210 protein-coding genes, 2 tRNA genes, 1 other RNA gene and 1 pseudogene (2 of these 214 only partly in view) are annotated in these 230,686 nt (G+C 37.5%); 80 read left to right on the plus strand and 134 right to left on the minus strand.

Annotation, left to right across the window (positions count from 1 at the left end; genetic code table 11):
* From ACYT6F_RS00605 to ACYT6F_RS00640, 8 genes are all read left to right on the plus strand, one after another.
* Window positions 1-74, plus strand: the final stretch of a protein-coding gene (locus tag ACYT6F_RS00605; RefSeq protein WP_472599408.1) for a DinB family protein. The gene continues 397 nt to the left of window position 1, outside the view; the window shows 74 of its 471 coding nt (coding positions 398-471); its start codon lies off the left edge, out of view; the stop codon is at window positions 72-74.
* A 25-nt stretch (window positions 75-99) separates the two neighbouring features.
* The gene (locus ACYT6F_RS00610; protein ID WP_322924413.1) at window positions 100-492 is read left to right on the plus strand and encodes a four helix bundle protein; all 393 of its coding nucleotides are present in this window, start codon (window positions 100-102) and stop codon (window positions 490-492) included.
* 104 nt (window positions 493-596) lie between these two features.
* Entirely contained in the window at window positions 597-1,346 is a 750-nt protein-coding gene (rlmB, locus tag ACYT6F_RS00615) for a 23S rRNA (guanosine(2251)-2'-O)-methyltransferase RlmB (RefSeq protein ID WP_472599409.1), read from the plus strand.
* A 38-nt stretch (window positions 1,347-1,384) separates the two neighbouring features.
* The gene (locus tag ACYT6F_RS00620; protein WP_472599410.1) at window positions 1,385-2,437 is read left to right on the plus strand and encodes a DUF6263 family protein; all 1,053 of its coding nucleotides are present in this window, start codon (window positions 1,385-1,387) and stop codon (window positions 2,435-2,437) included.
* 84 nt (window positions 2,438-2,521) lie between these two features.
* Window positions 2,522-2,767: a hypothetical protein gene (locus ACYT6F_RS00625; protein ID WP_472599411.1), complete on the plus strand. Its 246-nt coding sequence runs from the start codon at window positions 2,522-2,524 to the stop codon at window positions 2,765-2,767.
* An 11-nt stretch (window positions 2,768-2,778) separates the two neighbouring features.
* Complete coding sequence (locus tag ACYT6F_RS00630) at window positions 2,779-5,316, plus strand: YfhO family protein (RefSeq protein ID WP_472599412.1); 2,538 nt, start codon at window positions 2,779-2,781, stop codon at window positions 5,314-5,316.
* A 28-nt stretch (window positions 5,317-5,344) separates the two neighbouring features.
* A complete protein-coding gene (locus ACYT6F_RS00635) occupies window positions 5,345-5,752 on the plus strand; it encodes a GxxExxY protein (RefSeq protein ID WP_472599413.1) in 408 nt (135 codons plus the stop codon).
* Window positions 5,753-6,076: 324 nt separating this feature from the next.
* The gene (locus ACYT6F_RS00640) at window positions 6,077-7,393 is read left to right on the plus strand and encodes a glycosyltransferase family protein (protein WP_472599414.1); all 1,317 of its coding nucleotides are present in this window, start codon (window positions 6,077-6,079) and stop codon (window positions 7,391-7,393) included.
* A gap of 155 nt (window positions 7,394-7,548) precedes the next feature.
* On the opposite strand, the gene ACYT6F_RS00645 is transcribed toward ACYT6F_RS00640, so the two are convergent.
* Complete coding sequence (locus ACYT6F_RS00645) at window positions 7,549-7,839, minus strand: hypothetical protein (protein ID WP_472599415.1); 291 nt, start codon at window positions 7,837-7,839, stop codon at window positions 7,549-7,551.
* Entirely contained in the window at window positions 7,743-8,189 is a 447-nt protein-coding gene (locus tag ACYT6F_RS00650; RefSeq protein WP_472599416.1) for a hypothetical protein, read from the minus strand. The genes ACYT6F_RS00645 and ACYT6F_RS00650 overlap by 97 nt, the downstream gene beginning before the upstream one ends.
* Before the next feature lie 162 nt (window positions 8,190-8,351).
* Here ACYT6F_RS00650 and ACYT6F_RS00655 point away from each other — a divergent pair, with 162 nt between their 5' ends.
* The gene (locus ACYT6F_RS00655) at window positions 8,352-9,314 is read left to right on the plus strand and encodes a YpdA family putative bacillithiol disulfide reductase (RefSeq protein ID WP_472599417.1); all 963 of its coding nucleotides are present in this window, start codon (window positions 8,352-8,354) and stop codon (window positions 9,312-9,314) included.
* Window positions 9,315-9,380: 66 nt separating this feature from the next.
* On the opposite strand, the gene ACYT6F_RS00660 is transcribed toward ACYT6F_RS00655, so the two are convergent.
* The 5 genes from ACYT6F_RS00660 to fbp form a co-directional block, all read right to left on the minus strand.
* Window positions 9,381-11,411 (minus strand): TonB-dependent receptor, encoded by a 2,031-nt coding sequence (locus tag ACYT6F_RS00660; protein ID WP_472599418.1) that lies wholly within the window; start codon window positions 11,409-11,411, stop codon window positions 9,381-9,383.
* 533 nt (window positions 11,412-11,944) lie between these two features.
* Entirely contained in the window at window positions 11,945-13,171 is a 1,227-nt protein-coding gene (locus ACYT6F_RS00665; RefSeq protein ID WP_472599419.1) for an MFS transporter, read from the minus strand.
* Between the two features lie 144 nt (window positions 13,172-13,315).
* Window positions 13,316-14,989 carry a glutamine--tRNA ligase/YqeY domain fusion protein gene (locus tag ACYT6F_RS00670; protein WP_472599420.1) on the minus strand — a complete coding sequence of 558 codons (1,674 nt, stop codon included), beginning with the start codon at window positions 14,987-14,989 and terminating at the stop codon, window positions 13,316-13,318.
* Between the two features lie 560 nt (window positions 14,990-15,549).
* Window positions 15,550-16,554: an o-succinylbenzoate synthase gene (locus ACYT6F_RS00675; protein WP_472599421.1), complete on the minus strand. Its 1,005-nt coding sequence runs from the start codon at window positions 16,552-16,554 to the stop codon at window positions 15,550-15,552.
* Window positions 16,554-17,570: a class 1 fructose-bisphosphatase gene (gene fbp / locus ACYT6F_RS00680; protein ID WP_472599422.1), complete on the minus strand. Its 1,017-nt coding sequence runs from the start codon at window positions 17,568-17,570 to the stop codon at window positions 16,554-16,556. The genes ACYT6F_RS00675 and fbp overlap by 1 nt, the downstream gene beginning before the upstream one ends.
* Before the next feature lie 314 nt (window positions 17,571-17,884).
* Between fbp and ACYT6F_RS00685 the strand changes: the two genes are divergently transcribed.
* The 7 genes from ACYT6F_RS00685 (at window position 17,885) to ACYT6F_RS00715 (ending at window position 23,465) form a co-directional block, all read left to right on the plus strand.
* Window positions 17,885-19,123: an aspartate kinase gene (locus ACYT6F_RS00685; protein WP_472599423.1), complete on the plus strand. Its 1,239-nt coding sequence runs from the start codon at window positions 17,885-17,887 to the stop codon at window positions 19,121-19,123.
* Window positions 19,124-19,145: 22 nt separating this feature from the next.
* Window positions 19,146-20,987 carry a lysophospholipid acyltransferase family protein gene (locus ACYT6F_RS00690; protein WP_472599424.1) on the plus strand — a complete coding sequence of 614 codons (1,842 nt, stop codon included), beginning with the start codon at window positions 19,146-19,148 and terminating at the stop codon, window positions 20,985-20,987.
* Between the two features lie 97 nt (window positions 20,988-21,084).
* Window positions 21,085-21,157 (plus strand) — tRNA-Phe (locus ACYT6F_RS00695).
* Between the two features lie 116 nt (window positions 21,158-21,273).
* Window positions 21,274-21,346, plus strand: a tRNA-Phe gene (locus ACYT6F_RS00700).
* Window positions 21,347-21,441: 95 nt separating this feature from the next.
* Window positions 21,442-22,623, plus strand: a complete 1,182-nt coding sequence (locus ACYT6F_RS00705; RefSeq protein WP_472599425.1) for a thioredoxin fold domain-containing protein — start codon at window positions 21,442-21,444, stop codon at window positions 22,621-22,623.
* Entirely contained in the window at window positions 22,623-23,252 is a 630-nt protein-coding gene (locus ACYT6F_RS00710) for a DUF3575 domain-containing protein (RefSeq protein ID WP_472599426.1), read from the plus strand. Before ACYT6F_RS00705 ends, ACYT6F_RS00710 begins: the two co-directional genes overlap by 1 nt.
* 6 nt (window positions 23,253-23,258) lie before the next feature.
* Window positions 23,259-23,465 carry a hypothetical protein gene (locus ACYT6F_RS00715; protein ID WP_472599427.1) on the plus strand — a complete coding sequence of 69 codons (207 nt, stop codon included), beginning with the start codon at window positions 23,259-23,261 and terminating at the stop codon, window positions 23,463-23,465.
* Between the two features lie 65 nt (window positions 23,466-23,530).
* Here ACYT6F_RS00715 and ACYT6F_RS00720 read toward each other — a convergent pair whose 3' ends face one another.
* Complete coding sequence (locus ACYT6F_RS00720; protein WP_472599428.1) at window positions 23,531-24,742, minus strand: exo-beta-N-acetylmuramidase NamZ family protein; 1,212 nt, start codon at window positions 24,740-24,742, stop codon at window positions 23,531-23,533.
* A 4-nt stretch (window positions 24,743-24,746) separates the two neighbouring features.
* On the opposite strand from ACYT6F_RS00720, the gene ACYT6F_RS00725 reads away from it, so the two are divergent.
* Window positions 24,747-25,976, plus strand: a complete 1,230-nt coding sequence (locus ACYT6F_RS00725) for an ABC transporter permease (RefSeq protein WP_472599429.1) — start codon at window positions 24,747-24,749, stop codon at window positions 25,974-25,976.
* Between the two features lie 113 nt (window positions 25,977-26,089).
* Complete coding sequence (locus ACYT6F_RS00730; RefSeq protein WP_472599430.1) at window positions 26,090-27,073, plus strand: PLP-dependent cysteine synthase family protein; 984 nt, start codon at window positions 26,090-26,092, stop codon at window positions 27,071-27,073.
* An 85-nt stretch (window positions 27,074-27,158) separates the two neighbouring features.
* Here ACYT6F_RS00730 and ACYT6F_RS00735 read toward each other — a convergent pair whose 3' ends face one another.
* From ACYT6F_RS00735 to ACYT6F_RS00745, 3 genes are all read right to left on the minus strand, one after another.
* Window positions 27,159-27,686, minus strand: a complete 528-nt coding sequence (locus tag ACYT6F_RS00735) for a hypothetical protein (RefSeq protein ID WP_472599431.1) — start codon at window positions 27,684-27,686, stop codon at window positions 27,159-27,161.
* A gap of 80 nt (window positions 27,687-27,766) precedes the next feature.
* Window positions 27,767-28,078 (minus strand): chaperone modulator CbpM, encoded by a 312-nt coding sequence (locus ACYT6F_RS00740; protein ID WP_472599432.1) that lies wholly within the window; start codon window positions 28,076-28,078, stop codon window positions 27,767-27,769.
* A 3-nt stretch (window positions 28,079-28,081) separates the two neighbouring features.
* Window positions 28,082-28,999, minus strand: a complete 918-nt coding sequence (locus ACYT6F_RS00745) for a DnaJ C-terminal domain-containing protein (protein ID WP_472599433.1) — start codon at window positions 28,997-28,999, stop codon at window positions 28,082-28,084.
* A gap of 92 nt (window positions 29,000-29,091) precedes the next feature.
* Here ACYT6F_RS00745 and ACYT6F_RS00750 point away from each other — a divergent pair, with 92 nt between their 5' ends.
* Window positions 29,092-30,288, plus strand: coding sequence for a dicarboxylate/amino acid:cation symporter (locus ACYT6F_RS00750; RefSeq protein WP_472599434.1), 1,197 nt, complete (start codon window positions 29,092-29,094; stop codon window positions 30,286-30,288).
* A 134-nt stretch (window positions 30,289-30,422) separates the two neighbouring features.
* Here ACYT6F_RS00750 and ACYT6F_RS00755 read toward each other — a convergent pair whose 3' ends face one another.
* The 4 genes from ACYT6F_RS00755 to ACYT6F_RS00770 form a co-directional block, all read right to left on the minus strand.
* Window positions 30,423-30,809 carry an HU family DNA-binding protein gene (locus ACYT6F_RS00755; protein ID WP_472599435.1) on the minus strand — a complete coding sequence of 129 codons (387 nt, stop codon included), beginning with the start codon at window positions 30,807-30,809 and terminating at the stop codon, window positions 30,423-30,425.
* 362 nt (window positions 30,810-31,171) lie between these two features.
* Window positions 31,172-31,555 carry a DUF779 domain-containing protein gene (locus ACYT6F_RS00760; protein WP_472599436.1) on the minus strand — a complete coding sequence of 128 codons (384 nt, stop codon included), beginning with the start codon at window positions 31,553-31,555 and terminating at the stop codon, window positions 31,172-31,174.
* 326 nt (window positions 31,556-31,881) lie between these two features.
* A complete protein-coding gene (gene adhP, locus ACYT6F_RS00765) occupies window positions 31,882-32,919 on the minus strand; it encodes an alcohol dehydrogenase AdhP (protein ID WP_472599437.1) in 1,038 nt (345 codons plus the stop codon).
* A 637-nt stretch (window positions 32,920-33,556) separates the two neighbouring features.
* Window positions 33,557-35,086 (minus strand): aldehyde dehydrogenase family protein, encoded by a 1,530-nt coding sequence (locus tag ACYT6F_RS00770; protein WP_472599438.1) that lies wholly within the window; start codon window positions 35,084-35,086, stop codon window positions 33,557-33,559.
* A gap of 182 nt (window positions 35,087-35,268) precedes the next feature.
* On the opposite strand from ACYT6F_RS00770, the gene ACYT6F_RS00775 reads away from it, so the two are divergent.
* Window positions 35,269-36,198 (plus strand): AraC family transcriptional regulator, encoded by a 930-nt coding sequence (locus tag ACYT6F_RS00775; protein WP_472599439.1) that lies wholly within the window; start codon window positions 35,269-35,271, stop codon window positions 36,196-36,198.
* A gap of 240 nt (window positions 36,199-36,438) precedes the next feature.
* Here ACYT6F_RS00775 and ACYT6F_RS00780 read toward each other — a convergent pair whose 3' ends face one another.
* The 7 genes from ACYT6F_RS00780 to ACYT6F_RS00810 all read right to left on the minus strand — a co-directional run bounded on the left by ACYT6F_RS00780 (window position 36,439) and on the right by ACYT6F_RS00810 (window position 44,700).
* Complete coding sequence (locus ACYT6F_RS00780) at window positions 36,439-37,767, minus strand: hydroxymethylglutaryl-CoA synthase family protein (RefSeq protein WP_472599440.1); 1,329 nt, start codon at window positions 37,765-37,767, stop codon at window positions 36,439-36,441.
* Window positions 37,768-38,296: 529 nt separating this feature from the next.
* Window positions 38,297-40,807, minus strand: coding sequence for a M1 family metallopeptidase (locus tag ACYT6F_RS00785; protein WP_472599441.1), 2,511 nt, complete (start codon window positions 40,805-40,807; stop codon window positions 38,297-38,299).
* 12 nt (window positions 40,808-40,819) lie between these two features.
* Window positions 40,820-41,038, minus strand: a complete 219-nt coding sequence (locus ACYT6F_RS00790) for a hypothetical protein (RefSeq protein ID WP_169229539.1) — start codon at window positions 41,036-41,038, stop codon at window positions 40,820-40,822.
* 4 nt (window positions 41,039-41,042) lie between these two features.
* The gene (locus ACYT6F_RS00795) at window positions 41,043-42,362 is read right to left on the minus strand and encodes a serine hydrolase domain-containing protein (protein WP_472599442.1); all 1,320 of its coding nucleotides are present in this window, start codon (window positions 42,360-42,362) and stop codon (window positions 41,043-41,045) included.
* Window positions 42,363-42,471: 109 nt separating this feature from the next.
* Window positions 42,472-43,266 (minus strand): thymidylate synthase, encoded by a 795-nt coding sequence (locus tag ACYT6F_RS00800; protein WP_288243145.1) that lies wholly within the window; start codon window positions 43,264-43,266, stop codon window positions 42,472-42,474.
* Between the two features lie 105 nt (window positions 43,267-43,371).
* The gene (locus tag ACYT6F_RS00805) at window positions 43,372-44,121 is read right to left on the minus strand and encodes an SDR family NAD(P)-dependent oxidoreductase (RefSeq protein WP_472599443.1); all 750 of its coding nucleotides are present in this window, start codon (window positions 44,119-44,121) and stop codon (window positions 43,372-43,374) included.
* A gap of 138 nt (window positions 44,122-44,259) precedes the next feature.
* Complete coding sequence (locus ACYT6F_RS00810) at window positions 44,260-44,700, minus strand: hypothetical protein (protein WP_472599444.1); 441 nt, start codon at window positions 44,698-44,700, stop codon at window positions 44,260-44,262.
* 215 nt (window positions 44,701-44,915) lie between these two features.
* Between ACYT6F_RS00810 and ACYT6F_RS00815 the strand changes: the two genes are divergently transcribed.
* Window positions 44,916-46,442 carry a hypothetical protein gene (locus tag ACYT6F_RS00815; protein ID WP_472599445.1) on the plus strand — a complete coding sequence of 509 codons (1,527 nt, stop codon included), beginning with the start codon at window positions 44,916-44,918 and terminating at the stop codon, window positions 46,440-46,442.
* 55 nt (window positions 46,443-46,497) lie between these two features.
* On the opposite strand, the gene ACYT6F_RS00820 is transcribed toward ACYT6F_RS00815, so the two are convergent.
* From ACYT6F_RS00820 to ACYT6F_RS00835, 4 genes are all read right to left on the minus strand, one after another.
* Window positions 46,498-47,847, minus strand: a complete 1,350-nt coding sequence (locus ACYT6F_RS00820) for an alpha-amylase family glycosyl hydrolase (RefSeq protein WP_472599446.1) — start codon at window positions 47,845-47,847, stop codon at window positions 46,498-46,500.
* 377 nt (window positions 47,848-48,224) lie between these two features.
* A complete protein-coding gene (locus tag ACYT6F_RS00825) occupies window positions 48,225-48,821 on the minus strand; it encodes an IS1096 element passenger TnpR family protein (RefSeq protein WP_472599447.1) in 597 nt (198 codons plus the stop codon).
* A gap of 130 nt (window positions 48,822-48,951) precedes the next feature.
* A complete protein-coding gene (locus tag ACYT6F_RS00830) occupies window positions 48,952-49,983 on the minus strand; it encodes a sensor histidine kinase (protein WP_472599448.1) in 1,032 nt (343 codons plus the stop codon).
* A 49-nt stretch (window positions 49,984-50,032) separates the two neighbouring features.
* Window positions 50,033-50,710, minus strand: a complete 678-nt coding sequence (locus ACYT6F_RS00835; protein WP_472599449.1) for a response regulator — start codon at window positions 50,708-50,710, stop codon at window positions 50,033-50,035.
* Window positions 50,711-50,898: 188 nt separating this feature from the next.
* On the opposite strand from ACYT6F_RS00835, the gene ACYT6F_RS00840 reads away from it, so the two are divergent.
* The 3 genes from ACYT6F_RS00840 (at window position 50,899) to ACYT6F_RS00850 (ending at window position 56,008) form a co-directional block, all read left to right on the plus strand.
* Entirely contained in the window at window positions 50,899-53,454 is a 2,556-nt protein-coding gene (locus ACYT6F_RS00840) for a TonB-dependent receptor domain-containing protein (RefSeq protein WP_472599450.1), read from the plus strand.
* A 31-nt stretch (window positions 53,455-53,485) separates the two neighbouring features.
* Window positions 53,486-54,652: a hypothetical protein gene (locus ACYT6F_RS00845; RefSeq protein ID WP_472599451.1), complete on the plus strand. Its 1,167-nt coding sequence runs from the start codon at window positions 53,486-53,488 to the stop codon at window positions 54,650-54,652.
* Window positions 54,653-54,847: 195 nt separating this feature from the next.
* Window positions 54,848-56,008: a hypothetical protein gene (locus ACYT6F_RS00850; RefSeq protein ID WP_472599452.1), complete on the plus strand. Its 1,161-nt coding sequence runs from the start codon at window positions 54,848-54,850 to the stop codon at window positions 56,006-56,008.
* Window positions 56,009-56,287: 279 nt separating this feature from the next.
* On the opposite strand, the gene ACYT6F_RS00855 is transcribed toward ACYT6F_RS00850, so the two are convergent.
* The gene (locus ACYT6F_RS00855; RefSeq protein ID WP_472599453.1) at window positions 56,288-56,731 is read right to left on the minus strand and encodes a carboxymuconolactone decarboxylase family protein; all 444 of its coding nucleotides are present in this window, start codon (window positions 56,729-56,731) and stop codon (window positions 56,288-56,290) included.
* A 65-nt stretch (window positions 56,732-56,796) separates the two neighbouring features.
* On the minus strand, window positions 56,797-57,369 hold the full coding sequence (locus tag ACYT6F_RS00860) for a Crp/Fnr family transcriptional regulator (protein WP_472599454.1): 573 nt from the start codon (window positions 57,367-57,369) through the stop codon (window positions 56,797-56,799).
* Between the two features lie 65 nt (window positions 57,370-57,434).
* Here ACYT6F_RS00860 and ACYT6F_RS00865 point away from each other — a divergent pair, with 65 nt between their 5' ends.
* Window positions 57,435-57,800 (plus strand): DUF1304 domain-containing protein, encoded by a 366-nt coding sequence (locus ACYT6F_RS00865; RefSeq protein ID WP_472599455.1) that lies wholly within the window; start codon window positions 57,435-57,437, stop codon window positions 57,798-57,800.
* An 837-nt stretch (window positions 57,801-58,637) separates the two neighbouring features.
* On the opposite strand, the gene ACYT6F_RS00870 is transcribed toward ACYT6F_RS00865, so the two are convergent.
* Both ACYT6F_RS00870 and ACYT6F_RS00875 read right to left on the minus strand, forming a co-directional pair.
* Window positions 58,638-59,045: a thioredoxin fold domain-containing protein gene (locus tag ACYT6F_RS00870; protein WP_472599456.1), complete on the minus strand. Its 408-nt coding sequence runs from the start codon at window positions 59,043-59,045 to the stop codon at window positions 58,638-58,640.
* 323 nt (window positions 59,046-59,368) lie between these two features.
* On the minus strand, window positions 59,369-61,438 hold the full coding sequence (locus tag ACYT6F_RS00875) for a TonB-dependent receptor plug domain-containing protein (RefSeq protein WP_472599457.1): 2,070 nt from the start codon (window positions 61,436-61,438) through the stop codon (window positions 59,369-59,371).
* Between the two features lie 121 nt (window positions 61,439-61,559).
* Here ACYT6F_RS00875 and ACYT6F_RS00880 point away from each other — a divergent pair, with 121 nt between their 5' ends.
* From ACYT6F_RS00880 to ACYT6F_RS00910, 7 genes are all read left to right on the plus strand, one after another.
* Window positions 61,560-62,747 carry a homogentisate 1,2-dioxygenase gene (locus ACYT6F_RS00880; protein WP_472599458.1) on the plus strand — a complete coding sequence of 396 codons (1,188 nt, stop codon included), beginning with the start codon at window positions 61,560-61,562 and terminating at the stop codon, window positions 62,745-62,747.
* A gap of 173 nt (window positions 62,748-62,920) precedes the next feature.
* Window positions 62,921-64,195, plus strand: coding sequence for an acetyl-CoA hydrolase/transferase family protein (locus ACYT6F_RS00885; RefSeq protein WP_472599459.1), 1,275 nt, complete (start codon window positions 62,921-62,923; stop codon window positions 64,193-64,195).
* A gap of 162 nt (window positions 64,196-64,357) precedes the next feature.
* Window positions 64,358-65,488, plus strand: coding sequence for a 4-hydroxyphenylpyruvate dioxygenase (gene hppD / locus ACYT6F_RS00890; RefSeq protein WP_472599460.1), 1,131 nt, complete (start codon window positions 64,358-64,360; stop codon window positions 65,486-65,488).
* Between the two features lie 69 nt (window positions 65,489-65,557).
* Entirely contained in the window at window positions 65,558-66,040 is a 483-nt protein-coding gene (locus ACYT6F_RS00895) for a hypothetical protein (protein WP_472599461.1), read from the plus strand.
* A gap of 102 nt (window positions 66,041-66,142) precedes the next feature.
* On the plus strand, window positions 66,143-67,390 hold the full coding sequence (gene fahA / locus ACYT6F_RS00900; RefSeq protein WP_472599462.1) for a fumarylacetoacetase: 1,248 nt from the start codon (window positions 66,143-66,145) through the stop codon (window positions 67,388-67,390).
* A 114-nt stretch (window positions 67,391-67,504) separates the two neighbouring features.
* Entirely contained in the window at window positions 67,505-67,918 is a 414-nt protein-coding gene (locus ACYT6F_RS00905; RefSeq protein ID WP_472599463.1) for a GxxExxY protein, read from the plus strand.
* Window positions 67,919-68,013: 95 nt separating this feature from the next.
* Complete coding sequence (locus ACYT6F_RS00910) at window positions 68,014-68,835, plus strand: flavin reductase family protein (protein WP_472599464.1); 822 nt, start codon at window positions 68,014-68,016, stop codon at window positions 68,833-68,835.
* A 33-nt stretch (window positions 68,836-68,868) separates the two neighbouring features.
* On the opposite strand, the gene ACYT6F_RS00915 is transcribed toward ACYT6F_RS00910, so the two are convergent.
* Window positions 68,869-69,717, minus strand: coding sequence for an alpha/beta hydrolase family protein (locus ACYT6F_RS00915; protein WP_472599465.1), 849 nt, complete (start codon window positions 69,715-69,717; stop codon window positions 68,869-68,871).
* Window positions 69,718-69,874: 157 nt separating this feature from the next.
* Between ACYT6F_RS00915 and ACYT6F_RS00920 the strand changes: the two genes are divergently transcribed.
* The 4 genes from ACYT6F_RS00920 (at window position 69,875) to ACYT6F_RS00935 (ending at window position 73,308) form a co-directional block, all read left to right on the plus strand.
* Complete coding sequence (locus tag ACYT6F_RS00920; RefSeq protein WP_472599466.1) at window positions 69,875-70,648, plus strand: HipA family kinase; 774 nt, start codon at window positions 69,875-69,877, stop codon at window positions 70,646-70,648.
* Window positions 70,635-71,018 carry a DUF3037 domain-containing protein gene (locus tag ACYT6F_RS00925; protein ID WP_169232482.1) on the plus strand — a complete coding sequence of 128 codons (384 nt, stop codon included), beginning with the start codon at window positions 70,635-70,637 and terminating at the stop codon, window positions 71,016-71,018. The genes ACYT6F_RS00920 and ACYT6F_RS00925 overlap by 14 nt, the downstream gene beginning before the upstream one ends.
* A gap of 76 nt (window positions 71,019-71,094) precedes the next feature.
* Window positions 71,095-72,117, plus strand: a complete 1,023-nt coding sequence (locus ACYT6F_RS00930) for an alpha/beta hydrolase fold domain-containing protein (protein WP_472599467.1) — start codon at window positions 71,095-71,097, stop codon at window positions 72,115-72,117.
* Window positions 72,118-72,219: 102 nt separating this feature from the next.
* Window positions 72,220-73,308 (plus strand): serine hydrolase domain-containing protein, encoded by a 1,089-nt coding sequence (locus ACYT6F_RS00935; RefSeq protein WP_472599468.1) that lies wholly within the window; start codon window positions 72,220-72,222, stop codon window positions 73,306-73,308.
* Between the two features lie 107 nt (window positions 73,309-73,415).
* Here the strand turns inward: ACYT6F_RS00935 and ACYT6F_RS00940 are convergent, their stop codons facing one another.
* The 6 genes from ACYT6F_RS00940 to ACYT6F_RS00965 all read right to left on the minus strand — a co-directional run bounded on the left by ACYT6F_RS00940 (window position 73,416) and on the right by ACYT6F_RS00965 (window position 82,711).
* Entirely contained in the window at window positions 73,416-74,183 is a 768-nt protein-coding gene (locus ACYT6F_RS00940; RefSeq protein WP_472599469.1) for a phospholipase D-like domain-containing protein, read from the minus strand.
* 91 nt (window positions 74,184-74,274) lie between these two features.
* Window positions 74,275-75,093, minus strand: coding sequence for an alpha/beta hydrolase (locus ACYT6F_RS00945; protein WP_472599470.1), 819 nt, complete (start codon window positions 75,091-75,093; stop codon window positions 74,275-74,277).
* A 103-nt stretch (window positions 75,094-75,196) separates the two neighbouring features.
* On the minus strand, window positions 75,197-77,917 hold the full coding sequence (locus tag ACYT6F_RS00950) for a TonB-dependent receptor plug domain-containing protein (protein ID WP_472599471.1): 2,721 nt from the start codon (window positions 77,915-77,917) through the stop codon (window positions 75,197-75,199).
* A gap of 107 nt (window positions 77,918-78,024) precedes the next feature.
* Complete coding sequence (locus ACYT6F_RS00955; protein ID WP_472599472.1) at window positions 78,025-80,358, minus strand: ATP-dependent helicase; 2,334 nt, start codon at window positions 80,356-80,358, stop codon at window positions 78,025-78,027.
* A gap of 113 nt (window positions 80,359-80,471) precedes the next feature.
* On the minus strand, window positions 80,472-80,840 hold the full coding sequence (locus ACYT6F_RS00960; RefSeq protein WP_169232475.1) for a response regulator transcription factor: 369 nt from the start codon (window positions 80,838-80,840) through the stop codon (window positions 80,472-80,474).
* A gap of 14 nt (window positions 80,841-80,854) precedes the next feature.
* Entirely contained in the window at window positions 80,855-82,711 is a 1,857-nt protein-coding gene (locus ACYT6F_RS00965) for an ATP-binding protein (protein WP_472599473.1), read from the minus strand.
* A gap of 356 nt (window positions 82,712-83,067) precedes the next feature.
* Here ACYT6F_RS00965 and ACYT6F_RS00970 point away from each other — a divergent pair, with 356 nt between their 5' ends.
* From ACYT6F_RS00970 to secG, 3 genes are all read left to right on the plus strand, one after another.
* On the plus strand, window positions 83,068-84,381 hold the full coding sequence (locus ACYT6F_RS00970) for a M16 family metallopeptidase (RefSeq protein WP_472599474.1): 1,314 nt from the start codon (window positions 83,068-83,070) through the stop codon (window positions 84,379-84,381).
* 47 nt (window positions 84,382-84,428) lie between these two features.
* Window positions 84,429-86,474 (plus strand): M16 family metallopeptidase, encoded by a 2,046-nt coding sequence (locus ACYT6F_RS00975; RefSeq protein ID WP_472599475.1) that lies wholly within the window; start codon window positions 84,429-84,431, stop codon window positions 86,472-86,474.
* Between the two features lie 130 nt (window positions 86,475-86,604).
* Window positions 86,605-86,961 (plus strand): preprotein translocase subunit SecG, encoded by a 357-nt coding sequence (gene secG, locus ACYT6F_RS00980; RefSeq protein ID WP_472599476.1) that lies wholly within the window; start codon window positions 86,605-86,607, stop codon window positions 86,959-86,961.
* A gap of 77 nt (window positions 86,962-87,038) precedes the next feature.
* Here secG and ACYT6F_RS00985 read toward each other — a convergent pair whose 3' ends face one another.
* From ACYT6F_RS00985 to recR, 5 genes are read right to left on the minus strand one after another with little or no spacing between them, the layout of a single operon-like run.
* A complete protein-coding gene (locus tag ACYT6F_RS00985; protein WP_472599477.1) occupies window positions 87,039-88,073 on the minus strand; it encodes a WaaS/CpsH family glycosyltransferase in 1,035 nt (344 codons plus the stop codon).
* Window positions 88,070-89,203: an NAD-dependent epimerase/dehydratase family protein gene (locus ACYT6F_RS00990; RefSeq protein WP_472599478.1), complete on the minus strand. Its 1,134-nt coding sequence runs from the start codon at window positions 89,201-89,203 to the stop codon at window positions 88,070-88,072. The genes ACYT6F_RS00985 and ACYT6F_RS00990 overlap by 4 nt, the downstream gene beginning before the upstream one ends.
* A gap of 4 nt (window positions 89,204-89,207) precedes the next feature.
* Entirely contained in the window at window positions 89,208-89,759 is a 552-nt protein-coding gene (locus tag ACYT6F_RS00995) for an acyltransferase (protein WP_472599479.1), read from the minus strand.
* The gene (locus tag ACYT6F_RS01000; RefSeq protein WP_472599480.1) at window positions 89,756-90,547 is read right to left on the minus strand and encodes a glycosyltransferase family 2 protein; all 792 of its coding nucleotides are present in this window, start codon (window positions 90,545-90,547) and stop codon (window positions 89,756-89,758) included. The genes ACYT6F_RS00995 and ACYT6F_RS01000 overlap by 4 nt, the downstream gene beginning before the upstream one ends.
* A 23-nt stretch (window positions 90,548-90,570) precedes the next feature.
* Window positions 90,571-91,185: a recombination mediator RecR gene (gene recR / locus ACYT6F_RS01005; RefSeq protein WP_472599481.1), complete on the minus strand. Its 615-nt coding sequence runs from the start codon at window positions 91,183-91,185 to the stop codon at window positions 90,571-90,573.
* Between the two features lie 305 nt (window positions 91,186-91,490).
* On the opposite strand from recR, the gene ACYT6F_RS01010 reads away from it, so the two are divergent.
* From ACYT6F_RS01010 to ACYT6F_RS01035, 6 genes are all read left to right on the plus strand, one after another.
* Window positions 91,491-92,096 carry an LURP-one-related family protein gene (locus tag ACYT6F_RS01010; protein ID WP_472599482.1) on the plus strand — a complete coding sequence of 202 codons (606 nt, stop codon included), beginning with the start codon at window positions 91,491-91,493 and terminating at the stop codon, window positions 92,094-92,096.
* A 20-nt stretch (window positions 92,097-92,116) separates the two neighbouring features.
* Entirely contained in the window at window positions 92,117-92,611 is a 495-nt protein-coding gene (locus ACYT6F_RS01015) for a hypothetical protein (protein WP_472599483.1), read from the plus strand.
* An 83-nt stretch (window positions 92,612-92,694) separates the two neighbouring features.
* Window positions 92,695-94,140: an aminoacyl-histidine dipeptidase gene (locus ACYT6F_RS01020; RefSeq protein ID WP_472599484.1), complete on the plus strand. Its 1,446-nt coding sequence runs from the start codon at window positions 92,695-92,697 to the stop codon at window positions 94,138-94,140.
* A 115-nt stretch (window positions 94,141-94,255) separates the two neighbouring features.
* Window positions 94,256-94,489 carry a hypothetical protein gene (locus ACYT6F_RS01025; RefSeq protein ID WP_472599485.1) on the plus strand — a complete coding sequence of 78 codons (234 nt, stop codon included), beginning with the start codon at window positions 94,256-94,258 and terminating at the stop codon, window positions 94,487-94,489.
* The gene (locus ACYT6F_RS01030) at window positions 94,473-94,772 is read left to right on the plus strand and encodes a type II toxin-antitoxin system RelE/ParE family toxin (RefSeq protein ID WP_472599486.1); all 300 of its coding nucleotides are present in this window, start codon (window positions 94,473-94,475) and stop codon (window positions 94,770-94,772) included. The genes ACYT6F_RS01025 and ACYT6F_RS01030 overlap by 17 nt, the downstream gene beginning before the upstream one ends.
* A gap of 21 nt (window positions 94,773-94,793) precedes the next feature.
* On the plus strand, window positions 94,794-95,375 hold the full coding sequence (locus ACYT6F_RS01035; RefSeq protein ID WP_472599487.1) for an LOG family protein: 582 nt from the start codon (window positions 94,794-94,796) through the stop codon (window positions 95,373-95,375).
* A gap of 67 nt (window positions 95,376-95,442) precedes the next feature.
* On the opposite strand, the gene ACYT6F_RS01040 is transcribed toward ACYT6F_RS01035, so the two are convergent.
* Together ACYT6F_RS01040 and ACYT6F_RS01045 are read right to left on the minus strand one after the other, a co-directional pair.
* Window positions 95,443-95,772: a 2Fe-2S iron-sulfur cluster-binding family protein gene (locus ACYT6F_RS01040; protein WP_472599488.1), complete on the minus strand. Its 330-nt coding sequence runs from the start codon at window positions 95,770-95,772 to the stop codon at window positions 95,443-95,445.
* A 72-nt stretch (window positions 95,773-95,844) separates the two neighbouring features.
* A complete protein-coding gene (locus ACYT6F_RS01045) occupies window positions 95,845-96,900 on the minus strand; it encodes an NAD(P)/FAD-dependent oxidoreductase (RefSeq protein WP_472599489.1) in 1,056 nt (351 codons plus the stop codon).
* A 156-nt stretch (window positions 96,901-97,056) separates the two neighbouring features.
* Here ACYT6F_RS01045 and ACYT6F_RS01050 point away from each other — a divergent pair, with 156 nt between their 5' ends.
* A complete protein-coding gene (locus tag ACYT6F_RS01050; RefSeq protein ID WP_472599490.1) occupies window positions 97,057-97,827 on the plus strand; it encodes a DUF3108 domain-containing protein in 771 nt (256 codons plus the stop codon).
* 281 nt (window positions 97,828-98,108) lie between these two features.
* Here the strand turns inward: ACYT6F_RS01050 and ACYT6F_RS01055 are convergent, their stop codons facing one another.
* The 4 genes from ACYT6F_RS01055 to ACYT6F_RS01070 all read right to left on the minus strand — a co-directional run bounded on the left by ACYT6F_RS01055 (window position 98,109) and on the right by ACYT6F_RS01070 (window position 102,370).
* On the minus strand, window positions 98,109-98,753 hold the full coding sequence (locus ACYT6F_RS01055; protein WP_472599491.1) for a response regulator: 645 nt from the start codon (window positions 98,751-98,753) through the stop codon (window positions 98,109-98,111).
* Window positions 98,743-100,464: a sensor histidine kinase gene (locus tag ACYT6F_RS01060; protein ID WP_472599492.1), complete on the minus strand. Its 1,722-nt coding sequence runs from the start codon at window positions 100,462-100,464 to the stop codon at window positions 98,743-98,745. The genes ACYT6F_RS01055 and ACYT6F_RS01060 overlap by 11 nt, the downstream gene beginning before the upstream one ends.
* Before the next feature lie 80 nt (window positions 100,465-100,544).
* Window positions 100,545-101,555, minus strand: coding sequence for a phenylalanine--tRNA ligase subunit alpha (gene pheS / locus ACYT6F_RS01065; protein WP_472599493.1), 1,011 nt, complete (start codon window positions 101,553-101,555; stop codon window positions 100,545-100,547).
* A 155-nt stretch (window positions 101,556-101,710) separates the two neighbouring features.
* Window positions 101,711-102,370, minus strand: coding sequence for a YceI family protein (locus ACYT6F_RS01070; RefSeq protein ID WP_472599494.1), 660 nt, complete (start codon window positions 102,368-102,370; stop codon window positions 101,711-101,713).
* Between the two features lie 85 nt (window positions 102,371-102,455).
* On the opposite strand from ACYT6F_RS01070, the gene ACYT6F_RS01075 reads away from it, so the two are divergent.
* Complete coding sequence (locus ACYT6F_RS01075) at window positions 102,456-103,391, plus strand: sulfate/molybdate ABC transporter ATP-binding protein (protein WP_472599495.1); 936 nt, start codon at window positions 102,456-102,458, stop codon at window positions 103,389-103,391.
* Between the two features lie 75 nt (window positions 103,392-103,466).
* Here the strand turns inward: ACYT6F_RS01075 and ACYT6F_RS01080 are convergent, their stop codons facing one another.
* Window positions 103,467-104,105, minus strand: coding sequence for a transposase (locus ACYT6F_RS01080; RefSeq protein WP_472599496.1), 639 nt, complete (start codon window positions 104,103-104,105; stop codon window positions 103,467-103,469).
* A 218-nt stretch (window positions 104,106-104,323) separates the two neighbouring features.
* On the opposite strand from ACYT6F_RS01080, the gene ACYT6F_RS01085 reads away from it, so the two are divergent.
* The 3 genes from ACYT6F_RS01085 (at window position 104,324) to ACYT6F_RS01095 (ending at window position 108,355) form a co-directional block, all read left to right on the plus strand.
* Window positions 104,324-104,833 carry an NAD-dependent epimerase/dehydratase family protein gene (locus ACYT6F_RS01085; protein ID WP_472599497.1) on the plus strand — a complete coding sequence of 170 codons (510 nt, stop codon included), beginning with the start codon at window positions 104,324-104,326 and terminating at the stop codon, window positions 104,831-104,833.
* A 141-nt stretch (window positions 104,834-104,974) separates the two neighbouring features.
* Window positions 104,975-105,127, plus strand: a complete 153-nt coding sequence (locus ACYT6F_RS01090; RefSeq protein WP_472599498.1) for a hypothetical protein — start codon at window positions 104,975-104,977, stop codon at window positions 105,125-105,127.
* Between the two features lie 186 nt (window positions 105,128-105,313).
* Window positions 105,314-108,355: a choice-of-anchor I family protein gene (locus ACYT6F_RS01095; protein ID WP_472599499.1), complete on the plus strand. Its 3,042-nt coding sequence runs from the start codon at window positions 105,314-105,316 to the stop codon at window positions 108,353-108,355.
* 116 nt (window positions 108,356-108,471) lie between these two features.
* On the opposite strand, the gene ACYT6F_RS01100 is transcribed toward ACYT6F_RS01095, so the two are convergent.
* From ACYT6F_RS01100 to ACYT6F_RS01110, 3 genes are all read right to left on the minus strand, one after another.
* Entirely contained in the window at window positions 108,472-109,086 is a 615-nt protein-coding gene (locus tag ACYT6F_RS01100; RefSeq protein ID WP_472599500.1) for a LuxR C-terminal-related transcriptional regulator, read from the minus strand.
* A 584-nt stretch (window positions 109,087-109,670) separates the two neighbouring features.
* Window positions 109,671-109,919, minus strand: coding sequence for a NifU family protein (locus ACYT6F_RS01105; protein WP_169229467.1), 249 nt, complete (start codon window positions 109,917-109,919; stop codon window positions 109,671-109,673).
* Between the two features lie 40 nt (window positions 109,920-109,959).
* Window positions 109,960-111,066, minus strand: coding sequence for an Mrp/NBP35 family ATP-binding protein (locus tag ACYT6F_RS01110; protein ID WP_472599501.1), 1,107 nt, complete (start codon window positions 111,064-111,066; stop codon window positions 109,960-109,962).
* A 128-nt stretch (window positions 111,067-111,194) separates the two neighbouring features.
* On the opposite strand from ACYT6F_RS01110, the gene ACYT6F_RS01115 reads away from it, so the two are divergent.
* Window positions 111,195-113,996: a GH92 family glycosyl hydrolase gene (locus tag ACYT6F_RS01115; RefSeq protein ID WP_472599502.1), complete on the plus strand. Its 2,802-nt coding sequence runs from the start codon at window positions 111,195-111,197 to the stop codon at window positions 113,994-113,996.
* 37 nt (window positions 113,997-114,033) lie between these two features.
* Here the strand turns inward: ACYT6F_RS01115 and ACYT6F_RS01120 are convergent, their stop codons facing one another.
* Window positions 114,034-114,747 carry a phytanoyl-CoA dioxygenase family protein gene (locus ACYT6F_RS01120; protein WP_472599503.1) on the minus strand — a complete coding sequence of 238 codons (714 nt, stop codon included), beginning with the start codon at window positions 114,745-114,747 and terminating at the stop codon, window positions 114,034-114,036.
* Between the two features lie 346 nt (window positions 114,748-115,093).
* Window positions 115,094-116,344 (minus strand): dicarboxylate/amino acid:cation symporter, encoded by a 1,251-nt coding sequence (locus tag ACYT6F_RS01125; protein WP_472599504.1) that lies wholly within the window; start codon window positions 116,342-116,344, stop codon window positions 115,094-115,096.
* Window positions 116,345-116,762: 418 nt separating this feature from the next.
* On the opposite strand from ACYT6F_RS01125, the gene ACYT6F_RS01130 reads away from it, so the two are divergent.
* The 3 genes from ACYT6F_RS01130 (at window position 116,763) to ACYT6F_RS01140 (ending at window position 120,624) form a co-directional block, all read left to right on the plus strand.
* The gene (locus ACYT6F_RS01130; RefSeq protein WP_472599505.1) at window positions 116,763-117,260 is read left to right on the plus strand and encodes a BON domain-containing protein; all 498 of its coding nucleotides are present in this window, start codon (window positions 116,763-116,765) and stop codon (window positions 117,258-117,260) included.
* Between the two features lies 1 nt (window position 117,261).
* Window positions 117,262-117,681 (plus strand): SH3 domain-containing protein, encoded by a 420-nt coding sequence (locus tag ACYT6F_RS01135; RefSeq protein ID WP_472599506.1) that lies wholly within the window; start codon window positions 117,262-117,264, stop codon window positions 117,679-117,681.
* A gap of 174 nt (window positions 117,682-117,855) precedes the next feature.
* Entirely contained in the window at window positions 117,856-120,624 is a 2,769-nt protein-coding gene (locus ACYT6F_RS01140) for an outer membrane beta-barrel protein (RefSeq protein ID WP_472599507.1), read from the plus strand.
* A gap of 89 nt (window positions 120,625-120,713) precedes the next feature.
* Here the strand turns inward: ACYT6F_RS01140 and ACYT6F_RS01145 are convergent, their stop codons facing one another.
* A complete protein-coding gene (locus tag ACYT6F_RS01145; protein ID WP_472599508.1) occupies window positions 120,714-121,409 on the minus strand; it encodes a DUF6261 family protein in 696 nt (231 codons plus the stop codon).
* Window positions 121,410-121,822: 413 nt separating this feature from the next.
* On the opposite strand from ACYT6F_RS01145, the gene ACYT6F_RS01150 reads away from it, so the two are divergent.
* Entirely contained in the window at window positions 121,823-123,682 is a 1,860-nt protein-coding gene (locus tag ACYT6F_RS01150) for a CocE/NonD family hydrolase (RefSeq protein ID WP_472599509.1), read from the plus strand.
* Window positions 123,683-123,786: 104 nt separating this feature from the next.
* On the opposite strand, the gene ACYT6F_RS01155 is transcribed toward ACYT6F_RS01150, so the two are convergent.
* From ACYT6F_RS01155 to speB, 3 genes are all read right to left on the minus strand, one after another.
* A complete protein-coding gene (locus ACYT6F_RS01155; protein WP_472599510.1) occupies window positions 123,787-124,398 on the minus strand; it encodes an alpha-ketoglutarate-dependent dioxygenase AlkB family protein in 612 nt (203 codons plus the stop codon).
* A 239-nt stretch (window positions 124,399-124,637) separates the two neighbouring features.
* Window positions 124,638-125,486 carry a bifunctional helix-turn-helix domain-containing protein/methylated-DNA--[protein]-cysteine S-methyltransferase gene (locus tag ACYT6F_RS01160; protein ID WP_472599511.1) on the minus strand — a complete coding sequence of 283 codons (849 nt, stop codon included), beginning with the start codon at window positions 125,484-125,486 and terminating at the stop codon, window positions 124,638-124,640.
* A 66-nt stretch (window positions 125,487-125,552) separates the two neighbouring features.
* The gene (speB, locus tag ACYT6F_RS01165; RefSeq protein WP_472599512.1) at window positions 125,553-126,410 is read right to left on the minus strand and encodes an agmatinase; all 858 of its coding nucleotides are present in this window, start codon (window positions 126,408-126,410) and stop codon (window positions 125,553-125,555) included.
* A gap of 134 nt (window positions 126,411-126,544) precedes the next feature.
* Here speB and ACYT6F_RS01170 point away from each other — a divergent pair, with 134 nt between their 5' ends.
* Both ACYT6F_RS01170 and ACYT6F_RS01175 read left to right on the plus strand, forming a co-directional pair.
* Window positions 126,545-127,351 (plus strand): DUF1796 family putative cysteine peptidase, encoded by an 807-nt coding sequence (locus ACYT6F_RS01170; protein ID WP_472599513.1) that lies wholly within the window; start codon window positions 126,545-126,547, stop codon window positions 127,349-127,351.
* A 95-nt stretch (window positions 127,352-127,446) separates the two neighbouring features.
* Window positions 127,447-128,106, plus strand: a complete 660-nt coding sequence (locus ACYT6F_RS01175; protein WP_472599514.1) for an HAD family hydrolase — start codon at window positions 127,447-127,449, stop codon at window positions 128,104-128,106.
* A gap of 116 nt (window positions 128,107-128,222) precedes the next feature.
* Here the strand turns inward: ACYT6F_RS01175 and ACYT6F_RS01180 are convergent, their stop codons facing one another.
* The 5 genes from ACYT6F_RS01180 to ACYT6F_RS01200 all read right to left on the minus strand — a co-directional run bounded on the left by ACYT6F_RS01180 (window position 128,223) and on the right by ACYT6F_RS01200 (window position 132,602).
* A complete protein-coding gene (locus tag ACYT6F_RS01180) occupies window positions 128,223-129,617 on the minus strand; it encodes a type III PLP-dependent enzyme domain-containing protein (RefSeq protein ID WP_472599515.1) in 1,395 nt (464 codons plus the stop codon).
* A 110-nt stretch (window positions 129,618-129,727) separates the two neighbouring features.
* Window positions 129,728-130,603, minus strand: coding sequence for a tyrosine-protein phosphatase (locus ACYT6F_RS01185; RefSeq protein ID WP_472599516.1), 876 nt, complete (start codon window positions 130,601-130,603; stop codon window positions 129,728-129,730).
* 173 nt (window positions 130,604-130,776) lie between these two features.
* Complete coding sequence (locus ACYT6F_RS01190; RefSeq protein ID WP_472599517.1) at window positions 130,777-131,406, minus strand: thiamine diphosphokinase; 630 nt, start codon at window positions 131,404-131,406, stop codon at window positions 130,777-130,779.
* The gene (locus ACYT6F_RS01195) at window positions 131,396-132,031 is read right to left on the minus strand and encodes a tetratricopeptide repeat protein (RefSeq protein WP_472599518.1); all 636 of its coding nucleotides are present in this window, start codon (window positions 132,029-132,031) and stop codon (window positions 131,396-131,398) included. Before ACYT6F_RS01195 ends, ACYT6F_RS01190 begins: the two co-directional genes overlap by 11 nt.
* Window position 132,032: 1 nt before the next feature.
* Window positions 132,033-132,602, minus strand: coding sequence for a cob(I)yrinic acid a,c-diamide adenosyltransferase (locus ACYT6F_RS01200; protein WP_472599519.1), 570 nt, complete (start codon window positions 132,600-132,602; stop codon window positions 132,033-132,035).
* A 593-nt stretch (window positions 132,603-133,195) separates the two neighbouring features.
* Between ACYT6F_RS01200 and ACYT6F_RS01205 the strand changes: the two genes are divergently transcribed.
* Window positions 133,196-133,687: a DinB family protein gene (locus ACYT6F_RS01205; RefSeq protein WP_472599520.1), complete on the plus strand. Its 492-nt coding sequence runs from the start codon at window positions 133,196-133,198 to the stop codon at window positions 133,685-133,687.
* Window positions 133,688-133,797: 110 nt separating this feature from the next.
* On the opposite strand, the gene ACYT6F_RS01210 is transcribed toward ACYT6F_RS01205, so the two are convergent.
* The 4 genes and pseudogenes from ACYT6F_RS01210 to hemB form a co-directional block, all read right to left on the minus strand.
* Complete coding sequence (locus ACYT6F_RS01210) at window positions 133,798-134,766, minus strand: helix-turn-helix transcriptional regulator (RefSeq protein WP_472599521.1); 969 nt, start codon at window positions 134,764-134,766, stop codon at window positions 133,798-133,800.
* 74 nt (window positions 134,767-134,840) lie between these two features.
* Complete coding sequence (locus ACYT6F_RS01215; RefSeq protein ID WP_472601091.1) at window positions 134,841-136,565, minus strand: ABC transporter ATP-binding protein; 1,725 nt, start codon at window positions 136,563-136,565, stop codon at window positions 134,841-134,843.
* 499 nt (window positions 136,566-137,064) lie between these two features.
* Window positions 137,065-137,790 (minus strand): annotated as a pseudogene (gene lptB / locus ACYT6F_RS01220) (LPS export ABC transporter ATP-binding protein); the annotation flags it as partial.
* A gap of 86 nt (window positions 137,791-137,876) precedes the next feature.
* Window positions 137,877-138,866 (minus strand): porphobilinogen synthase, encoded by a 990-nt coding sequence (gene hemB / locus ACYT6F_RS01225; protein WP_472599522.1) that lies wholly within the window; start codon window positions 138,864-138,866, stop codon window positions 137,877-137,879.
* 120 nt (window positions 138,867-138,986) lie between these two features.
* Between hemB and ACYT6F_RS01230 the strand changes: the two genes are divergently transcribed.
* The 3 genes from ACYT6F_RS01230 (at window position 138,987) to ACYT6F_RS01240 (ending at window position 141,664) form a co-directional block, all read left to right on the plus strand.
* Window positions 138,987-139,337 (plus strand): T9SS type A sorting domain-containing protein, encoded by a 351-nt coding sequence (locus ACYT6F_RS01230; protein ID WP_472599523.1) that lies wholly within the window; start codon window positions 138,987-138,989, stop codon window positions 139,335-139,337.
* Window positions 139,338-139,439: 102 nt separating this feature from the next.
* A complete protein-coding gene (locus ACYT6F_RS01235; protein WP_472599524.1) occupies window positions 139,440-140,351 on the plus strand; it encodes an ABC transporter ATP-binding protein in 912 nt (303 codons plus the stop codon).
* Window positions 140,352-140,353: 2 nt separating this feature from the next.
* Entirely contained in the window at window positions 140,354-141,664 is a 1,311-nt protein-coding gene (locus ACYT6F_RS01240) for an ABC transporter permease (protein WP_472599525.1), read from the plus strand.
* 70 nt (window positions 141,665-141,734) lie between these two features.
* Here ACYT6F_RS01240 and ACYT6F_RS01245 read toward each other — a convergent pair whose 3' ends face one another.
* From ACYT6F_RS01245 to ACYT6F_RS01285, 9 genes are all read right to left on the minus strand, one after another.
* Window positions 141,735-142,403, minus strand: a complete 669-nt coding sequence (locus tag ACYT6F_RS01245; protein WP_472599526.1) for an outer membrane beta-barrel protein — start codon at window positions 142,401-142,403, stop codon at window positions 141,735-141,737.
* A gap of 15 nt (window positions 142,404-142,418) precedes the next feature.
* A complete protein-coding gene (gene sucD / locus ACYT6F_RS01250; protein WP_029294782.1) occupies window positions 142,419-143,291 on the minus strand; it encodes a succinate--CoA ligase subunit alpha in 873 nt (290 codons plus the stop codon).
* Between the two features lie 90 nt (window positions 143,292-143,381).
* Window positions 143,382-144,284 carry a UDP-3-O-(3-hydroxymyristoyl)glucosamine N-acyltransferase gene (locus ACYT6F_RS01255; protein WP_472599527.1) on the minus strand — a complete coding sequence of 301 codons (903 nt, stop codon included), beginning with the start codon at window positions 144,282-144,284 and terminating at the stop codon, window positions 143,382-143,384.
* A 144-nt stretch (window positions 144,285-144,428) separates the two neighbouring features.
* Window positions 144,429-144,995: an elongation factor P gene (gene efp / locus ACYT6F_RS01260; RefSeq protein WP_027379799.1), complete on the minus strand. Its 567-nt coding sequence runs from the start codon at window positions 144,993-144,995 to the stop codon at window positions 144,429-144,431.
* A gap of 15 nt (window positions 144,996-145,010) precedes the next feature.
* Window positions 145,011-145,343, minus strand: a complete 333-nt coding sequence (locus ACYT6F_RS01265; RefSeq protein ID WP_472599528.1) for a hypothetical protein — start codon at window positions 145,341-145,343, stop codon at window positions 145,011-145,013.
* Window positions 145,344-145,358: 15 nt separating this feature from the next.
* Window positions 145,359-146,147: an acyl-ACP--UDP-N-acetylglucosamine O-acyltransferase gene (gene lpxA / locus ACYT6F_RS01270; RefSeq protein WP_066439196.1), complete on the minus strand. Its 789-nt coding sequence runs from the start codon at window positions 146,145-146,147 to the stop codon at window positions 145,359-145,361.
* The gene (locus tag ACYT6F_RS01275) at window positions 146,148-147,545 is read right to left on the minus strand and encodes a bifunctional UDP-3-O-[3-hydroxymyristoyl] N-acetylglucosamine deacetylase/3-hydroxyacyl-ACP dehydratase (RefSeq protein ID WP_472599529.1); all 1,398 of its coding nucleotides are present in this window, start codon (window positions 147,543-147,545) and stop codon (window positions 146,148-146,150) included.
* Window positions 147,538-148,569, minus strand: a complete 1,032-nt coding sequence (gene lpxD / locus ACYT6F_RS01280; RefSeq protein WP_169229443.1) for a UDP-3-O-(3-hydroxymyristoyl)glucosamine N-acyltransferase — start codon at window positions 148,567-148,569, stop codon at window positions 147,538-147,540. The genes ACYT6F_RS01275 and lpxD overlap by 8 nt, the downstream gene beginning before the upstream one ends.
* Before the next feature lie 72 nt (window positions 148,570-148,641).
* Window positions 148,642-149,868 (minus strand): HD domain-containing protein, encoded by a 1,227-nt coding sequence (locus ACYT6F_RS01285; RefSeq protein WP_472599530.1) that lies wholly within the window; start codon window positions 149,866-149,868, stop codon window positions 148,642-148,644.
* A gap of 217 nt (window positions 149,869-150,085) precedes the next feature.
* On the opposite strand from ACYT6F_RS01285, the gene porX reads away from it, so the two are divergent.
* Together porX and ACYT6F_RS01295 are read left to right on the plus strand one after the other, a co-directional pair.
* Window positions 150,086-151,630: a T9SS response regulator signal transducer PorX gene (gene porX / locus ACYT6F_RS01290; protein WP_472599531.1), complete on the plus strand. Its 1,545-nt coding sequence runs from the start codon at window positions 150,086-150,088 to the stop codon at window positions 151,628-151,630.
* A gap of 161 nt (window positions 151,631-151,791) precedes the next feature.
* Window positions 151,792-152,556, plus strand: coding sequence for an exodeoxyribonuclease III (locus tag ACYT6F_RS01295; RefSeq protein WP_472599532.1), 765 nt, complete (start codon window positions 151,792-151,794; stop codon window positions 152,554-152,556).
* 60 nt (window positions 152,557-152,616) lie between these two features.
* Here ACYT6F_RS01295 and ACYT6F_RS01300 read toward each other — a convergent pair whose 3' ends face one another.
* The 26 genes from ACYT6F_RS01300 to ACYT6F_RS01425 form a co-directional block, all read right to left on the minus strand.
* The gene (locus tag ACYT6F_RS01300; protein ID WP_472599533.1) at window positions 152,617-152,988 is read right to left on the minus strand and encodes a septal ring lytic transglycosylase RlpA family protein; all 372 of its coding nucleotides are present in this window, start codon (window positions 152,986-152,988) and stop codon (window positions 152,617-152,619) included.
* A 386-nt stretch (window positions 152,989-153,374) separates the two neighbouring features.
* The gene (rimO, locus tag ACYT6F_RS01305) at window positions 153,375-154,676 is read right to left on the minus strand and encodes a 30S ribosomal protein S12 methylthiotransferase RimO (RefSeq protein WP_472599534.1); all 1,302 of its coding nucleotides are present in this window, start codon (window positions 154,674-154,676) and stop codon (window positions 153,375-153,377) included.
* Window positions 154,677-154,774: 98 nt separating this feature from the next.
* Window positions 154,775-155,314 carry a dTDP-4-dehydrorhamnose 3,5-epimerase gene (gene rfbC, locus ACYT6F_RS01310; protein WP_472599535.1) on the minus strand — a complete coding sequence of 180 codons (540 nt, stop codon included), beginning with the start codon at window positions 155,312-155,314 and terminating at the stop codon, window positions 154,775-154,777.
* Between the two features lies 1 nt (window position 155,315).
* A complete protein-coding gene (locus tag ACYT6F_RS01315; RefSeq protein WP_472599536.1) occupies window positions 155,316-156,290 on the minus strand; it encodes an MraY family glycosyltransferase in 975 nt (324 codons plus the stop codon).
* On the minus strand, window positions 156,291-157,178 hold the full coding sequence (locus ACYT6F_RS01320) for an NAD-dependent epimerase/dehydratase family protein (protein WP_472599537.1): 888 nt from the start codon (window positions 157,176-157,178) through the stop codon (window positions 156,291-156,293).
* The gene (locus ACYT6F_RS01325) at window positions 157,175-158,383 is read right to left on the minus strand and encodes a glycosyltransferase family 4 protein (RefSeq protein WP_472599538.1); all 1,209 of its coding nucleotides are present in this window, start codon (window positions 158,381-158,383) and stop codon (window positions 157,175-157,177) included. Before ACYT6F_RS01325 ends, ACYT6F_RS01320 begins: the two co-directional genes overlap by 4 nt.
* The gene (wecB, locus tag ACYT6F_RS01330; protein ID WP_472599539.1) at window positions 158,384-159,517 is read right to left on the minus strand and encodes a non-hydrolyzing UDP-N-acetylglucosamine 2-epimerase; all 1,134 of its coding nucleotides are present in this window, start codon (window positions 159,515-159,517) and stop codon (window positions 158,384-158,386) included.
* Between the two features lie 207 nt (window positions 159,518-159,724).
* The gene (locus tag ACYT6F_RS01335) at window positions 159,725-160,843 is read right to left on the minus strand and encodes a polysaccharide biosynthesis C-terminal domain-containing protein (RefSeq protein ID WP_472599540.1); all 1,119 of its coding nucleotides are present in this window, start codon (window positions 160,841-160,843) and stop codon (window positions 159,725-159,727) included.
* Complete coding sequence (locus tag ACYT6F_RS01340) at window positions 160,843-161,268, minus strand: WxcM-like domain-containing protein (RefSeq protein ID WP_472599541.1); 426 nt, start codon at window positions 161,266-161,268, stop codon at window positions 160,843-160,845. Before ACYT6F_RS01340 ends, ACYT6F_RS01335 begins: the two co-directional genes overlap by 1 nt.
* A 10-nt stretch (window positions 161,269-161,278) precedes the next feature.
* Window positions 161,279-162,316 carry a polysaccharide biosynthesis protein gene (locus ACYT6F_RS01345; protein ID WP_472599542.1) on the minus strand — a complete coding sequence of 346 codons (1,038 nt, stop codon included), beginning with the start codon at window positions 162,314-162,316 and terminating at the stop codon, window positions 161,279-161,281.
* Window positions 162,300-163,445, minus strand: coding sequence for a glycosyltransferase family 4 protein (locus ACYT6F_RS01350; RefSeq protein WP_472599543.1), 1,146 nt, complete (start codon window positions 163,443-163,445; stop codon window positions 162,300-162,302). Before ACYT6F_RS01350 ends, ACYT6F_RS01345 begins: the two co-directional genes overlap by 17 nt.
* A 265-nt stretch (window positions 163,446-163,710) precedes the next feature.
* Window positions 163,711-164,829, minus strand: coding sequence for a glycosyltransferase family protein (locus ACYT6F_RS01355; RefSeq protein WP_472599544.1), 1,119 nt, complete (start codon window positions 164,827-164,829; stop codon window positions 163,711-163,713).
* A 54-nt stretch (window positions 164,830-164,883) separates the two neighbouring features.
* Window positions 164,884-165,951 carry a hypothetical protein gene (locus ACYT6F_RS01360; RefSeq protein WP_472599545.1) on the minus strand — a complete coding sequence of 356 codons (1,068 nt, stop codon included), beginning with the start codon at window positions 165,949-165,951 and terminating at the stop codon, window positions 164,884-164,886.
* 295 nt (window positions 165,952-166,246) lie between these two features.
* Window positions 166,247-167,398 carry a non-hydrolyzing UDP-N-acetylglucosamine 2-epimerase gene (gene wecB, locus ACYT6F_RS01365; protein WP_472599546.1) on the minus strand — a complete coding sequence of 384 codons (1,152 nt, stop codon included), beginning with the start codon at window positions 167,396-167,398 and terminating at the stop codon, window positions 166,247-166,249.
* 1 nt (window position 167,399) lies between these two features.
* A complete protein-coding gene (locus tag ACYT6F_RS01370) occupies window positions 167,400-168,692 on the minus strand; it encodes an oligosaccharide flippase family protein (RefSeq protein ID WP_472599547.1) in 1,293 nt (430 codons plus the stop codon).
* An 84-nt stretch (window positions 168,693-168,776) separates the two neighbouring features.
* Complete coding sequence (locus ACYT6F_RS01375) at window positions 168,777-171,146, minus strand: GumC family protein (protein WP_472599548.1); 2,370 nt, start codon at window positions 171,144-171,146, stop codon at window positions 168,777-168,779.
* Between the two features lie 168 nt (window positions 171,147-171,314).
* The gene (locus ACYT6F_RS01380; RefSeq protein WP_472599549.1) at window positions 171,315-172,133 is read right to left on the minus strand and encodes a polysaccharide biosynthesis/export family protein; all 819 of its coding nucleotides are present in this window, start codon (window positions 172,131-172,133) and stop codon (window positions 171,315-171,317) included.
* Window positions 172,134-172,174: 41 nt separating this feature from the next.
* Window positions 172,175-174,103, minus strand: a complete 1,929-nt coding sequence (locus ACYT6F_RS01385) for a polysaccharide biosynthesis protein (protein ID WP_472599550.1) — start codon at window positions 174,101-174,103, stop codon at window positions 172,175-172,177.
* Between the two features lie 324 nt (window positions 174,104-174,427).
* On the minus strand, window positions 174,428-174,886 hold the full coding sequence (locus ACYT6F_RS01390; protein ID WP_472599551.1) for a regulatory protein RecX: 459 nt from the start codon (window positions 174,884-174,886) through the stop codon (window positions 174,428-174,430).
* Window positions 174,887-174,942: 56 nt separating this feature from the next.
* On the minus strand, window positions 174,943-176,208 hold the full coding sequence (gene glyA / locus ACYT6F_RS01395) for a serine hydroxymethyltransferase (protein ID WP_472599552.1): 1,266 nt from the start codon (window positions 176,206-176,208) through the stop codon (window positions 174,943-174,945).
* 223 nt (window positions 176,209-176,431) lie between these two features.
* Window positions 176,432-177,331 (minus strand): NAD(P)/FAD-dependent oxidoreductase, encoded by a 900-nt coding sequence (locus ACYT6F_RS01400; protein WP_472599553.1) that lies wholly within the window; start codon window positions 177,329-177,331, stop codon window positions 176,432-176,434.
* Between the two features lie 137 nt (window positions 177,332-177,468).
* Window positions 177,469-178,989: a glycosyltransferase family 39 protein gene (locus tag ACYT6F_RS01405; protein ID WP_472599554.1), complete on the minus strand. Its 1,521-nt coding sequence runs from the start codon at window positions 178,987-178,989 to the stop codon at window positions 177,469-177,471.
* 144 nt (window positions 178,990-179,133) lie between these two features.
* Complete coding sequence (locus ACYT6F_RS01410; RefSeq protein WP_472599555.1) at window positions 179,134-180,330, minus strand: efflux RND transporter periplasmic adaptor subunit; 1,197 nt, start codon at window positions 180,328-180,330, stop codon at window positions 179,134-179,136.
* 42 nt (window positions 180,331-180,372) lie between these two features.
* The gene (locus ACYT6F_RS01415) at window positions 180,373-181,644 is read right to left on the minus strand and encodes an ABC transporter permease (protein ID WP_472599556.1); all 1,272 of its coding nucleotides are present in this window, start codon (window positions 181,642-181,644) and stop codon (window positions 180,373-180,375) included.
* Between the two features lie 82 nt (window positions 181,645-181,726).
* Window positions 181,727-182,956, minus strand: a complete 1,230-nt coding sequence (locus ACYT6F_RS01420; protein WP_472599557.1) for an ABC transporter permease — start codon at window positions 182,954-182,956, stop codon at window positions 181,727-181,729.
* A gap of 118 nt (window positions 182,957-183,074) precedes the next feature.
* Window positions 183,075-183,764: an ABC transporter ATP-binding protein gene (locus ACYT6F_RS01425; RefSeq protein WP_472599558.1), complete on the minus strand. Its 690-nt coding sequence runs from the start codon at window positions 183,762-183,764 to the stop codon at window positions 183,075-183,077.
* A gap of 424 nt (window positions 183,765-184,188) precedes the next feature.
* On the opposite strand from ACYT6F_RS01425, the gene ACYT6F_RS01430 reads away from it, so the two are divergent.
* The 4 genes from ACYT6F_RS01430 to ACYT6F_RS01445 all read left to right on the plus strand — a co-directional run bounded on the left by ACYT6F_RS01430 (window position 184,189) and on the right by ACYT6F_RS01445 (window position 188,391).
* On the plus strand, window positions 184,189-185,163 hold the full coding sequence (locus ACYT6F_RS01430; protein WP_169229407.1) for a ribonucleotide-diphosphate reductase subunit beta: 975 nt from the start codon (window positions 184,189-184,191) through the stop codon (window positions 185,161-185,163).
* Between the two features lie 170 nt (window positions 185,164-185,333).
* Entirely contained in the window at window positions 185,334-186,992 is a 1,659-nt protein-coding gene (locus ACYT6F_RS01435) for a ribonucleoside-diphosphate reductase subunit alpha (protein ID WP_472599559.1), read from the plus strand.
* A 103-nt stretch (window positions 186,993-187,095) separates the two neighbouring features.
* Window positions 187,096-187,986 (plus strand): DUF72 domain-containing protein, encoded by an 891-nt coding sequence (locus tag ACYT6F_RS01440; RefSeq protein ID WP_472599560.1) that lies wholly within the window; start codon window positions 187,096-187,098, stop codon window positions 187,984-187,986.
* 174 nt (window positions 187,987-188,160) lie between these two features.
* On the plus strand, window positions 188,161-188,391 hold the full coding sequence (locus ACYT6F_RS01445) for a hypothetical protein (protein ID WP_472599561.1): 231 nt from the start codon (window positions 188,161-188,163) through the stop codon (window positions 188,389-188,391).
* 60 nt (window positions 188,392-188,451) lie between these two features.
* On the opposite strand, the gene ACYT6F_RS01450 is transcribed toward ACYT6F_RS01445, so the two are convergent.
* From ACYT6F_RS01450 to ACYT6F_RS01475, 6 genes are all read right to left on the minus strand, one after another.
* Window positions 188,452-189,045, minus strand: coding sequence for a hypothetical protein (locus ACYT6F_RS01450; protein WP_472599562.1), 594 nt, complete (start codon window positions 189,043-189,045; stop codon window positions 188,452-188,454).
* A gap of 39 nt (window positions 189,046-189,084) precedes the next feature.
* Window positions 189,085-189,729, minus strand: a complete 645-nt coding sequence (locus ACYT6F_RS01455) for an HD domain-containing protein (protein WP_472599563.1) — start codon at window positions 189,727-189,729, stop codon at window positions 189,085-189,087.
* Entirely contained in the window at window positions 189,730-190,569 is an 840-nt protein-coding gene (locus ACYT6F_RS01460) for an alpha/beta hydrolase family protein (protein WP_472599564.1), read from the minus strand.
* Window positions 190,570-190,654: 85 nt separating this feature from the next.
* On the minus strand, window positions 190,655-191,545 hold the full coding sequence (locus ACYT6F_RS01465; RefSeq protein WP_472599565.1) for a ribokinase: 891 nt from the start codon (window positions 191,543-191,545) through the stop codon (window positions 190,655-190,657).
* A gap of 50 nt (window positions 191,546-191,595) precedes the next feature.
* Window positions 191,596-192,231 carry a DUF4241 domain-containing protein gene (locus ACYT6F_RS01470; RefSeq protein WP_472599566.1) on the minus strand — a complete coding sequence of 212 codons (636 nt, stop codon included), beginning with the start codon at window positions 192,229-192,231 and terminating at the stop codon, window positions 191,596-191,598.
* 66 nt (window positions 192,232-192,297) lie between these two features.
* The gene (locus ACYT6F_RS01475; protein WP_472599567.1) at window positions 192,298-194,913 is read right to left on the minus strand and encodes a valine--tRNA ligase; all 2,616 of its coding nucleotides are present in this window, start codon (window positions 194,911-194,913) and stop codon (window positions 192,298-192,300) included.
* Window positions 194,914-195,041: 128 nt separating this feature from the next.
* On the opposite strand from ACYT6F_RS01475, the gene ACYT6F_RS01480 reads away from it, so the two are divergent.
* Window positions 195,042-195,509 (plus strand): DUF1573 domain-containing protein, encoded by a 468-nt coding sequence (locus ACYT6F_RS01480; RefSeq protein ID WP_248391278.1) that lies wholly within the window; start codon window positions 195,042-195,044, stop codon window positions 195,507-195,509.
* A 228-nt stretch (window positions 195,510-195,737) separates the two neighbouring features.
* Window positions 195,738-196,610, plus strand: a complete 873-nt coding sequence (locus ACYT6F_RS01485; protein ID WP_472599568.1) for a PPK2 family polyphosphate kinase — start codon at window positions 195,738-195,740, stop codon at window positions 196,608-196,610.
* A 63-nt stretch (window positions 196,611-196,673) separates the two neighbouring features.
* Here ACYT6F_RS01485 and rnpB read toward each other — a convergent pair.
* An RNA gene (gene rnpB / locus ACYT6F_RS01490) (RNase P RNA component class A) lies at window positions 196,674-196,997 on the minus strand.
* 156 nt (window positions 196,998-197,153) lie between these two features.
* Here rnpB and ACYT6F_RS01495 point away from each other — a divergent pair.
* Both ACYT6F_RS01495 and ACYT6F_RS01500 read left to right on the plus strand, forming a co-directional pair.
* The gene (locus ACYT6F_RS01495) at window positions 197,154-197,645 is read left to right on the plus strand and encodes an RNA polymerase sigma factor (RefSeq protein WP_472599569.1); all 492 of its coding nucleotides are present in this window, start codon (window positions 197,154-197,156) and stop codon (window positions 197,643-197,645) included.
* The gene (locus ACYT6F_RS01500; RefSeq protein WP_472599570.1) at window positions 197,638-198,312 is read left to right on the plus strand and encodes a beta-carotene 15,15'-monooxygenase; all 675 of its coding nucleotides are present in this window, start codon (window positions 197,638-197,640) and stop codon (window positions 198,310-198,312) included. The genes ACYT6F_RS01495 and ACYT6F_RS01500 overlap by 8 nt, the downstream gene beginning before the upstream one ends.
* 63 nt (window positions 198,313-198,375) lie before the next feature.
* Here the strand turns inward: ACYT6F_RS01500 and rpoN are convergent, their stop codons facing one another.
* The 3 genes from rpoN to ACYT6F_RS01515 form a co-directional block, all read right to left on the minus strand.
* The gene (gene rpoN, locus ACYT6F_RS01505) at window positions 198,376-199,839 is read right to left on the minus strand and encodes an RNA polymerase factor sigma-54 (RefSeq protein WP_169229395.1); all 1,464 of its coding nucleotides are present in this window, start codon (window positions 199,837-199,839) and stop codon (window positions 198,376-198,378) included.
* A 356-nt stretch (window positions 199,840-200,195) separates the two neighbouring features.
* Window positions 200,196-201,644: an asparagine--tRNA ligase gene (gene asnS, locus ACYT6F_RS01510; protein ID WP_472599571.1), complete on the minus strand. Its 1,449-nt coding sequence runs from the start codon at window positions 201,642-201,644 to the stop codon at window positions 200,196-200,198.
* 131 nt (window positions 201,645-201,775) lie between these two features.
* Window positions 201,776-202,375, minus strand: a complete 600-nt coding sequence (locus ACYT6F_RS01515; protein WP_472599572.1) for a CDP-alcohol phosphatidyltransferase family protein — start codon at window positions 202,373-202,375, stop codon at window positions 201,776-201,778.
* A 111-nt stretch (window positions 202,376-202,486) separates the two neighbouring features.
* Between ACYT6F_RS01515 and ACYT6F_RS01520 the strand changes: the two genes are divergently transcribed.
* Window positions 202,487-203,419: an XRE family transcriptional regulator gene (locus ACYT6F_RS01520; RefSeq protein ID WP_472599573.1), complete on the plus strand. Its 933-nt coding sequence runs from the start codon at window positions 202,487-202,489 to the stop codon at window positions 203,417-203,419.
* Between the two features lie 33 nt (window positions 203,420-203,452).
* On the opposite strand, the gene rimM is transcribed toward ACYT6F_RS01520, so the two are convergent.
* From rimM to ACYT6F_RS01540, 4 genes are all read right to left on the minus strand, one after another.
* Window positions 203,453-203,995 (minus strand): ribosome maturation factor RimM, encoded by a 543-nt coding sequence (rimM, locus tag ACYT6F_RS01525; RefSeq protein WP_472599574.1) that lies wholly within the window; start codon window positions 203,993-203,995, stop codon window positions 203,453-203,455.
* Window positions 203,996-204,007: 12 nt separating this feature from the next.
* Window positions 204,008-204,562 carry a 30S ribosomal protein S16 gene (locus tag ACYT6F_RS01530; protein WP_472599575.1) on the minus strand — a complete coding sequence of 185 codons (555 nt, stop codon included), beginning with the start codon at window positions 204,560-204,562 and terminating at the stop codon, window positions 204,008-204,010.
* 223 nt (window positions 204,563-204,785) lie between these two features.
* Window positions 204,786-205,298: a nitroreductase family protein gene (locus ACYT6F_RS01535; RefSeq protein ID WP_472599576.1), complete on the minus strand. Its 513-nt coding sequence runs from the start codon at window positions 205,296-205,298 to the stop codon at window positions 204,786-204,788.
* Between the two features lie 172 nt (window positions 205,299-205,470).
* Window positions 205,471-205,920, minus strand: coding sequence for a GreA/GreB family elongation factor (locus tag ACYT6F_RS01540; RefSeq protein WP_472599577.1), 450 nt, complete (start codon window positions 205,918-205,920; stop codon window positions 205,471-205,473).
* Between the two features lie 74 nt (window positions 205,921-205,994).
* On the opposite strand from ACYT6F_RS01540, the gene ACYT6F_RS01545 reads away from it, so the two are divergent.
* Complete coding sequence (locus tag ACYT6F_RS01545) at window positions 205,995-206,351, plus strand: DUF805 domain-containing protein (RefSeq protein ID WP_472599578.1); 357 nt, start codon at window positions 205,995-205,997, stop codon at window positions 206,349-206,351.
* Window positions 206,352-206,391: 40 nt separating this feature from the next.
* On the opposite strand, the gene ACYT6F_RS01550 is transcribed toward ACYT6F_RS01545, so the two are convergent.
* Window positions 206,392-206,925: an SRPBCC family protein gene (locus ACYT6F_RS01550; protein WP_472599579.1), complete on the minus strand. Its 534-nt coding sequence runs from the start codon at window positions 206,923-206,925 to the stop codon at window positions 206,392-206,394.
* Between the two features lie 211 nt (window positions 206,926-207,136).
* On the opposite strand from ACYT6F_RS01550, the gene ACYT6F_RS01555 reads away from it, so the two are divergent.
* The gene (locus ACYT6F_RS01555; protein WP_472599580.1) at window positions 207,137-209,206 is read left to right on the plus strand and encodes a M3 family metallopeptidase; all 2,070 of its coding nucleotides are present in this window, start codon (window positions 207,137-207,139) and stop codon (window positions 209,204-209,206) included.
* A 166-nt stretch (window positions 209,207-209,372) separates the two neighbouring features.
* Entirely contained in the window at window positions 209,373-209,978 is a 606-nt protein-coding gene (locus ACYT6F_RS01560; protein ID WP_472599581.1) for a hypothetical protein, read from the plus strand.
* 34 nt (window positions 209,979-210,012) lie between these two features.
* Here the strand turns inward: ACYT6F_RS01560 and ACYT6F_RS01565 are convergent, their stop codons facing one another.
* The 3 genes from ACYT6F_RS01565 to panD form a co-directional block, all read right to left on the minus strand.
* Window positions 210,013-210,588 carry a TerD family protein gene (locus tag ACYT6F_RS01565; protein WP_472599582.1) on the minus strand — a complete coding sequence of 192 codons (576 nt, stop codon included), beginning with the start codon at window positions 210,586-210,588 and terminating at the stop codon, window positions 210,013-210,015.
* Between the two features lie 171 nt (window positions 210,589-210,759).
* Window positions 210,760-211,842 carry a lysylphosphatidylglycerol synthase transmembrane domain-containing protein gene (locus tag ACYT6F_RS01570; protein WP_472599583.1) on the minus strand — a complete coding sequence of 361 codons (1,083 nt, stop codon included), beginning with the start codon at window positions 211,840-211,842 and terminating at the stop codon, window positions 210,760-210,762.
* A 3-nt stretch (window positions 211,843-211,845) separates the two neighbouring features.
* A complete protein-coding gene (gene panD / locus ACYT6F_RS01575) occupies window positions 211,846-212,196 on the minus strand; it encodes an aspartate 1-decarboxylase (protein ID WP_029294648.1) in 351 nt (116 codons plus the stop codon).
* A 400-nt stretch (window positions 212,197-212,596) separates the two neighbouring features.
* On the opposite strand from panD, the gene ACYT6F_RS01580 reads away from it, so the two are divergent.
* Window positions 212,597-212,887: an HU family DNA-binding protein gene (locus tag ACYT6F_RS01580; RefSeq protein WP_029294646.1), complete on the plus strand. Its 291-nt coding sequence runs from the start codon at window positions 212,597-212,599 to the stop codon at window positions 212,885-212,887.
* A gap of 426 nt (window positions 212,888-213,313) precedes the next feature.
* Here the strand turns inward: ACYT6F_RS01580 and pdxH are convergent, their stop codons facing one another.
* On the minus strand, window positions 213,314-213,955 hold the full coding sequence (gene pdxH / locus ACYT6F_RS01585) for a pyridoxamine 5'-phosphate oxidase (RefSeq protein WP_472599584.1): 642 nt from the start codon (window positions 213,953-213,955) through the stop codon (window positions 213,314-213,316).
* 24 nt (window positions 213,956-213,979) lie between these two features.
* Here pdxH and ACYT6F_RS01590 point away from each other — a divergent pair, with 24 nt between their 5' ends.
* The gene (locus ACYT6F_RS01590) at window positions 213,980-214,528 is read left to right on the plus strand and encodes a YqgE/AlgH family protein (protein ID WP_472599585.1); all 549 of its coding nucleotides are present in this window, start codon (window positions 213,980-213,982) and stop codon (window positions 214,526-214,528) included.
* 268 nt (window positions 214,529-214,796) lie between these two features.
* Here ACYT6F_RS01590 and ACYT6F_RS01595 read toward each other — a convergent pair whose 3' ends face one another.
* From ACYT6F_RS01595 to ACYT6F_RS01635, 9 genes are all read right to left on the minus strand, one after another.
* Window positions 214,797-215,603, minus strand: a complete 807-nt coding sequence (locus tag ACYT6F_RS01595; RefSeq protein ID WP_472599586.1) for an aminotransferase class IV — start codon at window positions 215,601-215,603, stop codon at window positions 214,797-214,799.
* Window positions 215,604-215,677: 74 nt separating this feature from the next.
* Window positions 215,678-216,064 (minus strand): START-like domain-containing protein, encoded by a 387-nt coding sequence (locus ACYT6F_RS01600; RefSeq protein WP_169229378.1) that lies wholly within the window; start codon window positions 216,062-216,064, stop codon window positions 215,678-215,680.
* Between the two features lie 251 nt (window positions 216,065-216,315).
* A complete protein-coding gene (locus tag ACYT6F_RS01605; RefSeq protein WP_472599587.1) occupies window positions 216,316-217,491 on the minus strand; it encodes an aspartate aminotransferase family protein in 1,176 nt (391 codons plus the stop codon).
* A 441-nt stretch (window positions 217,492-217,932) separates the two neighbouring features.
* Entirely contained in the window at window positions 217,933-219,693 is a 1,761-nt protein-coding gene (locus tag ACYT6F_RS01610) for an OstA-like protein (RefSeq protein ID WP_472599588.1), read from the minus strand.
* Window positions 219,686-220,159 (minus strand): Fur family transcriptional regulator, encoded by a 474-nt coding sequence (locus ACYT6F_RS01615; RefSeq protein ID WP_029294631.1) that lies wholly within the window; start codon window positions 220,157-220,159, stop codon window positions 219,686-219,688. Before ACYT6F_RS01615 ends, ACYT6F_RS01610 begins: the two co-directional genes overlap by 8 nt.
* Before the next feature lie 67 nt (window positions 220,160-220,226).
* The gene (locus ACYT6F_RS01620; protein ID WP_472599589.1) at window positions 220,227-222,221 is read right to left on the minus strand and encodes a KUP/HAK/KT family potassium transporter; all 1,995 of its coding nucleotides are present in this window, start codon (window positions 222,219-222,221) and stop codon (window positions 220,227-220,229) included.
* 122 nt (window positions 222,222-222,343) lie between these two features.
* Window positions 222,344-223,324, minus strand: a complete 981-nt coding sequence (locus ACYT6F_RS01625) for a pyruvate dehydrogenase complex E1 component subunit beta (protein ID WP_029294627.1) — start codon at window positions 223,322-223,324, stop codon at window positions 222,344-222,346.
* Between the two features lie 108 nt (window positions 223,325-223,432).
* Window positions 223,433-223,849, minus strand: coding sequence for a DUF2147 domain-containing protein (locus tag ACYT6F_RS01630; RefSeq protein ID WP_472599590.1), 417 nt, complete (start codon window positions 223,847-223,849; stop codon window positions 223,433-223,435).
* Between the two features lie 166 nt (window positions 223,850-224,015).
* A complete protein-coding gene (locus ACYT6F_RS01635) occupies window positions 224,016-225,947 on the minus strand; it encodes an LTA synthase family protein (RefSeq protein ID WP_472599591.1) in 1,932 nt (643 codons plus the stop codon).
* A gap of 134 nt (window positions 225,948-226,081) precedes the next feature.
* Here ACYT6F_RS01635 and ACYT6F_RS01640 point away from each other — a divergent pair, with 134 nt between their 5' ends.
* The 3 genes from ACYT6F_RS01640 to ACYT6F_RS01650 all read left to right on the plus strand — a co-directional run bounded on the left by ACYT6F_RS01640 (window position 226,082) and on the right by ACYT6F_RS01650 (window position 228,107).
* Complete coding sequence (locus tag ACYT6F_RS01640) at window positions 226,082-226,795, plus strand: CDP-alcohol phosphatidyltransferase family protein (RefSeq protein ID WP_472599592.1); 714 nt, start codon at window positions 226,082-226,084, stop codon at window positions 226,793-226,795.
* Window positions 226,796-226,901: 106 nt separating this feature from the next.
* Window positions 226,902-227,666, plus strand: coding sequence for an exonuclease domain-containing protein (locus ACYT6F_RS01645; RefSeq protein WP_472599593.1), 765 nt, complete (start codon window positions 226,902-226,904; stop codon window positions 227,664-227,666).
* Between the two features lie 69 nt (window positions 227,667-227,735).
* The gene (locus ACYT6F_RS01650) at window positions 227,736-228,107 is read left to right on the plus strand and encodes a helix-turn-helix domain-containing protein (RefSeq protein WP_472599594.1); all 372 of its coding nucleotides are present in this window, start codon (window positions 227,736-227,738) and stop codon (window positions 228,105-228,107) included.
* Window positions 228,108-228,171: 64 nt separating this feature from the next.
* Here the strand turns inward: ACYT6F_RS01650 and ACYT6F_RS01655 are convergent, their stop codons facing one another.
* From ACYT6F_RS01655 to ACYT6F_RS01670, 4 genes are all read right to left on the minus strand, one after another.
* Window positions 228,172-228,663 (minus strand): hypothetical protein, encoded by a 492-nt coding sequence (locus ACYT6F_RS01655; RefSeq protein WP_472599595.1) that lies wholly within the window; start codon window positions 228,661-228,663, stop codon window positions 228,172-228,174.
* Between the two features lie 135 nt (window positions 228,664-228,798).
* A complete protein-coding gene (locus tag ACYT6F_RS01660; RefSeq protein ID WP_472599596.1) occupies window positions 228,799-229,344 on the minus strand; it encodes a hypothetical protein in 546 nt (181 codons plus the stop codon).
* 29 nt (window positions 229,345-229,373) lie between these two features.
* Window positions 229,374-229,847, minus strand: coding sequence for a hypothetical protein (locus tag ACYT6F_RS01665; protein ID WP_472599597.1), 474 nt, complete (start codon window positions 229,845-229,847; stop codon window positions 229,374-229,376).
* 74 nt (window positions 229,848-229,921) lie between these two features.
* Window positions 229,922-230,686: the 3' portion of an RHS repeat-associated core domain-containing protein gene (locus tag ACYT6F_RS01670; protein WP_472599598.1), read on the minus strand. Its footprint extends 5,691 nt past the window's final position; 765 of the gene's 6,456 nt are visible here — the last part of the coding sequence; its start codon lies beyond the right edge, outside the window — the gene reads right to left on this strand; it ends in the stop codon at window positions 229,922-229,924.

The following is a 230,686-nucleotide window of genomic DNA, read 5'->3' on the forward strand; positions in this document are numbered from 1 at the left end:
ATAATATGCATGAAAGCCTGCATATTGGCTATGCCATGGCACAGAAAAGAGCAATTTTAGGAGAAAAATATTAGGTTCAAGGTTTTGAGTTTAAAGTTTATGGCAACAGTAAATAGATTTGAAGATTTAGAAATTTGGAAACTTTCACGTGAATTGTGTAAAGACATCTACGAAATTATTGAATCTACTAATCTTAAAAATAATTTTAAACTTTGCAATCAGATTGATAGTTCTTCAGGTTCAGTTATGGATAACATCGCAGAAGGATTTGAAAGAAATGGAAATAAAGAATTTATTCAATTTTTATCAATTGCAAAAGCCTCTTGTGGAGAAACAAGATCACAATTGTACCGTGTATTTGACAGAAATTTCATTTCACAGGAAAAGTTTGAGGCCTTAAAAGATCAAACAGAAGTTTTGAGCCGAAAAATAGGCTCATTCATAAAATATTTAAATATTACAGATTTAAAAGGAACAAAGTATAAACCATAATGGTTTCTGGTTTAAAGTTAAGGTTCTGGATTTGAGCTGGAGTTTTAACAGAAACTCAAAACATTAAACTTTAAACATTGAACCTTAAACATAAAATTTACTCAATGAAAGACGATTTTATTTTCGGGTTGCGTCCCGTGATTGAAGCTATAGAAGCTGGAAAAACAATTGACAAGGTCTTTGTGCAGAATGCACTTCAGGGGCCTATTTATGCTGAACTTAAAGCCATTTTAGCAAAAAATAAAATCCGTCCCAATTATGTTCCGGTTGAAAAACTGAACCGTTTTACCAGAAAAAACCATCAGGGTGTGGTGGCTTTTATTTCAGATGTTCCTTTTCATAAAGTGGAAGATATTGTTCCTCAATTATTTGAAGAAGGGAAGACGCCTTTCTTACTGATTTTAGACCGGTTAACAGATGTCCGAAACTTCGGAGCGATCTGCAGAACGGCAGAATGTGTAGGGGTCGATGCTGTAATCATTCCTGAAAAAGGAGCAGCACCAATTAATTCCGATGCAATAAAAACATCTGCAGGAGCTCTTTACAACGTAAAAATATGTAAAGCACCCAATCTTGCTCATGTGGTAGATTTTCTTCAGCAGAGCGGCATATCAGTATTTGCAGCTAGTGAAAAAGCAGAAAAATTAATTTATGATGTTAATTTTACAGAGCCTTGTGCAGTAGTGATGGGTAATGAAGAAACAGGAATTTCAAAAGAAGTACTTCATCATTCGGATGAAAAAATAAAATTACCGATTGAGGGAAAAACCCAATCACTAAACGTTTCCGTGGCTTGTGGAGCGATTCTGTATGAAGCGGTAAGACAGAAAATGACTGCAAAAGCAGGACTATAGTAAATTATATGAAAGTAGTAAAATTTAAAAAAAATTCAATGAAAAATATAGCAGCATTAGCGCTGATCTCAACAATAGCTTTAGTTTCATGTAATAAAAAAGAAACGGCAAAAATAACGAAAGTAGATCCTAAAACCGGGAAAACAATTACGGTGGAAGTACCTGCCGATTCGGTTGCAAAAGTGGAAGAAAATCCGGCGATAAAAGATTCTGCAGGAATTTATAAGCAGACTTTCAAACTGGAAAAAGGGAAAACCTATCCTCTGACGACTTATCAGAGAGATACCAAAACCATGACTGATCCTACAGGGAAAACGCTGAACGGAACCAGTGAGGCAACAGATGAAATGTCTTTTACCGTAAATGATATCAAAGGAAATGTGTACGATATTACCCTGAACCTGATTTCAAAAAGAAACTCTCAGACTTCACAGGGAAAAACAATCGTTGTTGATACAAAATTGCCGATACCGAAAGAAGACGACCTGAAAATGATCTGGAATATCAACAGAGCGCTTACCGGAAATAAGCTGAGCATGAAGATGGATACCAAAGGAAACGTTATTTCAATCACAGGCTTTGATGCGGTTTACAACAAAGTAGGAAATTCTGTAGGAACACTTGTAAAAGATAAAAACCAGAAAGAAAGCATTATTGAAAGTCTTAAAGAATCATTCAACGAAAAGGTTCTGAAAGACCAGTTCAATAAAAATCTTACTATCATTCCGAAAAAAGGAGTAAAAGTAGGAGAAAAATGGACCAACAGTGAAAATGCCGATGCACAGGGCAAAATAAAAGTAACCTCCAATTATGTACTAAAAAGCGTAGGCAACGGTATTGCTGAAATTGCCGTAACCGGAGGAATTCCTAAAAAAGTGGAGAAGCAGAATCAGGGTGAGGTAACCCACAGCTTAAGCAGTGAACTCAGCCAGAACGGAACCATAAAGTTTGACCAGAATACAGGATGGATCAGCAATCAGAATATTTCTGTGAAAACCACACAGATCGAAACCATTTCAAACGGTAAAGAATCCCAATCCATGAAAAGTGTTTCCAATTCTTCTGTAATGGTAAATCCGTCTGCAAAATAAAAGTTCCAAATTCAAGGTTCGAGGTTTAAGTTTTCAACTCTGGAAATAAAACTTTAAACCCTGAACCAAAACATTTACATCATTATGAAATATATTTTTGAGCTGGTATTGGCCGCCATTATTATTTTCTTTGTATGGAATATTCTTAAAAGGATATTCTTTAAAACATTTTATAGTTATAGATTTAACAATAATAATCAGAATAATAAACAGCAGGATATACGAAACTCAAATAAAAACAATCAAAATATCAACTGGGACGCTGAAACCGTAGATTACGAAGAGGTAAAAGACAGTACAGATAAAGGAAAAACCGAAAACAAAAGATAATAACCATCAACATGGCGAAAAATAAAAACTTGATTTATATTGCAGTTTCAATAATTGCATTTATAGTTTTAGCATTTTTATACTCCACTCCTGTTTTTACGGGAAAACAGCTTTTCCAGCATGATATTGTACAGTATCGCGGAGGCGCAAAAGAGCTCATCGATTACAGAGCCGATACCGGAAAAGAAACTTACTGGAGCGACTCTATGTTCGGAGGGATGCCTACCTATCAGATGGGAAGCCGTTTTAAAGGAGATATTATTAAAAATATAGATTCTGCCCTCAACTTTTTTCCGAGGCCCGTCAATTATATTTTTATGCTTTTCGCCGGCTTTTTCCTATTGGGAATGGTTGCCGTCAGAAACTGGAAATATGCTCTTTTGGGAGCGTCTTTTTTCGGTCTTTCCACCTATTTTTATATCGCTATTGCGGCAGGACACAACGGTAAAATCAATACCATTGAATATTTTGCGCCGCTCCTTGCCGGAATTTTACTCGTCTACATCCGGAGACAATATATCTGGGGATTCATTGTAACCACCCTTTTTATGGGACTTCAGATTGCAGCGAACCACCCGCAGATGACGTATTATCTGTTCCTTGCGTTAGGATTTTTATTCCTGTCTGAATTAATTCGCGCCATTCAGAAAAAAATACCGATGAAACATTTTCTGATTTCTTCAGGAATTATCGCTGCAGCTTGCATTATCGGTGTCGGAATGAATTCTCAGAGAATCATGGCCAACTCCGAATATGTAAAAGAAACAGTTCGTGGAAAGCAGATCTTAACAAACGACAGCCACACCGGAGGAAATTCAGGAATTGATAAAGAAAGTATGCTGATGTGGAGCTACGGAAAACTGGAAACCCTGAATCTTTTCATCCCAAGACTGATGGGTGGCGGAAGCCAGGAGCCGGAAGGAAAGGAAATGATGACCAGAGTACAGGAGCTTGTCCAGGAAAATGTTGGCTCTCAGGCGGAAATGGACAGAATTTCCAAAGGTTTTGGAAGCCTGACGTATTGGGGAGACCAGCCGGGAACTTCAGGACCGGCTTATCAGGGAGCAATCGTTTGTTTCCTCGCATTACTAGGCTTTTTCTTCGCATGGAAAAAATACCGCTACTGGATTCTCGGAGCAACGGTTTTAACCATCTTTTTAGCCTGGGGAAGCAATTTCATGGCACTCTCCGACTTCTTTATTGATTTTGTGCCTTTTTACAATAAATTCAGGGCACCTTCATCTATTCTTGTCGTTGTAGAACTATTATTTCCTTTAATTGCGATTATCGGATTGTACAGATTTTTTAAAGACCATGAATTAACTCAGGAATACAAGCAAAAGATCCTCCTGTATGTTGGAGGTGGAACATTAGGCTTTGTATTAATCTTACTGATTTTCGGAAAATCTTTATTAGGTTTCTATACCGAGAATGAAAAAACATATTTGCCGCCTTTTCTTCTCGATTATCTGACCGAAGAGAGGTTTAAATTATTCAGGATTGATGCCATTAAAGCATTTATTTACGTTGCGATTGCTGTAGGTGCTTTATTTATGGTTTTAAAACAAAAACTCAATCAGAATATTGCTTTGGTAATCATTGGTGTCGTAAGTTTATTTGATCTTTGGACCGTCAACAAACGTTATCTCAATGATGATAATTATGTTGATAAAATCTTTGCAGAAAATCCTTTCCAGACGGAGAGTTCAGAACTTATGGCAGAAAAAGTTCAGGGAAACCCGAACCTGGAGCCTATTTTAGCCAATGTAAACGTCAACAAAACATTGGAAACCATTGCTGAAAAAGACAAAACGCATTACAGGATTTTCAATAATATTTTAGGGACATTCAGCGAAACCAATACCTCTTACTTTAAATCTTCCATCGGTGGATATCACGCAGTGAAGCTGAGAAGGTATGATGACGTGATCAATGAATATTTCCAGATCATGGATTCTGTAAAAGTTCCAAATATCCTCAATCTTTTAAATGCAAAATATTTGGTTTTAGGCGGTCCGGAACAGCCACAGGCCATTCCAAACCCGAAAGCCAACGGCAACGCATGGTTTGTAAGCGACCTTAAATTCGTTGAATCGCCCAATCAGGAAATTAAATCCATCGGTGTAATTGACAGTAAGAAAACAGCAGTTATTGCCGCTTCAGACAAAAAATATTTTGACGGAAAAACGGTTCAGCCGGATGCTGCAGCTTATATCAATTTAACAAAATACCAACCGAACGAACTGGAATTCAAATCTCAGTCGAAAACACCGCAGCTCGCTGTATTTTCTGAGATTTATTATCCTCATGGATGGAAATTCTTTATTGATGAGAAAGAAGTTCCGTATATCAAGGCAGATTATCTTCTGCGTGCGGTACATGTTCCGGCCGGAAACCACAATATAAGAATGGTTTTCGAGCCCGAAGTCATTGAAAAAGGAAAATGGATATCGCTTCTTTGCTTTGCTTTATTTATTATACTCAGCGGTTTTGGATTGTATTCTCTTTACCGCAAAAGAAGCAAAAAAAACCAAGCTGAAAATATTTAGAATTCCAAAAGTTTGAAAAACTTTGTTCATGATTACCCAAAATTATATAACAGATCTTACGTATAGAATTAATGGAGCCTGTATTGAGGTTCACAAAATTCTGGGTGCTGGTCTTGCCGAAATTGTGTATCATCAGGAACTGGAAAAAGAATTTAAATTGAGAAATATTAATTATAAATCTGAATTCCAAATTCCTGTAATTTATAAAAATGAATATTTGAATTGTGATTTTAAATGCGATTTCTTAATAGAAGATTTAATTGTGTTAGAAATAAAATCCGTGTCATCTATTTTGGAAATTCACAAAGCCCAAGTTATCAACTATATCAATTTATTAAAAGTTCCAAAGGGAATTCTTGTAAACTTTAATGTTAAAAATATTTATCATTTTGGTCAGGAAACATTTATAAATAAATACTTTGATCAATATGATTAAACAGTGTAATTAATTTTAAACCGCAAAAGAAACAAAAGAAGATAATACTGAAAAGTTATCCAAAAGTTGGCAAAATGTACTCCTTTGAATTTTTATTTTTTTTAAGAACTACAAACAACAATAATCTTTTGCTTCTTTTGCGGTTAAATAATTATAAATGAAAATCTTAAACTACAGAAAAATAAAAGATATAGATATATAATTCAGGCAAAAGTTACAAAATATTTTTTTTAGTAAACCAAATTAAAATTGGTGGAGTTTTGCTTTCTTTTGAGGAACTAAAAACAATAATCTTTTGCATCTTTTGCGGTTAAATAATTATAAATGAACTCTCCGAAAAAAATACTCATCATCACTTACTACTGGCCACCGGCGGGAGGTCCGGGTGTACAAAGATGGCTGAAATTTGCGAAATATCTCCCTGAGTTCGGTTGGAAACCAGTGGTCTACACTCCGGAAAATCCGAGCTATCCTTTACTGGATGGCAGCTTAATGAAAGATGTTCCTAAAGATCTTGAAATCGTAAAAACGAAAATCTGGGAACCTTACCAGCTTGCCGAAAAACTCAACAAAAGCAATAAAAAGTTCAAAGCCGGGCAGTTTGACGTCGGCAAAAACCAGAGTTGGAAGTCTAAGCTTTCGATCTGGGTGAGAGGTAATTTCTTCATTCCGGATGCGAGAGTTTTCTGGGTGAAGCCTTCCGTTAAATTTTTAGAACACTATTTAAAAGAAAACAAAATAGATGTGGTTGTAACATCGGGACCGCCGCATTCCCTTCATCTGATTGGTTTAAACCTCAAAAAAAAGCTTCCTCATCTAAAATGGATAGCCGATTTCAGAGATCCGTGGACAGAGATTTCCTATTACAAACATCTGAAATTAACCAAAAGTTCCGACAGAAAGCATCGCCAAATGGAAAGCGAAGTCTTCAGAAATGCTGATATTACATTGGCTACAAGTTATACCGACGCAGAAAATTTCAGAAAAAGCGGAGCAAACGCAATCTGTATCACCAATGGATTTGATGAAACCGATTCACAAACAGTAAATTCAGACTCTAAAACGCTCCGACCCTCAAACACTTCAGCTTTCACATTGAGTTATATCGGTGTACTCGAACAATTGAGAAATCCGGAAAATCTCTGGAAAGCGCTTAATGATCTTGTACATCAGAATGCAGATTTTGCCAAAAGTTTTGTCCTGAAATTTGCAGGAAGAATTGATGATAAAATTTTAGCTGATATAGAAAATTCAGCCTTAAAAAATCACATCCTGAATCTTGGCTATTTGTCTCACGATAAAGCGATTGAAGAAATGCAGACCTCCGACATTCTATTGATTACCAATTTCCCGAACGAATCTTCTAAGGGAATCATTCCCGGGAAAATTTTCGAATATCTTGCAACCGGAAAACAGATTATTTCTTTTGGTCCGGATGATGCGGATGTATCAAGAATATTAAATGAAACACAGGCAGGAAAGCATTTCAGTTATGATGATACCGATACAATCAAAGATTTTATACTGAAAAAATTCATGCTTTGGAAAAATGGAAATCTTTCTGAAAATACAACGAATATTGAACAGTTTTCCAGAAAGAATCTTACGAAGAAGCTTGCTGAAATTCTGGAACAAGGCTAATATTTAATTTAAGGCTAAGGCTAAGATTAAGGTTAAAGTTATACTTTATTTAGATATATATATATTAAGGCTTCGACAAGCTCAGCCTGACAATTCATAAGCTTTAATATTAGTTCTGTCACACTGAGTCTCCTGAAGTGTTTAAGAGTATTAATTTAAATCGTCCACTGGTCATTAATAACCGCCACGAGATAATATCTTCCCTGAAATTCTTCAAAAACAAGGCGGAGACATTTCCAGTCTATGCCTGCATTCGCTTCGGAACCCTTGATAAAATTTTCCGTGAAGTCAGCTTCAGGATATATTTTCTTTAAATTATTCAGTGAGTTTCCACTCCCCTGGAATTCATTTAATGAAACTTGTCCCGTCGCAAAATCTGTTGAATAGACCCATTTCCCGAGATAATCATTAATGGTGGCTTTGTACAGATCTCCGCTCCCATCCATAGCGCCCCAGGTGAAAATTGTTTTGAAGGAAGATATTTTTCAAAATCTGATTTTGAAAATTTCTTGTCCTGTTCAGGATTTACAAATGCATACATGGAAAACCGCACTCCTTTTTGAGGATGGATATATTCTGAAAAACTGCTGTAATTTTTCTCTTTCAGAGACTGAATAATTCCTTCATTCAATTTTTTGAGCGATTCTTCTTTGCTTACCCCAGCATTGTTCGGAATTGCGTTTTTGGTACTGTCGGTGACTTTCCCGGAATCGGTATGATCATTGACAAATTTTTCAGGGTTTTTCTTACAGGCTACCGAACTTAAGATAATGATCAAAAAGAATATCTTTTTCATGATTTTAAAAACATCTTTATGAATTCTCCAAAAACAATACCACATTTCAGATAGGGGAAGTTTCTCATTATACAGATTCGGATAGATATTAAATATCGGAAGTATTGCTTTTTGTGAGTTCTAAGAACGGTTTTCCTGCTTGGTTTTTTGTAATTTTGTGTTATGGAAACGTTGGATATTCTCATCATCGGCGGTGGCCCGATAGGACTGAACTGTGCGCTGGAGGCCCAGAAAAATAATCTCAGCTATATTATTATCGAAAAGGGAACAATTGTCAACTCGTTATACAACTACCCTTTGTATATGCGGTTTTTCTCCACTGCCGAGAAGCTTGAAATCGGCGGAATTCCTTTTATTTCTCCCGCTCCGAAACCCGGAAGACAGGAAGCGTTGGAATATTACCAGGGCATTGCAAGGCAAAGAGGTATCAACATCAATTTGTATGAAAAAGTTAAAAAAGTTTCCAGAGAAAATGAAATCTTCGTTATTGAAACAACCAAAGGAAGATATACTGCAAAAAACGTCATCATCTCAACAGGGTTTTACGATATTCCGAATCTGATGAATATACCGGGAGAAGATCTTCCTAAAGTAAAACATTATTATACTGAACCTTATCCATACGCAAAACAGAAAATCGTTGTCGTTGGATCCAGTAATTCTGCGGTAGATGCTGCCCTGGAAACATACAGAAAAGGCGCTGAAGTAACAATGATCATCCGACATTCTGAAATTTCCAAGAGTGTAAAATATTGGGTAAAGCCTGATATTGAAAACAGAATTTCCGAAGGAAGCATTAGCGCTCATTTCAATTCGGAATTAATGGAAATCAAGGAAAAAACAGTCATTTTTAAAAACGAAAAAGGTGAAATTCATGAAATTGAAAATGATTTTGTTTTGGCCATGACAGGATACCTTCCTGATTTTGATTTTTTAAAAAATTCCGGGATTGAATTACAGGGAGATTGTCTGAATCCTTTATACAACAGCGAAACCATGGAAACAAACGTGAAAAATCTTTATCTTGCCGGGGTTGTATGCGGAGGAAAAGATACGCATCTCTGGTTTATTGAAAATTCCAGAATTCATGCAGAAATGATTATTGGGGATATTCTCTCAAAGTAGTGCAAGCAAAAAGCCTGCGCAGATTATACAAATCACTCAGATTTTCTGACTTAAAATTGGTTGTAATTAAAAATCCACCTTTACTCCGAAAATAAAATTCCTTTTAGCAGCCGGATTGTAATACCTGTTTCCGAACGCATTGATGTCAAAACCGGAAACATACTCTTCATTGTATAAATTTTGGATCTGCAGAAAAAGATTCACAGTCGTTTTGTCAAGTTTTACGGGAAATCTGAACTGGATATTGCCAACAACGCTTGGGTCGGACCAGACTGAGTTTGCATCATTCAACGGTATTTTTGAGGTGTAAAAGTGTGAATAATCAACAGACAGTTTTTTGAACAAAACAAAATTCAGCAGGCTGTTTACAGTCGTCCGTGGAACACCGGTGAGATCATTTCCGGAAAAATCACTGTCATTCTGACGGTAATTTTTGAAAGTAAACTGATAAAAACTTCCCGAAAACCTGAACTTAAAATAACTGAAAATGGGATTTTTAAGGTTAAAACTTTTGGATTCCAGAAGTATTTCCAAGCCTTTCTGAGCTGTTTCACCCGAGTTTACAAAGAATTCCTGACCAGCATCATTCTGACGTCTGACGATAGCATCTTTCATTCTGAAATCAAAATAACTTCCTTCCAAGAAAATTGAATTCCCGAACTGTTTTCGGATTCCGACTTCTTTATTCCAACCGTATTCCGGTTTGAGATCTGCATTAAACTGCTGATCCGATGCACGTATTTCCTCATTGGTCGGTGCTGAATTGCCTTTTCCAACTTTTGCACGCACCGAAAAGCCTTTCCCTATAAGATAATTCAATCCAAAGTTAGGCAGCCACTGGTTCTTAAACTGAACCCTTCCGTTTTCAGTACGGGGAAAAGTTCTTTCCCATTCATAAGCATTTGAGTTCAGGCTTAAAGAAATATCGGTGAAAAGTTTGCCGGCAATATTAAGCTTTTGAGAAAGAAAATAAAATCCGGAGGTATTTTTAATCTTATCGAAATTCTGTGGATTACCCTCTATTCCGCGGTTGTTATCATAGTTCCTAACCTGAATATCATTGATTCCGCCTTCAAAACCGATGCGGTATGCCAATGATATCTTCTCCCAATTTTTCTCATAATTGAAGTGAGTACGCAGAGCGAAATTTTTCTCAAAACGGTTTTCAAAATTGGTGATAAACGGATTTTCAAAATCTACGTACGACCCCTGAAGCAGGATGAAATGTGAAAAACCAGAGTTGAAATTATAGTCATGTGAAATTCCTGCCAATATCATCTTATTACGAATTCCGGCATCCTGGTCTTTAGCACCGGGAAGAGTTTTTGTGGCGGGTCTCGCCTGCTTTCTGTTGAGTTCCATCTGTTCTAAAGTGAGTCCGCCCGGCGTCTGATAATCAAGATCAGCATACAGAATCATAGCCTTCAGCAAGCCGTTCTGTGAATATTGAAAATTATCTTTCAGGAATATCTGTTTTCGTACAACTTTAGACTGTTCGCGATAAGAATCGGTCTGATAATAATTCTGAAAAACCTCTACAAAATGTTTCCCCAACTGTCTGGACAGGTTAAAGCTTTGGTTAAAAGTTCCATAGCTCCCCACTGCGAGATTAGCGGATGTCTTTTCGGAATCTGTGGTTCTCAGGAGTACGGTTCCGCCTGTAACGGCTCCGTAATCGCCACCTTCAGGCCCTTTATAAATTTCCATTCTTTTGATGAGCTCTGGAGAAATCACATTGAAATAAGTATTTCCCGAAGCATCCGAAAGAATAAAATCATCCAGATATACTTTTACATTCCGCACACCAAATGGAGAACGGAGGGTGCTGCCACGAAGAGAAATGCGGTAACTTCCGGGAGAGCGTTCTTCCATCCTTGCGCCGGCAATCTGGTTAATAGATTCCAGCATTCTTTCCGGTGGATTCTGATTGAGAAGAGGCCCCGAAACTACAGATACGGATTTGGTGGAGGAGATAAAAGCCGCCGGTTTTTTGTAGGCATCAATCTGCACTTCTGAGATCAGCTCTGCAGAGTCTTTTTTCTGTGCTGACAATAAAGCTGTAAAAATTGTTGGCAGAAGAATGTAGATTTTTTTCATTGCAATTGTGTAAGCAAAAATTGTTCTTTTTATTCTAATATTTTTAAAATTTTATGGTGACCTTGTGATTTTTTTTACCACAGATTTGCACGGATTACGCAGATTATTTTATCCTTAAAACTTATGTTAAAAATTGTTGAGATGCTTAGGAATGAAAAATGTATTGGGTTGATGATGTAATATTTTGATTTTCCCGCAGATTTCACGGATGGCGCAAATTTTTTATACTGTATTTTACACGCAGGAAGAAATAATACATAATTATTTGTGTGGGCTGTTTAATCTGTGCAATCTGTGGGAAATTATAAAATAGTTCACTGTTATCAAATTTATATCTGAAAAGCTTTTTGTGAATTGCCATCTTTGCGTGAGGGATGCGGCGGGCGGCGACGAAGGAGCCGGTGCGAGCGAGGAACGAGCGAGTACGGAAGCGAAGCGTACCCCAAAGCAGCCCGACCCGAATTGTAAGGGGAAACCTCATAGGTTTTAAAAACCTATGAGGTTTGGTTTTGGAATGAGGGACACGCCCAAAACTATTCAACGTTTTTTTTGTCGCCAATCATCCACGGAACGATAAAATAAAATGCAACGGCAATCACTGTTGCCAAAATCCCAGTCCCGATCCATAATGTTGTAAATCCAAGTTTTTCCGCTATTAAAGTTCCCAAATAAGGGGTAACGATAAATGCGATGGAAAAGGAAATACCGTTCAGTCCCATGTAAGCACCTTTGTTGTTTTTCCCCGACCGTAGTGCCGTAATGGTTGACATAAACGGCAGTGCCCAGATTTCACCGACACATAGCAAGCTCATGGAAATAACCAGCGTAATAATACTGTGATCAAATCCCAGCATTGCATAAGAAAGTCCGCAGATAAAAGTTCCCAGAAACATTGTTACGGCCAGGCTGAAATATTTTTCGGCAACCTGAACGAGACCCATTTCCAGTAAAACCACCAGAAATCCGCTGTAGCCAAGAATGTAACCAATACTTTGCTGACTGAGATGAGCGGTATCTTTATAAAAAATAGTTAATGTACTGAATAACTGGAAAAAACAGATGGAAAAAAGCATGCAGAAGAAACAGTATATTAAAAATTTACCGTCGCGGTAAGGCGAACTGTCTTTTTTAATATTGATTACTTCTTTTACTTTTTTAGCTTTCAGTCTGGCGATTTTATTCCGTTTTTTAAAAAATACAATGTATAGAATACCCGCCGATAAAGCTGTTAAAGCATTGGCAAAGAACAGGAACTCATAAGAAATTGCCGACAGGATTCCACCTAAAGCAGGACCAATGGAAAATCCCAAATTGACGGCCATCCTGTTTAATGAAAATGCCCGCGTTATATTTTCAGGTTTTGCATACTTTGTTATGGCTACAGAGTTAGCCGGGCGGAAAGCGTCACTTACAATACTCTGAGCCAATATAATGGCAGCAACACCTACTTCTGTTTTAAAAACAGGAATCAGACAGAACAAAGGGACACTCAGCAATAAGCTGAAAGACTGTACTTTGTACTCGCCAATCTTATCGGTAATGAATCCGCCTAACCAGGAACCGATAACGGAGCCTATTCCGAAAAAGCTCAAAACAATCCCGGTATTTTCTATGCTGAAATGCAAATGATTGGTCATATATACTCCCAGAAACGGAAGTACCATGGAGCCGGCCCGGTTGATGAGCATCACCAGTGCCAGCATCCAGCTTTCTTTGGAAAGCCCTTTGAATGAGTTTGTATATAAATATATAAGTTTCATGATTTTATATTTTAATAGGACTTTATCCTATTTTGGTTTATATCGTCCCTTCGGGACTCTTTTGCTTAATATTATCATCTTTTTAAACAAAAAAACAGGGCCTAAAAATAAGCCCTGTTTCATTTATATTGATATAAATAAATTTTACTCCGGCTTATAAGAGTCTTTTAAAGTTACAGTTCTGTTGAAGACCAAATTGTCTTCGGTAGAATCCTGATCTTTCGTAAAATAGCCAATTCTCTGAAACTGAAGCGGTGCTCCCACTTCCACATCTTTAAGGTTTGGCTCTGCGAATCCTTTTACCACGGTTACGGATTCCGGGTTAATGAAATTAAGGAAGTCGACATCCTTTTCTGCATCAGGCTGCTCTACGGTAAACAGTTTGTCGTAATTTCTGATTTCTACAGGAATAGCATGCTTCGCAGAAACCCAGTGAATAGTTCCTTTTACTTTTCTTAAGCTTTCTTCCGTTCCGCTGCCTGACTTAGACTTTTCGTCGTACGTTGCATAGATGGTGATGATGTTTCCATTTTCATCTTTTTCTACTCTTTCACCCTTAATGATATAAGCAGATTTTAAACGGACTTCTCCTCCCAGTTTCAATCTGAAAAATTTATTGTTGGCTTCTTCCTTGAAATCTTCACGCTCGATATACAATTCTCTTGAGAAAGGTATTTCTCTTGTTCCTTCATCTTCCTGTTCCGGATTGTTTTCTGTTTCCAGCCATTCTTCTTTTCCTTCCGGATAGTTTTCAATGACCAGTTTTACAGGATCCACAACGGTCATGACACGTTTTGCTACTTTATTTAAGTCTTCACGAACGCAGAATTCCAATAACTGAATCTCAATAAGGTTTTCCCTTTTGGCAACCCCTACTTTTTCAATAAAATTCCTGATCGCTGTTGCCGTATATCCTTTTCTTCTCATTCCTGAAATGGTAGGCATTCTGGGATCATCCCATCCGTTCACCACTTTTTCAGCAATCAGTCTTTGCAGTTTTCTTTTAGAAGTAATCATATAAGAGACATTCATTCTTGCGAATTCTCTTTGCTTATTTCTTACTTTCGCTTCATCATATACCTGATCAAGATACCAATCATACAGCGGTCTGTGGTTTTCAAATTCCAAAGAACATAAAGAGTGTGAAATCTGTTCGATATAATCAGATTCTCCGTGTGCCCAATCATACATCGGGTAGATCTTCCAGGCTGTTCCCGTTCTGTGGTGAGGTCTTCTTAAGATCCTGTACATCACAGGGTCACGCATGTTCATATTGGGAGACGTCATGTCAATTTTTGCACGCAGCGACATTGAACCTTCCTCAAACTCTCCGTTTTTCATTCTTTCAAATAAGTCTAAAGATTCTTCAACCGGGCGGTTTCTGTATGGAGATTCAACACCTGGTTCAGTAGGATTTTTTCGCTGTTCGGTAATGACTTCAGAAGGCTGCTCATCTACATAAGCCTTACCTTCTCTGATCATCTGAACAGCCCAATCGTAAAGCTGCTGGAAGTAATCGGAAGCATACAAAACTTTATCCCATTTAAAACCTAACCATTCAACATCTTTCATGATAGAATCTACGAATTCCTGTTCTTCTTTTTCAGGATTCGTATCGTCGAAACGAAGGTTCACGGGAGCATTGTATTTTTCGCCAAGCCCAAAGTTAATGCAGATCGCTTTTGTATGACCTACATGCAGATAACCGTTGGGTTCAGGCGGAAAACGGAAACGGATCTGATCTCTTTTCAGACCGTTTGCCAAATCATCTTCGATAATTTGCTCAATAAAATTGAGTGATTTTTTTTCTTCTTCCATTGAAATTCGCTTTAAGAATGTCGTATCTACGACAATTTGCAAATTTAGGAAAATTTAAAGTTCTACGGAAATTATAATTTACGGGTTTTTTAAGGCTGCTTATTCGATATTTTAACGTATCTTCGCACTAACTAAAACCAGAGCTAAAATTATACATTATGTCCAAACCCATTCTATATTCAAAGAGACTTCTATCTTAAGAATCCATATCTAATTTTCAAGTCTAAATTAACCGTAATTTAATTTTCTGTTAAGAAAAAAAGAACAAAAAGAGTCAAACTCTTATTAAACAGGCATTTAAAAAACTACATGAAATATATCATATCTGAAGATGCCAGAGATACCATGTTATGGCACAAAGATTGCAGCCAAATAAGCGCACACAATACTAAATAATATTATTATGAAAAAGGTTAAAAGAACGTTTTCTTCATTTTTAGAATACATCAGAAAGGCAATTTTCGTAGAAGATGTTATCTAGAAATAAGAAATTTCAGGACAATGTTATTTATCCTAATTTTTTTAAGGATAGAGTATCTGACAGGCTCCAATCTTACAAACTATACTTTAAAATATAATAATTCTCCTCTCAAATCAAGATTGGATTCGAAATTATTGACAAATAATGATCCGGTACCCAGACCCTGCGGCATCGGATTTTTTTTGGTAAAAGTGTATTGTGCAATAGCGTTCAGACCTATGTTACTTTCCAGCGCAGAGGTAATCCACCAATCAATATTACGCTCTTCTGCTAAAGAAATCCATTCGTCAGAACCTGAAAAGCCTCCGATCAGAGATGGTTTTAAAATAATATACTGAGGCTTTACGCGATCCAGCAGATCCATTTTTTTATCCCAATCAACAATTCCTATCAACTCTTCATCTAAAGCAATAGGTGTAGGAGTTTCCGCACACAATTCTGCCATATCGTGCCAGTTTCCTGCTTTTATAGGCTGTTCTATCGAATGAATATGCAAATCTGCCAGCTGCTGCAAAACAGTTTTGGCTTCATGTTTTGTAAAACCTCCGTTTGCATCAACGCGCAGCTCCAGCTTCTCTTTTGAAAATTTCTGTCTTAATTTCTGAAGAATTTCATGTTCTGAGTTCCAGTCGACTCCAATTTTTAATTTGATACAATGAAATCCCTGATCCAGCTTATCCTGAATCTGTTCTTCCATATACCCTATACCTCCCATCCAGATCAAACCATTGATTACAATCGGAGTCTTACCTTCCGTAAATTCACCCGGAAAATAAAGGTTTCTACCATTTTTTACATTGAGAACCGCCTGCTCATAACCAAACCAGATTGATGGGAATTCTTTTAAATTTTCCTTTAAAAAAACATATCCCTGATCAATATTTTCGCAAAGCCATTGAAGCTTATCTTCATAATCCGGTCTGTCGTCAAAGCTCAATCCTCGGAATACCGCACACTCACCCACTCCTTTATTCCCATTTTCTGAAATTTCGAGAATAAAAGTTTCCTTTTCATACAAAACGCCGCGAGATGTTCCGCTCGGGCGTTTGAATTCTAATATATATCTGAAATATTCTGCTGTCATTATTTTACGCTGTCAATTCTCATAAATTCTTCCGCTTTCTCCACCATATCAACGCTTCCGCAGAAAAAAGGAATTCTCTGATGCAGCTCTGTCGGTTCAATTTCAAGAATTCTTCTGAATCCGTCTGTCGCTTTACCTCCGGCCTGCTCTGCAAGGAATGCCATCGGATTACATTCATATAACAATCTCAGTTTTCCGTTCGGCGCCTGTGAATAAGAAGGATAAATATAGATGCCGCCTTTCAGCATATTTCTGTGGAAATCAGCTACAAGAGAACCAATATATCTTGAGGTATAGGGTCTGTCGCCTTCTTCCATCTGGCAATATTTAAGGTAATTTTTTACGCCCTGCGGGAATTTAATATAATTTCCTTCGTTAATAGAATAGATTTTCCCTGTTCTGGGGAACATCATATTCGGATGAGAAAGATAGTAAGTACCTAAGGAAGGATCAAGTGTAAAACCGTTTACCCCGTTTCCGGTAGTATAAACAATCATTGTCGAAGACCCGTAAATCACGTATCCGGCAGCTATCTGGTTGACTCCTTTCTGTAAAAAATCCTGAAGCTGAACCGGAGTTCCCGGTTCGGTCACTCTTCTGTAAATCGAAAAAATAGTTCCCACGGAAACATTGACATCAATATTTGAAGAACCATCCAGAGGGTCAATCAATACAACATACTTGCTTAAATGGCCGTTTTCGCCGCATTTTATATCGATAAAATCGTCATTTTCCTCAGAGGCAATTCCGCAAACCACTTCTCTTTGAGACAGAGCGGTAATAAAAATTTCATTGGCAATAACATCAAGCTTCTGCTGCTCTTCGCCCTGAATATTCTGGTTTCCGGCAGCTCCTGCAATGTCTACAATCCCGGCTTTATTTACTTCTCTGTTTACTACTTTCGAAGCCAGTCTTATCGCGCTCAGAAGACGAGAAAATTCTCCGGTAGAATACTGAAAATCATCTTGTCTGTCAATAAGAAATTCTCCTAAAGTCTGTAATGGTCTTTCTGACATATTTTCCTTTTTACGTTTTCCTCAAATTTCGTAAAATTTATCACAATTTGAAAGAATTATTAAGAAAAGAGCTTATCATTTGTTTATCAGCATCATACAGCGTCGCCTCATATTATTATCCATATCTTATCATAAAAAACAGTTCCCGAATTAGCAAAGGATATCATTAAAATTTCTCCCGATTGGTAATTTTAATGAAATCTTAAGTTCTCTGTGATCCAACGCTATTTCATATCTCGTTGTAAATTTATAATTTTGTGACCCGTAAAATATTCCCACAAATTTTATCTAACAATTTTATTATTAACAATTTAATGAAAATTTTCAAGTTTGGTGGAGCATCGGTAAAAGATGCCGAAAGCGTAAAAAATGTATCCATGGTATTACAAAGCCAGGGATTTGCAAAGTGTCTGCTGGTAATTTCAGCGATGGGCAAGACGACAAATGAACTGGAAAAAGTGGTGGAACTTTATTTTAGAAAAGACAACTATCAAACTGAAATTGAAAAAATAAAGCGAAAACACATCGAAATTGCAGAAGGCCTTTTCCCTGAAAACCACGCTGTATTTTCGGAAATCAACTTATTTTTTGATGATATTGATTCTTTTTTAAGAAGGAACAAATCTCCCAATTACAATTTTGTCTACGATCAGGTAGTAAGCTGTGGAGAAATGATTTCTACAAAAATTGTGAGCGAATATTTGAACGAAATACAGTTTACCAATCAGTGGCTTGATGCAAGAGATTATGTAAAAACCGACAATTCTTATCGGGAAGGTGTTGTAGACTGGGCAAAAACTGAAGAATTCATTTCAAATTTAAATAAAGAAATCTGCTATGTTACCCAAGGCTTCATCGGTTCCGATGAAAATAATTTTACCGTAACACTGGGAAGGGAAGGTTCGGATTACTCTGCAGCTATTTTTGCCTATTGCTTAAATGCGGAAGCCATGACCATCTGGAAAGATGTTCCGGGGGTAATGACCGGAGATCCGAGAAAATTCAATGATGTGACGCTTCTTTCCAATATTTCTTATGAAGAAGCGATAGAAATGGCTTATTACGGAGCAAGCGTAATTCATCCTAAAACATTACAGCCGCTTCAGCAAAAAAATATTCCTTTTTATGTAAAATCTTTTGTAGATCCTACCAAAGAAGGTACTAAAGTGGGAGCTTCCGAGAAAAACCAGAGTGAGGAAACTTATATTTTAAAGGAAAATCAGACACTTTTAAAAATCTCGACAAGGGACTTTTCATTCATCGCGGAAGATCATATGAGCTTAATTTTCGGATATTTATCCAAAAACAAGATCAAGGTTTCTCTGATGCAGAATTCCGCTATTTCACTGGCTTTATGCCTGGAAGATAAGTTCAACAATATTGATGAGCTGAACGAAGAACTTCAGAAAGTATTCCGTACAGAAGTGATAAAAAATGTATCTTTATTTACGGTAAGGAATGCGAAGATGGATCATATTGATAAATTTTACCAGGAAAAAAGTGTATTATTGGAGCAGATTTCGAAGAATACACTTCAAATGGTAACACAATAAAACTAATTGCGACTAAACACACATGAGTTTAATATCGAAAAACGATTTGATAAAGGCTTCCGGCTTACATAAAATAGGATTTCTGAAAAATCCTGTGGCATCTGCTGTGATGAGCATTGCTAAAATAAATGAAGTAAACAAACTATACGATAAGCTGAAAGACAAGGAAGGCAAAGACTTTTTCGACTCATTTGTGAGGGAGCGGAACCTAAGCTATATAGCTTTTGAAGAAGATCTGGCTAAAATCCCGAAAACCGGTCCGTTTATTTTAGTTTCCAATCATCCGCTTGGTGCCATAGACGGCATTTTGATGTGCAAAATTCTTTCGGAAGTGCGTCCGGATTTTAAAGTTATGGGGAATTTCCTGCTGGAAAAAATAAAACCCATGGAGCCGTATGTTATCTCTGTAAATCCTTTCGAAAACAGGAAAGACGCATACAGCAGCTCATCCGGAATGCGGGAAACATTAAAGCATTTACAAAACGGAGGCTGTGTAGGTATTTTTCCTGCGGGGGAAGTATCCAATAAAAACAATCCGTACGGAGAAATTTTAGATAAAGAATGGGAAAAACCTGCCCTTAAACTCATCCGAATGGCTAAAGTGCCGGTCGTTCCTATGTATTTCCATGCCAAAAACAGCAGAATGTTTTATCAGATGGCCAAAATTCATCCGAGCTTACAAACCCTTATGCTTCCGGCAGAAATGATGAGCGACAGGGAAGAACCTATCAGAATACGTATCGGAAGGCCTATTGCTGTAAAAGCAATGGAAGACATGGAAAGCACTGAAGAGCTTGGCGATTTTCTGAAGCGCAAGGTGTATATGATGAAATCGTACTACGAAAAAAGAAAATCACTTGCCCAAAGCATCAATCTTAAAAATCTTTCGGTAAAATTCCCACTGCTTAAAGAGGAGAATATTGTTCAGAATATTATCGACGAAACGCCTAAAGAAGATATCCTTAAAGACATCCGAAAGCTGAAAGGGACCGACAAAATGTTTTTCAGCAACGGAAACTACGAGGTCTATTTTACCAAATATGAAGAAATTCCTTCAATTATGCGGGAAATCGGCAGACAGCGGGAGCTTACATTCCGGGCTGTAGGAGAAGGCAGCAATCTTCCCTTTGACCTGGATGAATATGACAAACATTATCATCACCTTTTTTTATGGGATAATGCTGAAGAAAGACTGGTAGGAGCATACAGGATGGCACTCGGGAGAGAAGTCATGAAAAAATCAGGAATCAAAGGATTTTACACCAGCTCACTATTTGAATTTGAACAGGACATTCATCCTTTCTTTAAAAAAGTCATTGAAATGGGACGTGCCTATATCTGCCAGGACTATCAGCAGAAACCGCTTCCTCTTTTTCTTCTTTGGAGAGGAATTGTGCATGTATGCCTGAGAAATCCGGATCATAAATTCTTAATGGGAGGTGTAAGTATTTCTAATAAGTTTTCAGAGTTTTCGAAATCCCTGATGATTGAGTTTATGCGTTCCAATTATTATGATTCTGCCGTAGCCCAGTACATTACACCGAGAAATGAATATAAAGTAAAACTTCGTGACAGGGATAAGCATCTTTTTTTCGAAGAAATGGAATCGGATTTGAATAAGCTGGATAAGATCATCGATGATCTGGAACCCGAACTGAGGCTACCCGTACTAATCAAGAAATATATTAAGCAAAATGCGAAAGTTATTGCTTTCAACGTAGATCCCAACTTTAATGATGCGATTGACGGACTGATGTATATCAGAATAAGCGATCTTCCTGAAAACACGATTAAACCGGTACTGGAAGAGATGAGCGAGCAGATTCGCCGGGAGCAGGAAAATAATTCGGTTGAAAATCAGTAGGTTTTTAAGTTTTGTTAAAAAAAGTAATATTAATACTTGCTTCATATACGAAAACTTACTACTTTTGCATCACTTTAAAACAACGAAGTAAAAGAATGGTTTCTTAGCTCAGTTGGTAGAGCAATGGATTGAAAATCCATGTGTCCCTGGTTCGATTCCTGGAGAAACCACAAAAACCACCTTCAAAAAAAGGTGGTTTTCTTTTCCAAATGTTTTAAATAATTTGCAAGATGTGATAATTATTATTACTTTTGCACCACTTCAAAAAAAGAAGCAAAAATTAAATGGTTTCTTAGCTCAGTTGGTAGAGCAATGGATTGAAAATCCATGTGTCCCTGGTTCGATTCCTGGAGAAACCACAACAAAAGTCATCTCAATCGAGATGACTTTTTTGTTTTCTCACCATTCTTACGCTGAAAATAAGTATATTCGCTTCTCAAATTTTTATTGAACAATGAAAAAGATTGTTTCCGTTTTATTTTTATTTTCGGTAATCACAGCATTCGCTCAGGAGGCCATTCAGTTTCAGGAACTGCCGTTTAAAGATCTTATTTTAAAGGCAAAAAAAGAAAACAAACTCATATTTATTGATGCATACACTTCATGGTGCGGCCCCTGCAAGATGATGGAGAAGAATACATTCACTAAAAAATCAGTCGGAGATTATTTTAATGCAAATTTTGTCAATGCCAGATTCGACATGGAAAAAGGTGAAGGACGAGAGATAGCGGCAAAATACGGTGTACGCTCCTATCCTACTTATCTTTTCCTGAACGGTGATGGCGAACTTGTTTCTCAGAATTACGGATATATGGAAGAAAGCATGTTTCTCACCATGGCACAGGGTGTAAGTTCACCCAACAATAAAAAGAGTTCTTTAAAAGAACGTTTTGAAAAAGGGGAAAAAGATCCTGAATTCCTGATCAATATTATGAAACTTAATTCTTCTTCAGATTTTGATTTTGCTAAAAAAGCTTCCGAAAGATATTTTGAAAATAAAAGCAAGACATCCGAATTTACAAAAGATGATGTTGGTCTTTTACTGTATTTTATGAAATCTCCCGAAGACAAAAATTATAAAGTTTTCACAGAAAGAAAATCGGAAATCATTAAATTTTTACCTGAAGAAACGTACCGTGAATTTGACAATCAGATCAAGCTGGGAAAAATTGTTGAACAGTCTATCAACAATCAGAATAAAAGAATTAATGATGATTATTTTATGAAGATTGCCGAACCTCTTGTAGGAAAGCATGATGCAGAAATAAAACTTAACCAGACCAAATTAAGCTATTACGAACAGAATGCCAATTTTCCGGAATACGAAAAAGCAGCACTCGCTTACTATAGAAATTCGGAAGCTTTTGAACCTAATGAATTACTGAAGGCAGCATGGATGTTTTCTGAGCACATTACCACTCCTTCATCGTTGAAAAAAGCAGCTGAATGGGCTGAAAAGTCTGTGATGAGAGGTGAGACTTCCGAAAATACTTACATTCTGGCAAAACTTTATTTCCTGACCGGCAATAAAGACCAGGCTAAAACTTATGCTGAAATGTCCAAAAATATAGCATCACAGGCACAAAAAGATTCCACACTTGCAGAAACATTATTACAACAAATTAATAAGAAATAATGAAGATCAGACTATTAGCAGGGTTTCTTACTCTTTTTATATTAGGAAATTTAAATGCCCAGGAACAGGAAAACAGCAATGGAAAAACCGTTTATATAAAAGGCAATGCACTTTTAATTCCTATCGGGATCGTCAATCTTGCAGTTGAGCATCAGCTCAGTAAGAAATTTACCGTACAGGGAGACGTTTTTATTTCTCCATGGAAATCTTTTGACGGACACGAACTACAGTATTATTCGATATCGGCAGAAGGAAGATATTATTTCAATGAAGCTTTCAGGCATTTTTATGTAGGAGCCAATATTACAACTTCAGCTTTTACCTTGCAAAAATGGAATTATTGGACAGAGGAACCCTATTATAATGATTATGGAGAAGTTTTTACAAGTTCCAATCTTTACCAGAAAGGTTACTCGCTCATATTAGGTGTTACTTTAGGGTATCAGTTCAGAGTTTCCGACAGGTGGAATATTGACCTTTATGGATCAGTAGGAACCTCACAGGACTTCTACAAAGGGTACGACAGAACTACCGGAGAACGCTACGACAGAAAAGATAACAAGTTCAACAGAAGTGGTGAAGTCCTTCCTTACAGAGGAGGTGTCATGATTTCTTATAAATTAAAATAAATTCTAATGAAATTATTCGGAAAAAATCACCTGATCCTTTGTGCTATTACTTTCATTATCCTTTTTCTTATGAATTACCTGGGCAATGACCAGGCTGATAAACTGGAAAGAGCCTTAATGATTGGTGGTGCAGGGGTAATAGGTTTGTCTATCGGTTTATTGATAATGAATAAAGGCAAGAATGATAAAACACCGCCGCAGGATTTTGACTAAAATGTGATCAGGCGTGAAGCCGCTTAACTTGTGAATTAAAACTGATACGATTGACGATCCACTTGTCAGTTTTCATAAATAATATACTTATTTCTGATTTTCTCAAACCTTTCCAGTCCGGGTTTCCACGAGACTTTAATCTCGGCAATAGACTTTCCGGCAATAATCTGCTTCCTCAGCGTATCATTTCCGGCTAAGGTATCGAACCAGAAATTTTTACCTGATGCAGGCTTGAGGAAAAAATCCAGATCAGGATTTTTATAGTTTTGATACGCTTTAATAATCCATTCGATATTGAGTTCTTTTAAGTCTTTCGGATAGCCTGACAGGTTTTCTCCGTAACAGAGTTTTCCGTTTAAGAAGGGGTCTTTTGCTCCAAAATTAGGTTTCGGGGTGAACTGATACGGCAAACTTTTCGTCCAGGGCGACCCGTAAATCTGAAAAGGCAGATCGGTCCCTCTTCCTACAGAAACCTGGGTGCCTTCAAAAAAGCATAAACTTGGATACAGGTTGATTGATTTTTCGTTAGGCAAATTAGGTGAAGGTTTTTCCAGCATCGGATACCTTAGTTTTTTATGATAATTTTTCATCGGGATTAAGGTGTATTTAGCCTGAATTCCTTTTTCCAGCCATTTTTCCCCATTGACCATTTTTCCATATTCTCCGATGGTGAGACCATACACTACGGGTACTTCATGCATACCGACGAAACTTGTCCATTTTTTATCCAGAACAGGACCGTCAGTATAGCCGTCGTGAGGATTCGGGCGGTCGAGCACCATTACCTCAACATTATTTTCCGCACCAGCCTCCATAAGGTAAGTCAGTGTTGAAATGTAGGTGTAAAAACGCACCCCGACATCCTGTATATCAAAAACCATAATATCAATTCCTTTCAGTTGTTCGGGTTTTGGTTTTTTATTGTTTCCGTATAACGACACAATAGGAATCCCGGTTTTTACATCGATTCCGTTTTTCACTTTTTCACCTGCATCGGCATCACCTCTGAAGCCGTGCTCAGGAGCAAAAATAGATTTAATTTTAATTCCGTTTTTAACTAAGAAGTCAACCACATGCGTTCTGTCGCTCATCAATCCTGTCTGATTGGTCACCACGCCAATTGTTTTACCTTTTAACAACGGTAAATAGAGTTCCGGCTGGTCGGCACCCGTTTTAAAACCTTTCGGAGCCTGAACCTGAGAATAATATTGATGGAATACTCCTAAAAAAATTAGGCAAATCAGAAGTAAATTTTTAATTTTGAAATCTAAATTCATAAGCTTGAAGTTTCCTTTATATTTCTCTAGAAAAATAGCGTTTTCCAAAGATAACAAAAATAACCTTTCACGGGTTATCATCTTCATTGGTAGACTTTCTGTAGCGCTTGGAATTATTGTTTCTTTAATTACCGTATCTACCGGATTCGGTTCTAAAAAAGCAATCAAAGAAAGACTGGCAGATTTCAGCGGACATATCACTGTAAAATCTACAAGATCAAACTCTTCATACAATACTTCTGTACTCGACAATCAGGGTCTTGATGTCAAAAAGATCCGCCAGATTCCCGATGTGGAATCGGTACAGAAATATGCCATGATTACCGGTATTATGCGGAACGAGCATAACTTTGCTGGAATTATCTTCAAAGGTATCGGAAAAGATTTTGACAGCCTCAGATTTAAGAAATTCCTGATTGCCGGAACCACGCCGCAGGTCACTGAAAAAGGCTATAACAACGGTGTCGTTATCTCTGAAAAAACAGCCCGTGATCTTCACCTCAAAGTAAAAGACAGCATCGTTACGGTATTTTCAAAGGCCGACCAGCAGCCGATCTACAGAAAATTTGAAGTATTGGGAATTTACAGAACGGATATTAAGATGATTGATGACCAGTTCGTGATAGGAGACATTAACCATGTCCGTAAAATCCAGGATATGAAGCCGGATGAAATTGGCGGAATTGATATTTTCTTTAAAAACGTAAATGACGCGGATGCCGATTTTCCTGAAATTGAAAAGCTGATCGGGTATAAAAACTATGCTGAAAAAGCGACTGAAAAATTTCCGCAGATTACGGACTGGATCAGTATTTTCGACACTAATATTGCGCTCATTATCATTATCATGCTGATCGTTGTGGTCATAAATATCATCATGGTTCTTTTAATTCTGATTATCGAAAGAACCAATTCCATCGGTCTTCTTAAAACCCTGGGCGCAAGCAATGGCCAGATCCGGGCAACCTTTATCAATTATACATTGATTATCATGATTCCCGGGCTTTTATACGGAAACTTAATCGGTCTGGGATTGATTTTGATCCAGAAATTCTTTGGCATTATTAAACTTAATCCTGAAAATTATTACGTAAGCACTGTTCCGGTAGATCTTAATCCGCTGGTGATCATTTCCATTTCATTGGGTATTCTGATCATTTCAGGACTTGCCCTTATTATTCCGAGCTATCTTATCAGCAAGATTTCTCCGGTAAAAGCCATTAAATATAATTAATTGAAAAGTGAACGGCAAATTGTCAAATACCTAAATTACAATAGATGTAATTGATCGCATCTTCACCCTGATAAAATTTAAAGCCGTATCTTTGCCGTGCTTAAAAAACATTTATGAAATACGCAAACAACATCCTCGAAACCATAGGAAATACTCCGCTGGTAAAACTGAATAAAGTTTTAGGTGAAGATTTCCCGGCAATGGTTTTGGCAAAGGTGGAAACCTTCAATCCAGGAAATTCCGTAAAAGACAGAATGGCCGTGAAAATGATTGAAGATGCAGAAAAAGACGGAAGACTGAAGCCTGGAGGAACCATCATCGAAGGAACTTCGGGAAATACGGGAATGGGGCTGGCTCTTGCAGCGATCATCAAAGGATACAAATGTATTTTTGTAACCAACTCAAAACAATCAAAAGAAAAATGCGATATTCTGCGTGCCGTAGGCGCCGAGGTAATTGTTTGTCCTACAGACGTAAAACCTACGGATCCGCGTTCTTATTACTCCGTATCCAAGCGACTGGCTGCGGAAACTGAAAACGGCTGGTATGTTAACCAGTACGACAATTTATCCAACAGAGCGGCACATTACGAATCTACGGCTCCGGAAATCTGGGAACAGACGGAAGGAAAGCTGACGCATTTTGTGGTGGGAGCAGGAACAGGAGGTACCATTACAGGCTGCGGAACATTCTTTAAAGAGAGAAATCCCAATATCAAAGTGATTGGTGTAGATACATACGGTTCTATTTTGAAGGAATACCACGAAACCGGCGAGCTTCATTACGACCACGCTTATAGCTATATTACTGAAGGCATCGGTGAAGATATCATTCCTGAAAATTATGATATGGCTGTAATCGATCATTTTGAAAAAGTAACGGATAAAGACGGTGCCATCTATGCAAGAAAATTAGCAAAAGAAGAAGGAATTTTCTGCGGATATTCTGCAGGAAGCGCGATTGCTTCTTTGGTTCAGATGAAAGACCAGTTCACAAAAGATGATGTGATCGTTGTACTTCTTCACGACCATGGTTCAAGATATGTCGGAAAGATCTACAATGACGAATGGATGCAAGAAATGGGCTGGCTGGATTAGTCGGTCACTCTTAAATAATAAAGAACTCAGAACATTTTTGCTCTGAGTTTTTTATTTTATATTAATTTAAAACTTACTGTTCATCTTATTCCTGAATGTTTTTCTTTAAAACCTGTTTTAAAAAACTGTAATCTTTTTCACTCATCGATTTTCTGGGGAACATGTAATTATACTTCCCTTCGATGTTAATGAACTCATTATTGCTGTCGAAAAACTCAAAATCTTTCCATTCGCTGGTTTCTTTATCACCGTCGATATTTACGGTAAAAAAATTTTCATCCATTCTGATTTCGTAAATTTTGCAGTTTTCAAGTTTCGTTAAATAATGTGCAACCTGTTTTTTCCATCTGGAGACTTTATTAATGCTAACGGAAAGAAAAACAGCACAAAGCAGGAAAAGAAAGCTCACAAAATACAGGATTCCCGATTTTTCTTTTGTGAAATCATCTTTGAAAAGAAATAAAATCACCAGAATAAGACCGATTATAATTGTAGTCACCGTTTTCCCTCGCGTGGTAGGCGAAAAAAACAAGCTTCCCTGATTTCCTGTAAAATATATTTCTTCAAAATCCTTTCTGTTCGGTTTCAGAATGATTATTTTCTCTTCAGTCATATTATTAATTCTACAGCAAAGATAAGTTTTTCATTCTATCAATCTCACTTTTACCGGTCACCTCAAACTCTAAAACTCTTTTACTCTCTAACGTTACCCTCATCATATCTGGCGATCATGGAAAGTTTATTCATCAGCTCGCGGTTTTTCTGTCTCAGTTCTTCCATTTTATTCAGCATATCATGGATTACTTCAAGCCCAGGGAGATTGATCTCCAGATCATAATGCCAATTGGTAAACCTCTCGAAAGACGGCAGGTCTTCATACATGAGATAACGGATCTCGTTTTCAGTATGGATATTCAGCAAACCGGAAGCTACGAGTTCATCAAAAAAAGTAACCTCAATATTGTAAATCTTTACGAGTTCTTCGCGTGATATTCTTTCATTCATGGCTTAGGAATTTTTTAGTTGTTCGAAAAGTTGCTTCTGCTTATCCGTAAGATTGGCAGGCAGTTTCACATCGTAGGTCACAAAGAGATCGCCAAACTGGCCCTCTTTTTTGTATACAGGAAAACCTTTTCCCTTTAGCCTTACAGTCATTCCGTTTTGTGTTTCAGGCTTTACCTTCAGGTTTACATTCCCGTTTAACGTATTTACTTTTACATCGCCGCCCAGAACAGCCGTATAAAGATCGATGGTAACGCTGGTTTTTAAATCATCGCCTATTCTTTCAAAGTCAGGATCTGCCGGAATATTGAAGGTTATATACAGATCACCGTTCGGTCCACCGTTATGGCCCGGACCGCCGTGTCCTTTCAGTTTAATCTGCTGCCCGTCATATACTCCTGCCGGAATGGTAATTCTCACCTTTTTCCCATTGATGTCAAAAGTCTGCTGATGAGTAGTTGCGGCGTCACGCAAGCTTAGGTTCAGTTCTGCATGAACGTCCTGTCCTTTGAATTTCCCTGAAGAACTTCCCCTGGAACTCCTTCCAAAACCTCCTGTTCCCCCGAACATACTTTGGAAAAAGTCTGAAAAATCTTCACCCTCACCGAAGTCTGCTCCGGAAAATCCGCCATTGTGATCATTTCCGTAATTTTGATACTGTCTTTGCTGCTGTTGCTGGGCTTTTTCGTACTCTTCACCATGTTTCCAGTGTTCGCCATATTTATCGTATTTAGCTCGGTTTTCAGGATTGCTGAGAACTTCATTCGCCTCGTTGATTTCTTTGAACTTGCGCTCAGCCTCCTTATCATCGGGATTCAGATCGGGGTGCAGTTTTCTCGCAAGTTTGCGATAGGCTTTCTTAATATCTTCCTGCGTTGCAGTTTTATCTACGCCTAAAATTTTATAGTAGTCTATATAAGCCATAGAAACGTTTTACTCAAATTTAAGAATTTTTGAAAGGAAATTCATATAACGGAGTGTTAAAAATAAAGCTATCTTTGAGTAAAAAGCGCCCTATGAAAGATGTATTGAAAAATTACTCGGGAATCCTGCTTTTACTTTTCGGAATCATTATCGGAAGTATTATCGGAATTGTCGCACCCCAGATTGTAAATTATATAAAACCGTTAGGAGATATTTTCCTGAATTTACTTTTTGTAAGTGTAGTTCCCCTTGTTTTTTTTGCGGTCTCCAATTCTATCGCTTCGCTGGAGCAACAGTCGAAGTTCGGAAAAATCATGGTTACGATGGCGTTTACTTTTCTTTTTTTCATCTTAACGGCAGCTGTTTTTACCATTTGTGCCGTCTATCTGTTTCCGGTTTCGGGAGTTACTGCAAGTAAGGAGCTGCTAAAAGTTACCCCGGAAGAGAGCTGGGGCAACAGCATTGTGAGTTTTTTTACGGTGGGTGAATTTACCCAGCTTTTTTCACGGCAAAATATGCTTGCGCTTCTCATTTTTGCTTTTATGACAGGATTTTCCGCAAGGAAGGCGGGAGAAAAAGGACATCCATTCAGAATGTTTATTGCTTCCGGGTATGAAGTGATGAAAGAGCTTTTATTATTGATCATGAAAGCTGCACCCATTGGTTTGGGGGCCTATTTTGCTTACCAGGTCGCCACATTGGGACCACAGCTTTTTGGGTTTTATGCCAAGCCGCTCGGGCTTTATTATATTGCGGGCGTCATTTATTTCCTGTTGTTTTTTTCCATTTATGCTGTTATGGCCGCGGGAGCGAATGGTGTTAAAAGTTTTTGGAAAAATGCTATTTATCCTACGGCCACGGCACTGAGTACCTGCAGCAGCTTCGCTACCATGCCTGCCAACTTACAGGCTGCATCCAGAATCGGAATTCCAACTCAGATTTCAAATATTGTGATCCCGATCGGGACTACTCTTCATAAAAACGGATCTTCGATGTCATCGATCATTAAAATTTATGTTGCGTTTCTCATTATCGGGAGAGATTTTTTTGATCCTGTGAATTTGCTCCTGGCTTTAGGGATCACTGTTTTTGTGAGTATTGTAGCGGGCGGAATTCCCAATGGCGGCTATATTGGCGAAATGCTGATGATTTCAGTTTACAAACTGCCGCAGGAAGCTATTCCGGCAGTGATGATTATCGGCACTTTGGTTGATCCTTTAGCAACCGTTCTGAATGCGGTAGGACAATTGGTGGCTTCGATGTTTGTGAGCCGATTTGTGAAAGTCTGATAAATTTGACTGATGTATTAATGAAACCAGCCCAGGTTATACAAAAAACCTGCGCAGCTTTTATGCAAAAGGTGCGCAGGTTTGGGTCAACTCCTGCTTAGGTTTAGGGTAAAACCTGCGCAGGTTTTGTACGCTTACCGGTCTTTGGTAAAAGTGGCCGTATTGAGGGCATCGGTAATACGCTTACCGGGACGGTAGTTTACCTTTGCGCCTTTGATAAGACTTACATTAAATTTGTCGGCACTTTCAGCACTTGCACTGCTGAGACTGGGATAGAAGCTCCCTAGTTTGTCGAGCCTGATGATTTTGCTGTTGGCAAGCTCTTTCTGGATTACGTTTTCGAGAGCAATGATGACTCCCCGGATATCTGCTTCACTGAGGGCAGAAAATTTTTCGATTTCCTTCACCAGGTCATCAATGGTCATTTCACCATCGGTTTTTACCTGTGCATACCATCTTTTTGTTCCTCCGCCAGTTACGCCTGGCTCACCGCGTTCAATCACTGTGTATTTAATAGACATTTGCGTTAATTATTTAGATTAAGGGGTAAACTTAAAAAAAAAATTAATACCAAAGTCCTTTGTAAACAAACATCTACAAGCCAATAGAAATATTTCTATTACCGTTTGTATTTTGATTCATTTCGTCATTTCAGGTAGATTCTGAAAAAATTATCTCGAGAAGTTTGTCAATTTTAAAGACAGCCTGTTCCCGGTACATCTTTCTTCAACTTGTCACGAAGAACAGCCGAATTGACGAATCCAATGCAGCAAAATGTACAAGCGGCATCTGTACTATTTCCCATATTCTGAAGACAAAGCCATATTGATATTCTGACCATGAGACCAAACGTAATTTCTGTGAGCCCAGTCCGGATCAATTTTCACTCACTGCGCTTTACAGGCTCTAAATTTTCCAGCTCTTCCGGTGTGAAGAGTGTATAAATAACTTTAAATGTTTTTCCCAGTGGAGTTTCCAAAGAAAATCCTCCCGGCCCGAAACCATCGGTAACATCGAGCGTAAAATGTGAATATTGCCAGTATTCGAACAGATCACGGTCGATCCAGAATTCGTGTCCGTTGATGGTTCCTATCATGGCATCGTTCATTCTCGGGTAAAACCCGCCTTTTTCAAAGCACTGCGGCTGTGTTCCTTCGCAGCAGCCTCCTGCCTGGTAGAACATCAGGTCTCCGTATTTTTTCTCCAACTCCCAGATGACTTCTAAGGCTTCTTCTGTAGCTGAGAGTCTTGCTATTTTGGATGTCATAATTTTCTTTTTTTAGTTGTTCTTTTGTCTTGAAATCGAAGATTATCTCCTTTTAGTCGATGAATGTTATTTCGACATAGTCAAACAAAAGAACCAAAAGTTCAGGACCTGGAAGCTGCGGCTAAAAATGAGTTCTATTCTCTAAAATTCTAAACTCGCGCGAATTCAGGATTTGTTCTTCGGCTCAATATTGTTCTCGCGCTTCAAACACTAGAATTTTCTTAACGTTCACAGAATTAATTTTCTTAACGCCTACCCTTCTAAGTCTTTTATAAACTTAAAAAGTTTCGGCGAAATTTCATTTCGCCGAAACCAATATTAATATGTCAGCTTGCGTTTCCGGCTATATCGAGAACAATTCTTCCATCGATCTGTCCTTTTTTCATTTTATCAAAAACATCGTTGATGTCTTCCAATTTTGCAGGGGTCACCGTTGCTTTTACCAAACCTTCGTTGGCAAAATCAAGGGCTTCCTGAAGGTCTTTTCTTGTTCCTACAATGGAACCTCTGACGGTGATTCTCTTGAGTACCGTTTCAAAAATGGGGAGTTCAAATGATCCGGGCGGAAGACCGTTCAGCGCAATAGTCCCTTTTCTTCTCAGAACGTCAATTCCCTGTTTGAAAGCAATAGGAGAAACGGCCGTAATGAGCGCGCCGTGCATTCCGCCAACTTCTTTATGCAGGTATTCTCCCGGATCCGTGTTTCTTGCATTGACAACCAGATCTGCCCCGAGTTTTTTCGCCAAATCCAATTTATCATCCGCCACATCAATCGCTGCCACATGCATTCCCATTGCTTTCGCATACTGAACGGCTACGTGACCCAATCCTCCTATGCCTGAAATGGCGACCCATTCTCCTGGTTTTGTTTCCGTTTCTTTTAACCCTTTATACACGGTAACTCCGGCACAAAGAATCGGTGCGATCTCCAAAAAGTTGACATTGTTTTTCAGATGTCCCACATATCTTGAATCTGCAATGACGTATTCTGCAAAACCACCGTCTACACTGTATCCGCCATTTTTTTGCGCTTCGCAAAGGGTTTCCCATCCCGTTATGCAGTAGTCGCAGCATCCACATGCTGAGTAGAGCCACGGAACGCCTACCGCATCTCCTTCTTTTACATAAGCTTCAGGACCGCAGGCTACCACAATTCCCACACCTTCATGTCCGGGAATCAGAGGCATTTTGGGCTTGGCCGGCCAATCGCCGTCAACGGCATGAAGATCTGTATGACAAACGCCACAGGCGATTACTTTTACCAGTACTTCATATCTTCCGGGTTCTCTTACCGGAACTTCTTGTATTTTTAATGGTTGTCCGTAGCCCTGAACAACTGCTGCTTTCATTGTTTTTGGTATCATATTCTCAGTTTTGAATTAGTTTTTATTTTTATTGGAAATCGTTGTAAATGTGCGAAAGGCTATTGTGATATTTTGTAATGAAATGTTGTTTTTATTTCCTGCGGATTGTGCAGATTTCGCAGATTATTATGCTTATTCTAAAATCTCGCACAAAGATTTATTTGTAAAAATTAAAAGACAAAAAATGATTAGTAAAGCTTGGTCTGCTTGAATTTCTATTCAAATGAATTTATCTGTGTAATTCGTGAAATCTGCGGGAACCAATTTTTCAAATCTTTTGTTTTCGTGTATATTTTTATTTCCCGCAGATTTCACGGATCATTATGTTTTTTTAAAAAGAGTTCCGCATCCATTTGCAATATGTATTTTGACAATTGAATCTCTGTCATAATATCAATGCTGCGTTGTCGCGTGAGGGATAGGAAGGGCGGCGAGGAACGAGCCGGTGCGAAGCGAAGCGGAGCACCGAAACGAAGTGCAGCCCTGGATAGCCCGACCGTTTTTCCCCGGCCGGGGCCGGGGAAAACGGGCACGCCCTGATATTTTTAACGAATTAAGTTTTAATTTTATTAACGCCTTCGCTTCCTATGTCGTTTTCCTTTGAATATGATTTCTTTTAGATCTAACTTTATTTAGCCTAAAAGAAACCTAATTTGTTTTTGTTGTAGGAGATCAGCATATTTTTGGTCTGACGGTAATGATCAAGCATCATTTTGTGGTTTTCTCTGCCGATTCCCGATTGTTTATAGCCTCCAAACGGTGCTCCTGCCGGATAAGAGTGGTATTGGTTTACCCAAACTCTTCCTGCCTGGATATGTCTCGGGATATTATAAAGCTGATGGGCATCTCTCGTCCAGACTCCTGCTCCCAGTCCGTAAATGGTGTCATTGGCAATTTTAAGGGCTTCTTCTTCGTCTTTGAAGGTTGTAAAAGCGAGTACCGGACCGAAAATTTCTTCCTGGAAAATGCGCATCCTGTTATTGCCTTTGAAGATTGTCGGCTGAATATAGTATCCGTTTTCGAGCCCTTCGCCTACATTATTAACGTCTCCTCCTACAAGTACTTCTGCACCTTCTTCTTTTCCGAGTTTGATGTAGGAAAGTATTTTATCTTTCTGGATCTGTGATGCCTGAGCACCCATCATTACGGTTTTATCGAGCGGATTTCCAACCTTGATGGCTTTTACTCTTTCGATTACTTTTGCGATGAATGCATCGGCAATATCTTCCTGAACAAGCAGTCTTGAAGGACATGTACAGATTTCTCCCTGGTTCAGTGCAAACAGAACGGCTCCTTCGATGGCTTTATCAAGGAATTCATCATCGGCATCCATCACGGAACTGAAAAAAACATTCGGGGATTTCCCTCCTAATTCCAAAGTTACCGGAATGATGTTTTCGGTAGCATACTGCATAACGAGACGACCGGTTGCGGTAGATCCTGTGAATGCTGCCTTAGAAACTTTTGGATTGGTAACCAGTGCCCGCCCGAGTTCTGCCCCGAAACCGTTAACGATATTTACCACTCCCGGAGGAAGAAGATCACCAATAAGCTCCATTAAAACCATAATAGAAATCGGAGTACTTTCTGCAGGTTTCAGTACGACGCAGTTTCCTGCAGCCAGGGCCGGAGCAAGTTTCCATACTGCCATAAGAATCGGGAAATTCCACGGGATAATCTGTGCAATTACGCCAAGCGGTTCGTGAACGATAAGGGAAACAGTGTCTTTATCCAGTTCGTTATGCGAACCTTCTTCAGCTCTGATAACCGAAGCAAAGTATCTGAAATGGTCAATCGCCAAAGGAATATCTGCTGCCAATGTTTCTCTTACTGCCTTACCGTTATCAATGGTTTCAATGGTTGCGATATATTCTAAGTTCTGTTCGATTCTGTCGGCAATTTTATTTAATATAATACTTCTTTCTGTTGAAGAGGTGTCTTTCCAGGTCTGGAAAGCTTTTTCCGCAGCATTTACAGCTGCCTCCAGATCTTCTTTTGAAGAGTGTGCAGCCTGCGTAAACTTCCTGCCGTCAATAGGTGAAACCACATCAAAATATTCTCCGTTCACAGGTGGTGTAAACTGTCCGTTGATATAGTTTTCATATCTGTTTTTGAATTCAGGCCACTGAAGTAATGTGGATGATTGCTGTTGTGTTGTTGTGCTCATATTTGTACAATTTTTAATTTTTCTAAAGCCAAGTTAGATTTATCCTGCATATTCGAATAGCATTATCGTACAAAAAAGCTTCAAAATCGTACAGAAAAATAATTTTTATAATTCATTAACATTCAGTAAATACCATATTTTTCTTATATTTGAGATATGTGTAAACATAAAAATGTTTAGAAATGAATGATCATAAATTTTTATTGAAAACTCCTGAACTGAAAAGGGAAAACCAGCTTTTGAGCATGGTTGAAAATCAGACCAAATTCAATCTAAACAATTGTGAATTCAGTATTTATGAAACGCATAAGGCCGCTTTTGATGTAAAACTGCATTTCGAAACAATTGCCTTTACGGCAATGCTCCGCGGGAAAAAGCATATGAAGCTTGACAATAAGACCAATTATTTTGATTATTACCCCGGAGAATCTGTTCTGGTAGCTCCCGGTGAAACCATGGTCATCGATTTTCCTGAAGCTGATGAAACACCCTCGCAATGCATCTCGCTGAGCCTGAATCCGGAGTTTATTGAAAATTCTCTAAACCATCTTAATTACCATCTTCCAAAAGCAGATGAAACATCTCAGTGGAATATTGAACTTGATGAATATTTTCTTTTCAACAATCAATCATTAGCTTCAGCCACAAACAATATTATGCGTATTGCCATGGATGATAATTCGCAGAAAGATATTATGGCAGATTTTGCTTTGAAGGAACTTCTGATACGTTTGATGCAGACCCAGGCAAGAAGCATGGTAGAAAAAAATATTGTAAAAAATAAATCAAGAATAGGTTTTGCGGTAGATTATATCCGAAAGAATCTTCATCAGAAATTGTCTATCGAAAGCATTGCAAAAATGGCGTATGTAAGCAAATCAAATTTCTTCAGGATGTTTAAGGACGAGCTGGGAACTTCGCCGAATGAATTTATTCTTCAGGAAAGGATCAGCAGGGCAAAGGAACTTTTAAGAAACCGGAGCAGCATTAAAGAAACTGCTTACCAGACGGGGTTTTCTGATACCAATTATTTTACAAGAGTTTTTAAGCAGCTGGTAGGGGTTACGCCGAAAAGTTATCAGGATAGAAATACTTTAAATATTTTTGAATGATTCCTCCTAAAGATATTATTGAATTTCTATTTGGCGTAAAAGTAAGCAGGAAAGCAAATTGGATTATTAATCTTTGTATTTTGCTTTTTTTAGTTGTTATTTTTCTGGTTATTAAAAAACCTATTTAAAAATATCATTCTGAAGGAAGTACAATGGCAGGGAATCTTAAATAATTGATTTAAAAAGATTCTTCGTCCCTCAGAATGACATATTCTAATTATTTTGACTTCTGGGAAGGTTCTATTTTTGATAATGATAATATCTTGCTCCTTTCAAGACCGGGTTTTCCAGTTCCACATATTTTAATCCGAAACCCTGATAATTTTCGTTAACAGAATTTTCGAGTTGTTTTCTGTGAAGTTTTTCATAGGTTGCAAAGTTGATCGGCGTTCTGTTTTTTAATCCTTCGAAAAGATTCCATTTTGCAGCAACCGCTTTCCAGTTTGCTGAAACTTTCCCGGCAAAAACTTTGGATTTTGATCCGCTTCCGTAGCCTAAAAAGCCAATTTCCTTTCCTGCCAGTTCTTCATTTTCATTGAAAGAAGTCTGTAATGCAGAAAGCAGGGCCATAAAAATGGAAGCCGTGTACATATTTCCAATTTCTGAGGATGCACGTTGGGATTTTTCAATTTTATCATTAATAAACTTAATATACTCCTCAGATTTTGCAACCGTCTTTTGCTCTTCCGGAGTTGTGTAGCTTAGTCCGTTTTCGAGGCTGTAAATTTCCGTAAAAACTCTTTTCCCATGAAAGGCGTACGGAAGATGGAAAATTAAGTATTTCCAGTCTTCATAAGGTTTATTTTTTTCGGTAATTTCTTTATAATGATTGTATGCCTCTTTGATTCTGTCCTGGTAACACTGATTGGAGTATTGCCCGTCGAACACCGGTTCATCGGTAAATATTTCAATTTTGTCAGGGAAATTTTCCGGAGCGTTCGTAAGGTCTTCTTTTTTGAAATGACGCCTTGGCTTGAAGAAATCAAAAACAGATTCTGTCGCCACTCCCCAATTGTTTTCAATTTCTATTAAATCCGGTTTTGAAGAAACCAGAACGGCGACCGCTCCTCCGCCTTGCGTATATTCCCCGGGAGACGCCAGTTCGTATTTTGCGTAGTCACTTGCGATAACAATTGCCTTTTTATCCGGATTTACTCTTACAAAATCCAAAGAATTATGAAGTGCGTCCACAGCTCCGATACATGCGAAAGTCATGTCTACTACATCACAGTTTCTGAAACATCTTTCTCCGAATTTTGCTGCCAGAACTTCTTCTGCCATCTGCATCGCGTAGGAAGCGGTGGGTTTTGCAGCATCCAGGGCACTTTCTGTTCCGAGATAAATTCTTGCTATTTCCTTCGGATTGATCTGGTAATCTTCAATTAATTTCAAAAGCGCTTCTGCTGCAAAAGTCGCGGCGTCTTCATGCACATCGGGAAATCCCATTTTGTGAAGACCCAGCCCTTTTTCAAGCTTTGCAGGATCTATTCCTCGGTTTTCCGCTAATTCTTTAATATCCAGATATAATGACGGCACATAGTAACTTGCTGCCTCAATTCCAAAAGTCATAATTCTTAATTTTATACGAATTTAAAAAATGTAAACGTTTAATCACATATGATTTTTATGAAATTTTTAGAATTATTCCCGAAATTAAGCTTGTGAAAATTGAAAATGAACAGATTTATTGATTGAGAAAATTAAAAAACACAACTCATGTTTTATAACATCCCTCAGATTACACAGATTTTGCAGATTGCCGGGAAATATTTATCGTTTCTAAAGCTGATCTTAATTATACAATAGATACAAATGTTATTCTTCATCGACTGCTTTTTGGTACAAATTAACAGTCAATTTAATGTAAACATGTCGGACCTGGATTATGATATTAAATCAATTTATTTAGTCGGATTCCTGCTATTTATCTTTCGACTTGCGCCTAGCCCGGATTGTAGCGATTGTTTGAGCTCATTTCTCAAATAAGAGAAATAGCGAGTGCGGAAAGCCGGAAAAAGCTTCAAATAAAAAACATCATTCCGATCACATTGTTCATTAAAAAAGCACCTCTTTTCAGAAGTGCTTTTGTTGGTTTTGATTATTTAAAATCTTCAATTGCTTTATTCAGCAGATCGATCTGTTTGTTAATGCTTGCGGCATTTTGAGGATTCTGTTTTAGAAGCTCCATTTTTTTATTCAGACCATCTTTAAGCATCTGGCCTATCATCATTTTTACCTGAGGATTTTCGCCAATCTGTCCTTTTGCCTGTGCGAGAATTTTTGTGATGCTTTCCGTAGCTTTTATATTATCGGCGGTCATAATCCAGTTGAATCCTTCTTCTGCAGATTTCCCGAGTTCAGGATTCTGGAACTTGATGAAGGGATAAAACGCAGCAAATTGTGCAATATTTGCCATTTGAGAAGCCACTTTATTCTTCACGATAATCGGCAGCATTTGTGCAGCCAATGTTTCTGAAGCGCCTTCCAGATCAATTTTATCTGCGTATGTTGCAGCTTTTGCCGGATCAATGGCAATAACAGCGCCTACCGAACTTCCTTTTACTGCATTGGAAACCGCATTCGTTCCCTTTTCAAATATCGGCATGTATTTTTTGTCCTTTGTTTTTGCCAATGCTGAAATGGCAGCTGCCTGAACAAGTGTTTTAGGGTCATTGGAAGCTAATTTTTCAACATCAGAACCTAAAACCTTCAGCTGATCCGCATTGGAAAGATCCATAAGCTGCAATGCTTTTATCCTTGTTCTGAAATAAGGATCTTTTAATGCGGCAGCAAGTAATTTCGTAGCGGCCGGGTTTTTTCCTACCTGATCTTTAATTCCGTTTAAAGCATTGTATCTGCTTTTGAATTCTTTGGAACCGGTAAACTGCATCAGGTACTGCTCAGGGGTTTTAGTATCATTAATATCTGCCAGTAAAACGCCGTCTGCATTGATATTTACAAGATCTGCATTTTTGGAAACATCAAAGTTGAATGTATTTTTCGCTTCCGCATTTACCCACACATTGTATCTTTTAGGTTTTCCGTTCTCGTAAACATCGACAGCAAGCGGAAACTGGAACGGCTGTTCCTGAGTCTGCTCTATGGTTACTGCAATCTGCTTTTTTACGGGTTCAAAAGTGTATGAGTAGTTGATTTTCGGGTTTCCGCTTCCGAAATACCACTGATTGAAGAACCAATTAAGGTCTTTCCCTGAAACTTTCTCGAATGAAAGTCTCAGCTGGTGTGCTTCGGCATTCTGATATTCGTTGGCTTTAAGGTAATCCTGCATTCCGGCAAAGAAAGCCTCATCGCCAAGATAGTTTCTGAGCATGTGGAGAATTCCGCCACCTTTCTGGTACGTTACCAGATCAAAAACATCTTCGCGGGAAGCATAATCAAACCGTACAAGATTTTTTTTGAAATCAGTAGGATTGTGGATGTACATATTCACATCAGTCATCTGGTGATAATCGGCCTGATCTTTTCCATATTTATATTCATTCCACAGATACTCAGAATAGTTGGCAAATGACTCGTTAACGGTAAGATTGCTCCAGCTTTCTGCCGTTACCAGGTCACCAAACCAGTGGTGGAATAATTCGTGGGCAATGGTATCTTCCCACGTATTTTCGTCAATCAGCTGACCAGGTTTTTGTAGAATATCGCTGCCATGAAGGGTCGCCGTTGTATTTTCCATCGCTCCGCTGACGTAGTTTCTTCCTGAAATCTGCGCATATTTTGCCCAAGGATAGTCGTAGCCCAGCTTTTTAGAAAAGAACTCAATCATCTCCGGCGTGTTTCCGTAGATCTGTTTTGCATACGGTTCATATTCTTTTTCAATATAATAATCTACAGGAATATTTTTCCATTTGTCTTTTACAATAGCATATTCTCCTACTCCCATGAAAAACAGGTAAGTAGAATGTCTTTTATCCATCACCCAGTGATCGGTTCTCAGTCCGTTTGATTCTTTCTGAGAACCTTTCAAAATTCCGTTGGAAAGGGTAACATATTTATCTGGAACCGTCATGTAGATTTCCTGCGTTGTTTTCTGATTGGGTTTATCAATGGTAGGAAACCATGTTGAAGAAGATTCTGTTTCTCCCTGTGTCCAGATCTGTGTAGGCATATCGGGATCTTTGCCCTGTGCATTGATGAAATAAAGACCTTTTGCATCATTGATGGCAGCGCTTCCTTCCTGCTTCACTTCGTTTGGACGGGAAGTATATTTAATGTAAACCGTATAATCCTGGTTTTTCTGGTAGGTTTTATCTAAAGTGATTTTAAGAACATCGTCTTTATAATCATATTTTAAGGGAGATTTTTTACCGTTGCTCTCTAAAGCCACTTCATGAATCAGCATCCCTTTGGCATCGAGCGTAAGTTCGTTGGAAGGGTAAAAAAACGGTGACGCGGTGAGCCATTCTTCTCCGTTCATCTGCTCTTTCTGGTAATCGAAATTTACTTTAAGCTTTGTATGTTTAAGTTCTGTAACTTTCGTATGAGTCGCTCTATAGACTTTTTCTCTACCGGAAGTTTCAGTTTGTGCCGCTACATGGGTGGAAAAGAAAATTCCCAGAAGAGCGATCGATAAAATGGCTTTTTTCATTATGATTAAAAATTATTTCTTGGTTAAAATATCAAAAATATCATTAACTAAAGTTTCGTAGTCTCCTTTTTTGAACTGTTCCTTTGTTTTGGCAAAGGCTTTTTTAAGTTCACTTTCCGGATTTTCGTCGTCAATGATTTCTGCTGAATCAACGCCTTTCAATTGAAGTATAGCCGTTTTGAGGACTTCAACGTCGGCATTTTTTTCGATGTTTATTTTTAAATATTTCATATTGTTATTCTTTTGTGAAGGTATTTTCTGTTCCTCCCTGTTTGATGATGAACTGCTTTTTTTCCGGATAAAAGTCGATGATGATTCCTGCCATATCAAATTTAAAGCTTGTCGCAGAAGTCGCTTCAAGCGGAAATGCTCCTTGTCCGGTTGCCTGTGCCATCAGTGTTTTATTCTGTATAAAGATATTAATTTTAAGAGGTACATCCGGAGAAGAATAGGTTCCTGTGTATTTCTGAAGTTCGTCTTCGTTAATTACCACCGTTTTGAAAGAAGGTATTTCAAAGTCCTTTCCTAAAGCTGTTTCTATCAGTTTAATAGAAATGTCATTGGTATCCATAGCCGACTGATTAGTCGTAAAAGCAATGGCAACTTTCAGCGTCGGGAAATAATATAATGCGGAACTGAAGTTATCAATTCCTCCGGTATGACCAAATCCCCACTCTTTTTCAAATGGAACTTTTACCAGGCCGTATCCGTAACCATCCACAAAATTTTTCATCTTTTCAAGACTTTCTTTTTTAATAAGTTTTCCCTGTTCCAGCGCAAGAATAAATGATAAAAGATCTCTTGGGGTAGAAATGATATTTCCGGCACCGATAGGAATGCTCATATCTGTTTCGGGAGAAGCGATGTATTTTCCGTTTACAAACTGATATGATTTTGCCTGATTTTTTGAAGGATCAATTTTTCCTCCGACTTCCGTTAACGTTAATTTTAAAGGTTTTGAAATTCTATCTTTAATCAGCTCTGCATACGACTTTTTATATACTTTTTCAAGAATAAAACCCAGCAAAACATAGTTGGAATTGCTATATTCATGTTTTGATCCCGGCTCAAAATCACTTTTATATTTTTTAATGATATTGATTAAACTGGTTTCTGCCTGCGGTTTTGTATTGTACTGTAAATATTCTGCTTCATCGGTAAAATTGTGAATTCCTGTTCTGTGCTGCAGCAAATTTTCGATGGTGATTTTATCTGCATTGGAAATTTCAGGATAAAAATCTGACAATTTTTTGTCTAAAGAGACTTTTTTATCTTCTACAGCTTTCATGATAAGAACTGCAGTAAAGGTCTTGCTTATAGAACCGACGCGATATTGAGTGTTTACATTGGCTTTCTGCTGTTTTTCGGCATCAGAAAACCCTACAACTTTAATGAATGTGGGACGATTTTCTTCTGCCAGGGCAAAACTTCCCATTACTTTATGGTGTATAAACAGAGAGTCCAGGTAATCTGACATTTTATCTTTCACTGTTTTTTGAGAGAATACCATGCCTGAAATACCGATTGCTGAAAGGAAAAGTAATTTTTTAAACATATCCTGAGATTTACGGGATAAGTTGAAAATTTTAAAGAGATGTTACAAAAAAAGTGAAGTTTTAGGCTTCACTTTTACTGCTTATTTTTAGTATGAATATTTTTTTGATTTAAATCGCCACCGGCGCCTTAATTCCCGGATGCGGATCATAATTCTCCAGCGTAAAGTCTTCAAAATCAAAATCAAACAGATCTTTTATTTCCGGATTAAGTTTCATCGTCGGAAGTGGTCTCGGTTCTCTGGAGAGCTGTTTTTTCACCTGCTCAAAATGGTTGTTGTAGATATGAACATCTCCGAAAGTATGCACATAATCTCCAACTTCAAGGTCACAAACCTGCGCCACCATCATCAACAGCAAAGCATAGCTGGCAATATTGAAGGGAACTCCCAGAAAAACATCAGCACTCCTCTGATAGAGCTGTAAAGATAATTTTCCATCGGCCACATAAAACTGGAATAAAGCATGACAAGGCGCCAGCGCCATATTCGGAATTTCTGCAACATTCCATGCAGAAACAATTAATCTTCTGGAATCCGGATTTTTTTTGATCTGGTCAATTACCTCTGTAATTTGGTCGATCACTTTACCGTCGGCACCGTTCCAGCTTCTCCACTGTGCTCCGTAAACAGGTCCGAGATCTCCGTTTTCATCTGCCCATTCGTCCCAGATGGATACTCCGTTATCTTTGAGATATTTGATATTGGTATCACCTTTTAGAAACCATAAAAGTTCGTAGATAATAGATTTCAGGTGCACTTTTTTGGTCGTTACCAAAGGAAATCCTTTTGAGAGGTCATATCTCAGCTGATATCCGAAAACACTTCTTGTGCCTGTTCCGGTTCTGTCGGTTTTGTCTGTTCCGTTATCTAAAATATGCTGTAAAAGGTCTAAATAATTCTGCATCTGAAAAAGATTTTAAGGTTCAAATTTAAAGAAACTATTCTGAAAATTATACGAAAAAAGCGTCCATTTTAATGAACGCTTTCTATAGTTAAAAATCAATTTTTATTAAACCGCTGTGTAGCCACCATCTACAAGATAATAGCCTCCCGTCATGAAGGATGATTTTTCTGAACTCAGAAATAATACCAGCTCGGCTACTTCCTCCGGCTTTCCTAATCTTCCCATCGGATGTTTTGCAACAAGCGCTTTTTTCATTTCGCTGTCAAGATTTTCGAGAAGCGGTGTTTCGATGTATGCGGGTCCTACTGCATTGCAGCGAATGTTCTTCTGCCCGTACTCAGCGCCGATATTTTTGGTAAGTCCTACCACTGCGTGTTTTGCAGAAGTATATGCTGATGAAAGCGGTGCTGCAACGGCCCCATGAATGGAAGCCATATTAACGATAATTCCTCCTCCGTTTTTCTCCATTTGTTCCAGCTCATATTTACAGCCGTAAAAAACCCCATCCAGATTGATGCTTAAAACTTTTCTCCAACTTTCAAGACTGTAATCTCCCGTAAATGCCTGTTCGCCACCGATTCCTGCATTATTACATGCAATATCAAGTCTTCCGTAGATTTCTACTGTTTTTTTTACTAAAGCTTCCACTTCTTCAGGGTTTGAAGTATCTGCTTTTACAAAAGACGCTTCCCCGCCTTGTGCTTTGATGTCTTCCACAGCTTTATTGCCGTGTTCTTCATTGATATCCGATACAATAACTTTAGCTCCTTCTTTGGCATACGAATGAGCTACCGCCAAACCGATTCCCGATCCTGCCCCTGTTACGAGCGCTACTTTGTTGTCTAAAATTCCCATACTGTATTTATTAATTGTGATACCACAATTTACGATAAAAATCCTGCATTGCTTCTAAAGTAAGCAATAAAGTTTTCTTAAATTAAGGTTAAATATTAGTCTTTATCAACACAACGGCTAAGAATCCGAAAAGGTATTTTACCAGATCTGTTTAACAATCTGAGATACATTATTGAGTGAAAAACTCTGTCCGCTCGTCAGTCCTGTTATTGCTTTTGCTAAAGGAGATTCTGTAGAAACAGTCATCACTTTCCGGTTTTCACATACCACTTCTCCTACGGAAGCAGCGATATAGAATAACCCTTTGTCTGTCTCTATTAAGGCTCCGTTCTGTACTTTGACAGAAATTTCAGTGCTTACTTTCTGCAGCAATGCCTGCTGATTCAATGCTTCATTCAACTGTCTTTGGAGATTATTGATTTCCTGCTGGAGCATTTCTCGTCCTGTTTCGTACTTGTCGCCCATCGAACTTTTGGTATCGTTATTTGAAGCGCGGGTATCTTCAATAAGTTTTTCAAATTTCTGAATTTTCTCTGAAAGTTTGCTTTTTACGGTGTCCAGTAATTTTGATTTATCCATACAGAATTCATTTCATATAATCATTTCAAATGTATTAATAATTTAATTGCTATTATTATTCCAGATACTATTATTGAAACAGATCACGATTTAACATAAAAACATTTTTATCACCATTATATGAAAATTTTCTAAATTTGATTGTTGATTTAACGAGCTATTCAATTTCAAAGTATAAATCATCTATTCTATCTTTTAATTTAAAAAAAAACACTATGAAAAAAAATTTATTTACTGCGTTATTAACTGCTTGTCCTATATTATTTTTTTCACAAGTAGGGATCAATACTCAGACACCTCATCCTTCGTCTGTTCTGGACATACAATCCGACACCAAAGGATTGGTTGTACCAAGATTGACCACCGCAGCAGCTAATACTCTTGCTGCTACGGCAAGTGAAGGTCTTGTTGTTTTTGATAAGGACAGGAAAGTCTTTATCGGTTGGGACGGCACAAAATGGCAAAATCTGGGTTATGAAGAAATTAATACGGTTCCTTCTGCAACCAATGTCACAATTGCCGGAAATTATACAAGCGGTTCTGTACTTACCGGAAATTATACATTTTCGGATGCGGAAAGCAATCCGGATAATGCAACCGCGCTTACCTGGAAAAGAGCAGATGACGTTTCAGGAACCAATATCGTAACAATCGCTTCTGCGACAGCTCAAAACTATACTGCAAACGCGGCAGACCTGAATAAGTTTATTCAGTTCTGTGTAACTCCGGGTTCTTTAACTGGCGCTTCACCGGGTTTACAAAAATGCTCTGCCTGGGGCGGACCCATCGGCGCAAACCAGGCTCCTACTGCTACCGGAGTGTCGGTTACAGGAAATGCACTGCAGGGACAAACTCTTACGGGAAACTATACTTATAATGATACTGAAGGAAATACGCAGGGAATTTCTACTTTCAGGTGGACCCGTTCTGATAATGCATCGGGAGCTAATGAAACAACTATAGCAGGAGCAAATGCAGTTACTTATGTTGTAGGACCTGGTGATGTTGGAAAGTATATTAAATTCTACGTAACTCCTATTGCAACTTCAGGTACAATAACGGGTACAGAAACTGGTTCCTCATACATAGGCCCGGTAACATCGCCAAGCTTGATTTCAGGAGACATCTTCAACGAAGGATTTGAATCGGGTATAGCAAATGGTTATTTTACAGTGACTACAACCCTAGCCAATGCAAATACAGGTATTGTAAGTGGTAATTCGGCGGCGGCATGGAGCCCATCCAACAGTCCTAAATTTGCTTCAGGTACAAGAGGTTATCAGTTTGGCGGAACGTCTGGCGCAAATGGTGCTAATGTAGTTTTTCTTTCTCCTGTTATTGACGCTACGCAATACACTAATAATATGACATTTTCTATGAGGGTTGCCGCTTTTGGAACAAGCCCAGGGCAAGGTTTAGATTCAGGGACAAATGATAATATTCTGGTAGAAGTTTCTTCCGATGGAGGCAGCACGTATACAACTACATTACAGCAGGGTGGTAATAGTAATGCCAACTGGGCATTTAGTGCAACAGGAAATACAAGTACAACTTACGGAACCAATTTCAGCCAAAACTCTGGTTCCGGCAACAATTTAGCAACTGGACCTTCCACATTGTCTATTACAGGGATTCCTAATACTATTTCTCAATTGAGATTCAGAATAACAGTGAAACATAATCAAACTGCAGCACAAGATGAATATTGGGTGATTGATGATATTAAATTAGTAGCTCCATAATAAATACCAAAAACTTACAAAAAATCTCCGCCAAAAATGGCGGAGATTTTTTATATTATTTTTCAAAAACAGCATAATCGCCGGGTTTGAAAGTAAAACTTTTTCCGTCCTGAAAGTTTCTGTTCATTTTAGTGAAAACATTTTTAAAGGATCCTGACAGATGCTCATCTTCAATACTGAAATCAACAGGATCTTTTGACATATTTAACACAACCAAAACTTCATGATTGCCGTTTTTTCTCAGGTAAGAAAAAATCTTATCATTGGCAGTCGTATTCAGGAGATAAGTTCCAACGTTAGAATCTCCTCCTCTTAAAGCAGGATTGGATGATTTCAGATTTAATAAAGTTTTATAAAACTCCGCCATCTGGTAATTGTTGGTCCATTGTATCGGGTCTTTCTCAAAGAATTCGAGTCTTTTCATATTAGGCAGCTCCTGTCCGGAATAGAGCAGAGGAATTCCGTTCCATGTTGCAGAGAAGACTGCCATTGGCTTGGCAATCACTCCATACTTTTCATATTCGGTGCCATTCCATGAGTTTTCATCGTGATTGGAGGTAAACCAGGCCCTCATTGAGCCATCCCCGATATTGGAATATTGTATGAGAAGATCTTTCAGTTCCTGTATCGGAAGGTTTTTCTTATAATAATCTTCTGATTTGTGCATCCATTTCCAAGAGTAGCTTGCATCAAAAACTTTTCCGTATTCCGGGTTTTCGAGTTCATCATATTCGCCGATCCAGAAGAGCGGTTTTATTTTTTCCACTTCAGGGCGGGCCTGCTGCCAGAAATCGACTTCAACCCACGAAGCGAGATCACACCGGAATCCGTCGATCCCTGTTTCCCTGATCCAGAACTTCATAGCGTCGATCATTGCAAGACGCATTTCCTGGCTTTTGTAATCCAGCTCTATGATATCATCCATTCCTGAAGCACGGTGAAAGCTTCCGTCAGGATCTTTCAGGTAAAATTCGGGGTGTGTCTTCGTCCAAACGTGATCCCATCCGGTATGATTGGCCACCCAGTCGATGATGACTTTAAATCCCAAGCGATGTGCTTCATTCACCATATGTTTGAAATCATCCATCGTTCCGAATTCCGGATTAATGGAAGTATAATCTGCAGCGGCATACTGACTTCCCAAACTTCCTTTTTTGTTTTGCTGTGCAATAGGAGTAACCGGCATAAACCACAGGGTTTTCACGCTCATCGATTTCAGCCTCGGCATTTCTTTTTCAAAGGCTCTGAAGGTTCCTTCTTTTGTATATTGTCTTACATTAACTTCGTAAATATTGGTGGTGTGTTTCCATTCTCTAGGCTGTTCCTTCATTTTTTTTGTTGTATTTTGGGTGGCACAGGAAACAATTCCCAGGCCCATTATCGCTAATAAAATTAATTTTTTCATTATTTCTCTTTTAACAAAAATAGCAATTGTGATTGGAAAAAGTGAACTGTGAATGCTTAATTTTAAAATGCTGAGCATCTAAGTTAATATAACCTGACCGTCTCTGTTGTGGTCCACTGATTTTAATGATCTGCATTTCTTCTAATGTCTCAGACCCTAGCCGCGATTGCAGCAATTGTCTGAGCTCATTTTTATTTTTTTGGTTGCGGCGGCTTCGCCGCCGCAACCAAAAAATAAAAATAGCGAGTGCGGAAAGCGCGAAAAAGCTCCTGAAAATTAATTTGAATATCGATCATACTGAGTAGTACAAAGGTTTCTGACAGCACCGCACAAAAAAACCCTGAATAGCATTCAGGGCTGTAATATTATTTGTTTGATTATCTTTCGTCTTCGTTATCATCTTCATCATCAAAAACATCGTCATTGTAATCTTCTTCTTCCTCATCGTCGAAATTGTCGTCGTCTTCATCCGCAAAATTTCCGCTGACATTGAAGTCGTCTTCAAAGCTGAAATCATCATCCAGCAATGGCATGGCCGATTTTCTTTTAGACCCTCCCGTTCCGCTTTTGCTTGGTGCTTTTAAAGGCACGTTTCCGAATCTGTATACGGTGATGGGATAATTTACGCCTTTTGTTTCGTCAATAATCTCGATCAATTCGCAGAAAAATTCCCACAGATCAAGAAGTCCATATTGAAACTGAGCTTTATCACCTTTATTTTCGAAAGCTTCATCGATGTACACATCCGACATAATCTCTCCATCGCCATCGTCACTCATGTCTTCCAACGGAACACTTTTTAAGATCGTTCCGTCTTCTTCCAGCAAATTAAAAGCTGAAAGCTCGTCTCCCTGCAAGCTGAACGCACTTTTAATTCCTAAATGTAAGTTCCATAGCGTCTGTTTTCCTTTAACTTCGATATCCCGGAAAATATCTTCTTTCGCATCTAATATTACGCGGATTTTGTAAACCATCAGTTTAAAATTACTTTTTTGCCTTTGTTATTATGATAAATCTCTGTTGCAAATATAAAATAAATGAGATGTGACAAAAAAATATTTCAGGATTTTTTAAAATATTTTTTTTTCATACATTTTGCAGAAATTATTTACTTTTTTCAAGCATAAAACTGAATTTCGTACCTTCAAGGTACACGCTTTCCACGGTGATGTTTTCGTTATGGGCCTCGAGAATATGTTTTACAATGGCCAGTCCTAATCCCGAACCTCCTTCCCTTCGGCTTCGGCTGGTTTCTACGCGGTAAAATCTTTCAAAGATTCTTGGCAGGCTTTCGGCTTTTATTCCCATACCGTTGTCTATTACTTCGATCAGCACTTTATTTTTCAGAACACTTGTCTTTACAACGACTTTAGCTTCCTGCCTGTTGGCGTAATGAATGGCATTGGAAATAAGATTAATAAAGACCTGCGAAATTTTCTGCTTATCTGCCTCTACAAAAATCTGCGGATGCAGCGTCTGGATCTGCATGGTGGCGTTGTGCTTTTCGGCTTCGAGGTCAAGAAGGTCAAAAATTTCCCTGATCAGAAGATTGACATCAAATCTTGAAACGGTAAGGTTTATTTCGCCCGCTTCCAGCCGGTTGATCATATCAAGATCGGTAACGATGGCAATGAGCCTTTCTACCGATTTATCAATTCTTTCCAGATATTTGTCACGAATGGTGAGATTATCAACACCTCCGTCTCTTAAGGTCTCTACGTATCCCTGAATGGAAAACAAGGGTGTCTTGAGTTCATGAGATACATTCCCGATATATTCTTTCCGGTAACTTTCCATTTCTTTCATCATATCGAGCTCGGTAACTTTCTTCTGGTTGAGATCTGAAAATCTTTCTCCTAATTCCTTAATAGTAATATTCTCGTCATTGTCATGAACAATTTCCTGAGGCAGGAGCTGCGAAAGGCCGCGAACCTGTTTTTTACCATAGTAATTGAACAACAGCTCTAACACGATATAATTAATGATAAAAATAAGAATAAGGCAGATGAAAAGCCCTATTTTAAAGAAAGGGGTTCTGTAATATATATCTTTTAGCGAATCGAAAATGATTACTAAAAGAAACATCACCAATGTCAGCAGACAAGAGGCGACGAGGGTAAGTCTGTAAAATTTCAATTTTACAATTTTTTAGGTTGATATAAAGGTAAGAAATAGAAATTGAGTATTAAACAATAAGTTTATACCCAATTCCTTTTAGTGTCTGAATTGTATTGATTCCTAATTTTTCTCTCAATCTTCTGATGTGTACATCAATTGTTCTTTCTCCTACAATTACGTCATTTCCCCACACTTTTTCCAGGATTTCTTCTCTTTTGAATACTTTTTCCGTATTGGAAGCAAGCAAGTAAAGAAGATCAAACTCTTTTTTCGGAAGCAAAAACTGTTGTCCGCTTTTCGATACCCGGAAATTGTCCTTGTCAATGATCAGATCACCGATCTCGATCAGCTTTGAATTATCGGAAACCTGCGAAGTAAGCAGTAATAAAGCATTTACTTTAGAAATAAGGATTTTCGGTTTGATAAGCTTTACGATATAATCGTTTGCTCCTGCCTGAAAACCTGCCAGCTGAGAGAATTCTTCGCTTCTTGCTGAAAGAAAAACGATCAGTGTTTTCTGAAGTTCTTTAATTTTACGGAGTTCCTGACATGTTTCGATGCCGTCTTTTTCCGGCATCATGACATCTAATAGTATTAGATCCGGAACAATTTCTTTAGCTTTATCGATACCTTCGTTACCATTTGTAGCTGTATAGATATCATAGCCTTCCTTTTCCAGGTTGTAAGACAGAATCTCTAAAATATCCAATTCATCGTCTATTAAGAGGATTTTCTTTTGGTTCATTTCTAATTTTTACGAGTCAAAGTTAATAATATTTTAATCACAGTTTAATAAAAGGGACATCGTTCACATAAAGTTAACAATAATATCCTTTTCTTAATGTTTAGTTAAGAAAAAATTAAATTTCCCTAAACCATTTACACCACAGATTCTTTCTTCCTTTGCACCGAAAGTTATATAGTAAAAAAGAAATGAATTTTAGAAAACTGAGTATCGCAGTTTTGTTTTTAACAACATCGGGAACTGTACTTTACGCTCAAGAGACCAAAAACGACACCGTAAAGAAAGAGAAAAAAATCGAAGGTGTCATTATTCAGGGAACTACTAAAAAAGGTGCTGAATCTAATATTATCAGTCTTCAGAAAAAATCTGTAGAGGTTATTGAAAGAGTAGGTTCTGTACAGCTTACCAAACAGGGAGTTGGTGATGCGGCAACAGCAGTTACCAAGGCAACCGGTACTCAGAAGCAGGAAAGCAGCGGACAAATTTTCGTAAGAGGTCTTGGAGACCGATATAATTCAACTACATTAAACGGACTTCCTATTCCGTCAAATGATCCTTTATATAAAAATATCGATCTGGGAATTGTAAAAACGGACATGATCGATTACCTGAGCCTGGAAAAAGTATATACTCCAAGAATATGGGGAGATATGGCAGGAGCCAATGTGGATATCGTTTCAAAAGTATATACCGGAAAACCTTATTTCAGAGTAAATCTCGGGTCTTCGGTAAATTTCAACGCTATTGATAAAAGCAATTTTTACCTGCAGGACGGCCCTAATTTTTTCGGAACCGATATTATTAAAAAACCTTCCAATGCTTCTGTAGCCAGTGCAGGATATGTTTTTAAAACTTCATGGCAGAATAAAGAACAAAATAATCCTTTTGCCTCATCATTAGGAATCGATTTCGGAACAAATTTTAAAGTAGGTTCTACAGGAAGATTGAGCATATTCGGTTATGCAGCTTTCGACAACGATTATGGATATGTAAAAGGTATTGCAGGAGGTGCTTACGACGGACAGAATACAGCCCTGAAAATCTATCAGGATGCCGAAGAATACAGATATCTTACTAACAGTACCGGCTTACTTAATTTGAATTATAAGATCAACAGTAATCATAACATCAATTTCACCACCAACTATATTCATACCACAGATCAGAAACTGGGGAATTATATGGGATATAACAGGGATTATTATGATAATGACCCTCTGCAGGAGAGATATGCTACTAATCTTAGAAGAGCCACTTATAAAGTAAACGATTTATTCGTTAATCAATTAAGAGGTGAGCATACACTTTCTGAGCCATTAAAGATCTCCTGGAACCTGGGTTTCAACAGACTTGAAAGCAAAAGACCGGACCGTCAGCAGAATGTTACTATATTTGACAAAGAGCTTAACACAAGTTTCTTCGCCAGCAGTAACCCGGGAGCAAACAACAGATACTATGATAACCTGATTGAAAATGATTATGTAGGTGATGTTCATGCAGATTATAAATTTTCCGAAAATGTAAAACTTACTTTAGGGTACAGCGGAAGATATAAAGACAGTGATTTCAGAGCGACTCAGTATAACTTCAGAATAAAACTCAGCCAGGGAAGCTACTTTGTAGATCCTAATAATTACGATACTTTCTTCAATCCCCTGAATTATCAGATCGGTGCATTTGACATCGTAACATTCAGAGGTGATGTGAAATTTGATCCCGCTACAGCACTGATTCCTCAGTTCTTTACTTCAGAGATCTTCAATAATGCAGGATATGCTAACCTTGATTATAAATTTAATGAAAAGCTTACCGCGCAAATCGGTGTACGTTATGATAACCTGAGTCAGAAAATGACTTACAATACGGCACTTATTTCCAACGGAGGAAATTTAGATAAGAATTATAACAAGATATTACCTTCATTAAATGTGAAGTATGCCTTAAATGATTTCAATAACTTCAGATTATCAGCTTCCAAAACCTATACGACTCCGCTTTTGCTTGAAATGGCTCCGTTTGAATATGAAGACATTGACGAATCAAGCTTAGGTAATAAGGATGTTTACCCTTCCGATAATTATAATTTAGATCTTAAATGGGAATGGTTCCCGAAAAAGAACGAAGTAATCTCCGTTACAGCTTTCGGTAAATATATCAAAAATCCTATTTCAAGAATTACAATTGCTTCATCTTCCAACGTAGTATCTTTTGCCAATGTAGGAGAAAGTGCAAGAGTATTCGGGGCTGAGATTGAATTCAGAAAAGATCTTTACACAAAAGGAAACTCAAGATTCTATACTTTCCTTAATGCAACTTATCTTAATACAGAACAGGATCTTGATTCCAAAAAGCTTACAGAAGAAAACACCTATGTTTCCGGAAACTTCCTGAAAGATAAAGAAAAAATGCAGGGCGCATCAGATTTCCTTGCCAATGTAAACCTTGGTTGGGAGAACAAGTTCAAAAACGGAAATCTCGATCTTGTGGTAGCTTACTCTTATATCGGAGATAATATCTACTCATTAGGATTCGAAAAAAGAGGAAATATGGTAGATAAAGCGATTAGCACGCTAGATGCTACGGTACGATTCAAGTTTAATAACGGACTAGGAATTTCACTTCAGGGCAAAAACTTGATAAATCCTACCATAAAAAGAGTTCAGGATAATGAAAACACAGAACTTATCTCTAAAGAATACAAAAGAGGTGTCGGACTGAGCTTAGGACTCTCATATGAATTTTAAATTAAAACAGAAATAAAATCTAAAAAGTATTATGAAAAAGAATCACTTAAAATTAATAGCTGCGGCTTTATTTATTGGTACTTCATTCGCTATTCAATCATGCAGCAGCAGCGATGATGATGATTCAATCCCAACAGTATCTCCTGTAGGAATCGCTCAGGACCCGAATAACTTTAAAGGTGATGTTCCTAACGGACAGGTTGTAACGTTAGATCCTACTAAAGTATACAAGCTTACAGGTGCTGTAATGGTAAAAAACGGTGGTAAACTTGTAATTCCTGCCGGTACTAGAATAGAAGCAACAGGTGGTACTTCTTCATTTATTACAGTAGAACAGGGAGGACAGATCTTTGCCAACGGTACAGCTTCTGCTCCTGTAGTATTTACATCTCCTGCTGCAACACCTGGAAGCTGGGGAGGATTAGTAATCTGCGGTAGAGCGCCTATCAACAAAGGAACTTCTGCTACTGCTGAAGTAGGAAATGCTACTTATGGAGGTACAAACCCTACAGATAACTCAGGATCTCTTACTTATGTGAGAGTAGAATATGCCGGAGCAATCTTCACAGCTGATAAAGAATTCAACGGACTTTCTCTTTTCGGAGTGGGCAACGGTACAAAAATAGAAAACGTTGCTTTGGTAAACGGATCTGACGATGGTATCGAATTCTTCGGCGGAACTGTAAATGTTTCAAATATTGTATCTATCGGTAACGAGGATGATGCTTTCGACTGGACTGAAGGATGGAACGGTACAGCTACCAATATCTATGGTAAAAGAAGAGCCAACGGTACAGGAAACAGAGGTATTGAGGCTGATAATAACTCTAATAACCACGATGCATCACCAAGATCAAATCCTACCATCAAGAATGCCACTTTCATAGGAGCAACTTCAGGAGAGGCAGATGGTTTCAAACTTAGAGTAGGTACATATGCTACAATAGACAACGTAGTACTTTCAGGATGGTCTACAGGAATCAATATCGAAAATGATGCATCTGTAAGCTATTTCAATGGTGGCGGTAAAATTACCAATATCAAATTTGACAATGTTACAACTAAAGCTTCTGCTAAATCCAACGCAGGAACTTCAGTAGCCGTTTTGGCCAATACGTATACAGAAAATACAAATGCTGCAGGAGCAGGAAGCGGTACAGCTACTCCTTCTTGGGCATCAGGATGGTCTAGCTTATAAGATTAGTAATTAGTTTCTTCATATCAAATTAAAAAACGGCATCGGAATTTTTTTCTGATGCCGTTTTGCATTTCATCAAATAATAATACACTCACCCCCATCTTTAATTATGGAAAATACACGAAAAAATGGTAATTTGGCCTTTTGAAACAAAACAGCATTTAAAATTCCATTAAGCATAGTAATCTGAATATTATGAGAAAAAATTATCTGAAGCTCTTCGTTGCAGCTGTCATTATAAGTACTCCTTTTGTCTTGCATTCATGTTCCGAAGATGAAGATACAGCCACTATTGCAGTTGTGGGAATTGCACAGGATCCTGCTAATTTCAAAGGAGAAGTTACCGAAGGCCAGATCGTCACGCTTGATGCAACAAAAGTATATGTACTCAACGGTGCGGTGCGGGTGAAATCCGGCGGTAAACTCGTAATTCCGGCAGGAACAAGAATTGTAGCAACCGCCGGTGCAGATTCTTACCTTTTGGTAGAACAGGGCGGACAGATCTATGCCAACGGAACACCGGCCTCCCCCGTGACATTTAATTCATCTGCTGCCACTGCGGGAAGCTGGGGTGGAGTTATGATATGCGGTAAAGCACCCATCAATACCGAGGCAACCGCTACTTCCGAAGTCGGAAATGCAACCTACGGAGGAACTTCAGCTTCTGATAATTCAGGATCATTAACTTATGTGAGAATCCAAAATGCGGGAATTAATTTCGCCACTGATAAGAATTTCAAAGGTCTGGCGCTCTATGGTGTGGGAAGTGATACGAAAGTAGAAAATATCGCTGTGGTAAATGGTGCAGAAGACGGCATCCAGATGTATGGCGGAACGGTAAACATTTCCAATATTATTTCCATAAGCAATGCAGATGATGCTTTTGTCTGGACAGACGGATGGATCGGAACAGCTACCAATGTATATACAAAACGAAGAACCAGCGGTACGGGAAATACCGGGATCAAAGGAATTAATAATACAAATGCCGATGCCTCACCAAGATCCAACCCAACCCTTAAAAATGTTACCCTTCTTGGCGGAACTTCCGGAGAATCACAGGCTATAAGACTGTATTCGGGAACGTATGCTAATTTTGAAAATGTAGTACTTTCTAACTGGACAGACGGTTTCAGTCTTGAAAGTAATTCTACAGTAACCTATATCAACGGTCAAAGCAAAATAAAAGATGTATTTTTTGACACCAATGTTACCAATAAGATGACAGCAAAGGCAACCGATGGTTCAACCGTAACCATTCTGCCATCTACCTACACCGAAAAAGCAGATGCTACAGGCGCGGGAAATAAGCTGGCTAGTCCGGCTTGGGCAATTGGCTGGTCTACTTTACAGTAAATTAATTAACCTCAGTTCGGGATAAAAATAGAATAAAATTTGTAAAAAATAGCAATAATTCGTATATTTAAGTTTCTGACAATTTTATAATGAATATTTTTCGGAGGCAAACAGCATATTGTTTCAATCCAAAGAACCGTCACTTAATTTGAAAAAAACGTAAATGACGGTCAATTATTTTTAAATTTTACTAAACCGAACTCAGGCTAATTTAATTTTTGTCTAAACTTTTAGGGCAGTCCAATCTGAAAGGCTCTTTTTATTAATTCAAATAAAAATTTATTTTCCGATCGGCATGTGCGTGGAAATAGCGATTCTGTTCCACATATTAATTACTACAGCTGCCATGATAATATCAGCAAGCTGATTTTCATTAAAAAGAGTTTTGGCCTTTTGATAGGTTTCCTCAGATAGTCCTTTCTGGCTGATCAGTGTAATCTCTTCCGTAATTTCCAGAATTATCTGCTCTTCTTCCGTGAATAATTCTTTAGTCTCTCGCCATGCATTCAGCAGAAAAATTCTTTGCGGTGTTTCACCATATTTTATGGCATCCTTTGTATGCATATTGATGCAGAAAGCACAGCCGTTAATTTGTGAAGCCCTGATTTTGATTAATTCTTTCTGAATAGGTGTTAAAAAACTGTTTTTAAGGGATTCCTCCATTCCTATTCCTGCTTTGTAAGCTGCCGGGTGAACTGTTGTCCAGTCAAATCTTGCGCTCATATTATTTGTTTTAAAATTTCTGAGACAAAGTTCCGGCTTTAGAATTCTAAAAATCTTAAACTGGTTTAAGAACGTAATTTCGCACGGATTTCACTTAAATATTCCGGCGTGAAACCCAGAAAAGAAGCAATGAGATATTGCGGAATCCGTTGGATAAACCATGGATATTGTGTACTGAAATGCACATAAAGCTCTTCTCGTGAAAACTCATAAAGATACCGGATTCTCCTTTCCGCCGCAGCATAAGCACGTTGGTAGATCATTCTGAAGTATCTTTCCATCACCGGATGTTTTCTCAGCAGCGCTTCCTGAGAGTGAAAATCGATTTTCAGAATGACCGATTTTTCAACCGCCTGGAGACAAAAATCCGATTTGAGCTGTCTTTCATACGCAAAAGTATCGGTGATCCACCAGTTTTCAATCGCAAATTCTGTTGTCTGTTCAATTCCTTTTTCGTTAATAAAAAACTTCCTAAGGCATCCTTTAACGACAAAAAACATAGACTTGCAGATTTCGCCATCAGACATCAGGTCCTGCTTTTTCTTCACCTCCAAAACCTGGAAATAAGAAATAACAGAAGTAAATTCTTCATCATTAATATCGATAAATTTATCCAAATGTTGCTTAAAAGTCTCCATTCCTGAAATTATATGATCAAACTTAACTTTATTTTTTTAGTTTTACAATCACAAAACACGGTATCATGGAAATTGTAGCCAAAATCTTAATTGCAGCGGTAGCTTTGGAGCATCTTTATATTCTCTGGATGGAAATGTTTGCCTGGGAAACCAAGGGGAAAGAAGTTTTCAAATCCGCTTTACCTCCTGAAATGTTTAAGCCAACAAAAGGTTTGGCTGCCAACCAGGGATTGTACAATGGTTTTCTGGCAGCTGGATTGCTTTGGACTTTCCTAATTGAAGATCCGAAATGGCAAACCAATATTGCTTTATTTTTCCTGGGATGTGTTGCTGTTGCCGGAATTTACGGAGCCATTTCAGCGACGAAAAAAATATTCTTTGTTCAGGCCTTGCCGGCAATTCTGGCGATTATTGCAGTACTTTTGAAATAAACTTTAATTGTAGATTAATATTTTAGGAGCTGTTTCCCGCTTTCCGCACTCGCTATTTTTTTGTTTCGGCGCGGCGGCTTCGCCGCCGCGCCGAAACAAAAAAATGAGCTCAAACAAAGCTTCAATCGGGGCTAACAAAGTTCGCGCTACAACAATTATTTGGAAAATATAACTACTCTAATAAAAAAAATAAAATCAGAGGAATAGATATTATTGTCTTTAAACATCTTTGACTCTTAAAAGTATTATTAGATCCATTTCAGGATGACAACTATGAAATAATAATTTAAGTAAAAAAATCTGCGTAATCCGGGAGATCTGCGGGAATTATATTAACATCATTCTCTTCAAACATCTTTTGTACTATTAAAAGTATTGTTTAGATCCTTTCAGGATGACAACTATGATATAATAATTTAAGTAAAAATATCTGCGTAATCCGGGAGATCTGCGGGAATTATATAACATCATAGTCTTTAAACATTTTTGTACTCTTAAAGTACTGTTTAGATCCTTTCATGATGACAACTATGAAATAATAATTTAAGTAAAAATATCTGCGTAATCCGGGAGATCTGCGGGAATTATATAACATCATAGTCTTTAAACATTTTTGTACTCTTAAAGTACTGTTTAGATCCTTTCAGGATGACAACTATGAAATAATAATTTAAGTAAAAATATCTGCGTAATCCGGGAGATCTGCGGGAATTATATTAACATCATAGTCTCCAAACATCTTTGTACTCTTAAAAGTATTATTAGATCCTTTCAGGATGACAACTATGAGATAAGAATTAAACTAAAATCCGAGTGATCCGCGAAATCTGCGGGAATTTAGAAATCCAAAATCTCGCCAAGCTTTTTCTTCATCTTTTCAGGGGTAAACAATCCCTCATGATATTCAGCCAAATTTCCATTGACATCCAAAATAACCCACAGCGGATAAACAGGCTGGCTTTTATTTTTCGACAAAGCCAGAGCCAGCTCATGAATTCCGGAATTTCCGTTCGGTAAATAATCAAATTCCCTTCCCTGAAAATTAATTTTATCTCTCATTTTTTCGGCATCAAAGCTTATGAAATAAAAATTTTCATTAATCAATTGAATCAAATCCTTATCTTTTTCCAACTGAAAAGCCTCAATTTTACAGACCGAACACCAGCTTGTGTAGAGATGAATAATAACAGGCTTTGGATTCTCTCTATGCTGAATTTCCAAATCCGGAAAAGTGCCTGTTTTCATCTGTGAAAGACAAAAACACGGCACTGACATTAAAAATAAAAATATCGTTAAGCTTTTCATTTCATATTATTTTTTTACCGCAAAAAGACAAAAGATTTGAACCTTTTTTTTAGATTTTTAAATAATTCGTTTGCTTCTTTTGCGGTTAATCTTATTTTAAACGTGAAACATCCATTTCCTTTCTCATTAAATGACCAAAAAAAATAATTTAACTAAGTGATTGGTCCAAGCTTCGCGTAACAAATTTATTTGCCTTTGCCTTCTAAAAAATGATCATTTTTAATATAATCTTTGCCAAAACTTTTAATATTCAATTATAATTGTTATTTCAAAATATATTTAATTCCCAAAAAACCTCTTATTCTCTGCATCGGAGCATATCCGTATGTCGTATCAAAAGTATAATGATTAGGATTGGTTACAGGATCATTGACGTTTTTATCAAAAGGATCAAAAGGCCTCATTAAAGGATCTTTCGGAGTGAAATTAAACAGATTTTTGATTCCACAATATACTTCAAATCCGGATTTAAAACTTTTAGAAACCTGAATATTGGCCAATGTATACAACGGTGAATATTCAGAACGGTAGTCATTCGGTAAAATCGGGAGCCGCATCGGTCCGTAGAATTGTCCGGTAAAATCTATGGACAGGTTATTCGTAAACCTGTAGGTGAAAGCATACGTTCCGCTCCATTTCGGAGCATGAAGCTGCTGCGATTTTTCATTTTCACCGTCAAATTTCTGATAAACGTCAAGATAGGTTACTCCGAGATTCACATTCAGCGGAAAATCAAAAACGTAATCTACATTGACGGAAGCTCCTCTTGAAATGCCATAACCTTTCAGGTTATCATAAATAATTTTTTCAGGATCTATATCAAAATCTCCTACAATCTTATTGCTGAAATAGGTATAAAATACTGAAGCGTCAAGATTGATCAGGTTTTTCCCTGCCGGAATTTTCCATATATAATTAAGATTCCCGTTAATCGATCTTTCAGGTTTTAAATCAGATTGAATAATCACTTCCCGCGAACCGGTAAGAGCCGCATGATCTTCAGTAAAAAGATTCACCACCCGAAATCCGGTCCCGAAATTAAACCGCAGTGCATGATAGGGATTGGGAGAAAATTTCCACGCAAAACGCGGCGAATGTACTGCATGATGAATTTTATCATAATCGAACCGGTATCCTAGCAATAATGTAATTTTATCATTGACATCCCATTGATCCTGCACAAACGCTCCCAATATCGGAGATTTCATAGGTTCATTCGTGGATCCGTCAGGAGACAAAGTCCCGGGAGTATTGTCGTCATAAAAGGTTCTTTTTAAAGTAAATCCCGCAGTAAGATCATGATTTCCAAGCTTTTTATCCAAGAAAGTCTGTGCAAAAAGCACCTTTTGTGTTGCTGTAAAAGGATTGTTTCCGTAAAACGAATTCTGATCATGAAAATTATAGGAAAACTGCGTAATGATATTTTCTTTCAACGGCCATTGATAAATGCCGAAAGCTTCTACCCGATTGGTATAAATACTTTCACCATAGATTTCATCACTTCCACGGTAGCTGCGGTTCCACTGCATTTCTCCCCCGAAGCGGTCTTCATATAAATATCGCAAAGCAAAGCTGGCCTGACGGTTTTCTTTTCTCTTAAAATTCCATTTATTAAAGATTGAAATTCTGTTCTGTAATGCTCCGTCCGTAAAATTATCTTTATTTTCATCAAATCTCTTCTCGAAATTAAAATAATTAAGGCTTAATAAAGAAGCGATATTATTGCCAACATTAAATTTAGTGGAAAGATCAACATTATTCTCACTCCATGTTGTGGTCATAAGATCAATGCTTAATTTCGGAGCGGTCAGCGCATTTTTGGTAATGATATTGATCACGCCTCCCATCGCTTCGGAACCATATATAGAAGAAGCCGGGCCTTTCACTACTTCAATTCTATCTACCAGACTGTTAGGAATTCCGCTCAGTCCGTACACAGTGGAAAGTGAACTTACAATCGGCATTCCATCAATTAAAATCATGGTATAAGGACCTTCGAGACCGTTAATATGAATATCTCCTGTATTGCAAACTGAACAGTTCAGTTGAGGTTTAACGCCATTCACCATAGAAATAGCTTCAAAAATATTCGGGGTAGGATTTTTCTGGAAAAATTTCTGGCTGTAGATCTCTACGGCAACCGGACTTTTTGATCTGCTTACCGGCTTTAAGGTACCGGTCATAACTACATCATCAATATTCTTTGTTTTCATTTCTTGTGGTAAAATTTTTGCCGGAATTTGTTCATCAACAGCTTTTATACCCAGACTGTCAGCTTGTTGAGAAAAGTACAGTGACGGCAATAATAAGAAATTAAAAAGAATTTGTTTCATGAAATTAAAATTGTTAGACAAAACTAACAATTATTTTTTAATTGCAAAACTCTACATGAATATTGTTTAAATTCAATTCATGAAAAATTATTACATTTGAGAAACAACATATAAAAGTAAAATGAGATATCATCAGTCGGGAAATATTCCCCAAAAAAGACATACGATTTTCAAATCTCCTGAAGATAAATTTTACTATGAACAGCTTTTCGGAACCGAAGGTTTTCATGGAATTTCTTCTTTATTGTACCACATTCACCGTCCTACACAGATCAAATCCATTGATGAAGCCAAAGATGTAACGCCCAAAATTGCTGTTGCCCAAAATGTAACACCAAGGATGTTCAAAGGAATGAATGTAACGCCTGAAGATGATTTTCTAGACAGCAGAAAGTTTCTTATGGTCAATAACGACCTTAAAATGGGATTGTCCAAACCAAGAAAGTCAACCGATTATTTCTATAAAAACGCAGAATGTGACGAGCTTCTGTTTGTACATCAGGGAACCGGAATACTGAAAACGTTTGTCGGCAACCTTGAATTTGCTGTAGGTGATTATTTGATTATCCCGCGAGGGACCATTTACCAGGTGGAACTGCATTCCGATGACACGGTTTTCTTCGTTTTAGAAAGCCACTCCCCGATTTACACCCCGAAAAGATACAGAAATGAATTCGGCCAGCTGCTGGAACATTCTCCATTCTGCGAAAGAGATATTGTTGCTCCGGTTTTTGTTGAACCGAAAGATGAAAAAGGAGAATTTTTAATCAAAGTAAAAAAGGAAAATCAGATTACCGATTTTATTTATGCCACTCATCCTTTTGACGTTGTAGGCTGGGACGGCTATTTTTATCCTTATAAATTCAATATCAAAAATTTTGAGCCGATTACGGGAAGAATTCACCAGCCGCCTCCGGTACACCAGAACTTTGAAGGCCATAATTTTGTGGTGTGTTCATTCTGTGCGAGAATGTATGATTATCATCCGATGGCTATTCCTGCGCCGTACAACCACTCGAATATCGATTCTGATGAAGTCTTATTCTATACAGAAGGAGATTTCATGAGCCGAAACCATATTGATCTGATGGACTTTACCTTACACCCCGGCGGAATCGTTCATGGACCGCATCCCGGAGCAATGGAAAGAAGCATCGGAAAAAAATTCACCGAAGAATATGCTGTGATGGTAGATCCTTTCAAACCGCTTAAAATTACGGAAGAAGCGTTGAAAGTAGAAGATCCTTCCTATAAGACTTCCTGGCTGGACGAGCAGGACAAAACCCTGGAAGACCGCTCTCAGGAGTAATTTTCAAAATAAAAAGTCTATAATTTAGATCTAATACAGGACCGATGCACCGCCATCGGTCTTTTTATTGACTTAATCTGAGCCAAACATGACAAAAATCTTTGCATATTTGGTCTTAATAAAAACAATTAAACCTATCTTTAAGTCAGAGAAAAATTTATAAAAAAATCAATATGTACAATTATATCAGTGCAGAGGAAGCCATTTATACCATTAAAAGCGGAAACCGCGTATTTTTCCACGGAAGCGCATGTACCCCGAACTACCTGATCGATGAACTTGCAAGACAGGCCCACCGTCTGGAAAATGTTGAAATGGTTTCTATTACCCAGCAGGGAAATGTAGAAATTGCCAAGCCTCAGTATAAAGATAAATTTTTTGTGAATTCATTATTTGTTTCTTCGCCGGTAAGAGACGCTGTCAATTCAGACAGAGGAGATTTTGTCCCGGTTTTTTTAAGTGAAATTCCTATTCTTTTCAGGAAAAACATCTTGCCATTAGATGTTGCTTTAATTACCGTCTCACCACCCGATAAGCATGGGTTCTGTACTTTGGGAACTTCGGTAGACGTTGCCAGAGCAGCTGTAGACACGGCGAAAATTATTGTAGCAATTGTTAATCCTTTAATGCCAAGAACCCACGGCGACGGAATGATTCACATCAGCAAAATCCATAAACTGGTATGGCATGAAGAAGAGCTTCCTACCATCGATTACGGATCAAAAGTAGGTCCCGAAGAAATGGAGGTCGGAAAAAATGTCGCCGAACTTATTGAAGACCGCTCCACCCTGCAAATGGGTATCGGAACGATTCCTGATGCGGTTTTAAAATGCCTGGGAAATCACAAAGACCTTGGTGTACACACCGAAATGCTGAGCGACGGAGTGGTTGATTTAATTCAAAATGATGTTATCAATAATAAATATAAAGGCTACAACGACAATAAAACCATTACCAGCTTCTGCTTCGGAACCAGAAAGCTTTATGATTACGTAGATGACAATACGGTTTTTTCATTCGATGATGTAAGTACGGTAAACTTCCCGATCAATATCATGAGAAATAAAAAAATGGTAGCGATCAACTCGGCTATTGAGATAGATTTAACCGGACAGGTTTGTGCAGATTCCATCGGAACCATGCAGTACAGCGGAATTGGCGGACAAATGGATTTTATGAGGGGAGCCGCATTAAGCGAAGACGGAAAACCGATTATCGCTATCACTTCAAGAACAAAAAAAGGCGTTTCCAGAATTGTACCTTATCTCAAGCCGGGAGCCGGAGTTGTTACTACAAGAGGCCACATCCACTGGGTCGTTACGGAGTATGGAACAGCCTATTTATATGGTAAAAATTTAAAGCAAAGAGCACAGGAGCTCATCAGCATCGCGCATCCTGATGACCGTGAAATGCTGGAAAGAGCAGCTTATGAAAGATTCAAACATTAATACGTATCCTTTAAAAACTGATCATTAAAAACCGGAACGTAAAGCATTATGAATTTTCATTAAGCTTTTCCGATGTTTACCTAACGTTTGTTTGTTAATATTTTTCGTATTAGTCAGAAATTCGTAATTTGCGTCCAATAAATATAAAAGTAAAAATAGAATATGTCAACACTTACATTTGCCGAAAAAATTGCTCAAGCAGAGAATTTTTTACCGATCAACGGTACAGATTACATTGAGTTCTATGTAGGAAATGCAAAACAGGCTGCCCATTATTATAAAACCGCTTTCGGTTTCCAGTCTGTAGCATATGCCGGTCCTGAAACCGGAGTGAGAGATCGTGCATCATACGTTCTTCAGCAGGGAAAAATCAGGCTGGTACTTACCACAGGATTAAAATCTGATTCCCCGATTAACGAACACGTAAAAAAGCATGGTGACGGGGTTAAAATTTTGGCACTTTGGGTGGATGACGCTTATAAAGCATTTGAAGAAACCACAACCAGAGGAGGCAAACCTTATCTGGAGCCGGTAACATTAACCGATGAAAACGGTGAAGTAAGAATGTCCGGAATCTATACCTATGGAGAGACTGTGCATATGTTCATCGAAAGAAAAAACTATACAGGTCCTTTCATGCCGGGTTACGAAAAATGGGAAAGCGACTATAAACCTGAAGAAGCAGGCTTATTATATGTAGACCACTGTGTAGGAAATGTAGACTGGAACAGAATGATCCCAACCGTAGAATGGTACGAAAAAGTAATGGGATTTGTAAATATTCTTTCTTTTGATGACAAACAGATCAACACAGAATATTCTGCACTGATGTCTAAAGTAATGTCAAACGGAAACGGATTTGCGAAATTCCCGATCAACGAACCGGCAGAAGGTAAAAAGAAATCTCAGGTAGAAGAATATCTTGATTTCTACGAAGGCGAAGGGGTACAGCATATTGCCGTAGCAACAAAAGATATTATTCATACAGTAACAGAACTGAAGAGACGTGGCGTTGAATTCCTATCTGCTCCACCGGAAGCATATTATGATATGGTTCCTGAAAGAGTGGGACATATTGATGAAGATATTAAGAAGCTTCAGGAGTTAGGCATCCTTATTGATCATGATGAAGAAGGGTATTTATTGCAGATCTTTACAAAACCTGTAGAAGACCGCCCTACCCTTTTCTTTGAAATCATTGAAAGACACGGTGCGCAAAGCTTCGGAGCAGGAAACTTCAAAGCATTGTTCGAAGCACTGGAAAGAGAACAGGAGAGAAGAGGAAATCTTTAATTTTAATAACAATATCAAGTTTTGTCAGGATCAAAAGTCTTGACAAAACTTTTTTATAAACACATCATTATGAGGAAAACATTATTGGCAATTCTATTTGCCGGCGCTATATTCACTGCAAAAGCACAGTACGGAACAATGGACCAGATCCTTACCCGGCTTGAGGAAAGATCGGGTGTCAATCAGAATCTGGAATCCGTGAATATTGACAATAAGAAATTTGTTTTCATCAAAGATGAGGCAGACCATACGGAAAGAGATTTTATTATTATCAAGGGTAATAAAGCGACTTACGTAGAAGTATTCGACGATAAAAAAACCGACGAAAGCACCTCTAATGTTTTCTCGGGAGATATCATCAGAAAGAAAAACATCATTTCTCTGAGAGCCGATATGCTGGAGAACAAGAAAGTTCCGATCCCGCTTACCAAAACATTACTCCTTACCAAACAGGACAACATTCTCTATCTCATTGATGTGAATACAAAAGCGAGATGGATCGATGAGGCGGCATTATCCGGTAACCAATCTAAAAATAAATCTAAAAAATAATTATTGAACTTTGTTTTGAATAGCATCAAGCACACAAAACAGATTCAAATAATGTAATTAAAAATTGTAACGGATTGTAATAATCCATCTAAACTGTAAATTATGAAATCATTTGTAGAATATTCATCAGATTCAGATTTTTCCATTCATAATATTCCGTTCGGAGTAGCCGTTTTCAACAAAGAATACATCGGTTGCTGTACAAGAATCGGAGACCAGATCATTGATCTTGCAACCCTTTATGATTACGGATATTTCGAAGAAATAGAAGGTTTGATAGACAATGTATTTGAAGCCTACACTTTAAACGAGTTTATTGAGCTTGGAAAACCGATAACCAATGCCGTTCGTCAGAAAATTCAGGAATTGCTGCAGGAAGATTCTATCTTGTCTAAAGATGAAAAGACCATTGAAGAAGCGTTCTACGATCTTGATAAGGTAAAAATGATGATGCCTGTACACATCCCGAATTACACGGATTTCTACAGCAGCATTGAACATGCAACAAACGTCGGTAAAATGTTCAGGGATCCTGCGAATGCTTTACTGCCCAACTGGAAACATATTCCTGTAGGATATCATGGAAGAGCTTCCTCAATTGTTGTATCCGGAACTGAGATCAACCGTCCCAAAGGGCAGACAAAACCTGCCGATGTTGAAAAACCTGTTTTCGGACCTTCTAAACAGCTGGATTTTGAGCTGGAAATGGCATTCATTATCAATAAAAATACGGAAATGGGAGAAAGCATTTCTACCAAAGAAGCAGAAGATGCCATTTTCGGAATGGTAATTTTCAACGACTGGTCGGCCAGAGATATTCAATCCTGGGAATATGTTCCATTAGGACCATTTTTGGCTAAAAACTTCGGATCTTCGGTTTCGCCGTGGGTAGTTACCCTTGAAGCACTGGAACCTTTCAGAACCGCTTCCCCAAAACAGGATCCTGAAGTATTGGAATATTTACAATTTGAAGGTGATAAAAACTACGACATCAATCTTGAAGTATACATTCAGCCTGAAAGCGGTGAACAAAATCTGATCTGCGAAAGCAACTACAAGCATATGTACTGGAATATGACCCAGCAGTTGGCGCATCATACCGTAAACGGATGTAATGTTGAGGTGGGTGATATGTATGCCAGCGGAACCATCTCAGGAAGCGACCCGAAATCTTTCGGTTCTATGCTCGAACTGACGTGGAGAGGACAGAATCCGATTACTTTAAGCAACGGCGAAGAAAGAAAATTCATCAATGATAATGATACTGTAACGATGAAGGCCTGGGCTGAAAAAGATGGAGTAAGAGTGGGCTTTGGCGAAGTTTCAGGTAAAATTATTCCTGCTAAATAAATTTAATCAATCTAAAATTTAACACATTAGGCACAAAGAATTATAATGATTATTCTTGGCTAAAGAACACATAAGAATGAAAATCTTCGATTTTCATTTCCACAGCACAAACAGATGAAAAAACTAACAAAAAAATATGTTAATGAACTTACATACAAAATAATCGGAGCATGTATTGAAGTTCATAAAGTTGTTGGCCCTGGTCTTTATGAGGATGTTTATCATAAATGCCTGGAAAGGGAGTTTGACTTGCTTGGTATTCAATACAAAAGCGAGCTCGAAATACCGCTTATTTATAAAGATTTAAATATTAATTGCAAAGTAAAATGTGATTTCTTGGTCGAACATGCGATTATAGTAGAAATTAAATCGGTTGAAGAACTTCATAAAATTCATAAAGCACAAACTATGAACTACATGAACTTACTCAAAGTTCCGAAATCAATATTAATTAATTTTAATGTTTATAATTTATACAGTGAGGGGACCGAAACGTTTGTTAGTAAAGATTTTGAAAAACTCAGTTAATGAAAATCTTGATTTTCTATCTAATGTGTTCTAAAATATTTTTCAATCTTTAATCTAAAATCTAATGTGACTAATGTGATACAATTAAGAGAAAAATGAAAACACTCATCCCATCCGAAATAACACCTGTACAGCTGCAGACGGTGATGCAGACGGCCATCTCACCGAGGCCGATTGCACTGGCTTCAACGGTTGATGCAAACGGGAACAGCAATTTATCGCCGTTCAGTTTTTTTAATATGTTCAGTACAGTTCCTCCGATTCTGATCTTTTCCCCTTCGAGAAGAGTACGGGACAATACAACCAAACATACGCTGGAAAATGTGCTGGAAGTTCCTGAAGTAGTAATCGGAACCGTAAATTTTCCGATTGTTCAGCAGATTTCATTAGCTTCCACAGAATATGAGGAAGGCATAAATGAATTTATTAAAGCGGGACTGACTATGAAAGATGCAGATCTTGTTCAGCCTAAATTAATTGAAGAATGTCCAGTGAATTTTGAATGTAAAGTTCTGGAAGTAAAACCATTGGGAGATCAGGGTGGTGCCGGGAATCTTGTCATCTGTGAAGTACAAAAAATCCACATCAGAGAAGAATACCTGAATGAAGAGGGAAATTTGGATCAGGCAAAGCTTGATATGGTTGCACGTTTGGGAAGCAACTGGTATTCCAGAAATAATGAAAACAATCTTTTTGAAGTTCCGAAACCATTGGTAACAAAAGGGATCGGGTTTGATCTTCTTCCCGATCAGATAAAATTCAGCAAAATATTTACGGGAAATGACCTTGGGATGCTTGCTAACGTAGAAGTTCTTCCGGAAGGAGATTACCATAGTGATGAAACGATACACAAAAATGCACAGCAACTGCTGCTGGAAAGTAAGATCGATGAAGCATGGAAGCTTTTAGCTAAATAAAAAAAGGAGTGAAAATTTTCACTCCTTTTTATGTTATTCTTTAACTATTTTCTCTCTGATAAATTCAATACATTTCTCAACAACAGCATTGAGATTATCTGGTAAAACAGGCTTTTCCCAGGGTTCTTTCGCCCCAAAAGTATGATCTGCATTTTCTATTAAAAACATCTCGGAATTCGGATGCAGAATATGAAGATGCTCCGCATTTTTCACACTGACACTTTCATCTTTTGTTCCGTGAATAATCAGAAAATGAGCTTTAGCCATTTCGGTTGCTCTTTCTACATCAAAACGGTGTATGTCTTTCTCATAATCTTCATAAAACTGATAATAATGGGGCATTTCCTGTTTTGTACGGCCATTAGTAACAAAATAAACACCCGACTTTTTCCACTCCTCAAAAGCTTCATTTTTAGGAAAACGGTCCAGAGAATCAACGCTTGCCAGCGTGATTAAACCGTTGATTCTTTCGTCTTCATAGGTTTTAATAATGGAAATTCCGCCTCCCCTGCTGTGTCCGATTAAGATGATTTTATGCGCATCAACTTTGTCATTTTTGCTGAAATAATCGATTACAACTCCAAGGTCCGAAAGCTCTTTTGAATAATTATTGTTCCCAAATGATTCAAGATCAGCAAAATTATGGGGATCTTCAATGGTAGTTCCGTTATGCGAAAAATTAAATTTAACAAAGAAAAATCCTGCTTCTGCAAATTTCTCCGCCATCAAATCCCATGCACCCCAGTCTTTATAGCCTTTATAGCCGTGTACAAAAATAACAAGCGGTAATTGTTCTTCTTCTTCGGGATAAAACGCATCCGCAAGAAAATCTTTGGTTTCAGGGTTCGAAATAATAATATTCTGCTTTTTTGTGACCTCCATTTTTTATTGTTTTTTAAACTTTAAATATCTCAAACTCGAAAAATTTCCCGACTTTTTAAAAAAATATATATAAGATAAATTTTAATAGTGAGATTATTTTTACCTAAAAATAGCATAATTAGAAATAAACACAAAGTAAAAATCTTATTTTTGCCATATGTTGAATTTAAGAACAGTCACGGTCATGCGTTACATTCTGCCTCTTCGGGAAGGAGGTTCTCTCCCCGCTCTGGCAGAAGCGGATGATGATTTTAAATATGTTTTAAAATTCCGCGGTGCGGGTCACGGTGTTAAAATGCTGATCTCCGAACTTTTAGGCGGAAAAATCACCGAAGCTTTAGGATTACAGATTCCCGAGCTGGTTTTTGTAAACCTTGACGTCGATTTCGGAAGGACTGAAGCAGATGAAGAAATTCAGGATTTATTAAAATTCTCAGAAGGTCTTAATCTTGGCCTTCATTACCTTTCCGAATCTATTGCTTACGATCCGAGTGTAAAAATCGATCCGCTGCTGGCATCAAAAATCGTTTGGCTGGATGCTTTCATTACTAATATCGACCGTACTTTCAAGAATACCAATCTTTTGATGTGGCATAAAGAATTATGGGTGATTGATAATGGTGCATCCTTTTATTTCCATCATTCCTGGCAGAATTTTGATACTGCTGCAAAAACACCTTTTAAATACGTTAAAGATCACGTTCTTCTGCCACAGGCCACAAAACTCGACGAAGCAGACCGATTGGCAAAAGAGGTTTTAAACGAAAATATTTTCCGTGAGATCGTAAACCTCATCCCGGAAGACTGGCTGCATTGGGAAGATGCGGACGAAAGCCCGGAAGAAATCCGGGAAATTTATTTTAATTTCCTGAAAACAAGACTGGAACATTCTGAAATCTTTTTAAACGAAGCCAAAAATGCAAGAGGATAAAATTTACGAATATGCCGTGATACGTTTGGTGCCTAAAGTTGAAAGAGAAGAATTTTTCAACATCGGGCTGATTATGTTCTCGAAAAAGGAAAAATATATTCGGGTAGCGTATTACCTGTGTCCTGATAAGTTCCGGTTAATGCGCAGCAAGTTAGATTATGACGATATTCTCCAGAATCTTAAAAGTTTCCAGAAAATTGCTGATGGAGACAAAGACGGCGGGCCTATTGCACAACTTGACATCCCAGATCGTTTCCGATGGCTTACAGCCGTAAGAAGTTCTGTGGTACAGACTTCAAGACCTCATCCGGGAAAATCAAAAGATCTTGAGAAGACGTTTGAAAAGCTCTTTGACGAGCTTATTCTTTAAGCGCAGTTAAAACTGGATTTTTTGGTAAAGTTTTTGAGGGGTTTTGAGAATGAATAACTCAGCAATAATCTATTCTATGAATTTTCCCACGAACCATACATTATTCAGCAGGTTTATGATAAACCTGTTTTTTGTTTTCTCTTTAAGCCTTTTTACCTTCAGCTATGCTCAGGATCTGCCGGAAACCAAAAATCCGCCCAGCACACTGCTTCCTGAAAAAGCACTTTTCTCTGAAAATATAGTTTATAAAACAAACAGTTTGGGAACGCCGGTTTCATTAGATATATACAGGCCTAAAAATTCTGCAGCTTCCAAACTTCCGGTAGTGATTTACGTACACGGCGGAGCATGGGCAAAAGGCGACAAGATCGTAAGGGCAAATAATTACATCGAAAATTTTATTGCAAAACTCATTGAGAAGAATTTTGCAGTAATCAGTATAGAATATACGCTGGTAAGTGACAAAGTGCATTTTCCACTCCCTGTTGAAGATACAAAAGATGCAGTACGCTGGGTAAGGAAAAATGCTGAAAAATATAATTTTGATGAAAATAATATAGGTTATTTCGGAGTTTCTTCCGGGGCACATTTATCGCTGCTTGCCGCTTATACCGGTGACCGCGAATATACCGGCAGCCCGGAGCTTTCAGCCTATTCTGCGAAAGTAAATTATGTGGTTGATAATTTCGGACCGACCGATCTCAATAAACTTCTTCATACACGATTGGGAAAAGCTCCTGTAGCAGTAGTTGGATTATTTTTTAAACCGATTGTGGAAATCAGGGAAAAGCTGGTTTATGGAATTTCGGGTTATGATATCAATACGGAAAAAAGAAAGGCGATCGATTATCTTGAAACCGTTTCTCCTGTCAACGATACTGAGCATGGCGTTCCCACTTTTATCCTCCATGGAAATAAAGACAAAGTTGCTCCTTTAAAACATTCTAAAAAGCTGGTGAAAAAGCTGAAAAAATATCATATCGAAAACCAATTAATCATTGTAGAAGACGGTATCCACGGTTTTGGAACTACCGATAAAGCTTATCTGGATCAGCTTACTGATGATATGGTAAAATTTATCATATCCCATCATAAATAACGTATACATTATTAAATATCCAAACATTTAATATTTTTATTAATTTAAATTTAACCTCTGTGGTATGCGTTCATCTAAAGTCCGAATGTAAATCAGCTTTAAATGAAATTAAAATCTTTACTCTTTGTTGTTGCCTGTTTTTCAGTGATTGCCTGCGGTCAGGATGATTCTGCCGCAGAAAACCCACAGACTGAAACTCCCTCATCTCCAGAATCTATGTACTTCCCACCGTCCAACATTGATACCTGGGAAACAAAATCTGCATCTTCATTGGGATGGCACCAGGATAAAATCCAGGATCTGCTGAATTATCTTCAGCAAAAAAATTCCAAAAGCTTTATGATTCTCCAGAACGGCAGAATTGTAATGGAAAATTATTTTTCAGGACACACGGCAACAACGCCATGGTATTGGGCCAGTGCCGGAAAGACCTTAACCTCAACCGTTACCGGAATTGCCGAACAGGAAGGCTTTTTAAATATCAACAATAAAGTTTCAGCTTATATCGGAACGGGCTGGACGAGCGCTCCTTTAGCCAAAGAGAATTTAATTACCTGCAAAAATCTGCTGACCATGACTTCAGGGCTGGATGACAGCCTTGGTGATGATGTAAGTCCTGTCAATTTAAAATATAAGGCTGATGCAGGAACACGATGGGCCTATCATAATGTTTACGTAAAACTTCAGGACGTGGTGGCAGCCGCCACAGGCCAAACCTGGACCCAATATTTCAACACCAAACTGAGGGATAAAATAGGAATGACCGGAAGTTGGATCCAAAACGGTGACAATAGTGTTTACTGGAGTACGACCAGAAGCATGGCCCGTTTCGGATTACTTGCTTTAAATAATGGTAACTGGAACGGCAACCAGATCATCAACTCCGCCTATTTTCAAAGCGCAACCAACACCTCGCAGAATATCAATTTAGCATACGGATATCTTTGGTGGCTCAACGGTAAATCAAGTTACCATCTCCCGCAGACGCAGTTTCAGTTTAATGGAAAACTGATTCCGAGCGCACCGGATGATATGTTTTGTGCCTTAGGTAAAAATGACCAGAAAATATACGTTGTCCCGGGCAAAAAACTGGTCATCATCAGAATGGGTGACGCTGCGGATAATGTAAACCTCGCCCTGTCCGATTTTGATAATGTTTTGTGGCAAAAAATTAATGCGGTGATTAATTAAAGGTAATGGTGAATGGCCAATCTGCTTTGCAGTGAATTTAAAATATTGAAAATATATTTATCTTTATTAATTTACAATTATCAGCGCAACATCTTCACAATTTGCTTTTAATAATCTGGTTCGTCATACAGCTGGCTTCCCCAAAACTGCATATCTCTTTCCGGCAGATCGGAGTGATAAAAAATCTCCTTCATCTCTTCTATGATTTTTGCCACGGCATTGGCGTCTGTAGTTCTTATTCTGGTTTCATGATTATCTTTTACTCCGCTTCCTGTAAAATTAAGAGACCCTAAATAGGCAATTTCGTCATCAATAATGTAAATTTTACTGTGAATAAAGGTTTTATGGGAAGAATTTCCGTGAGTGGGAGAAACATAAACCTTAAAGGGAAAAAGCTGTTTATAGGTGTAATGATAGATCTTCGTCCTTTTTATCTTTTTAACAACAGAATCTCTTATCAAAAACATCAGAACAATCCCAATAAAACCGTAGGCAAAGGTTAAGTTATTTAAAAAATACATTAATGCAAGCAAAATAAGTCCTAATCCGATCATCGCAAAAAGCAGCATTCCCGAAAGGCTTATAAGATCATTTCTTTTTTGTTGTGATTTTTCATCAACATGTCTGTGCTGGATAATAAGCTTGTGAATATTTTTGTCATAGCCATAAAAATCTTCGATTTCATCACTGGTAATCAACCTTATTTTAATTCCTTTGGAATGTAGGTAAATAAGTTCTTTAATTAAGAAAGGCGACAGGTAAGGTGAGACAATTTTCACATTTTTTTGAGCATTTCTGATATCCTGCATCATTTTAGCGCCTGCATTTTTTCCTATATAAATATCGCAAAGCGCATTGTTGTAGAAAATTCCCATATCAAGATCAATTTTTTAATTTCTATTTAAGATAAAAAAACTTTGCAGAACAAATTCTGCAAAGCTGATGTTTAAATATTTACTGAAAATTTTACTTTTTTAAATTCTCAACTCGCTTGATTTCGTTAAGCAATAAAGGAAAAGCCGGCAGGGCCATTCCTCCGTGATCAAAACCCTGAAGTTCATATAAAGTGGTTTCTTTGTGACCCTTCAGCTTCATCATACGGGCCATATAGGCATTTTCTTCATATCTTCCGAGCAGTTCTTTTTCCCGGTCACCGGTTATGAGAAGCAACGGCGGCGCATCTGCCCTGATGAAATGAAGCGGTGCATATTCGTCGATTCTGGCATCCAGTTCATCAATTCCCCTTTCTTTTCTTGTAGTAAAATGGGAAATCATCTGTCCGCTGAAAGGAACGATTCCCGCAAGCTTATTGGCATCAATTCCATATGTATTAAGATACATTTTATTTAATCCGACCATAATCGCCAGATAACCTCCGGCTGAATGTCCGGAAATAAAAATTTTATTTTCATCACCTCCGTATTTTTTGATATTGTTGAAAACCCAGGCCGTTGCCGCCGCTGCATCTTCAATATACTTGGGAGCATTTACTTTTGGGGAAAGCCTGTAATTGACACCGATTACTGCAACACCCTTGTTTTTCAGTGGTTCGGGAATTTCTTTTTGTCCGCCGGTTATTCCTCCGCCATGAAACCAGATTATGGTAGAAAAGTTCTTTACATTTTTTGGAATATATATATCCAGAACGCATCTTTCGTTAATGTAAGCATCGGATGCATTCTTTTTTTCATCATAATAATGAATGTTGTTTTCGGTACGGTATTCCTGTGAAAAAAACGGCGCTGAAAACAGGGTGAGCATTAAAAATATCAGAATCCTTTTCATTGTAACTTTGTTTATGGTTTAAAGATACAAATTGAAGTTCAGCTAAATAAAAAATGAACCCGGAAAAACCGGATTCATGGTAATTTGAGCAAAAAATATATACTTAAAAATTGAAATTAAGTCTTGTAAACACAAATCTTCCGTTCTGCCCGAACTGCGAGGTAGAACGTGAATAGATAAACTGATCGTTATTACTGGATGCAGGAAGGTTTTTTGTAGGATAAATATCAAACAGATTGTTCACCCCGGCCGTAAGTCCTATATTTTTTGTAAACTGATAGGCTAAAGATACATCGGTAATGATTTTGTCTGTAATTTCCTGGTGCTCATTAGGAGAAATCACTCCGTCCCCGTTGGCATCAATAATATCAGGACTTGTCACTTTACCGAAATAGGTATTTCTGAGATAGAAAATGGCTTTGCCCAAGGTAAGCTGATTAGATAAACTTGCCTTTACTCTTGGTACGGCTTCTTCCAGGTAAACTCTTGAAGCTTCTGAAAAATAAACATTTTCAAGATTCGGAGATTGTAGTGAGCCTGATGAATGAATGTCTCCCACTTTTCGGGTCTGGTTAAGATTGATCGCGAAACTGTTATCCAGTTTTATATCAGAGAATTTTGCATTATGCGCAATTACAAGATCCAGTCCTCTGGTTTCTGTGTCTATTGCATTAGTAAACAGCTGTACGGCATTTACCCTTTCCGCATCATAGATAACCTGAGTCGCTGGAGAAACCGCTGATCTTGCAAACTGGCCGGTAAGAAGAATCCTGTTATCAATTCTGACAAAATATCCGTCTGCAGTAAAGGTAAGTTTGGCAGAAGGAATTTTGTAGGTAAATCCTACGCTTGCAGATTTTGAAGTTTCCTGCTTCAGGCCGGGGATTCCCAGTAAATTGGCAATTCTGGAATCATTGCTGAAAGTTCCCACTTCCAGAAGCTGTCCGTTGGTGAAAAGCGTTGAAGTTACGTTATAATAAATCTGGTGAATAGAAGGCGCCCTGAATCCTGTAGACCCGGCAAACCTGAAATTAAGATCTTTATTCAATTTAATCCTTGAAGCTAATTTATAATTGAACGTAGAGCCGAAATCTGAATAGTTCTCATATCTCACGGCTGCATCTGCCAGGAACCAATCGGTAAAATTAAATTCAAAATCAGCATATCCGGCGACCGCCTGGCGGTTTTTATTTACTGCATTTTCCGGCTTAAATCCACTGAATACCTGAGATCCTCCCGGAAGCGCCGCTCCGAAAAAATCGGTAGGACGAGGAGAATTTCCGCTCCACACATTCCCGGAAACATCATAAGTGGCGTAAGAAGCTTCTTCTCCCGCTGTTATTTTAAAGTTTTCGTAACGATGTTCTGCCCCGAATGCTATGTTGATTCCGCTCCAGACATCATATTTTTTAGAAAAATCCAGGTTGATGGTGTTTTGGGAAAATCTAAGTCCACCTGCATCAAATTCATTCGGAGAGTTAAATCTTAAAGACGTATTTCCCGTATTTTTTATATCATAGCTAAAAGAATTCTGCCCAAATGTATTGCTGAAATCAACATTCCAGCCTTTCCAGTTTCCTTTAATTCCTGCAGAAAGCGATAAATCCTGAATATCTGTTCCGATCTGCGGCAAATATCCGTTCGGGTATAATCCTGTAAAAGTTCTGCTTTGGTTAGGTCTTCTGTAAAAGCCTCCGGATGTACCGTGCCTGAAGCTGTACCCACCAAACGTATAGATTTTCCAGTTGTCGTTCAGCGGAACTTCAATATTGGCGAAAAGCTGGTGATTATTCAGTTTCGACTGTCCAACCTGCATATTGAAATCTTTTCTGTTCAATCCACGGTAAGCCAGCTCCTGATCGGTTACATTGGCGCCCAAAAGTCCCTGTAATGCAGAAATTGTAGTTGCCGACTGGATCTGATTCTGATAAGCCTGGGAAAAATAATTTACATCCTGCGCATATTGGTGAATATAATTAATAATCTGCTGTGAGTTTGCCGTATTGTTGATGTTGCTGAACAGTGAAGAAAGATTGATACCGTTATTTAGAGCACGCTGTTCAATCGCATTGTAGGCATTGAAAATATTTCCGCTTTCCGTTCCCGCTCTGAAAGTAGGATTCCGGAACTGTGAAGTCCAGGTAATATTGTAGAAACCTCCTCTTTTCCCGATTTTGTTTCCGTAATTAAGATCAACCTGAATATTCTGACCGTCAAAATCTCCGGTATGATCATTTGCTGCAGGCGTAAGATTTCCGCCATAGCTCAGCTGCCCTGTCAGTTTTCCGGTATCTCTTTTCAGTCCCAAGTTGATAACTCCGGCAATGGCATCAGAACCGTACTGAGCAGAAGCGCCGTCTCTCAGAACTTCAATTTTATTAATTGCAAAGGATGGAATAGCATTCAGATCTGTTCCCACGGTTCCCCTTCCCGGTGATCCGTTCACATTTACGAGTGCAGAAGTGTGTCTTCTTTTTCCGTTTACCAGAACCAGCACCTGATCCGGACCAAGACCTCTCAGCTGTGCAGGGTCCAAATGGTCGGTACCGTCTGCATTAGTCTGTATGGTAGAAGTAAATGACGGTGCGATGAAATTAAGAATCTGTGCAATATTGGTCTGTGGTAAAATAACCGAAGATTCTTTAATATTGAAAACGTCCACCGGAACAGGACTGTCTGTTTTTGATCTTGCTCCGCTCCTGGATCCGAGGATAACAACTTCCTCTAAATTATTTGTTTTTACCGAATCTTTTTCCTGTGCATAGGTAAATGTTCCCAGGAAAAATAATACTGAAGCCGAAAAAATAGCTTTTTTATTTCTCATACATTGCTCTTTACTATTTGAAGCAGCAAATGTAAATTATATTTATTAGTCCACAAAATTTATAGACTAATTAGCTATAGAAAATATATTATGTTATAATTGCTTTTTTAAATCTTGGTCAGCTTAGCGTATTTCAGAATAAGATTTTTCTCCCCTTCATGCTGGAAAATAACCTTTGCCTTGATATTCTGAGGATCGGTACCATCGAGGAAGGTTACTTCACCGATTCCGAAACGGTCGTGTCTCACTTTATCTCCCACTTCTATATCCTGAGAAGATGCGCCGCTTGGATTAATGATTTTTGCAGTACTCACCGGCTTTAGCTTTCTCGGCTCAGCGATAGGTTTGGAATCTCCGCTTCTTTCAATGGTTTTCTTTTCCACTTTTTTGAAGCTTCTCATTTCAGACGGATGCTCATCAAAAATATTGGATCTTACTCCTGAATTATTGATAAAACGTTTTTCAATAGCCGGATTTACAAATTCCAGATAAATATCATCAATTTCACTGAGGAATCTTGACGGTTCCGCATCGGTAATTTTCCCCCACTGGAAACGTGAAATGGCATACGAGAAAAATGCCTGCTTTTCGGCTCTTGTGAGAGCAACATAGAACAAACGTCTTTCTTCTTCCAGATCTTCCCTGGTTGATGAACTCATAAAGCTCGGGAAAAGATTTTCTTCCAGACCCACCAGGTGAACCACCGGAAACTCCAGTCCTTTAGAAAGGTGAATGGTCATTAATGAAACCATATCTTCCTCATTATTTTTATCCTGTGTATCTGCGGAAAGGGCAATATTCTCAAGAAAATTCGGTAAGCTCGGATCTCCGTCTTCCAGCTGCATCTGCTCTTCGATAAACCCCTGCATGGAGTTCATTAATTCCTGAACGTTTTCTACACGGGAAATTCCTTCCGGTGTCTGATCGTCTTTTAAAAATTTAATCAGTCCGCTTCTTTTGGCAACTTCCATGGCCACACTGTAAGCCGTTTCTGTTTTAAGCAGTACCTGAAATGCTTTAATCATCGACCAGAAGTCACTGAGTTTATTCAGCACACCATTGTTAAAGCCTAAATGCGGTGAATACATCGTAAGATTGTCTAATACTTTCGATACCGAAACATTCTGAGCATCGGCAAATACAACCAATTTATTCTGAGTAGTTTCACCAATTCCTCTTGCCGGATAGTTGATGATACGCATCAATGCTTCCGAATCGTTTTCGTTCACAAGGAGACGAAGGTAGGCAATCAGGTCTTTTACCTCTTTCCTTTGGTAGAAAGATAAACCTCCATACACTTTATACGGAATATTTTTACGTCTTAAAGCATCTTCAAATGCACGAGTCTGAGAGTTTGTACGGTATAAAATTGCGAAATCGCTGTATTTCCTCTGTTCGCGGTTTCTGGTTTCCCAGATGTTTCCGGCTACGAAGTTGGCTTCATCAGCATCAGAAAGGGAACGGTATATTTTAATTTTATCTCCTTCTTCATTTTCACTGAAAACATTTTTCTTGAACTGCTGAAGGTTTTTAGCGATCACCACATTGGCCGCATTCACAATGTTCTGGGTAGAACGGTAATTCTGCTCCAGGGAAACCGTTATTGCGTCCGGATAATCTTTTTTAAAGTTTAAGATATTATAGATATTCGCGCCACGAAAAGAGTAAATAGACTGTGCATCATCTCCCACCACGCATATATTTTCAAATTTTGAAGCCAACGCTTTCACAATAAGGTACTGCGAATGGTTGGTATCCTGATACTCATCCACGAGAATATACCTGAACCTGTCCTGATATTTGGCAAGCACTTCCGGAAAGCGGGTAAGAAGTTCGTTAGTTTTGAGCAGTAGATCGTCAAAATCCATCGATCCGTTTTTAAAGCACTGTTCAACATACCGCTGATAAATCTGCCCGATGAATTTCATATTTGCTTTTTCATCTGCTTCAATAAGTTCCGGATTAGCGTAGTATGCTTTTACGGTAATGAGATTATTTTTATAGGTAGAAATTCTTGCCTGAACTTTCTTAGGTTTATAAAGATCAGCATCGATATTCATGTCTTTCAATACCTTCTTGATCACGTTCAGGGCATCCTGTTGATCATAAATGGTAAAATTGGAAGGATATCCCAGATAATGCGCTTCGCTTCTGAGAATTCGGGCAAAAACGGAGTGAAATGTTCCCATCCAAAGGCTTTTCGCATTGCTTTGCCCTACCACTTTCGCAATACGTTCTTTCATTTCTTTTGCCGCCTTATTGGTAAATGTTAAGGCTAAAATATTAAAAGGATCTACGCCATTTGTAATGAGGTGTGCAATACGCATTGTAAGAACCCGCGTTTTCCCGGAACCTGCTCCAGCAAGAACCATAAGTGGTCCCTGTAATGTGGTAACGGCTTCAAATTGTGATTCATTCAGTCCATTCAGATAATCCTCCATGCTGCAAAAAATTTTGGGAACACAAAATTAGTGTATTATATGGAGAATTCAAATTGGATGATCGTGTAAATAGTGTTAAATTAATTCCTTACTTAGACTAGTGGTTGACAAAACTACTTTAAGTAATGCCTGATCCTATCTACCATATTCCCAAGATCGAAAGGTTTGGCGATGAATTCATCAGCACCTGCGTCGAGAGCAGATTGTTCCAGCCCGCGACTTGCAGACATGATAAGTACGGGAATGTCCTGAAAGTTCTCGTGAGCTTTGATAAGTTTGCAGAAATCACGGCCGTCTTCGCCGGACAGCCACATATCCATTAAAATAACATCAGGTTTCATATCGGGATCCAGAGCGCTGAACATTTCTGAACCTTTATAAAATTTGGCAACTTCAAACCCCTCAAAATCAAGCATCATTTCAATAGAATCAACAATCGCGGGACTGTCATCCACCACCATAATTTTTGCAGCATTAGACATGGTAAAAACTTTTATTAATTTTTATTCTTTGGGATTCTGAAGCAAAAATCAGACCCTTTTCCTTCCGAAGAAGAAACAAAGATCTCTCCGCCGGTTCTTTTTATGATCTCCGCCGAGATATAAAGACCAAGACCAAGACCTGAAAATGTATGATCTTTTGACCCGCTGATTCGGTAATACTGTTCAAAAACTTTTGACTGCTTATCTTCCGGAATTCCGATTCCGAAATCCCTTACATTGAACTGAGCCTGACTGCCGTTCATGCTTGTAGAAATATGCACCTCATCCGCATCGGGAGAATATTTAATGGCATTGCTGATAAGATTGGCAATCACCTGAGATATTCTCTGGCGGTCTGCAAAAACCTCTCCTATTGTAGCGGATCTGCTTACAAAGAGCTTATGCCTTGAGGTCATTTGCTGCTCTTCCACCACTTCGTCCACAAGCTTATCAAAATCGAAATAGGATTCATTCAGCAGCAGTTGTCCTTTTTGTATCTTGGTTACATCGAGCAATTCATTAATGAGGCCTGTAAGAAGATCAATCTGGTAATCCATTCTTTTGGCTACTTCTGCATTTTTAGGATCACCTGCTTTTTCAAGGTTGGCCTTAATAAACTGTGTATATAATTTAAGGCTGGTAAGTGGTGTTTTCAGCTCATGGCTGGCAATCCCGAGAAAATTATCTTTCTGGGTTTCGAGCTGTTTGAATTCATCAATATCGGTAAAAGTGCCCGTCCACTGTTTTACTTCTCCGTTTTCAGAGAAATTAGGAACTGCCCTTCCCAGGAACCAACGGTAGCTTCCTTTCTGCACCGGATCTTCAAGCTCATATTCCATTACGAAAGGGGAATTTGTTTTTACGGATTCTTCCCAGATTTCATCTACTCTCCTGGAGGTTTCCGGCCGCATCATCTGTTTTACCAGAGCTGTCTGATTTTCATCGGCTGTAGAGCCTGTATATTTATACCAGCTGTCGTTCATGTATGTAATTTCTCCGTTATTATCGCAGGTCCATACAAACTGGGGCATAGAATCTGCAAGATCCCGGTATTTTTTCTCTCTTTCCTGAATTTCTTTTTTTGCCATTACAAGATCGGTAATGTCCACAGCCATATTGAGGATGGCATATACCTCGCCTGTAGGACTTTTCAGAGGTTTATAAGAAAAATTATAATAAAATGTCTGAAGCTTTCCGTCTACAATAAGGTCTGCACTGGCTTCTTTCGAAGCATACGATTCTCCGGTTTTGAAAATATCTTTAAGAAGACCTATGAAGGGCTGTCCTTCAAGTTCGGGAAGAGCGTCTTCAAGCTTCATTCCTATAACGGATGGACCTTTACCCCATGTTTTGAGCATTTGGTCATTTGCAAATTCTATAAACAATTCTTCGGTACGGTAAATCGCTATCGGGTAATCTGATTTTTTGATAAGGTTTTCAAAGCGGTATTCGCTGTCTCTCAGCATCTTTTCAGAAAGTACCTGATCGGTAACTTCGGTAGCCACAATGCTTATTCCGATAATCTTTTTATCATCATTGTAAACGGGAGCGAAGATAAAAGTAAAGAAATGCTCTTCATATTTACCGTATTTCTCTAAAAATACAGACCATTTGTTTCCGTTGAAAGTTTCTCCTGTGCGGTATACATTTTCCAAAATATCCTGAAAGCCCTGATCGATGATTTCCGGAAGTATTTCAAATAAAGATTTACCTATAACAGAAGCATCCCTTCCCCAAAGTTCCAGCATCTGCGGATTGGCATTGTTGATGCTGAAATTGTCACCGGTTAACAGACACATGGCTACCGGTGCCTGGCTAAAGAGGGTAATGAGAGAATCCTGGGAAACATTCTGCTCTAAAAAGCTTTTCATTATTTATTGAGTATTTATGTAAAAAAATTAATATTCCGCACAGAATAAAATAAAACAATACCTCATACCGAATATTCCTGGACAGATATACAATTTTCAGGCCTTTATTTTAAGTTTTTCGTAACATTTTAATACGATTCTGAAATTATAAAATTAAGCAATTTATCAATTCAAAAACATATCTTATCAAGTAATATTGATGATTAATTTTTTGTAGCCTACATAACGATAAAGTCAATTTTTAATATCGCTGATAATCCTGAGTGTAAACAGATTTTAAACTACAAAAAATATTCTTGAAAGATTGTAACAATTAAAGTAAATTTGGCACTAATTGACAAAACAATTTCTACTTTATGAAAAAGCGACTTCTTTCGGTTGCTGCAGCAGCCTTCTTCGGAATGGTTCTGAATGCACAACAAATTAAATTTGAAGAGTATGACTTACCAAACGGTCTTCATGTAATCCTTCACCAGGACAATTCTGCACCAGTTGTAACTACAGGTGTGATGTACCATGTTGGTGCAAAGGATGAAGTGAAAGGAAGAACCGGTTTCGCTCACTTCTTCGAGCACCTTTTATTTGAAGGGACACCTAATATTAAAAGAGGTGACTGGTTCAAGATAGTTTCTTCAAACGGAGGACAAAACAACGCTAATACTACGAATGACAGAACGTATTACTATGAAACATTCCCTTCAAACAACGAACAGTTGGGTCTTTGGATGGAAGCTGAAAGAATGCGTCATGCATTAATCAACCAGGTTGGTGTAGATACTCAGAGAGAGGTTGTAAAGGAAGAGAAAAGATTAAGAATGGATAACCAGCCTTATGGAAATCTTTTTACAACCATCCAGAAAAACCTGTTTACCAATCACCCGTACAACTGGCCTACAATCGGTTCTATGGAAGACCTGAACTCTGCAAAACTTGAAGAGTTCCAGGCATTTTACAAAAAATATTATGTCCCGAACAACGCTACATTGGTAGTTGCAGGAGATATTAAGCCTGAACAGACAAAAAAATGGATTCAGGAATATTACGGCGGAATCCCTAAAGGAACGGTTTATCCTAAAAACTTCCCTAAAGATGCTCCTATCACACAGGAAAAAGAAGTAACGGCTACAGATCCTAACATCCAGCTTCCTGCTTATGTTTTTGCTTACAGAACACCAGGCAATAAAGAAAAAGACGCTTATATTCTAGATATGCTTTCTTCTTACCTGAGCAGCGGTAAATCTTCTGTTTTATACAAAAAATTAGTTGATCAGGATAAAAAAGCGTTACAGGTAGCTGCTTTCAACCAGGGACTTGAAGATTATGGAATTTTTGCTTTCTTCGCAATCCCGATGGGACAGACGACAAAGGCAACCTTACAGGCTGATATCGACGCTGAAATTAAAAAGATTCAGACTACTCTAATTTCCGAAGAAGATTACCAAAAACTTCAGAACCAATATGAGAACCAGTTTGTAAATTCCAATTCAAGCATCCAGGGAATTGCTGCTTCATTGGCAACAAACCATGTTTTGATGGGCGATACAAATCTTATCAACAAAGAAATCGACATTTACAGATCTATCACAAGACAGGATCTTCAGAATGCGGCTAAAAAGTATCTTAATTCAAACCAAAGAATAATCATCAATTACGTACCTGAAAAAAAGTAATCACTAATCCGGGTTAAATATTGATTATTAAAATTAAATTTTTACAAATGAAAAAGCAATTAACATATATAGCTGCAGCGTTTTTATTCGCAGGAACGATTTCAGCACAAAAAATAGATCTTAATGCAATGCCGAAACCGGGACCTACTCCCGCGATCAATATTGCAAAGCCAAAAACTTTCCAGCTAAGCAACGGCCTTACGGTAATGGTTGTGGAAAACAACAAACTCCCGAGAGTAAACGCAAGTCTTACCATGGACAGGCCTCCTTACTATGAAGGAAGCGTAGCCGGGGTAAGCGACATCATGGCGGAACAGTTCGAAAACGGAACGACTACCATGAGCAAAGATGACTTCAACAAAAAAGTAGATTATCTTGGAGCAAATCTTAATTTCTCTTCTAACGGAGCTGCGGCAAACTCACTTTCAAAATATTTCCCTCAGGTATTAAGTTTAATGGCTGATGCAATCATCAATCCTAAATTTTCTGCAAAAGAAATCGAAGATTCTAAAGAAAGAGCGATTGAAGGATTAAAATCTGAGGAAAAAAATGCATCTGCAATTGCGTCAAAAGTATCTAATGCATTAATGTACGGTAAGAATACTTCAAGAGGGGAATTTTCAACCGTTGAATCTATCAGCAAAATCCAGCTTGCGGATGTACAGAATATTTACAAGAAATATTATGCTCCGGATAATGCATATCTTGTAATCGTAGGAGATGTGAAATTCGACAAGGTAAAGCCGATGATCGAAAAAGCATTCAGCGGATGGAAAAAAGCAAATACTCCGATTACTCCCGTAGAGCCTGCATCCAACGTTGCCACTACAGAAATCAATGTTGTTGACGTTCCTACAGCGGTACAGTCTGTTGTTTCACTGAACAACATCAACAACTTAAAAATGAAAGATCCTAATTACTTCCCGGCAACTATTGCCAACTATATCCTTGGTGGTGGCGGTGAAGCAAGACTTTTCATGAATCTTCGTGAGAAAAACGGATTTACTTACGGAGCATATTCCAACATGAGTGTAAGCAAGTATTCTCCGGAATTCTCTGCAAGCGCGAGCGTGAGAAACGAAGTTACAGATAAAGCAGTTAAGGAATTCATGAATGAACTTAACGCGATTTCCAACGTGAAACCTGAAGAGCTTGAAAATGCCAAAGCAAAGCTGAAAGGATCATTCATCATGTCTCTGGAGCAGCCTGCAACTATCGCAAGGTTTGCACTAAACCAGAAAGTATATGATCTTCCGAGCGATTTCTATACCAATTATCTGAAATCTATTGATAAAGTAACTGCTGCTGACGTTTCCAGTGCGGTAAACTCTACCATTTATCCAACCAAAAGCAGAATCTTTATTGCCGGAAAAGCATCTGATATTTCTGAAGGACTGGAAAAACTGGGTTATCCTGTGAAATATTATGATAAAGACGCAAATCCTGTAGCAAAACCAACGGCACAAAAAGTCGATGCCAATGTAACGGTTGCTTCCGTTGCAGATAAATATCTTGATGCAATCGGAGGAAAAGCAAACCTTTCTAAAATTTCTTCATATACTGTAAACGCCGCTATGTCTATTCAAGGGCAGAACATTGATATGAAAATGATGAAAGCACAGGGCGGAAAAGAAATGACTCAGGTTACGGCTATGGGACAGGTTGTTCAAAAGCAGGTATTTGACGGAAAAACAGGATACTCTGAGCAAATGGGTCAGAAAGTTCCTATGAAGCCTGAACAGATTGCAGAAAAACAGAAAAACACTGAGCTTTTTGAAGAAATGGCTTTCGCCAAATCTCCTGAATACAAACTGACAGGAATTGAAAAAGTAGGAGGAGAAGATTCTTATGCAATTAAAGGACCTGAAACCACCTATTATTACAGTGTGAAAACCGGTTTGAAAACCGGGGAAACAAGAACGGTAAAAGCACAGGGCCAGGAAGTAAGCGTCCCTACCACGTTCTCTGATTACAAAGATGTTGCAGGCGTAAAAATGCCTTACACTATTTCTGTAAATCAGATGGGAATGGATATGACCATGAAAGTGAAATCTTACGAAATAAATCAGGCAAAAGATTCTGATTTTAAATAAGGCTTCTTATTTTTATAGAAAAACGGCAACGAATGTTGCCGTTTTTTATTTTTATCAAATTTGGCTGCATCTTTCTTTGCCATTCGGTAAAAAAAGATTAAATTTGCCCATTCAAAAAGATATCAAATTAATGGATTCTATATTTATACTATTGATGGTTCTTATTATGATCGCCAGTATTCTTCTGGTAATCATCGTTATGGCTCAAAATCCAAAAGGAGGAGGTCTTTCCAGTACTTTTGGGGGAGCATCTTCCGCACAGTTTGGTGTACAGAGAACCAACGACTTTATGGAAAAGGCAACCTGGACATTAGGAGGAACAATTATCGTTCTTATTCTTTTAAGCGTTGTGATTACAGGTAAACCTTCCGCTCCGGCTCCTGCACAGGTTCCCGCGTCGAAAGAAGCGCCGGCTAAGCAGTCTTCTGCTCCTGCTTCCGCTACTACCACAACAGCTCCGGCTCAGACTCCTGCGCCAACAAAATAAGCAAATAATATTTTTACATAAAGAAAGCAACTCTCCGGAGTTGCTTTTTGTTTTATGATCATAATATGCCCTTGAATTTATTCTTTATTCCTGAAAGCGTTCCAGTAGGCATCTTGAGGATCACCAAAAATACAATCAATAAAAGAATTAAGGGACATTTTGTATAGAGTCTCCTGATCTATTTCTTTAAAATCTGTTTTAAAAAACTCCGGATCTATCTGAATGTTCTCCCTGTCAATAACCAAAATATTATGCGGATTATAGAAAGGGTAATTTTTGATATCCGAATTGGTGGTAATCAGTTTTTTCCCTGAAGCCAGAACCTCAAAAGTCCTTATCGTTAAACCATTCTGAAAAGGCTTATTGATATCAAGAACAGATTTTGTTTTCTTGTAAAAATCGATGATCTGCTGATGATTCAGTTTATTAAAACTTACTTTAGCAATATCAAATTGTTTAAGATTTTTATCAATTATCTTTTTCAGCCGAAAAGCAATTCTTCCCATGGCGTAATAGTAAAAATAAGATCTCAGATGAAGCCTGTCTGCAATAGCTCTTACCTGCTCTCCCACAATATATCGGTCTGTATGGGCACTTCCGATAAATACGAGATCATATTCTGACGGTTCAGGATTCTGATTCAGATTTTCATATTCATCCAGATAGAACAGTGGCCTGAAGTTCAGATTAAACTGTACCGCATCATTATATTCAAAAGTAAATTTTTTATCAAAATATTTAAGATGAGCAATAAGATTAGGATATTCTTTCAACGGATCAAAATTATAATAAATCATCTCCATTTCAGGATTGTCCTGCTTAATTTTTTCGAGAAAAAAAGTAGGTATGGCTTCACCCTTTATTAAAAAGAAGAAATCATATTTTTTGCCCTGAATTTCATTTAAAATCCGGTTGTAATATTCATTTATTTTTAAATGATAAAATCTTTTATTCAGCCTTATGATTCCTTTGGAAAAGTTTGAATTGGAAGGTCTTTCGTCATAAAAATCTACTTCCGCTCCCAGTTCAGAAAGCCTTTTTGCTATGGCTTTCTCATAATTAAAAAAACTGACTGATAAAAAAAGTATTTTTTTGCCATTTAAATTGATCATTTTAAAAGTCCTTTTACTTTCATTTCATCTAAAGATTCCTTGAATTTTACATCCTGGATATTCTGCTGAAGCACCCAGTTGGTAAATTTCGACATCCCTTCTTCAAAAGAGATTTCCGGCCGGAAATTCAGTTTTGATTTAATTTTGCTGATGTCTGCAAAATTATGCCTGATATCTCCCAAACGAAACTGTCCCGAAACATTAATTTTAAAATCGATATTATAGAATTTCCTGAGATTTTCCGCCACCGTAGTCACTGAAGTTGAAACACCCGTCCCTACATTGAAGATCTCTCCGTTTGCAGCATCATTTTCAATACATTTTATGGTAGCTTTCACAGCATCATCGACATGGATGAAATCTCTGGATTCATTTCCGTCCTCAAAAACGTTGATATCATTTCCGTTAAGAATCTGCGATGAAAATATCGATAAAATACCGGTGTAGGGATTCAGTAAAGACTGCCCCTCCCCGTACACATTCTGGAATCTTACCGCTACTGGTGCTACACCCATTGATGAGCAGGCGGTCATGACCATCTGTTCCTGGGTATATTTTGTAATTCCGTAGATGGAGGTGGGATGTATTTTCGATTCTTCATCCGTAGGCAAAGCCCGGAGCATCTGTCCGTCCGGATAAATGATTTCAAAAATACCGTTGCGCATTTCTTCTGTATTTCTTGGTTTCGGATAAATTAAACCTAATTCCGGATGAAGATATTTTCCTTCGCCATAGACCGCTCTGGAAGATGCAATCACTACTTTTTTTACACGGTGCGGCTTATTCACCAGAAGATCCAGCATCTTTGCCGTTCCGGAAACATTGACTTCCGTATATTTTTCGATCTGATACATTGATTGCCCGGTTCCGGTTTCAGCAGCGAGGTGTACGATTACTTCCTGGCCGTCGATTGCTTTTTCCCAGTCTTCCAAATTCACCACATCGCCTTTGATAAAGTTTACCTTACCTGAAATACTTCTGTACAACGGAGAATCTTCTTCAGGATTTTTTCCGTGAATCTGGGAAGAAAGATTGTCCAGAACCGTAACTTCGTAACCTTTTTTCTTAAGTTCCAGAGAAAGTTTGCTTCCTATAAATCCGGCTCCTCCCGTGATCAGAATCTTCTCCATATTTTTATATTACTTTTTCCCATTGTTGGGTTTCGAAATTATATTTTTTAACCATTTTAGCCGGAGCTCCTACGATGACGCAATAATCCGGAAATTCTCCCTTTACCACAGAATTAGCCCCTACAATACATTGCTTCCCAAGCCTGGTACCCGCCATGATGGCCGCTCCCATACCAATATAGCAATTCTCCCCGATTATGGTTTCACTTACAAGATACTCCTGCTTTACGATATGTTTATTAAGTTCCTGATAATCATGGTCAATATTTGTAATAAAAACATTCGCCAATATCAATGAGCTTTTTCCGATGGTAAGATTTCCTGCAGAGGTAATATGTACATTCTGGGAAATTACCACATCATCCTGTATATGAATGTTTCCGTTGCGGTGTACTTCCATTCTGAGATGGGGAAAGATACGTACTTTTTTGCCTATAAAAACTTTTCGGGTACCCATCAGAAATAACGGCTTTCCCAAATATGAAGGGAAACCGAACTTTCCGAAAAAAGGAGCATAGATAACAGCCCTTAACGCCCAAAAAATTTTATAAATCATATGCTGCTTTTAAAAATCCGTACAATATATTTCAATTTTAAAAATATAAAAAATAAAATATATTCAAAATAGTGTATTCTTCCTGTAAGATACATTTCACGGAGGTTTTTCTGTATCCCTTTTTCCATTTCGGGGAGGTTAGCAGAAAGTCCCGATGCTCCGAAAGAGCGCTTTCCGCCTCCGGTAAATACCAATTCTTCACCGAGAATGTACATTGCATTGTTTTTGGAAACTTTCATCCAGTAATTGGCATCTTCCGAATAGCGCTGATTTTCATCAAAAAAACCTGTGTTTTCCAAAACTTTTCGTTTAAACAAAGCAGTGGAAGTCTGGCCGTCTACTCTTACCAATAATTTCCTCAGGGTAATCCGGGCAAGGTTGAATTTATTTTTTTGGTAGGGGAACCATATTCTTTCACCGTTTCTAAGGCAGGTAATGAAATCGATATCCAAGTTTTGATCTTCAAGAAACTTCATCTGTGTTTTGGTTTTTGCGGGAAACCATTCGTCGTCCGAATCTAAAAAAGCAATATAGTTTCCTGCTGCTGCTTTCAGACCTGTATTTCTGGCTCTGGAAACGCCTCCGTTTTCCTGGCTGATGATTGTAATCTTTAACTGAGGATGGGCATCTCTGTAATTTTCCGACAGTGTTTTACTGCTGTCTGTAGACCCGTCATCAATGATGATAATCTCAAACTGATGCAGATCGTAATCCTGATTTTTCACGGAATCAAGAGCTCTGATTATCGTTTTTTCAGCATTAAACATAGGAATTATTACAGAGATCATATTCTAAATACTTTTATATAAGATTATGATTTTTCTTCATTGTAAGGAAGCCTGTTGATGATGGATCGGCCCAATGATATTTCATCCGCATATTCCAGCTCATCACCCACAGAAATACCTCTTGCGATGCTGGAAAAATTAATATTGAAATTTTTAAATTTTTTATAAATATAATAGGCTGTGGTATCGCCTTCCATGGTTGCACTCAGAGCAAAAATAAATTCCTTTACCTTTCCTTCGTTCAGCTTTTTTTCTATACTCGGGATGTTCAGCTGGCTAGGACCGACACCTTCCATGGGAGAGATTTTACCGCCCAGAATAAGGTATTTTCCGGTGTACTTTCCGGTATTTTCAATGGCAATAACATCGCGGACGTCTTCTACGATACAGATCAGTTCGTCATGTCTTTTCGGATTGCTGCAAATCTCGCAGATTTCAAAATCTGAAAAATTATGACATTCTTTGCAGTATTTGATATCATTTACCAGATTGATGAGAGAATTTCCCAGACTTACCGATCGGGAGGCCGGCTGCTTTAGTAAGTGCAGTGCCAGACGCAATGCCGTCTTTCTTCCTATTCCCGGCAATCCGGAAATTTCATCCACTGCTTTTGCCAAAACTTTACTTGGGTAATCCATAACACAAAAATAAGTAAAAAGATTCAAAATTCTCCAAAGCAATTCCCTTTCCGGAAAGGTTGCTGCAGGGTGAAAGGAACTTTCCCGGTCTCCGAAAAGTTGGTCGCAGGGGTGCAGGAGACTTTCAAGGTTACCGGAAAACCTGGTGCAGCGGTGAAAGAAGCTTTGGAGGTTTTAGCCTAAATTAATCTTAAATGTTCATAAAATAATTACTTTTTGAATTAAATGAAGTTAAGATACCCTATGTTTTAAAGCAATTAATATTATCTTTGATCCACTAAATATTAACTTGAAAAATAAACGAAATGGTACTTAACAATTTAAATTATCCGCTGGATTTTAAATTTAAGATTACAACATTGGCCAGTGACTTCAATATCACGGACAGAAACGGTAACTATGTGGCGTATGTGCGTCAGAAAATGTTTAAGCTGAAGGAGGATGTCATTGTTTTTAATGATGAAAGCAAAACCAAAGAACTCTTCAGAATCAAAGCCAATCAATGGATTGATTTTAATGCTTCTTATTCTCTAACCGAAATTGCTACCGGAAGAAACTTCGGAAGAATGGCAAGAAAAGGAATGCGTTCTCTCTGGAAAGCCAGCTATGATGTTCTGGATGCCAACGATCAGCCGAAATTCAAAATCCAGGAAGACAGTGCATGGGTAAGATTTTTCGACGGAGTAGTTGGTGAGATTCCGCTTATCGGAGCATTTACAGGATATTTCCTGAACCCTTCCTACACCGTTACCGGTATCGACGGAAAAGAATATTTTAAACTAAAAAAGATGCCTTCATTCTTCGGAAGAAGATTTCAACTTGATCGCCTTATCGATATTGATGATGAAGAAGAAAGCCTTGTGATCCTTTCCTTATTAATGATGACGCTTCTTGAGAGAGCACGAGGATAAACCTTTAACAACCACAAACAATGAAATATTTTATCATTTTCTTTTCTGCTTTTATGCTGGTTGCCTGTAAAAAGGAACAGCAGCAAAATACTCAGCTTTCGGTTTCTTCAGATTCTGTACAAATCGTTCAGGATTCTGCAGCAGCTGATGTTTCATCTGGAAAAATTGCAGTCGATACGTTTCCTTTTCCTTCGGAAATTAAAGAATGTTCATGTTATTTTGCCAAAAGCAAAGCAGATTTTCTTGCTGAAAAGTACATTTACGCTGATGATGCCGGCAAAACCGCATACATGAAACTTGACGGTAAAAGAATTGTTCTCAACCTTATTTCATCCAGCGATATGGAAGGCGATGACGAACTGACCAAAGAAATAGAAAATGATAATTATAAAATTTCCGTAAAAGGTAAAAAAATAAAGGGTGAAGAAGTTTTGCTTTTTGAAGGAACACTCACGATTGAAAAACCGGACGGAACTGTTGTTAAAATGCCAATCTATGGTGAATGCGGATGCTAAAACTTCCTGCTGCCGGTAAAAATACTGCTTCTGATCATCCGGAAGCATTTTTTATTTTGTAATTTTGAGAAAAATAAATTTCAATGGAGCTATCTAATATAGAACCGCAGATTATCTGGAAGAATTTTTCCAGATTGAATGCTGTTCCTAGACCATCAAAAAAAGAAGAAAAAGTTATTGCTTTCATTAAAGAATTCGGTGAAAATTTAGGATTGGAAACTACGGTTGATGAAACCGGTAATGTTATTATCAAAAAACCGGCAACACCGGGAATGGAAAACCGCAAATCTGTAGTTCTTCAATCACACCTGGATATGGTATGCCAGAAAAACAACGATGTTAATTTCGATTTTGAAACGGAAGGCATCAAAATGGAAGTAGACGGAGACTGGGTAAAGGCAAAAGGAACAACCCTGGGAGCCGATAACGGACTGGGAGTCGCTACTATTATGTCAATCCTGGAAAGTACGGATATTCCGCATCCTGAGCTGGAAGCCCTTTTCACCATAGATGAAGAAACGGGAATGACCGGAGCTTTAGGATTGAAGCCAGGACAGCTGACCGGACAGATTCTCCTTAACCTTGATACGGAAGAGGACGACGAAATTGATATCGGCTGTGCCGGTGGAATTGACGTTACTATTTCGCAGGATTATAATACGGAAGTAGCCAAGGGACAAATTATCAAAATTGAAATAAAAGGCCTTCAGGGCGGACATTCCGGAATGGATATCCATAAAGGTTTCGGAAATGCGAATGTAATTTTAGGAAGAATTCTTTATAAAGCACTTGACAAAGAGAATATTCAGCTGATTTCCATTGACGGAGGCGGATTGAGAAATGCCATTCCAAGAGAGGCGGTAGCCATTGTTTCCGTAAGAAATGCACAGGAGTTTATCGAGGAGGTAACCAACGGACTGAAAAAAGAAATTATTGAAGAGTTTGCAACCGTAGAGCCTAATCTTCATATCAATATTGAAAGTTCAACCACTTCAGAAAAAGCACTTTCCGAAGAAGATTCACGAAAAATCATCCTTACGCTGAAGGCACTTCATAACGGTGTTTACAGGATGAGCCCGGATGTACAGGATCTTGTGGAATCTTCCAACAACGTGGCCAGAGTACAACTCAAAGAAGGTGACTTAAAAATTTTAAATCTTTCAAGATCATCGGTAGAATCTTCAAAAGATTCCGTTTCTGAGCAGTTGAAGTCTGTGGCAGAACTTGCCGGGATGAAAACCGTATTCAGTGGTTCATATCCCGGATGGAAACCGAAGCCCGGTTCGGAAATTGTAAAGCTGATGGAAAATATCTATGCTGAAAAGTTCGGAGAAAAGCCTCATGTTGTAGCCTGTCACGCCGGCCTTGAATGCGGAATTATCGGAGCCAATTATCCGGATATGGAAATGGTGAGCTTCGGACCTACGATCAGAGGAGCACATTCGCCTGATGAAAAAGCCAATATTCCTTCTGCACAGAAATTCTGGAGTTTTACGAAAGATATTCTAGCCAATATTCCTTTAAAATAGAATTGTAAAATTGCTATATTAATATCCAAAATTATTTTGATTTTGGATATTTTTGTTTCTAAATCTTTACAGATTTTTATTTAAAATTTTTAAATTTGAATAAATAATACCAATTATGAACACACAGACTCTCAATGAAAAACTTGAATTAATTCAATGGTTGTCTACATTGGAGGATACTTCTATTATAAAAAAACTGATCCAATTCAGAAAAGAGGAAACTAAAGACTGGTGGAATGCGATTTCGGAAGAAGAGAAAAAATCTATTGAAAAGGGAATATCCGAAGCTGATAATAAAGAATTAAAACCTCATTCCGAAGCCAGAAAATTATATGGAAAGTGGTTATAAGGTCTTCTGGACTCCACATGCTTTAGAGGAGTTAGAGAAGACTATAGAGTATCTTCATAATAACTTTACAGATAAAGAGATTAGAAGGCTTGCCCATAAAATAGAAAGTTCGATAGAAATTATATCTCAAAATCCTTTTATATTTCCGGTATCCGAAAGCAAAGGCATTCACAAGGTAATTATTCTGGAATTCAATACTATGTATTATCGCATACAGGAGAGCACTGTGGAAATTTTATCATTCTTCTCAAACAGGCAATCTCCCCAGAAAAGAAAATTCTAACTCTATTTTTTAAATTTAACAATGAAAAACATCACCGTATTCTGCGGATCAAGTTTTGGTTCGGAAGATATTTATAAAGATCAGGCAGCACTGCTCGGACAAACGCTGGCAAAAAACAATATACAACTGATCTACGGCGGCGCAAATGTCGGTCTGATGGGCGCTGTTGCTGATGGAGCTTTACAGGCCGGAGGAAAAGTGGTGGGCGTTCTTCCCTATTTTCTGCAATCCAAAGAAATTGCCCACAAACAGCTTACCGAACTGATTCTGGTTGAAACCATGCATGAAAGAAAGACCAAAATGAATGAATTGTGTGACAGCGTAATCGTACTTCCCGGAGGTTACGGTACGCTAGAAGAATTCTTCGAAATGATTACCTGGGCGCAGCTTGGGCTTCATCAAAAACCGATTGGCATTCTTAATATTGACGGATTTTATGATGATTTACTAAACCTTGTTCAAAATATGGTGGAAAAAGGATTTTTAAAGCAAATTAACCGCGATATGCTGCTGATTAGTAATAATATTGATGAATTGTTGGAAATGATGAGAAATTATAAAGCTCCGACGGTGGGAAAATGGATTTCAAAGGATGAAACATAAATCTATTATAAAAGCAACACCCGAAGAAAGTCTTCGGGTGTTGCTTTTATAATTTAAATAAAATTTTCTAAGGATAAGGAGCAATTTCCACTTCCAAACCTTCCATTTCGGGAACGATATGCAATTGGCAACCCAATCTGCTGTTGTCCTGCACATGAAAAGCTTCACCTAACATGGCGTCTTCTTCTGCACCCATTTCTTCCAGTCCCGGATCATTGATCACATAAACCTGGCAGGAAGCACACATTGCCATTCCTCCGCATACTCCGATGGTGCCTTCTTCTGCAAGTTCATAAGAACGGATAATCTCCATCAAATTCATCGACATATCGGTGGGAGCTACCACATCGTGGGTAACACCTTCCCGGTCGGTGATTTTTATATTTATATCACTCATTTTAGTTGATAATTCTTTGTTAATGGTTGATGGCGGTCATTTTTCAACATTAACCGTCAACAGACAACAAATTTAGTCAATTTTTTTCACAACAGCTTTTTCAGCTTCTTTTCGACTTCCGTCGAATCCGTCTACTCCGCTTACCGTTGTGTACTTTAGAACGAATTTCTTGCCCGGATTCAACCTGTTGTATACACTCTGACACATTAACGTAGCTTCATGGAAGCCGCAAAGAATCAGTTTAAGTTTTCCAGGATAGGTGTTGATATCTCCGATGGCGTAAATTCCGTCGATATTCGTCTGGTAATCTAAAGCATTATTTACAACAATCGCGTTTTTCTCGATATTCAGTCCCCAGTTCCCTATCTCACCCAATTTTGGTGTCAATCCAAACAACGGAATAAAGTAATCTGTTTCGATATCGTAAGGATCCTGTCCGTCTACAGCTACGGTAATTGCCTCCACTTTTCCCTCACCTTTAATGGCGGTAACTTCGGCAGGTGTAATTAATTTTATTTTCCCCTGATTTTTAAGATCCTGAACTTTTTCCACTGAATCCAAAGCACCACGGAACTCGTTTCTTCTGTGAATCAAGGTTACTTCGCTTGCTACATTAGAAAGGAAAATACTCCAGTCCAGTGCAGAATCTCCACCTCCGGCAATCACTACTTTTTTATTTCTGAAATGTTCAGGTTCTTTTACAAAATATTCCAGTCCCTTTTCTTCATAATCTGCGACATTCTCTATGGTAGGTTTTCTCGGTTCAAAAGTTCCCAACCCTCCGGCAATGGCAATGGCTTTTGCTCTGTGCACGGTTCCTTTATTGGTGATCACTTCAAACCATTCATCATCTACTTTGGTGTAAGAAACAGCGGTCTCTCCCAATGTGAATCCCGGCTGAAACTGCTTGATCTGTTCCATCAGGTTATCGACAAGTTCCCCTGCATTCACAGATGGATAACCCGGAATATCGAAAATAGGCTTTTTGGGATAAAGTTCGGCCAGCTGTCCTCCCGGTTGTGGAAGCGCATCAATGATATGGCACTTCATTTTTAGTAAACCTGCTTCAAATACAGCAAAAAGCCCGGTAGGCCCGGCTCCTATGATCAATATATCGGTCGTTATCATAATAATAAGATAATTTAATTATACTTGTGGCTGCAAATTTACTAATTTTAATGCGAAGCATATTTAATTCAGTCTAAATAAAAAACTGAGATTTATCAAATACCTTTAAGAATCTGACGTTATTGTATTTGGCAGTGTTTTTGTAAAATTTTGATTATGAAAAAATTTTTAAGTGTATTTATGGTTTTTCTGTTTGCTCTAAGTTTCAGTCAGATTACCAATATTGAAGATGGAGAATCTATCAGCCTGCGAATTCATTATGGTTTTCTAAACGCAGGAACAGCCAATTTAACAGCCAGAAAAACAGCCTACAGGGGTGTCCCACATCTTTATGTAAAGGGAACCGGACAAACCACAGGAGCGGTAAGAGCATTTTTTAAGGTTGATGATCTTTATGAAAGTTATATTAATATGAATACCGAACTTCCGAGTTTTTATGTAAGAAATGTAAAAGAAGGAAGTTACCGCCAGCATCTTGAGACGACATTTCACCACGATAATAACACTTTGGTCCTCACAGACAAAAAAACACCTGCCAACGGTTCTAAGGTTTTAAAATCCGTGAAAGGGGTTCAAGACATGCTTTCCTGTTTTTATTATCTTCGAAGTAAAAGTACTTCCGAGCTGAAAGTAGGAACAGTAATTAATATGAATGTATGGATTGATGATGAAATGTTTCCTTTTCAGCTGAAGGTAACCGGAACAGAAAATCTTAAGACTAAATTCGGCACCATCAATTGTCTGAAAATCATTCCATCGGTGAAAAGCGGAAGGGTATTCAAAGAAAAGGAAGGCGTTACAATGTGGGTTACCAATGATGCCAATCATCTTCCGATGCTTCTGAAGGCTGAACTTGCAGTAGGATCTCTGAAAGCAAGTATTGACGGATATAGTAATGTAAAATATCCTTTAAAGTTTACCAAATAAAATAAAACCTCCGAAAACTCGGAGGTTCATTTTTGCATCTGATCGTAATAAGCACATCTACTTCCCCGAAGATATGCTTAAAATTCATCATTTGCGTTTTTTTGATCTTTGACCCTTTTTTTTAATTCATCATTTGTGTTCTTAGAATCAAAGATCGTTTTAATAGGGGATTAATAATAGCTGATTATTATGGTACAAAGATATAGCTCTGTAAGTATATAATCACTAAAGATATTTTAGATATATATCGATATTATTGTAGATATTTTTCTACAACAGTATCATGAGTGGTTTTTAATGAATTCTATCAGTTCTACAATATTTTCTATTTTCAGTTTTTTGAATATTCTTTTCTTAATTGTACTGATGGTATTCTGCTTTACATCCAGCATATTGGCAATTTCCAGATTTCCGTGACCTGCCGAATACATCCGGGCAATCTCCAGCTCTCTTTCTGTTAAAGATAATAATGGATTAACCAGATTCCGGTTATTCAGAGAACTCATTAGCAGAGCCTGCGTTGCAGGAGAAATATATTCGCCTTTATTGACAATATCTACTATTGCCTGCTGTATCTCCTTTTCTTCACTGAGCTTGCTTAAAAAACCATTTGCGCCCGCATTAAGGTACTTCAGAGCATGTACGTTCTCATCAATTCCGGAAAAAATAAGAATTCTGATATCCGGCCTTTTTTGTTTGATTTCAGATATGATCTGAAGACTGTTTCCTTCAGGAAAATGGGCATCAATAATCGCAATATGGATTGGATGAGTATTGATACAGTCCATTATCTGCTGAAAATTTGACGCATGAAAAACTTTATAATTAAGAGCTGTCGCATCCAGCATAAACACCATTCCCTGTCGGATGAGACTATGGTCATCTGCCAGTAAAAACAGAAGAGGCTCGTCATCTTTATATATCATAATGGATTTTTAAATTAAGAAAAAAATTAACTGTTGTTCCTTTACCCGGATGGCTCTGAACCGATATTTTCCCATTATACAGCTCTACCAGTTCTCTACACAAACTCAACCCCAATCCTGCGCCGATGTTCTCTACATCATCGGATAGAACACCCTGATAATAAGGCTCAAAAATCTTTTTAAGATCAGACTCTGCAATACCAACGCCGGTATCCATAATTTCAGTAATCAGTACAATATTGAAATCATCTGTTTTTTCTGTTTTTATATCGACGCTTATTTCTCCATTTTCTGTAAACTTGTTCGCATTACCAAGAATATTCATGAAAATCTGGCTGATCTTTGTGTTATCAGAATACAGGATAAGCTCCGGATCGATAACTTTATTAACAGTAAATTTATTATTTCTTGTTTTTATGTAGGCTTCAATAGAATTTAATATCGATGTGACCTGATCATTGAGATTAAAAACAACAGGAATCAGTTTATTTTTCACATGCTGGTTTTTTGTATATTCTAAAATCTGATTAGATTGAAGCAGTAAGGTATTGCTTGTAAAACCAATGGATTTGAGATATTCTTGTATTTCATCATCATCCGTTTTCTCACGTATTCTGTTGATAAGAATTCCAATAATTTTTAAAGGCGATCTTAATTCGTGGCTTAACATTCCTAAAATCCGGTTTTTAAATTCGAGATTTGCATTGATCTGAATATTTGCCGCTTTCAGTCTCTTTTCGTAAGAAAAGGCGATGCTTGTAAGCATCATGATAAGTACCGATATTATGAGCATCAGAATCATAGCGCCGAATATAAGATTCATCCTGATTCTGTTATTAAAAGAATTTTGTTTGTAATATTCTTTCTCCAGATCAGCCCGTGAATTCTTTATTGCATGATCATAAATATTCATAACACTGTTCCCATACATTAACAGATTTCCGAATATTTTATAAAACGCGGTATTATGATTCTCTTTTTGGATTACATTAGTCCGTATTTGCTTCAGCTGTACATTATAATGTTTATTAACGACGTTCAAAATACTGTCAAACTGAGCTTTTATGACAGCAGCATCAGGATTTCTACCCTGCATCATGGTAACGACAATACTGTCTTTTCGTACACTCTCTTTTCCGGATATTGCATCTCTTATACGTCCGAAAAATTTCTTTTTTCTTATCGTATCAGAATAGGTTTTGGTTTCTACATTAAATCTATCGAAATTATAATCCAGATCGTACTTCCTGATTTCTGGAAAAGCATTTTGCTTTTTTAAGATGGAGTTGGTAGAATATTCGTAAGTAGAATCAATAAGGCTTTGCAATTTGTGAACTTTAGCCGAATTGCCATTTTCTAAAACTAGTGCACTTTTCAGTCTTGGGTATTTATCTTTATATCCGCCAATGCTATCAAGGTTCTTATCAAGCTTATGCAGAGATTCAAAATAGGCTTTCAGGTATTTTTTGTCTTCAGTAGAGAGATATTTCTGAAAGTCAACCTGTGCATTGAGCAATTCTTTTTTAGAGTTGCCTGTAAGATTTTCTAATGAACTGATTTCTTTCAACTGGTTTTCAATAAACTTTAAATTTTTCTTCGTAATAAACTCATTATAGAAAAATCCGGCAATTAAAAACTGTATAAGTAAAATACATAAAATCAACGAATAGTGAACGATTCTTCTTGATCTAAAACTTAATTTCTCAAACATCGGTGCAATTTGGATGTAAAAATAATAAAAAAATCCTGTAAAATAATTTACAGGATTTTAATATATTTTGTTAAATTCTATTAAAGAGTCTTAAACTGTTCCAGTGTTCTGATATCGTTTTCAAAAAACATTCTGATATCGCTCATCTGGTAAAGAAGCATTACGATTCTTTCAATTCCCATTCCGAATGCATAACCCGAATATTTTTCAGGATCGATATTTACATTTTTCAAAACGGCAGGATCCACCATTCCGCATCCCATAATTTCCAGCCAGCCCGTTCCTTTCGTGATTCTGTAATCTGTTTCAGAATTTAATCCCCAGTATACATCGATTTCAGCACTAGGCTCCGTAAAAGGGAAATAGGAAGGTCTTAACCTAATCTTTGATTTTCCGAAAAGTTCCGTTGTAAAAAACTGAATAGTCTGTTTAAGGTCTGCAAAGCTTACGTTTTCATCAATATATAAACCTTCTATCTGATGGAAAATACAATGTGAACGTGAAGAAACTGCTTCATTTCTGAATACTCTTCCGGGAGAAAGAATTCTGATAGGCGGCTGATTTTCTTCCATATAACGAATCTGTACCGAAGAAGTATGCGTTCTTAAAAGAATATCTGGGTTTTGCTCAATAAAAAAAGTATCCTGCATGTCTCTTGCCGGATGGTACTCCGGAAGATTCAATGCGGTGAAGTTGTGCCAGTCGTCTTCAATCTCAGGTCCGTCTGCCACAGCAAAACCGATAGATTTAAAAATCTCAATGATTCTGTTTTTCACCAGATTGATGGGATGTCTCGAACCCAGCTCCAAAGGGAAAGCAGGTCTCGTAAGATCTTCTTTTTCTACCACTACAGAAGATGCTGAAGCATTTTTCAAATCCTCCAGTTTTACATTAACTGCCTGTTTCAGAGTGTTGATCTTCTGGCCGAAATCTTTCTTCTGGTCATTAGGAACCTCTTTGAATTTTTCAAAAAAATCATTCAGGATTCCTTTCTTTCCATTGTACTTAATACGGAAGTTCTCAATCTCCTCTTTTGATGTGGCATTGAAGCTGTTTACCTCAACAAGTAACTCTTCTATCTTTTCTATCATTGTTTTACCCTTTCAAAATGTTTTGCAAAAATACGGTTTTTCGGTGAAATATATTTCCTTAAATTGTTAAAAAATCTGCCCCGTTCAGAGGCAGACTTCAATCACTTTTTCACGTAAATAAAAAATTATTTTTATGTAAAGGAAATTAGCCTTTCTTATTTTTTTTCTAAAGCTTTCACGTTGATCTGAATAGTGATCTCATCCTTGATCACCCCGTTCTCTACAGGACTCTGGAACTGAACACCAAATTCTTCTCTGCTGATATCTTTAGGCTCGGTGGCAATGGTTACCACACCTTCCTTTACAGAAACATTGGCTTTGAACTGAACCGGCTTGGTAATTCCTTTAACTGTTAAATTTCCATCGAGAACCGTATTGTAATCTCCTTCTGATGATGGAGTAACCTTTGTAATTTCAAAAGATGCCGTTGGAAATTTTTCCACTTCAAAGAAGTCGCCACTTTTCAGATGACCATTAAGTTTTTCCAGCTGTCCAGCATCATTCTTCAGATCTTCAGAGGTAAGAGAGGTCATATCCGCAACAAATTTTCCGCCCTGCAGCGCAGCATCTTTCACGGTTACATCACCACTTTCAAACTTAATGGTACCGAAATGACCTGTATTTTCAGATTTAAAAATTTTATATCCCTTCCACTCTACTTTACTGTTTAAAGTATCTACCGTAAACTGGGCACCGTCTTTAGCAGTAGCCACATCGTTGCTCTCACCTGTAAGTGGTTTTTCCTTTTTACAGGAAATTGTGACAAATGCGGCTAAAAAAGCAGAAAAAACTACCGAAAATAGTTTTCTTTTCATAATCTTTGAAATTTTATTACTTGTGCTAAAATAATAAAAAAAATTGTTCTTTCCTAAAAAGATTTCAATTCATTACATTTGTAATATGCTATTAGAAATAAACAATCTTTATTTTTCATATTCTGTAGAAAAACCTTTGTTTCAGAACCTTAACCTTCATTTTGACGAAGGTAAAATTATCGCACTTGCCGGCGAAAGCGGATGCGGAAAATCGACTTTACTGAGTCTGATTTACGGACTTCTCGACTGGCAAAGCGGAAATATTGTTTTTGACAATGAAAAACTGCTCGGCCCGAAAGGAAATCTTGTTCCCGGCGAGCTGAAAATGAAATTTGTTGCCCAGAATTTTGATCTGATGCCTTACGCCACTGTGGCTGAAAACGTAGGCAAATTTATTTCCAATATTAATCTCGCAAAAAAAAGAGAAACGGTAGCCGAACTTCTTGAAGTTGTAGGACTTGAAGAATTTGCCCATGTTCTTCCAAAATACCTGAGTGGCGGACAGCAACAGAGGGTTGCCATAGCGCGGGCACTTTCCGTGCTTCCAAAGTTGCTTATTCTTGACGAACCTTTCAGTAACCTTGATTTTCCGAGGAAAATTGAGCTGCGGGAAAAGCTATTCCGCTATGTAAAACAGCAGCATATTTCACTGATTATTTCAACGCATGAGCTTCAGGATATTATTCCGTGGCTGGATGAGATCGTCGTATTGCAGAATGGAGCAATCATCCAGCAAGGAAATCCGGAACAGGCTTTCAAAAATCCTTATAATGCTTATGTTGCCAAACTTTTTGGTGAGGTCAATATTTTTAACGAGTATGAAATTGCCGATTTTCAGCTTCCTAAATTTTCTTATTATCCTAAAGAAATACAAATTTCCGAATCGGGTTTTGAAGCTGAAGTTATGGAAAGCCGGTTTGCCGGAAATCATTACTGGAATAAAGTAAAAACAAAAAATAAAGAACTGATCATCTACACCGATCAGAAAATCGTAAATACAGTCTATATTTCATTTCAGTGATGTAGATTTCAAAAGAAAGACTTCTTTTTTAGCCCAGATGTTCTATGTTTATGCAAATTATTTAAGTTAAAATTTTCAAGTTCTTTTGATAATCTGCCTGATAAGCCATTTTGTTTTTACCACACCGAAACAGATTCTTAAAAGCTTGTTGCAAACGGCAATTAAAGCTAATTTCTTGGGCTTTCCTTTTTCCACTAAACGAAGGTAAAGCTCTTTACAAGGTACATTATGCTTTATTGCTGTCCACGAACAAACATAAAGAAGGCTGCGGATATGGGTTTTGGAAGTTCTGCATTTACCGGGTGAATAAGATTTCCTGCCGGACTGGTAAATCCGGGGTGCCAAGCCAAAGTATTTAACCAATGATTTGGCAGAATCAAAATTCTTAAAACCGGAAGTGGCAGCCATCAGCTGAAGCGTTGTTTTCCCACCAATCCCTGAGACACTTTGTATTAAATCCTTAATCTCTTTAAATTCCTCATCCTGAAGTGCGGGAAGACGAAGTTCAACTTCTTTGATCTCTTTTTCCAATTGTTTAAGCCTTTTTTCATAATGCTTCTCTGTATTGGGGTTCAGGTGAGGATTAAAACGAAGAGCTTTAAGCTTAACACTGTATCTGTGTTTCTCTTCTTCCAAATCGATCAGCAATGTGAGTTCCTGATCGAGATGTTCAATCTCAATATTTTTAGGTTGATAACAGTCAGGGCTAAACATCTCTCCATAATGCCGTATGAAACTTACGATTGAGCGGCCTGCCTGAGCTCTTTTTAAAATAAAAAAGCGAGTAGCGAAAGCTGGAAATAGCTTCAAAAAGAGAATAAATTACGTTCATCATCACATTTCCGTTAATCTCAAAAAAAAAATATAATTTTTAATATTCTATAAAGTAAAATAGAGTTTAGGAACGTCAGCAATAATAACAATATTAAAAAATGAGTTCAATTAAAGTAATTCTCACAGGAGCCACAGGAATGGTTGGCGAAGGTGTTCTTATGGAATGCCTTGAAAACCCTAATGTTTCAGAAGTTCTGAGTGTAAGCCGAAAACCCAGCGGAAAAAAGCATGCAAAACTGAGGGAGTATATCGTTCCGGATTTCCTTGCCATTCCTACTCATGATGAAAATCTGAAAGGCTATGACGCTGTATTTTTCTGTGCGGGCATCAGCAGCGTCGGAATGAATGAAGAAGAATACACCAAAATAACTTTTGATACGACCATCCATTTTGCCAAAGCTACACTCAACATGAATCCGGATATGGTTTTCAATTATGTCTCCGGTGCATATACTGATGGCACGGAGAGCGGAAAGATGATGTGGGCAAGAGTAAAGGGGAAAACCGAAAATACTTTAAGAAGACTCGGGTTCAGGGCAGCATATAATTTCCGCCCCGGATTTATGAAACCTGTTGAGGGTCAGAAAAATGTAAAATGGTTTTTTTAAACCTTTTATTTGGATTTTTCCTGTCATATTACCGGCAAAATCACTAACTTTACGGGAAGTGGGCAGAGCAATGATCTATGCAGTACAAAAAGGATATCCCACCTCAACATTAGAAATTAAGGACATTAAAAATCTGGCGATATGAAAGAAATGATAAAAAGAATTTTTCTGGTTGCTTTTATTTTATTGGTTCTGACTGCTATTTCGGGATTTTTTTATATGCAGAAACATCCTCTTGACGGGAGAAAAGCAACCGGAAAGAACCTGAATTTTTCGGGCAATGTGTCCAAGTAGAAAAACTAATATTCAATGAAGTTTAAAAATCGTTCTTAGAGAGATCTGATGACGATACATTTCTTACGGTTGATTTTTTTCTTTATTATTCCTTAAATAACCTATTTATTAATCATTTATTAAAATTACCTTAAAATATTTAAAAGGGAGAAATTCCATTTTTGCATAAATTTAATATCAGCAAAAATGAAAAATCACTACTTTCTAAAAGGTTCTGTTATAGCCGCATTTTTCCTTCAGGGAGCGGTTTTCGGTCAGGCATCCCTTATTCACTACTGGAATTTCAACAACAATACATCAGCTGCTGCCATTACCACTCCTGCCGTGAGTTTAACAGGAGGATCAATGACAGCAGTGATCAGCGGAACAACGGAAATTGATTTTGCAGGCGGTACAGGACAGAATTTCAGCGTAGAAAACCTGAATGCACGAAACGGAGATGCTCCAGGAACCCATTTGCGATATAATTTTCCTATTAACGGCAATTTGCAGTTCAACTTGCCAACGACAGGATATCAAAATGTTGTTGTGAAATTTACAACCAGAAGATCAGGCTCCGGCGCAGGAACACAAACCTGGTCTTATTCTACGGACGGAATTACGTTTCAGACGTATCAGACGGTTTCTCCGCAGGATGCCAATCCACAGTTGATTACGTTTGATTTTTCGGCAGTGGCCGGAGTCTCCGATAATCCCAATTTCAAGCTCAAGGTTGAATTTTCGGCAGCCGGCGGAGGATCTGTGGGAAACAACCGCTTCGACAATTTTACTGTGGATGCAACCGCGGTAAGCGGCGCAGATACTACCCCTCCGACGGTAAGCTATTTTCCTGTAAATAACACTAATAATGCCTCAACTGCTGTAAACCCTACCGTTTCATTTAATGAAAATGTAAGGCTGGCAGACAATTCTGCAATTACCGATGCCAATGCCCAGAACCTTATTGATTTCAGATTGGGGAATGCTTCAGGTACTCAGATTCCTTTTACAACAACCTTTGCCAACAACAAAATTACCGTAATACCAACTTCAGGTTTAGTTCCTAATCAGACGTATTATCTTGCTTTAAATCCCAATACGGTGGAAGACACAAGCGATAATGCTGTAAGCACGTCAACCTCTTCCACTTTCACTACAGCAGGAACGTCCATTTCTTTAGATAAAAATTTTATTAAGGTCAATGAGAACGCCGGAACGCTGGCTTTTAAATTAAATATTGCCAATCCGGCAAATGCTGCGGTAAATCTTGTAGTGAAACCTGCTCCTTTCAGCACAGCTGACAGTAATGATTTTACATTGGCCAATCAGACTATTAACCTCACTCCCTCAACAACAAGCTATACGGTAAATATCCCGATCATCGATGATACGGCAGAAGAGCAGCAGGCGGAATATTTTGTAATGAGCCTCGAAAGCCCGGTAGGAGCAACTATTTCAGGTGACAATAATGCAACGGTTTATATTGTTGATAACGACAAACTGGCTCCTGTCCCGTCTAATCAGATTTCATTAAACTATATCGGAAGTTTTGATCCTTCCGGAAACAACAGCAGCTCTACGGAAATTGTCGTTCATGATCCTGCAACACAGAGGCTGTTTACGATTAGTTCTATTACGGATGCTTTTGATATTATTAATTTCAGCAATCCTACAGCACCAACGGTTGTTAATACCATCAACATGGCTCCTTACGGCGGTATTACGAGCATTGCCGTAAAAAACGGAATCATTGCCGCTGCCTCTCCAAATACCAATCCGCAGCAGAACGGCTCTGTAGTGTTCTTTGATATCAACGGGAATTTCCTGAAGCAGGTTACCGTAGGCGCTCTTCCGGATATGATAACTTTCTCACCGGACGGCACAAAAGTAATGACCGCCAATGAAGGAGAACCAAATGATGCCTACACGGTTGATCCGGAAGGAACGATCAGTATTATTGATATTTCGGGTGGAATTGCAAACCTTACGCAATCAAATGTAACGACCCTCAATTTTAATGCATTTGATTCACAGGTTGCCGCTTTAACAGCAACGGGGTTAAGAAAAGTAAGAACCAATAACAGTCTTTCTCAGGATCTGGAGCCTGAATATATTACGATCAGCTCCGATAGTCAGAAGGCATGGGTGACGCTTCAGGAAAACAATGCGGTGGCAGAAGTGAATTTAGCAACAAAAACCATTGCCGGAATCTGGGGATTGGGTAAAAAAGACATGAATATTCCGGGAAACGGATTTGATGCTTCAGATAACAATAATGAAATCCTAATCGCCAACTGGCCTGTAAAAGCGTATTATACTCCGGATGCTGTTCAGAATTATAAAGTGGGAACTACTCATTATATTGTGACAGCCAACGAAGGAGATGAAAAAGACCTTTCAGGGTTCAGTGAAAGAACAACGGTCGGCGCAAATAGCTATATTCCCGATCCTTCGGTATTTCCTCAATCGCAGATTTTGAAAGCGTCTTATAATTTAGGTAGATTCAGGGTTTCCAATGCTACAGGAAATACGGATGGTGATACAGATTTTGAAGAGATTGCAGCCTTAGGAGCAAGATCTTTTTCCATATTCAATGCAGATACCCGACAAATCGTTTACGACAGCGGAGATCAGTTTGAACGTTATATCGCGGCCAATCATCCTCTGATTTTCAATACTGACAACGAGTCAAATACAATAAAAAACAGAAGCCGCGCTAAAGGCCCTGAACCGGAAGGAGTTGCTTTGGGAAATATCAACGGGCAGACATATGCTTTTATTACCCTGGAAAGAACGGGCGGTGTTATGGTTTATAATATCACAGACCCGAATACTCCTACGTTTACCGATTATAAACATTCCCGGATGACCTCAGCTTATGGCGGTGACAACGGACCTGAAGGAATTATCTATATCGCACCTGAAAATACGACCACAGGTAAAGGCTATGTAATTGTTGCGAACGAAATAAGCGGTACCTTATCAATGTATGAAATTGCCGGTACATCTACTCTGGCATCCGGTGAGGTAAAAACAGATAAAGTAACCTTTAATGTATTCCCGAATCCCGTATCCAAAGGAAATACCCTTTATTTCAACAGAGCACAGGATTATGAGCTGTATGATATGTCCGGAAAATTAATCGAAAAGGAGAAAAATGCTTTAACTATAGATACTTCTAAACTTTCTGCAGGAATTTATCTTGTGAAAACTACAGAAGGGCATGTAAAAAGAGTCATTGTAAAGTAGAATATGATTAGTTAATTAAACCGAACCCCTAAAGGAGGCCTGACTGATTAAAATTACTATTCTGCGAGCTTTTAAATCATGATCCCGACGAAAGAATTTCGCCGGGATCGTGGATTTTAATGCATATCATCATAGATTCTTACAAGATCCACTACATTTTTTACCTGCAGTTTCTCAAAGATCTTTTTCTTATAAGTACTGATGGTCGACATTTTTAGATTGAGAATATTTGAAATTTCTATATTTCCGTTTCCCTGGGCGAGAAGTTTAAAAATCTGAAATTCTCTTTTTGACAGCCTTTCCACAGAATGACTGCCTGCAGTATGGGTAACGAGCTTTTTCATCATATTGACGGTATAGTAATATCCTTCCTCGAACATGGAATTTACCGCTGTAATAATTTCAGCTTCAGAAGCACCTTTGTTGAGGTATCCCGCAGCACCCTCTTCAATGTATTGTATCCCTACATTGTCATCATAAGTAGAAAAAAATAAAATCTTAAGATGTTTCTGCTTTTTTTTCAGATCTTTTACCATTGCCTTAAAAATACTGCCCGGTATATCAATATCAATAATCAGGAGGTCATATACCTTTTCGGCAACCATATCCTTTGTTTCTGAATATGTTTCAGCGAAATCTATATTGCAATGATATTGAAGTTTTGAGTTGAGCACCAGAGCTGTACCTGTCCTTACCACATAGTGACCGTCAGCAATGAGTATATTTTTCATAGAGTTAGTTTTTTAAATAAAAGTCCCAGTAAGACAGGGAAACAGCTTCTCTTTATTGTTTACGTTTTCAATACAAGTTACAGACCAAATACTACACACATTTCTATCCATTAGCTTTCTATCAGGAGTTTTTCTTTTAAACTTATTACACCAGTTTTCTGATTCCGGAAATTCAGGAATCTACAGTTGAAAATAATTTTTATAAAATCTCTAAAAATTATTAAACATATAAATCAAATGAATAAAAAAGTATATTACTAGCATTCATCCCCATATTAGTGCTGTAAATATTTTCTACAAAAATAATACATATAACATTCACAAGCATGTAGAAATATTACTATAAAATTTTCATAAATTCTCTAATAATTTCTTAAAAATCAATTAAAAACAATTATATACACAATTCAACAACATGTGATAAATTATAAAAGAATGAAATCCGTGTTCAAATCCCTTCTTTGTAAAGATAAATGTGTTGCCTGCGTTTATAATTTTAAGGAAATAATATAACAGTCATTATAAAATAAAAAACAGACCTATTAAATTTAAAGGTCTGTTAAAAATATATATTTAATTTTTCTCTACTCTACGCTTACTACTTTTTCTATTTCCGGAGCGTGTTGTTTAATGGTATTTTCAACGCCAAGTTTCAGGGTTGAAAAATTTAATGAACATCCGGAACAGTTGCCTAAAAGTTTTACATAAACCAGGTTATCCTTCACATCGATAAGCTCGATATCGCCTCCATCTTTATTCAGGAACGGACGGATACTTTCCAGGGCTTCCAATACCCTTGTTACTGTATCTTCGTGTGTTATATTTGTTTCCATATTTTTTCAGTTCAATTGGGTTTCAGGTTGTATTGAAATACTATTTTGACTTTGGTGAGCAACCTGCCATTGTAGTGATCTTAACAGCTTCTGTTGGAGGCAGGTTTTTATTTCTTTCCACCAGGCTTTCCACCATTTTACGGGCAGTCTCCGTATAAACATCTGCAATAACGGAGTTTTCCTGCAATGCCGCCGGCCTTCCTACATCACCAGCTTCTCTGATACTCTGGATAAGAGGAATCTCTCCCAGTACAGGAATTCCCAGATCTTCTGCCAGATACTGGGCGCCCTGCTTACCAAAAATATAATATTTATTTTCTGGTAATTCTTCCGGCGTAAAATACGCCATATTTTCGATTAATCCAAGAACAGGGATATTGATGCTTTCCATCTGGAACATGGCAATACCCTTTCTTACGTCTGCCAGCGCTACATGTTGCGGTGTACTCACGATCACGGCACCTGTTACCGGAACTTCTTGGATAATAGAAAGATGGATATCACCGGTTCCCGGAGGAAGATCGATCAGTAAAAAATCAAGCTCGCCCCATGCTGCATCTCTTATCATCTGGTTTAATGCCTTTGAAGCCATTGGCCCTCTCCATACAACTGCCTGATTAGCTCCTGAAAAATATCCTATGGAAAGCATTTTTACTCCGTAGTTTTCAATCGGTTTCATCAGGTTTTTACCATCAATTTCTACAGAGATCGGTTTTTGTCCTTCCGTATCAAACATGGTAGGAACAGACGGACCATAGATATCAGCATCCAGCAAACCAACTTTGAAGCCCATTTTTGCCAGTGTTACGGCGATATTTGCGGAAACTGTAGATTTTCCTACCCCTCCTTTTCCGGAAGCAATAGCAATAATATTCTGAATTCCCGGAATTTGTTTTCCTTTAATCTGACTTTGTTGAATCTCACTCGGTTCCGGAGAAACGATTTTCAGTTTCAGATTAACTTCTTCTCCAAACTCACTTGCAAAAGCCTGTTTCATAGCTGCTTCAAGCTTTTTCTTTTCGTGCATGGCAGGTGAATGGGCAGTCATATCAATATAAACCTCATTCCCCATGATCTGAAGATTGTTCACCAAATCATCCACTTCTATCTCTTTGAGGAAACGTTGTACCTTTTCTTTCGTCAACATAAACTAAATAAATTGTTTACAAATTTACGTATTTTTTAGCTATTTAGAATAAGTAAAGAGACTGATAGATATTTTCTTTTGCAGAAGCTAATTTTATAGTATTTTAGGGAAATTTTAATTTATAGATCATGAAAAGAATATTGATCGTTCTTTTGGGAATTTTATTTCATAATACATTTTCACAAAATTATTCGCAATATGTGAATCCTTTTATCGGAACCGGCGGCCATGGCCACACGTTTCCAGGCGCCATTGTTCCGTTCGGGATGGTGCAGCTTTCCCCTGATACAAGAATCGACGGGAGCTGGGACGGCTGCAGCGGCTATCATTATTCGGATTCGGTGATTTACGGATTTTCCCATACGCATCTGAACGGAACCGGAGTTTCTGATTACGGAGACATTATGCTGATGCCGACGATGGGAAACCCCGACCTTACTCCAAAAGGATATTCTTCAAAATTTTCGCATAAGAACGAAAAAGCTTCGGCAGGATTTTATTCGGTTAAATTAGATAAGCACAATATTAATGTACGTTTAACCACAACCAAAAGAGTCGGATATCACGAATATACTTTCAACCAGGCAGGAAATGCCAATGTTATCTTAGACTTAAATCACAGGGATAAATTATTGCAAGGTGAGGTAAGAATTATTGATGACAAAACGATCGAAGTTTTCCGCAGAAGTGAAGCCTGGGCAACTAACCAGTATATCTATGCCAGAATTGAGTTTTCAAAACCAATGAAAATTTCAAAAAAAACGGTTAACGGAAAGGATGAAAATAATCTTTTAACAGGAACAAAACTTGCTTTAGCCCTTTCAGCAAATGTCAAAAAAGGTGAAAAAATCAATATTAAAGTATCAATTTCCACTACCGGTTATGAAGGCGCTGCCAAAAATATGCTGGCAGAAGGCAAATCAAATGACTTTGAAACGGTGAGAAAGCAGGCTGTTGCAGACTGGGACAAAGAATTATCTAAAATTGAGGTTAAATCTTCCGACAAAGATAAGCTTGCTGTTTTTTACACAGCGATGTATCATGTTTTCACACAGCCGAACATCAATATGGATGTCGACGGAAAATACAGGGGACGTGACAATAAATTCTACTTTGCCAAAAATTTTGATTATTATTCGGTATTTTCACTTTGGGACACCTTCAGAGCAGCGCATCCATTGATGACATTAATTGACAGAAAAAGGACGGCAGATTTCATCAATACTTTTATTAAACAGTATGAACAGGGCGGCAAACTTCCGGTTTGGGAACTGGCTTCTAACGAAACAGAGTGTATGATCGGATATCATGCCGTTTCAGTAATTGCCGATGCCATGGCAAAGGGAATAACTGGTTTTGATTATGAAAAAGCATTCGAGGCTTCCAAACATTCTGCAATGCTGGATATTTTTGGACTGAATGCTTACAAACAGAATAATTTCATCAGCATTGATGATGAGCATGAAAGTGTTTCCAAAACCGTGGAATACGCTTACGATGACTGGTGTATCGCTCAAATGGCTAAAATTTTAGGCAAAAAAGAAGATTACCAGTATTTTATGAAGCGTTCTCAGAACTGGAAAAATCTGTATAATCCTAAAAACGGATTCATGCAGCCCAGAAAAAACGGAAACTGGTATGAACCTTTTGAGCCGCGGGAAGTGAATAATAATTATACGGAAGGAAATTCATGGCACTACTCCTATTCCGTGCAACAGGATATTCCGGGATTAATTGCAGCTCATGGCGGAAAGGAAAAGTTTGAGCAGTTTATTGACGCTATTTTTTCTGCTCCGGATAAAACTACAGGAAGAGAACAGGTAGACATCACCGGACTGATCGGGCAATATGCACAGGGAAATGAGCCGAGCCACCATATTGCTTACCTTTACAATTATGTTGATAAGCCGGAAAAAACAGATGCGAAGATTAAATTCATCCTCGATAACTACTATAAAAATACTCCGGACGGACTGATCGGGAATGAGGATTGCGGACAGATGAGTGCATGGTATATTCTGAGTGCTCTCGGAATTTATTCCGTAACCCCGGGATTACCGGAATGGCAGACGACAAAACCTTATTTTGAGGAAGTTAAAATTCATCTTGAAGACGGAACCACGAGAACCATCACTAAGAATACAGGCAAAAAAGAACTTAAAAAACTTGGTTTTGAAAATGTGAAATCCTACAAAGATTTTAAATATGATGAATTAACAGCTTCGCCCGTGATTGCAGCAGCAAGAATTTTTGATCTTAATACTAAAGTTGAAATCACCGCTCTTAATCCTAATGATAAAATTTACTATATGACAATGGATGAAGGAGATGCGAATGTGAGAAAAATGTTCATGCCTTATAAAGGTCCGTTCACTATTACCAAAACAACACAGGTGGCGGCTTACGCAGAAAGAAACGGGGAAAAAAGTTCCATTGTAAGAGCTGACTTCAACAGAAGACCGAATAATTGGGATATTACCGTAGTTTCTACTCCTACTCCACAATATACGGCAAGCGGAAAATTGTCCTTAATTGACGGAATCAATGGTGACACGAACTGGAGAAAAGGCGAATGGCTGGGCTACCAGGGACAAACTTTTGAAGCCATTATCGATATGAAATCTCCGCAGCAGTTCACAAAATTGTCTTCTAGCTATCTGCAGGACAGCAGAGCATGGATTTTAATGCCCAAAAAAGTGGAATATTATGTTTCAAACAACGGTAAAGATTACATTCTGCTGAAAACGGTAGACAATACACTTGATCCGAAAGACGAAACCGTTCAGATAAAAGATTTTTCAGCTGAGGTATTGCCTACACAGGCTCGATTTATCAAAGTAAAAGCTTATCATTTCGGCAAACTTCCGGAATGGCACCAGGGAGCGGGCGGCGATGCTTATATTTTTGTGGATGAAATTTCAGTACAATAGTGAAAACAAAAAAACTCTTTCGGTCTGAAAGAGTTTTTTAATTCAATTTTTCCGACCACTTCAGCTGTTCCGGCAATTGTCTGTCTGAAAATTCGATATGAATTACCCTTCTTTTCTTTCCGTTTGTAGTACGGTTTGATCCATGAAGAAGTAAAGGCTTCATAATCATTATTCCGCCTTTTTCTACGTTGCAGATGGTTTCTGTCTCTACGGACCAGTCGATGGTTTCAGACCGGTAAATTCCTTTCGAATGTGATTTTGGAATTACTTTCAATGCACCATTATTTTCATCCGTGTCATCCAGGTGAATTCTAATGGTGAAAATATTTTCCAGAATATCAAGCGGAGGCTGAACGGCAAACTGATTTTGCTTCGTCGTCCACGGACCAAATCCCGGAAGATCTGTTTTTTTGTCAACAGAAATCGTAAGATCCTGATGATATGCCACATACCAGTTTGATTTTTCAGGCTTATCAAAATAAATGCTTTTCACCACAAAATATTTTTCTCCGAAAATTTCTGTGATGATGTTCTTTATATTTTTATTGAAAATCAGATCCCTGACTTCAGGAATTTCTTTTAAAAACTGCCTGATAGCGAAAAGATCGTCTGATTTTCTGAATGTCTCTTTCGAGGTATCTATATTTTGAATGATTTCTCCGATTTTTCTAATTTCTTCATCCGAAAAAATGTTGTTAATTACGGTAAAACCATTTTCCTGTATTGAGTTTTTATGATGTTCTAAATTCATTTTCTAAAAAACCAATTTTTTGAAAAGCAAAGATGCAAAGATTTTCTTTTAATGATCACATAGATTTTGCAGATTCTATGTTGTTACTGTTAATTTGAATTAGGAATCATGTAGCAATTTTGTCATCCTGAAAGGATCTCAGCAACAATATAGATGTTTCAGGGATGACAAATTAGCCCCGATCGAACGGCATGTCTGAGCTCTTTCCGTTGTTTTCTGCGGCGGCTCCGCCGCCGCAGAAAACAACGGAAAAGCGAGTAGTGAGAGCGGGAAAAAGCTCCTTATACAAAAAATGGTCAACAATGAAAATTCATTATTGACCATCTATTTGTTATGTTAACTATTTTTACAAATCACCGCCGTGATTATCCAGCTGTCCTTCCCATTTGGAAACCGCTGAGGTTGCCAGTGCATTTCCAAGAACGTTGGTCATACTTCTTCCCATGTCACAGAAATGGTCAATTGGCAAAATGAGGGCAATACCTTCCGGCGGAATTCCGAACATGGAGCACGTTGCAACGATAATTACCAGTGATGCTCTCGGAACACCTGCAATTCCTTTTGAGGTAAGCATCAGTACCAAAAGCATGGTAATCTGCTGCCCGATGGTCATTTCAATACCATAAATCTGTGCAATAAAAATCGAAGCAAAGGTCATGTACATCATACTTCCGTCAAGATTAAATGAATATCCTAACGGCAGAATGAACGATACTACTCTATTATTACACCCGAATCTCTCGAGTTCTTCCACAAGCTTCGGAAAAACGGCTTCGGAACTGGTTGTGGAAAAGGCAATAAGCAAAGGTTCTTTAATTCTTCTCAGCAATTCAAAAAGACGGTTTCCGATAATCAGATATCCCACTAATAAAAGCACAAGCCAGAGAATACCCAGTGCAAAGAAGAAATCTCTGAGGTAAATGGCATAAACTTTAAAAATCTCAAACCCGTTGGTGGCTACCACTGCGGCAATGGCTCCCAGAACACCGAGAGGTGCAAACCACATAATATAACCCACCATTTTCAGGATTCCGTGCGCGATAATATCAAACAGCTTTACAACAGGCTGTGCATATTCGTCTCCCAAATTGGCCAGTGCAATCCCAAACATGATAGAAAATACCACAATCTGAAGGACTTCATTGGTAGCAAACGCTTCAAAAACACTTTTAGGAATAATATGTTTTACAAAATCCTCCATAGAAAATCCTTTGCTGCTTTTCAGAAGTTCGTCTGCTGAGGCCGCATCCTGGATAGGAAGAGTTGTTACGTGTCCCGGCTCCAGCCAGTTGACCAGTACAAGACCAATAAAAAGTGATACAAGAGAAGCAGAGATAAACCATAACATCGCTTTTGTACCTACCCGCCCGATCATTTTGATGTCACTCATTTTGGCAATTCCCACTACCAGGGTTGTAAATACCAGAGGCGCGATGATCATCTGCACCAGACGGATGAATACCGTTCCCAGGAGTTTTATATTTTTAGAAAACGGCTCTGCACTTTCAGGGTACTGTAGATGTACAAATCCACCGATTGCAACGCCTAAAATCAGGGCAATGACAATGGCTATAAATAGTTTATTCTGTCCTTTCATATTGATAATTCAAGTTTGGCAAATATAATATTTTTAGAATTGCTTCCAATCCTACATACAATATTAAGATCATTTTGCATTTCAGAAAGCTTATATTGTTACCAATTTTCATGAATTACCAGAAATCTGTTTTAACTTTTCCCGGAATGGCAGCCGGTTTTTAAATATTATCTTTTACAGAAACTTTAAAAAGGAAGCGTAGTATTTAAAGCCAAACAATTAAGCATTGTATCTTATAGAGATCAAAGGCATTTTAATTATTGATGTTTGAACCCTATAAAAATCTTATTTTGTAAATAATTGTAATTTTAAATTGTAGTTAAAAAGTAAACAGTCATGGAAATACACCGTGATTTTACCTTTTGGTATAAATTTTATTGTTATATTAATCATATTAAATACATCAAAATATACAACTATGAAAAAAACCATCGCAATGGCCGCCTTAGCGGTAGCCATATCTCTGGGATCAGTTTCTTGTAAAAAAAAAGTTTCTGACAGCGACCTTCAGACTCAGGCTACTACAGTAGTGACAGCTAATCCGGGAGTTTCGGTAGAAGTAAAAGAAGGTGTTGCCCATCTGAGCGGTACCTTTGAGACCCAGGAAGCAAAAGATGCAATGATCAAACAACTGAAAGCCATCGACGGAATCAAAGACGTGCATGACATGTCTACTGTGGCACCTGCCGCCGCAGTAACTTCTCCTGTAGAAACCCAGTCGGCTGTAGACCCTGCCGTACAGCAAAAGGTACAGGATGCTGTAAAAGACATCCCAGGAGTGAAAGTAGAAGTCATTAACGGTGAATTAACCTTAACCGGAAATATTTCTTCCTCTGATGCAAGAAAGGTTAAAGAATCCGTAGATGCTTTAAAAGTAGGAAAAGTAAATTATAACTATACTGTTAATAACAAATAGGATGAGTACATTAGAAAACAAATATTCGAGTGTGGTTTCTGCCGCGCAGTCTGCAGGAATCTCTGATCTCAAAGTTCAGGAACAGGACGGTATACTGTATGTTTCAGGAAGTGCTTCCAACACGGCGGCCAAAGATGCGGTCTGGAATGCTCTGGGAGCTATTGACTCTACGTATTCCGCTTCCGACATTAATATTGACGTACAGGTTTCGGGGCTTGCACCCGGAACAGCACTCACAGTAGCGACCGATGACTCTAATCTGAATATAAGGCAGGAACCGTCCACTGATGCTGCCATTATCGGCAAAGTGAGCAAAGGTTCTTTCATCTCGCTTGTAGAACAGACTTCCGATGACTGGTGGAAAGTAAAAACTTCGGACGGACAGGAAGGTTACGCATATTCAAGATATTTAAGAGCTTAAGCTATCCTAAACAACACTATAAAAACATCCTTTCAACAGGGATGTTTTTTGTTTTTTATGGGAAATTAACAGTTTGAAGATAATTCAGGATAAATATTAACGGTATTTAACTCTAAAATATGTGAGTTAAAGCCGATATTTTTATACTTTTGCGGCTCTAATAACCCTTGTTACATGAAGAAATTAGCAATCCTGCTTACCCTGACATTCAACTTTGTGATTCTTAACGCTCAGAAATTAAATATTGACGGAAAGATCCTCAACTTCGAAAAAAAAGCCATTGAAAACGCAACGGTTTATCTCCTTAAAGAAAAAGATTCTTCTATCATCAATTATACTGCGACTAACCGGGAAGGTAAATTTTCCCTGAAAACAGACAACGTAAATGAACCCAGCATTCTGAAGATTGATGCCGATAAAATGCTGCCTTTCTCGAAACGCCTGGAAACCATTGATAAATCATTTTCTTTAGGTGACATTGAACTGGAAAAAAATTCGGTTACCAATATTGAGGAAGTAAAACTTACCGCCTCACCGGTTAAAATAAAAAAAGATACCATTGAATTTAATGCTTCCGCAATTAAGGTTCGTCCCGACAGTAAAATTGAGGAACTTCTTAAACAGATTCCCGGTGTTCAGATCGACAACGACGGGAAAATCACCATCAATGGTAAGGAAGTAGACCAAATCACCATCAACGGAAAACCATTCTTCGACAAAAGCGGGAGAATAGCCCTCCAGAATCTGCCTGCAGATATCATCAAAAACATCCAGTTTACCACCACCAAAACAAAAGAAGAGGAACTGAGCGGAAAAGCTTCGAAATCCAATAATGCAACTATTAATTTTAATATTGACGAAAAGAAAAACAAAGGTCTTATCTCAAGACTTACCGTTGGTTACGGCTCCGATAAAAGATATGAAGGCAGCGGCCTGTTGAGCTATTTTAAAAATGACACGAAAATAAGTATTCTTGCAGCCTCCAATAATATTAATTCTCAGGGGTTTTCAAGTGATGAAGTTTTTGACAGCATGGGACGCGGAAGAAACTCGTGGCTGATGCAGGGAGGGTCGGTGATCACTTCCGGAGGAACCACTTATTACACTTCCGGAAACAATGCGAAGGGTATTCAGAAGTCAACAACGATCGGGTTCAATTACAGTGATAAATTCGGGAAAGATACCGACCTGGATAATCTGAGCCTGATTCATATCAACAACAACCTCGAAACCAGATCAAAAGTTTCAAGAACCACCCTTCTTCCGGATTACATCCTGAAAACCGATTCTGAAAACAATGGTGAAAATGAATCAAAACAATACAATTTTGACCTTTCCGCAAGGATTCGTCTGGATTCTCTCACGAATATTTATTTTTCTCCGTCCTTTGCCAGAAATGAAATACATAATTTCAATACCTCGAAATCTACAACATTTCGTGACAATGGCCTGCTGAATACCAGCGACAATTATAACCGAACAGATTCTGAGAACAACTCTTTTAATCCCAATATTTATTTTTCGAAAAAATTCCGCAAAAAAGGAAGGGAAATCCATGCCAATATGAACAGCACCATTTCTGAAAACAGGGAGGACAGGCTGAACAAATCTGAAAACATTTTCTATACGATACCGCCAACTTCCGATAACAGGAACCAGTTTTCGGTACGGAAAAATCTTAATAACAATTACCGTTTCAGTATGGGATATTCGGAGCCTTTGTCAGATTCTGCGAGTGTCAGCCTGAACGTAAGCTACAGCTCATCGAATATGAGAAATCTTCGTGATGTAAATGATTTTAATGCTGCCACGCAGGATTATTCTGCCTATAACGATGTTTTATCAAACAGAATGAATCAGAAGATCGACCAGATCACGCCTGAAGTATCATTTGAAGTCAACAAGAAGAAAATTACCGCCTGGGGATCTTTAAATGCAGATATTTCCAATATGAACGTAAATTCAAGTTTCACAGGACAATATTACGATCTTCAGAAAAACTTTATTCTTCCTGGCTACAATGTAGGAATGAATTACGAGTTTTCTCAGAACAAAAGATTAAATCTTTATCATTTTTCAGATTTCACCATCCCGACAGCAGAACAGCTGACCCCGTATCAGGACCTTTCAAATCCTTTGGTCGCTTTTCAGGGAAATCCGGACCTTAAAAATACATGGACCAGCTCTACCTATCTGTATTTTAATAATTATAACATGGTAAAAAATATTAATTATTACCTGAACGTCGGGTTTACCTATAAAGATAATGATATTGTGAACTACGCTTCTTTTGATGAAAGCGGAAGACAGCTGGTAACCTATACCAACATAAGCGGAAATAAAAACTTTAATTTAGGAGGAAGCTTCAGCAAATCATTCAAGTGGAAGGAGAATAAACTGACAATTAACCCGAGAATTAACACCAACTTTGCATTCAGCAAAGGATTCATAAACGGACAGGAATTCACCAGCCAGTCATACAATATCAATCCGGGATTAAACCTGGGGTATGAAATTAAGGAAAAGCTGACTGTAAAAACGTCTTACACATTAGGGTATAATTTATCCAAGTTTAAAAATTACAGTATTGACGAGGTGAATACCAGCAACCAGGTACTGAAGTTTGAACTTACCAATTATATTTTTAAAAGCAAACTGATCCTGGGGAATGATATCGAATACAATACCAACACGAATATTGCGCCCGGCTTCAAAAGAGATTTTTATTTCTGGAACACCAGCATCGGCTATTCATTCTTTAATAAACAGCTGACTGCAAAAGTAAAGGTGTATGATGTACTGAACCAGAACCAGAGTGTAAGAAGGGTGATTTCCAATACCTATTTTGAAGACAGGGACGACCTGATCCTGAAACGCTATGTCATGTTTTCACTTACCATGAAACTCAACAAATTTGCAGGTAAGAAAACAAAAACTCAGTAAACATAAACGTCCTCTTTAAGGCGATTCCTGCACCATATCAGGTCATGCAGCAAAAAAGGCAGTCTCATAGGGACTGCCTTCCTGTATAGTTAAATTTCCTCCGGTCTGCCCTTCTTCGCAGAATTTTTAGCCGCCTTTACCAGCTCATTCACCTCAGCATATACTTCTTTCCACGCCGGAACATCTTTCAAAGCGGTAAGCATGTCAAAATACGATTTCAATGTTTTTTCCAAAACTTTCCGCATTGCCGATGCACTTTCTAATCGCCGGAGTTCCGCATTGGCTGCCGCCTGTTCGTTGAAGAGCTCTTCAAAATATTCGTGCCTGCGTTTCATCTCTGCAAATGCAACAGATAAGGACAGGTTTACCAGCTTCCGGAAATTGGCGGGAAGTTCAAGCTCTTCTATCAGCTTTTTCATCTGGGCAGTCTGTGCAGAATAACTCATGCGGTCCAGGCTCAAACCTAACTGTACAAAAATCTGGTACAAATCTTCCGCATCCTGAAAGTTCGGCACCGAATCTACCTGCCGATACCCGTTTAAAAAAGCTTTTATGCTGCTGTAAGAAATATCTCTGTCGTGGTCTGCCGCCGCAACATCTTTTCCTTTTCCGCTGAATGTTTTCTTGTTGTACACGGAATCATATGCTGCATACTGTGTGGTAAGCTCGGGAATTAAAGGATGATTTTCCAAGACCGGATGTTTTCCCGACGTTGAAACATTAATGGTTCTTTCTGTGAGGGTAGCCAGGTTTTTGGTACTTAGTCTCTGCAACGAAATAGTCATATATCAAATGTGTTTTTAGGATAATCAGTTAAAATTAAACTTATTCAAATATAAAAAAACTGCATTTAAACACAAACCCTGATATTTCAACTGTATGTAGCCTGAGTGTAAGAACAAACACCCCTTTTTTAATTCAATGTAGATTGATGGTAAGTATAAATGGCCCTGTTTGAGCTTTATGTAAACTGACGGAAAGGGCAAACAACCTTGTTTTAGCTCAAAGTCAGCTGATTTTGAGCACGGACATCCCTGTCCGGACTTTATGTACAGTGAAAAAACTGAATAAAAAAAGAATATCCTGTCTGTTTTTTCGATCTGTCAAAACCTTTGGCTGGCGATTAAATTTAAATGAGTTTAAACAAATATGTTATAATTAACGCCGGTTATCATTAAATTAGCCACAAATTTTATTTATGAAAATCCACCTTTCAATTTTATTCATTTTATGTTTTGTTTTCGGAAATGCCCAAAGTAAGGATAACGAAAATAATTTCGTAAAGGACAATTTCGTAAAAAAGGAAATGTATATTCCGATGAGGGACGGGGTAAAGCTCTTCACGGCTGTTTACATTCCGAAAGATATTTCCAGTAAGAATAAATATCCTTTTTTGATGCAGAGAACCTGCTACAGCATTGCGCCCTACGGTGAAAACGAGTATCGGGAAAAACTCGGGCCCAACCAGTTTCTTATGAAAGACAAATATATTTTTGTATTTCAGGATGTACGCGGAAGATATATGAGTGAAGGGACGTTCACCAATATGACTCCACAGGCAGACCGTAAGACAAAGAAAGATGTTGATGAAAGCACAGACACCTACGATACCATAGAATTCCTTCTTAAAAATATCAAGGGAAACAACGGAAAAGTAGGCCAATACGGAACTTCGTACCCCGGATTTTATACTGCTGCAGGAATTCTGGCACAGCATCCTGCGCTGGTTGCCTCTTCACCACAGGCACCAATTTCAGACTTCTGGAATGATGATTTCCTTCACAACGGAAAAGTAATGCTGGGTTATTTCAGAACGTTCCCGGTTTTCGGAGTGCAGAAAACAAAGCCTGAGAATAAAGCATGGTACACAGATAAGATGATTAAACCTACCTCAGAAGACGGCCTGAAATTCTACCGTGATATGGGAACACTGAAAGACGGTTATGAAAAATATTATAAGGATAATTTCTTTATGACAGAAATTATGAATCATCCGAATTACGATGAATTCTGGCAGAAAAGAAGTCTTCTCCCTCATCTTAAAAATGTAAACCATGCAGTAATGACCGTGGGCGGCTGGTTTGACGCGGAAGATCTTTCGGGGCCGTTAAATATCTATAAAACGATCGAAAAAACAAGTCCGAAAGCCAAAAATACGATCGTAATGGGACCGTTTTCGCACGGAGCCTGGGCCTATGAGCAAGGGAAGCATTTCCATAATGAAATCTACTTTGGAGACAGCATTGCAACATATTATCAGAAAAATGTAGAAACTAAATTTTTCAGTCATTACCTGAAAGGCAATACAAAAGAAGATGCAGGTTTACCGGAAGCTTTAATGTACGATACCGGTGCCAAACAATGGAGAGAATTTGCGACCTATCCCCCTAAAGAAGCACAGAAAATAAATTTCTACTTAGCCGGTGGAACACTGAAAAAATCTGCAGGACAAGGTTTTTCAGAATATTACAGCGACCCGAATAATCCTGTTTTAAGTTCTGATAAGATTAAAGATTTTAATGGCTTCACACCAAAGAATTATATGTCGGAAGACCAGCGTTTTGCTGAAGGAAGGCCGGATGTATTGACTTTTACGACAGATGTGCTGACGGATGACATCACTCTTGCCGGAGAGATTATGGCTAAATTAAATATTGCCTCCACTTCCACCGATGCAGATTTTGCCGTGAAACTGATTGATATTTATCCGGAAGATTTTAAACCTGAAGCGAAAAAAGACGGTGTGGTTTACGGAAATTACCACCAGATGGTGCGCAGTGAAATTATGCCTGCAAGATTCAGGAATTCAAGAGAAAAAGCGGAAGCATTAATCCCGAACCAGAAAACACCGGTTCATTTCAGACTTCAGGATGTGGTTCACACTTTTAAAAAAGGACATAAGATTCAGATTCAGATTTCTTCTACCTGGTTCCCGCTCTTTGCGATCAACCCACAGAAATTTATGGAAAATCCGAATTTTGCAACAAAGGAAGATTATACGAAAGCATTCATCAAGGTTTTTGATGACAGTGCGATTGAAGTTGAGGTGTTGAAATAAAAATGCAACTGTGGCTTCGAGGGCCTCAGCCACCGATAGCGAGTTATTATATTTTAAAATTATACCTAAAAATGGTGGCTTCGGGAACCTCAGCCACCATTTTTTTATTCTTCAATCGTTCTGAAGGTAAGATTCACGCGCGGGCTTTTCACTTTAGTAGTTGGCGGAAGGCGGTGCAGCCAATGGTCCTGCGTGGTTCCTTTCATCACCAGCAAACTTCCGTTTTCCAAAAATACTTCGACTTTTTCTTTGGTTGTTTTATGCTTAAACAAGAACTTCCTTTCTGCTCCAAACGTTAAAGAGGCAATGGCGCCATGTTTTTTCAGGTCTTTTTCAGCGTCACTGTGGTACGCCATTCCTTCGCTGCCGTCATGGTATAAATTCAAAAGGCAGGAATTGTAAGTTTCTCCGGTAATTTCCTCGCATTTCTTTTTCAGCTCAAGCAGTTCCGGAGTCCACGGCTTTGCATATTTTGTTCTTTTTGAATAAGTGTACTCAAATGGTTTCTCTCCAAACCAGGCCACTTTTCTTTTGGTTAAGATCAGTTTTCCGAAAATCACAGCTTCGTCATTTTCCCACGGAATTTCTTTCAATAAGTAATCATAATAAAGATCAGATTTTTCTCCGGAAAATACTTTTCCGTAATAGTAAACAATTCCGTCATTGGGAAGAAGGTTTAACGGATAATCTGAAATATCTTCGAAAAGGTTAAGCATGGCAGTTCTGAGTTTAATGTTTAGGGTTTTTAGGATTTAATGTTGATATCTCCCAGTCATAGAAATCACGATGACATAATGGTGTTGATTTAAAATAAATTTAGGCTAAAGCCAATTGGAAAATCTATTAATATAAACGGGCTAAAGCCCATTCCTATTGATGGAATTATTGAATTTTTAAAAGTAAAAAAAAGAAATCAATCAATGCTTATTTGTGAAAAAAATTGTACCATTTGTGTTTAAACATCCGGGTAAACTTTACAGCTTTCCCAACCGATGATCATTTGCTTTCTGTCGCTGCCCCACATATAACCACCGATTTTTCCCGATGACTGAATCACGCGGTGACAAGGAATCAGGAATGCAACAGGATTGCTGCCAATTGCTGTTCCGACGGCTCTTGATGCATTGGGACGGCCTATTTTTCCGGCTAAGCTTCCATAAGTAGAAAGTTTCCCCATCGGAATGGTAAGCAGGCTTTCCCAGACTTTCAGCTGAAAATCAGTACCTTTTAAATGTAATTTTATGGTATTAATATTAGTCCAGTCCTTATTGAATATGGACAGGGCGTTTTTCTGAAATTCGTCCTGTTTTTCAAAAAAAGAAGCATTGGGAAATCTGGCCTGCAGATCTCCCAATGCTTTTTGTATACTGTTTTCAAAAGCCATGTAGCAGATTCCTTTTTCTGTAGAAGCTGCAATTAATTTTCCAAAAGGACTGTCTGAAAAACTGTAATTGATGTTCAGATTCTTTCCGCCGTTTTTATATTCTGCAGGAGACATTCCTTCGATTTTCACAAACAGGTCATGCAGCCGGCTCGTGCTGGAAAGTCCTGTTTCAAAAGCGGCATCAAATAAACTTGCCTTTTCTTCTTTCAGTAAAGATTTGGCGTGCTCCAGGCTGATGAACTGTAAAAATTTTTTCGGACTCGTTCCTGCCCAATCCGAGAACATTCTCTGGAAATGAGCGGGACTCAGGTGTATCTTTTCCGCCACTTCATCCAAACCCGGCTGAAGCTTAAAATTGCTGCGGATATATTCTATCGCTTTGGCAATTCTTTCGTAATCTAACTGATTTTGTGTGGACATATCATTAATTTTACCTCACAAATTTCCGAAGAAGATACGGCGAAAAAAATCCGATTCCTGCGGAATTTAGTTGTTTTTATAAATATGGTAATACGCAAGCATTTTGTAATACAGCTTTGCCGCAAGGAATGCACTTGGTTTTGCCATCGGAGAATCCATTAATTCCACAATATCAAACGCTACCACGTTACATTTTTCGAATACTTTTCTTAACAGTTCCAAAGTAGGATACCATTGTAAGCCGCCCGGTTCCGGAGTTCCTGTTGAAGGTGCAATGGAAGGATCAAAAGCATCAAGATCAATGGTGATGTACACATTTCCTGAAACTTTTTCCAACACATCATTTACCCAGTTTTCGTTGTTGGCAATTTCATGAGCGAAAAACACTCTTCCTTCCGGCAGATACTGTGCTTCTTCCACATCCATAGAACGGATTCCCACCTGTACCAGGTTGTGCTTCTGGTTGGCTTCAAAGACCGCACAGGCATGATTGGAAGTAGAACCGTGGAACTCAGGACGAAGATCTGTATGTGCATCCAGCTGAAGAACCGTTAAATTCTCAAACTTCTCTCCTACTGCACGAATCGAGCCGATAGAAACAGAATGTTCGCCCCCGAAAAGGGTAAACAATTTGTCGTCATGATTCAAAAGCTCTTTCGTTTTTTGGTAAACCGCTTCCGTCATTGCTTCCGGTGAAGAATTTTCAGAAATTTCTCCGGCGAGGTACACTCCTTGTAAATAGGGTTCTGTCTGGGTTTCGATGTCATAAAGCTCCATATTTTCGGAAGCGTCCAGGAACAATTCCGGGCCTTTATCGGCTCCTTTCCCCCAGGTCGACGTTCCGTCGTAAGGAACGGTTACCAACACTACTTTCGAGTTTTCCAATGATGCATTTTCTTCAGGAATTCCTGCGTATGTTTTCATGTTTTATCTGAAATTAAATGATTTCGGCAAAGATACAAAGAAGTTAGGAGATGTTGACAAACCTATAAAAATGAAAAAAAGACAGTTTGAAATAGTTTATCTCATTTCGTTGAGAAAACAATATTTTCTCAAGTATGAAAAAATTAATTATTGCATTGTTACTTTTTTTATATTTGGTTCTTAGTCTACCTTTATATCCAGACTTAATTTTAACACAAATGAGAATACCTGTACTATACCTACCAAAAACAAGATTTAAAAAATTCTTGTATATTCAAAAAAGGTACAAATGTAATCAACTAATTGTTCCTTTGGGCTGCGATTGTCACCCTGCATATGTTTTAAAGTCATTATATCTGAGAAATTACAGTTTACCTTTTGATTGGTTAAGTATCAATCCTGTAAGAACATTTGAATATATGAATGAAAATATAAATGACAAGTTTGAAAATTTTTTGAAAAATCCAAAACTTAATGAGAGAGGATATTTTATTTCAGAAAAATATCCATATTCTGAATTTATGCACGAAAAAGATTTAAACAGTCAGGAAACCATAAATAAATTTAAAAGAAGAATTGATCGCTTTTTAAAAACACTTAAGAGCAGACAAATATATTTTCTTCATAATATTCCTGTAAATTCCTTGCAGGCTGAAAGTGATATAAACTTATATATTAATAGCATTAAATTATTCCAGTCGAAAATTCCAGCCGGCTCAACAATCCATATTTACTTAAGATTTGATGAAAATTTATCTGAAAATGAATTACTTTCTGAAAAATTATACAGTGAGTTACTGAGCTTAAACATACGTGCTTATAAATATTTAAGAGGCTTAAAAGATAATGGTATTTGGGGGAACGCATCTTATTACCATTACCTATTGGCAAATCTGGGATTAAAAATAAAAATGACATTTCCAAAAATATTTTTAAAATAAGTTCAGCCACATATACGCACAAGATATGTCATGCCGAAGAAATTTAAGCTTTCCAACGACAGCCAAAATTCTTACCTTTACAAAAACAGAATTGTATGTCGTTAAAAGCTGTGCTGTTCGATATGGATGGCGTTATTGTGGATACGGAACCGCTGCACAGAAAAGCCTATTTTAAAACATTTAATGAGCTGGGAATTGATGTTTCCGAGGAATTGTACGCTTCGTTTACGGGAGCTTCTACCAAAAGAGTCTGTGATACTCTGATTGAACATTTTGATCTGAAGCAGACTTTTGAAGAAATCGCAAAAATTAAACGGGATTATTTTAAAGATTATTTTTATAATGATGAAGAATTTGATCTGATTTCAGGTGTAAAAGAACTGATTCAGCATTACTACGAAAACGGTATCACCCTGGTTCTGGCCTCTTCTGCAACGATGACAACGATTGATATGGTTTTTGAGAAATTCGAGCTTGAAAAATATTTCAGCGGAAAAATAAGCGGTGCCGATCTAAAGGAATCTAAACCTCATCCTGAAGTTTTCCTTCTGGCGGCGGAAATGGCAGGACAACCCGTTGAAAACTGTATGGTAATTGAAGATTCTACCAATGGAATTTTAGCGGCGCACCGGGCAAAAATTTTCTGTGCGGCTTACAGAAGCCCACATTCTAAAAATCAGGACTATACATTAGCGGATACGGTAGTTTCCGATTATGAAGATCTTCAGATTGATAAAATCTCACAATATTTTTAAACAGAAAAAAGCTCTCAAGATCTGAGAGCTTTTTTTGTTGTAAGCTTTGGCTAAAGCCAATTTGATGTTATGTTTTTTTCAAACGGGCTAAAGCCCGTTTCTATTAATATAAGCTGTTATTTGTAACCCAGAATTTTCAGAACATCTTCCGGTTCCTGTTTTTCACGGAAAATCTCGTACTGCAGTTCCGCGTTTTCGTCTTTCTGAATCAGTATGTGTCTTGGCTGCGGCATTAAGCAGTGATGAATTCCACCAAAACCACTGATGGTTTCCTGGTACGCTCCTGTATGAAAGAACCCGATGTATAACGGTTTCGTATCGCTGAAAACCGGCAGGTAAATTGCGTTGGTATGCTGTTCAGAATTATAGTAGTCATCCGAATCACACGTCAGTCCGCCTAAGAAAACTCTTTCGTACGTATCTTCCCACCTGTTTAAAGGAAGCATGATGAAGTGTCTTGAGATCGCCCAGGTATCAGGAAGGGTAGTCATGAACGATGAGTCGATCATATTCCATTTTTCTCTGTCGTTTTGGCGTTTCTGGGAAATGATTTTATAAATATTTGCGCCGCTTTCCCCCACGGTGAAGCTTCCGAACTCGGTGTAAATATTAGGCTCTTCCACTCCTTCCTCTTCGCAGAATTTTTTGATCTGGGAAACAATTTCCTCTACCATGTACTGGTAATCATAATCGAAATTCAGGGAAGTCTTGATGGGGAAACCGCCGCCAATGTTTAAGGAATCCACTTCCGGCGCAATTTTTTTCAAACGTGCATATACACGAAGACATTTGTACAGTTCGTTCCAGTAATACGCAGTATCTTTGATTCCGGTATTGATGAAGAAGTGAAGCATTTTCAGCCTTGCATTCGGGTGCTCGGCAATTTTCTGGCTGTAGTAAGGAATAATATCCTTGTATCCTATCCCCAATCTTGAGGTATAAAACTCAAACTTTGGCTCTTCTTCGGAAGCAATTCTGATCCCGATATCGAAAGTAGTGTCGATGCTTTCGGTTAATTTATCCAGTTCACGGTAATTGTCCAGAATCGGGGTAATATTTTCGAAACCGCTGTTGATCATATCTGAAATTTTCGCCAGATAATCGTCTGTTTTGAAACCGTTGCAGATTACTTCAATATTTTTATCTACTTTTCCGTTGTCATAAAGAGATTTTACGATGTCCATATCGTAAGCGGAAGAGGTTTCTATGGAAATGTCGTTCTTTAATGCTTCTTCCAGCACAAATTTGAAATGACTTGATTTTGTACAGTAGCAATAGGTATAATTTTTTTTATATTCGGTTTTCTCAAAAGCTTCCCTAAACCAGCTTTTCGCTTTTTGGATATTTTGAGAAATTCTCGGCAGGTAGCTAATCTTTAGCGGGGTGCCAAATTTTTCAACAACTTCCATTAACGGAATGTCGTGAAACAACAAATTGTTCTCAGATACATTGAATTCTTCTGTCGGAAAATACAATGTCTGATCAATTAGTTCCGAGTATTTTATTTTCATTTCTAAACAAGTGAATTAAGAAATGCAAAATTGCTAAAAAAGTTTGGTTTTTTAGCGTTAAAATTATTATAAATTTTTATCGTTTTCCAGCATGAAAACTGTGCTGATTATCAATACGTGAACTTCCTTATATATTCTTCCCTTTTATTTTCATTGATTTTTAAGACTTGTTGGATATAAGCATCTTCGGAACCATATTTTTTATTGATTTCGTTAAAAGCCGCATCCAGATAAGCCGTTTCTACCCAGCTGAGTTTTTCAATAACAATAATATCCATTTTCGGATATAGGAAATGGATATTATGGGCAAGACGAAGTCTTTTACCAACTAACTTTTTACGGTAATTGTTAGACAACAGATAATTGTTGTAAATGGTTTCTCTGTCGAACTTTAAAATGGTTAAAATAAGCGCTGTAATGATTCCTGTACGGTCTTTTCCGGCAGTACAGTGATACAGAACAGGCTGCTCAGAATCTAAAATTTCCGTAATAATTTTCCTGATTATTTCAGGATTTTCCGAGACATATTCCCTGTAAAAATCGAGCATTCGCCTGTCGGCATCCGTACCGTTTACTTTTCCCTTCAATACTAATTTTTTAGCCTGATCGAGCTGATCGCCTTCATCCTCAAAAGCTGAATAATTTTTGTAAGCAATCTGCTCCGGAATATGATCCGGTTTCTGTGCAATTTCTCTGGAATTTCTAAGGTCGATAGTTTCTTTTATTCCAAGGTTTTCCAATTCCTTAAAGGATTTTCTTTTCAGTTGATGAAGATTTCCGCTTCGGTAAAATTTTCCACTTTTCAGCATTCTTCCCTCAATATTTCTGATGTTACTGACAGATCTGAAATTGTGAACTTTTTTAATTTTGATATTTTGCTCACGTGCATTTCTTCCGTATTCAGGAGCAGAGAAGTTTTGCGTTTTGCATGAATTTACACAATATATTGAAACAATGAGAAAAAGTATTTTGATTAAATTTTTCATTTTTTGATTCTGTGAAGCTAATGGCTTTTTTAAATCCGCTAGTTTCATGGATTTACACAGATTAGAATTTATTAATTAAATAATAAAAGTTAGTTCTGAACAAATTTTAATTTCCCACAGATTACGCTGATCTACACAGATTTTTTTTCGCTTACAATTTGGCAATAATTGAATTACAAGTAGTTTTTTCCAATGAAGATAAGTAAATCTCCTTTTTGATATTCGATGGAAACTTTATCTACAACTGCAAAATTCCGGGTTCCTATACGGGAAGTAATATCTAAATTTCCATTGGTTAATGGCCAATTCAGTCCTGTGGTTATAATATTTTCCACGGAAGGAAATGGATATAATGAAATCATTTTATTTTTTACATTTTCTACGGTAAACTTTTTCGGAATAAAATAATATTCAGAAAACTCATCATAAAATTTGATGCTTACCTGATCTTTAAAACAGAAAGCAACCGTAAGATTTCCTAAAAAATGATCCTGCTCCCCTCCGCTTCCTCCAAAAACGTCAACGGTTTTAAATCCTTTTTCTAAAATAATTTCTAAGGCTTTATGAAAATCCGTTTTATCCTGATCCGGAGTGTAAATGAATTTATGCTGATAAATATTTTCATCCGATCCCGAGTGTGAATCAAAATCCCCTGAAACAAAATCCAGCTTTTCCAAAGGAAAATTAAGGTTTTTCAGGTAATGGAAAGCTCCGTCGGTACAGGCAATGAGATTGTATTCATCAGGATCAGGAAGAGATTCCGGAGGATCACCGTTAATGAAAAGTAAAGCTTTATTTTTCATTTAATTCGTTCTTTATCATTTTGTCAGCACTTTGAACCGTTGTGGCAATTGCCCATCGCTTGACATTTTTTCCAGGTCTGTTCTGTTCTATTTTTATTATAAATTTTTTAATTTCATCTATATCTTCTGCATCAGGCTGCAATTCTACATATTTTTTATATGTTTCAAGCATTCTGCTGACTTCATCATACGACAAACCTTCCTGATATAATAAGTTTCGATAAGATTTACCTATGAAAAAATTTACAGCAAAATATTGGCCCGAGCTTTTATCAATCAAACTATACGATTTTTCAAAATAAGAAATGGCATTTCTAAAATCCGGTCTGTTCTTGGAAAAATTATTGATTCCTCCATACCAAAGTGCAGCTGTAAACGATGGATCTGTTTTCAAAATTTCGACAATAATTTTTTCAGCCTGATCATTTTTATTTTGATTTATTAAGGATAAGGCCAACTGTGATTTAAAAATCAAATTTTCAGGCTCTTGTTTTATACCTTTTTGAAAAACCTCTTCTGCTTCAACAAATTTATTTTCAGATAACAAATGATTTCCTTCCTCAAGATAACTTTGAGAGAAAGCCCAACCTGAAGAAAATAACAATAGTAAAAGTAGTTTCTTCATCTTATCTTTCATTCGGGTTCCAGTATTCTTCCGGTTCGTTGTTGATTTTTGAAATGTATCTTGCCAGAACAAACAGGTAATCTGAAAGACGGTTCAGGTATTTTATCAGCTCGGGTCTTACTTCTTCCGATTCGTTAAGGAAAACTAAAGAGCGCTCTGCTCTTCTGCAGATTGTTCTTGCTGCGTGTAAAAAGGTAGCCGCTTTTCCACCGCCGGGAAGAATGAAATATTGCAACGGTTCCAACTTTTCGTCGAAGACATCCATCCAGTTTTCGAGTTCTTCGATTTCGGTATCGGAAATTATCAATGGTAAGCGTGATTTCCCATTGGCCAACATCAGTTTGTCAACCGGAGTTGCCGCCTCTGAACCAACTGTAAATAAATCAAACTGAATTTTCTTTAACTGTTTTAAAACTTCTTCATCCGCAATATGGCTTTTGGCAATGCCGATGAATGAGTTCAGCTCATCTATATTTCCGTAGCTGTCGACTCTCGCACTGGCTTTTGAAACTCTCGTTCCGCCGTACAATGCGGTCTGACCTTTGTCTCCTGTTTTTGTGTAAATTTTCATCGTACTAAATTAGTTTTTTCCTGTAAGGTTTACAAGTTTTGTTCAGAAAACGGTGACTTCGGGAGCCTCAGTCACCGGACTGTAGATATTGCCTCAGCGAGCGGGCTGTTAGATATTAAATCAGTCACCGGGCTGTTAGATATTAAGTCGGTCATCAGTCTGTAGGTATTAAGTCAGCCACCGGCTGTTATGTTATAAAGTCAATCAACGGTTTTTTATTCAAGATTTCACCGCTATTTGTATCACTGACAAATACCCTAGCCCCGATCGCAGCGATTGTTTGAGCTCATTTCTAAGTTTCGGCGGCGGCTTCGCCGCCGCCGAAACTTAGAAATAGCGAGTGCGGAGAGCGGGAATAAGCTCCTTAAAAAAGCTTATTTCCAAATGTTCCGAATTTAAAATGATCGGTCTTAATAGACCGACCACTTTCAAGTTATTATTTACCTAACATTGCATAATGCATAATTGTAACGCAGAAAACCTGCAGAATATTTTAAACAGTTAAAAAAAAATTCAACTCCGAAATCCTACTGACAAACTGTTGTCATTATCTCATTTTATCTTTGTATCAACAATAACAAACAAATTAAATTATGACAACTACAGCAATTAACACCAAACAATTCATGACCTCTGAACAACTTCTTGAACATTGGCAGGGACACAGAAACCTTACAAGAAGAGTAATCGAAGCTTTTCCTGAAAAAGAGCTTTTTGAATTTTCCGTTGGCGGCATGAGACCTTTTGCAAAACTGGCCGTAGAACTGATCAGCATCGGCGGGCCGGCTCTGAAAGGGATTGTAGAGAAAAATATGGAAGCGTATAACGAAGAAGGATTTAATCCGACAACGAAGGCAGAGCTGCTGAAGAAATGGGATGAAGAAACGGAAGTGATCAACCGTTATTTTGCTCAAATCTCAGAAGAACGTTTCCAGGAAACATTTAATTTATTCGGGCAATACGAGTTTCCTGTTTACCAGAATATTCTGTATTTCGTGGATAATGAAATCCATCACCGCGGACAGGGCTACGTTTACCTGAGAGCGCTTGGAATGGAACCGCCTTTTTTTTGGGAGAGATTTTAAGCTTTCTGATGCCGCTCTACAGATTGCGGGCATTGATTAACCATACATCCAAAACATCAATTGTTTAAAATCTTACCATTAAAATTAAATTTTGCATCAACTTCAGCATTCTAACTTGCTGAAGTTTTTTGATGTCTTACTGAAATATCTTTGATAATCTCTGCAAGTCTTATTTTAAGAATTTCCGGTTCCAGGATGGTGGCATAATCGGCAAAAGTGATGAGCCATCGTGGAAACCCGTCTGTGATCCATTCGGTTTCAAAAGTGAGTTCCATGCCTTCCTCGGTTTCCTTTTCTTCAATTAAGCCGTAATATTTTTTTGAGTTGGAAAGGTGATTGATGATCTTTTTTTCAACCAGAAGTTTTACGATGGTTTTATTTCCGTTTGCATTTTGCCGGTAGTCATTGATCTGGCCATATTCCTGAAGAAAAGGATTCTGGGTTTTAAAAATCTGTAAAATCCTGTCGACCCGGAATTGCCTGAAATCGTTTCTCAGGGTACAGAAAGCCATAATGTACCAATAGTTAAACTCAAAGAAAACGCCTACCGCTTCAATCGTCCTCATGGAAATACTTCCGTCAATGGTTTTATACTCCATGGTCAGCTGGCGTTTTTCGGCAATACTTTCCAAAATAATCGGGAGAATATCTTTGATGTGATCTTCTGTTTCGGGATAATAATTAAAGATATCAATCTGCTTCTCGATATTCTGTATGAGATTTTTATCTGAATATTTAAGAACGGAGCGCACTTTTTCCATGGCAGTTCTGTAATGGCTTCCTAAACTCTGATGGGAAAATTTCTGCATCAGCTTTTCAGCGGTGATAAAACTCAGCACCTCTTCTTTGGTAAACATTACCGGCGGAAGCTTGTATCCGTCCATCAAAGAATAACCGCTTCCTGCTTCCCCGATGATGGGAATTCCTGCATTTTCCAGTGTTTTAATATCGCGATAGATCGTTCTTACACTTACATCGAATTTCTCCGCAAGATCCAGGGCCCGCACAAGTGGCTTTGACTGTAATTGGGTGAGAATTGCAGTAACGCGGTCGAGTTTTTTAAGGTAATGATCGTTCATTTTTTATAAATGATGATTGATAAATGATGATTAATCGTTGATGGCAGCAAACTATAAACTGTACAGGATTATTGTTATTTATTAAAGCTGCTTACAAGTTTGTCCAGATTCAGGCTTCTTGCAGAAGCATCAAAAATTTCACGGTACGTTCCATTGATCTGTACCAGTTCATCGTGAGTTCCGCTTTCTACCACCCTTCCTTTCTTCATGACATAAATTTTATCTGAATCTAAAATCTGGGACAGAGAATGCGAGATGATAATTACCGTTCTGCCTTCTTTTATAGCATCCAGAGAATTTTTAATTTGTTCTGTTGCAATAGCATCAAGACTTGCTGTGGGTTCATCAAGGAAAATAATCGGCGGATCTTTTAAAAATAATCTGGCGATAGCAATTCTTTGCTGTTGTCCTCCTGAAAGCTGGGTTGCATCGTGCTTATAGCGATCGGGTAAATCCATAATCTGCTCATGAAGATATGCTTTTTTGGCTGCTTCTTCAATTTCCTGAAATGTTGCATTCATATTTCCGTAACGGATATTATCTTCAATGCTGCCCTGGAAAATATGGTTTTTCTGCAGTACCAATCCAAGATCGTTTCTGAGAAAAGTATTATTAAAATTATTTAAATCAACTCCATCTAAAATAATTTCACCTGAATCAGGAAGATAAAATTTGCATAAAAGATTGATAATGGTAGATTTTCCGGCTCCGCTGAGGCCTACAAGTGCCGTTGTTTTCCCGTTTTCAATTTTCATGGAAACATCATGCAGCGCCTGAGTTCCGTTAGGATACGTAAAATTGATGTTTTTTAATTCAAAATTTCCTTTGATCTCTTTTTCAACAAAATTACCATTGGGTTCTTTTTCATTGTCGGCATTTAATATATCGAAATATCCTTCGGCATAAATCATGGCATCGTTCATATCGTCATAAATCCTGTGAAGCTGGCGAATGGGTGCCGAAACATTATTAAAAAGCATAATATGCAGCATAATCGCTCCGATGGTCATCTGCTGATCCAGCACCAGATAAACCGTTAAAAGAATGATCAAAACCACACCAAACTGTTCTATGAACGTTTTTAATCCATCATAGATAAAATTCGTTTTTCGGGTAAACATCTGGCTTTCCATAAGCTGCATCTGAAGATTGTATTGTTTTTTGCCTTCAAATTTTTCCCGTACAAAACTTTTGATCACCATAATGGAATTGATCAGATTCAATAATCCTGAAGTTTTCTGCTCACGCTGGTTTCTCAATGTTCTTCTTACGCCACTCAGTTTTTTAGCCTGTAAAGAACTGACATAAAAATAAATGGGAACAATAACCGTAGAAACTATTCCGACGTACACATTCTGCAAATACATAATGATTAAGGCAATGATCGCGTTCGAAAACAAAGGCAGCATATCAATAAAAAAGTTTTGAACCAGCCTGGTTAAACTTTCAATACCCCTGTCTATTCTGATCTGCAGTTTTCCCGATTCGTGGTTTTCATCATTAAAATACGCAACACGATAGGTAAGAATTTTGTCGATGGCCGATTGAGCCAATACCGAGCTTACATTAATCCTTATTTTTTCACCGTAAAATTTCTGTCCGAAATTGATAAAAATATTCAGCAATTCTTTGCCTAATAAAATAACTGAAATTATAACGAGCACATGGATGCCTTCTGACATAGGATGCGGAAGACGGGTAAGTTTTGTGACTTCATCCACTGTATATTTCAGAACCAAGGGGTTTACCTGCGCGGCAAGCGCTCCCAAAAATGTTAGAAACAAGGTTCCGTAAATCATCAGACGGTATGGTCTGATAAAGGGAACCAGCTGTTTATAGATCCCGAATAAGGTTACCGTTCTGTTGAATGGTTTTGCCATACAATTTTATTTAATTGAAAAACGTACCGTTTTACAGAGAAAAGGTACGTTTTATTCTATTTTCAGCAAATATATGCTTTAATTAATTTTCGAATACATAAGTTGTAAGATAATGCAGTTCCTCTCTGCTGGCAGCTTTAGATTCTGCCTCCGCCTGTTCCAACGAATATTGGGAATTGATTTCTTTTTTCTGAAATACAAAAGCATTATTGGCGGTTTTATCGACTACATCATTAAAAATATGCTGAATTTCTGAGTTTCCCAATGAAGCAAAGCTGATGTCTTCAAAACCGTACATTAACCTGAGGTCATCAAACTGTGCAAAATTCTGGTTCACAAATTCCTGCAGCTGTGCTTTGGAATCGAAGTTTCCTGCCCAGATGTTGTAGGCATAGCTTTTCTTTTTAGGCTTATCCAAAATACTCTGGTAAACGAAGTTTTCGCCCAGATATGCTTCTCTTACCTGCGGATCGTTGGCCAGCTCTTCCGGAAGTCCTTCCTTCAGAATTCTTCCTTCAAACATGATGTATGTTTTGTTGGTAATGGCAAGCGTCTGCTGCACGTTGTGATCGGTAATAAGAATTCCGATGTTTTTATCAACCAGGCTTCTTACGATTTTTTGGATATCTTCAACGGCAATCGGGTCTACTCCGGCAAAAGGCTCATCCAAGAGGATAAAACTCGGATCGGTAGCAAGACAGCGTGCGATCTCGGTTCTACGACGCTCACCTCCGGATAAAAGATCTCCCCTATTTTTACGGACATGCTGTAATGAGAATTCCTCAATCAGCTCGTCACATTTGATCTGCTGTTGCCGTTTGGAAAGTTTAGTAAGCTGCAAAACCCCCATAATATTTTCCTCCACGGAAAGTTTACGGAAAACAGAGGCTTCCTGCGCCAGATATCCGATACCTTTCTGCGCCCGGCGATACATTGCATCGGTTGTGATTTCCTGCTTATCCAGGAAAATTTTTCCCGAAGTAGGCTTAACCAATCCTACAATCATGTAAAAAGAGGTGGTTTTTCCGGCTCCGTTCGGGCCGAGCAATCCAACAATTTCTCCCTGCTGAACCTGTACAGATACGCCTTTTACAACTTTTTTCGGACCGTATTCTTTGATTAAGTTTTCTCCTCGTAAAATCATAAAGCAAATATATAAAATGTAAACGTTTTACTTTACACAAAGACTAAAATTTAAAAACACCTCAAATGAGGTGTTTTTAAATTAGATTATCTATTCAAAATCATTGCCGCTTCTTTAGCAAAATACGTGAATATCATATCAGCTCCGGCCCTTTTAAAGCACGTAAGGCTTTCAATAATCGTTTTATCATTATCCAGCCAGCCATTCTGTGCAGCAGCTTTTACCATTGCGTATTCCCCGCTTACGTTGTAGACCGCTATCGGAAGATCAATGGCTTCACGAACTTTAGAAACAATATCCAGATACGGAAGCCCCGGTTTGATCATGATAATATCCGCACCTTCTTCAATATCTTTAAAAACTTCGTTCATTGCTTCACGCGAATTATGAAAATCCATCTGGTATGTTTTTTTATCCTTTGGAATTTCCATATTATCTTTCGGCGCACTGTCTAAAGCACTTCTGAAAGGGCCATAAAATGAGCTGGCATATTTTGCCGCATAACTTAAAATCCCGACATCCGTAAATCCGCTTTCTTCCAATGCTTCACGGATTACCTGAACCCTGCCGTCCATCATATCACTTGGCGCTACGATATCGGCTCCGGCTTCTGCATGGGAAACCGACATCCTGGCCAAAGCGTCGTTGGTTGCGTCATTGATAATTTTACCATTTTCGATAATACCGTCATGTCCGTATACTGAATAGGGATCAAGTGCTACATCTGGCATAATTACCATTTCCGGAACTGCATCTTTTATAGCTCTGATGGTGTTCTGCATTAATCCGTTTTTGTTCCAGGCTTCTTTTCCGGTATTGTCCTTAAGATGATCTGAAACTTTCATATACAAATTGACTGCTTTTACCCCTAAAGAAAATAATTCCTTACATTCTTTCACCGTAAGATCAATGCTCCGCCTGAAAATCCCGGGCATCGAAGCAATCGGCTCTTCTTTGTTTTCGCCCTCCATTACGAAGATCGGCATTACGAAATCATTTGTGGTAAGGGAGCATTCTCTTACCAGACTTCTGACAGATTCATTTACTCTCAGCCTTCTATTTCTTGAATGTATCATTTGGAATACTTTTTGAATGAAATTTAATGCAAATTTACTACAACTTAAACAAAAAAATATTGCAGGAGATTGTAGAATTGTTTATTTTTGTTTTAATATATTCATAGAAATTGTAATTTGATGAAAAAACTTTTACTTTTATTTATCTTTTTAGGTGCTTTTGTTGGATTTTCCAACAATGCAAAAGCTCAGATAAAGGAGCCGTCAGCATTTTCGCAAAAATCTGATGATGGTGTTCTTGTAGCTTACCCAAATCCTGCCAAAGATTTTCTGATCATTAAGGCAAAGGACTCTAATCTTAAAATTAAAAGTGTTACCTTCTATTCTATTTTAGGTACACAGGTCGCCAACTATACAGTAAATATGAATTCCGGGGAAATAAATATTGAAAAATTAAAGCCGGGGAAATATTTAATACGCTATATATTGAGCGATAACACTATGAAAGTTACACAAATCGTTAAACAATAATAAATCCTGATAAGCATCAGGATTTTTTCTTTTAGATTATTCTGTTTTCAATAATTCCGTAACTTTCGGAACTTTTTCATACTAATCAGTAAAAACAATGTAATGCTAAAAGCTGAACATATCAGAAAGACTTACAATGCAGGTAAAAAAGTAGCATTGGACGACTTCAGCATCCATGTTCCTAAAGGGAGCGTGTATGGTCTTTTAGGACCGAACGGTGCGGGTAAAACTTCATTCATCCGTATTATCAATCAGATTACCCAGGCAGATTCGGGTACCATTACGATTAACGGACAGAAACTCAATCCCGATCACATTAAAGAAATAGGTTATATGCCTGAAGAAAGAGGGCTTTATAAGAATATGACGATCGGCGATCAGCTGCTTTATTTCGGAGAGCTCAAAGGAATGAGTAAAAATGACGCTTTAAATGAAGCAAAGAAATGGTTTGACAAGCTCCATATCGATCAGTGGTGGAAAAAGAAACTTTCTGAACTTTCTAAAGGTATGGCGCAAAAAATTCAGTTTGTTGTTACCGTACTGCACAGGCCCAATTTACTGATCCTGGATGAACCCTTTTCCGGATTTGACCCTGTAAACGCGAATCTGATAAAAGATCAGATCATTGATCTTAAAAACAACGGAACCACCATTATTTTATCTACTCACCGTATGGAAAGCGTGGAAGAAATGTGTGATTATGTCGCCCTGATTAATAATTCTAAAAAGATTATTGACGGACGGGTTTTTGATGTAAGAGAGAAGTTCAAGAAGAATATTTTCGGGGTTATTCTTTCTGATGTAAATAACATACAACTGGAAAACTTCATTAAAAAATACGATACCTCCAATCCGCTACATGAAAACAACCTTATTTCTTTCGATTTAAAGAATGAAACCAATCAAAACGATATTCTTCTGGATCTTGTGCACGTAGGAAGGGTACGATCATTTGAAGAAAAGATCCCAAGCATGAACGAAGTCTTTATTAATGCAGTTAGCAGCAATTTTTAATTATGAATAATATCTTTTTAATTACAAAAAGGGAATTTTTGACACAGGTCAAGAAAAAGTCTTTTATTGTACTGACTATCCTTGCTCCGATTCTTCTTCTTGCTTTCGGGGCTGTCATCGGTCTTATGTTTAAAGCTAATGAATCTCACAGCGTTATTGAAGTCGTAGATAAAAGCGGTCTGTTTAAGAATCAGCTTAAATCTTCCGACCAGCTGAAATATGTTTTTGTTTCGGCGGCTGACGAAAAATCGAAAATTAATAATCTGAAAGGCAATGAATCGTTAGATGGCATCCTTGTTTTACCGGAACTGAAAAATCAGAACTTTGATAATCTCCAGAAAAATACGAGACTGGTTATCAATAATAAAATTGGCTTTGACACAAAGCAGAAAATAGTCTCTGACATCACGGATGTTATTAAAAAAGAAAAAATAAAACAGTTGGGTATTGCAGAAAAGCAGCTGATTAATCTTGATAAAAGTTTTACCCTGAAAACAATTAATATTTCTGAGAATAATAAGGAAGATTCCGACCTTGGATTTGGGGTAAAAAGCGGGCTCAGCATCCTTTTGATGTATGTTACTTTTATGTTTATCATCATTTACGGGGTGCGTGTAATGAGAAGTGTTCTTGAGGAAAAAAACAACCGTGTAGTTGAGATCATTATTTCTTCGGTAAAACCTTTTGAACTGATGATGGGAAAAATCTTAGGCGTTACTTTGGTTGCATTAACTCAGTTTGTTGTATGGATTACGATGTCTGTAATCGGAGCACTGGTTCTGAATACAGGCTTTTCTTCTATACAAAAGAATATTCCGGGAGGAAATGAAGAACTTGCCAGCAAACTTGATATCGCCCAGATTGCAACCCAAATCTCTCACAACCTGCTGGAACTTAATTTTCCACTGATCATTTTTGTGTTTATCGTATTTTTCCTTTTAGGATATATTTTCTACAGTTCAATATATGCAGCTATTGGATCAGCAGTAGACAACGAAACTGAGACTCAGCAATTCACTCTTTTTGCCATACTTCCCCTGATGTTGGGAATGTACGGCAGTTTTTCTTTAATGAATAATCCGGACGGCCCGCTGGGTTTCTGGCTGTCGATCATCCCCTTTACCTCTCCGGTAGCGATGATTGCAAGAATACCGTTCGGAGTTCCGGCATGGCAAATTGCTTTGTCAATTGCTTTGCTTCTTATGACTACCATTTTTATGATTTTCGTTGCAGGAAAGATATACAGAGTAGGCATTCTGATGTATGGAAATAAAGCCACCCTTAAAGAGATCTGGAAATGGATTAAAGGATAATTGATCCTGTTAAAATAAAAAATTCCCGAAGCAAAGCTTCGGGAATTTTTATATGTAGAAATTAAATTTCTTACCTGAAAATATAGTTCACACTTACACTGAGAACCTGTTCAGACTTATTTTTGTTGGTTCCCTGCGGTTCCTGATCCAGCCCGGGATACGTGTTGGAAAGTCCAAAATCATATCTTGCAGCTACTTCCAGCTGCCTTTTGTAGCTGTACCCGAAGCCAAAACCAATTCCAAAATTAAAGCTATTGGCTTTTCCATTGACATTAGGAAGGGACGCAACTGTAACATCCGGATCATAGTAAGGTCTTGATACAGGTGCATTTTTTACCCGCTGATTTATCAGGAAATTAAACCTTGGTCCTATCAATCCGAAAAACTCTGATTCTGCTTCGGAAAAATAAGCCTTAAAACTGATCGGTACACTAAGATAATCATTTGCATAAACAGCATCATAGCCGTCTTTACCTTTTGCATCTTTATCTTTCCCGGTTTCTCCTGCTCCGAAATACTGTATTTCAGGCTGAAGGAAAAACTGGTTGGTGCTGCCAACAGGAATTAAAGCCAAAACTCCAACTTCTGCTGAAAATCTTCTTCCTGAGGGATTGTGAGCGTTTTTCACTGCCGAAAGGGTACCTCCGGCAGAGACTCCGAACCTTGTACTGCTGAAGTCTATTTGTGCGAAAGACATCACCGACAATAACAAGGCGGAGGGTAATAAAAATTTTTTCATATGTTTGTTTTTAAATTATGCTAAAACTTTAGCCACGGTAACACCAATATCAGCAGGGGAATCTACTACATTGATACCGTTTTCTCTCATGATCTCCATCTTTGCCTGAGCCGTATCTTCAGCACCGCCAACGATAGCACCTGCGTGCCCCATTGTTCTGCCTTTAGGAGCTGTTTGTCCTGCGATAAAACCGACTACCGGTTTTGTAGAACCGCTGGCTTTGTACCATCTTGCCGCTTCTGCTTCAAGACCTCCACCGATTTCTCCGATCATTACAACAGCTTCCGTTTCAGGATCGTTGATAAATAATTCCAAAGCTTCTCTGGTAGTTGTTCCGATGATTGGATCTCCACCGATACCGATTGCTGTAGAAATACCGAAGCCGGCTCTTACCACCTGATCTGCTGCTTCATAAGTAAGAGTACCAGATTTTGAAACGATACCTACTTTTCCTTTTTTGAAAACGAAACCTGGCATAATACCAATTTTAGCTTCTTCAGAAGTAATGATTCCCGGGCAGTTCGGACCGATTAATCTGCAGTCTCTGTCGGCAATGTAAGATTTTACTTTCACCATATCTGCTACAGGAATACCTTCAGTAATACATACAATTACTTTAATCCCTGCCTCGGCAGCTTCCATAATAGCATCAGCAGCAAATGCAGGCGGTACGAAAATGATACTCACGTTTGCTCCGGCTTTTGCCACAGCATCAGCTACCGTGTTGAATACCGGCTTTCCAAGGTGCTCGCTTCCTCCTTTTCCCGGAGTAACACCACCAACTACATTGGTACCGTATTCGATCATCTGGCTTGCGTGGAAAGTACCTTCATTCCCCGTAAATCCTTGTACAATTACTTTAGAATCTTTGTTTACTAAAATTGACATTTTATTATTTATTTAATTTATTTATTAATTTTTAAATGCACACAAATTTAATTAAATTTCTTTGATTTAAGATAAATCTAAACAATTTGTTTATTTGAGATTTCTCAGTTTAACCTCTTTTTTCAGATAGGTTCTGAAGTCTTCTGCAATCGATCCGAAATAAGTTCCTTTAGGTAAATCCCTGTTTACTCCAGCTTTGGCGAGTAAGACTGTGCCTTTTTCTATTCTGAGACCTGATGCAATGCCCACCTGGCCCCAGATGGTAACCTCATCTTCAATAATGCAGCAGCCTGCTATCCCTGTCTGGGAAGCAATAAGGCATTTTTTACCGATTAGCGTATCATGCCCGATCTGGATCTGATTGTCCAATACTGAGCCTTCACCAATAACCGTAGAATCTGTTACTCCTCTGTCAATGGTACATCCGTTTCCGATTTCAACGTTATTTTCAATGACTACATTTCCAACGGAAATCAGACGGTCAAAATTTCCGTCTAGTTTTCTATAATAGAATGCATCACCTCCCAGTACAGTATTGGACTGTATAACAACATTGTCACCTATAACCGTTCTGTCTCCGATCACAACATTAGGAAAAATGAGGGTATTCTTTCCGATTCTTACATTGTTGCCGATTACCGCTGAACGATGAATATGAGTTCCTTCACCAATTTTCACATCGTGAAGCTCTTCGGTAAAGTTGTAGATCCTTGTAAAGTGGGTGTTGATTTTATTAAAATCCCTGAAGGGATCTTCTGAAACCAAAAGGGCTTTGCCTTCGGGACATGCAACTTCTTTATCGATAAGAATGATTGTTGCAGCGGAATTCAGGGCTTTATCGTAATATTTGGGATGATTAACGAAGACAATGTCTCCTGGTCTTACCATATGGATTTCATTAGTTCCCAAGACTTCAAAATCTTCAGGACCTACGAATTTAGCTCCGATAATATCAGCAATTGTTCTTAATTTTTGCGGCTGATGAAACTTCATATTCTTTAATGATGTTTAATGATAACAAAATTTGCCGGATTGCTTCCGGTCCTACATAATCGTCCGTTTGGGACTTTTAAACTTTTATAAAATAAAAATTCGGTTTGCTCTCGCATTCCGAATCTCTATACATTGTATTAAAAATTATTCTTTAACTCTTTCTAAGTAAGACCCGTCTTCGGTGCTCACTTTGATTTTGTCACCCGGTTCAATAAATAAAGGAACCATTACTCTTGCTCCTGTTTCAACGATGGCGTTTTTAAGGGCATTAGTTGCGGTGTTTCCTTTTACCCCCGGATCAGCTTCCACTACTTCAAGATAAACTGATTGCGGTAATTCTGCCGAAAGCGGAGTTTCATCTGCTTCTTTCAGGATGATTGTAACTTCTTCACCAGCTTTCATAAGGTTTGAGTTTTCAATCATTTCTTTATTAAGGTAAAGCTGAGAGAAGTCGTCATTATTCATGAAGTGGAATCCGTTTTCATCATCGTAAAGATACTGATACTTTCTGGTGATCACTTTTACTTCGTCGATTTTGTGACCTGCAGAGAAAGTATTATCAATTACTTTTCCGTTGGTTACAGATTTTAATTTTGTTCTAACGAAAGCAGGACCTTTTCCCGGTTTTACGTGAAGGAATTCGATAACTTTATAAATATCGTTGCTGTACTCAATACAAAGTCCTTTTCTGATATCGTTACTTGTTGCCATTAATTTTGTATATAATTATTTTCTTTTATTAAATTGTATTCCCTGTCCCTGCGGTATCATCCTATTGAATGTATTATTATTGAATGTATTTACGTTGTTCTGCAAACGGTTCACATTCATCTGTACCTCGGAGTTATACTGGTTAGCCGTTCCAAAAATAGAGCCTGAATTATCCTTTTGTTTCAGGATAGAATTAAAATTACTTCTAGCAAGGCTGTCTTTAGACTTTTCAGGAATTTTTCTTTCCATGATAGAAGTCTTTGTTGTTTTTTGAGTTTTTAATCCTTCCGTTTGCTGTCCAAACACAGAAGTTGCTGAAAGCATGATAAAAAAGATTAAAATTTTCATATATAATTTTATTGATTATTCTTTTCCGGTTCCGTAGCCTTTTACGATTCCTCTCGGAGAATTCTGGATAAACTGAAGAATCTCATCTCTTTCCGCTGTTGGAAGCATTTCTTTTTCAATATGGGAAATAGCCTGTGAAACATTCATTTTCATCTGGAAAATCGCTCTGTAGATTTTCTGGATTTCAAATATTTTCTCATTCGTAAATCCTCTTCTTCTTAATCCTACGGAGTTGATTCCCGCGTAAGACATCGGCTCTCTCGCAACTTTTACATAAGGCGGAATATCTTTTCTTACCAGCGTTCCCCCAGAGATCATTACATGTTTTCCGATTTTACCGAACTGATGAACTGCTGAAAGCCCTCCCATTACGGTATAATCGCCAATTTCTACATGTCCGGCAATACCGCAACCGTTTACAATGATAACGTGGTCTCCTATCACACAATCATGCGCAATATGCGAGGTTGCCATGATGAGGCAGTTTTTCCCGATTTTAGTAAACCCGAGCGCCTTTGTTCCCCTGTTTACGGTGACACATTCTCTGATCGTGGTTTCGTCACCGATAATAACCTGAGTATCTTCGCCGTCGAATTTCAAATCCTGAGGAATTGCCGAAATCACAGTTCCCGGAAAAATTCTGCAGTTTTTACCAATTCTTGCTCCATCCATGATGGTAACATTGGGGCCGATCCAGGTTCCTTCTCCTATTTCAACGTCCCCTGCAATGGTAGTGAAAGGTTCTACAATTACATTTTTGCTGATTTTCGCACGCTTATCTACGGCTGCTAATTGATGAATCATTTAATCAACTTTATTTTTTGCAACTTGAGCCATTAATTCTGCTTCTACGGCAATCGCATCTCCTACATATCCGTAGCCCTGCATATGGACGATTCCTCTTCTGATCGGCTCGATCAATTCAATTTTGAAAATAATAGTATCTCCCGGCACTACTTTTCTCTTGAATTTTACTTTATCAATTTTGATAAAATAGGTAGAGTAATTTTCAGGATCCGGAACGCTTGCCAGTACAAGGATCCCTCCGGTCTGCGCCAAAGCTTCTACCTGTAAAACACCCGGCATTACAGGCTCTTTCGGAAAATGTCCTACGAAGAAAGGCTCATTCATCGTTACATTCTTTAGTCCTACAACATGGGAATCCGAAAGCTCAAGAATTTTATCAATTAACAAAAACGGGGGTCTGTGAGGCATAAGCTTCATGATCCCATTGATATCGAAAACAGGCTCTTTTGTGAGATCGAAATCGGGAACGTTTTTCTTTTTCTGCAGTTTCCACTGGCGGTTCAGTTTTTTTGCAAACTGCGTATTTACGTAATGCCCCGGTTTATTGGCAATAACCTTACCTTTTATCTTTACTCCCGCCAACGCAAGGTCACCAATTACATCCAGTAATTTATGTCTTGCCGCTTCATTCGGGTAGTTTAAATTTAAATTATCAAGAATTCCGTTCGGCCGTATAGAAACATTGTCTTTGCCAAAAGCTTTTTTCAGTTTTTCCGTAGTTTCAGGAGTAAGATCCTTGTCTACATATACGATTGCGTTTGAGATATCACCCCCTTTTATAAGGCCATGATCTAAAAGCATTTCAAGCTCATGCAGAAAACTGAATGTTCTTGCAGAGGAAATCTCGTCTTTAAACTCGGAAATATTTTTTAATGTAGCATTTTGGGTACCCAAAACTTTAGTTCCGAAGTCAACCATTGTTGTTACTTCGTACGTATCGGAAGGAATAATTGTGATTTCAGACCCTGTAGCAGGATCGCTGTAGGTAAGAACTTCTTTTACCACGAGATATTCTCTCGCAACATTCTGTTCTATAACACCCACGCTTTCAATAGCTTCAACAAAATATTTTGAAGATCCGTCGAGAATCGGCGGCTCTGAAGCATCCATTTCAAGAATTGCATTATCGATATCACAACCAACCAATGCGGCTAAAAGATGCTCACAGGTTGTAATTTTTACGCCTAACTTTTCTAATGTGGTCCCTCTTTCTGTAGCAACTACATAGTTTACATCTGCTTCGACCTGCGGATGGCCTTCAAGATCTGTTCTTACAAAAACAAAGCCTGTGTTTTCTTTGGCTGGTTTCATGGTAAGTTTTACTTCTTTACCAGTATGAAGTCCGATCCCGGAAAGTGTCACTTCCTGCTGAAGCGTTTTTTGCATATCACTCATTAGTTTTATCTTTTGAGTTATTCTCAAGATTTTTAATTCTATTAACGATTTCAGTAAAGTTTCTGAAATGAATGTAGTTTCTCAGATAATCATTATAATTGATTGCGGGTGATCCGTATAATGTTTCTTTGTCATTTACACTGGAATTAACCCCGCTCTGGGCCTGAATTCTTACCTGATTTCCTATTTTAATATGGCCTACAATACCTACCTGACCACCGATCTGGTTCCAGTCTCCGATTGTTGTGGATCCTGCAATACCGGCCTGCGCTGCAATGACATTGTTTTTACCGATTTTCACATTATGTGCGATCTGAATCAGATTATCTATTTTTGTTCCTTTCCCGATAACGGTAGATCCGATGGTTGCGCGGTCAATACTACAGTTTGAACCGATTTCCACATCGTCTTCAATGATAACATTTCCGAGCTGCGGAATTTTTTTAAATCCTTCCGAAGTAGGCTGAAACCCGAATCCATCGCCTCCGATTACGGTATTGGAATGAATCACACAGTTGTCTCCGATGATGCAGTAATCATAAATTCTGGCACCACTGTCTATTTTACAGTTTTTCCCGATTTTAACACCTTTTCCGATGTATACTTGAGGATAAATCTGTGATCCTTCCCCTATCTTCGCTTTCTCTGAAACATAGGTGAAAGCGCCGATATAAGCTTTTTCACCGATTACGGCAGTCTCGTGTATTGAAGAGCCGTTCTCAATGCCTTCTTTTCTTCCCTGCATCTCCTGATAAAGGTTCATCAGTATCTGAAAGGAAAGGTAAGCATCTTTCACCGAAATAACGGTAGGATTATAAGAATCTTTTGTGATAAGACTTTCTGAAACAATGATAACGGAGCATCTTGAGGTATCTAAATAATGCGTAAATCTATCTTGTGCTATAAAAGAAAGATGCCCAGTTTCCCCGCTTTCAATAGGTGAAACTCCTGTAATAAGTGCATTGCCGTCACCTATTATTTTTCCGTCAATAAAACTTGCAATTTGCGAAGCTGTGAATTCCATATTCTGCAAAGATAAGAAATTCTGTAATTCGCAAACATTTTTTGGTTTTCGGAAAGTAAATTTTATTAATTTTTAAGAATTAATCACCGAAATATCTCTTGGAAACATGAGGATATACCGCGTTGTCATATTGGTCATAAGCCCGGACAAAAGCTGGTCTTCCGATTCTTCAAGCCTGATCTTTTTACCGTTTTTCTGCAGAAGGTAAATGGGCTGTTTTTCCGTATCATACGGAAGAAGCTTTCTTTTGATCTCATGCACTAATTCTTTACCATTATCAATTCCGAAAAAATCATTTGTATTTTTTATTTTTTCTTTAATAAATTTCGGATCAAAAGGGTGAGAAGAGATAATTGTTTTAGGAAGATTGCGCTGAATGACACATCTGCACCAATATGATAATATTTTATCTTCCGCACTCTGCCAGGATTTCATTGCCTGAATGACATCATTATCATCTAATTGTGTAAATCTCATGACATCTTCATCGGTAGCTGCACTTTTTTCGCGGTAGAGGAAATATTTGAGATTATCGCCTGCCGGAAGATCTACTCCCTGAGAAACTAAATATTTAGCCCGATCAAGAATTTTCACAAGAAGAAATTCAGCAAGTGCAGAAGTTTTATGATAATAAACCTGCCAATACATAAACATTCTGGCAGTCAGAAAATTTTCTATAGAATATACGCCTTTAGCATCAATTACCAGCTCACCCTCTTCGCAAACATTCATCATGGAGATAATACGCTGGGTATTAATACTTCCTTCGGAAACTCCAGTGAAAAAGCTGTCGCGATTAAGATAATCAAGACGGTCAACATCCAATTGTGAAGAGATCAGCTGATTGAAAAATTTCCGGTGATATCTTCCCTGAAACATTTCAATGGCACAGGAAAGCTCTCCTTTGAACTCTTCATTCAGTCGATTCATCAACAGCAGCGAAAGCGTTTCATGATGCCAGTCGTCCATCAGCATACTTTCCAGTGCATGGGAAAACGGGCCATGGCCAATGTCGTGCATTAAAATTGCCAGCATTGCGCCTTTTTCCTCGTTTTCCGATATCTTCACGCCTTTTTGCTTTAATGTTTCAAGAGCTGTAAACATCAGATGCATTGCACCAATCGCATGATGAAACCTGGTGTGGGTAGCCCCCGGGAAGATAAGATTCAGAAGACCGGTCTGCCCGATTCTTCTTAATCTTTGGAAATAGGGATGCTCAATAATATCAAATAGGATTTCGTGTGGAATTCTGATAAAACCGTGAACCGGATCGTTGATGATTTTGAGTTTATTCTGCATTGAAAACGTCTGAATTTGTAACAAATTTAGGGATTTTAAAATTGAGCGGAAATTAAAATAGTATCAAAAAATAAGTCCCGAAAATTCTAAGAATTATTATTCTGAAATATTGCAGTTTTCATTAACTTATATTTAACTTTACGCATGTTCATTTTGGCAGATTTTAATGATAGTTGGTCGGCAATTTGATACAATAACCATGTAAAAAAGTAAATTTATGTCGGAAAAGATATTATGGATAGATGATGAAATTGATCTCCTTAAACCTCACATTGTATTCCTTGAAAAAAAAGGATATCAGGTAACTCCTGTTAACAATGTAAATGAGGCGCTGGAACTAATGGACTCAGAAAAATTCGCATTGACACTTATTGATGAAAATATGCCCGGAATTTCCGGTCTTGAAGCTATCCCTATGATTAAAGATAAAGATAATTCTTTAAAAATAGTGATGGTGACCAAAAGTGAAGAAGAGCATATTATGGAAGAAGCCATCGGATCACAGATTGCAGATTATATTTTGAAGCCTGTAAATCCCAACCAGATCCTTCTTTCTTTAAAGAAAAACCTTCAGCAGGATAATCTTGTAGAGCAGAAAACCATACTTCAGTACCAGCAGGAATTCAGGAACCTCTCTATGGAGCTTTCGTATTTAAGAACATATCAGGATTGGGCGGAATATTATAAGAAAATCCTGAACTGGGAGATTAAATTTGATAAGGTAACCGATAACGAGTTTGCCGATCTTCTTCAATCGCAGAAAGAAGAGGCAAATATTCAGTTTGCCAAGTTTATCGAAAACAACTATGAAGACTGGCTCCATGATTCTGATAAGCCCATGATGAGCCACACCCTTTTTAAAGAAAAAGTAAAACCTGAGGTAGAAAAAGAAAAAGTTTTGCTGCTGATGGTCGACAACCTACGTTATGACCAGTGGAAGGTGATTGAGCCGTTATTTACCAAATATTACAATAAAATTTCTGAAGATTATTATTACAGTATTCTTCCGACAGCTACGCAATATGCAAGAAATTCTTTTTTTGCAGGACTGATGCCGTCTGAAATTGAAAAACGCTTTCCTGACAAATGGTTTAATGATAATGAGGAAGGAAATAAAAACGAATATGAACGTGATTTCCTTGAAGATCAGATGAAAAGAATTGGTCTTAGCTCCAAATCCATGAAGTACCTTAAAGTATTGAACGCAGATTTTGAGCGTAAGATTTATGATGATTTCAACCAGCATAAGAATAATGATCTTTTGGTGATTGTCTACAATTTTATTGACATTCTTTCGCATGCGAAGACGGATAACCATATTGTAGATCAGTTGATTCGTGATGATAAAACCTTCAGATCACTGACCTTAAACTGGTTTGAAAATTCTTCATTAATGAAGATCATTAAAGTCGCTGCTGAAAACGGATTCAAACTTGTTATTACCACCGATCATGGAACAGTTTATGTAAAAAAACCTAGTAAGGTAGTGGGCGACAGAGAAACCTCAACCAATATCCGTTACAAAACCGGGAAAAGTCTTACCTATGATGACAGCGATGTCTGGGCAATCACCAATCCGGAAAAACTGTTTTTACCGAAAGGGAATTTGAGTTCGAAGTATATTTTTGCCAAGAATAATATTTTCCTTGCCTATCCTAAAAACTACAATCATTTTGTAAACTATTATAAAGAGACCTATCAGCATGGCGGAATTTCACTGGAAGAGTGCATCATTCCGATCAGTATTCTGGAGCCGAAATAGCAGATGGACTTGACAACTTAATTTCAATTGGATTAAGGAGATTTTTTAATCTTAATTATACTCATGTTTCGGGCGGAAAAAATCTTTGATTTTTTCCGCCCGAAACTATTTTAAGACATTATAAGCGGGTTTCATTTTGTATTTTTGAAAAAAATAAAGTTTTGAGATTAATTACCTACAACGTCAACGGGATCAGGGCTGCTTTTACCAAAGATTTTTTGGGCTGGCTTAAGTCTGCGGATCCGGATATCATCTGCATTCAGGAAAGCAAAGCGGGAAACGACCAAATCGACATCGAAAGTCTTGAAAAGCTCGGTTATCATAGTTACTGGCATTCAGCCGTGAAAAAAGGCTACAGCGGTGTCGGAATAGCTTCTAAAATAAAGCCTAACCATATTGAATATGGCTGCGGTATCGAAAGCTATGATAATGAAGGAAGAATCATCCGTGCGGATTACGATGGTTTTTCTGCTATTTCGGTATATGTTCCGTCTGCTTCCAATATTGAAAGACTCGACTTTAAAATGCAGTTCTGCCAGGATTTTTTAGAATATATCAAGAATCTAAAGAAGGAAATTCCCAATCTTATTATTTCAGGAGATTTTAATATATGCCATGAGGCCATTGACATACATAATCCTGTAGGATTGAAGAACGTTTCAGGCTTTTTGCCTATGGAAAGGGAATGGATGACCAATTTCATCAATGAATGTGAGCTGATCGACAGTTTCAGGTTTTTTAATAATGAACCGGATCACTACACCTGGTGGAGCTACAGGCAAAATTCCAGAGAGCGGAATAAAGGCTGGAGACTGGATTATAATTTTACTTCCTATACCTTAAAAGACAAACTGACAAGAGCTGTTATTTTAAAAGAAGCAGTACATTCGGATCATTGCCCTGCCCTGGTGGAGATTAGCCTATAACTTTTGGCATAAAAAAAGCCAACTGCGAAGGTTGGCTTTTTTTTAATTTAAATCATAAAATTAATCGACAATTTCATATTCCACCGGAATAGTACCGCGGCCGGTATTTCCGATTTCATCGAACGCAGCTTTAGACATATCTAATGCTCTTGATGAATGGTAAGGTCCTCTATCATTAATCTTCACAATTACCTCTTTACCATTGTTCAGGTTCGTTACCTTAATATTTGTTCCGAAAGGAAGCGTTCTGTTGGCTGCTGTAAACTTCGCGTTATCGAAAATTTCTCCGCTGGCCGTTTTTCTACCGTTAAATTTATCGTGGTAGTACGATGCATAACTTGTTTTTTTCGCATCTATGGCATTCATTTTGAACGAATAAACACCAAGGGTTGAAATCATCATTATGATTACGAGAATTACTCTTTTCATCACTTTGAACTTTTATTTGTTTGACGGGGCAAATGTATCAGGAATCTTCTAAAGTGCCTATTCCAAATGTCAAAAATAGTTAACACAATCTTAAATTAATGTTAATTATTCATTTAAACATCTGATTACCAATAGTATAATTGCTATTGTTAAAAAATGTTAAAATTACAGCTAAAAAGTTAACTTATTTAACAATTATGATGATAGACCGATTTATCACAAATTATAAAATATTATTAATCAGCAACTTATGTATTTATGATTTTAGAAAAATTCCTAATTTATCATTTGAAATAGGCACAAAAAAAATAATTAACATCAAGTTCAGACCCTGTGAGCAGGAGATTGTAACTAAATGTTAATTATTTTAAGTTTTTGAAAATATATTTTTATATCAATTCACCATAAAGATCAAATTCTTCAGCTGACGTGATTTTAACTTCTGCAAAATCTCCGATAGAAATATATGTATTTTCTGCAGACACCAGAACTGTATTGTCAACGTCCGGCGAATCGTATTCTGTTCTGCCTACAAAATAATTTCCTTCTTTACGGTCGAAAATACAACGATATATCCTCCCTATCTTTTCCTGATTCTTTTCCCATGAAATCTGCGACTGAATTTCCATGATCTCTTCCACTCTGGCTTCTTTAACTTCCTGCGGAATATTATCTTCCAGAACATAAGCACCGGTATTTTCTTCATGAGAATAGGTAAAACATCCGAGCCTGTCGAATTTTTGTTCTCTTACCCAATCTTTCAGTTCCTGGAAAATTTCTTTCGTTTCTCCCGGATAGCCAACGATAAGAGTTGTACGGATGGCCATATCCGGAACCTTCTCCCTGAATTTTCCCAGAAGTGCATCCGTTTTTTCATGAGTGGTCCCTCTTTTCATAGATTTCAGCAGCTCTGAATTGATATGCTGAAGAGGAATATCAATATAGTTACAAACTTTCGGTTCTTCTCTGATGATATCTAAAACATCCTCCGGGAAGCCGCTTGGAAAAGCATAGTGAAGACGAATCCATTCAATTCCTTCTACTTTTACCAATTCTTTTAGTAAATCGCCCAGTGCACGTCTTTTATAAATATCCAGTCCGTAGTATGTAAGATCCTGCGCAATAAGAATCAGTTCTTTCGTCCCTTTTTTAGCAAGCTTCTGCGCTTCTAGAACAAGTTTTTCGATTGGTGTGGAAACGTGGCCACCTCTCATGAGAGGAATTGCACAGAACGAGCAGGGCCTGTCGCAGCCTTCAGAAATTTTAAGGTAAGCATAATGTTTTGGAGTTGTTGTTAAACGCTCCCCCACCAGCTCATGCTTGTAATCTGCCCCAAGATGCTTAAGCAAAACAGGAAGATCTCTGGTTCCGAAATATTGATCTACATCCGGAATTTCTCTTACAAGATCCGGCTTATATCGTTCCGAAAGACAACCTGTAACAAATACTTTTTCTACTTCGCCCCTGTTTTTAGCCTCCACATAATCCAGAATGGTATTGATAGATTCTTCTTTGGCATTGTCTATAAATCCGCAGGTATTGATCACTACAATATCTCCTTTGTCTTCATGAACAACCTCTTTACCATTGGCTTTGAGCTGGCTCATCAAAACTTCAGAGTCATAAACATTCTTGGAACATCCAAGCGTTACTACATTGATTTTCTTCTTCCCTACCGATTTTGTACGCATCTTTTTGATTTTGAGTTGGCAAAGATACAAAATATTGAAGAGTCCTGAATAAAAAAAGACCACCTGTTGCGGTGGTCCTGATATTGTTTTTTTAATTTTTATCCTTTTTCAAAGCCTGGTAATATCTGATCCTTTTCAGATAAAACCGCATCCTGCGCAGGGATTTTCCAATCGATGTTCAAATGAGAATCATTGTACAGTACTCCTGCTTCAGATTCTTTGTTATAAAAGTTATCACATTTGTAAGCGAAAACAGCTGTTTCGCTCAATACTGAAAATCCATGCCCGAAACCTCTCGGTACATACAGCTGTGTTTTGTTTTCTGCCGTAAGCTCAATTCCGAACCATTTTCCGAATGTGGGAGAATCTTTTCTCAAATCTACCGCTACATCCCAAACACGTCCTTCAAGACAGGAAACCAGTTTTGCTTGTGCATATTCCCCTTTTTGTAAATGAATTCCACGGATGACACCGTATGAAGATTTGGATATATTGTTCTGAACAAAATGCCCGTTCATCCCGGTAAGTTCCTCAAATCTTTTTTCGTTGTACTTTTCAAAAAAATAACCTCTCTCGTCTTCAAAAATTGTAGGCTCAATGATGTAACAGTCCTTTAAAGGCGTTTCTTTTATTTTCATATTATTTATTTACAGATGATTGCAATTTTTTCAATCTTAATTTAAGGAAGAGGTAAACGCTGCCAAGCGGAATAAATATAATCAGAATAACAGCGTAAACCGGCAGTTTCGAGTGTATTAAAAATAGATTGATTACCAGTTGAGTTAAAGCGTAAATTGCACTTATTACCAGATGAGACATTCTTTTCTCATTGGCAAGAAGCTGATACAGATGCCTTCTGTGGGCCTCAAATATATTTTCTTTCAGCATTATTCTTTCTATAATTGTAAGAACAACTTCCATTCCGTACACTGAAAAGAGAAGTATATATTTATAATCCTGAGTCTTCATAATGAGTAAAGTGATCAGTGCAATTAGCCAGAATCCTATTCCCATACTTCCCACATCTCCGGCAAAGCATTTCGCTTTTTTCCTGAAATTGTAAAAGAGAAAAACCAAAGATGCCAATATTGCATACATGATAAAATTCTCCTCCGTAAAAGAGATGATATCACGATTGATGTAGAAAAGAGTCAACAATGTTATCAAAGTATAGGCTCCCGTCATACCATTAATGCCATCCATGAAATTGTAGGCATTGAGTGTTCCTATAATCATGATAAAAAAAGCAGGCCATACCCAAGCCGGCATTGCACTGAACGTTCCTGTAAAGTTCAGTAAAAGTGCTACCGACAGGAAGTGAACAGTAATTCTTATCTTCCCTGATAAGGTTCTGACATCATCAATAAAACTGACAAGACATATGGCCAATAATCCTAGCCCAAAAGACCAGTACATCTCCATTGTTTGTTTATAATTGAACATGCAAAAAATAATAAAGGCAATCGGAAAAATAATTCCGCCTCCTCTGAGGGTAATCTGCGAATGGGCACTGCGATGATTGGGCCTATCAATAATATTGTATTTATCTGCAATTTTAAAATATATTAAAATTGATATAAAAAGTAATATGGTAATTAGTATAAATTCCATCATTTAGATTTTTTTCAAGACATTTGTGGGTAAAAATCCTAACTCTTTTTTTATTTTTTCGTTTGAAAAGGTTAGAGCTTTAGTTATTTTATTTAGTTTTTGTGAGTTAATAGGCGCTTTACTTCCTAATATATCTCCGGCCAAAGCCATTAGTTTTGCCAAAAAAAAGGGAATGTTTTTGGGCATTTTTTTATTGAGAACAATTGAAAATCTTTCGGAAATCTCTTTAAAACTAGGGTTAGAATTGTCGCAGACATTGTAAATCCCTCCAGGATGAGCAAGTGACAAAAATGTAAGCTCGGCAAAATCTTCCACCCATATTAAACTTTTTTCAGCCTTTCCTCCTGCAATATTGAAGTATTTTCCGATTTTTATGGCCTTTATCATATCTCCCAAATTACCAGGCGGATTAGGTCCTGCGATTAGCGAAGGTCTGAAGATAAAAAGCCTGATATTATTTTTAAGGGACCAGTTTTCAAGGAATCTCTCGGCCTCAATCTTGCTTTTTGCATAAGGAGTATTCCCAGCCAAGGGGAATTCTTCGCTGATATTACTGCCGAATTCTGTACCATAAACCGCTACAGTACTGATAAATATAAAGATTTTTGGCAGATTACTTTCTAATGACCTGCAAAGATTTTTGGTTCCTTTAAGATTCACATCATAAAAATTTTTTTCTTCATCACGGTTTTTGGGAATACAGTGAGCCTTACCGGCAGCATGGAAAACAATATCAAAGTTTTCTTCTATTGCAGGGAATTGCTTTGAAATATCGTATACATAATCTGCATTCCGGGTTCCAAAAGTTTTTACCTCAAAAGCTTTCTCTCTCAGTACCGGAATCACATTTCTGCCTAAAAAACCGTTAGCTCCTGTAAATAATATTTTCACTGGATAATATAATAAAATTTATTCAAAATAATTTCTTCAGAAAAGTTTTCTTCCGCTGTTTTTCTTGCGTTCTTTTTCTTGCGTTCTAAATCTTCAGCTAATTTTTCGTCAAAAGTATTGAAAAATAGGATAAGTTCTTCTTTCTCGTTATGTCTAAAAGAATAACCAATTTCTTTTTCTTTGATGAGAAGATCTATCTCACTGTTTTCTTCACCAATATATAAAATTGGTTTGCCTGATGCAAGAATATTGTAGGCTTTGGACGGTACTCCAAGTCCGAACATTCCTTCAGCAAGGCTTACAAATGCGATATCGGTTTTATTCAGTACAGATAGCTGATCTTCCCTGGAATAACTTCCGTCAAAATACACATTTTTTAACTGATGGGTTCTTACATAATCAGTCATTGCATTTTTTACAGCTCCTTCACCTACGAAATAAAATGCCAGTTTTTCGTTACGAACATCCTTTATAATTTCCAAAAGCTCAAGAAGCCCCTGCACTCTGCCCATATTACCTGCATATTGAAATATGATCTTGTTGTTGAGCGGGGAAGCTTTTTCAAAATTTTTTTCCTTAGGAACAGGATAAATTCCATGAATATCTCCCCAGTTCTCAATAATGTAAATCTTAGAGGTTTTGGTGTGTTTTTTTATTTTATTTTCAATCACATTCTGCATATCTCTTCCCAGAACAATCAATTTATCAGCATTGGAATAGGCTTTATCAAAAATTCTCTTTATAAACTGATAACTTAACGAAGTAGGCTTTAAGATCCCTGCAGGCACCGTATTTTCGGGAAACACATCATGTACGAGAAGAATTAATTCAATATTCTTTATTTTTTTCAGTAGTGAAACCAATAAAACAAGCGGAGCCGGGTTGGTAACAATAAGGACTTTTTCTCCTTTTCTGACGTTTTTCAACAGGTAAAAAAACATTGACAGACTAAGGAAAGCAAATCGTAAGGTCCTGAAAAACAAACTGTTTTTATTTCCTGCGAACCCGTTAATTTTATGAACAGATACCTTAGAATTCAAGGTAAAATGTACCGTGGCTTTTACATTTTTGTCATAAACAGGTTGTCCGCAAACTACTTTTACGGAGTATTTTTCAGAAAGCCGGTTTGCAATCTTAGTAAGTATAAAAGAGGTTGAAGTTTGCTCCGGATAAAATAATTCGGTTGCAATCCAAAGATTATCCATTTACTTACTCCAAACTACTCTGTTAATATAATCGGTATAGCTTAGGATAATTCTTACCATCTTTTCGGAAACGTTGGGCATCGAATAATCTGCTACCATTCTGTAATTTCTTTCTCTGCCTGTTTGCTGCTGCTGAAGCTGGGCCAACCCCTGTAAGATTCTTTCCGGAGAAAGACCGACCATCATTACGGATGCCTCTTCCATAGCTTCCGGACGTTCATGAGCTTCCCTTATGTTCAGTGCCCTGAAATTAAGAATTGAAGATTCTTCAGAAATGGTTCCGGAATCTGATAAAACGGCATAACTTCTCATCTGCAATGCATTATAATCGTGAAATCCTAAAGGTTTTAAAAACTGAATTTCCGGTCTCACCTCAATGTTCATTTTATCAATCATATTCCTTGTTCTCGGATGGGTAGAAACAATGATCGGTAAACGAAATTTTTCAGCGATTTCATTAAGGCTATCTATTAATCCTCTGAAATTTTTCTCAGAATTGATATTTTCTTCTCTGTGAGAAGATACCACGAAATATTTACCCTCTTCAACATTAAGACGTTTAAGGACATCGGATTTTTCAATCTGCGGAAGATAATGATGTAAGACTTCAAACATCGGCGAACCTGTTTTGATGATCCTGTCTGCAGGAAGTCCTTCGCGTAAGAGATATTCTCTGGCAATATCCGAATAGGTTAAATTAATATCTGCTGTATGATCTACAATTTTCCTGTTGGTTTCCTCGGGAACTCTCTGGTCGAAACATCTGTTTCCTGCTTCCATATGAAAGATAGGAATTTGCCGCTTCTTTGCGGGAATTGCACAAAGACACGAGTTGGTGTCTCCCAATACCAGGAATGCGTCAGGTCTAAGCTCTTCCAAAAGAGGATCTATTTTAATAAGAATATTTCCCACGGTTTCTGTTGCTGTTTTTCCGGCAGCTTCCAGAAAATAATCCGGTTTACGAAGTCCCAGATCTTCAAAAAAGATCTGATTCAATTCATAATCGTAGTTTTGTCCGGTATGGACGATGATATGTTCAACAGCTTCAGAAGCATCCAAAGCTGACAATACTCTTGATAATCTGATGATTTCAGGCCGTGTCCCCACGACGGTTATTACTTTTAATTTTTTCATTATATTCGTGTATAATCCATAACAACTCAAAGCCTTTTATTAACTGTGCCGCTGCAAAGTTATAAATATAAAAGAATTGGTGATGTTACTAATATAGTACATTGCAACAATATCTTATTAATAACATCAAAAATAAAATAATCTCATAAAAATACCTATTGGAAACATTAGTTTAGATACCATATGTTTTTCGGTTTAATAACTTAACTATACTTCCAGAAAATAGGTATCTGCATCTTCAGGGTTAAAAGGCTCATTAATCCAGAAGATTGTATATAACTCTTCTTCTCCTATATTTTTAATATTGTGCGTATACCAGATCGGCATATCTACATACGCAGGTTCGGTTCCGTCGAGGTAAAAATCAAGAACTTCTTCGGTGTCTATTTTTCTCAGCTGTATCAGTGCTTTTCCTTTGATAACAGCAAATCTTTCTATTTTTCTTGTATGAAAATGATTTCCTCTCGTAATTCCCGGAACAGTTGTTGAAAATGAGCACTGCCCACCTATTCCGAGCCTTATGACTTCAACAAAAGCTCCTCTCGGATCGGTATGCTGCGTGAATTTTACAGGGTAATGATTTTTAATATCAAAATAGCAACGGAACGTATTGAAAAGGTTTAAATCAAAAGCAGTTTCCAAAACAGGGATTTCTCCATTTTCAAAATACAATTGTTTATAATTTTCTAATTTCTTCAGTACCTCAGAAACCTTATGTACAGAGGTGTGCGGAACTTCGTAGAAATTCAGATTTTTTTCTGCTTCAATTTGGCTAATGATCTCTTTTACAAGTTCTCCTACATAGATTAGTTTTACTTCTCCGTCGTTATCAATAACGGGGGTTTCTCCGTTTGTAAGTTTATAACAAAAAGTTGCAATAAAAGAATTGTAATTCGGCTTCCCGAATGGTCCGAATACATTTGGAATGACCATTCCCGTAAATTTTCCGCCTGATTTTTCTGCCCAGTCAGCCAGAAGTTCACGTCCTTCTTTTTTAGATTTTCCGTAAAGATTGTCTTTCTCTTCCTGAGAAGAGGATGAAAAGAGAATATGCGCTTTTGAATTTGTTTTTTCTAAGGATGCAATCAGTTTTTTTACCAGCTCAATATTGTTATTGTAAATAACTTGTGGATCCGGGTGCCTGTTCATGGCTGCAAGATGTATGATCACATCACACTGCGAGACAAACGCATCAAGTTTTTCTTCATTTTCAAAAAAATCTCTTGAGAAATGAACTCTTTCAAACTTATCTGGTGATAGACCAAGTGTATTGTACAGATGTGAACCGACAAAACCGTTCTGGCCGGTAATTCCAATTTTCTTCATTATTTTAAATTTTCGAAATAGTTAATGGAAAAACGATAATCATCAGTAATTTCGCCTAAAGAATAATCTGCCATTACCAATAGTCTCGATTTTTCATCCTTAGCCTGAATTGCGCTTGCATATCCTTTAGGAACATGCAGGATATCAAGATTTTCTGAATTTAATTCAAATTCTAGCACCGGTAAATTTTCCGACGGCTTCTGCCAATTGTCGATTTTGATCAGCCTGATTGTAAAGCTTCCTTGTGTTGCAGAAAACCATCTCTGCTCGATTTTATGTCCTGTCCAGCCTCTTATAAACTGAGTATCTTTATTTTCTATGTAATATATTCTTTTGATAAGAGATGCATTGAAATCATTGTTGAAGAAAAGGCTTCCTCTGTTATCTGCATGACTTTTCCCTTTGATAATTGTCGGTTGTTCCATATCAATTAATTTAATCCGGATATTGCATCATATTATCTTCTCCCAACACTTCTTTTCTTATAAGCGGCAGCTTCATCAGAAGGTTTTTCATTCCTTCCACGTCCTGCTGTTGGGTATTGTGAGAGTGATAGTCTTCAATTTTAGAAATATCTTCTGTTCCTTCTGAAAAATACTGAGCATAATTAAGATCTCTGTTGTCAGCAGGAATTCTGTAAAAGTTGCCCATATCTTCTGCCTTAATCATTTCTTCGCGGGTGCAGAGTGTTTCGTATAATTTTTCGCCGTGTCTGGTTCCGATAATTTTCACAGGATTATCACTCCTGAACAATTCTTTCAAAGCCTGCGCCAGATCTCCGATTGTTCCGGCCGGTGCTTTATTGACGAATAAATCGCCAGGATTTCCGTGTTCAAAAGCGAATAATACGAGATCTACTGCTTCTTCCAATGACATCAGGAATCTGGTCATATTGGGATCTGTAAGAGTTATAGGGTCTCCGTTTTTAATTTGCTTTACAAATAATGGGATAACGGATCCTCTGGAAGCCATTACATTGCCATATCTCGTAAGGCATACAACGGTATCTTCAAGATTTCTGGAAGCTGCAATGGCTACTTTTTCCATCATAGCTTTGGAAATACCCATTGCATTAATAGGATATGCTGCTTTATCAGTACTGAGGCAGATTACTTTTTTCACATGGTTCTGAATAGCTGCGTCAATGACATTCTGAGTTCCTTCTACATTGGTTTTTACGGCCTGCATAGGAAAGAATTCGCAAGATGGAACCTGCTTTAATGCGGCAGCATGAAAAACATAGTCTACTCCCCTCATCGCCGGTTCGATGCTTTTATAGTCTCGCACATCGCCAATATAAAACTTCAGTTTATCATTTTTAAACTGATTTCTCATATCATCCTGTTTCTTCTCATCACGGGAAAAAATACGGATTTCTTTAAAATGATCTGTGTTAATAAATTTTCTCAGAACAGCTGTACCGAAAGATCCTGTTCCGCCTGTAATCAGTAATATTTTATCTTGTATCTGCATTTTCTTGTATTTTTTTCATTAAATATGTAAAAGTTCTGTCGGAACAGTCTTCCCAAGTATAGCGTGATGCTTTATGAAATGTTTCTTCTGCATTTACTTTTCTTTTACCAGGATCCTGCAAATATTTTTTCAGGCATTCATAGATATTGTCGGTATCGGTAGCTTTAAAATAAAAAGCTGATTCTTTTAATATTTCAGGCATCGGTTGTTTTTCCGAACTTGCAACAGGTAACCCCGCAGTCATCGCTTCAATGAGAATAATCGGCATATTCTCGCAGGTTGAAGCAAATATAAACCCGTCGGCATTTTTGTATATGGTACTAAGCTCTTCGTAGGGTATTAAGCCTTTATAGGTGATTATTTTTTTATTATCTTCAGCAAGTACGGTATTGAGCTTTTGAAGAGCTTCATCGGTATATCCACCAACCAGATCTAATGTAATAAAATATCCGTCATTTCGCAATCTAAGAATTGCTTTGGCCACGTTCCACTGATGTTTATATTCTGTAACAATTGACACATATAAAAACCTGAATGGGGTATTCTCAGTGTAGAATTGTATTTCTTTCTGAACTTTGGGTTCATTGACAAAAGTTTTTTTAATTCCATGCGGAATTACCGTTGTTTTCCGTGATTCCAGATGTATTGAGTTGGTAATGTAGCTTTTAGCATAATCAGTTAGAAAGATGATTCCTTCTGACTTTTTAAATGTATAAGATTGAGTGATTTTCAGTAATTTAAATTTCAGTCTGCTGGTCCATTTAGGAAATCGGTTACGCTCTTCTTTTTCGAACGGGAGCATATTCTGGCTCATTGATATGATATGCCTGAAACTTCCCAGAAAAGTTCCGCCCGGCACAAAAAGAAGATCACATTTTCTCTTTCTTACATCTTTTGAAATGAATAACGATTGATATAAAAAGGATACAATAAATGATTGGTTCAGCCACTTGTTGTTTACCTTTAGGAGCCACGGAAAATCCGGCAGCTTATCAAGGGTCTTTTGACTACTCCATACAACAACTTTTTTAAAACCATGTTTCTCAGGATTTGCGTTAAGAAGAATTTCTTTCAAATGCGTCAAACCACCTCCTTCTCTAATATTCGAGGCATCAATTCCCAATATCATATAAAGACCTTATAGAGTTAGTTGTTTTACTTTTTTTTTCATTACTGCATTTTTAAAAAATATATTTTTGAAAAGCTGTCTGAATATGCATTTTCTTGGTTAAAAGCGATTTTTATTGATAAATTTAAGTTTCAACATTTTATTTTTCAAATATATTGATTCATTATGAAGAAAAAAAAATAATATTGTTCATAATTACATTAAATCTCCCAGTTTTCAATAATATGCATTCGCTGGTGAGAAGTATAAGCTTACTCTATTCAGATCAGATTTCACCGAACACCGATTTTATAATTGATTTATTATCTACAGTATTGAATAAGCTGTATGAGTTTTTTGAATAAGAATCAAAATTTTCATCGATAGATAAGAGAATCTGCGCTATTTCTAAGGTATTTTGTTCCGGGTTAAAAACTTTACCACAATTGAATTTTTGAAAAGGAGTATAGAGTCCCGGAATATTATTCCCTATCATTGGGACACCATATCCCGAATATTCAAAAATTTTATTGGGTGCACAAAATATTTGATTCAGTGATATGGGATCATACATCAGAATTCCTATTCTGGCCATAGATGTTACATATAAATGTTGTGGTGAAGGAATAAACGGGATATGTATAAGTTTTGGGCATATCTTTTTGTAACGGCCTAACATTCCAAAGTCTTTACCCATTAAGACCGGAGTGAAATCTGTCAATCCATTAGCTGCTTCGAGTACCGGCGACAGATCCCTATCCTCAGATATTCCTCCCTGATAGAGTATAATCTTCCCTGCGCGCTTTAACGATTGATAAAGTTCAGGGTGGTGCTGTTCTAAAAAATCTTCCGATTTATTCTTTTCCGGTAATTTATAAGGTTTATTAGGCAATACGACAGGATATTTTTCGGGCCTGAACCATACATTGAAAATCGCTGCTCTGCTGTCCTCACAAACAATAAGCCTTTGAGCATTTTTTATGTATTTTTTTAATACATATCTATAAAATGATGAGTGATCATACATCTCAAGAATATGCATAATGTAACTTATTTTGTTGTGAATTTTACTAAAAAGCAACGGTGCGAGACTGTCTGCATTTACAAACCAGATAATGCTGTCGCTGTTTTCGGGTAAAGCCAGCTCTTTCAGAACTTCTTTTCTATATTTGAACCATGCTTTCAGCTTTTCTGTAACTGATCTTTTCTTAAGACTTGCAAAAGAAGCCAATCCTAAATCGTTATATTCGATACCTCTTTTCTCTAGTTCTTTTTTCCAATAATCATTAACTCCCAATGTAATCAGTCTTACCGAGAGGCCCAAATCGTTCATATGCTGAATCGCCATCTGTGTAGGTGGCTCAAGCTCTATCGTATTTTTATGGATTACAAGAATTTTTTTCATACCTTATTGTATCGTTATTCATATCTTTTAGTTTTATTGTTATAATCTGAACCATCACCTTATTTTATATTTATATTCTACGAAAGGCTGGATTATCATTAATAAGACAATGAAAAAAAGTATGGGATAAAAACCTTGCGTAATTCCGGAAAGAATATCTCCTCTTACGGTAAGAAGGGAAGCAAGAAAGCACAGTAAGGCTATCAGCAGGGACACATAATTATCAGACAACAGAAAAGTATAAACTACTTTTGTAAGTAATCCTGCGTACATACCCATAAGAAAAGAATATAATATCAACCCTAAAATTCCTTCATTGGCCCATCCTTCGCCTGCAATACCGGCTGCATTAGACCATTTATATTCTGCAAGGTGTTCGTAATCAAAATTCTGTCCGCCAAACTTAACCTCTGTCACTACAACACCAAAACCAACAGGTTTGGATTGCCATAGGCTTCGAGGAATAGGATTAAAGAGTACTGCTTTCAATGTGTAGTCGAGCGGCAAGAAATTAACTTTTGTTCCAAAAGTTTCTATACAGGTGTTATGGTCGGTTAATAACAAATCTCCTTCTACAGAGCTGTATTCTTTCTGGGATTGTGAAAAATCCATTTCAGAAATTGTTTTCTGTAGCATCTCAAGATTATCTGTCTCTTTATTACGAATAGACGACAAAGCTAAGAATGATAAGAGGACAATAATTGCAGGAAAAAGAAGTTTAATATTAAGAAGGAGAGTTTTAATATTCAATTTATTTTCTTTGATTTTAACAATTATATTGGCGAGAACAATAATAATCAACAAAGATATAATGGCTCCTCTCGTTCCACGGGGGAAGGCTGCTAAAGCTAAAGCGAAAAAGCTTAGGTTAAGATACAATGAAGTTGTCTTAAACCTTGCACTGTTGTAGCTTAAAACAAATATAATAAGAGAAGAAAGGGAATATAAAGAGAAAAGAAGAATGGTAAGAAATGTTGGCACATCTTCTTTTTCAGGAACTCTATAGTAAAATCTTGTCACCGCTTTGTCAAAAGAACCGTAAAGCCATGTATTAAAAGAAAAATCTAAAATAACGTACAACAAAATAACTAAAAAAAGATACATCTGCTGCTTTGTCTTCAAAGGTTTTATATCAAACTTATGAAATGCCGCATTTTTATTATTTATAAAATTAATTACTCTTTTATGCCTCATCCTACTGCTTAAATAAGCCGTGGAAATAAAAATGAGAAATGACAGCAATAACAGCAGCTCTGATTTTTCGCTAAGTTCCACCTCTTTTTTTATTCCGAAAAAAAATAGGAATATGATAATTATATATAACAAAGGATCAATAATTGACCGATATCCTTTATTTATGACTAGTGCCAATAAAAATAATATTGCAATGAAACCCGCAAACGTCATTGTTAATCTTTTAATTTTTTGATAAGAAATCCAATATTTTCTCACTGGAAGTACCGTCCCCATACGGATTATTCGCCTTAGACATTGCATTGTAATGTTCTCTGTCGTCTAATAGTAATGATACACCATCTACTATTTTATGATATTGTGTTCCCACTAATCTGACTGTTCCCGCTTCCAAAGCTTCCGGCCTTTCTGTATTGTCCCTCATTACGAGAACAGGTTTTCCGAGGCCTGGTGCTTCTTCCTGTATTCCTCCGCTATCGGTTAGCACCAGATAACTCTTTTTCATTAAAAAAATAAAGGGAAGATAATCTAAAGGTTCAATAAAAAAAATGTTATCGGGTTTTTCATCGCCAAAAATATCGTTAATCGGTTTTCGAACATTTGGATTCAAATGCATTGGATAAACAAAATCCACTGATGGATATGAAACAGCAAGATCCTTCAGAGCTTTGCATATATTAATAAAACCGTCTCCAAAATTCTCACGTCGGTGTCCTGTAATTAAAACTAATTTTTTATTATTTTCAAGACGCAAATAATTATAGCCGAATTCCGATAATGTATTTGTGATCTCCGCTGATAATTGTTGGTTATTTTCTATCTTTTCAGTCACCCATTGCAGAGCATCTATTACTGTATTTCCGGTTACAACAATATTTTCATCGGGTACATTCTCTTTAAGCAGATTCTGCCTGCTTCGCTGGGTAGGCGCACAATGATAAGCAGCAATCCGTCCCGTAAGCTGTCTGTTGATCTCTTCGGGCCATGGGCTGTAAATATCATAAGTTCTCAACCCTGCTTCAATATGAGCAACGGGTATTTTTTGATAAAATGCTGCCATCGCTACAGCCATCGAAGTCGTAGTATCTCCGTGTACCAAAACAATATCAGGATTAAGACTTCGCAAAACATCCTTCATCTGAACCAGAACCGCTGAAGTTACATCATATAGATCCTGTCCTTCCCTCATAATATTAAGATCAAAATTGGGTATTATTTCAAATAATCTTAAAACCTGATCAAGCATCTCTCTGTGCTGGGCAGTAACACAGACTGAAGTTTCAAAAATATCGGGATGCTGTCGGAATTTAATTACCAACGGTGCCATTTTTATTGCTTCCGGACGGGTACCAAATACTATAAGAACTTTTTTCATATTAAATTATAATTTTAAAGGTGATAAACCCTTGTAAAATTGAATGTAAGAGATAGCTCAGCAAAAATGCATAACTCAGCCCCAAAGCCCCTAAATGCATGTATCCTACAAAAATATAACTTATTGTAAGAAAACTTATTCCCCATAACAAATTCACTCCAAAACCCAACCACATTTTCGCTTTACTGGCGATCACCTGACCTAGCACGTTATTAACAGTCTGCAGGATAGCAGCTGCTACAAGAATTCTCAAAGGCAGATAACTGGTAAACGTATGTCCGTACAACTTCAATATGAATGGAGCCAAAAGTATAATAACCCCTGCAATAGCTGTTACTATTACACAATTCACAAGAAGATTAAGTTTCAGCAGTTTATTATATTGTTTTTCAGAGCCTTCTGATAAAGTGTTTGACAACATCGGTAATATTATCGCACCTATGGAACCGGGAATAAACAATACCATCATATACCATTGTTCAGAGACATCAAAAACGGCCATTTCTCCGAAACCGTTGGTACGCACCAATAATGCTTTACCGAGCCATATAACAGGCAGCGCAACAATAGTTGACAACATTGCAGGAAGAGAAAATTTCGTGAAAATAGATCGTATTTCCGGAGTAAAAAATTTAGTATTTCTGAATGTAGATCCAAAATTTTTATTTATAGAAATCTGATTAAGCACGACAAAGCAAAACGCAGAAATCCCCAACGCAATTATAACTCCATCAGATTTCCAATAATATGCACCTATTACCAGTAGAAAAAACTGTACAATACCATACACCAAATTATTAATTCCTAATTTTTTAAAATCTTCAAAACCTGTGAGTGTTCCGCTTTGCGCACTGGCAACCGTACTAAAAAATAAAGCAAGAATCATTAATTTAAGAGAAAATGATAAATCATTGGTTCCAAAAGATGACTGGGAGATTTGCTGATTGAAAATGAACACAATCCCTGAAATAAGTAATCCAAAAATCAAGGCGACCTGATTGGAAGCTCTATGAATCTGATATGCCTTTTCGCGGTTACTATTTCTGAAATAGGCAACATACCTTGCTGCAGTAAGCCCCATTCCAGCACTTGAAAATACCATAAACATTGTGATCGTGGAGCGCAAAACACCTATTTTACCATACTCTTCTTTACCAATAATCCTGGCCACAATTATAAAAGCAACCAACATAAGCAATTTTCCTGATATTGTTCCTATTAAAGACCAGGAAGCACTTTTAATTAATCTCTGGATATGTGGTAAAACTATTATACTTTTAATTTTATTCTTCAATGTGTCCTAATTTGGTTATGAGAAGAGTATTTCGACGGCTTCAGATTTATGTCATGAATTAAAATGATGTTCTTAATGTTGCTGTTATAACCTAAATGTATCTTTTAATTTGTCGAACCATGTTTTTTCTTCGACTCCGTATCCATAACCGTATTTATTGCCATATCCAAAGAAATCTCTGTCGACATCATTAAGCACAAAACCTACATTTTTAAGTTTTCCGCTTTCAATATTACTATTGGCAAAATCAATAAGTGTTTTCTCTGTATACTGAGAACGTGTGACATATAATGTTGCATCGGCCATTTCAGCAAACAGGAAAGTATCTGTTACAAGCATTAACGGAGCTGTATCCAGAATTATGTAATCATATGAAGTCTTCAATTGTTCAAGCAGAATTTCGTAACGTCCACTGGTGAGCAATTCCGTAGGATTTGGCGGGATCCCTCCTGAATAAATAACGTCCAAGTTACGATTGAAGGTAGATACATGGACGATATCCTGTAATTGTATATTTTTATCATACAGAAATTCGGTAAGACCAATAAGGCCTTTTCGTGCAGGATTATATCTTTGCAGCTGAGGATTCCTGATATCTGATCCTATAATAATTACTTTTTTATTGGGCGTTGCCATCGTCAGCGCCAGATTAACAGAAACAAAGGTTTTTCCTTCTCCTTTAATCGTGGAAGTTACAAATACTACTTTTGCCTGCTTTTTAGGCAGCATATAATTCATATTTGTTATTAATATTCTGAATGCTTCTGCCATTGAAGACAGATCGTTCATCTGTATAAGTTCTGGCTGTCCTTTTACAAGCCTTGGAATTTCGCCGATAATTGGTCTGTCTGTTGCCAGATTTTCAAGATCATGTTTTGTTTTAATCTTATTATTGAATAATTCTTTAAGATAAATAATGACAAAAGGTACAAGAAATCCGCAAACTAGAGCAACCAGTAAATACATTGTTTTTTTAGGAGCTACCGGATTTGGAGATGCATATGCATAATCAACAATTCTTGCCTTATCCGCAGTTACCGCTAAGGAAATTGCAGTTTCTTCTCTTTTCTGAAGCAATAACAAATAAAGGCTTTCTTTAATTTGCTGTTGTCTTTCAATATCTCTGAATAACCTCTCCTGGCTTGGGATCTTCATTATTCTTGAAGATACATTATTCTGCTCTGCCAGATATTGATTTTTCGCAAACTGTAACCCACTTCTGCTTTTATTCAAACTTTCAATCACTGAAGAACGCATTGCGGAGATTTGGTTATTAAGATCAATCACCAAAGGGTTTTGAGGCGTAGCATTTTCAAGCAATCGGTTACGTTCTATAACAAGCTGATTATAAGCAGCAATGGTATTGGTAGCATCTGTATTCTGCAGCCCCACGTTTGTAGGGAGCACCTGGCCGTTACCCTGTTTAGACATAAACCCTAATAATGCATTGGTAAGATCGAGCTGAGAATCTACCTCGATTTGTTTTGCACGCGCTTCTGCTGAGCTTTCCAACCCTATTTTTGCCTCTGTGGTAAGATCCGTTATATGATTAGAACTTTTAAAACGTTCTTTTCTGTTTTCTACTTCTCCCAGGTCATTGGCAATAATATTTATTCTTTCGTCAATAAAATCGCGTGTTATCTCAGATTCTGAATTTTTATCTTTAATAGCTTCATTGTTATAAATCTTTACAAGATGATTGAGAATATCTTTGGCCTTATCTGTGTTTTCATAATTCATGGACAGACCTATAACAGTTGCATCTTTGTTCACTAAACTTACATTCAATATTTTCTCCAAGCTGTTGGCGACCCCTTCATTGGTAGAATAAGTAAAGCTGAAATCTTCAAGACTGCCTGCTTTTAAGGCATTAAAATCCTTATTTTTTATGATGATAATATTGGCATAAGGAAGATTCACTGTTTTTCCATATGAAGTAACAATATCTTTAGGTAGCTCCTCTGAGCTTAATGTAATTGTATTTTGTGACAACTTTACATGCACAGGTTTTTGAGGCTGTTTTGTAAACGGTTTTTCGTTAACCACTTTAATCTCAAACGGCGAGGTATCGGCATATAGTTCTTTAGTAACTACTCCTTGTTTTGCAAAAACCGATGTCTGGAGATGAAGAGTTGTTACAACATCCTGAATCAGTTTTTTAGATCTGAAAATTTCAACTTCATTCTGAATACTATTTGTACCCATACCTCCGAATCCTGATAAATCCTGTAAAACAGAGAAATCTCCTCCTACAGATGGTGTGTTTTTTGCATCTTTGATAAGAACAGAAGATTTAACATTGTAAATGGGAGTAAGAAATTTTAAATATATGTAGGTAAGAGACAAAGAAATAATAGGAATAATTACAAACCACACCCAATTTTTAAGATACGGTTTAATAAACTCACTTAGATTTATTTCTTTAACAGATTCGTCTTTTGCTGAATTACTCATTTAAAATAATATTGTATTACAATAGTTTTGCTATAATCAGGTGTTTGCATAGACGCTCCTCTATTTAACATGATGGTTATTGAAAACTATTTTATTTTAATCTTTAAATTTTAAGGTTATTTTTGCTGATGGTTTAATTTACCGATTCGGCAGATCACAATATTGTAACTATTTTTTAATAAGGCTTACTACTACTGCTACAGCTGTAATAGCAATTGATGCTGCCGTTAAATAAAGTCCTGTATTAGGATTCTGTTTTGCCTGAAGATCTTTTGTATTATTAGCAGGTACAATAATGGCATCCCCCTGTTTCAAATAATAATAAGGCGAATTGATAAGATCAGCGTCCTGTAAATTTACTTTCCCATGAATTACCTGACCATTCTCTGTTCTTATCACCAGTACATCCTCTCTTTTTCCGTACATTGTAAGGTCTCCTGCCATACCTAAGGCATTAAGAATGGTACCCTGACCGTTTGAGATGGTATAGTCTCCCTGTCTGTTTACTTCCCCTAAAACGGTTACTTTAAAATTAGCTAATCTTATATTTATAGTTGGGTTAATCACATATTTCTTCATTTTTTCCCTCAACTCTTCCTTCAGTTCCACTAATGATTTTCCTTCTGTATTGATAATGCCTAAAATCGGGAAATCAATATTATTGTTTGTGTCTACGATGTAAGTAGGTCCTGAGATGGTAGTTATACCCTGATTGGGTGTATTTCCGCCCGCTAACGAATTAGTTTGTACAAGTTCTGATGAAGAGTAGTTTTGATTGAACGGCTTTACAACATCCATATCCTTTGCTGTAATAAGAATAACAAGCTGATCTCCTTTCTGAATAGTATTAGCAGAGTTTTTGGCAGAAGATTCAATTGCGACTTTTTCAATATTCTGCAAATAATTAAGATCATTTTTAGCATTGGGATTAGTTTTACAGGAAACTATTACAAATGCTGATAGTATTACCAATATTTTACCTTTCATCGTTTTTTTAAAATTGTACAAATATATACATTTAAATTATTCTATTTATCCAATACTTCATATATTGAATTATTACTCCTGAATTCGGGAACAATAATCTTAAGAAGTTTTACAACTTCCACTTTATCCCTTCTTAAAGAAGCTTTGGTAATAGAATTTACTAGTGTTTCGATTTCCAGAAATTCCATAGTAGGGTCTTTGGAAATCATAATTTTTTCGTTGTGGGTTGGTAATGTTTTCGCATCGTCGCTCAGCAGTTCCTCATAGAGTTTCTCGCCCGGTCTTAATCCTGTATAAATAATTTTAATATCAATATTCGGTTCGAATCCTGACAGTTTAATCATTCTTCTGGCGAGATCCAATATTTTCACAGGCTCTCCCATGTCAAAAACAAATATCTCTCCTCCCTGGCCCATGGTTCCTGCCTGTAAAACCAGTTCGCAGGCTTCGGGAATCGTCATGAAATATCTTACAATATCCGGATGGGTAATGGTTACAGGCCCTCCAGCCTCAATCTGTCTTTTAAAATGGGGAATTACTGACCCGTTTGAGCCCAACACATTTCCGAATCGTGTCGTAATAAATTTGGTCGTGTTGCCTTCTACATTCTGCAATGACTGCACAAACAGCTCTGCCGCCCTTTTTGATGCCCCCATTACATTGGTTGGGTTCACCGCTTTATCCGTAGAAATCATCACAAATCTGTTCACATGATATTTGCTGGACAGTGTTGCGATAATTTTTGATCCCAGTACGTTGACCAGAATTCCTTCATGAGGATTCTCTTCGACCAGAGGAACATGCTTATATGCCGCTGCGTGATACACCATGGAAAAATTATAGGTCTGAAACAATGGTTCTATTCTATGTTTATTCGAAACATCAGCCAATACGAACTTGAATCTGATATGAGGAAATTTTTCTTTCATTTCCAGCTCAATATCATACAATGGTGTTTCAGCCTGATCCAGTACAACGATGAGTGAAGGATTGAACTGTGCCACCTGCCTTACAATTTCGCTTCCTATTGATCCTGCCCCCCCGGTTACCAGTATATTTTTGTTGAAATGTCTTTTTTTGATCTCTTCATTTTCAATCTTGATGGGTTTTCTGTTCAGGAGATCCTCAATCTGAAGATTACGGATAGAGCCTGCAAAATCACTATCCCGGAGTTTCTGTACCGAAGGCGCTTTGAATATGTTCAGGTCTTTTTCAAGAAATAAGTTCACCCAGGAATTCATCTCATCTTTAGACATCATTTCTTTTATAATGATAACACCGTCGATAAGGAGTTCCTCTTTGGGATTTTCTTCTATCTTTTCTTTAGATAAAATAGGTTTGCCCAACAGGTAAGCTCTCCTGGAATCCGTACGTTGGGTAAGAAATCCTACAACGTGGTACGGAAGACTTGGGTTGTCCAGAATAGCACGTGCAATAGCTATAGACTGCTCATCGATCCCCAATACAAGAATTCTCTTTTTCAGAGTGCTTCTTCTGTACTCTCTCACAATATGGAAAAACTCTTTCACATAAAGCCTGAACAGAAAAAGCCCCATAAAGGAAATAATGAAGTACAGTATCAGGAACGGATTAAGAATAAAACCTTTATTGGTAACCCATCCACAGACAATATTTGCTGCTCCTACCAGAAACAGCGTACAGAAACACGAGATCAGCAGTTTGAAGAGATCTATAAAGGTAGAATGTCTGATGATGCCTGCATACGTTTTAAAAATGTACATAAAAATGACATTCGAAAATATAATCCCTGCAAATACCACAATCTTATCCTTATGATAGATAAATTCAGACTGCGTAATTTTTTCTATGATATAGGTAGATAAAAACAGTGATATCACCAGTATGATAATATCGATTACTAGAATTATCCACCTTGGCAGATATCTTACATCCGAGAGATTGACAACATTATCCCCTCCGAACATTTTCTTTCTAAAAGAGTTGTACATTGTCTTTAATAATATTCATGTGTGTAAAAAAGTATAACCGAACCTTCATATTCGAAAGTATTGATGCAAATTTAAAATAAAATTTCATCTATTGTCAGTATTTAAAAATTAAATTTAATTCAGAAATAATATTGTATCCGAAAATCTCCAAGTAATGGGATATTTCGTAATTGAAGAAACAACTGGGGCAAAAAACATACCACATCCATCAACTTTATGTAATCGTTTCACCAATTCTTGAAATGTACTGCGAATCAATACATTTTTTTTAATTTAAATTATTAGTCATTAGTTTTTATTATAAATCTTATTATCGTGTTTATTTTATTCAAAAATATCATTTATTTTCTCATATTCAAATCCGCGGCTCATTAAATATTTTATTGTTTTGGATTTGCGCTGGTATTCTTTAAGCCCTTTTTGTTTTGAATAATAATCCTGATAAATCTTACTGATGGTTTTGCTATAATCATTCTCATCAATTTCATTAAAGCATGCATTGATTAATTTTTCCGGCACCTGCTTCTGCTTAAGATGAATTTTAATTTTTGTCTTCCCCCAGTGTTTAATGTAGAACTTTCCTCTGATGTAGCTGCGGGTAAACCTTTCTTCATTTAAATAATTTTCCTGAAGAAGATAAAGCATAATTTCTTCTTTTGCTTCATCAATCAGGAGAAATTCTTTCATTTTTTGTTCAACCTCATAATGACAGCGGTCCTGGTATACACAATAGTTTACCAGTTTCTGTTTTATCTCTTCGAAGGTGAACGACTTCTTTTCCATACTGCATAAAAAAGAATGAGCAGATGCCCATTCTTTATCGTTAAGTTTGATATTAATTAATAGTTAAATAAAGCTTTGCCTTCCATTAATTCATTTACTTTTTTTCTTACCGATGTAAGTACTTCTTCGTTTTTAATATTGTCTACCACTTCAGAAATTAGTTCTGCAATTGTATCCATATCATTTTCTTTTAAACCTCTTGTTGTGATAGCTGCGGTTCCCAATCTGATTCCGGAAGTGGTAAATGGTGATTTATCGTCAAAAGGAACCATGTTTTTGTTGCACGTAATATCAGCAAGAACAAGTGCTTTTTCAGTTTCTTTACCGTTTACACCTTTGTTTCTGAGGTCTACGAGCATCAGGTGGTTATCCGTTCCTCCGCTTACGATATCAAAACCTCTGTCAACCATTGCTTTTGCAAGAGCCTGCGCATTAGATTTAACCTGTTTTGCATATGTTTCAAACTGCGTATCCAAAGCTTCCCCGAAAGCAACCGCTTTTCCAGCAATCACATGCTCCAGCGGACCTCCCTGGATACCAGGGAAAACGGCACCGTCCAGAACCTGGCTCATCATTTTAGTTTCGCCTTTCGGAGTTTTGTGGCCGTATGTATTTTCGAAATCTTTTCCCATCATAATCATCCCCCCTCTCGGACCTCTTAATGTTTTATGGGTCGTTGTAGTCACCACATGGCAATGCTCAAACGGTGAATTCAACAATCCTTTTGCCACCAAACCGGCCGGATGTGCAATATCTGCCCAGAGAGTAGCTCCGATCTCATCTGCCACTTCTCTGAATTTTGCATAATCCAAATCTCTTGAATAAGCAGAGAAACCTGCGATAAGCATTTTCGGCTTTTCTCTTAAAGCCACCTCTCTCATCTGATCATAGTCGATGAGACCCGTTTCCTGCTGTACACCGTAAGAAACGACATCATACTGAATTCCTGAAAAATTAACCGAAGAACCATGCGTAAGGTGTCCTCCCATAGAAAGATCCATACCCATAATTTTGTCGCCCGGTTTCAAAATTGCAAGATAAATGGCGGCATTCGCCTGAGAGCCTGAATGTGGCTGAACGTTTACATAATCGACCCCGAAAAGCTGTTTTGCTCTCTCAATCGCCAATGTTTCGACCTCATCTACTACTTCACATCCTCCGTAATATCTTTTTCCGGGATATCCTTCAGCATATTTGTTGGTAAGCACGCTTCCCATGGCTTTCATTACATTATCAGAAACAAAGTTCTCTGATGCAATCATTTCAATTCCATGAGTTTGTCTTTGTCTTTCTTTTTCAATCAGGTCGAAAATAATATCCATTTTACTTTTAGTTTTTGAAATTTTTCACCCCAAAAGTACGAAATTTCTGCCGAGATTTCAGTATCTGCAAATATGATTTTTGGCCTTATCATTATCAGTACATCCTGAATAATTGTTATTTAATAAGATTTCTATTGCATTTTAAAGTTCACGTTTAATTTTTATACCACTTGTAAAAAATATTCCTCACAAATATTGAGAGGAATATTTATTATACAAAAACTCAAAAGCTTTCTTCCGACAGTTCTTTGTTGACAATCGCTCCTGTGAAATTTCCCTGTGCGACTGCATTGGCAACAGATCTCATCAGAGTTGTATTATCTCCGCACGCAAATACACCATCTGCGCTGGTTTTGTGAAAATGATCTATTTTGATAAAACCATGCTCGGTGAGCTCAAGCTGCAGATCTTCAGGATTAACATTCTGCTCAAAAGGTATTTTCACATATAAAGCTTCCAGTTCTTTTTCACGTCCGTCTTTAAATATTACTTTCTGAATATGTCCATTTTCATGAACGATTTCTTTTATTTCAGATTCAGTGATCTCAATTTTATTTTGATTGAATTTCTCTGTCTGTTCCTCACTTAATGTAGATTCTCCATTGGTAAATAAGGTAAGATCTTTTGTAAGGTTAAAAACCAGTTTGGAAAATTCAAAGGCCAGATCACCATTGGATAGAAGTCCTGTTGTTTTACCTTTCACTTCATAACCGTGACAATACGGACAATGGATCACTGAAATTCCCCAGCACTCTGCAAATCCTTTGATATCCGGTATCTGGTCTTTTACTCCGGAAGCCAGAATTATTTTTTTTGCTGAAAATTTTTCGCTGTTATCCGTTTCAACTTCAAAACCGCTTGAATTTCGGGAAATTTTTGTGACCAGACCGTCGAAAAAGGTTACTGTTTCATATTTCAGAACCTGTTCTTTTGCGATTTCTGCGATTTCTTTTGGCGTTTTACCATCCTGGGTGATAAAGTTGTGTGAATAGGGAGTCTGTCTGTTGCAGGGTTTCCCGCCGTCGATAACCAGTACCTTTCTTAAAGATCTTCCAAGAGACATCGCTGCAGACAATCCCGCATAACTTCCTCCTATTATGATGACATCAAAGTTGTTTTCCATAAATAATTATTTGCTGTTTATACATACAAGTAATGAACCGTTCATTATTTAACAAAGATAAAAAATAATTATTAACGCAACTTAATTGCATTAATAATTATTTAAGCAAAATCATTAATGGTAATTGAAATAAGTTATTAGTAATGAGCTTTGACTGCATCTACTTCATTCTGAATCCTTTTATTGATATCAATTTTGGCACCCTGAAAGCTAAAAATTAAAGTACCTTTTTCTCTTGCGAACGGATTCGTAATAGAATCTGAAATTTTTCCGGTTTTAAAGAACGGGCTCGTTTTTTCGAGTTCATTATCCGAAAATTCTTTTATCCGGATTAAATTGTGATATGGCTCGCTCAAGTCAAACCAGTTGATATAATCGGCATTAAAAGAAACCGCTTTTATTCCTTTTTCAGAATAAAAATTAATTGCTCCTGCCTGGCCGTAATTATCACAAAGTACCAGTGTTTTCCCGGTTTTTGAAAGGTTTTCATATTCACGATCTGTTTTTTTGGCAAGTTCTTTCCAGCCCAGCATATCTGCAAAATCCTGCGGAAGCGAATGATCTTTGCCATCTTCCCACCGAAGCAGTCCTAACTTTTTATATGGTTCCGGATGAGACACGATATACTCGGGACTTTTATTGGGAAAAGCCACACGGTATAAGGGAATAAAGGCGACAATAACAATCAATACAAAGGCTATTCTTAAAACAGCACCTTGTTTTAATCTTTCAAAACGATCTGCAAGAAAAACAGCTCCGAACGCAATATAAGCGGGATATACACCGATGGCATAATAGTCTTTGGCTTTCAGCAATAAAAATAAGGCAATCGTAAAAATATAAGACCAGAGGAAAAACCTGAACTTTTCAAAAGGCCTGTAAAACAGCAAAGCATAAAATCCAGCTATAATCACTAAGATCGATCCTAAAAAGAACAGGAATTGAGACTTTATAAAATCCAAACGGCTGACATTGACAAGCTGCCTATCGGAAAGTTCTTTCATATGATGAATGACCGGGAAATCATTTTGAAACTGCCACACGATATTGGGTAAAACGATCATTAATGCCAGCAATGCCGCAAGGTAAAACTGTTTTTGCAGGAATATTTTTCTATGGACACTCAATAAAATGGCCGGAAGAATGCCCAACAGCGAAAATACAATGTTGTATTTGTTTAAAAAACCGATGCCGAGGAATACTGCTCCTGCGTACAGCCATTTCATCCTGTCAGAATTTATATATTTAATGACACAAAAATAAAACAGAGTCCACAGCAGTACCTCGAGCGAATTCGGCTGAAAAAGCATATTAAGCCTCAACAGCACCGAAAGCAAAACTCCCGAAGCGGCTAAAATACAGGCATAGAGACTGCCTTTCAGTTCTTCCACCGTTTTCCAGACGGCAACGATCGTTAATGCACCGAAAAGAGCCGGAAAAAACTTAACCCAGAATACAGAATTTCCTAAAACATTAATTATAAAAGCCTGCCACGAGCTCACAGGAGGAACCGATAAAAATCCCCAGGCCAGGTGATTTCCCTGATCCAGATGCAGATATTCGTCCCGGTGGAGTTCATACTCCGGATTGATTAATGAATATTGAAGGATAAATTTAAGTATTACAAATACGATCAGTATAATTCCGCTTTTTTTCATGGTTTTATTGATGAAATTAAGACATTTTCGAACCCATATTTATTACATCATTACACAAATATACCGACAGGTCGTGTTTATCTCAAAAAAATCCTGAGAAAATAATTTCCTCAGGATTACATCTAAATGTATAGTGTTAGTTTACTATTTTTTTGATTTTTCTTTTAATTCTTCCTTGTCTTTATCAGAAGGGTTCCAGACTTTCACATCTGCATTTTTATCAATTCCTGATAGGATTTCCACATTAATTCCGTCGCTTGCTCCCAGTTTCACATATGCTTTTTTGAACTTACCGTCTTTTTGTTTCACCTCAACGAAAGGAACATCTTTACCGTTTTTCTTTTCGTATTGGATCAAAGATTCATCAAGTAACAATGCATTTTTCTTGGATGTAAGAACGATTTCACCGTTAGCAGAAAATCCTGCTCTGATGTATTCGTTATTCGGGTTGAATACATCACCCTCAACAGGGAATTTAATGGTTCCGTTATTGTCTTTCCCTTTTGGAGCAATCATAGTAAGTCTTCCCGGAAAAGTTTTATTCTGAAGGGCGCCGATGACGATGTTCATATCCATTCCCTGTTTTAGTTTTCCTGCCTGTGCTTCATCAATTTCACCTTGGAAGATCAATGAATTAAGATCAGCGATGGAGCAAATGGTAGTTCCGGCGTTGAAAGAGTTGGCCTCAATCACCTGGCTTCCTACTTTTACGGGTACTTCAAGAACTGTTCCTGCCGCTTTTGAACGAATCTGCGTTGTAGCAAGTCCCTGAAGCTCCGGAGTTGCGCCTGTTTTTGCAATCAGCAACGCTTTCTGTGCCGTTACGAGCTGCTGCTGGGCGTTTTTCAGTGCCTGTTGTGTTGTATACAGCTGCTGCTGAGCATTCAGAAATTCCTGTTTGGAAGCAACGCCCTGTTTGTACAGCCTTTCCTGCATTTCAAACTGTTTGCGCATATTTTCAACATTCATTCTGGCATTGTTGATCTGAAGCTGCTGGTTATTCACATTTTGCTGGGCATTGTTTACCTCTGCAATATTCGGAACAATTCTTACGGTCGCAATCAGCTGTCCGGCTTCCACTTTATCGCCTTCGTCCACCAAAATTTTATCAATAATCCCTGCTATATTTGGTTTGATTTCAATTTCTTCCTTTGGAATAATTTTTCCTGTCGCCATTACCTTGTCTTCCATATTCTGGACAGTAGGCTTACGGGTAAGGAAAGCTTCGCTCTCTTTGGAATTGGATTTTACAAAATATCTGATTCCTGAGAAGAGTGCCACTGCAAATAAAAGCCCGAGAATAATGTAGGTGGCTTTTTTCCAGGTGAATTTCTTTTTCATATGTATAGTTTATTTTATTTTAATATTAAATGGTTAAAAGTCCTATTCTGTTCTTAATGCTTCAATAGGCCGTATCTTTACAGCTCTCTGCGCCGGAATCATCCCGATGATAAGCCCCAAAACCACCATAACGCCCATCGCTGCAAAAACATTCCCGTAATTTACCGTAGGATTATAAAACGGAAATGAATCCTGTCCCTGAGTTAAGGTGTCCAAAAGCATCAAAACGAAAATCCCGAACATAAAGCCCAGAAGTCCCGAAGACAGCGTAATTACCACACTTTCCAGAAGAATCTGGTTTCTTACTTCAGAAGGCTTAGCGCCTAAAGCTCTTCGGATTCCTATTTCCTTGGTTCTTTCTTTTACGGTAATTAAAAGGATATTGGAAATGGCAATTACACCTGCCAAAATCGTTAATGTTCCCACAATAATGGTGAGAAGCTGCATTCCCGTAAGAAAACCTGTCAGTTTTTTAAATTCTTTCCCGAGGTTAAAGCTTCCGAAAGCATTCGTATCTTCAGGAGAAACTTTATTTTTAGCTTTTAATTCAAGCTTTACGCGTTCTTCTACGGAATTCACGTTGGCATCGGGTTTACTAACAATGGCAAACATATCGATCTGATCTCCTGCATTATACATTTTGGTATAGGTGGAAAGCGGAATAAAAACGGTCTGATCATTTTCAAAACCTCCGTTTTTCTTTATTCTGAATACACCGATGACGTTAAAGAAAATTCCTTTAATATTAATAGATTTTCCAAGTGGGTTTTCATTCTTTTTAGAGTCGAAAAAGTTTTTATAAATCTCTTCACCGATTACGGCTACATTTTTATTTCCTGAAACATCGGCATCGTTGATATACCTCCCGAAAATCAGTTTTTTTTCTGAAATTTTATTACCGACCGGATAATCTCCCGTTAATGCATAAGTCCCGCTTTTGCCATTTCTTGACATCGATTCTCCCGGAGTTCCCGTAAAGCTTCCTCGTGAATTCTGCGGTGAGATATAATCAATTTCGGCAACTTTTCTTTTCAGCATATCGATATCGGAAAGGTGAAGATGCATTTGCCTCCCTTTAGGGAAACCCTCGTAAGGAATTGAGGTATTTTGCGCCCAAAGAAAAATTGAATTGGTAGCAAATCCGGAAAAAAGCTTATCGAAACCGTTTTCCATTCCTTTGGCTGCACCAAGCAGACTTACATACAAAAACATACCCCAGCCTACACCAATCATGGTAAGAAATGTCCGAAGCTTATTATTTCTGAGTGAATAATAAATCTCCTGCCAGGTATCTTTTTTAAATAGTATATTCATTTTTGACTGTCCGTTTTTTAATAAAAGTGATTTACTATGAATTTAATTTTTGCTAAATCAGAAATTCATCATTCACGTTTGTCTATTCCGTTCTTAATGCTTCAATAGGTTTTATTTTAGATGCCCTGTAGGCAGGAACAAATCCCGCAATCAACCCGGATAAGACAAGAGCGACGAATGCAGCAAAAATATGCCCCCATCCCACACTCGGATCTTTAATGAAATATTCTTCCAGGTTATTTCCTATTAAATACAGGGCCAGCACACCGAGACCAACACCTATCAAGCCGGAAATTACCGTAATTACTACACTCTCCTGAACAATAAGCGCAACAATACTTCTGGGCTTTGCACCTATCGCTTTTCGTACGCCGATTTCTTTGGTTCTTTCTTTTACAATATAAACCATGATATTACTGATTCCGATAATTCCGGCTGCCAGCGTTCCCAGTCCGATAAAACCGACAATTCCGGTTAGTACTGCCATGAATGCAAAAGTATCGTTCATATTCTGGGCGTTGTTCCAGACTCTTACTCCGTTTTCATCATCCGGCGCCACATTTTTTCTGGATTTCAGTCTTTCCTTTAATTCGTCACCGTATTTTATGGCTTCCTGTGGTGTTAATTTATCATTATAAGCAATATAATTGATGCTCACCGTATCAGAACCCTTTTTCATTTGCTGCAAAGTGGTGATCGGCACGGTGATATGCCTTTCGTCCCAGTCGCCGCCGTCGTCTGAAAATACACCAATCACCTTAAACATTGTCCCATTGATATTTAATTCTTTTCCGACAGGGCTTCCGTTTTTAATGAGGTCACGCTGAACCATTCTTCCGATCACGGCTACATTCTGTTTTCTTTCCAAATCGGTTGGCGTAAGATATCTGCCTTCGAGTATTTTTCGGTTTTCAATAACCTGCTCTTCAGGTTTTGCACCATTAATCTGATAGTTTCCGCTCTCTTTACCATATTTCACGAGTAAATTTGAGGTATATCTCGGTGTTGAGCTTCCAACTTTCTCTTTATCGATATTAACAAGGAAATCGTAGTCGTCATTATTCATGGTAACCTGCCTGTCAGACTGAAGGCCGTTGTAGGCAATGGTTGTTTTTCCGGTTACAATGGAAATAAGATTCTGGGCATCTCTGGCAAATCCTTGTGTAAATGCATTCTGCAATCCTGTTCCTATTCCGAACAGAACAATGAAAATGAATAATCCCAAAGCCACAGTAAAGCCGGAAAGTACCGTCCGCAATACATTACTGCGAATAGAACTGAATATTTCCTGCCAGCGATCTAGGTCGAACATATTTCTTTAGATTTGAAGCGGGAAGTCTGATGATGAAAGTCTCCACTCTTTCCGCTGATTTATTTAATTATTAAAATTTCATTTTTCATCCCCAAGCTTCCATCTTCTATCTTCCAGCCTATAAAACCAGCTGCTTAATAAACTCATCACTTTCGATAATTCCGTCTTTCAGAATGACATTCCGCTTGGTTTGGGCAGCCACGTCCGGTTCGTGCGTTACAACAATGATGGTTTTCCCTTCATTATTAATATCCTGAAGCAGTTTCATGATGTCGTGCGTGGTTTTAGAATCCAAAGCTCCTGTTGGCTCATCGGCAAGCACTACTTTTGGATCAGTAATTAGCGCCCTTGCAATGGCAACCCTTTGTTTCTGTCCTCCGGAAAGTTCGTTAGGTAGATGGTTTGCCCACTGCGCAAGCCCTACTTTTTCGAGATACTCCATGGCTCTGCGCTCGCGTTCTCTTCTCGGAACATTCTGATAATATAAAGGAAGAGCAACATTATCCAGAGCAGTCTTATACCCGATCAGGTTGAATGACTGGAAGATAAATCCTAAAAATTTACTTCTGTATTCTGCAGCCTTCACTTCAGAAAGATGCTCAATCGGAACACCATCAAGCTCATAGATCCCGGAATCCTTCTCATCAAGGATCCCTATAATATTGAGCAGGGTAGATTTCCCGGACCCGGAGCTTCCCATGATGGAAACAAATTCACCTTCGGAAATGTTAAGATTGATTCCTTTAAGAACGTGAAGCTTACTTTTTCCGGTATCGTATGACTTATGTAAATCCTGAATTACTAACATTTAAGCGGGATATGTTTATCCAATAAGTAGATATAAATTTTAATTTGTTACGCAGAAAGAAAAATTCTTCAATTAAATTATTGTTTAATATATTACTCCTTTATTTATAGCTACTTGCAGATAATTGTTTAATAATAATTCACTTATAACAAACATTTTTGTGGGACATGCCTTTGAAAGCCAGTGTCTAAGCGGTTTTCATGTAAATGTGGAAAACTTTTACGGTTAAAACTCAATCATTTAGTGTTTCGCCCTTTTAAATACAGTTCTTGTTTTCTAACTTTGTACTTGTACATCACCAAAAAATAAACACTTCGTCAGTTAATAATTTTTAAACGTAAGTGCCGGCAAATCAAATTGTTGAATATTTTTTGAACTTTATCCACATCAATCTAATAATTAATTTTTTAAGACATTCTAAAATATGGGAATTTTTGATAAAAGAGTAAGCTACAAACCATTTGAATACCCTGAGGTTCTTCAATTCGTGGAAGCGATCAACAAATCATTTTGGGTGCACTCGGAGGTGGATTTTACCGCTGATGTTCAGGATTTTCATTCACAGCTGGAACCCAATGAGAAACATGCTGTAAAAAATGCCCTTTTGGCGATTGCACAGATTGAAGTATCCGTAAAAACATTCTGGGGAAATTTATACAACCATCTTCCGAAACCTGAATTCAACGGTCTTGGAGCTACTTTTGCAGAATGCGAATTCCGTCATTCCGAAGCATATTCCCGTCTGTTGGAAGTGTTGGGCTACAATGACGAATTTATGAATGTTGTTGAAATTCCTGCCGTAAAAAAGAGAATCGACTTTTTATCAAATGTTCTGAAGCATGCTAATTCTGCGACGCCTAAAGAATACGTTTCTTCTCTTTTGTTATTCAGCATTCTGATTGAAAACGTTTCGCTTTTCTCTCAGTTTGCCATCATCCTTTCATTTACAAGGTTTAAAGGATACATGAAAAATGTTTCCAACATTATTGCATGGACTTCTGTCGATGAGCAGATCCACGCCAATGCAGGAATCTACCTGATCAATAAAATCCGTGAAGAACAGCCTGATTTATTAACTGATTCTGATATTGAAGATATTTATACTTTGGTTGACCAATCTGTTGAGCTGGAAGGAGAAATCCTCGACTGGATCTTCGAACTGGGAGAACTGACTGTATTCTCAAAGGAAGATTTATTAAACTTCATGAAATACCGTGTTGACGACAGTTTAAAGAAAATCAACATGACTACAAGATACAACGTCTCTCCTGAACAATACCGTCCGATGGTGTGGTTCGAAGAGGAAGTTTTTGCCAATTCAATGGATGATTTCTTTGCGAAAAGACCTGTAGATTATACAAAGCACGATAAGAGTATTACGGCGAATGATCTTTTCTAAATTGGTCTGATCATTAAGGAGCGAGCGAAGCGAGCGTCGAAACAGATAGTATTAGCAGTTTCATGCTGAGCCCGTCGAAGCATACTTACAGTTTTAAAAACGTATTCATAATAAAGCAACAAATTCCTGAACTTTAAAACCGTTCAGGAATTTCGAAAATATAAACAACTATGGAAGAACAGAAAACAAATATATGGTGGCTCAATGAAGAGTCGGAACAAATGCTCAACAGAGGCTATTTGCTGAAAGGGGAAACAGTAGAAGGAGCTATCGACAGAATTACTACTGCAGCGGCCAAAAGACTGTACAAACCTGAACTTCAACCCGCATTCAAGGAGATGATCACCAAAGGATGGATCAGTTTTTCTTCTCCGGTTTGGGCCAATATGGGAACCCAGAGAGGTCTTCCTATTTCGTGCTTCAACGTTCACATTCCGGACAGCATTGAAGGAATTACCCACAAAATGGGTGAAGTCATCATGCAGACCAAAATCGGGGGCGGAACTTCAGGATATTTCGGGGAGCTTCGTAACAGAGGAACTGCAGTAACAGATAACGGAAAATCTTCAGGAGCCGTTTCCTTTATGAAACTTTTTGATACGGCAATGGACGTTGTTTCTCAAGGCGGCGTAAGAAGAGGTGCTTTTGCAGCTTATCTTGACGTCGATCACGGGGATATTGAAGAATTCTTATCCATTAAAGATATCGGAAGTCCTATCCAAAACCTGTTTACAGGAATCTGTGTTCCGGATTACTGGATGCAGGATATGATCGACGGTGATATGGAAAAACGTAAAGTCTGGGCAAGAGTATTGGAAAGCCGTCAGCAAAAAGGACTTCCTTACATTTTCTTTACCGACAACGTGAACAGAAATAAACCTCAGGTTTATAAAGACTTAGGATTAACAGTAAACGCCAGTAACCTTTGTTCGGAAATCATGCTTCCTTCAACCATGGAAGAATCTTTCATCTGCTGTTTATCTTCCATGAACCTTGAATTGTACGATGAGTGGAAAGACACTGATGCGGTAAAGCTGGCTATCTATTTCTTAGATGCTGTTTTATCTGAGTTTATTGATAAAACAGAAGGCAACTATTATCTTCAGGGAGCAAGAAATTTCGCCATGAGACACAGAGCGTTAGGATTAGGTGTTTTAGGATATCATTCTTACCTTCAGAAAAATATGATTCCTTTTGAAAGTTTTGAAGCAACACAGTTTAATGCCAGAGCTTTCCGAAGAATTAAGGAACAGGCGGAGCTGGCTTCAAGAGAACTTGCAAATATTTACGGAGAACCGGAACTTCTTAAAGGATACGGGCTGAGAAATACCACCACCATGGCTATTGCTCCTACCACTTCAAGTTCTGCAATTCTGGGACAGACTTCTCCGGGAATCGAGCCTTTTGCTTCCAACTATTTTAAAGCAGGCCTTGCAAAAGGAAACTTTATGCGTAAGAACAAATATCTGGCAAAATTATTGGCTGAAAAAGGCCTTGATAATGAGGAAACATGGAGAACGATTATGTTGAATCATGGTTCTGTACAGCATTTGAAGGAGCTAACCGATGAAGAAAAAGCAGTATTTAAAACATTTAAGGAAATCTCTCCGATGGAGATTATTTCTCAGGCAGCGCAAAGACAGCAATATATTGATCAGGCTCAGTCCCTGAATCTTCAGATTCCTTCTACCATGCCGGTGAAAGATGTTAATTATTTATACATTGAAGCCTGGAAAAAAGGTGTAAAAACTCTTTATTATCAAAGAAGTTCTTCTGTTTCTAAAGAAATGATGGTAAATTTTGTTACCTGTACAGCTTGTGAAGCATAAGACTCTCAAATAATAAACATTACATATTCACTTCAGCACGCTTTCCCGGCGTGCTTTTTTATTTTATATTTGTTAGAAGAGTTAATCACTAAAAAATTCAGATATGAAATTCGGACAAGTAGAAGATCCCTCAAAAATAGATTTCACATTACCAAAAGATCATCCTGCAACCAAAAAGATTTTAAGCCAGAATAAGAAAGGTTTAAAGAATATTTCGATCGGATGTGCCAAATGGAATAAAACCGACCTGAAAGGATTTTACCCGAAGGGAACGAAAGACGAACTGACCTATTATGCTACCCAGTTTAATTCAGTCGAGCTGAATGCGACCTTCTATGGTATGCCTACTCCGGATCAGGTGCAGACGTGGAAAGAGAAAACACCGGAAGATTTTAAATTCTTTCCTAAAATAACAAATTCTGTTTCTCACTTCAGGAGATTAATTGACGTAACAGAGCCTGTTACCCAATTTGTCACTTCCGTAATGCAGTTTGATGAAAAGTTAGGAATGGTATTTCTTCAGCTCCATGATAATTTTAAGCCTAAAGATTATGACAGACTGGAGAAATTTGTCAAAGACTGGCCAAAAGAAGTTCCGTTAGCGATTGAATTAAGAAACACAGAGTGGTTTACCAATGAAGAAATCCTGGATACGACGTGTGCGCTTTTTGAAGAACATAATATCACCAATATCATCGTAGACACTGCAGGCAGAAGAGATATGCTCCATATGCGACTTACAACACCTACAGCATTTATCCGCTATGTCGGAGCTAATGCCGAAAGTGATTACGAGCGGCTGGATGACTGGCTGGAGCGCCTTGCCAAATGGAAAGAAGAAGGGCTGCAGAATCTTTACTTTTTTGTACACCAGAATATCGAAAAAGCGTCACCTCTTCTCTCCGCATATTTTATTAAAAAAATGAATGAAGAGTGGAAAACGGAGTTTCACATCCCTAAAATGGCAACGGAAAGCACGGGAACACTTTTTTAAGAATTGATAAATTTTAATTTTACTCACTGTATAGTGTAATAATTTCCATCAATATTCACAGTTTTAAGAAAAATAATTCACTGGTTTTCCCTACAAAAAAAATTACTTTCAAAGCATTTTTCTTATTGGAATAATTGTTAAATTAGAAAAGATGACAATTAAAAAAAAACCAATATGGAAAATGAAATTTGTAAAATAAGTATTTCAACAAACTGGCTGGGAGATCAATACATCTTCTATGAAGACGACAAGATTAAAAGGGTTTATGATAATAATAGCCTAAGCTCTGATGTCACAGAATGGGTAGAGCCAAAACAGATCAGTAAACACAATAAAGATAAAATTATTAAAAACTGTCCGGAAGAATTTAAGGAAAGAATAATGATGATTTTAGATTATCCTTAATTATCTGTATTCCTATAACATAAATTGGTTCCGGCTTGCTTCGCAAGCCGGAACCAATTATTATTTTCTATTTCTGATTAACAACATTATATTGAGGAATAAAAGAAGAAAATCCAGTGTAATCCAGATTCCTACTTTTATATTTTCATAATTATAGTCTTCCACCTGTCTTTTTGCCAGATCCGAAAGCTTTACACTCTGATTGATATAATTACGGACTTCAATAATCTGGTCAATATTTTTATTAGGAAGCGAATGTTGTGAAAAGTAAACCAGGTTTTTCTTTCCAAGATATCCAACGATCCAGTATTCATCAGACTTATCCATTTTAAGATATTCGATACGATAATATTCCGGCCGGATTGTTCCGATATGTTTTGTGTCGATCACCTTACTCACTTCGGCATCATTGAGTGTCACTACATAAAAATCCAAGGGTTGGGGAAGCTTGTTGATTACCTGAAGCGCCACAGAATCTTCCACGATTCCTATCACACTTTTTTTTATAAACCAATAGGTAAAAATAGAAACGGAAAAAACGATGGTAACAATACGGAACAGTTTTGCCCATTCGGCTCCTCTTCCTCTTTTAATTTTAGATAAAAAAAGAGAAATCACCAAAGCCCAGAAAATCGCCAGAACAATGAATACCATATTGCAAAGATACTTATTTTAAAGCTTTCAGAAGAAATATCAGCCCACGTTCCACTCTTTATAAAACTGGTCAAGAAACTGCAGCATGAAATCATGTCTTTCCCCTGCAATTTCTTTTCCTTTTTGGGTATTCATAAGATCTTTCAGCAGTAAAAGCTTTTCGTAGAAATGATTGATAGTGGTTCCGTCAGATTTTTTGTATTCTTCTTTCGACATATTGAGCTTAGGCTCAATTTCCGGATCGTACATCAGATTATTTTTAAAACCTCCGAAATTGAACGTCCTGGCAATACCAATCGCTCCGATCGCATCAATCCTGTCCGCATCCTGTACAATTTTAAGTTCAATAGAAAGATCTTCAGGCGCTTCTGCCCTGTTTTTAAATGAGATATTTTTAATAATGAATAAAACTTTCTCAATAATATCTTCTGAAGCGTGCTGACTTTCCAGAAACTCGCTTGAAACTTTCAGCGCCAGCGTTTCGTCACCATTATGAAACTTGGGATCGGCTATATCATGAAGAAGTGCTGCCAATTCTACAACTTCCAGATTACAGTCTTCTGTTTCGGCAATTTTTTTTGAAAGCTTCCATACTCTTTCAATATGATACCAGTCGTGCCCTGCTTCGGCACCTTTAAGTTTTTCTTTTACAAATTCTACAGTGTTTTTGATCAGATTCTTCATTTATATCAATTCATTTAAAATAATATTCCAGAGCTTTTTGTTATAGCTTCTAAAAAAGTTAACGTGTCCTATTTCACCTTTATCAGATTCGGAGGTTTTGACTAGCCTGTAAGTCGGTTTAAGATTGGGGTAAGTATCATTCAGTAAACTCATTACGCCCTTTTCAGTCAGCCATACATCATCTTCAGCCCTGATTACAAATACTTTCTGCGTTAACGATTTAGAATAATCATCGGTTTTGTCTAATAAACCATTCGTTGATTTCCTGTTTAAAATTAAGGTTCTCCAGTCATATGCACAATTTTTTGGAAGACTTTCTCCCAATCCAAACCATTGCGCAGGAAAATACCCTAATAATGTTGTGGTTAACGGCTGTACAATGCCGAATCCCAGATAGGCTTCTATTTTTGTTCTGAGTTTTAAATTTCCTACAAAAGCATTTTGGGTTCCTACAAAAACAAATTCCTCGAAGATATGCGAATCTTTATTCATCCCTAAAATTAAGGCTCCCACAGAATGTCCCAGACCAAATTTTTTATAGTCTTTAAAATTTTGTTTGATATATTCGGTAATTGCCTTAAAATCCTCAGATCCCCAGATTCTCATAGACGCCTTGAAGTTTTTCATATTTCGTGGCTTTGAAAGTCCTATCCCGCGATAATCATATGTTATTACAGTGAAACCATTTTCTGCAAAATATTGGGCAAAAGAAAAGTAGACCTGCTGTTTTACGCCTGTTGCAGAATTGATAAGCAATAGTTTGTGATCATCATGCTCCGGTAAAAACAAATGAGCTGTGATAGCAGCCTGATCTCCTGTGGTTATTATTAACTTCTCCATAGATAAAGAAAAATCCACTATAAAAGTGGAAATTTAGTTTGGATATGTGTGCTGTTTTCACAGCTTTTGATATGTGACAAATAGTTTATGAAACGAAATCTGACAATCTGGGAAGTCCGGTCTGCGAACCTTTTTTCGAAGAAACCCTCGCAGAAACTTCATTTCCGAATTTTACACAATCTTCAATATCATTGTTGTGACATAATGCAATAGAAAACCCTACGGTAAAGGCGTCGCCCATTCCCATTTTGTAGATCGTACTGTCTTTTTCATTCCTGCAGTATTTCATCTCTGTTCCGTCAAAATAGACGGTAGAATTGATATCATCTCTTACAAAAACTTTATTGAAATATTTTTTAAGAATTTCCTCTCTTTGATCTTCCCCGAAAAGAATATGCAGTTCGTTGCTTTTAACTATGATAAAATCAAGATTTTCAACGATTCTTTCAGACAGTTTTTGTGCAGGAGATGCGTAAAGTCCTACCTTTTTACCATATTTTTTTGCCTTATCAACTGAAAATTCCACAACATCCATAGAAACTTCAAGCTGAAGAAGAATTAAATCTGCAGTCTGAAAATAGCGGTCCGCAGATTCTACATGTTCCGTGCTTAAATAATTATTAGCCGCGGGTACCACCACAATGGCTGAATTTCCCTGTGAAGTGGTAACATAAGCGGTTCCGCTGGATTCATGATCCGTCTCAAAAACGAAGTCGACATTCACATTTTCACTGATCATATTCCTCATGATCTGTTGCCCCACCGGATCCTGGCCGACACAACCTACAAAATGCACACTTGCACCAAGCCTTGCTGCTCCTACAGCCTGGTTAGCACCTTTTCCGCCGAAAAAACTTTCGGATTGGCCGGCAATAACCGTCTCATTCGGACCTGGTACTTTTTCCGTTTCCAGGACAAGATCTATTGATGAACTGCCTATAACGATGATTTTGGGTTGTTCTGATGAAAAATTCATTGCCTTTAATACGTTTATGTTTGTATTGGTTTACCAGATTATATTTAGATTTAACTAATTTCAATAAATTCAGTTACGATTTTTACAGGCTCCCGGTTTTTATCGTAAGCAATATAGCTTGCATAAAATCCTTCCCCGTATCCCGTTTCAAAGGCAAAAATAGTTCCAGGATGATCTTCTGATGGTTTTAAAAATGCAAACTGGTCAATTGCTCCTTTTTCATCAAAGAAATATTCATGAAAAAATTCTTCGTAGATGCCCATAAAGTCTGCACCCTTGCTGTGATATAGTCTTTGCTCAAGTGCATTAAGATTATTTTGGGTATCAGCATCCATAAAACAACCCATGCCGCTTTCTACAGGATATCCGAAAACCTCGCCTTCCTCCAGATCTTTTATGTTCTGACCTTCTGTAGTTGCAAGCTGCCAATCGGTAATATCGGCCTGACTGAAAATGATTTCGGCATATGCTACACAGTTACTTTCTCTCTCCTTATGCAGCAAAACAGAGAAATCTCCTTTCGGAAACAGTGTTGTGAAGGGTTTCATGTCATTTGTAATCAAAGGATCACAGGCAACAAGGTGCCCGCTTGAAAGGTATATCTTTCCTACTTCGAAACTTTCCAGCAAAGGACTTTCCACGAAGTTTTTAGAAAATAGTTTTTGTATGTTTTCTATGTGTGTCATGTTATATTCAGGCTAAGATTAAGGTTCAGGCTAAGCTTGAGACTCAACCTTAACCTAAACCATTTATTATAAACTTTTCAGCTTTTCTTCTAAAATTGCAATCTTATCGAGAGCGTCTTTTTGTTTTTTGCGCTCAACCTCAACGATTTCAGGTTTGGCATTGGCAACAAACTTCTCGTTGGAAAGTTTTTTGTCTACAGAAATCAGGAATCCTTTTAAATATTTCAACTCTTCTTCTGTTTTCGCTTTTTCTTCTCCTAAATCTAAATTTTCACTTAAAGGGATGGATACTTCTGTTGCACCCACCAGGAAAGTAAAGCTTGGTTTATCTGTTTTTGTTCCGAAATGAATTTCTGAAACATTAGCTAATTTCTTAATAACAGATTCGTTTGCAAATGCTGAAGCATTGGTATAAATTTCGGCAGCTTCTCTTGGCGAAATTCCTTTTGTCTGACGGTAATTTCTCACTCCGGAAATCAGTTCTGCCGCTGTTTCAAAATTATTAATAATCTCTTCATTAAATGCTCCTGCTTTTTTCTGCTGGGCAATGACCAAGGCCTGAGAATGATCTCTTTCTGAAATCGTCTGCCATAATTCTTCCGTCAAGAAAGGCATGAAAGGATGCAGTAATTTCATTAATTCTTCAAAGAAATAAATAGTCTGAGTATACACTTCTTTCGAAATTCCTTCTCCGTAATTAGGTTTGATAGCTTCAAGATACCAGCCGCAGAAATCGTCCCAGATCAGTTTATAAATCAAATGTAAAGCATCAGAAATCCTGAACTTTTCAAACTGGTCATCAATTTCAGCAATGGTTTTATTCATTTTATTTTCAAACCACTCGATAGTCTGTGTTTCTGTTGAGTTAGCCGACTTGTCTTCGTGATTCCACATATTGATCAGGCGGAAGGCATTCCAGATTTTCGTCATGAAGTTTCTTCCCTGAAGCATTAAATCTTCATCAAAAAGGAGGTCATTTCCTGCTGCTGAACTTAATAAAATTCCTACACGAACTCCGTCTGCTCCATATTTGTCCATCAGTTCCAGCGGATCAGGTGAATTTCCTAAAGATTTAGACATTTTTCTTCTCTGCTTATCTCTTACAATTCCTGTGAAATAAACATTTTTAAAAGGAACTTCTTTTCTGTATTCCAATCCGGCCATAATCATTCTGGCAACCCAGAAGAAAATAATATCAGGACCTGTTACCAAATCTGAAGTCGGGTAATAATAATTAATATCTTTATTTTCAGGATCAATTAATCCGTCAAAAACCGACATCGGCCACAACCATGATGAGAACCAGGTATCAAGAGCATCTTCGTCCTGTTTTAAGTTTTGGATTTCGAGTTCTGCGTTTTGAGTTTTTTCTTTGGCTAAAGCTAAAGCTTCTTCGATGGTCTCTGCAACAACGAAGTCATTTTCTCCGTCTCCATAATAGAACGCAGGAATCTGCTGTCCCCACCAAAGCTGTCGGGAAATATTCCAGTCGCGGATGTTTTCCATCCAGTGTTTGTAGGTATTTTTAAACTTTTCAGGATAAAATTTAACCTCATCATCCATTACAACATCCAAAGCCGGTTTTGCAATTTCAGACATTTTAAGGAACCACTGAACGGAAACTTTAGGCTCAATAACCGCACCTGTTCTTTCTGAAGTTCCCACTTTATTTACATAATCTTCAGCTTTCAGCAAAAGATCTTTTTCTTCCAGTTCTTTGGCAATCTGCTTTCTTACCTCGAATCTGTTTTTCCCGGCATAATGTAACCCGTAGTCATTCAGATTTCCGTCATCATCCAAAGCATCTATCATTTGCAGGTTGTGCTTCTGCCCGATTTCGTAGTCATTGATATCATGTGCGGGCGTAATTTTCAAAGCACCAGTTCCAAATTCGATATCAACATATTCGTCTTCAATAATCGGAATTACTCTGTTTACGATCGGTACGATAACTTTTTTACCTTTCAGGTGGGCATATCTTTCATCATTCGGATTGATGCACACTGCAGTATCTCCAAAAATAGTTTCAGGACGTGTTGTAGCCACCGAAAGAAACTCTTCTGATCCCTCAATGGCATATTTAAGGAAATATAATTTACCGTTCTGTTCTTTAAAGATTACTTCTTCGTCGGAAATATTGGTTTTGGCTTCCGGATCCCAGTTTACCATTCTGTATCCACGATAGATCAGTCCTTTGTTGTATAAATCAACAAATGATTTGATTACCTGTTGAGAGAGTTTTTCTTCCATCGTAAAACGGGTTCTGTCCCAGTCGCATGAACATCCAAGCTTTTTAAGCTGTTCAAGAATGGTCCCGCCATATTTATCGGTCCATTCCCAGGCGTGTTTTAAGAATTCTTCTCTTGTAATATCAGATTTATTGACCCCTTCAGATTTCAGTTTAGCAACAACTTTGGCTTCCGTAGCAATGGAAGCGTGATCTGTTCCCGGAACCCAGCAGGCATTGAACCCCTGCATTCTTGCACGGCGGACCAGAACATCCTGAATGGTATTGTTCAGCATATGCCCCATGTGCAAAATCCCCGTCACGTTTGGCGGAGGGATCACAACAGTGTAAGGCGGCTTATCATTTGGCTCTGAATGGAAGTATTTGTTTTCCAACCAGTAATTGTACCACTTTTGTTCTGTTTCCTGTGGATTGTACTTTTCTGAAATCTGCATAAATTCTATTACTTTAATTTACAATTTGCAAAAATAGTCTAAAGAAAAAAAATTTTAAGTATGAATTAAAATAATTTTTAACTTTGTTTCTTAAAATTTATCTAACAACATATTTAATATTCAAGAATATGAAAAAATTAATCGCAGGAATTGCATTGTTCGGAACTTTCGCTCTTGCATCTGCACAAACGATCACGTTTGATAAAACAACTTTTGATTACGGTACAATCAAGCCAAGTTCAGACGGCACAAGATTTTTTACAGTAACCAATACCGGTGATAAGCCTCTTATCCTGTCAAACGTAAAGGCATCTTGTGGATGTACAACCCCTGAATTCAGCCAAGATCCTATCATGCCTGGAAAATCTGCCAAAATCAAAGTTGGATACAACACGGCCATCAACGGTGGTTTCAACAAAATGATCGAAGTATTTTCCAATGATCCTGCAAACAGCAGAAGCGTAATCTACATCAAAGGAAACGTAGATCCAAACGCTCCGGATCCAAAACCTTTAACTCCTGCTGAATTGAAAGCTAAAGCCAAGGAAGAGAAAAAAGCTGCAAAATTAGCTAAAAAAGCTGCTGCTGCAAAGTAATCTCTACTCAAAAAATAGAAAAACCGTCTCAGTGAGGCGGTTTTTTTATTATATTTAGGTAAGGTTTGGCTGGAATTTAGATGAGTTAATGTTTAATGTTTAATGTTTAATGTTTAATGTTTAATGTTTAATGTTTAATGCTTAATGTTTAATGAAATCTTTTATCTTTTATCTTTTATCTTTTATCTTTTATCTTTTATCTTTTATCTTTTAATAACTAAATAAAATATGGACACCAATTTCTCAGATGATTTTTTAGTAAAAGGAAAATTTTCAATTAAAAAAGCTCTAACACAATATAAGGGAAAACTTACCAAAGAAGAAGGCGAGCAAATGCTCATCTTTGAAAAGATAAAGCTTCGCGAATTACAGGAAAAATTGTATTCTGACGGAAGCCAAGCTATTCTGGTTGTTTTGCAGGCTATGGACGCAGCAGGAAAGGACAGCCTGATAGAGCACGTTTTCGGAGGTGTAAATCCGCAAGGATGCAATGTTACCAGTTTTAAGACACCCAATCCCAAAGAATATGCTCATGACTTTTTGTGGAGGCATTATATCGCACTACCTTCAAAAGGGATGATCGGAATTTTTAACCGCTCTCATTACGAAAGCGTACTGGTATGTAAGGTACATCCTGAATATAACCTCAACGAAAAAACATGGAAGTCTGTAAAGGATTTTGATAACAGGTTCTGGAAAAACCGATATGAAAGCATCAGAAACTTTGAGAAACATCTTACTGATAACGGAACTACAATCGTAAAAATATTCTTAAATGTCTCTAAAGATGAGCAGAAGAAAAGGCTTTTAGACAGAATTAACGAACAGGAAAAAAACTGGAAGTTTTCGGCTGCTGATCTTCCTGAACGCACCTTATTCGGCAAACACATGACATGTTATGAAGAAGCCATTAATGAAACTTCAAAGGATTATGCTCCCTGGTACGTAATTCCGGCAGACGATAAATGGTTTGCAAGAGTTGCAGCTATACAGATTATCATTGACACTCTGGAAAAAATGAACCTGCAATATCCTACGTTATCTGAAGAAGGCCGTGCAGAATTGGAGAAGGCAAAAAAACAACTGGAAAGCGAAAAATAATATTAATTGATTATCAAACAAAGTTATAATCTTGACTTTAAATCTTAAATTTTAGACCAAAAAACCACGAGAAAATCTGTAAGCCGGATTTTGTTCTTCCGAAGAAGTGCCTGTTATTTATCTGCGTCTTGCATTGCTGCAGGACTTTAGCTGATTACCCCTCGGCTTTCAGAGCGAGCAACTCCTATTTTCATTACTGAAAAGAACCGATATACTTATCATTGCACCACAAAGAGTTTACCTGATTTCACTACAGCCGAACTGTACATCCTTTCTGTTGCACTTGTCCTACCCTCACGGGTGACGGATGTTATCCGCTTTGCTGCTCTACGGTGTCCGGACTTTCCTACCTCCCGAAAACGGGAAATCAACAAGCCGACTTTCTCGTGGCTGCAAAGATACGATTTAATGTAACAATTCAGCAATGTACCAACATAACAATGGAAAATTATGCTGACTTTAATAATTGCTAGATTGTTAAATTATTACATGCTTAAATTGATATTTTCTTTATCTTCGTACCACTAAAATTATACATCCACATTGGCCTCAAAGGAAAAAGAATTTGCGAAGCTTATTAAAGATAATCAAGGTTTGATTATCAAAGTATCGCGTTTATATACCAATTCTTTGGAAGATGAGGAAGATCTTTTTCAGGAAATTGTGTTACAATTATGGAGAAGTTATGACTCATTTAAAGGAAATTCTAAAATTTCTACATGGATGTATCGTGTGGCCCTTAACACAGCCATCACTCTTTTCAGAAAAAAAGCCAAAAGTTTACCAACTAATGAGCTGGACATCAATCATGCCGATTTTATTGAAGATGATGATGAAAAACAACAGCAGGTATCACTTTTGTATACTGTAATAAAAACGCTTCCGAATGTGGAAAGAGCGATTGTAATGATGTACCTGGATGATTTGCCTTACAAGGATATTGCAGAAAACCTCGGAATCACCGAAGTTAATGCGCGTGTGAAAATGAACAGATTAAAGAAAACCCTTAAAGAAAAGATGGAAAAATATGCCTGAGTTTGATTTAGACAGCTTTAAGAAGACGTGGCAGGAGCAACCTGTTCAGAAGAAATACGACGACAATGAAATCCTTAAGATGCTCAACAGAAAGTCGCGGAATTATGTGAAATACATTTTCTGGATCAGTGTAGCGGAATTTTTGTTATTCTCTGTAATGGGGATCTTTTATTTCTTTCAGGGCGAAGAAGACAACGGATTTCTCAATATCCTTGAAAAGCTTGGCGCAGAGAAAACACCCCAGATTGAAAGCAGCTTTGATAACATTTATTGGATACTGAAAGTATTAAGCCTTATTGTAACGGCATATTTTGTATTTAAATTTTATCAGAACTACCGTAAAATAAGAATTGAGGAAAATCTTAAAGGACTGATTACAAGAATTATTACATTCAAGAAAACCGTTAATGCCTTTATCTTAATCAGTATTCTTTTACTGGTAGCTTTTACCTCGATCTTTACCATCTTTATATTTTACTCTTTAAACGCTCAGAATGTAGAGCCTAAAAGTTCTGAGATGACCATATTTGTAGTCGGGGTCATCGTAACCACTGCATTTTCCGTATTGCTGATCTGGCTTTATTACAGGCTGGTTTATGGAATTATCATGAGTAAGCTTGATAAAAATCTCAAGCAGCTCAGAGAAATCGATTCTCAGGAAATTTAATATTTCTAATAAAACTGAGTAACATAAAAAAGCACTTCATGTTGAAGTGCTTTTTTATGTATTTTAAAGTTCTTTTCTTAATCTCGCTACCGGAATATTGAGCTGTTCACGGTATTTGGCGATCGTTCTTCTGGCAATATTGTACCCCTGTTCTTTCAGGATCATTACCAGTGCATCGTCGGTTAGAGGCTTTCTTTTATTCTCTTTGCTGATGACTTCCTGAAGATGGGTCTTAATCTCTTTCGTGGAAACTTCCTCTCCGTCATCATTCGTAAGACTGTCTGAAAAAAGGTCTTTGAGATAGATAATCCCGTTGGGGGTATCGGCATATTTGCTCTTTACCACTCTTGAAATGGTAGAAATATCAAATCCTGTAATATCGGCAATATCTTTCAGAATCATCGGTTTCAGCGACTTTTCATCTCCCGTGATAAAATAGTCTTTCTGAAATTTTACGATTGCAGTAATCGTCTGCAATAAGGTATTCTGACGTTGATTAATCGCATCAATATACCACTTTGCAGCATCAAGCTTCTGTTTGATAAATAATGCAGCCTGCTTATGTTCAGACGAATTTTTATCGTGAGAATACGTCGTTAAAATATCTTTATATTCTTCAGACACCCGTAAAGTCGGGGCATTTTTACTGTTCAGCATCGGAAGCACCTGTCCGTCTTTTACCTGTATTACAAAATCCGGAATAATCTCCTGATTGATGGTAATGGTCTGAGTATCGAAATTTCCTCCTACTTTTGGAGATAATTTTGAAATCTCATCCAGCGCATCTCTCAGATCTTCTTCCTCAATATCATATTTCTGAATAATCTTGTTGTAATGTTTGTTGGTAAGCGCATCAAACTGATACCTCAAAATATTAGCCGCCAGAGAAACCGCTTTATCAGAACTTACTTTCTTTTCGATCTGCAAAAGAAGACATTCCTGAAGTCCTCTCGCTCCAACACCTGGCGGATCGAGCTTTTGGATATAATTTTCAAGAATATCATCTACCCTTTCCTTGGTGGTATAAATACCCTGTGAAAAAGCGAGATCATCAACAATTGATTTTATTTCCCTTCTGAGGTAGCCATCTGTATCTAAGTTTCCAATGAGATACTCTGCAATTTTTTCATCTTCTTCACTGATATTTACAAGATGAATCTGCTCCAGAAGATAATCGTAAAGAGACTGCCCTTCGGTTAAAAGGCTTTCGTTATCAAATTCTTCGTCATCAGGAGAGTAATTACTGGATGCTGTTTTATAGTTTGGCTCGTCGTCATAAAGATATTGGTCTACATCAAAATCCGTTTCAATGCTTTCCGTACCCTCACTTTCATAAGAGTCTTCCAGAGACGAGAAATCATCCTCTTTAGATTCTTCTTTTACAATTTCCAATGCAGGATTTTCTTCCAATTCTCTTTCAAGTTCCTCTTCAAATTCCAGAGTGTGAAGCTGGATCAGCTTCATCAACTGGATCTGCTGAGGCGCCAACTTCTGTCCTAATTTGAGTTGTAAGTGTTGTTTAAGCATATTACTAGATGGTGTTTTAACATAACATATTGCACGAATTTAGTGAAATATTTTGACAAAAATAAATTTTAGCACGATTTTTGCAGTAGTAAGGGTATAATAAACTATTTAAAATAAACAGAAAAGCCCTGACCGATGTTTGTCAGGGCTTTTTATTATTTATATTCCAATTTATCAGGGTATCCTCCTGTTGTCCCAAAAAGCCAGAATTCCAACTGAGTTTTTATAACTCTGTAATAAAGAGAAAATTTTTATCAATTAAGATATTTTACAATTGTGTTAATTTCCAAAATTTTAGTAAATAAAAAATCCTTCCGTTTTAAACAGAAGGATTTCGGTATTTTTAAAATAATTTTTTAGAACTCTGCATTCTTAGGTGTTCTAGGGAAAGGGATTACGTCTCTGATATTCGTCATTCCCGTCACGAAAAGAACTAACCTCTCCAATCCTAATCCGAAACCGGCATGCGGAACAGAACCGAATTTTCTGGTGTCTAAATACCACCAAAGTTCATGCTCATCTACATGCATTTCTGCCATTTTCTGCTTTAATACATCAAGCCTTGCCTCTCTTTCAGAACCTCCGATAATTTCACCGATTCCCGGGAAAAGAACATCCATTGCCGCAACGGTTTTCCCGTCTTCATTAAGTTTCATGTAGAATGCTTTGATCTCTTTCGGATAATCAAACAGAACTACCGGACTTTCGAAGTGTTTTTCAACCAAATATCTTTCGTGTTCAGACTGAAGGTCGGTTCCCCAATTTTCAACAGGATACTGGAATTTTCCTTTCTTATTTTCTTTAGAATTTAATAAGATTTCAATCGCTTCAGTATAAGAAACTCTCTTGAAGCGTTTTGAAACTACATTTTCAAGTTTTTCGATAAGACCTTCTTTCGCTCTTTCTTTTTCCGGCTTTGATTTTTGCTCTTCCTCAAAACGTTTGTCCAGGAATTCAAGATCGTCTTTACAGTTATCCAAAACATACTGTATCACATATTTCAGGAAATCTTCCGCAAGGTCAATATTATCTTCCAAGTTGTTGAAAGCGACTTCCGGTTCAATCATCCAGAATTCCGCCAGGTGTCTTGTCGTATTTGAATTTTCTGCACGGAACGTAGGACCGAATGTATAAATTCTTCCCAATCCCATTGCTGCCGTTTCCCCTTCAAGCTGTCCGGAAACCGTTAGGTTGGTCTTTTTCCCGAAGAAATCCTGTGCAAAATCAATATCTCCCTGTTCGTCTCTCGGGATATTGTTTAAATCAAAGTTGGTAACGCCAAACATTTCTCCTGCTCCTTCTGCATCTGCTCCGGTAATGACAGGAGTGTTGATGTAAAAGAATTGATTCTGGTTAAAGAAAGAATGGATGGCAAAACTCACCGCGTGACGTACTCTGAAAACCGCTCCGAACAAATTGGTCCTGAATCTTAAGTGAGCCTGCTCTCTTAATGTTTCCAGCGAGTGTTTTTTAGGCTGAAGGATGGTTTTGTCTCTCTCCTCCGTAAAATTATCTCCTAAAATGGTAATTTTCTTCGCCAGGATTTCTACGGCCTGTCCTGCACCCTGGCTTTCTACCACTTCACCAACAATTTTAAGGGAAGCTGCCGTACTGATTTTAGAAATAATTTCTTCGTCGAAATTTTCGAAATCAACAACAATCTGCAAATTATTAATCGTAGAACCATCATTTAGTGCAATGAAACGATTGGCACGGAATGTTCTTACCCAGCCGTAAACCGTAATGTCATGATGTAATACTTTCTTGTAATCCTCCAGGATTTCCTTAATTGTCTGCTTTTTCATTTGTTGATTAAAATTTTTGTGTAAAAATTAATGAGTGCAAAGTTACAAAAAAACAGAGCAATATGAAGATTGCTCTGTTTTAATTAAATCATTTATCAATTATTTAAGGTAAAAACATGTTAGGATTATTATCAATTGAACAATACCGACTTCCTCCTCTTTTTTCCTTTCCTGATTTTCCATGCGTGATAAGAACTCGGAACGTCATATTGCCATTTCGGAAGAATCAGAATAATGAGAATCACATCAATATGTGCGATAAATCCGAGAACAACCGTCAGATAAAATGACCATCCCGCTTGTTGGAAGCCAATGAGATAAGTAAATGCCACGAGCAGACTTAATCCCCACATTTTTGACAGAAAGGCATGAGTACAGGTTTCTTTTCCGAATTTCAGCCAGCTTATGATATAACATAAAGCCTCCATTCCCAGAATTATAACGACGCCAATCCATTCGGTCTTTATTAGATCAGAGTTTAAAAAATATACTGCACATCCTAGTGAAAGCCAGAAAATTAAATCGGTCTGGCTATCCAGTCGTCTTAGTTTTTCAGTAGAAACTCCGGCTTTCCGGGCAATTATTCCATCGAAAATATCGGTTAATAACCCGAAACACATTAAACCTAAAATTAAAAACCTGGATTTTTCACCAATAAAATAAGATAAGGAAAGAATGACAGGCGCAAGAATAAACCGTAAAGAGATTAAAATATAAGGTAATGTTTTCATAATAATTTATTGATTTTTTTAAATTATACTTCAAAAATATTGGTGAAAGGCAATGGAATAAATGCGGAAAAAAATTAAAATAAATAACTAAATTTGTGAAAATCGCAAAACATGCATCAGGAACGTTTGCTTAAAGAAATCCGAAGAAAGATTGGCGATAAATCTTTGAATGACGAAATTGCCAATATTCTTAACATCAGCTATGATGCCGCGCACCGGCGAACTTCCCTGAAAGCGAAATTCAGTTTTGAAGAAGCACTGGCGCTGGCAAATTATTTCCAGATTTCATTAGATCAGTTTCAGGTTTCCGATCATCAGATTGTTGCAAGAAAAACTTCAGCTGTGACCAAAACCGAAGACCTGGAATCTTTTTTCAGGAATAACCTCAAGGTTTTTGAAAATCTTCCGCTCAGTAATGAAATGACCATTTATTACTCCGCGAAAGACATTCCTTTCTTTTACACCCTTTCAGATACGCTGCTTTCCCGTTTTAAGGTTTATGTCTGGATGAATCTTCTTAATGCCCAACAGGTCTTCATCCCTTTCTTAGAATTTTCTCCTCCGAATTTTGAATTGAATACCAAAGAATTAAGAAAAATATATGAAGAACAGAACGTGGTCGAATTGTGGAACGACATGACTGCCGCCAGTGTTTTACAGCAAATTGTATATTATCACGAAACGGGTCTTTTGAAAAAAAATGAAGCCGGAATCATTCTGCAGGAACTGAAGGAATTAATAGAATATATTGAAAAGAAAACCGAGAACAACCCGAAATTCCATCTATATGAAAATGAACTGATGCATCTCTCCAATGATATATTTTTTCACCATCCCCAACAGTCTCTTTTTGCCATTCCCACCAATATGTTCGGGTATTTATTGATTAATGACGAAAAAACCTGCAAAGAAACACAGAACTATTTTGAGCATCAGATTAAAAACTCAAAGTCGCTGAGTACCTCCGGTAATCGTGACCGGAAAATATTCTTCAATAAAATGTATGAACAAATTGAAAATGTGAATAGAAAAATGAATGGGTAAATAATAAAAAACGAATTTCTTCAGAGGAAAAAGTTATTCATCTTTTTTGGAAGGAACCAGAAAAACATCGATAAGACCTTCAGGAAGTTGCATTTTAATGAATCTTTCATCTCTGTTTACTTCAAGAATCCAATCTTTGATCATAGGAATTACCACTTCTTTTCCGTCGAGATTGGTAATAAAATAGGTTTGGGCAGTCTGATCATTTACGGATCGTATCACACCGCAGTCGTTATCATTTTCATCAAGGATATTGTACCCGATGATCTCATGATAGTAAAATTGTTTCCCGGAAAGTTTTGGCAGGGTTGAAAGCGGCAAATAGACATTTTTACCTAACGACTGATCTACCAGCGCTTCCGAAGAATTTTTGAAAGAAATATTCAGTGCATCAGATTTGCTCCATGCTGTTCTTTCAATAAAAAAAGGAACCAATAATCCGTTGATTTCAACGAATATTGATTCCAATTTATTGTAAAGCTCGGGTTGGTCGGTATCCAATTTAAGGATAACATTTCCCGCAAGTCCGTGTCTGCGTGTGATTTTTCCTAATAAATAGCAATCTTCTTTACGCATACGGGGCTTTTTTTACGCTTCAGTGTTTTCTTCTGTAGATTCAGCAGCAGCTTCTCCTTCTGTTGTTTCTTCAGCAGGTGCATTAGCAGCCTCTTCAGCAGCTTTAGCATCAGCATCAGCTTGTGCAGCAGCAGCAATTCTTGCTTCGTTTACTTTAGCTTCTGCGTCTAAAGCAGCTTTTTTGGCATCAGCCTGTGCTTTAGATAATCCTTCAACTTTACCTTGTACTTTAGCGTCTTTAGCTTCTACCCAAGCGTTGAATCTTTTTTCAGCTTCAGCCTCATCAAAAGCTCCTTTAGCAACACCACCTTGTAAGTGTTTTTTGTAAAGGGCACCTTTGTAAGAAAGAATAGCTCTTGCCGTATCAGTTGGCTGAGCACCGTTGTTTAACCACTTTACAGCAGAATCAACATTTAAATCGATTGTTGCAGGGTTAGTAATTGGGTTGTAAGTTCCTAACTTCTCGATGAATTTACCATCTCTTCTAGCTCTGGAATCTGCAACCACGATGTGGAAGAAAGGTTTCCCTTTTTTACCGTGTCTTTGTAATCTGATTTTTACTGACATAATGTTTGAATTTTAAGGGAACTCGTCCCAGTTAAATATTTTAAGAGTGCAAAGATAACAAAAAAGTTTGAAGTAAAAAGATCTGCGTAAAAAGTTTTATCAGTTCAGGCAATTTTCAGGAGCCGGGAACCTGCTCTCGCTACTCGCTTTTTTAGGTTTCGGCGGCGGCGGAGCCGCCGCCGAAACCTAAAAAGAGCTCAGACAGGCCGCTCGATCAGGGCTATTATTGAAGGTTACCCAAATAAAATAAGCCTAAACACTTCTGGTTTTCTTCGATGGTCAGAGAATCTCTCAAATGATCTACCAGCTTCGGAGAACTCCAGTAACATCCTATTTCGTGAGCCGTACAGGTAAGATACATATTCTGAACGGCCATTGAAACTGCTGCAATTTCCTCCCATTCCGGGACCATTCCGCTGAAATTGACCACAATAGAAACAACCGCATCTGCTTTATTGATCTTAAAACCGATATCGTTATATTTCTTTTCTAAAAAAAGTTGTTCCGGCTGTGTTGCTTTATAGATTGCCTGCATTTCTAAGGCAAGCTTTGCTTTTTCTTCTCCTCTGAACACCTTAAACCGCCATGGTTTTGTACGTTTATGATTGGGAGCCAATGTTGCCGAATGCAAAATTTCGTTAAGGATTTCCTGGGAAATCTCCGTATCGGTATAGTCTTTTGGGAAAATGCTTCTTCTTTGTGCTACGATTTCTTTTAAAACTTCTGCTTTATTCATAACACAAAATTAGGAAAAAGTTGCCTGCAAATTGTTGGCAGCTGATAGTTTTAGCGATATACATTTATTTAATAATTCCATTCTGACGAAGAAAAGATACTCCAGAAGATTCTTAATTATATGACTGTTCAGAATGATAGCTATGACCTACTTAACAAATTAATCATTCATACTAAAGTACTTCAACGATTTTCTGGTGGATTTTATTCAGTGTAAATTCATCTCCTGATTTCATGCCCATCATTTTTTTAGCCATCGGACTTTCGGAAGAGATGGCGTAGAATCTGTCGCCTTCAAAAAAGAATTCTCCCAATGATACTGAAATATAGAACCGGGCTTTATTCGTAATCACCAAAGAACCCAGCTGCACTCTTTCTGTGGAGTTATTCAGCACTTTGGCCATGTTTCTACTCAAATCATTCAACGCTCCCAACTGACGCTGCATCTGGTAAATTTCTTCCTGCATTTCCTCACGCATGCTGTCATATTTAGGAGTTTTTTTTATATCCCGGCTTGCCTCCTGAGTGAATTCAATAAAATTCTTCAGCTTTTCAATCTTTTCAGCAATCACTGTTTTTACATAATCTCTTATGTTATTTTTCTCAAATACTGTCTTCTCCATACATCGAATCTTTATATAAAGATAATATTTTTTAAATAATTTTTACTTTTGTCTTTTAATTTTTAAAAACTAAGATGATGTTTAAAGATATTTTTTCCATACGCGGAAGAATCAGAAGAACTGAATTTGTATTATCCTGCCTCATATATGCCGCAGCATTATTTGGAAGTGTGCTTTTAGCGGCACTTACCAATCTTATCTTTTTTTATATTATCGTTGTCATCACCTGGTTTACAGGAACCGTTTTCAGGATAACCCAGGGTGTGAAAAGATGCCATGATGTTGGGAACAGTGGCTGGTTCCAATTCATTCCTTTTTATTTTTTTGTTATGATATTGGCTGATGGAGACCGGAGAGATAACAGGTACGGACCTAATCCGAAATATAAAGAAGGTCATAATTCTATTAATCAGATTGGCCGGGAAAAATAGCAAGAAAAAAAGCCGTGCAGAAGTGCAAGGCTTTCGTTTTTTATTTTTCAACTACGTTTTTGAGGTTGGTAAGACCTTCTTCATAAGATTTTCCCATCTGATAATCCATCATTGGCCGCATTATTTTCATCCAGGCCTCCTGTTCCGTATCCATCGTCCAGGTTACTTTTGTATCGTTTCCTTCGGGCGACAAAATAATTTCAGAAGTAGCCTGCCCGTCAAACGGCTTTTTAAAAATCATCTCTGTTTTCTGTTTCTGGTTCGGTACCAGCTCTTTGATTTCCTGACATCCAGCCCCTGCTTCATCATTTTTGCTGTCCCAGCAATATTTATCACCAATCTCACCTTCATTTCCGGAATAAACAAGCTTCATACTCGGATCCAGTTTCATCCAGGGATTCCACCGGTTAAAGGCTTTCATAGAGCTGATCTGCTGCCATACTTTTTCTTTCGGAGCCTTGATAACCATCGATTTTCCGTAATGATATTTGTTGCCGAAAGCCAGCATGGCAATCACTGCATATACAGCAACAAGAAGAAGAATGACACCCAGAATTTTTAAAATTGTTTTCATAGTTTAAGGTATTTAAAATTATTTTTTCAACATGAATCGCGTTTTATTTGCTGTCAAAAGTAATTAATTCTTCATCGTCACCTCTTCGCATATGACAAGATTATTCGATACCGTTCAATTTGTCACAACTTCTTTCTCAGGCATCATTTTTGAGCATTTTCGCTGTCGGTTCAGCAGAATCATTAAATTTACAAGAATTAAAAATTAGAATATGAATATTTTAACAGAAAGATTTAACACACCATATCATTCAGCACCATTTAATAAAATCAACAATGAAGATTACCTTCCTGCATTTAGGGAATTGATAAAAAAATCGGAAGAAGAAATTGAGGCTATCGTTACCAATCCTGAAGATCCTACTTTTGAAAACGTCATTGAAGCATTGGCGTATTCCGGTGAGCAGCTTGATGTGGCGTCCAATATATTTTTCAATCTTAACTCGGCGGAAACAAGCGATGAACTGCAGCAGATCGCACAGGAAGTCTCCCCTATTTTAACGGAATATTCTTCAAAAATTTCTCAGAATGAAGCACTTTTCAATAAAATTAAAAAAGTGTATGATGAAAAGGAAAAATATAACCTGAATGATGAACAGCAGATGCTTTTAAATGAAACATATAAAGGTTTTGTAAGAAGCGGCGCTTTGCTGAATGAGGAAGACAAGGAAAAATTAAAGAAAATCAGCATGGATCTTTCTTTAAAGTCACTTAAATTCGGGCAGAATGTGCTGGCTTCAACCAACAGCTATTTTAAACATATCACCCATAAAGAAGATCTTGCCGGAATTCCGGAGGCCATTCTGGAACAATATGCAGAAGAAGCCAAAGAGAGAAATCTTGAAGGGTGGGTGATTACCTTACAGTACCCAAGCTATATTCCCTTCATGACGTATGCGGAAAACCGCGAATTAAGAAAGGAAATTGCATTGGCCAACGGTAAAAAATCTTTCGACGGCGGTGAGTTTGATAATCAAGATTTAATTAAAGAGCTTCTCACATTAAAACAGCAAAAGGCCGAATTATTAGGCTATAAAACCTATGCAGAGTATGTTCTGGAAGAACGAATGGCAAAATCTCCTGCAAAAGTTATTGACTTCCTTAACGAACTTTTAACCAAAGCAAAAACGTATGCCCACAAAGAGATTGAAGAATTGAAATCATTGGCAAAAGCTGACGGAATCGAAGAAATACAGGCTTACGACCATGCTTATTATGCAGAAAAGCTTCGTAAAGCAAAATTTGACCTTAATGATGAGGAATTAAAACCTTATTTCCCTTTAAACCAGGTTCAGGATGCTGTTTTCGGACTGGCTGAAAAACTTTTCGGATTGACTTTTGAAGAAAGAAATGATATCCCGAAATACCATGAAGATGTGAAAGTTTATGAGGTTTCCGAAATTCTTCAACAAGCTCATAATGACAATCAGCAAGAAGCCAATAGCCAGAAGCCAAAGGCATTTAAAGCCCTGCTTTACGTAGATTACTTTCCGAGAAAAGGCAAAAGAGCCGGCGCATGGATGACGAGCTACAAAAACCAGTATCAAAGAAACGGTGAAAATTCCCGTCCGCATATTTCCATTGTCTGCAACTTTAGTAAACCTACAAAAGACACACCGAGCCTGCTGACATTTCAGGAAGTGACAACCTTGTTCCATGAATTTGGGCACGCACTTCACGGAATGCTTGCCAATACGCAATATCCTACTCTTTCCGGAACTTCTGTAAAATGGGATTTCGTAGAGCTTCCTTCGCAGTTCTTAGAAAACTTCTGCTACGAACCGGAGTTCCTGAAAACTTTCGCCAGACATTATAAAACCGGAGAAGTTTTACCGGATGAAAAAATTGAAAAAATCGCTCAGTCGAAAAACTTTATGGAAGGCTACCAGACCTTAAGACAAATCGGTTTCGGATTGCTGGATATGAATTACCATACAAAGGTTCGAGAGTTAGAGAGTAAGAGTGTTAAAGAATTTGAAGATGAATATACGAAGGCTACACAATTATACCCCGTGAATCCTGAAACAGCGATGAGTCCGAGCTTTTCTCATATTTTCCAGGGCGGATATTCTGCGGGATATTACTCTTACAAATGGGCAGAAGTTCTGGATGCCGATGCCTTCCAGTATTTTAAGGAAAACGGAATTTTCAATCCTGAAATTGCCGCAAAATATAAAGTTCTTCTTTCTTCCGGCGGTACCAAAGACCCGATGGAACTCTACAAAAGTTTCAGGGGAAGCGAGCCGAAAGTGGAAAGCTTACTGAAGAGAGCATTTGGATAACAAGATTTTAAACCATTAAGTTAATCAGCTTAATGGTTTTTTATTTACATTCAAAATAGATTTGGTACACGGAAACTTTCGTAAACATTAAATGAGTGATGCAATCATTGTATTTTTTCACTACCTTAGTATCGAAACACCAATAAACAAGGGATTACATAGCATTATGAAAGACAAACTCTATTTCATTAAGACCAATCCTGTAAGCGCAAAGATTAACCTTTACAATAAACTCTGCCGCGAAGAAAACAGTATCCTTACCTTTCTGGAGGATGATAAAAAGGCAAGTCTTGAAATCATTAAAAAGAAAACACTCGACAACGTTGAAAGTCTCTCAAGGGAAGAATTCACCTGTATTTTCAACTGGTTTGATGACCGCTACGGTTCGGACCCCGAAGAGCTGAAAGCGCAGCTTTTTATTCACGGAATTGATATTTTTTATGATATCTCAGACCCGGTGTGCATTGGAAATTTTTCTAAAATGCTTTCGGATTACGAGGGTTATCTGCAAAACAAATTTTCATTTATCATGAACTCCGAAGGCTTTAGCCATTTTGTGATCTACGGCATTTTTTTCACCGGTATGGCAGACAGCGAAGAAAAGTATCTTTTTAAGTTCTTAAAACAAGATCACAAGGTGCTGTATACTTTGGCCGAAAAAGGCTACAATGAGAAAAGATACGGCTTGGTTCTGCAGCCCGAAATGTATCAATACTTCTCTGATCTGTATGACTGCACCAAGTTTTATAAAGGTTCTATTATTATAATTTAAAAAGAGACTTCTTACCGGAAGCCTCTTTTTACGTTTATTTGATAATTTGTCCTTTATAGTATTTTTCCAGAAAAAAGCCTAAATCTGCTCTGTACCCGATTCCGGAAGCTTCAAATTTCCAGTTGCCGCCACGTTTATACAATCTTCCGAATTCTATTCCCGTTTCTATGGAAAAATCTTCATCGAGTTCGTATTTGGCAATTTCCTGGTGAGTGAGGTTATCAATAATCCTGATGTATGAATTCCTTACCTGCCCGAAATTCTGTTTTCTCCGCTCATAATCTTCAATGGTGACCACAAAAAGAATTTCCTGAACTCTTTCGTCAACTTTTTCAAGATCAATGATTATCGACTCATCATCGTCACCATCGCTGTTTTTACCACTCGGGTCGTCTCCTGTATGCGTAAGAGCACCGTCGGGAGAGTTTAGATTATTATAAAAAACAAAATATTCTTCACTTACCAGTTTCCGTTCCGCATCAATCATGATTGCGGAAGCATCAAGGTCAAAATCATATCCCATTCCTTCATTCGGATCCCATCCCAGACCGATGGTCATTCTTGTGAATCCAAGATCAATTCTTTGTCCTTTCTGTAAATTAATTGCCATAATAGTACGAGGGGTTTATTGTATTGGTTATCGAAGTTATGGCTGTTTTAGGGATTTTCCAAACTATTTTGTGACAAAAAAATAGGTATATTGCAGTTTATAAAAAATGTCTTTATTCAGACATAAAAAATCCGATCATTATGACTGGATTTTATATTTATTTAAAACTATTTATTCTTCAAACTCTTTTTCTGCAACCGTCTCATTTCTTGCCTTCGCCAGCATCGGAATAGAAATTAATCCCATTACGAGCATAATGGCAATCTGCAGCGGCAATGAAATAAAAGAATAGGTTAATCCGACTTCACCTCCGACTTCACCGCTTTTTCCCATTGAGATAAATAAGGCCATGAAGCCATACTTCATCGCCAGGTTAAAAGCTCCGATTCCGCCGCTTGCAGGGATAATCATCCCGAAAGTACCGACTACGAGAATCAGGAATCCGTCATCAAAAGTAAAATCTGAAGTTTCCGGTAATGCGAAGCAAACCAGATAGGCTGCAAAATAATAGGAAACCCAGATACCTATTGTATAAAGGATGAATTTTCCCTTTTGCTTTAGTTTGAATATGGATGTTAAACCTTGAAGAATTCCTTTTCCAAAATTAATCAGTTTTTCTTTTTTAAATTTATAAATAAGAACCAAACCAATTACAATCAATACAACTAAACCTAATTTAAGATAGAAATAAAAAGAATTAAAATCATTTATTCCAAGTTTCATCATCTGCCTTTCAAAAAAGTTAGGAACAAATTTTTCTTTTTCGTCCTTCTTCTCCATTACAAATTGATAAAATGATAAAATCGTATTGAATTTAAATATAGCTGTTAAACACAAAAATATAATCATACACACGAGATCCACCACCCTTTCCAGAATAATTGTCCCGAAAGACTGATCTACGGGCACTTTTTCAACACCGTAAAGAGCCGTTGCCCTTGCCACTTCGCCACTTCTCGGGATGGTAAGATTCATCAAATATCCGAAAGAGATCGACCACAGGGAATTGGAGTTTGATATACGGTGGCCCATTGGCTCCAGCATCAGGTTCCAGCGTATTGCCCTGAACCAGTATGCCGCAATTCCGAAACAGGCTGCAAATGCTACCCACCAGTAATTTGCTTTTGATAATGATTTCTGTATGACTTTAAAATCTAATCCCTTTAAAGCAAACCATAAAAAAAAACCTGCAAAAGCAAGCGAGATTACTATTGTAAGAATTGATTTTAAGGGGTTCTTCGTTTTTTTCTCCATAGATTACGTCAAAAGATTTGTTTTTTCGTCAGGGAAAACAATTTTTGGCTGAAAATCTTTAGCTTCTTCAGGAGTCATCTGTGCATAAGCGATGATAATGATGATATCGTCTCTCTGTACTTTTCTGGCAGCCGGGCCATTGAGACAAACTTCCCCGGATTTCCTTTTACCTTTGATCACATAGGTATCAAATCGTTCACCGTTGTTTACATTTACGATATACACTCTCTCTCCTACAACAAGACCTGCCGCCTCAATAAGGTCTTCATCTATTGTAATACTGCCGATATAATTAAGGTCAGAAGCCGTAACTCTCACCCTGTGAATCTTAGACTTAAAAACTTCTATTAACATAGTGCAAATTTATTAATAAAAATCAATAAAACAGCGTTTTGGGTTGATTTTAAAACTATCAGAGCGACAGCGTTTTAATTGGTTAAAACATAATTTTTGCAGTTTTTAATTAAAGAATCAGTAAATATATGATGAAAGTATTATTACTTTATACGAAATTTAGGATTTAATAAATACACAAAATAATACTCCAATTTTCATAAAGTCAATGTACATAAGCATTTGGCATGATTTTAGTAACGTGTATCGTACATTTTACGCAAAAAAGTAAATTATCATATTTTAACCAAATTAAGTTAAAAACGAAAAAATTACTTATTTTTTTATAAAAAAATTGCACATATAGAAAATAGTATTATATTTGCTATTATAACGAACTAACTTTAATATTAAAAAAATTATGAACAAGTCTGAATTAATCGACGCAATCGCAAAAGATGCAGGTATCACTAAAGTTGCAGCCAAAGCTGCCTTAGAATCATTCATCAATAACGTAATGACTACTTTAAAGAAAAAAGACGGTAAAGTTTCTTTAGTAGGATTCGGTACTTTCTCAGTTGCTGAGAGAGCTGCAAGACAAGGTATTAACCCTGCTACTAAAAAGCCAATCAAAATTGCGGCTAAAAAAGTTGCTAAATTCAAGGCTGGAGCTGATCTTTCAAACGCAGTTTCCGGAGCTAAGAAAAAATAATCATTCAGATTAGTAAAATTAAAACCTCATCCACCGATGAGGTTTTTTTTGGGTGGTGGCTTCGAGAGCCTCAGCCACCATTCGAGAGCCTCAGCCACCATTTTGATAGCCTTTATTTTGAGAACTCGATCTACCTTTTTGAAAATTTTAGCCACCGTTCGAGAGCTTCAACTACCGTTTAGTGAGATTTACCCACTGTTTCGATAACCTCAGCCATTATTTTGAGAACTTGAGCTACCTTTTTGAAAGCTTTAGCCACCGTTTCGAGAGCCTCAACCTCGGCTTAAGGAGATTCAGCCACTATTTCGGGATTCTCAGCCTCAACTTATTGTGCTGTTAACCTATATTGCGCCTTAATTGTGAATTAAAGACGAATTCTACAGGATTCTGATAAAGATAAAAATTGAGATCCGGAGTTGTAAGAGCCTACGGTGCCAATCTTGAAATTTTCCAATCCAGATCCTCAAGAGTATATACAATCCTGTCGTGAAGCCGGTTTGGTCTACCCTGCCAGAATTCTATTTCATAAGGTTTTCCGATGTATCCGCCCCAGTTTTCAGGTCGTGGAACTTCTATGTTTTCATACTGCTTTTCCAGCTCTTTAAGTTTTTGCTCAAGAAAATTCCTGTCCGGTATTTCCTGGCTCTGCGGCGACACCACTGCTCCCAGCTGGCTGCCTTTCGGGCGGGAATGGAAATAGCCGTCACTCAGGTTTTCAGCAATGCGTTCAAGATGCGCTTTTATGATAATCTGTCTTTCCAAAGCAGGCCAAAAAAAATGAAGACAAGCTTTATGTGTCTTTTCAATTGCTTTTCCTTTCCTGCTGTCGTAATTAGTATAAAAAATAAAACCTTCGTAGGTATATGCTTTAAGCAAAACCATTCTTGTACGCGGGTAGCCGTCTTCTTCTACCGTAGAAACCGCCATGGCATTAGCTTCGGAGATCCCGGGATTGTCTGAAGCTTCAATAAACCAATCCCGAAACTGCTCAATAGGATTTTGTTTTATCTCACTTTCAATAAGTTGGGATCTCTCGTACACTTTTCTTTTGTCGTGCAGGTTTTCCATAAATATTTTTTATTAAATTTGAGTATGAATTACTCCTACAAAGGTAAAATATTAATTTCCACACCTGATATTTCCGGTGATATTTTTTCCCGATCGGTAGTATTGGTTATAGAGCATAACGAACAGGGCGCGTTTGGCCTAATTCTTAACAAGAAAAACAGCCAGATGAGTGATAAGTTTAAAGATATGTTCGAGTTTAAGATTGAAGTCTATGACGGCGGACCTGTAGAGAATGACAAAGTCTTCTTCATCGTTAAAGGAAAAAGGGTAACGGAAACTTTTGTAGAAATTACTCCGGACTATTATTTAACGGAAGATATCGAAAATATAATCAGCGCTGTTTTGAGCAGTGAATTAACCATCAATGATGTAAAAATATTTTCCGGATATTCGGGATGGACATCCATGCAGCTTGATGATGAAATCCAGCGTAAAGTCTGGACTGTGGTAGATGTTTATAATCTTGATTATACCTTACCGAACGACCAGACGCTTTGGAAATCTATCATGCAGAATCTGGGCGGTGAATATCTACTTTGGGCCAACTCTCCGGAAGACATTTCTCTTAACTAAATGTGTAAACACTTAATTCTTTACACTTTAACAAACTTTAAGATATCTTAAATCTGTTTTAAACAAATAATTTCCGTTATTTGCTGTACAAGAAACTTAACCGATATGAAAGGAATAAAACTACCTGCTATATCAGTATTCTTTCAATTATTTATTTAAAAATTGATATTTTAATGAATATCGCCAACGATACAATTTTCTGATTTATTCGGAATAAAAACCCGGTAAAGGACTTTGGAACTTTTGTTGTTTACCGGGTTTGCCAATTTTAAAAACTTTTTCTCCAGGCCTCCGTTAATTCCAGAAAACGGTTGTTCCCGAAAATTTTATTTCTTATTTTCCCTACTGAAAATATTCCTTTCTCATCTGAGATCAATAGAATTTCTTCAGCTTTCTGAGATTCAAAAGCAATAATTTCATGCTCCTGAATATCTGCAAGATTATTTTTATGTAAAAAGGTAACAAAATTCTCCATTAAAGGCGAAATATATGCTCCTTCGGTCTGCTTCGGAACTTTAATGACATCACCTTCCAGAAATAGAAGGTTGCCGGTTCCGGCCCTTGCAATTCTTTTCGCCGGATTTAGAAAGATGACATCATCCAAATCATTTTCCTGTGCATAAATTTCACCATAAATATTTTCCGGACTGTGAACATGGATATTGCTGAGAAGGTTGTTGTTTACATTGATTTCCTTGATCATATCCAATTCCAGCGGTCTTTCATGAACTGACAGCACATCATCCATCTGCAGAATTTCATAATAATAGGAAACGGAAGATTTTGACAAAGTAGTTCCGTCCATATTTCTGAACACCTGAAAACTGATAATGCCATTTTTCACTCCTTTTCCTTCAACATCTTTACTGAAAAGGGACTGGAAAAACTCCAGGGTATAGGAAAGCGGAATATTCATTCTCATTTTTCTCATGGAAGCCATTAAAAAGAAATAGCATTCTTCGTCCATGATAAGTTTCCCGTCTCTTACAAAGAACGAAACCTTCACTGCATCTCCCGCAAGAAACGCTCTGTTCTTCACATTTAATTCACCTGATGTAAAATATTGATTTTCCAATTTATTCTGATTTGTTATAAAAAAATAATGAACGATAAATCGTTCATCAGTTTTATCTGTAATACAGCTTACGTTTAAGCGGCACCCAATTTTATTCTAAGGTTTTCGATAAGGTTTTCCCAATACATTGCATTTTCTTCTTCATCTCCTTCTTCGCAGAAGTCTGTAATATTAAGGGCAAGATCTTCTGTAATATCATCGATTGTAATTGTCATTTCAAAGAAATGTTTTGTTCCTTCATCCTCTTCCCATCTGAAACGCACGAAACCTTCAGGCTTATACCTAATTAAAGTTGCCTTCTCGGCAGGTCCTCCTCCCCAGCTAAAAAAGAAGTCATCACCTTTCTCTGTCACCTCATCCGCAAACCATTCAGACAACCCCTCTGCAGTCGCCAGATATTCGTATAAAATCTCTGATAAGCAATGCATTGGAAATTCGTAATGGACTTTATGTTTCGCCATATAATCTTTGTTTTAATCGTCCCGCAATATATAAATTAATTTTTTTATTACACAAATATGTATTTACTTTTTTACATAATCTTCATGATATTTATCAGAAATTTTAAATAATTATGCAATCGTATTTTGTCTTTAAAAATGATTGTGAAAATGAACATTTAAGCATCTAATAAATGCAACATTCTCTTCGGTTTCAGAAAGTTCTATATAAATAAAAAGGTATCGAAATTTTTCGACACCTTTCCAAAGTTTTAATTTTCATTTAAAACATCCAGAATTATCTGACAGCCTTCTGTAATCTCTTCTTTAGAGATGGTGAGAGGAGGTGATATTCTGAGATATTCGTTTCTGTATAATTGCCAGAAAACAATAAGTCCTTTTTCCATACATTTTTTAGCGACTTCTAGGGTATATTCGGGAGCACCAAGATTTACAGCCAGCATGAGCCCTTTTCCATTGATATTTTTAATTTTAGGATGAACCAGAAGTTCCCGGTACAGTTTTTCTTTTTCAGCAACTTCATCCATCAGGCCGCTTTCCAGAACCTCTTTCAAAGTAGCATAACTTGATGCAGCAATGAGCGGATTTCCCCCAAAAGTCGTAATGTGCCCCAACTTCGGAGAATGCGTCAGAGTATCCATGATTTTCCTTGAACTCATAAAAGCGCCTACGGGAACACCGCCGCCCATCCCTTTTCCCATAACGAGAATATCAGGCACAATTCCGAAATGTTCAAATGAGAAGAGTTTTCCGGTTCTCCCGAATCCCGGCTGTATTTCATCAAGAATCAGTAAAGCGCCTACTTCTTCACATCTTTTTTTTAAGTTGATTAAGTAATCCTTGTCAGGAACCAAAAACCCCGCTGCTCCCTGGATTGTCTCCATGATGACGCAAGCTGTTTTTTCAGTGATTTTATCAAAATCATTTTCATTATTGAACTCAATAAAACTCACCATCGGTAACAGCGGACGAAATTCTCTCTTGTGTGTTTCGTTTCCTGAAACACTCAATGCTCCGTGCGTATTTCCGTGATATGAGTTTTTAAATGATATTATTTCTTCTCTTCCGGTATATCGTTTTGCCAGTTTAAGACTTCCGTCTATCGCCTCTGCTCCGCTGTTTACGAGATAAGTAATTTCGAGTGGATCGGGTGTAGATTCTGCCAGCAGCTTACACAAAGCTACGGGTTTCTCCTGTGCATATTCACCGTACACCATTACATGAAGATATTTATCAGCTTGTTCTTTAATAGCATTTACAATTTTCGGATGTGAGTGTCCAAGCGTATTTGCAGAAACGCCGGCTACAAAATCCAGGTATTTCTTTCCGTCCGTTCCATAAATATAACTTCCTTCTGCTCTTTCCACTTCAAATCCCGCTGCAAATTTTGTGGTTTGCGCCTGGTATATAAAAAAATCTTTTTGCATTTCCATCGTCTTGAAAAATTTTAGCAAAGCTAAAAAACATATATTAAACACCGAAATTTATGCTTATAAATAAAAAACGCTTACAGCATGTTGCTGTAAGCGAAACCACCAAATCACAAAATATTAATATAGATTAACAATATTTATGGTTTAAATATATGCAAAAAAACAAATCAAATACACATTTTTCAAAAAAAATACGTTTTTTTTCTCATATACAAATTCAATTCAACAATTAATGAAATGATTACCTCATTAAAACCTAATTAAAATAAGGATTTCACATTCACTAAAAAATGAAAAAAGCAATTAAAAAAAATTTGAATTTTATTAAAAAATATAAAGTTTAAGAGCGATATGTAAGGCTTTCACAAAAAATAACTCACCATTTTAATAACAAAAATGGTGAGTAGGGATGTATATTTTAAGATTTTTTGATTTTTATCGTCTGACTCTTTTGGGCTTTTTGGCTTCTTCTTTGGCTTTTTCGTTTTCAATAACTTTTTGTGCAGAGTCGTATAAAGAGGTATCTGCTTCGTATTCTATCTCGGGATAATTTGGTGTATCTACCAAGATATCCTGCCATTTTAATATGCGGTCTTTGGTATTCCAGTTGAAGTCCGGGAATTTACGCTTTGAAGGTTCGATCATACTCATGGGATAAGTATCTGAATTTGCACCAATATTACATTCTACAATAAACAGTGCTTTTTCTTCAAAAATAGCATCAATAATTCCGCAGGTGCTGAGCGATATTCCTATTCTTTCCTTTTGCTTGGTTTCTGCATTTACATCATCGGAAAATGTAATTGCCTGCGCATTGCCGATTACCTTGGCCTCTTTGATATTGTTATCTTCACCGTAATAAACGGTCATCAGCCTTCCTTTTACCTGATTAAATTCGTCTTTCATATTCAGGGAATCTACTTTACTGATGGCAAATGCATTTCCGATAACTTTCAGAGAATCTATATTTTCTTTTTCAGTATTAAAATATGCTTCCACCTTATCTCCTGTTACCTGTTTCCCGTTGCTCCATAAAATCGGATCTCTGTACATGTGCAGTACACCGTCTGTTTCATTAAAAGCAATAGAATCTGCCCTTCCCTGTGCATTGGATTTATAGAATCTTCCTTTTCTAAATGCCCTGAGAAAGCTTTTTTTAACCGTAATATTTACAGAATCCGGCTTTTGAAATGATATGATTTTTTCCGCAGCAAAATACATGGAATCTTTTTCCAGCGCTTTTACGGCGTAGGGATTTTTCGTCATCATCGCAGAATCTTTCTTTTCAAAAATTTCTCCGTATCCTCCTTTTATCCATCGTCTCTCATTCGGATCATCGATCGTAACATTTCCCGTGGCTTTTCCGAAACCTGTAAGCTGGTTATAATACATTTCATCTCCGGTGAGAATTTTGTCGTTATAATATACCCTGGAATTTTTATACAGAAAAGCTTCTTTCGTATTGGTATTGTAATTGCCTTTATCCGTAACGATACGGTTTTTAGGATTCTTTTTATTAATGATCGTAGTTGGCCCGTTGATGTCTACAATATTGGTGTTCTGATTCTGCACAACATTATCGCCTTCCAGAATATATTGCGCATCTTCAATTTTCACTCTTCCGGAAAGGTCAATTGTTCTTGTCGCCAGAAAATAGGTTGCGGTTCTAGAATAGGTAGTACTTTTACCGTCATTGATTGTTCCGCCTGTATTGTAATATGCCTGGTTGGAAACCCTGTCATAATACATTGTTTCGGTTTTGATCACCGTTCCTTTAGGGTCTGTAAGCACTACATTTTTCCTTGCAATCCCACGTTGGGTATTGCCATCGTACTCCATTTCATCCCCGGTAATTACGGAACCGTCTGCATTCTGAAGCTTTACGTTGCCGATTGCTTTTACGAAATTCTGTCCCTCGTATACAATCACAAGATCTGCATTCAGCAATGATCCCTGATGCTCAAACTGAACATTTCCCGTAAAGTAATTGTTTCCATCGTATTTTTCATCCTTTCGTAATTCGTCGGAGTGAATATGCTTTACCTTTTCCGGAGGCGGCGCATTTTTCTGCGGAACAGTTTTGGGCGTAAAATAGGGATCTTTCTGCAAAGGCTTCTGAGTGTTGTCCTGTGCAAAAATAAACGAAGAAATAGTAAGAAACAGGCCGATAATAAGCCTCAATGATCGGTTAGTCATTCTTTGTACCATAAAAATACAGCGAATGAGAATCAATCTTCACTCCAAATGCCTCTTCAATAGCTTCTTTAATTCCCTGGATTCTCGGGTCGCAAAATTCTATAATTTCCTCAATTTCCTTATCAGAATCTTTTTTGTAGATCACAAGATGATCATGCTGTTTGTCGAAATAAGATTTTTCATAAGAAGAAGAGGTCAGTGTTTTCTCTCCGAACTGATGCTTCCGAATAAGCCCTGCATCCAGAAAAATCTCAATAGTATTGTAAATGGTTGCTTTGGAAACATGATATTTTTTCTGCAGCATTAAAAGGTATAGATCATCAACGTTAAAGTGATGATCCATACTGTAAATTTCTTCTAATATTGTATATCGTTCAGGTGTGTTTCGGAAACCTTTTTCAAGCAAATAGTTTCTTAAAACATCTTTAATCAGTGCAATATTTTTTTCTTTTTGTATTGTATCCATCAAAAAAATTATATACAAATTTATTGATTTTTATTTAAATAAATATTGTACCGGAGTGTTAAAGAATTTAACTATTGTGACGGATGAAACCGCATTGCTCGATTCTCGACTTACTTACACAGTCTTCCGTCATCGGAGCAGACTCTACCACCACATTATGTGAAGTGATTCCCCACGCCTTGAAGTCATCGCTTCCGATGTATTTAACGAAATTATAAATATTAAGGATAATTTTCTCTTTTACGGTAAGAAGAATATCGTTGATATAGGTATTATCTATAATCACATACTTCAGATCCGGCGGAATATTATGAGCCCTGAGTGAAGGATGGCTGCTTCGTGACGGGATAGTTCCATCTGCCATAAGATCTCTCAGCACCATATCAAAGTAATCATTGATCCTTCTGTCAATTTTAAATCCGAGCATAAAATTGATCTTATAAATTGTTCCCGGAAGCACCTCATCGACAGTATATTTGAAAGTATACGGATCTTCCTGATTGGTAATGCTCAGAATGAAATAATGATCAGCTCTTTTAGGCTGTTTCTTAATGATGGAATAAATAATTTTTGATTCTATTTCGTCATTTCTTTTAGCCCTGCTCAGATATGCCAGGTTGGTCGCATATTTCGGTATCGTTTCGTCAAGCTTCATATCTTTAATGATCGGAATATAATTTTCCAGCTTGATAAACTTGATAAATTTTGTTTTGATCGACCTTCCATTGTACCAGGCGTACATACATACTCCGATAAATCCTGCCAGAATTACGGTGATCCAGCCTCCTTCAAAGAATTTAATGATATTGGCACTGAAAAATCCGAGTTCGATCGCCATATATACCAATGCGAAAACCAGTATGAATAATTTGTTCACCCTGTGTTTCAACAGCCAGAAAACAAGCAAAACGGTCGTCATGAGCATGGTTACGGTAATTGATAATCCGTAAGCCGCCTCCATTTTTCCGGATTCTTTAAAGTGAAGGACTACAATGATACAGAACAGAAGAAGCCCCCAGTTGATTCTTGGGATATACATCTGCCCTTTAACCCCTGAAGGATAATCAATTTTCTGATTGGGCCATAAGTTCAGTGACATCGCTTCCGAAAAGATAGTAAATGAACCGGTAATCAAAGCCTGACTCGCAATAATTGCCGCTGCAGTTGCCAGAATAACTCCGGGAATCACCATCCATTCTTCCATAATTCCGAAGAAAGGATTAACAACAGAAAAACCGGGCTTATTGTAGTTTGTTAAAAGCCAGGCTCCCTGACCGAGATAGTTTAGAATCAGCATAACTTTTACAAATCCCCAGCTTACCCTGATATTTTTGGCGCCACAGTGTCCCAGGTCTGAATACAGTGCTTCGGCTCCCGTAGTACAAAGGAATACGGCTCCTAAAATAACGATGGCACTTGGAGAGTTAGCAATCAATTTGTACGCATAATAAGGGTTGAATGATCTCAGGATTTCCATATTTTCGCTTAAATGAGAAACCCCTAGTCCACCTAAAACGAGAAACCAGATAACCATTACAGGTCCGAAAAACTTCCCGATAAAGCTGGTTCCAAACTGCTGAACAAAAAAGATTATAATTAAGATTCCGATGGTAATAGGAACTACCGGTGTGTGCGGATTGTAAATTTCGAGACCTTCAATGGCCGACATTACGGTAAGAGAAGGAGTAATAACCCCATCGGCAATAAGTGCTGCCGCTCCTACAATAGCAATAAGATAAAGCCAGCCTTTTTTAAGGTTTTTCACCAATGAGAATAAGGCAAGAATCCCACCTTCTCCTTTGTTATCTGCCCGAAGTGCAATAATAACATATTTGATGGTTGTCTGAAGAGTAAGTGTCCATATAATACAGGAAAGAGCACCTTCAATATATTCGTTAAAAGGCATCGTGCTTTCGCTTTCTCTTGCGTTGACGATCGCTTTCATTACGTAAAGCGGAGAAGTACCGATATCTCCGAAAACAATACCCAGAGAAACCAAAACTCCAATGAAAGAAAGCTTCTTAATGTCAAAGTGATGACCGCCTTCTGCAACTTCTGCCATATCAGCTAATTTATTTTAAGAGCGCAAATTTAAATCAAATTTACAACCCCAAGAATTTTTCTTCATGAATATAATAAATGAAAAAACTTCCTTTCGGAAGTTTTTCTCTATAATTATGTTAATTATTTAACGTACATCGCTTTTTTGATTTCTTCTTTCACTTTTTCAAGTTTCGGGAACCATTCTGCAAATAAAGCAGAGGAGTAAGGAGCTGGCGCATCAGGAGTTGTAATTCTCTTGATAGGAGCGTCAAGATAATCAAACGCTTTTTGCTGTACCATATACGTAATTTCTGAAGCTACAGAACCAAACGGCCATGCTTCTTCCAGAACAACAAGTCTGTTTGTCTTTTTAACTGAAGTTAAAACCGTATCATAATCTAACGGACGAACTGTTCTAAGATCAATAACTTCTACGGAAATACCTTCTTTAGCCAAATCTTCAGCAGCCTGAATCGCAAGCTTCATGATTTTACCGAAAGAAACCAATGTTACATCTGATCCTTCTCTTTTGATATCAGCCTTTCCGATCGGTAAGTAATATTCTTCTTCAGGAATTTCCATTTTATCGCCATACATCTGTTCAGATTCCATGAAAATAACAGGGTCGTTATCCTGAATTGCTGTTTTCAATAATCCTTTTGCATCATATGGGTTTGATGGAACCACTACTTTTAGCCCAGGAATATTGGCAAACCAGTTTTCGAAAGCCTGAGAGTGAGTGGCTCCCAACTGACCTGCGGAAGCAGTAGGACCGCGAAAAACGATAGGACAATTCCATTGCCCACCACTCATCTGGCGGATTTTTGCCGCATTATTGATAATCTGATCAATACCAACCAATGAAAAATTGAATGTCATATACTCTACAATTGGTCTGTTACCATTCATCGCAGCTCCTACAGCAATCCCTGTAAAACCAAGCTCCGCAATAGGGGTATCGATTACTCTCTTTGGACCAAATTCATCAAGCATTCCTTTTGAAGCTTTATATGCACCGTTGTATTCTGCCACTTCCTCCCCCATTAAAAAGATGGATTCGTCTTTACGCATTTCCTCGCTCATTGCCTGTGCAATTACCTCACGAAAAGTATATTCTGCCATATTTATTTGAAAAATTTAGAGTACAAAAATAGTGTTTTTTTATTATTACGTAACAAAAACGGCATTTCATTTCTGAAATGCCGTGTATTATTTTTTATTCGTGCTAAATTAATTAACCTTATGCCAGGTTTGTGTTCTTCCAAGAAGAGAAAATCCGAGATACCCTCTTACATTAAGGTTGTCGCCCTCTCTTTTGATGGTACATTTATAGGTTTTTCCGGTTTTTGGATCAGTAATTGTACCTCCGGTAAATTCATCACCTTCTTTTTTCAGCCCTCTGATGATTTCCATCCCAAGAATAGGCTTGTTTTTTCTGTCGTCTTTACAGTCTACACAATTCGGGTTGGCAGGTTTTATTAAAAGCTGGGAAACTTTCCCGTAATACTGGTCGCCTTTTTTATAAATTTCCACAATAGATTTTGCCTGTTTTGTTTCGTCATCTATCGTTTTCCATTTTCCTTCGATCTGAGCGAATGATAAAGCGCCAATAAAAGAAAGAATAAATGTTAATAATAATTTTCTCATATTTTTATAGTTTTAATTTTAAATATATTATTTCGTTGTCTATATATTGCTAAAAATAGAAATTAATTTTCATATAGCAAAAAGTTTTGTTATCCCGAACATACATTATTATAGATCTGCTTTAATTTAATTAGTTAAAATATAATTCTAAAAAATTTTCACAGCATCAAATTAATTTCCTGTTGATCACCCTGTTCATATAATCCTGATACCATGCTTTGGCAGTAAGTATCCCTTTTTGCACCTCAGGTTTGCTTTTCAGCTGATCCATAAGATTTTTTTCCAGTCCGAGATCTGTTTTGTCAAAAACGCCCACTACTTCTTTGCCGTCAAAACGGTAAATATAATTTCCGATAATAAACTGTTCTACAGATCCATCCGAATTGGCAATAATTGGCAGCTCCTGTTTTCCGCTCACCAAACTTCTTCCCCAGCTTCTGATCTTCTTATTATACCCTATCAGATCGGCTAATGTAGGATAGATATCGATCTGCTGGGCGAATTCAGAATTTACTCCTTTAAGATGATATGCAGGATTGGGAGAATAGAAAATTAAAGGAACTGCAAAACGATTCATAATTTTCTCATATTCCGGATAATATACTTCATTGGTATGATCTCCTGTGAAAACAAAAATGGTATTGTTAAACCAAGGCTGCTTTTTAGCTGTTTCAAAATACTCCTTTATAGCATAATCGGTATACTGGATAGGTTCGTGCATCTGATTTTTTCCTTTCCTGAATTTTCCGTTATATTTTTCAGGGATCTTGAACGGATGATGCGAAGAGGCTGTGAAAACGGTCGCCATGAATGGTTGTCTTTTTCCTGTATTTTTAGCAAAATATTGTAAAAACGGCTCATCCCAGATGGCCCACATCCCGTCAAAATCATTGTCATTATTATATTCCGTTTTACCGAAATAATGTTTAAAGCCAAGAATATTTCCAAAGCCTAAAAAACCCATGGACCCGTTTGGAGCTCCGTGATAGAAAGAGGTATCGTAGCCCATTTCATTACAGACGGAAACAATTGACTGTATTTTCTGGTTGGAGTACGGCGAACTGGTAAAGGCATCGGTAAGGCTCGGAATTCCGGCAAGCACAGAACTCATCCCGTGAATGGACTGCCGCCCATTGGCAAAAGTATTCGGGAAAATAAGACTCTGCCCTGCCAGACTGTCAATAAACGGCGTGTAGGAAACATAATCTTTAATATTCTTATCTTTATTGAAGGCTCCGGAATATTCTCTTCCGAAAGATTCGACAATAAAAATAACGATATTGGGTTTCTCCGATACATTTCTTTCATATATTTTATACGGATGAATATTATCTTCTATAAATTTTTCATCTACAAAACGTACTTCTTTAAAATTGTTCGTATTCAAAGTTCTGAAGAACGAAAACGTACTGTTCAGCACCATGTTTCCCTGGGAAGGCAGCTTGGCAAAACGATTTGCATCTACCAGATTGATCGGTCTTGTACTGTGCTTGAAATCCCCGCGTATCCCCCCGACAGCCAAAACAGCAGTTAAGCAAAGCGTTATAACCGACCACACGAAATACGGGACCAATCGATCAGGCTTATTTTCCTGAACTTTTATTTTTTTATAGAGAAAAATCCACAGTGCCATCAAAAGAACAAACCAGATAATTACGAATGGATTCTGAACGATTGAGGATGTAAAAACTTTGAAAATATTGTTTTCATGCTGTGCTACCTGCAGAGCGGCAGAAGTAAGTCTCATCTGGGAAAACCTGAAATATACCATATCACCGAAGTTCATGGCGTAAGCTATTCCGTTGGTGATGAAGTACAACCAGAAAAGAAACCTTTGGTATCCTTTTTTTGTATTGATGATCACAGGAACAATACTTAGCAGGATAAAAAGTGCATTGACGTATAAAATTGCGGTGGTGTCGAAGGCAATTCCGTGGAAGGAAAGACTAAAGTAATCAGACAGAAAATCAATCCTTATTAAATCCCGGTTGAAATACCAGAATAAAAAACGCGCAATCTGATAGAAAAAATAGGCTAAAAAGATCCTGTACAAAAGCACCAGAACTTCCTGTTTTCTAAATTCTTTAAAAAATTTCATGCCGCAAATTTACATCAAAAATTCATGTGACAATGTACTGATACGTCTATGATACAATGAAGCAGTGTAATATTATTGCTACATTGTACCAACTGTTACATTGGTAAATTAATTAATTGTTTTAATTTTGTGTTATGAATTTCATTAAAAACAATCTGGCCAACGCCATCACACTGGGAAACCTGTTTTCGGGCTGTGTAGGCGCAGTGCATCTTATGTCAGGAGATTATCAGATAACGGCTGTCTGTATTATTATTTCGTTGGTTTTAGATTTTTTCGATGGTTTTGTAGCCAGAGCCCTGAAATCAAACTCCAATCTCGGAGTACAGCTGGATTCTCTCGCAGATATGGTAAGTTTCGGGGTGGTTCCGGGATTGGCTATGTTTAAAATGCTGGAGCCTTTCGGAAATGAAATTTCAGGATTCCATCTGCCTTTTGCAATCTCTTATATAGGTTTTCTGATTACGCTTTTTTCCTGCCTGAGACTGGCTATTTTTAATCTTGATGAAGAACAGAAATATTATTTTAAAGGATTGAATACACCCAGCAATACAATTTTAATATTCGGACTGCTGTATGCTTACCGGACCACGGAAAGCTTCGGTTTCCTCCTGGAAAACCCGGTTTATCTGATTATTCTTACTGTAATCTCATCCTGGCTGTTAATCAGCCCTATTAAAATGATTGCCATGAAATTCAAATCAATGAAGCTTCATGATAATTATCCCAAATTAGCATTGCTGATAGGTGCAGTTGTTATTTTGGCTATATTTAAGACGGTTGGGATTCCGATCGTAATTATTTATTATATTTTTATCTCTGTTATCTTTCAAAAACAATTAAAGTAAAATGACTGAGGATGGAGTTTCCGTTTTCAAATTCATATATTTTCAAATAAATAAAACACAGGCGGGAAAGCAGGAGCCAATCGCCATTAGCTAAAAGCAATTCAAAATGAATTTAAAATTACATAAACCGCTTTGCATTTTTGATTTAGAAACCACAGGAACGAACATCGGAAGAGACAGGATCGTTGAGATCTGTATTTTGAAGGTAAATCCTGATGCATCAAGGGAAAGCAAAACATGGCGGGTAAACCCGGAAATGCCTATCCCTAAAGAATGCAGCGAAATTCACGGGATCTACGACGAGGATGTAAAAGAAGCTCCTACTTTTAAGGAAATTGCTCATAAAGTAATGGAAATGATTACAGGAGCAGATCTGGCCGGTTTTAACTCAAACCGGTTTGACGTTCCTCTGTTAGCTGAAGAGTTGCTTCGGGCAGATATTGATTTTGATTTAAACAAATTCAAACTTGTGGATGCACAGACAATCTTCTTTAAAAAAGAACCCCGGAACCTGGGTGCTGCTTATCAGTTTTATTGTGGAAAAACACTTGAAAATGCGCATTCTGCTGAAGCTGATGTAATGGCAACTTTTGAGGTGCTGGACGCACAGGTCGGGAAATATGACGATGTACCCAATGAAATTGCAGAGCTCAGCAGTTTTTCGTCACAGAATAAATTTGCAGATCTTGCAGGAATGATTCATTTCAACGAAAACGGAGAGGAAATTTTTGCTTTTGGAAAATACAAGGGACAAACTGTGAAGTCTGTTTTCCAGAAAGATCTTGGATACTACGGTTGGCTTCAGAATGCTGAATTTCCATTGTACACGAAAAAAGTTTTTACAAAAATTCAGTTATCAAGCAGATTTTAAAGGATGAAGTTTAACTGTAATTTCATCAAATTTCATTGCTTTTTATTATTTTAGCGTAAAATTGAGATTATGGCAACACTCGGCACCAAACTCGGCAGGCTTAGAAGGGAGAAAAAACTTACGCAGGAACAAATAGCGGAAGAACTTAACGTATCCCAAAATGCTTACAACAAATGGGAGAATGATAAAGCAAAACCTTCTATGGAAAATATTGTAAAGCTGGCAGAGTTTTACGATGCCAGCGTATATGATTTCTTTGATGATAAAGCAACCAATATTAATTCTATTGAAAAAAATAAAGGAACGGCTTTCATTATAGGTAATGATACCGTCAATATTCAATCTCCAGAATTGTTGGAAACATTAATGCAAAATCTAAAATCTATCACCCAGTTGGTAGAAGCTCAGAATAAGATCATTGAACAGCTTTTGAAAAAATAATTTCCAGAAAAATAAAAGACTCCGCTAAGATATTGTAGCGGAGTCGGTTTTTATAAAATGATGCTTAGAAATTATAGCTAAGTGCCACACCTGCACCTGCATTTTCCAGCTTAAAGTAAGGCCGGAAAGCTGTTTCTTTACCATTTTCCGTATCTATGGCTTTGTTCAGGTTCTTCTTTGAAGAAATAGCAAAAGGTATGGCTATGGCAATCAAACCAGCTCCAATCCCTACCATGCTCCAGCCTTCATTTTTGGTTTTTTCTGTATGGGCTACTCCATACTGGTCTACACTCACCAGCTTTTCGCCGCCGTCTAACACTTTTATCAGTCCATATCCCATACAGCCACCGCCTATTGCCCCGAAAATCTGAGATACGGTACTGTTGGCCCTGTACTTTTTATAATACATCAAAGCCTGTTCATTTTGAAACACTTCTTTGTACTGAGAAGCCTTATAGGCCTGCCCGTCTTTTACAAGCTTATTTTTGGATAAGCTTACTTGTGAAAATGCTAATTGAGACATTGCCACAAGACTTACTAAAATTGTTTTTTTCATAGTTGTGTAATATTTTCTTTTATAAAATAAATTACTTTTTGTAATGTCTATCAAATGTAGTCTTAGAACAACTGAAAAAATGCAAACAGCACCTCCATATTCTATTTTTATTTCAGTTGACACCCATTTATTTCTCTATTCTATCTTACCTTTGAAATAACCTTTAACGTAGTAAATGAAATTTTTATTATTAATCTGTTCTTCTATTTTTAAATCTATTTTACCATACATACTATCTCCTTTTTTATAACCTGTTTTATCTAAAATTAAGCTTTGACTCTCAACAGAGTACTTTTTTGAACTTTCACTAATATCGCTATAATGCTCAATGAATGTTTTGTATTTGTTTGATAATTTTATAACATTAATATTTATCCCGCTATATCCATCACCAATATGAAAATTAATTTTTTGCATCAATTTAAAATTTTCACACTCATTTATATTACATTGCCAATATACTGTATCTGTTTTATTTTTATCTAAAGAAATATCAGTAGAAACTTGGTTATCATTTCTATCCGAAAATGACGAATATTTTTTTCCCTTTAGTGCTTTAACAGCTTTCTCTTTTATTCTTTTATCTGTTTTTACAGTGTCAAGTTTGTAAATAAATAAAGCTAACAGACAAATAAGTATTACTGTGAATATCTTTCCTAAATACTGTAAATTCTTTTTCATTTTATAAATTAATAAGAACGGAATTATTACTACAACTTTTCTATTTTTTTCTTAAGTTCATCCGCTTTTTTTAAATCTTTATTAACCCCAATTCCATTTCTGTAGATTTCTTGAAGTTTAGACATACAATTAATATCATTTAGTTTAGCTCCTCTTTCCAAATACTTTAAAGCTTCTTTTTTTGCTTCTTCATTAAGCTTTGCAAAATCTGTAGTATCATAATATTCGTTATTATTATTCATTGCAATTATAGATTCGAAAACCATATTGTATCCATCGCCACTATTGTATTTATCTGCCATTATCAAGGCATATTTATTTAACTCCTTATAATCAGGAATATTACCATAATGAATTATAAGTTTAGTAAACGAATCAGGATCTCCTTTACTAATGACTTTTTTTTTGTACTCTTCTATTTGAATATTTTTAAAAACCGAAGCGGTATCTAAAATAACTTTGGTGGTGTCTTGATTCTTAGATAACCGTTCATTTTTATTCATGATATTTTTTCTGTTTTTATTGCAGTTTGTCATTAAGATCAACGACATCATTGATAAGATTATAATATTTTTCATTATTTATCGAATATGCTTTTATATATTGGAGTGAATAAACCGGTGTTACTTAAATTTTGCCCATTGATGAAGTAATTCCATTTTCCAGGATTGATCAAATTATATTGACCTGCTACCCAACTTGAAAATCCACTTCTTGCAGCAACATAGTAATTGTTAGGTGCTAAAACTGAAGAAAATCTGAATGCTTTTGAAAGTTTACTTGCAAAACCATTACTCCACCTTCCTGTATTACAGGACATCAATTCTATTCTTATAGCACCTCCATTTTTCTTGTAATTTCGCCACGCAGGACTTCTTTCCATTAAAACTCGATCAAATTTTTCTGGAGTATCAATCCAATATCTATCTGCTCCTTGTATACCTTTTGCATTTCCGTGTGCGTAAATCCTAACTGTTCCTTCAGGAACACCTGGATCGTTTTTTGCAACTTTATAAAGACCTCCATCATTTTTTTCGTTAAACCAATTCAATACATCGCCTTGTCCATCATTTGTTGCGCTTCCTGAACTATTATCAGCATCTGCATAATCTAATTCTTGACTTTCTAATTCAGCAGAAGTAATGAAATCTGGCTTTTTAGATCTATAATAAGATGCGAAACTAGATACTACATAACTCACGGCACCCATTGTTGCTCCTATTATTCCTCCTGTATAAAAACCTTTAGCAAAATTTCTACCATTTACCAAGGCATCTACAGTTCCACCTATCGCACCTTGTACACTTCCCATGACCACGGCACCTCTAACTCCCGTAGCGGC

Source organism: Chryseobacterium sp. NG-CE01, assembly GCF_055695505.1.

Bases quoted from the DNA above. Each gene is read 5' to 3' on its own strand.
- ACYT6F_RS00610 (WP_322924413.1), top strand. From the start codon at position 100: ATGGCAACAGTAAATAGATTTGAAGATTTAGAAATTTGGAAACTTTCA.
- rlmB (WP_472599409.1), top strand. From the start codon at position 597: ATGAAAGACGATTTTATTTTCGGGTTGCGTCCCGTGATTGAAGCTATA.
- ACYT6F_RS00620 (WP_472599410.1), top strand. From the start codon at position 1,385: ATGAAAAATATAGCAGCATTAGCGCTGATCTCAACAATAGCTTTAGTT.
- ACYT6F_RS00625 (WP_472599411.1), top strand. From the start codon at position 2,522: ATGAAATATATTTTTGAGCTGGTATTGGCCGCCATTATTATTTTCTTT.
- ACYT6F_RS00630 (WP_472599412.1), top strand. From the start codon at position 2,779: ATGGCGAAAAATAAAAACTTGATTTATATTGCAGTTTCAATAATTGCA.
- ACYT6F_RS00635 (WP_472599413.1), top strand. From the start codon at position 5,345: ATGATTACCCAAAATTATATAACAGATCTTACGTATAGAATTAATGGA.
- ACYT6F_RS00640 (WP_472599414.1), top strand. From the start codon at position 6,077: ATGAACTCTCCGAAAAAAATACTCATCATCACTTACTACTGGCCACCG.
- ACYT6F_RS00645 (WP_472599415.1), bottom strand. From the start codon at position 7,839: ATGGATGGGAGCGGAGATCTGTACAAAGCCACCATTAATGATTATCTC.
- ACYT6F_RS00650 (WP_472599416.1), bottom strand. From the start codon at position 8,189: ATGAAAAAGATATTCTTTTTGATCATTATCTTAAGTTCGGTAGCCTGT.
- ACYT6F_RS00655 (WP_472599417.1), top strand. From the start codon at position 8,352: ATGGAAACGTTGGATATTCTCATCATCGGCGGTGGCCCGATAGGACTG.
- ACYT6F_RS00660 (WP_472599418.1), bottom strand. From the start codon at position 11,411: ATGAAAAAAATCTACATTCTTCTGCCAACAATTTTTACAGCTTTATTG.
- ACYT6F_RS00665 (WP_472599419.1), bottom strand. From the start codon at position 13,171: ATGAAACTTATATATTTATATACAAACTCATTCAAAGGGCTTTCCAAA.
- ACYT6F_RS00670 (WP_472599420.1), bottom strand. From the start codon at position 14,989: ATGGAAGAAGAAAAAAAATCACTCAATTTTATTGAGCAAATTATCGAA.
- ACYT6F_RS00675 (WP_472599421.1), bottom strand. From the start codon at position 16,554: ATGACAGCAGAATATTTCAGATATATATTAGAATTCAAACGCCCGAGC.
- fbp (WP_472599422.1), bottom strand. From the start codon at position 17,570: ATGTCAGAAAGACCATTACAGACTTTAGGAGAATTTCTTATTGACAGA.
- ACYT6F_RS00685 (WP_472599423.1), top strand. From the start codon at position 17,885: ATGAAAATTTTCAAGTTTGGTGGAGCATCGGTAAAAGATGCCGAAAGC.
- ACYT6F_RS00690 (WP_472599424.1), top strand. From the start codon at position 19,146: ATGAGTTTAATATCGAAAAACGATTTGATAAAGGCTTCCGGCTTACAT.
- ACYT6F_RS00705 (WP_472599425.1), top strand. From the start codon at position 21,442: ATGAAAAAGATTGTTTCCGTTTTATTTTTATTTTCGGTAATCACAGCA.
- ACYT6F_RS00710 (WP_472599426.1), top strand. From the start codon at position 22,623: ATGAAGATCAGACTATTAGCAGGGTTTCTTACTCTTTTTATATTAGGA.
- ACYT6F_RS00715 (WP_472599427.1), top strand. From the start codon at position 23,259: ATGAAATTATTCGGAAAAAATCACCTGATCCTTTGTGCTATTACTTTC.
- ACYT6F_RS00720 (WP_472599428.1), bottom strand. From the start codon at position 24,742: ATGAATTTAGATTTCAAAATTAAAAATTTACTTCTGATTTGCCTAATT.
- ACYT6F_RS00730 (WP_472599430.1), top strand. From the start codon at position 26,090: ATGAAATACGCAAACAACATCCTCGAAACCATAGGAAATACTCCGCTG.
- ACYT6F_RS00735 (WP_472599431.1), bottom strand. From the start codon at position 27,686: ATGACTGAAGAGAAAATAATCATTCTGAAACCGAACAGAAAGGATTTT.
- ACYT6F_RS00740 (WP_472599432.1), bottom strand. From the start codon at position 28,078: ATGAATGAAAGAATATCACGCGAAGAACTCGTAAAGATTTACAATATT.
- ACYT6F_RS00745 (WP_472599433.1), bottom strand. From the start codon at position 28,999: ATGGCTTATATAGACTACTATAAAATTTTAGGCGTAGATAAAACTGCA.
- ACYT6F_RS00750 (WP_472599434.1), top strand. From the start codon at position 29,092: ATGAAAGATGTATTGAAAAATTACTCGGGAATCCTGCTTTTACTTTTC.
- ACYT6F_RS00755 (WP_472599435.1), bottom strand. From the start codon at position 30,809: ATGTCTATTAAATACACAGTGATTGAACGCGGTGAGCCAGGCGTAACT.
- ACYT6F_RS00760 (WP_472599436.1), bottom strand. From the start codon at position 31,555: ATGACATCCAAAATAGCAAGACTCTCAGCTACAGAAGAAGCCTTAGAA.
- adhP (WP_472599437.1), bottom strand. From the start codon at position 32,919: ATGATACCAAAAACAATGAAAGCAGCAGTTGTTCAGGGCTACGGACAA.
- ACYT6F_RS00770 (WP_472599438.1), bottom strand. From the start codon at position 35,086: ATGAGCACAACAACACAACAGCAATCATCCACATTACTTCAGTGGCCT.
- ACYT6F_RS00775 (WP_472599439.1), top strand. From the start codon at position 35,269: ATGAATGATCATAAATTTTTATTGAAAACTCCTGAACTGAAAAGGGAA.
- ACYT6F_RS00780 (WP_472599440.1), bottom strand. From the start codon at position 37,767: ATGACTTTTGGAATTGAGGCAGCAAGTTACTATGTGCCGTCATTATAT.
- ACYT6F_RS00785 (WP_472599441.1), bottom strand. From the start codon at position 40,807: ATGAAAAAAGCCATTTTATCGATCGCTCTTCTGGGAATTTTCTTTTCC.
- ACYT6F_RS00790 (WP_169229539.1), bottom strand. From the start codon at position 41,038: ATGAAATATTTAAAAATAAACATCGAAAAAAATGCCGACGTTGAAGTC.
- ACYT6F_RS00795 (WP_472599442.1), bottom strand. From the start codon at position 42,362: ATGTTTAAAAAATTACTTTTCCTTTCAGCAATCGGTATTTCAGGCATG.
- ACYT6F_RS00800 (WP_288243145.1), bottom strand. From the start codon at position 43,266: ATGCAGAATTATTTAGACCTTTTACAGCATATTTTAGATAACGGAACA.
- ACYT6F_RS00805 (WP_472599443.1), bottom strand. From the start codon at position 44,121: ATGGGAATTTTAGACAACAAAGTAGCGCTCGTAACAGGGGCAGGATCG.
- ACYT6F_RS00810 (WP_472599444.1), bottom strand. From the start codon at position 44,700: ATGGATAAATCAAAATTACTGGACACCGTAAAAAGCAAACTTTCAGAG.
- ACYT6F_RS00815 (WP_472599445.1), top strand. From the start codon at position 44,916: ATGAAAAAAAATTTATTTACTGCGTTATTAACTGCTTGTCCTATATTA.
- ACYT6F_RS00820 (WP_472599446.1), bottom strand. From the start codon at position 47,847: ATGAAAAAATTAATTTTATTAGCGATAATGGGCCTGGGAATTGTTTCC.
- ACYT6F_RS00825 (WP_472599447.1), bottom strand. From the start codon at position 48,821: ATGGTTTACAAAATCCGCGTAATATTAGATGCGAAAGAAGATATTTTC.
- ACYT6F_RS00835 (WP_472599449.1), bottom strand. From the start codon at position 50,710: ATGAACCAAAAGAAAATCCTCTTAATAGACGATGAATTGGATATTTTA.
- ACYT6F_RS00840 (WP_472599450.1), top strand. From the start codon at position 50,899: ATGAATTTTAGAAAACTGAGTATCGCAGTTTTGTTTTTAACAACATCG.
- ACYT6F_RS00845 (WP_472599451.1), top strand. From the start codon at position 53,486: ATGAAAAAGAATCACTTAAAATTAATAGCTGCGGCTTTATTTATTGGT.
- ACYT6F_RS00850 (WP_472599452.1), top strand. From the start codon at position 54,848: ATGAGAAAAAATTATCTGAAGCTCTTCGTTGCAGCTGTCATTATAAGT.
- ACYT6F_RS00855 (WP_472599453.1), bottom strand. From the start codon at position 56,731: ATGAGCGCAAGATTTGACTGGACAACAGTTCACCCGGCAGCTTACAAA.
- ACYT6F_RS00860 (WP_472599454.1), bottom strand. From the start codon at position 57,369: ATGGAGACTTTTAAGCAACATTTGGATAAATTTATCGATATTAATGAT.
- ACYT6F_RS00865 (WP_472599455.1), top strand. From the start codon at position 57,435: ATGGAAATTGTAGCCAAAATCTTAATTGCAGCGGTAGCTTTGGAGCAT.
- ACYT6F_RS00870 (WP_472599456.1), bottom strand. From the start codon at position 59,045: ATGAAAACAGGCACTTTTCCGGATTTGGAAATTCAGCATAGAGAGAAT.
- ACYT6F_RS00875 (WP_472599457.1), bottom strand. From the start codon at position 61,438: ATGAAACAAATTCTTTTTAATTTCTTATTATTGCCGTCACTGTACTTT.
- ACYT6F_RS00880 (WP_472599458.1), top strand. From the start codon at position 61,560: ATGAGATATCATCAGTCGGGAAATATTCCCCAAAAAAGACATACGATT.
- ACYT6F_RS00885 (WP_472599459.1), top strand. From the start codon at position 62,921: ATGTACAATTATATCAGTGCAGAGGAAGCCATTTATACCATTAAAAGC.
- hppD (WP_472599460.1), top strand. From the start codon at position 64,358: ATGTCAACACTTACATTTGCCGAAAAAATTGCTCAAGCAGAGAATTTT.
- ACYT6F_RS00895 (WP_472599461.1), top strand. From the start codon at position 65,558: ATGAGGAAAACATTATTGGCAATTCTATTTGCCGGCGCTATATTCACT.
- fahA (WP_472599462.1), top strand. From the start codon at position 66,143: ATGAAATCATTTGTAGAATATTCATCAGATTCAGATTTTTCCATTCAT.
- ACYT6F_RS00905 (WP_472599463.1), top strand. From the start codon at position 67,505: ATGAAAAAACTAACAAAAAAATATGTTAATGAACTTACATACAAAATA.
- ACYT6F_RS00910 (WP_472599464.1), top strand. From the start codon at position 68,014: ATGAAAACACTCATCCCATCCGAAATAACACCTGTACAGCTGCAGACG.
- ACYT6F_RS00915 (WP_472599465.1), bottom strand. From the start codon at position 69,717: ATGGAGGTCACAAAAAAGCAGAATATTATTATTTCGAACCCTGAAACC.
- ACYT6F_RS00920 (WP_472599466.1), top strand. From the start codon at position 69,875: ATGTTGAATTTAAGAACAGTCACGGTCATGCGTTACATTCTGCCTCTT.
- ACYT6F_RS00925 (WP_169232482.1), top strand. From the start codon at position 70,635: ATGCAAGAGGATAAAATTTACGAATATGCCGTGATACGTTTGGTGCCT.
- ACYT6F_RS00930 (WP_472599467.1), top strand. From the start codon at position 71,095: ATGAATTTTCCCACGAACCATACATTATTCAGCAGGTTTATGATAAAC.
- ACYT6F_RS00935 (WP_472599468.1), top strand. From the start codon at position 72,220: ATGAAATTAAAATCTTTACTCTTTGTTGTTGCCTGTTTTTCAGTGATT.
- ACYT6F_RS00940 (WP_472599469.1), bottom strand. From the start codon at position 74,183: ATGGGAATTTTCTACAACAATGCGCTTTGCGATATTTATATAGGAAAA.
- ACYT6F_RS00945 (WP_472599470.1), bottom strand. From the start codon at position 75,093: ATGAAAAGGATTCTGATATTTTTAATGCTCACCCTGTTTTCAGCGCCG.
- ACYT6F_RS00950 (WP_472599471.1), bottom strand. From the start codon at position 77,917: ATGAGAAATAAAAAAGCTATTTTTTCGGCTTCAGTATTATTTTTCCTG.
- ACYT6F_RS00955 (WP_472599472.1), bottom strand. From the start codon at position 80,358: ATGGAGGATTATCTGAATGGACTGAATGAATCACAATTTGAAGCCGTT.
- ACYT6F_RS00960 (WP_169232475.1), bottom strand. From the start codon at position 80,840: ATGTCTAATGCTGCAAAAATTATGGTGGTGGATGACAGTCCCGCGATT.
- ACYT6F_RS00965 (WP_472599473.1), bottom strand. From the start codon at position 82,711: ATGAAAAGCTTTTTAGAGCAGAATGTTTCCCAGGATTCTCTCATTACC.
- ACYT6F_RS00970 (WP_472599474.1), top strand. From the start codon at position 83,068: ATGAAAAAGCGACTTCTTTCGGTTGCTGCAGCAGCCTTCTTCGGAATG.
- ACYT6F_RS00975 (WP_472599475.1), top strand. From the start codon at position 84,429: ATGAAAAAGCAATTAACATATATAGCTGCAGCGTTTTTATTCGCAGGA.
- secG (WP_472599476.1), top strand. From the start codon at position 86,605: ATGGATTCTATATTTATACTATTGATGGTTCTTATTATGATCGCCAGT.
- ACYT6F_RS00985 (WP_472599477.1), bottom strand. From the start codon at position 88,073: ATGATCAATTTAAATGGCAAAAAAATACTTTTTTTATCAGTCAGTTTT.
- ACYT6F_RS00990 (WP_472599478.1), bottom strand. From the start codon at position 89,203: ATGGAGAAGATTCTGATCACGGGAGGAGCCGGATTTATAGGAAGCAAA.
- ACYT6F_RS00995 (WP_472599479.1), bottom strand. From the start codon at position 89,759: ATGATTTATAAAATTTTTTGGGCGTTAAGGGCTGTTATCTATGCTCCT.
- ACYT6F_RS01000 (WP_472599480.1), bottom strand. From the start codon at position 90,547: ATGATCTCTGTAATAATTCCTATGTTTAATGCTGAAAAAACGATAATC.
- recR (WP_472599481.1), bottom strand. From the start codon at position 91,185: ATGGATTACCCAAGTAAAGTTTTGGCAAAAGCAGTGGATGAAATTTCC.
- ACYT6F_RS01010 (WP_472599482.1), top strand. From the start codon at position 91,491: ATGGTACTTAACAATTTAAATTATCCGCTGGATTTTAAATTTAAGATT.
- ACYT6F_RS01015 (WP_472599483.1), top strand. From the start codon at position 92,117: ATGAAATATTTTATCATTTTCTTTTCTGCTTTTATGCTGGTTGCCTGT.
- ACYT6F_RS01020 (WP_472599484.1), top strand. From the start codon at position 92,695: ATGGAGCTATCTAATATAGAACCGCAGATTATCTGGAAGAATTTTTCC.
- ACYT6F_RS01025 (WP_472599485.1), top strand. From the start codon at position 94,256: ATGAACACACAGACTCTCAATGAAAAACTTGAATTAATTCAATGGTTG.
- ACYT6F_RS01030 (WP_472599486.1), top strand. From the start codon at position 94,473: ATGGAAAGTGGTTATAAGGTCTTCTGGACTCCACATGCTTTAGAGGAG.
- ACYT6F_RS01035 (WP_472599487.1), top strand. From the start codon at position 94,794: ATGAAAAACATCACCGTATTCTGCGGATCAAGTTTTGGTTCGGAAGAT.
- ACYT6F_RS01040 (WP_472599488.1), bottom strand. From the start codon at position 95,772: ATGAGTGATATAAATATAAAAATCACCGACCGGGAAGGTGTTACCCAC.
- ACYT6F_RS01045 (WP_472599489.1), bottom strand. From the start codon at position 96,900: ATGATAACGACCGATATATTGATCATAGGAGCCGGGCCTACCGGGCTT.
- ACYT6F_RS01050 (WP_472599490.1), top strand. From the start codon at position 97,057: ATGAAAAAATTTTTAAGTGTATTTATGGTTTTTCTGTTTGCTCTAAGT.
- ACYT6F_RS01055 (WP_472599491.1), bottom strand. From the start codon at position 98,753: ATGATATATAAAGATGACGAGCCTCTTCTGTTTTTACTGGCAGATGAC.
- ACYT6F_RS01060 (WP_472599492.1), bottom strand. From the start codon at position 100,464: ATGTTTGAGAAATTAAGTTTTAGATCAAGAAGAATCGTTCACTATTCG.
- pheS (WP_472599493.1), bottom strand. From the start codon at position 101,555: ATGATAGAAAAGATAGAAGAGTTACTTGTTGAGGTAAACAGCTTCAAT.
- ACYT6F_RS01070 (WP_472599494.1), bottom strand. From the start codon at position 102,370: ATGAAAAGAAAACTATTTTCGGTAGTTTTTTCTGCTTTTTTAGCCGCA.
- ACYT6F_RS01075 (WP_472599495.1), top strand. From the start codon at position 102,456: ATGCTATTAGAAATAAACAATCTTTATTTTTCATATTCTGTAGAAAAA.
- ACYT6F_RS01080 (WP_472599496.1), bottom strand. From the start codon at position 104,105: ATGTTTAGCCCTGACTGTTATCAACCTAAAAATATTGAGATTGAACAT.
- ACYT6F_RS01085 (WP_472599497.1), top strand. From the start codon at position 104,324: ATGAGTTCAATTAAAGTAATTCTCACAGGAGCCACAGGAATGGTTGGC.
- ACYT6F_RS01090 (WP_472599498.1), top strand. From the start codon at position 104,975: ATGAAAGAAATGATAAAAAGAATTTTTCTGGTTGCTTTTATTTTATTG.
- ACYT6F_RS01095 (WP_472599499.1), top strand. From the start codon at position 105,314: ATGAAAAATCACTACTTTCTAAAAGGTTCTGTTATAGCCGCATTTTTC.
- ACYT6F_RS01100 (WP_472599500.1), bottom strand. From the start codon at position 109,086: ATGAAAAATATACTCATTGCTGACGGTCACTATGTGGTAAGGACAGGT.
- ACYT6F_RS01105 (WP_169229467.1), bottom strand. From the start codon at position 109,919: ATGGAAACAAATATAACACACGAAGATACAGTAACAAGGGTATTGGAA.
- ACYT6F_RS01110 (WP_472599501.1), bottom strand. From the start codon at position 111,066: ATGTTGACGAAAGAAAAGGTACAACGTTTCCTCAAAGAGATAGAAGTG.
- ACYT6F_RS01115 (WP_472599502.1), top strand. From the start codon at position 111,195: ATGAAAAGAATATTGATCGTTCTTTTGGGAATTTTATTTCATAATACA.
- ACYT6F_RS01120 (WP_472599503.1), bottom strand. From the start codon at position 114,747: ATGAATTTAGAACATCATAAAAACTCAATACAGGAAAATGGTTTTACC.
- ACYT6F_RS01125 (WP_472599504.1), bottom strand. From the start codon at position 116,344: ATGAAAGGACAGAATAAACTATTTATAGCCATTGTCATTGCCCTGATT.
- ACYT6F_RS01130 (WP_472599505.1), top strand. From the start codon at position 116,763: ATGAAAAAAACCATCGCAATGGCCGCCTTAGCGGTAGCCATATCTCTG.
- ACYT6F_RS01135 (WP_472599506.1), top strand. From the start codon at position 117,262: ATGAGTACATTAGAAAACAAATATTCGAGTGTGGTTTCTGCCGCGCAG.
- ACYT6F_RS01140 (WP_472599507.1), top strand. From the start codon at position 117,856: ATGAAGAAATTAGCAATCCTGCTTACCCTGACATTCAACTTTGTGATT.
- ACYT6F_RS01145 (WP_472599508.1), bottom strand. From the start codon at position 121,409: ATGACTATTTCGTTGCAGAGACTAAGTACCAAAAACCTGGCTACCCTC.
- ACYT6F_RS01150 (WP_472599509.1), top strand. From the start codon at position 121,823: ATGAAAATCCACCTTTCAATTTTATTCATTTTATGTTTTGTTTTCGGA.
- ACYT6F_RS01155 (WP_472599510.1), bottom strand. From the start codon at position 124,398: ATGCTTAACCTTTTCGAAGATATTTCAGATTATCCGTTAAACCTTCTT.
- ACYT6F_RS01160 (WP_472599511.1), bottom strand. From the start codon at position 125,486: ATGTCCACACAAAATCAGTTAGATTACGAAAGAATTGCCAAAGCGATA.
- speB (WP_472599512.1), bottom strand. From the start codon at position 126,410: ATGAAAACATACGCAGGAATTCCTGAAGAAAATGCATCATTGGAAAAC.
- ACYT6F_RS01170 (WP_472599513.1), top strand. From the start codon at position 126,545: ATGAAAAAATTAATTATTGCATTGTTACTTTTTTTATATTTGGTTCTT.
- ACYT6F_RS01175 (WP_472599514.1), top strand. From the start codon at position 127,447: ATGTCGTTAAAAGCTGTGCTGTTCGATATGGATGGCGTTATTGTGGAT.
- ACYT6F_RS01180 (WP_472599515.1), bottom strand. From the start codon at position 129,617: ATGAAAATAAAATACTCGGAACTAATTGATCAGACATTGTATTTTCCG.
- ACYT6F_RS01185 (WP_472599516.1), bottom strand. From the start codon at position 130,603: ATGAAAAATTTAATCAAAATACTTTTTCTCATTGTTTCAATATATTGT.
- ACYT6F_RS01190 (WP_472599517.1), bottom strand. From the start codon at position 131,406: ATGAAAAATAAAGCTTTACTTTTCATTAACGGTGATCCTCCGGAATCT.
- ACYT6F_RS01195 (WP_472599518.1), bottom strand. From the start codon at position 132,031: ATGAAGAAACTACTTTTACTATTGTTATTTTCTTCAGGTTGGGCTTTC.
- ACYT6F_RS01200 (WP_472599519.1), bottom strand. From the start codon at position 132,602: ATGAAAATTTACACAAAAACAGGAGACAAAGGTCAGACCGCATTGTAC.
- ACYT6F_RS01205 (WP_472599520.1), top strand. From the start codon at position 133,196: ATGACAACTACAGCAATTAACACCAAACAATTCATGACCTCTGAACAA.
- ACYT6F_RS01210 (WP_472599521.1), bottom strand. From the start codon at position 134,766: ATGAACGATCATTACCTTAAAAAACTCGACCGCGTTACTGCAATTCTC.
- ACYT6F_RS01215 (WP_472601091.1), bottom strand. From the start codon at position 136,565: ATGATTTACGGAACCTTGTTTCTAACATTTTTGGGAGCGCTTGCCGCG.
- hemB (WP_472599522.1), bottom strand. From the start codon at position 138,866: ATGATACATTCAAGAAATAGAAGGCTGAGAGTAAATGAATCTGTCAGA.
- ACYT6F_RS01230 (WP_472599523.1), top strand. From the start codon at position 138,987: ATGAAAAAACTTTTACTTTTATTTATCTTTTTAGGTGCTTTTGTTGGA.
- ACYT6F_RS01235 (WP_472599524.1), top strand. From the start codon at position 139,440: ATGCTAAAAGCTGAACATATCAGAAAGACTTACAATGCAGGTAAAAAA.
- ACYT6F_RS01240 (WP_472599525.1), top strand. From the start codon at position 140,354: ATGAATAATATCTTTTTAATTACAAAAAGGGAATTTTTGACACAGGTC.
- ACYT6F_RS01245 (WP_472599526.1), bottom strand. From the start codon at position 142,403: ATGAAAAAATTTTTATTACCCTCCGCCTTGTTATTGTCGGTGATGTCT.
- sucD (WP_029294782.1), bottom strand. From the start codon at position 143,291: ATGTCAATTTTAGTAAACAAAGATTCTAAAGTAATTGTACAAGGATTT.
- ACYT6F_RS01255 (WP_472599527.1), bottom strand. From the start codon at position 144,284: ATGAAGTTTCATCAGCCGCAAAAATTAAGAACAATTGCTGATATTATC.
- efp (WP_027379799.1), bottom strand. From the start codon at position 144,995: ATGGCAACAAGTAACGATATCAGAAAAGGACTTTGTATTGAGTACAGC.
- ACYT6F_RS01265 (WP_472599528.1), bottom strand. From the start codon at position 145,343: ATGAAAATTTTAATCTTTTTTATCATGCTTTCAGCAACTTCTGTGTTT.
- lpxA (WP_066439196.1), bottom strand. From the start codon at position 146,147: ATGATTCATCAATTAGCAGCCGTAGATAAGCGTGCGAAAATCAGCAAA.
- ACYT6F_RS01275 (WP_472599529.1), bottom strand. From the start codon at position 147,545: ATGAGTGATATGCAAAAAACGCTTCAGCAGGAAGTGACACTTTCCGGG.
- lpxD (WP_169229443.1), bottom strand. From the start codon at position 148,569: ATGGAATTCACAGCTTCGCAAATTGCAAGTTTTATTGACGGAAAAATA.
- ACYT6F_RS01285 (WP_472599530.1), bottom strand. From the start codon at position 149,868: ATGCAGAATAAACTCAAAATCATCAACGATCCGGTTCACGGTTTTATC.
- porX (WP_472599531.1), top strand. From the start codon at position 150,086: ATGTCGGAAAAGATATTATGGATAGATGATGAAATTGATCTCCTTAAA.
- rimO (WP_472599534.1), bottom strand. From the start codon at position 154,676: ATGCGTACAAAATCGGTAGGGAAGAAGAAAATCAATGTAGTAACGCTT.
- rfbC (WP_472599535.1), bottom strand. From the start codon at position 155,314: ATGAAAATAAAAGAAACGCCTTTAAAGGACTGTTACATCATTGAGCCT.
- ACYT6F_RS01315 (WP_472599536.1), bottom strand. From the start codon at position 156,290: ATGATGGAATTTATACTAATTACCATATTACTTTTTATATCAATTTTA.
- ACYT6F_RS01325 (WP_472599538.1), bottom strand. From the start codon at position 158,383: ATGGATAATCTTTGGATTGCAACCGAATTATTTTATCCGGAGCAAACT.
- wecB (WP_472599539.1), bottom strand. From the start codon at position 159,517: ATGAAAAAATTAAAAGTAATAACCGTCGTGGGGACACGGCCTGAAATC.
- ACYT6F_RS01335 (WP_472599540.1), bottom strand. From the start codon at position 160,843: ATGAAGAAAATTGGAATTACCGGCCAGAACGGTTTTGTCGGTTCACAT.
- ACYT6F_RS01340 (WP_472599541.1), bottom strand. From the start codon at position 161,268: ATGGAACAACCGACAATTATCAAAGGGAAAAGTCATGCAGATAACAGA.
- ACYT6F_RS01345 (WP_472599542.1), bottom strand. From the start codon at position 162,316: ATGCAGATACAAGATAAAATATTACTGATTACAGGCGGAACAGGATCT.
- ACYT6F_RS01350 (WP_472599543.1), bottom strand. From the start codon at position 163,445: ATGATATTGGGAATTGATGCCTCGAATATTAGAGAAGGAGGTGGTTTG.
- ACYT6F_RS01355 (WP_472599544.1), bottom strand. From the start codon at position 164,829: ATGAAAAAAATTCTTGTAATCCATAAAAATACGATAGAGCTTGAGCCA.
- wecB (WP_472599546.1), bottom strand. From the start codon at position 167,398: ATGAAAAAAGTTCTTATAGTATTTGGTACCCGTCCGGAAGCAATAAAA.
- ACYT6F_RS01375 (WP_472599548.1), bottom strand. From the start codon at position 171,146: ATGAGTAATTCAGCAAAAGACGAATCTGTTAAAGAAATAAATCTAAGT.
- ACYT6F_RS01380 (WP_472599549.1), bottom strand. From the start codon at position 172,133: ATGAAAGGTAAAATATTGGTAATACTATCAGCATTTGTAATAGTTTCC.
- ACYT6F_RS01385 (WP_472599550.1), bottom strand. From the start codon at position 174,103: ATGTACAACTCTTTTAGAAAGAAAATGTTCGGAGGGGATAATGTTGTC.
- ACYT6F_RS01390 (WP_472599551.1), bottom strand. From the start codon at position 174,886: ATGGAAAAGAAGTCGTTCACCTTCGAAGAGATAAAACAGAAACTGGTA.
- glyA (WP_472599552.1), bottom strand. From the start codon at position 176,208: ATGGATATTATTTTCGACCTGATTGAAAAAGAAAGACAAAGACAAACT.
- ACYT6F_RS01400 (WP_472599553.1), bottom strand. From the start codon at position 177,331: ATGGAAAACAACTTTGATGTCATCATAATAGGAGGAAGTTATGCGGGA.
- ACYT6F_RS01405 (WP_472599554.1), bottom strand. From the start codon at position 178,989: ATGAAAAAAAGCGGAATTATACTGATCGTATTTGTAATACTTAAATTT.
- ACYT6F_RS01410 (WP_472599555.1), bottom strand. From the start codon at position 180,330: ATGAAAAAGAAATTCACCTGGAAAAAAGCCACCTACATTATTCTCGGG.
- ACYT6F_RS01415 (WP_472599556.1), bottom strand. From the start codon at position 181,644: ATGAATATACTATTTAAAAAAGATACCTGGCAGGAGATTTATTATTCA.
- ACYT6F_RS01420 (WP_472599557.1), bottom strand. From the start codon at position 182,956: ATGTTCGACCTAGATCGCTGGCAGGAAATATTCAGTTCTATTCGCAGT.
- ACYT6F_RS01425 (WP_472599558.1), bottom strand. From the start codon at position 183,764: ATGTTAGTAATTCAGGATTTACATAAGTCATACGATACCGGAAAAAGT.
- ACYT6F_RS01430 (WP_169229407.1), top strand. From the start codon at position 184,189: ATGGGAATTTTTGATAAAAGAGTAAGCTACAAACCATTTGAATACCCT.
- ACYT6F_RS01435 (WP_472599559.1), top strand. From the start codon at position 185,334: ATGGAAGAACAGAAAACAAATATATGGTGGCTCAATGAAGAGTCGGAA.
- ACYT6F_RS01440 (WP_472599560.1), top strand. From the start codon at position 187,096: ATGAAATTCGGACAAGTAGAAGATCCCTCAAAAATAGATTTCACATTA.
- ACYT6F_RS01445 (WP_472599561.1), top strand. From the start codon at position 188,161: ATGGAAAATGAAATTTGTAAAATAAGTATTTCAACAAACTGGCTGGGA.
- ACYT6F_RS01450 (WP_472599562.1), bottom strand. From the start codon at position 189,045: ATGGTATTCATTGTTCTGGCGATTTTCTGGGCTTTGGTGATTTCTCTT.
- ACYT6F_RS01455 (WP_472599563.1), bottom strand. From the start codon at position 189,729: ATGAAGAATCTGATCAAAAACACTGTAGAATTTGTAAAAGAAAAACTT.
- ACYT6F_RS01460 (WP_472599564.1), bottom strand. From the start codon at position 190,569: ATGGAGAAGTTAATAATAACCACAGGAGATCAGGCTGCTATCACAGCT.
- ACYT6F_RS01465 (WP_472599565.1), bottom strand. From the start codon at position 191,545: ATGAATTTTTCATCAGAACAACCCAAAATCATCGTTATAGGCAGTTCA.
- ACYT6F_RS01470 (WP_472599566.1), bottom strand. From the start codon at position 192,231: ATGACACACATAGAAAACATACAAAAACTATTTTCTAAAAACTTCGTG.
- ACYT6F_RS01475 (WP_472599567.1), bottom strand. From the start codon at position 194,913: ATGCAGATTTCAGAAAAGTACAATCCACAGGAAACAGAACAAAAGTGG.
- ACYT6F_RS01480 (WP_248391278.1), top strand. From the start codon at position 195,042: ATGAAAAAATTAATCGCAGGAATTGCATTGTTCGGAACTTTCGCTCTT.
- ACYT6F_RS01485 (WP_472599568.1), top strand. From the start codon at position 195,738: ATGGACACCAATTTCTCAGATGATTTTTTAGTAAAAGGAAAATTTTCA.
- ACYT6F_RS01500 (WP_472599570.1), top strand. From the start codon at position 197,638: ATGCCTGAGTTTGATTTAGACAGCTTTAAGAAGACGTGGCAGGAGCAA.
- rpoN (WP_169229395.1), bottom strand. From the start codon at position 199,839: ATGCTTAAACAACACTTACAACTCAAATTAGGACAGAAGTTGGCGCCT.
- asnS (WP_472599571.1), bottom strand. From the start codon at position 201,644: ATGAAAAAGCAGACAATTAAGGAAATCCTGGAGGATTACAAGAAAGTA.
- ACYT6F_RS01515 (WP_472599572.1), bottom strand. From the start codon at position 202,375: ATGAAAACATTACCTTATATTTTAATCTCTTTACGGTTTATTCTTGCG.
- ACYT6F_RS01520 (WP_472599573.1), top strand. From the start codon at position 202,487: ATGCATCAGGAACGTTTGCTTAAAGAAATCCGAAGAAAGATTGGCGAT.
- rimM (WP_472599574.1), bottom strand. From the start codon at position 203,995: ATGCGTAAAGAAGATTGCTATTTATTAGGAAAAATCACACGCAGACAC.
- ACYT6F_RS01530 (WP_472599575.1), bottom strand. From the start codon at position 204,562: ATGTCAGTAAAAATCAGATTACAAAGACACGGTAAAAAAGGGAAACCT.
- ACYT6F_RS01535 (WP_472599576.1), bottom strand. From the start codon at position 205,298: ATGAATAAAGCAGAAGTTTTAAAAGAAATCGTAGCACAAAGAAGAAGC.
- ACYT6F_RS01540 (WP_472599577.1), bottom strand. From the start codon at position 205,920: ATGGAGAAGACAGTATTTGAGAAAAATAACATAAGAGATTATGTAAAA.
- ACYT6F_RS01545 (WP_472599578.1), top strand. From the start codon at position 205,995: ATGATGTTTAAAGATATTTTTTCCATACGCGGAAGAATCAGAAGAACT.
- ACYT6F_RS01550 (WP_472599579.1), bottom strand. From the start codon at position 206,925: ATGAAAACAATTTTAAAAATTCTGGGTGTCATTCTTCTTCTTGTTGCT.
- ACYT6F_RS01555 (WP_472599580.1), top strand. From the start codon at position 207,137: ATGAATATTTTAACAGAAAGATTTAACACACCATATCATTCAGCACCA.
- ACYT6F_RS01560 (WP_472599581.1), top strand. From the start codon at position 209,373: ATGAAAGACAAACTCTATTTCATTAAGACCAATCCTGTAAGCGCAAAG.
- ACYT6F_RS01565 (WP_472599582.1), bottom strand. From the start codon at position 210,588: ATGGCAATTAATTTACAGAAAGGACAAAGAATTGATCTTGGATTCACA.
- ACYT6F_RS01570 (WP_472599583.1), bottom strand. From the start codon at position 211,842: ATGGAGAAAAAAACGAAGAACCCCTTAAAATCAATTCTTACAATAGTA.
- panD (WP_029294648.1), bottom strand. From the start codon at position 212,196: ATGTTAATAGAAGTTTTTAAGTCTAAGATTCACAGGGTGAGAGTTACG.
- ACYT6F_RS01580 (WP_029294646.1), top strand. From the start codon at position 212,597: ATGAACAAGTCTGAATTAATCGACGCAATCGCAAAAGATGCAGGTATC.
- pdxH (WP_472599584.1), bottom strand. From the start codon at position 213,955: ATGGAAAACCTGCACGACAAAAGAAAAGTGTACGAGAGATCCCAACTT.
- ACYT6F_RS01590 (WP_472599585.1), top strand. From the start codon at position 213,980: ATGAATTACTCCTACAAAGGTAAAATATTAATTTCCACACCTGATATT.
- ACYT6F_RS01600 (WP_169229378.1), bottom strand. From the start codon at position 216,064: ATGGCGAAACATAAAGTCCATTACGAATTTCCAATGCATTGCTTATCA.
- ACYT6F_RS01605 (WP_472599587.1), bottom strand. From the start codon at position 217,491: ATGCAAAAAGATTTTTTTATATACCAGGCGCAAACCACAAAATTTGCA.
- ACYT6F_RS01610 (WP_472599588.1), bottom strand. From the start codon at position 219,693: ATGACTAACCGATCATTGAGGCTTATTATCGGCCTGTTTCTTACTATT.
- ACYT6F_RS01615 (WP_029294631.1), bottom strand. From the start codon at position 220,159: ATGGATACAATACAAAAAGAAAAAAATATTGCACTGATTAAAGATGTT.
- ACYT6F_RS01620 (WP_472599589.1), bottom strand. From the start codon at position 222,221: ATGGCAGAAGTTGCAGAAGGCGGTCATCACTTTGACATTAAGAAGCTT.
- ACYT6F_RS01625 (WP_029294627.1), bottom strand. From the start codon at position 223,324: ATGGCAGAATATACTTTTCGTGAGGTAATTGCACAGGCAATGAGCGAG.
- ACYT6F_RS01630 (WP_472599590.1), bottom strand. From the start codon at position 223,849: ATGAGAAAATTATTATTAACATTTATTCTTTCTTTTATTGGCGCTTTA.
- ACYT6F_RS01635 (WP_472599591.1), bottom strand. From the start codon at position 225,947: ATGAAATTTTTTAAAGAATTTAGAAAACAGGAAGTTCTGGTGCTTTTG.
- ACYT6F_RS01640 (WP_472599592.1), top strand. From the start codon at position 226,082: ATGAATTTCATTAAAAACAATCTGGCCAACGCCATCACACTGGGAAAC.
- ACYT6F_RS01645 (WP_472599593.1), top strand. From the start codon at position 226,902: ATGAATTTAAAATTACATAAACCGCTTTGCATTTTTGATTTAGAAACC.
- ACYT6F_RS01650 (WP_472599594.1), top strand. From the start codon at position 227,736: ATGGCAACACTCGGCACCAAACTCGGCAGGCTTAGAAGGGAGAAAAAA.
- ACYT6F_RS01655 (WP_472599595.1), bottom strand. From the start codon at position 228,663: ATGAAAAAAACAATTTTAGTAAGTCTTGTGGCAATGTCTCAATTAGCA.
- ACYT6F_RS01660 (WP_472599596.1), bottom strand. From the start codon at position 229,344: ATGAAAAAGAATTTACAGTATTTAGGAAAGATATTCACAGTAATACTT.
- ACYT6F_RS01665 (WP_472599597.1), bottom strand. From the start codon at position 229,847: ATGAATAAAAATGAACGGTTATCTAAGAATCAAGACACCACCAAAGTT.